Here is a 230,686-nt window from a genome sequence, read left to right on the forward strand (position 1 = left end):
CGAAAACTCCATTCAGAAAGACATCAAATTCAGAAATTCCCTAAAAGGAATGGTCATTGCTTTCTTCACGGTTGACGAATACAATACTTATATTCAGAATTCTTCCAGCTTGAATAAAAGAATGATGAATTTAGTGATTGATCGTTTGAAAAGCCAGGTGCAGCTGTTTGAGTTGCAGTCTAATTAAGGAAAGAGTTGTTTTTGTTTCAGGTTTAAAGTTTCAGGTTAAAACTGTGATTGTTGTTTTTAACACGAATTTCACGAATTGGCACGAATTAATTCTCTTAAGCCTTTAAATTTGTGGCGAAGAAAAAAATAGCCACAGATTAAAGGATTAAAATGATTCAATAATCTGTGCGAATCTTTTTAATCTGTGGCAAAAAAAATAATTCGTTCTAATTCGTAAAATTCGTGGCAAAAAAAAAGCCATCTCAATACTCGAGACAGCTCTTCTTTTTTAAATAATATCATTTACAAATAACGCTCCTGAAAAACGTTTTGGTGATGCTTCTGATGTCCTATTATTACAAAACCTAACGCACGAACTGAGATCAGGTTATTTGAAGCCGTTCCGATAGCTTTAAGTTGCTCTGCGGACAAACTTTTATAAAATAATAAATTTGAATGTCGCAATGCCGAAAATTCAGTTAGTAAATCCTGAATACTTCTTCCGTTAGAATTAGTGTTTTCCACATATTCATTTTCGTCAAAACTCTGCAATGGCGTTTTATCGTATCTTGAAAATCGCAAAGCGCGGTAAGCAAAAATACGCTCCGTGTCAATTATATGCTGAATGATGTCTTTGATTGTCCACTTCCCTTCTGCGTAACGATAATCAAATTTATCCATTGGGATATTCTGTACAAATTTGATAAAAGCATGAAGCGAAATTTCTAATTCTTCTATCAAATTCACCTCTCCGGCTTCGCGAACGTAAGCTGCAAACCCGCCTGAATATTCGTTTTCTAATAATTCGCTTGAATTCATTTTCTATACTTTTTTTGTTTTTAAATCAATTTTTCACTCCTATTGTTACGCTGAATTTCTACTTGCATTTGTATTTCCGAAAAGCGATCTCGTAACAATTTTTTCGTATACTTTGATCAGCCCCTCATTTCCTCCGTTTTCTTTATTCAGTTCGTTAATACGCAATAAAGCATATTGCTGTATCGTCAATAAAGGCAGAACAATACGTTCTCTGATCTGAATGGATGCTATACCGTCAGGGTAATTCTCCATTAGCGTTTTATGGTCTGCTATTTTAAGCAAAAGGCGTTTCGTTTCTACAAATTCATCGTAAATAATTTGCCAGAATTCACCAAATTCAGGGTCTTTTCTCATATAAGCCGTCAATGGGAAAAATGATTTCGCCAAAGACATCATACTATTTTCAAGAAGGGTTCTGAAGAACAAAGAATTGTGATACAGATCGTATACTTTATCCCACTGATTCGTATCTTCAAAATGTTTAAGGGCCGCTCCTACTCCAAAAAAACCGGGTACATTTTGCTTTAACTGACTCCATGAGCCCACGAACGGAATAGCACGTAAATCAGCAAAATCCAATTGCTCTGACTTACTTCTTTTAGATGGACGGCTTCCGATATTGGTTTTAGAGTAATACTTTAAAGTACTCATCTTTTCCAAATAGGGAATAAATTTAGGGTGATTCTTAAAACTTAAATATTTATCGTATCCCAGTTCGGCTAACTGTGTCAGGATCTCAGTTTCATCGGCACTTAGCTCATTTTTTTCTTTACTAAAAACCTGATTGGTAACTCCTGCGCTTAATAAATTTTCAATATTATAACGACAAGAATCTAAAGTCCCAAAATTAGAACTGATCGTTTGTCCTTGTACTGTGATTTGAATTTCGTTATTTTCAATTTTTGGCCCCAAAGAAGCATAAAATTTATGTGTTTTTCCACCACCACGTGCCGGAGGTCCACCACGACCATCAAAGAAAATTACTTTGACATTGTATTTTCTTGAAATATCTGTTAAAGCGATTTTTGCCTGATAAATACTCCAATTTGCCATTAAATAACCACCATCTTTAGTCCCGTCAGAGAAACCAAGCATGATTGTTTGTTTGTTTCCTCTTGCTTGTAAATGTTTCGCATATTCCGGATTAGTATACAACTGCTCCATAATTTCATGCGCCTTTTGTAAATCATCCACAGATTCGAACAGCGGTATAATGTCAACCGTCGGATTTTCCCAGTCATTTAAGCGGATCATAGCAAAAGTTTCCATTACATTCAAAGCACTTTCGTTGTTGCTGATAATGTAACGATTAGCACCTGACTCGCCATTTGCATTTTGAATGGCTTTTATAGTTTGCACCGATTCTAAAGTAGATTTTGTGATTTCGTTCTCAAAATCATTCGGATCTAACGCTCCTTTTACCTGTGACAACACTACTATTTTTTCGTTTTCAGACAGGTCAAAATAATTATCGGGGAATACTTTTGATCCTGAATTCAAATAATGATCTACAACATCTTTAAATACGACATTGTGAATTTTACTATTCTGACGTATATCTAAAGTAGCAAAATGGAATCCAAACAGATTGATTTTTACCAAAAAAGCTTCCAATTCATCTAAATACAACGACTGGTGTTTTTCTATAATGATGCTTCTGATTTTATTCAGTTGTGCCAATAATTCTTCTAATGTAATGTAGATTTCACCTTTAGAATAAAAAACAGAACGATAAAGTTTATGTTCAAGTTCGGTTACCAAAGTATCAACACCTGAGAACGTTAGCTTTCTTTTCAACTTTCTCATTTCAACATAATAACACTTTAAAATAGAAGTACGCAAACGTTCTGCCACTTTCAAAGTAATCTCAGTTGTTACAAAAGGATTTCCATCTCGATCCCCTCCCGGCCAGAATCCAAGTTTGATTAATTGGTTTTGTATCGCTTCACCATGAAGGAGGTTTTTTTGCAAATAATGAACAATTTCGCCTGAAGTTTCGTAGAAAACATTTTCAAGATACCAAATCAAACTAACCGCTTCATCATAAGGATTTGGTTTTTCGTTTTGAATAAAAGGTGTTTTTCCAAGCTGCGCTAAAAGCTGTTTGATTTTAAGCAAATCATTCAATCGAATCGCTTCTGTTAAATCGTTTATAATCCCCAAAACAGGTCCAGGGTAAAACTGCGTCGGATGCGCTGTTAAAACCGTTCTGACGTTAAAATTTTCAAGAAATTCAATAAGTTCATCGTCTTTCTCTTTCGCGTCTGATCTTTCTTTAATATCACGAAGGGATCCGCGACCTTCCATATTGTTTACTTCGGGAAAAGCGGCGTCTTCAATAGCGTCAAAAAGTACAATTTGACGTTCTATGTATTGAATAAATCGAAACATTAAGTCGATTTTTTCACTCTCAGAGCCGTTGTTTAAATACTTATTAGAAAAGAAATCGAAAATTTCCTTTGGTGTTTCCTGTTTTTTAAAACCCGTTTCACAAGTTTCTGTAAATAAAGGCAGTAAAACACCTGTATTATCAATAGAATCAAAAGGTAATGTTATAAAAACACTATTATAAATATGATATTTTGAGAGAACGTCCTGATTAAAACGTTCAATTTTAGGTAACGTGTACATAATTGTGTTGTAGTTGGTTGGTTAATTAGTCATAAAAAAACCCCAAGAATAAACTTGAGGTTATATTTTAGTATAGCATTCAAGAAAGTATTACATATTTTTAAAAATAGTATGCATCAAACGCTTCTTATCGTTTATACTTTCTTCTAATGAAATCATTGTTTCAGTTCTGTAAACTCCTTCGATATCATCGATCATAAAGATTACTTCTTTTGCATGCTTGGTATCTTTTGCTCTGATTTTGCAAAAAATATTGAATTTTCCCGTAGTAACTGAAGCTACAGTTACGAATGGAATTTGATTGATTCGCTCTAATACAAATTTAGTTTGTGACGTGTTATTAAGGAATACACCCACATAAGCAATAAATGAATACCCTAATTTATCATAATCTAAGGCTAAAGAAGATCCCATTATTATCCCCGCGTCTTCCATTTTTTTTACCCTAACATGTACTGTTCCAGCAGATATCAATAGTTTTTTTGCAATGTCAGTAAACGGAACTCTCGTATTGTCTATTAACATATCTAAAATCTGGTGATCTACTTCATCTAAACGAAATTTACTCATAATTCTTTAATTAATATTACTAATTGCTATTACAAAGTATAAAAATATGCATAAAAAATAACAAATTCACATAAAAACTAAGTTTTTATCAACCCGTTAACAAATTTAATATTTTTATTTAAATAAAAATCTGCTTTTTGATTCAAATTCGGAAAATTATTAAAGTCATCAGAATAACTCGCTCCTTCAGCATCATATTCAAAATGTCCAAAATAATTCTCTAATTCACCTACTTCAACTATATAGGCATTGAACTCAATCTTATTTCCAATCAATTCTTCTCTGTATTGTGCGACAAAATTCGTAATTATTTCAATACCATCATAATTTATTTTGACATTTTTATACATAAAATCATAAAAAACGACTTTATTTTGTGAAATATTCAAATAATCATAAAATCTGTTATGAACTAAATCGTTTTCGGAAAGTATTTTAAAACTTGAAAAAAGTGAGAAAAATAGGAACTTCCGAGTGATTTCGCGGCTGTAGTCGTTTCTATAGTGGCCTGCTTCAAATAAAATCGTCGGTACGCCTAAAAATTGAAACGTATCTCCTATGCAATTAATGTTAAATGAATCATCAAAACGACCGATTTGTCCGGGAATATACTCCTGCAAAACATCGTTTAGACCGGCAATTAAATTAATCGCCTGTAATCGGGTGGGATTTACTTCTCTTTCTTCATTATAAGAAGGGGCCAGAAAAGAAAGGGTTGCAGGTTTTCCGGTATCTCCCGCTCCAAAAATAGTACGCTGATCGTGCAGATTAAAACAATAATCCGGCTTAAATTCTTCAAATACTTTTCTGAGTACAACACTCTCCGGCTGCGTAAGATTCTGAGAATCACGGTTCAGGTCTATCTTATTGGCGTTTTCACGTGTATAAAGTGCCGCTCCGTCAGGATTTAGAATTGGAATACAATAAAAAGTAAATGTTTCAAGCATTTTAAGCGCAATATCAGATCCGCTGTTAAGGACATTGATGAAATCAAAAAGTGCTTTTGTTGTTGTACTTTCATTTCCATGCATTTGAGACCACAGATAAATCCGTGTTTTACCTGTCCCAATTTCATAGCTATAGATGGGTTTATCCAAAACTGATTTGCCAATAACCTTAACCTGATTGTTCGTATTAAGCTTATCTAATAAAGGCTGAATATGGTCTAAAGTCAAATAACGACCTTCTATTGATTGTTCTTTGTATTGGTTAAATAATTCTTCTAATTTCATTGTCTTTTGATTAGTTTACAAAAGTAAACATCTTTATTTTTACAATTGTAAATAATCGAAAAAAGAATAAATTTAGAAATGTAAACACAATTTATCAATTTGTTTAGGAATCTTGCAACTCCAATATTACCAATTACTTTTAATGTTAATTATTACAACTAAATATTTAAAAATCAATAACTTAAAATACTTAACGTAAAGTAATAAACTATATATTTTTACCTTTCTATTCTAATTTCCAACTGTAAAATAGGTGGTCTGATTCCTTTTAATTACATTTGTAAATAGTTAACCTCTTTAATAAAATTTACAATGGTAAACATCGATGATTTTGTAAAAAGACTGGAACTACTCCTTGATTATTATGGATTAAATGCCTCTGCATTTGCCGACAAAATAGGCGTGCAACGTTCCAGCATGTCTCACCTGCTTTCCGGAAGAAACAAACCGAGTCTTGATTTTGTATTAAAAATTTCAACCATTTTTCCGGAGGTCGATCTGTATTGGATTTTAAACGGGGCGGGGAATTTCCCTAAAAAAGAAAATGAATCTCTAAACAATACAACAGAGGTTGTTTCGGAAACAGAGCAAGTGCACGCTCCTATCCCATCGAATGATAATCTCTTTTCAGCTGATTTGTTTTCGGGACTCCAAACTGAACCTGCTCCTAAAGAAGAAAAAAAATACAGTGCAGTCGCTAAAAATTCAAATTCTGATCTGGAAGAAGACGAAATTGAAAAAATTATATTTTTTTATAAAAACGGAACATTTAAAGTATATGTCCCGTAGTTAAAAAATTATGCTGTATTTGAAAATTTTTAAAAATATTTTTCATTTAAGCGATTCTCACACAGATTGAAAAATAGCGTCAATTTAGAGTACAAATCCGTTTTCAGGAATCTTACCTACAACTCCATCGTAATGTTTTTTCAAAACCTGTAAATCGTCCTCATAATTTCCGGTCGGGAAAAAAGGTTTTCCTAAATTCACTTCTTTTCTTCCCCAGTCAAAAGCTACGGGAACAATCGGCACATTCGCTTTAAGCGCGATATAATAAAAACCTGTTTTAATTTCTGTAACTTTTTTTCGCGTCCCTTCCGGAGCAACAGCCAAACGAAAGACTTCTTTGCGTTCGAAAATAGCTGCTATAGAATCTACTTTGTTTAATCCTCCGGAACGATCTAAGGGTTCTCCGCCTACATTTCTAAAATAATAGCCAAACGGAAACCGAAACAATTCTTTCTTTCCGACCCAATTCATTTCCAATCCGGAAATTCCTCTGGTGAAAATTCCTAGATAAAAATCATGATTGCTTGTATGCGGCATTACCATCAAGATGCATTTTTTTACTTCAGCATTTTCAATCCCTACTATCTTCCAGCCCATTAGCTTAAAAAAGATAAATTTATACAACTGTTTCTTCATTAAATTCTATTGTTTGGCACAAAATAAAAGATTTAAATGTTATTTTTGAGTAAAACGAGCACAAAATGATTCAAAAAATAATCAGTTATCTGATTCCAATAAAAATTTTCAGGAAAAAATCGGCAAGAAGTAAAATAATCGAAGTGACCTGGACTAATGGAGAATTGGTTTTAGATTCTGAAAACACCAATTATTCTTATGGCAGTTTACAGCGTATTTTAAGGTATGGTCTGCGAAATATTGGTTATAAAACAATTCTTGAAATGGAGCATATTCTGGTCCTGGGAGTAGCCGGCGGAAGTGTCATCAAAACTTTAATTGATGAAATTGAATATAAAGGAAAAATTACCGGTGTTGAAATTGATCCGGATATGATTCAGATCGCCAATGAATACTTTAACCTGAATCAAATAAAACAGCTTGACCTTATTATTGACGATGCTTTCGAATTTGTTTTAAAAACAAAAGACAAATACGACCTCATTATTATTGATGTTTTTGAAGACATAAAAATGCCGAACTTTCTGTTTGAAAGTTTCTTTAGCAACCGAATTTGCTCGCTTTTAAAAGATCGTGGTTTTGTTCTCTTTAATACCATGATTCTCGACGAGGCACATAATGTAAGAAACAGGAAGTACATTTCAGAAATAAATACTAAATTGTTTACCTCAAAAATGTTGCCCCGAATTGAAGTTCATAACGAATTAATAATCATCGAAAAAGTTGCCTAATTTACCTTTATGAAAACCTTAGTCTCTATTTTAAAAGCCTTGCCTCCAACAAAAGTCATTGACGCCAGTATTGATTTTTCAAAATACATTCCATTAGATCTATCTGTGACTAACAAAGAATTAGTTAAAAATAAGCCTTCGAATGTCGAAGAAATTGAAGATTTTATTTCAAATTATTTGCAAAGAAATAATGCCGAGATCGCCTTCGGTGGTTATATTGAAGGGCGAAATTTATACCAAAGAAGCAGTATTTTTAAAGACGGTTCGAACCCTGAACGCAACATTCATATTGGATTGGATTTATGGGGAAAAGTGGAGACAAAGATCATTGCTCCGCTTGACGGGAAAATTCACAGCTTTAAAAATAATATTGGTTTGGGTGATTATGGCCCTACTATTATTTTGGAGCACGAAGTCGAAAATGAAAAATTTTATACTTTATATGGACATTTATCGTTAGAAAGTATAGAAAACCTTACCGTTGGGGACATTTTCAAAAAAGGTGACTATTTAGCGACTTTTGGAAGTTCGACTGTTAATGGGGATTATGCACCACATTTACATTTTCAAATTATAAACAATATTGAAAATTACAATGGCGATTACCCCGGAGTTTGCAATATAAACGACTTAAATTTTTACATAGAAAATTGCCCCGACCCTAACTTATTATTAAAAATAACATAAATAGTTATGAAGAAAGCAATATTGATTATATGTTTGTCCTTATTAGTCGGATGTAAATCTAAAACAATCAAAAGAGATACTGAAGATTTAAAAATCACAAAAGTGGGAGCTTCTGAAATGAATTCCAATCAGCAGAAAAAAGCGTATGATTTGGGGAAAAGAGTTTTAGAAACCTGCAACACTTCTAAATTTAAACCTTTTAACCAAACTGAAGTTACCCAATCGGTAATGGAAAATACAACCGAAGAGCGATTGACAAAAACCTGTCAGCGATTTCGTCAGTATTATGGAAGTTTTGTTGATTTGAAATTAGATGGGGTTTACAAAACCAAACACGAAGTCATTTATCGCTACCATGCCCTTTACACTAAAAAAGTAGCAAACAAAGAACTGCGCGTTTTTGTGAATGAAGAAAATTTAATTTCTGCCATAAAATCAATGGATTGGGAAGCGAATTTTGAGTCTAAATTAAACGATTAAAAAATATAGTAATGAATTTAAAATTGCCTTTTTTTGTGTTGCTTTTTATATCAGCCTTTGCAAATGCTCAGGAAACGATGATAGTAAATGGTTCTAAACCTTTTCCGGCTACACAAGAATATACCTTTATCTGCGAAAAATATGCTTATACGGGCGAGACAAAAGTCCAGCTTGCGAAAACAGAAAAAGGAGGAATTTTAAAACTATCGATTGATACCGCCAATGAAAAATCAAGAATTTTGGGTGGTGTTTATGTAGATTTGGCTAATGGAGATGTTATTCCGTGTGTAGACAAAAACGTAAAAGAGTCAACAGCTGGTAAAACAACTTCTTACTATTATTTTACGCCCGCAGAAATGCTAAAATTAAAGAAAACAGATATCAAGTCTATTCGATTTATAATTGTTGGAGGTACCGATGTTTTTGGGAATCAGACCGGGCATTTTACAACAGTGAATAAAATGGCTTATTTTTCTACTGCTTTTGACACTTCAAAAAAATCATACGATACTGCAAAAGAAATTAGCGTTTTGTAAATATACTTTAATAGAATAAGTCTTATATTTATGCTCTAATTGTACTAAAAAAATGAATTCAAACGAAAACTTAATCGCTAAGTTCTATACTGCTTTTGGAAATGCTGACTACAAAACAATGAGCGAATGTTATCATCCAAAAATACATTTTATTGACCCTGCTTTTGGCTTATTAAAAGAAGAACAAGTTTCTGCAATGTGGGAAATGCTGCTTTCAAGAAGTAAAGGCAATATTAAAATTGAATTTTCAAACATCAAAGCAGATGAATTCTCGGGTTCAGCCAATTGGGTTGCTACGTATAATTTCAGCAAAACAAACAGAACTGTGATCAATAAAATAGTAGCTGAATTTATTTTTCAAGATGGTTTAATCATCAAACATACGGACAATTTTGATGTTTGGAAATGGTCCAAACAAGCGTTTGGTTTCACAGGTCTTCTGTTGGGCTGGACAGGTTTTTTTCAGGACAAAATAAGAAAACAGGCTTTGTTATCGCTTAAAAAGTTTCAGGAATCCAAATAAATTAGTTAAATTGTGCATTACATAATTCACAATAGCTAAAAATTATTTTGAACTTCATTTAATATATCCGCCTTTTTTAAAGTTTTATTTCTTGTTGCTGCTTGATATCAAGTTAATTGTGTTTTTTAATCTTAATGACTAATTATGAAAGAAATTGTACACAAGAAATTAAATCAATTACAAGCAACAGCAATATGCGGAAATGACATTAGTTCCTCCTGCTTATATGTATCGGCATTAACCATTTTGTATGCAGGCCAGTTTGCCTGGATCTCGTTACTGATTGTTGCAGTTGTTTTATTCCTTTTCAGAAGAATTTACGGAGAAGTGGTGGGTGCGATTCCTTTAAACGGAGGGGCTTACAACGTCTTATTAAACACGTCAACTAAACGCTTGGCTTCTCTTGCGGCGACATTGACTGTTTTATCGTACATGGCAACTGCTGTTATTTCAGCATCAGAAGGAATGCATTATCTTCATGGCATATTTGACGGTTTAAACATCATCACCGCCACGATTGTTGTTTTGGTACTCTTTACCGGACTTGCCATTTTAGGGATTGGAGAATCAGCCTTTGTAGCCGTAATCATATTTATAACACATTTAGTCACCTTAAGTTTACTTGTTCTGGCATCGTTGTGGTTTATTCTGAACAATGGATTAGAAACCTTTCACCTCAATTGGCAGACGCCTATAGCTTATGGAAACATAAAAACAGCACTTTTTCTTGGTTTCTCGGCAGCAATGCTTGGAATTTCAGGCTTTGAGAGTTCTGCTAATTTTGTTGAAGAACAAAAACCGGGAGTTTTTCCAAAAACATTGAGAAACATGTGGGCGATTGTGAGTTTCTTCAATCCTGTGATCGCACTTTTATTGATAAGTATCATTCCATTAGCCGAAGTTGGTTCTAACAAAGAATCTCTTTTAGCCTATTTAGGACAAACAACCGGAGGTTCGTGGCTTGCGTGGTTGATCTCAATAGATGCGGTTTTAGTGCTTTGTGGTGCCGTATTAACCTCTTTTGTTGGGGTTTCAGGATTACTAAACCGAATGACCTTAGATCGTATTCTTCCCAATTATTTTCTTAAACAAAATAAAAGAGGTTCTCATTACCGAATCGTAATCAGTTTCTTGGTTCTTTGTATATCAGTTTTATTTGTAACAAACGGACATTTAGAGTCATTGGCCGGTGTTTATACCTTCTCCTTTTTAGCTGTTATGGCCTTATTTGGAATTGGAAATTTACTGCTAAAGTTTAAACGCAGAAAGTTACCAAGACCCGAGCGCGCCAGGGGAATTGTTGTGGTTATTGCCGTTTCAAGTATTATTGCGGCCTTTATAGGTAATATGCAACTGAACATCAATTCGTTTTATACTTTCTTAAAATATATGGTGCCGTCCTTATTGTTTATTGGAATTATGTTAAACCGTATCTTCCTGATTCGGGTTCTGATTGAAGGTTTAGAGTATTTTTATCAGCCGTTAAGAAAAATGGTTATCGTAAGTAACCGTTACCTGCATAAAATGAGTTTAAAGATTAACTCACAGGAATTTGTCTTTTTCACCAAAGGTGATGACGTTGCTATTCTAAACCGAGTCCTACAATATGTGGAAGGAAACGAAACAACCAAAAAACTCAAAATTGTTCACGTTACAAACGGCATGACAAGCAATGAGGAGTTACGAAAAGATTTAGAAGTTTTAGATCGTGCTTACGACGAAATTGATATCGAATACCTTGAAATTGAAGGTGTGTTTGGCCCCGAAATTATAGATGAACTATCCGAAAAATGGAAAATCCCAAAGAACTTCATGTTCATAGGTTCCCCCGGAAATAAATTTTCTTACCGTGTTTCCGACTTAGGCGGTGTGCGTTTAATAATGTAGTTGTTAAAAAAAATATCAAACCCGACAGGTTTCAAAAACCTGTCGGGTTTAAATATTTATATTTTTTATTATTAAGATTTAAACCATCCCGCCACTAATTCATCTTCAAAAGAAGTCGCGTCTTTATGGATAAATTCATTTGTGTTTTTATTATAAGAGTAATCTAGAGCCCATGTTTTATGGTTTTCTGCCATTTCTTTAATGCTTTTACAAACAAAAGCAATCTCTTCATCGGTAGTAGTTGGGTGAATAGACATTCTGATCCATCCCGGCTTTTTGATCAAATCACCAATGGTAATTTCATTGACTAATTTATTCGAAGTTTCCTGATCAACATGTAGTAAAAAGTGTCCGTAAGTACCGGCGCAACTGCATCCCCCTCTAGTTTGAATTCCAAATCTGTCGTTTAGTAATTTTACGCCAAGGTTAAAATGAAGATCTTCAACAAAAAAGGAAACAACTCCCAATCGGTTTTTATGTTGTCCTGCTAAGATTTTGATATTTGAAACTGCATCTAATTCATTAAAAACAAAATCAACGATTTCGTGTTCACGTTGCAAGATGTTCTCAATTCCCATTTCTTCTTTCAACTCAATAGCCAAAGCCGTTTTGATTACTTGTAGAAATCCAGGAGTACCGCCATCTTCACGATCCTCAATGTTATCAATATATTTGTGTTCGCCCCAAGGGTTTGTCCAACTTACCGTTCCACCTCCGGGACAATCCGGAATCATGTTGTTGTATAGTTTTTTATTGAAAATCAAAACACCTGAAGTCCCCGGTCCTCCCAAAAATTTATGCGGAGAGAAGAAAATGGCATCTAAATAAGATTCCGAATCTTCCGGATGCATGTCAATTTCTACATAAGGTCCTGAACAGGCGAAATCCACAAAACAAACACCATTATGCTGGTGCATTAATTTTGCAGCTTCGTGAAAAGGAGTTTTTAACCCAGTGACATTAGAACATGACGTTATCGAAGCGATTTTGATAGTTCTTTCTTTATATTTCTCTAATAATTCCTCCAAATTATCCAGACAAAAAAGCCCTTTCTCGCAAGATGGGATAATTTCTACATCTGCAATTGTCTCTAACCAAGAAGTTTGATTCGAATGATGCTCCATATGAGAGATAAAAACGATCGGCTTTTTCTCTGCAGGTACAATGGTACAATCTTTTAAATTTTCAGGTATTTTTAAACCTAAAATACGTTGAAATTTATTGACAACACCTGTCATTCCTGTTCCATCCGTAATCAGAACATCATCCTGATTGGCATTGGTATGACGTTTAATGATGTTTCTGGCATGATGATACGCTTTTGTCATGGCAGTACCTGACACGGTCGTTTCGGTATGCGTATTGGCAACAAAAGGACCAAATTCATTCAAAAGCTTCTCCTCTATAGGGCGATATAACCTTCCACTGGCAGTCCAATCGGTATAAATGATCTGTTTTTTGCCGTATGGAGAAGTAAATTCCTGGTCAACACCAACAATATGCTTTCTAAAATCCTGAAAATATGTTTCTAAACTGATGGTACTATTTTTGCTATTCATTAGTGTGCCTGTATTTGATTGCAAATATATTGCTTTTTTATAGAACTGAGAATTTATCAATTATAAACTTCAAACATTAGATAACCTTTTAGTATCTTTAATTAAATAGTCTTTTTTATAAAAATTTATCATAATATTCTATCGGATTAATAGGGCAATAAGAACTTAAACTATACTTTTTTATGGAAAATTTAGCAGTGGCAACTTTTGGTGGTGGATGTTTTTGGTGTATTGAAGCCGTAATTCAGCGTTTAAAGGGGGTAGAATCCCTAAAATCAGGATATTCAGATGGTTTTATTAAGAATCCACCCTACCGTGAAGTTTGCACCGGAAGAACAGGTCATGCCGAAGTAATTCAGGTAACCTTTAATCCTGACATAATTTCATACCATGACTTAATTACTGTTTTTATGACAAGTCACGATCCTACAACGTTAAACCGTCAGGGTGGTGATAGTGGAACACAATATCGTTCTATTATCCTGTACCATAATGACACTCAAAAGGAAATTGCAGAACAAGTTTTCGAAGAAGTTAAACCCGTTTTTGCGGATCCAATTGTAACACAGTTGAAACCTTTTGAAGTATTCTATGAAGCAGAAGATTACCATCAGAATTACTACAATGAAAATCAAGAAGCAGGGTATTGTCAAATGGTGATTGACCCTAAAGTACAAAAACTAAAAAAGATGTACGCTGATAAATTGATTGGCTAATACGACTTTTACCACCAGATTACACCGGTAAAAATTATTTTCTCTCTGTTGAAAATCCAAATAATCTTTTACGCGGTGAAAAAAAAAGAAAGATAATACGAAATGAAAAATTTAAAAATAAACAACCGATTTACAGCAGAATTACCCGCAGATCCTAACGATACAAATGAAGTTCGCCAGGTTGCCAATGCGCTTTTTTCCTATGTAAATCCAACAAAACCATCGAATCCACAACTGATTCATACTTCAAAATCTGTAGCTGAATTGGTTGGAATTTCTGAAGACGAAATTCAATCAGAATCCTTTCTAAACGCATTCTCAGGAAAAGAAATTCTTCCTGAAACACGTCCTTACGCAATGGCGTATGCAGGACATCAATTCGGCAATTGGGCCGGACAATTGGGTGATGGTCGTGCTATAAACTTAACAGAAGTAGAACATGATAATTCTTTTTTTACGCTTCAGCTAAAAGGAGCAGGAAAAACTCCTTACTCCCGAACTGCTGATGGTCTGGCGGTTTTACGCTCCTCCATCAGAGAATATCTGTGTGCCGAAGCTATGTATTATTTAGGTGTTCCTACTACCCGATCGCTTTCTTTAATGTTATCGGGTGATGAAGTTTTGCGTGATATTTTATACAATGGAAATCCTGCTTTCGAAAAAGGAGCTATTGTTTGTCGTGTTGCTCCCTCTTTCATCCGTTTTGGAAGTTTTGAATTGCTTACTTCTCGCAATGAATTAAAAAACCTGAAACAATTTGTAGAATATACGATCAAATATTACTTCCCCGAAATTAAAGGAGAACCCAAAGAGCAATATGTACAGTTTTTCCAAAAAGTAGCCGACACCACACGTGAAATGATTCTGCATTGGCAAAGAGTTGGTTTTGTACATGGCGTAATGAATACCGATAATATGTCCATCCACGGAATCACCATTGACTATGGTCCATATGGCTGGCTGGAAAATTATGACCCTAATTGGACGCCAAATACAACAGACAGTCAATACAGAAGATATCGTTTTGGTAATCAACCGCAAATTGCCCAATGGAATTTGTATCAATTGGCTAATGCGCTTTATCCGTTAATCAATGAAGCCAAACCTCTAGAAGACATTTTAGAGTCTTTTATAAATGAGTTTGATTCCGATTACAAAACAATGTTTTTAAGCAAACTAGGTTTGTTTACTTCAACCGAAACTGATAGTGAATTAATTGCTAATTTAGAAGCAACTTTACAGTTATCTGAAACGGATATGACGATCTTTTTTAGAAATTTAAGCCTCATAAAAAAAGAGGATTCGATTGAAAATGCAATTGCAAAAATTAAAGATGCCTTCTATATTCCGGAAGAAATCACCAATACTATCTTAGAAAATTGGACGGCTTGGTTTTCGTTATATCTAAAAAGATTAGCAGCAGAAGTTATTTCAGATGAAGATCGCGCCACAAAAATGAATCGTATCAATCCGAAATATGTATTGCGAAATTATATGGCGCAACTAAGTATTGACGCGGCAGACAAAGGCGACTTTTCATTAGTCGATGAATTATATACCCTGCTTCAAAAACCATATGACGAACAACCGGAAATGGAGAAATGGTTTGCAAAAAGACCGGATTGGGCTCGTTCTAAAGTAGGTTGCTCCATGCTTTCTTGTAGTTCTTAACTTTTTTTGCCACTAATTTCGCGAATTAAACTAATTTCTTTTTTTATTCAACCCTGATTAGTGAAAATTAGTGTAATTCGTGTCAAACCTTTTTCTGCCACAGATTAAAAAGATTCCAATGATTAATCCATTAAATCCTTTTAATCTGTGGTATTTTTTTAGCACAAATAATCAGTTTAAACCTCTTTATAGCCTTAAAGTATTTTTTGCCACGAATTTCGCGAATTAAACTAATTAATTCGTGCCAATTAGTGTAATTCGTGTTTAACTCCTTTTTTACTTCGCAGTAATAGAATCAATTATAAGATTGGCATGAACTCTGGAATTTTCAATGAACCATTTATGTGTATGCATTCCTCCGCAAACCACTCCCGCCAGAAATAATCCTTTCACATTTGTTTCCATCGTTTCCGGATTGTAAGTTGGTGTTTTTAATGCATCTTCAGACAGTTGAATGCCTGCATTTTGCAAAAAAGCCAAATCCGGTTTGTAACCTGTCAATGCTAATACAAAATCATTTTCGATAATTACTTTTCCGTTTGGAGTTTCAATTTCAACCGTGTTCTCTTTAATCTCCGTAATATTCGATTCAAAATAAGCTTTAATGCTTCCTTCGCTAATGCGGTTTTCGATATCAGGTTTTGCCCAATATTTCACCCGATTATTGATCTCGTTTTTACGAATTACCATTGTTACATTGGCTCCTTTACGCCAACATTCCAAAGCCGCATCAACTGAAGAGTTATTCGCGCCAACCACTAGTATATTTCTAAAAGCATATTCATGTGCCTCTTTATAATAATGACGAACTTTGGGCAATTCTTCCCCTTTTACCTCCATTTTAATCGGAATGTCATAAAATCCGGTTGCAATAATGACGTTTTTTGATTGGTATACTTTTTTATCTGTGCTAATTTTAAATGATTCGACACCCTCTTTTACTATTTCGGTGACTCTTTCAAATAAATGAATTGAAAAATTAAAATAGCGGTGAATATTTCGATAGTATTCCAAAGCCTCCTGGCGACCCGGTTTTGGTGGCAGACAGTTAAATGGAATACCTCCTATTTCCAACCTTTCCGCTGTCGAAAAAAATGTCATGTACAAAGGATAATTAAAAATACTGTTTACAATTGCTCCTTTTTCAATGATTAAATAACTCAAATTCTTCTTTTGGGCTTCTATAGCACAAGCCAGACCAATCGGGCCACCTCCCACAATGATCAAATCGTATTGTTCTGTCATAAAGCAATTACTTTTCCCAAGTTTTAAAAGGGTTTTTACTCAGATAAGCGTTATAATATCTTGGATCATTAGTCACTTCCTCACCCAGCCATTCCGGTTTTTCAAAAGAGTCTGTCTCTGACTGTAATTCAATTTCAGCCATTACCAATCCTTCATTATCACCATAAAATTCATCCACTTCAAAAACATGATCTCCAGCTTTTATTTCAAAGCGGGTTTTCTCAATTTTGCCTTTTTCACAAAGTTTGAGCAACTCCTCTGCTTCATCAATCGGAATTTCATTCTCCCATTCAAAACGGGACATTCCGCCTTGATGACCAATCCCTTTAATAGTAATAAATCCCCTTTGACCTTTAATCCTAACACGAACTGTTCTTTCCGGGATTGAACTTAAGTATCCCTGAGCAATTTTATTTTGAGTAAAAGCCTGTTCTTTAAAATCATCCGATTTTACAAGAAACTTTCTTTCGATTTCAATCATTTTAATATTTCAATTAAATTTCAATGCAAGTTACTTAATTTAATTCAGTAGTAAAATTGACAAATCACAAACTCCTTACTTTATATCGTTTTTATCCTAACTCCCTCGCAATCAAAAACAAAACATTAAAATAACTGATTGTTAATGCTTTACGTATTATTTTTTTGGTTAAATTTGATAGAATCTTAACTTCATACTTATGTCTAAAAAAGCACTTTATCTATTAGGCATTGCAATAACCATTATTTTGGGTACTTTTTTGTATTTGAAATTTTGTTGCAATTGTACGAAACCCGAAACAATTGATCCTATCGAAAAACCAATTGTAACGACTCCGGAGGCCTCTCTTGTCCCCTTTGTTCTAAATGGCTCAGGAATTGATTATCATACGACTGATAACATCAAATTCCTTAAAAACAATGCTGCAGTACTGGTTCCCATTGGCGATTCTGTAAATATTGGAATTGAAAAGCTAAAAGCGTTCTTAACTTCAAATCCAAAGCAAAAAATAACCATTACCGGTTATGCCACAAGCGACGAAACCAATACCACTAAATTTGAAAATCTTGGAGTAGCCAGGGCAAATGATGTCAAAAATTATTTTGTAACGAAAGGCTTAACAGGCTCTCAATTGGATACCAAAGGTGAAATTGTGGACAAATGGCAAACCAATTCAGATACTCTTTTTGGTCCGGTCTCCTATAAATTTGAAGTTGCAGACACCACTACGGTCGCTACTGACGAGTGGAGCCTTTTGAAAGAAAAAATCAATACGGATCCTTTAACGCTGCATTTTAGCACTAGTAAATCTCGTAACATACTAGGTGCAGATGAAAAGCAAAAAGTAGCGGATATTGCCAAATATACCGCACATGATAAAGCCGCTGTGGTTTTAATTGTTGGTCATTCGGACAATGTGGGAAATCGTGATTCGAATGTTGCTTTGGGGCAAAAAAGAGCTGAGTTCACTAAAAACTATCTATCCAAAAATGGTATTGGTGCGCAAATCGAAACGGAATCAAAAGGACCTGATGAGCCAATTGGCGATAACGGTACCCGAGAAGGTAAGGCATCTAACAGAAGAACTGTAATTACAATAAAATAATTAATCAAAATATACGATCATGAATATACCTTGTATCTTAATACCTGCGCTAGTTGGATTAATCTGTGGAATTTTAGGTTACTTACTAGGAAGAATGAACTCAAAAAATGATGATTCACTAGCATTGTCTTTACAAGCTGATTTGGATGCCTGCAAAGCGAATACCAAGAATCTGAATGCCCGTATCGCTACTTTGGAAGCTGATTTGGCAGCTAAACCAACTATTAACAGTACAGCACAATCCTTTGCTGCTACAGCCGCTCCATTGTTGTTATTTGACAATGAGCTCGCTGCAACCGTTTTTGGCAAAAAAGTAAAAGAGAACGATCTTAAAGTTGTAGAGGGAATTGGACCAAAAATTGAAACCTTGTTTAATAATGCCGGAATCAAAACCTGGCAAGAATTATCGGCAACAACAACCGAAAAATTGCAATCAATTTTGGATGCTGCAGGTGAAAATTATGCGATACATAATCCGGGTAGCTGGGCGAAACAAGCGCTACTTGCCTACCAAGGAAAATGGCAGGAATTAAAAGACTGGCAAGACAGTCATATTGGAGGAAAAGAATAAAACCACAATTTATATAACCTTAAAAACTGGCTTCCGGCCAGTTTTTTATGCTTTATCTAAAAAATCAGATGACCAATCCTTGTCTTTATTATACCACAATTGCCCTTCTAAAACTTCTAATGGACAATCGAAATTATTGGTGTACAATGCGCCGGTTCCTAGACCTTGTGGCATCTTTGAGTTTTGCAAAAACGTCCATTGTGAGATTGCATTCAGTCCGATGTTGCTTTCTAATGCCGATGTGATCCACCAGCCAATATTGTATCGTTCGGCCAACGTAATCCACTCCTGTGTTCCTCTAAAACCCCCAACAAAACTAGGCTTAAGAATAATATATTGTGGTTGGATTTTTTGGATCAGTTTTTCTTTCTCTTCTATTGAAAATACTCCGATTAACTCTTCATCCAGTGCAATTGGAAATGGTGTTACCTTACATAAATCAGCCATTGTCTTTACACTTCCTTTTTTAATAGGTTGCTCAATGCTATGTAACTGAAATTTATTTAGTTGATTTAGTTTATCTAAAGCTTCACTTATCCCAAAAGCACCATTGGCATCTACTCTAATTTCGATTTGTTCTGCAGAAAAATGACTTCGGATAAACTGTAACAGCTCTAATTCTTTATCAAAATCAATCGCTCCGATTTTGAGTTTTATGCAATTAAAACCATCGGCAAGCTTTTCTTCTATCTGCTGTTTCATAAAAGACGGTTCACCCATCCAAACCAAACCATTTATTGAAATTGACTTTGCATGATTAGTAAAATCGGAAGGAAATAGTACGTATGGGTTATCACTTTTAAGGGACAAAAAAGCCATTTCAATTCCAAATTGTATGGAAGGAAACTCCAATAAGGCTTCCCAAAGTTTCGTTTCACTTAAATGAATGTTCTCGCAAGCCCAGCTTAGTTTTTCTTCATAATCGTCGCGATCATCTGCGCTTAAACCTCTTAAGATTCCGCACTCCCCGATTCCTTTTTTACCGTTTTCTTCCAAAACAACAAACCAGGTTTCTTTTTCTGTCATAATGCCTCTTGAGGTTCCAGACGGACGCTTAAACTCTAGCATGTATTTGTGGTAGGTGGCTTTCAATATACTGTGTGTTTTTTTTAAACCATATAAGTGATGTAAGTTCATTTAATTGTTGGCGGAAAAACTAACTTATATTTTCTTATATCGCCTATATGGTGAAATTTTAATTGGCTAAACGCTTTGTGTTTTTTAAACCATGTAAGTCATGTAAGTTCATTTAATTGTTGGCGGAAAAACTAACTTATATTTTCTTATATCGCCTATATGGTGAAATTTAATTAGCTAAATGCTTTGTGTTTTTTAACCATGTAAGTCATGTAAGTTCATTTAATTGTTCGCGAAAAAACTAACTTATATTTTCTTATATCACTTATATGGTAAAATTTTAATTAGTCAAAAGCTTTGTGTTTTTTAACCATGTAAGTCATGTAAGTTCATTTAATTGTTGGCGAAAAAACCAACTTATATTTTCTTATATCACTTATATGGTGAAATTTTAATTGACTAAACGCTTTATGTCTTGTAACAATATAAGTCATACAAGTTCATTTTAATTGTTGGCGGAAAAGCAAACTTATATTTTCTTATATCACTTATATGGTGAAATTTAATTAGTCAAAAGCTTTAAAATTCTTTCGTAATCTTCTGATTTAATTCCTGCTTTCTGGAAGGTTGTAAAATCCAGCTTTGTTTTATCTGTCCAGCTTAAGCTGTCTGTTACGTTCTGATTTTGATATTTTTTGTAGATAGACTTAGCTGAACTGTAATCGTCGCTTAAAAGGTATACGTGTGCCAGATTCAGTTTTACCGCTAACTCTGTGTCGTCTAACTTTTCGCCTTCTTTCAGGAACTTAATTGCTTTTGCGTATTGTTTCGTCAAAATGTAGCAATACCCAATTGAAGCATAATCTAATGCGGTTGCTTTTCCATCGTTGATTATGCCATTCAATTTCGGAATGGCTTCGTTGTATTTCTGTTGTTTGATCAAAGTGGCAATCTGTTTGTGCAAATCACTGTAAACATTTTTAGAGATTCCTGCATCATTGTAACAGGCTGCTCCAAAGTCTTTGTATACTTTAGTTCTTTCAATTGGTAATAACTTTTGAAATTCGACATAACGATATTGCTTCATTATTTTATTCAGTATACAAACACAAAAATCATCCGAATTGGCCATTTTCTGAGCCATTGTGGATGTTTTACACAAACTGATAATTTCATTTTTATTATCCTGATTCCAGCCACGATTGAGTTTTGTATCTACCCAAGGCACGACTTCTAACACGATTTTCTGACTTAAAATCCAATTTTTACTTTCAAAACCAAACCAGATTGTAGTCGTATTTTCTTTTAAACAAGAAGATTTGTCCAAAGACAGCCGTTTTGCATCTTTGCTGACCGGTTCGACCTGAGCAAAACAGGCTGCGTCGGTTTTCCCATCGCTTACGTACTTCTTTGCTTTTTCGCTTGAAGTCAAAATCGAATAAGTACATTGATCATCTCCTGAGATTTTTGACATCAAGAAAACAGCTCCTGCTGAACCCTGTCCTATTCCGTAAGGATCCGGTATCGCTTTTAGTACCGAAACTAAACTACTTGCCATTTCCTGATTTTTGTCTAATAGCGTTATTCTATAGACAATCTCAGTTGTACCAACAGGTAAATCTTCTGTGTTTACGGTCATTCGGTCGCCGGCAGAAACCAAAAATTCTTTTGTAGTTGCACGTTCTTTATCCCAATAGCCGTCTTTTTGAGCGTAAATATTGTAGAAAGAACAAACAGAAACGAAAAGCAGTATTATTTTTTTAGTCATCATTTTAAGCATTTTGCTCACTGGTATTAATCATATCCTGAATTCGTTTTTCGGCCTCTGGTTTTGTAATTCCTTCGTAAAAATCTTTAACAAAAGGATGGTCATAATCCTTATGTGGAAAAATTACCGGTCTGCAGTTCCCTTTCTGAGTGACTACGGTTGTTGGAACACTTTCTGAAAAAGTATAGTCTTGCAAAGCGTTGTTTAACCATCCGAAATATTCTGTTTCATGCTCTTCATTGTCAAAATTATCAAGATAGTCCTGAAAACTTTTCTCACTCAAAGAAACCCAAAATCCATACTCCAGATCTTCACAATGATCATTTACTTTCTGAAATAATACACAACGTATAAATCTCCCTACATGATCCGGAGATTTAATGACACAAAAGTCTTCATCAATCACCGCTATTTCTTCTTTGTCAACCTCAGAAAGACGGGAATAAGCATCAGGCGAAATATACGTTAGTGCTGGCCAGCCCTCATGCTGCTCTCCGCAACATTCACAAATAAATTTTGTACTATCCATTTATTATTTTAATTGAATAAACGCTTCAATTTGATTTCTAATTCCTCGAAAAATCGCTAATACGAGTAGCATTTTAATTTTACAATTCGATTGATTCTCCGATTTCAAGCAGCATTAAATCTTTGCCTTTGTCAAAAAATTGACGAATAGACTCTTCGTGATCAATTTCAATATAACCAAATGTATCAAAATGGTAACCAAGGATTTTATCACATTCTACAAAGTCTGATGCGATTATAGCATCTTCTACATCCATCGTAAAATTATTCCCAATTGGAAGTATCGCTAAGTCCAATTTGGTTCGCAGCGGGATTAATTTCATATCCATTGTAAGGGCAGTATCTCCGGCGATATAGATGTTTTTATGCTCTCCTTCAATTACAAAACCTCCCGGATTTCCACCATAACTTCCGTCTGGGAAAGAGCTTGAGTGAATCGCATTTACATATTTCACTTTTCCGAAATCAAACTTCCAGCTTCCGCCATGGTTCATCGGGTGCGCAGTGAAACCTAATTTGGTATAATAATTTGCAATTTCCGCATTAGAAACGATAACGGCATTGGTTCGCTTTGCAATAGCTTCAACATCTAAAACATGATCACCATGTGCGTGTGTCAGCAATATATAATCTGCTTTTAATGTGTTTATATCAATATCAGAAGCTTGTGGATTGGCTGTTATAAATGGATCAACAATGATGTGTTTTCCTCCAACTTCAATTCCTAATGATGCATGTCCGTAAAAAGTAATTTTCATTTTTATAAAAATTTAAGTTGAACTTCTTTTATCTTCCGCCTAAGAAAAGATTAACAATAATGTCTGAGATTAAAGAAATCATACATACCGTTAACAACAAAGAAAGAAGAAAGGTACTCAAGGCTAATTTTTTTAACTCCGGATCTAATAACTTAGGTTCTTGATTTTTAGCAACCGTAATCAAATGTTTTGTTAAGGGGATATATGCCAATAAAAACAGGTACTGATCAAAATTATAATCGCTTAAAATAGCAAAAACAGCTACTAGAATCATTGCTGTAACAATCAATGTAAAATGGTATTTTTTTGCCTTTTTGCCTCCCATTTGAACTACGATCGTGTTTTTACCCGATTTACGATCTGATTCTTCGTCACGCATATTGTTCAGGTTTAACACTCCAACACTCAATAAACCAATTGAAATAGCCGGCAGAATCAAAAGCGGATCAACTTCTTTGGAATATAAAAAGTTAACGCCCAATGTACTTACTAATCCGAAAAAGACAAAAACAAATACATCTCCGAAACCTTTATATCCATAGGCTGAATTTCCTACTGTATAACGAATAGCAGAAACGATAGCGGCAACTCCAAGCAAAAGAAAAAAGATAGAATAACCAAAATTCGACTCCCCGAAAGCAAAATAAATTAAGGTAATCGCAGATAATAAAGTCAAAATCGAAGTGATTATTATCGCTTTTTTCATTTCCTGAGGGGTGATCACACCACTCTGAATCGCTCTTTTGGGCCCTACTCTGTCTTCATTGTCCGTTCCTTTTACTCCATCACCATAGTCGTTTGCGAAATTGGACAAAACTTGTAAACCAAGCGTTGTTAGAAGTGCAAAACCTAAAATTTTCCAACTAAAAACTTCTGTTGGTGTATTTATAGCTTCTGTTGGGTTGGATAAAGCGTAAATACTTCCAACTATAATTCCCGAAACTGATAATGGCAACGTGCGCAATCTTGCGGCTTCAATCCAATGTTTCATTCTTTTTTTTATTTTAGATTTTAGAGTGTAGATTTTAGATTATTTGGATTCTGATTTTAAATTATGGATCGAAAAAAATCTACAATCTAAAATCAGAAATCTAAAATTTATTTTGGTAATCATTTATTCTCTCTAAAATTTAGTTTCCTTTTCATTATTTTAGATTTTAGAGTGTAGATTTTAGACTATTTTGTTCTGATTGAAAATTATGGATTCAAAAAATCTACAATCTAAAATCAGAAATCTAAAATGTATTATGGCAACCACTTGTTTTCTCCAAAATTTGGTTTTCTTTTTTCTAAAAATGCATTTCTTCCTTCTTTTGCCTCTTCCGTCATATACGCCAAACGCGTTGCTTCTCCTGCAAAAACCTGTTGCCCAACCATTCCGTCGTCTGTTAGGTTCATTGCAAACTTTAGCATTTTAATAGACGTTGGTGATTTTTGAAGAATTTCCTGTGCCCACTCATAAGCGGTATCTTCCAGTTCGTCATGTGGAATGACAGCATTTACCATCCCCATATCCATTGCTTCTTGAGCAGAATAATTACGTCCTAAAAAGAAGATTTCACGTGCTTTTTTCTGACCTACCATTTTAGCAAGATATGCAGATCCGTAACCACCGTCAAAACTCGTTACATCGGCATCGGTTTGTTTGAAAATAGCATGTTCTTTACTTGCCAAAGTCATATCGCAAACAACATGTAAGCTATGTCCTCCACCCACTGCCCATCCCGGAACAACGGCAATAACCACTTTTGGCATAAAACGGATTAAGCGCTGCACTTCAAGAATATTCAAACGGTGTTGACCGTCTTCTCCTACATACCCTTGGTGTCCACGAGCATTCTGATCTCCTCCGCTGCAAAAAGAATACACTCCGTCTTTAGTCGAAGGTCCTTCTGCAGAAAGCAACACTACTCCAATCGAAGTATCTTCTTGTGCATCGTAAAAAGCCTGGTATAATTCTGAAGTTGTCTTTGGACGAAAAGCATTTCTAACATTTGGTCTGTTGAAAGCAATTCTTGCAACTCCATTACATTTTTTATAGGTTATATCTTCAAATTCTCTGGCAGTGATCCAATCCATTTCTATTTGTTTAATTTTAATAATTTATAGTGTAAAAATAAACCATTTTTACATTTTTACCTACTCTATTTGGTTTTTGGTGTTTACTAAAACCAGCTCCAAATGTTAACAATTGGTATTTACTTACAAAAAATAACACTATTTAACATTTGTTTTAAAAAAAAATAAGTAATTTTACACCCTTATAATCAGCAAGATACATTTTATTTTGTTGTTATTTGATTGATTTTCTTTCACTGATTTATTAACCTAAAAAATGACTTTTTTTGAGAAAATTTAAAAAATTTGTCGCTCATTTTTTTACGGTTTTTATTAGTAAACCAATAATTAATGAGCAAATGATTTATGCATTTGTTAAAACTTCAAGGAGGAAATAGTAACACCTAAGGTTAAATGCTGGAAATGTATCCGTGTTAGTACAAAAATGAATACGAAAAGAGGAAAAAATACTAATTAAATACTTTCCAAAAGTTATTCTATACAACCAATGGCTTAGCCGTGAATTTGATTTTTTGCTTTTAAGATGAATGTATCAATTGTTTAAAGACATACCCATATAAAGAAGTAATTTCTAAAATTTTTAAAGCTATTATTTTTTTAATGGATTCGAATTATTTTATTTCTGTTTTTTTTTAATTACAATTTTTTTTAAAACTAGAATAAAAAAGAGAAAGGCTACTTGTAATGAGTAGCCTTTCTTGTTACTGGTATTTGATCAAATCCAAAAACTTTTGGAGAAGTAAAAATCTCGCAGAGTCGCTGAGTCGCCAAGTTTTTTTCCTAATTTTTTAACTTTGCGACTCTGCGTCTTTGCGAGAAATCACACCAGAAATTCCTTATAGAAAATCGCCAATCTTTGGTGATTTGCGCGTGTGATTTCTCCTTCGTCGAAATGACAGGGTTGTAAGGAATTGGTCTTTTATTCAATCCATTCAGAACAAAAAAAATCCAAATCCCCATATAATAACATCGGAATTTGGATTCTTTTATTTGGAATTTAAACGTAAGGTTTTAACTCTCTTTTATCAGGTAAATACCGTCTTCTTTAATTTCAATAAGTTGCTCCTTGTATAAAGCTCCAATAGCTTTTTTGAAGGTTTTTTTACTCATTTTCAATACGGTTTTAATGTCTTCCGGATGCGAATTATCATTCAGACGCAAGAAACCACGATTGGCTCTCAATTCGTCTAAAATCTTATCTGCATTAGGCTCAATACTTTGATACCCCTGCACTTGCAAGGCTACATCAATTTTATTGTCAGGACGGATATTTTTAATAAAACCGCGCATTCTGTCACCTGTTCTGATCGCATCATCGTATACTTCGTCTTTATACAACAATCCTTTGTGTTTTTCATTGATAATCACATTGATTCCGATTTCGGTAATGTGCGAAACGATCAAATCTACTTCTTCTCCGTTTTCAACCGTTAAAGAATCATTGTTTAAAAACTGATTCGTTTTGCTTGAAGCTACCAAACGATTTGTTTTTTCATCCATATAAAGATAAACCAGGTATCGTTTTCCTTTTTCCATCGGACGGGCCTGTTCTTTAAACGGAACCAAGATGTCTTTTTCCATTCCCCAGTCCATAAAAGCACCTACCTGATTGATGTAGTTTACTCTTAGAAGAGAAAATTCATTCAATAAAATATAAGGCTCGAGTGTAGTGGCAACAGGACGTTGTTCATGATCCAAATAAACAAAGACAATAAGTTCTTCACCTATTTCAAATTCATTGGGAACGTATTTATTCGGTAATAATATATCGTGAATTCCTTCCGGGTCTTTTTCGGGATTCCCTAAAAATAAACCAACTTTGGTATCACGTAGTATGGTAAGTGTATTGTATTTTCCTATTTCAATCATATTCTTGAGGTTCTGGGCTCATAAGCAGCCAAGTTTCTAAGCCGCAAATGTACGAAGTTTGAAAATGGTAAGCAGAAAAAATATTTTATAAAAAAGAACTTCCGTATCGAAAAATCAAAAACCTATATTTGATAAAATTTTATTGTGCTATTTTAGTGTAAAAAATAAATAGGCCCAAACTTAGATTTCTATGATATTTCTTTGCATAATTCAACGACTTTATTAAGATTCTTTTATCCAAAAAACAGTACAACTTACCCCTATTTTTCTCAAATAACCTCCTAAGCAATGGCAGAAAAACATAAAATAAAAGCAGTGATTTTTGACATGGACGGTGTCTTAATCGACTCCGAACCTCTTTGGCAAAAGGCTGAATTTGAAGTATTTTCTTCACTGGGGGTTACGGTAACAAAAGAAATGGCTGAAATTACAAGAACAATGACCACTGCCGAGGTTGCTAAATTCTGGCACACAAAATTTCCATGGGCAAATACTAGTCTTGAAACAACGGAACAACTGGTGATAGCAAAAGTAACCGAGCTCATCAAAAACGAAGGCTTGAGTATTCCAGGTATAAAAACCTATATCGAATCACTTCGAGCGGAAGGTTTTAAGATTGGTCTGGCTACCAATTCGCCATACAGTATTATACCAATTGTACTGGAAAAACTAAACCTAACACCATTGTTTGATTCTGTTTCTTCTTCAGATGATGAAGAAAATGGAAAACCGGATCCTGCGGTATACCTAACTGCTTCGAGAAAACTTGGTATCGCTCCAAACGACTGCATCGCAATCGAAGATTCTCACTCTGGAATGAGAGCGGCAAAAAGTGCCGGTATGCGAGTTGCGGCCTTCACAAACAACACAACCAACGGAGTCGACACAAGTCTTGCTGATTATATTATAGAAAACTTCAATCTTGAACTTCAGAAAAAAGCAAAGACTTTATTGTTTTTTGTGAGCATTTCTCCTAAAATAATTTTTTAACACATAGTGACATAGTTTTTGAAACTTAAAAAAAAGAGTGTTTCACTTTAAATAAAACACAATAGAACTATGTTAAAAAAAATGATTTTCTTGGACTATCTTAACTTAATAAACTTAAACCTATGTCTTTATGTGTTAAAAATAATTGCCGTCAAAGGCTTAACACTAAAACATTAATAAATGTTATTTACTAAATAAAAACACAGGTCTTCCGTAATTTTATAACTATGTCACTATGTGTTAAAACTAGTTACATCAACGCGTTAAATGTTAATCTTACCTCCTATGGCACCTTATTTCTTTATAATACCCTGATAAAGTTTAAAATTATTATATTTACTTTTTAGCCAACCGAATAATGTTGCCCGAATAATGAAATCCCGCAACGTTTGGCCGATCAATTATAAGCAGTTAAGATGGAAAATAATACCGTACCAATAGCACCGATATCTTTGGATACCAATACAATATCGAACAAAAAGATTAAAAAAGCAGATTTGTTGCCTAATCCGGAATCTCAATTGGATTCTATGGAAATGAAGGAAACACCTATTAGCGATTCCAGCATACTTTTTAGAGATCTGACTGATACTGCCAGCAAAAAAGAAAGTATTATCCGATTAATTGATAAGTTGAATGTTGAAACTAATCTTAGATATCAAAGAACAGAAGAAGACACCTACTGTAATGTATACTCTTATGATTATTGCTATTTTAGTAAAGTATACCTTCCAACGGTTTGGTGGACAGCCGAATCTCTTGAAAAATTAGAACAGGGGCAGGATGTTGAAGCTGTTTTTGAAGAAACTGTTGATCGTATTTATTCCAGCGCTCTACACGATTGGTTCCCTGAATGGGGTGGCGATTTTGGGTGGGAGCAAATAGCTACAGTCGATGAAATTCAGAATAAAGTAAACGCCAAAGGTGGAATTGGAATCATTTGCGCTAAAAGAAGAGAAAAAGGACTTTCGGGGCATATTGTTCCTGTTGTTCCTGAAACCGCTCTGCACAAAGCGTATCGTGAGAATGGCGTAGTCGTTTATCCACTACAATCACAGGCAGGAAAGCTAAATTACAACTACTTTTCGGAGGTTAGAAAAGATTGGTGGAACGATGAATTATACTCCTCTTATGTGCTTTATTACCACCCTTAGCCGAAAATAATCAACTTCGTTATACAAACCTCTAAAAATTTATTGATTATCAATGGGTTAACTACTTGGAAATAACAAAATAAAGAACTACTTTCGCAACTTGGAAAAAATAAGAATAGCCAAAGTTGCAATATTGCTATTCATCTGTCTAAATTATTGATATAAAAGTGATTAATAACGGTAGTGATTTTATAACCTCATTATAAAATTTTACTTTTTTATCAGTCTTTCAGTCGATACAGGTGTGAAATTTCTAAGACTAAAAAATATAATTCTATAATTTTAAAAGTAAGACATAACTTTTTTAATGGATATTACAACTGTGTTTAATCCGTTAAAAGGCTTCTTGTGCCTGATTTTAAATTGATTTGAATCTTATTTTTCGAATAAAAAGACAATACTTTAAAAATATAATTAACCATAAAAAAAGACAATTAGTATAAATGAAAGACAATCAGACAAAAAAATATTATTGGGGAATAGGATTAGAAAACGAAACCTACATGCAATTTGAAGAATCCCTAATAGTTACTGGTGAATTTATACAAGAAAAGATTGGCTTTGAAAAATACAGTATTGACTATAGAAAATGTTATAAACCGGAAAGCCTTACTCCTGTTCTAAAGAAAGCTTTTGGTATAACTGAAAATTATAAAGTAAGCCGAATGATCAACAGTCATTCGCTGGAAAAACTGGATATAAACTATCAGCACAAAACATTATCGGCTGTAAAAGCACTTGCTGATGCAGAAGAAACGGATGCCGTTACCGCTCAACCTCTTGAGAATCCAGATTATCTTGGGAAATCAATTATGGAGCTTTTCCTTGAAGCGCAGCCTTACAACATTCAAAGTATGATCAGCCAAAGAAACAAAACGATGGGTTCTGTTCACTTTGATGGCGATTCTATCGAATTTGTGACTAAATATTTTGAAAATCGAACTGTGGTTGATTCCTGCAAAGAACTAAAAGCAACTAAAAAGTTGTTTATCGATAAAATCAATGAATCTTCTGTTTTAAAAGGAAAACTAAATTTTCCGGATTATAACAATGGTCTTAACATGTTTATGACCAATCAGGAAAACCTGGTTTTGTTTAATAATGGAACTTATCATTTTCATATTACTTTGCCAACCCTGACAGAAGACAGCAGGATTACAGATTATACTGATTTTGAAAAAACACATGGTAATGCCATCTATTTACTGCAATGGTTTGAACCGTTTTTTATAGCAACACTTGGTAGTCCCGACATTATGGGGGTAATAAGTGACAAATACGGTTTGGATAAAAAGTTCACTTTAGGTTCTATGAGAAATGCGATGTCTCGTTACATAGGCGTTGGAACTTATAATAAATCGATGCCTAAAGGTAAAATTCTAACCTTTAATGTGGATGATTTCAGAAAACTGCTAAAGTTTGAAAAAGAAGAAAACATCTGGTGGCGTGATCAGATTGAAGCAGAAATGGAGTACGAAATGCTTTCTGAAGTTGGTCTTGATTTTAATCAGGAAAAAATGTATCAAAGTGGTTTTGAGTTCAGAAGTTTTGACGAGTTTCCGGCAAAATACCTGGATGATGTTCTTTTTTCTATTATTTTAATTTGTGAGCATTCTTTAAACCTGCCTGATGTACAGTGGGGACACGACAGTAAAGCCTGGAATAATCTAGTTTTTAAAACTTTAAAAATGGGTTATTTGACTGAAATCAATGAGGAAGAAAAGAAAGAAATTTTAGATTTACTACAACTATTAAATTCATCAGATAGCAATTACAATACATTAAAAGCTGAATTTGAAGCTATTGTCTTATTAGATGAATTTTTCTTTAAGATTCTTGCTGTTTTACATGATAAATACAAAGACAACAATGTTTGTCTGGACGCTATGTACGGACAAAAAACAAGTTCTCCTCCTAAATGGGACAACTTTAATAAATACCAAACAGAAAGACATTTACAGCAAATCGGTTCTTTTTGCGATAATTAGAAGTTTATTTGTTCTCTAAAACCAACGGCCAAATTCGATTATGAATTTGGCCGTTGGTTTTTTTTTGATCATTTGCCACGAATTTCACGAATTACCACGAAATGCTTTTTTGTCGCTGATTTTAAGAAAATGCGTTTAATACTTTGACAAAGAGTCGCTAACTTGATACATCTATGAGCAAGAAAAATGAATGCCACAGATTATAAGGATTAAAATGATTCATAATTTGTGACGCAAAAAAATAGACACGAATTGCACGAATTACACAAATTAATTCATCGCAATTGGTGAAATTCGTGGCAAAAGATCACGATGGTCAAAAAACATGGAATATAAACGACTTATTTATTAATACCTTAAAAGAGTTAGGTAGAATTAATAGAACTCGCACAGATTATTTAATCAGTTTAATCCTTTAATCTGTAGCAGTTTTTCCTCTATAAAAGCCCTTTATAATACGCTTCTACATCCTTCCAATGGTAATACGGCCCTATATCTGTCTTTATAGTTGGAACAAGGATTTCTTTTTCATGAAGCAAGAATTTGACTAGTATATCCTCTGATTTACGTTTGCGAAAAAACACCATTTGTATGTTTCCGGCCATGGGAGCGATTCTGAAATTATTCCATGCTTCGTAAAAGGTAGCAGGATCAGAGACACTGTTGTAACTGCCGTCTAAATGAAGAAGCATTGCCAGTGTGATTAAATTACCATCGTGTGCAAAACGAAGTGTAGCGCCTTTGCCTTTAGATGCAATCATCGCATTGGCACTTTCTATGATATTTTTTAAGGTTGGTTTTTGATTTTCAAACATGATTCCGTTGTTTACAGCGGCATTGGCATCACCCACATATTGACGGTAATTTGTCGTTTGCCACAAATCAAAAAGTTCTTGTTTTTCAAACAGATCGTAGAAAGTCAGTTTTGTTTCTACATTTTGCATTCCTCCTGCTATGGCGAATAGTTTTTTCATAAGAGCACTTGGATCTACTTTTTTTGCTACATAATCGGCATTCGAAAATAACGATTTTACCAAACGATCGGGCTGTATGTGTTTGTCTTCAAATTCCTGGTATTCTTTTTTCCAGGTATCTTTAGCAGCTTTAAAGGCAGTTGATTCGGGAGTGTTGTAGTTGAGATAGCGCTGCCACTTTATACCGGCATTTCGGTCAATTTTCAGATCGGGATTAATTTCTTTAAGTCTTTCGCAGAATGCATCCATACTGAGTACAACGCGCACTACTGTTGTAGCGCTGGCCTCTATTTGAGCATCCTTAACAAACACTTTTGGGTATTGTTTGTACATGCGCTCTGCAATGCCCCTCTGTTCTTTTTGTCCCAAAGGAGCAAGATCTCCTCCGCGAAATTCTACCTCTTTCCAAAGTTGCTGTAATCGCTTTAGAACATCGTTACCCAGACTTGTTAACGCATTGTTTTTATTGGCTTCTTCAAGCAAATCTAATACCTCTTTATACTCAGTATCACTTGTCAGATAGCGCGATCCATGGCGTCCAAAATGGCTTATGTAAAAGGCTTGATATCCTTTTGGTACAGCCGTAGTGGTCACATTATCTTTGGTAGGATAGGCATAATTAACTCCGGCTGTTTTCTCGGGAGTATCAGACAGTTCTTGTTGGATTGATTGTCCTAAAACAACAGATAAATTGGTAATTGCAATTAATAGCGTTAAGTAGATTTTCTTCATTTTGGTTTCGGTTACTGCAAGGCAAATATATTCTAAATATCAGAAAATCGCTGCTGACCTTTAGAATATAAATTACCCTTCCCTATTCCACTTTTAGAATGTTGTTTTGTACCCTATCCCTATCGTATATTTTCTTGTCAAACCATCAGGTCTTACGTCTCTGACTACAAATGGCGTAGCTAAAGAGAGCTCCAAACTTCCTCCTTTAAAAGAATAAGCAGAAATAAGATTCCCGTTGATCGTAAGGCCTTCGGATCCTTTTATTGCCTGTCTTGCCCCATAAATATCTTCGTAGGTATCTTCACCTAAATGATAAATAAACAGCACATTGGGTTTGAAACTAAACTTAGAATTTCTTGTTTCAATAGTATAGGTGGTGCGAAAAAGCACATCGGGTCTACGTTCAAAAAGATTTGTAGTCGGAAAATCGGTTGTTCTGGAATATTCTGCTATGTATGAATTTGCATTAATATTAATCACAGGCAATTGCAGCGCTGAGATAAAATCCAGTTTTTTATACGTAAGATTGACGCTTCCTATAAAATCAAACGTCCCCAAACTACTCTGATAATCCAACGGAAGCGGGTGATCGTTTATTTTAAGATTGGAGCTGTTAAACGGGATCTTTAGCCCTGCTGTATAACTCCATTTGTATACTTTATTGAATCGTGTTTTGTAATGTGCTGTTAAAAATACATCACCTATAGAACCTCTGTCTCCAAAACTCCCACTAGCAAAAGAGGAAGTGATCTTAGCGCTTCCTGACCATCTTTCATTAAAATTACGCGTATAAGAAACATAAGGTGAAATATACGTTACATCTGATTCTCCTGCACCGAACACAGTGCTGACTTCGATCGCGTTTTTTGCAATACTATCGGTTGCATACGTATTGTTTATGCTGCAAACTCCTGCATCACTGCAGCCTTGCGCTTTTATACCGATGCAGAAAAACACACAAACAATTAAATAGATTTTTTTTGATTTCATCATTATAGTAAGTTTTGGTTAAAGTTTTGCAAAGGCAAAAAGGTGATTGAACTGCTGACAGTGTATCAATACATAGGGATAAACGGAAAGATCAACATTGTCCGGAATTCTAAAGGCTTGATTAGTACCATTTCCAAGAGATCCCAAATTGACAAAATTAACAGGGGAACTACTTTTAGAAAGATAAACTTTTAAGTCAGGACCGTTTGTGACCGTGAAATTCTCCAGAGCTAAATTGCGATGTGTACCATCGCTATAAATTTTAGCGCTTCCGGAAACGGAATGACCTGATGTGGGAGCAAAATTTCCTGACGAAGTAACCACAGCTGTCTCCGGAATTTCTACAGAGCCAACCGGTTTACGGGTGAGCTCTCCTTCTGATTCACAGGAACTCAATACTGAAATTAGAAACAATAGGTAGATTGTATTTTTCATAGCGTATACTTTATATTTCAAAATTAAACACTATAAACAAAGGAGATTGTCACCTATCTTACATTTGGGATAAGATAGTGAAGAGAATATTATTATTTCTGCTCTCAAACGGTTACTTACAAAAGCTTCTACTTGTCAATTTACTTGCCGTAAAGCGCTATAAAGCTACATTGCTTTCATATAAAACAGGTATTTATACTTTAGATCGGAAACTTAAAAAAAACTATTTTTGAATCTGCCTAAAATCTTTATCCAACTACGGCATCAAAACTATCTTACCATTAAAAGGAAGAATTCATTTATGTGCTGTGAAATAAGATTTCAAAATGGTTAAAATTCGAAGTAAAGTTAAATCTGCAAAACCATAAACACTAAAAAAATATGCCTTGGACTATTCTTGAAAAACTATGGAAGCGCACTTTAAATCCATCCGGTTCTTCTGCTACAAATACTAAGCAAACCTGGGATGATGAAATTAAAGCCTTATACCAGCTAGGCATTAGTATCGAAAATGTACTACAGTTTTTATACTTTGAAAAACCTGATTTCGAAACTTTTAAAGTTTGGATTAACACCAATCGGAAAAACGAAAATTCCGAGTTTGAAGACTTGGCAACCAAAGTGCTTTCAGATGAAGATCTGCAGTTTTGGAACAAAAATGGTTACGTCATTGTAAAAAATGCCATTTCAAAAAAGGATTGTGAAGCTACGCAGCAGGCTATTTGGGATTTTTTAAAAATGGACCCGGATACTAAAGAAACCTGGTACAAAAGGCATGAGAATCAAAAGGGACTAATGCTTAATTTCTCGGATCATGAGACCTTAAACAGAAATCGATTGTCTCCAAGAATTAAAAAGGCTTACGAACAACTTTATAATACAACCAAAATATACAAAACCATTGATAAAGTAAGTTTTAATCCTCCTGAAACTGAAGATTTTACTTTTATCGGAAGTCCTCTTCATTGGGATACTAATTTAAAACAACCCATTCCGTTTGGACTTCAGGGACTGCTTTATCTCACCGATTGTGGTGCCGATGATGGTGCTTTTCATTGTGTGCCGGAGTTTCATAACCATATAAATAACTGGCTGAATGCCCTTGAATCCGGCGAAAACCCAAGAGAAAAGGCACTTAAAACTTTGCTACCAAAACCCATACTCGGCGATGCCGGCGATTTTATAATCTGGAACAATACTTTGCCACACTGTGCCACACCAAACAAAGGAAAAAGTCCCAGAATGGTACAATATCTCACTTATCTGCCTGATGATTTTGTCACACTTGAGGAATGGGTTTGATTTTTATACTTCAACTTTAAAAACAACAATCTCAATAGATAGTCTTTCGATTAAAATACAAGAATCACTTCCCTATTATTTGTCTGTCACTTCTCCTTTTTAAGGTATCTTTTGATACTGTAGAATCAAATGTAGTGTTTTTGCATTTTTTAATATCTTTGGCTGATACTTTTTTAGCACATCGCTAAAACCAATGAAATAAAAATTAATGATACTACTAGATAACAACTACCGTTTTAATGTTTCAGAAACTCTTTTTGTTTTTGCATTGGAGTCAGAAGCTGGAAATGTTTTTGACGGAATGAATAAATTGATAACCGGTATTGGAAAAGTAAATGCTTCAATAGCATTGACCAAAGCTATAACCCATCAAAAGCCAAAATTGATCATTAACCTGGGTTCCGCCGGAAGTAGTCGTTTTAACAAAGGCGAAGTAATATGCTGCATAAATTTTATTCAGCGTGATATGGATGTTAGAGGCCTTGGGTTTTTGGAGTACGAAACGCCACTATCGGGTATTCCTGTCGTACTTGAACACGGTCATTCTATGGGTGGTCTGCAGGAAGGAATTTGCGGAACAGGAGACAGCTTCGAGATGAATCACATCAATGATGCCTACAATGTAATCGATATGGAAGCTTATCCACTGGCTTTAATTGCCAAAATGGAAAACATCCCTTTTCTCTGTCTAAAGTATATTTCAGATGATGCCGGAGACAACGCTGCTGAGGACTGGACTGTACAGGTGCATCTTGCTGCACATGCCTTCAAAAAAATACTATTCCCTACTGAATAATTCGAGTTTTAAAGAGATTTGGATTAAGTAATCTATTTTTGAGATTAGAAGAAAGGTATCTCTTTGAAGTAAATCTGACAGGTTTTTGAAACCTGTCAGATTTGGTTTTTGGGGTATTAGGTCTACAACCTTTGAAGCGATCAAAAAAACGAATCTCAAAATTTAGGTTATCTAAAAAAAACATCACTTTGTCATTTCGAGCGAAGTCGAGAAATCACACAAGAAATTCCATACAGAAAAGCGCCAATCTTTGTCGAATATTGGGTGTGATTTCTCCTTCGTCGAAATGACAAATTACAAGAAATTAGATTAGAGAAAGCCTCTCTTTGAAGTAAATCTGACAGGTTTTTGAAACCTGTCAGATTTGGGTTTTGGGGTATTAGGTCTACAACCTTTGAAGCGGTAAAAAAACGAATCTTAAAATTTAGGTTATCTAAAAAACACAACCAGTTTGTCATTTCGAAGAAGGAGAAATCACATAAGAAATTCCATAAAGAAAAGCGCCAATCTTTGTCGAATATTGGGTGTGATTTCTCCTTCGTCGAAATTGACAGAATTGCAAGAAATCGGGCTTGACGGGGCAACAATGTCGCTGGTTAAACTATTATATAAGATGTTCCGGTCTGTACTTCTGAAAATTCAAATTCTTACAATATTCTACTCCCTTTCACAGCTATTCGAATAAAGAAAAAGTAATAAAACTTCCTGTTTTCTGAAGAATTAAAGATTAGATACTACACTAAATTTAATTTTTGAATACATCCTATAATTAATTCGGCGCTTTCAAACTTGGAAAAATGATTTTAGGCCTCGGCTATTTATGTTAATTTTTTCTTAAAGATATTTTTCTGTCTATCATAAAACAACACGTCTAATAAATTGATTTTAAACAATTAAAACAATCTTATCTCATTTATTAACTTAAGTTCAATATTTAACAATTTAACGCTATTTTATTAAACATGTAAAAAAAAGACTATCAATACTATTTTAATTATTATTTTTACACAGTCTAAATAAAGATAGTAGGGAGATTATTTTCCTACAACAATAATTGAAATGAAAAGCAACAAAATTACAACGTTCCTAAAAAGCGCAGCCCTCCATGTTTTTGTACTACTGTTTACCAGTATAACACATGCACAAAACAAAACAGCAATAAGTGGTTTAATTCAGCATAATGGTGATCCGATTTCAGACGCTTTTGTCGAATTGCAGCCTATCGGTAAGTCTACCACGTCTGCTACTAACGGTTCTTTTTCGTTTACAGAATTGCCTAATGGGGTTTATACCATCAGAATTGCAAATGCAGGCTATAAAGACCATGTTCAGGAGCTTATACTAAACGGACAAGCAATCAAACCACTGCAGATAAAAATGGAAGCTGCGATTGATTTAAAAGAAGTAAATGTAATTGGTAACAAAACAAAAAGTAACCCGGAAAACCTGATCAATGCAAAATATAGTGCCATGCCCGTAACAATAATCGACCGTAGAACCATAGAACTTATGGGCAGTCGAAGATTGGATGAAATCTTGAAAGAGCAGACCGGAATTGCGATCGTCAATAATATTGGCGGCGGTGCAAGATCTGTGGGTGTTCAAATGCAGGGCTTTGGCAGCGAGTATATTATGGTGCTTATTGATGGCCAGCCTATGGTAGGTCGCAACAACGGGAATTTTGATCTTTCGCGAATCAGTGTTTCAAATATTGAACGCATCGAAATCATAAAAGGAGCCTCCTCCAGTCTTTACGGAAGCGAAGCGCTTGGCGGAACAATCAATATTATTACAAGAAATGGTGTGCTTGATCCTCAGCTACAGGCCGGCATTAGTTATGGAAGTCTAAATATAGTAGATGCCACTTTAGAGGGGGAAACACCATTTCTCAAAAACAAGGCTACCGCAAATATGGCCGCCAATTATTACAGAACAGACGGTTTTAATACCAATTCAAAATACATCAAAGGCACTACTTCCCCACCCTACGAGAATTACAGTCTTCAGGGAAGATCCCGCTATGAGTTAAATGAAAACAGCTTTTTAAATTTAAGCGGTCGTTATGGACTTCGTCGTTCCTACATGCAGAAAGACTTCGGACTGGGGCATGTCTCCGGAGATTACCAAGACGAACAGGATATCAATCTTTCTGTCTCGTTAGACCATAGATTTAGCCCAAATCTTAGAAGTAATACCCGTTATTATCTCACCAATTACAGGGCAGACATGAGTGTTGCCTGGCAACAAAGTAATTCTACCGCCAGTCAGGACGTCTTTAAACAGACCTTACATCGTTTTGAGCAGCAATTTTCATACAGTACAACTAATTCATACCAAATCGTGGCAGGAATTGGTGGTAGTACAGAAAATATGAACGACGATGCGCTTACCAACGTAAATTCGTTAAACACCTTCTTTTCTTATGTTCAGGGAGAATGGACTCCATTTGAAAAACTAAAAGCAGTTGGTGGTTTGCGATACGATCATACTAATAATTTTGGAGGAAGGCTCAATCCTAGTTTTGGTCTGCAGTATTTTATCAGTCCGAAAATAACTTTTAAGGCAGGAATCGGTACTGGTTTTAAAGCTCCGGATTTCAAGACCAATTATCTGGTTTTTTATAACTCTACCGGCAACTATCTTGTAATTGGTAATGCCGTACTGGCACCCACCTTGCAACAATTACAGCAAGATGGACAAATTAGCGAAATCAGACAATATATACTAAATCAGACCGCGGGAAATCTGCAGGCCGAGAAAAGTACCTCTTACAATACGGGATTAACGCTGCAGCTTTCGAAAGGATTTAAGGCTGAAGGAAATTTATTTTATCATAAAATAACCAATCAGATTAACAGCATACAGGTAGCTACCGGAAGTAACAACCGCATTATTTATACGTATCAAAACCTACCGGAAGCTGTTAATAAAGGGTTTGAACTTTCCTTTAAAGCCAGTCCGATAAAAAATCTGGAAATAAGTGCAGGTTACCAATATTTAATAGCCAAAGATCTGAGTATTAAAGACAGTATTAGTTCCGGAAAATGGCCCTATAGTCAAAACATACACGATCCTGCCACGGGAAGATCTTATAAACCAAGGCCTTCAGACTATTGGGGAATTGAGAACCGCTCTCGTCATATGGCCAATGCTACTCTTTTTTACAATCATGCGCCATGGAAGCTTAATGCCAATGTCAGGGTAAATTTCAGAGGTAAATATCCTTTTGGTGATCGCAACGGAAACCAGTTCATAGACAAATATGACATTTTTGTGAAAGACTACTTCCTCACCAATGCCAGTCTCGAAAAACAGCTGTTAAAAGATCATTTGAGAATCAGACTTACAGCCGATAATATTTTCAACTATACAGATCCGCTAATGCCTGGACAACCGGGACGCATAATCCTCGCCGGTGTAACGTATCGTTTCTTTAAAGAGTAATAAAAATAATTCCACAACTTTAAATAAAATTATAATGACAACAATCCGAACTATAAAAAAGTGCACTTTTGCGCTCCTAATGCTCTCCGTCCTAAGCTTGACCTCGTGCAGTAGTAGCGAAGAAAATACAACTTCCGGTCTTGAAGATGGTAAAAGCATCGTAATAAAAGATCTTGCAGGTGATACCGGAGCTGCAATGGGCGATGGTACAAAAGGAAAAGAAAATCGAAACTTTCACACCTTTCTGTTCCGTTTTAGCGACCAAAAACAAATCTGGTTGCATACCAAAGCAGACTCCTTAAAATTTATGAAAACAAACGACTGGGATCTTGCATTTACCGGACCCTACAATAGCGAGGTCTTTATCAACAATGCGAAGTATCAATACAATCCCGGTTTTGAAGGACCAGCAGCAAATACAGCAGTAGTACTGATCAACGAAGCGTATCAAAACGTAGATAAAGCGCCTGCCGATGCTGATTTTAACAACAGTGATATCACTAAAATAGGATGGGCATCCTCAGAAAGTTCACTTGGCTGGTTTTACTACAGTCTAAGTACTCACATCATGCAGGCGATACCAAATCGTACCTATGCCATTAGACTGCCGGACGGCAAATATGCAAAATTGCAGCTTATAAACGCCTATAAAGGTAATCCCCCTGCAGTGACCGATCTTAACTGGCCTGCCCCCTATTTTACCTTCAAGTACTTCGTGCAAAATGATGGTAGCAAAAATTTAAACACAAAATAATATCCCATGAAAAAATTTGAAGTTCCAACAAAGAAATTCACCAAAAGCATACTGACACTTTTACTGATCACTTCCCTATTTACTGCCTGTTCCTCTGATGAAAACAAAACAGAAGTACCGGGAAAAGAAACTGGAGGGAATCCGGGAACACCCCCTGCTAATAATGCCCTGTTTTATAAAGTAACCCGTGTAAAAAATTATCAGGGTAGTACTTCCGATGAGAATCCAACGAAACCTTCAGCAACTTTGTATTACAGTCTTGAAGACAACAAAGCGATAGATGGATCTTATGTAAAAACACGCAAATGGGATTTAGCCTTTGGTGGTCTTTACGCCAGTTTTTTGTCTGGAAATAATGGCAACGATACCAAAAACAATGGATTTCAAGCAGGCGGTTCCGGTGGAATTATGATCGTAGCCAAGCACTTTGATCAAGTCGTTGATATACCGGCAGACAGTCAGTTTAAAACGGGTGTAGACCTTATTGGTACAGATGATGCCGGCTCCTTTGGTAATGGAATTGGCTGGTATCTATATGATTTTGGTGGCGATGTTTTAGGCAACAACGATCCAAAGAAAGCACACGTGGCTTATGCTCTCGGAGAATCGCTTAAAACAACCAAAGGGACAGTGATTCCTGCGAGGACCATTATCCTTAAAACCGCAAATGGCAATTATGCAAAAATTAAAATGATTTCGGTGTATAAGGATGTCTATAATCCGGCGGAATGGTTTAAAGACACCCCTCATATGTTCTACACTTTCGATTACGTATTAGTGCCAGCCGGAAGTACCAAATTTGAAATTAAATAAGCTATCCAATTACTATGAAAACCAAAGTTGACCATTTTAAAGGAGTTTTATTTTTGATGTCTTTTAGCCTGCTCGCACTACTAACCGCATGTGATAATGAGGAAGAGCGATGGACAGATGTTAAAGGAGAAACTAAAACCGAAATTATAACCGATCTTGACGCCAGGCGAATTGTATCTTTTCGCGTTACCAATCCCGGCGAAGCTCAAGCCATACATAGCGCTGTAAATAATCTTGAAAAAACCATTACGGTATATTTACCGGCCTATTACGAATATCAATACCTTGAAGTAGCGGTAACATTACCTGCAAAAACTACTATTTCACCGGCTACCACTGAACTTCTTCCTGTTTTTAGTAAAGAGCCTGTTACCTACACCACAAAAGCGGCAGATGGTACAACAGCGGTCTACACGGTTAAAATTGTAATACAGCAACCTAAGCTAATCGTAGAGGAAGTATCAGATGGATCTCCGGATTTTACTATAAATACGAATACTTCGGTAACGGTACTTGGAGAAAATTTCCTTCCGTCTTATCAGGTAACCAAATTATTTGTAGTTGATGCACAGGGAAACAAAAAGTGGCAAATGAAACAGTATAATGATGGAGTCGACATTGGCAGTTATTATGCATGGTATGTTTTCTTTGACGATCTCAACAATTTACCAACGCTTCAGCCCAATACCGATTATTGGTTTATGATGGAAAGTTATCAAACGACGAAAACAATGAAACTTCCGTTCAGGATAACCAATTAAAACTTTTTAAAATAAAAAATGCCTGTCCTTACTGCAAGTGGTACAAAAATGAGCCAATTAACCCTATTAAAATTAAATATATTATGAAAAAAATAATCTTTTCAATTATAGCATTGGCTGCTATTTCACTTACATCTTGTAGCTCTGACGACCAAACTACTGATTTACAATCGCAAGCAAGTGCTCAAAAAGAAGCGACTAATAAAACCTCTAAAATAGCAGCACTTTGTACCGTTACTAATGCAACTGTTACGGTTACCAGAACGGCAGCACCATCGTCTACTTACACCAACTGGACTCCTGTTGCCGCTACAATCGGTGGCGTAAATGTACAGTGGGAAGGTATCTACGGAGGTTCTGTCCGTCCTGTAGGTAATACAGACAAATGGTACGTAGGTACTGTAGCTTTAAACCAAACTTGTGCAAACTGGAATAGCTGGAATTCAAGTATTGTAGTTAAAAACGTTTCTACTAATGTTGGTACATCACCAGCTGATCCATACAATGTATTAGGATACAACGGAACTATTTCAGGATTTAACTACGGTTTAGGATATTATTCTTACAACATACTTACACACGTTATGACACCTTCAAAAGCAATTGTGATCTGGAAAACGACTTCAGGTACAAACTCACAATCTGTTACAAGTCCTTCAACTGCAACAGAGGCATACCTTGTTAAAGTAACTGCTGTTACTCCGGGAGCTTCAAACAGTGTTGTAACTTATAACTGGACACAAGTAAAATAATTAATAACAATATAAAAAAACATGGGATCATAAAACTGCTAGAGAAAATTGTAATAAAAGCTGACCGGCTATCCATTGCATAATTACTTTAACGACTTATTCCCCCATGGCTTAAAAACGGCTTTATAAAGTTACCGCAAACATTGTAAGTGCAGGCATTTAAAAAAATACACAGACTTAATCAATAAGCTGCAAAATTAATAAAATTATTTAAAAAATTAAATAAACAATACCATCATGAATAAAAGAAATACTGTCAACCTCCTTTTATGTAAGGCTGCGACACTTTTTTCAGCACTGTTATTTTTCTCTTGTGACACCGAATACGTGGATAAAGTAAATGATATTCCGGGCGATGTGATAAAAGTTCCGGGATACAACCAAATTGAATCCTTCATCATAAAAGATGCAGAAAACAATACTTTGAGTGCTGCGCTGACAGAAAACGAGATCGTGATTACCTGGAGCAATTATATGACCCTTCCGGAAACTATTAAACCGACTATTATTCTTGGTCAGGAAGCTGCTATTGCTCCTGCGTCAGGTACAGAAATACCTTTTAAAGACGGGGCTCTGTTTACCGTTACTTCAAAAGCCGGAACAAAAAAACAATACACGCTAAAAATAGACTTAAGACAAAAACAACCCAGAGCCTGGACAGCACATCATCCCGAAACACTGTATAAAGGTCTTTTGCAAAGTCAGGTAAACAATGGTCAGACCGATCATATAGACAATTTATGGCTAAGCCAAAAAGAAACAAAAGTTTACTTCGTTGCCGCCACTGACCAAAAAGAATATACCGCAGAAACCGTTTATGTAGGCAAAGGAACCGGTACTTCACCATTTTTAAATTATGGTGTCTATTACTTTCTTCCCGAAAACATGCCTAATGGTAAGTACGATCTTCGTATAAAAAATGGAGCCTATATGTTGCAAAATTCAATTGTCGAAAACAGATTTAAAATTGAAATTGCAGATTCTCCGGATTTTAACGTTGAAAGATATGGTTTTCCTGCCACTAAAAGTAAGGGAGAAACTATTGAAGTCAGAGGTAGTCAATTGAACACCATTACGGCAGTAGAGCTTTTTAACTATGAAGATCCAAATGTGGTTTATCCACTGGAAATTGTAAACGTTACTTCCTATAAAGCTGTTTTTAAAGTACCTGCCAATACACCTCCTGGCGAATACTTTGCGATGAGGTACAAAAGAGGGAACTCTGATCCTACAGAGACCTATAGCCCTGTTACAATTAAGTAAACTCCAATACAAAACACTTTATAGCATCCTTTGACAAGTAAGACTGTCAAAGGATTTTTTCTTTTTATTACAGGAAATTGTTTCGAATTTTAGTAGAACCCTTTGCCCCAAAAAACCCTATTGAATGCAGCGTCTCAAATTGAAAAAACAAAGATGCTTTTTATAATTTCCTCTCCTTAAATTATACCCAATTTCATCATTAGGAACATGCTTTCGATAGTTCTGCGATCTCATCTTTGCTATTTACAAAAACTTCCAGGAAACACTTCCATAATTATAAATTAAATCCTTGCGGTTATTCATCTTTTTGATTTCCTTGCTATTATTATTGTTTTATTTACAAAATAAACATTCAAAACAATAAAGAAAGGTTAAGATCTCTTGCATAAATAAATACATTCATTTTTAATAGTTTAACTCTCTTTAACCTTTATACGTTTTGCTAATATAATTTTACTATTAATTACTTTTAATCCGTTCAAATCGACCCTAGAACAAGTAATCATGATGCATCACATCTTGTTATTAGAGAAGAAGGAATAAACCCATAAAAGCAATAACAATGAGCACAGCTGAGCCCGTAAACAATAACTTCACCGTGTTTGGTATTGATATTTCAAGATACCAAGGAAATGAAATCAGTTTTCTTACTAAACAAACCGATAAACTCACTTTTGTAATTTGTAAAGCAACAGAAGGGATAACCTACACAGATTCAAATTTCAGCACCAATTGGCAGGCCATTCAAACAAAAGGCTATGTTCGCGGGGCTTATCATTTTTATCATTGCAATGACGATCCGGCAAAACAAGCCGCTCATTATCTGCAAACCGTGGGATCTATTTTGGATACCGACTTCCCTCCTATTGTCGATTTTGAAGGGGTAAGTATCGATCCCGGAATTAATCGCGAAAACATCCAACCCAACTTATTACAATTCTTAACCATACTGCAGCAAAAAACAGGGAGAAAACCTATTTTATACACCACCAACAATACCGCAAATAAATACCTGACTAATCCTGAATTTGCCAACTTCTACTTATGGATTGCAGATTACAGCAACTCTTTAGCCTTACCGACTATATGGAAATCAACAGGCTGGATACTTTGGCAAAAATCTGCAAGCTACATGTTGGATGATCAATTAAATGATTTTGATGTATTTAATGGGGATGCCAATGCCTTTTCAGAATTCATCCAGTCCAGTAAAATTAAGTAAACGTATGATTATCAAGTTAAAAGTTGTGGATACGGATATAATTTTTTCGCCACGAATTTCACTAATTTTCACGAATTATTCTTTTTTTGCGTCGCAAAATGGATGAAATCATTTTAAAACTTTAATTGGTGGCAAATAAATAATTCGTGAAAATTTGTGGCAAAACAACCTATTAATCAATAACTTAAAACAGAGCAAGACAAGATTAAAATAATTAGATAATCTGTGAAAATCTTTTCAATCAGTGGCAAAAATAATTCGTGCCAATTCGTGAAATTCGTGGCAAACAACCACAAACAACTTATTGATCAATGACTTAAAACAGAGCAAGACAAGATTAAAATAATTAGATAATCTGTCAAAATCTTTTCAATCAGTGGCAAAAAAAATTCATGCCAATTCGCGAAATTCGTGGCAAAACAACCACAAAAACCTGCTCCCCTTTAATTAATTCTGACTATTTTACAACTCTACCGTTTTCCACTTCCCGGTTCTAAAAACAAGCACACTACTGGTTGCGAGTACAATTTCGGAGATCAGAATCGCAATAAATATTCCTTTTGGTCCCCATTCGTAATACATACCCAGTAAATAAGACAAAGGAAGCTGGATCATGTAAAACATCAGGATGTAAAGCATCGTTACCGTATTTACACTACCCGCCGCATTTAAAGCACGCGAAATCACCATGGTATAACCGAAGAAAAAGTAAGCAATAGCCATGTATTGCAGATAGGTACTTGCGTAGGAAAGAATTTCTTCATCATGTGTGAAAAAACCGGCCAGCGCTTTTGCGTAAAACAGTAAGAAAATAGCAATCAGTCCAAGGAAACACATGTTAAATGTCCCTGTTTTCCATACCGAGGCTTCTGCCCTTTCCGGTTGTTTTGCTCCAAGATTTTGCCCCGTTAATACACCGGCAGCATTAGCAATACCATAAGCTGGTAAAACACTAAACATGATGATACGGTTAGCGATGATATACCCTGCCAGTACATTTTCGCCCAGTTTTGCAACGATCACAATCATTAAAAATCGGCTTGAAGAAGGTACCAGGTTTTGAATCATCCCTGCTGTTGCTAATTTTAGTATGCGTTTCATCAAGGCAGGAACCATTTTCAACTGTCGTTTTCCTATGCTAATTGTGGTATTGTTTCTAAAAAGATACCATAGTTGATAGGCCACGCTAAAGACATTTGCAATCACCATAGCTACGGCAGCTCCTAATAAACCTAATTTAGGAAAGGGTCCTAATCCAAAAATCAGTACAGCACACAAAAATCCATTTAGAATATTTGAAAAGGCCAGCGTTCGCATCGCCATAGAAGCGTCACCCGATCCTCTAAAAACCCCATTAATCAAGATACGCATAATCATAAAGATCAGTCCTGCGAACATCGTTTTAGAAAAAGTATTGCCATAGGTAACCAGATGTTCCGATCCACCGGCAAAACGCATAATCTCCTGATTAAAAATTACGGCCAGAACACTACAAATGACGGAAAGAAAAATTCCAAGATAAATGACCTGCATTGCTGCCTGTCCGGCTCTGCGCGGTTTCTGTTCCCCAACTCTTCTTGAAATCATTGCTGTGGCTGCTATACTCAAACCCATCGCCACCGATTGGATCAGAATCACTACAGAATTGGTAATTCCAACCACCGTAATGGCGTTTTCACCAAGACTACTTACAAAAAGAAGATCTACTAAAACAAACAGAGACTCCATACTGAGCTCTAACATGGTGGGTACTGATAACAGGAAAGTTGCTCTGTTGACATTTCCTGAAGTAAAATTCTTTTCAGTTCCTTGCAATGCAATCCTGAATAAAGTAACTATTGAACGTATTTTTACTAGCACAATTATGGGTTTAAAAGAAAATATTAAAATTTATTTATTGTTGAATGTGAATATCTGTGACACCTTCGGTACTGTTGCAGTTGCATAAAATAAGTTTCGGCTCTTTTTTAAGACGCTTTGAAACCGGTCTTATCTAAACCTCGAAACTTTTTTGTCTATCGTGGTTCTTCTCTTTGTTACAGAAAGTGCCGAAGCATCAGGATAGCCGATAAAAAAGAGTCCTAGCGACTGCTCATTAGCTTCCAAACCAAAGCTTTTCACGTATTCTACTGCAGCACCACTTGAATCCCAATAGGAACCCAACTCAAATGAAGTGGCGCTTAGGGCCATGTTTTGCACGGCACAGGAAACTGCAGCTACTTCTTCCCACTCCGGAATAGTAACCTTGGTGCTTTTAGAGAGTATCACTCCAATCAAACAAGCTGCTTTAAGTGGGTATCCTTTCAGATAATTATACTTTGCCGTTCTTTTGTCAGCATCGGAGAGCTCTTCATACAGATGCTTGTAGTAAGTAACCATATACTCTCCATATTTTTCAAGTTGACTATCGGTAAGCACAATAAACCTCCAAGGCTCAGTCATTTTATGGGTAGGTGCCCATGTGGCGTTGGTCAGTATCTCATTCAATACAACTTCGGGTAGGCTACCCCCTATATAGGAATCTGCATAAATACTTTTTCTGGAACGAATTATTTGGGTTGCCACTTCAGATGAAGCCGCTATTTCACTTTTTTCCATGAATGTTGTGAGGATTAAAACAATAATTAGATAAATTAAGTACGAAAAATATGTAAATATATTTTGCTATTTAAATTTATTATAAATAGCTTTGCTGAGCAAAATTAGTTATTTATAATTAGAATAAATAAGAATAAAGCAAATGTATGTAGTAATTTTCATAAAAACAACAGAAATGAAATTATCTCAGAAATAAAAAACTACCCGTTTCCTTAACCCAAAAAAAGGCTAAACACCTAAAAAAACAAGTGTCAAATAGTCAATAATTATTTTATAGTTATGAAAAATAAAACCGCCCGATCCTACTTATCAAAAGTGTCGATCACCAACAAACTACAACCTGTAAACCCCAACCGATATACCACTTAAAAAAACCTTTTCTCCTCTAAAAAGAGCATCACAGAAAAGCCAATTATATCAATTAAACTACACCACAATGCAAGAAAAATCCACAATACAAAGACATGAAAATGGTCAATTAAATCCTCAACTTGCCGCATCACATCTTCAACCGGAAATATGGGAAAAAGTAAACAGACTCCAACTAAGAAAAATGTTATGCGAGTTTTCACATGAACTATTACTTATCCCTGAATTAAAAGATACTCAAGGAATATGGGGGCTTTACAGCCTTAGCACCCAAGATGGAGTAACCGAATATCAGTTTAAAGCACAACTACTGGCTTTAGATCATTGGTATATTGACAACAACTCTATTTCCAAAACAACAAACGAACAAACCGAGCCTCTTGACGCTATAGCATTTTTACTTGAATTTACAGAAGAATTAGGCTTTTCTGAATCAAATCTGCCTACTTACCTGGAAGAAGTAATCAGTTGTCTATACGGCAGCGCATATATGCAAACCAACAGCGAACTTACAGCCAAAGATTTGACAACAGCAAGTTATGCTGATGTTGAACATGCCATGACTGCCGGACATCCTTGTTTTATAGCCAACAGCGCCAGGATAGGTTTTGATGCAATAGATTATCAAAATTATAGCCCTGAAGCTGCAAAACCACTTTCTTTAGTTTGGGTTGCTGGTCATAAAAGCCATACCGAATTTACCAGTATCCCTCCCCTTAGTTACCATCAGGTGATGGAACAGGAATTGGATACAGATCTAAAAGCATCTTTTGATTTGTTGCTTAAAGAAAAAGAACTTGACCCACAAGATTATATTTACTTCCCAATTCATCCATGGCAATGGCACAATAAACTGATTTATTTATTTGCTCCCGATATTGCTACATCAAAATTAGTTTGTTTAGGTGATAGTAAGGATTTGTACATGCCACAACAATCGGTGCGTACCTTTTTTAATGTAAGCGATAACAAACGCTTTTATGTTAAATCTGCACTTTCTATTCTGAACATGGGCTTTATGAGAGGGTTATCACCTTATTATATGCGAACAAACCCACCGATTAGCGAATGGGTTGCGAACCTTGTTGAGAATGATGCTTATCTGCAGAAAAAAGGGTTCACTACATTAAAAGAGATTGCTACAGTCGGTTATACCAATACTTATATTGAAGAAGCAATAAAAATTGATTCTCCTTATAAAAAAATGCTGTCTACGCTTTGGAGAGAAAGCCCGATGGATAAAATAGCAAACGGAGAACGTCTGATGACTATGGCCGCTTTACTGCATATCGATACAGAAGGAAACTCATTGTTGGCTGAATTAATCAAATCTTCTCCTTTGGATACAAAAGGATGGATTCAAAGTTATTTGCAAGCTTATCTAAGTCCACTTTTACATTGTTTTTACTACCATGATATGCGTTTTATGCCACATGGTGAAAATCTGATTTTGGTATTCCGCGACAATGTTCCGGTCAGAGCCATTATGAAAGATATTGGTGAAGAAGTAGCCGTTGTCAATCAGGAAAAAGAACTGCCTGAAACGGTAAAACGAATCATCATCAATGTTCCTGAGGACCTTAAAATCCTGACTATTTTCACACAGATATTTGACTCTTTCTTCCGATACCTGAACCACGTATTGGTAGAACATGTTAATCTGCCGGAAGAAGATTTTTGGGGTCTTGTAGCGGACTGTATTACCGAATACCAATCCGAATATCCTGAACTGGAGGATAAATTCAGAAAGTATGATTTGTTTGATTCAGAGATTATTAAAACCTGCTCTAACAGACTGCAAATGCAAAACAGTTCAAAGATGCTTGATGCGACCAATCCTTTCAAGAATCAAAAATTTGCCGGTACCTTAAAAAATCCACTTTCTGTTTATCAGACCAAATTAATCTAGTCCCTCTTTAAAAACTATAATACGCTAAAACCATGAATATAGATACGCTGATCTCTCCAATACAAGCATCCGAACATTTAGAAAAATCCGTTTGGAACAAAGTAACCCGTCTGCACCTTAGAAAAATACTTGCCGAATTCTCTCATGAACGTCTTGTAATTCCTAATTTAATTGAAAGCAAAGACGGCTGGGGAATCTATCAACTTAGCAGTTCAGATGAAAAAAACACTTATCAATTTAATGCTAAAATACTGGCTTTAAACCATTGGTATATTGATACCGATTCTATTGAAAAATTTACGGAGGGTGAAACTGCTGCATTAGACGCGCTTAGTTTTATCATCGAATTTAAGGCAGAACTGGGAATTCCTGAGGAATCTTTACCGGTTTACCTGGAAGAGGTATGCAGTACATTGGCCGGAAGTGCTTACTTGCATTATTATGGCAAACCAAACTCAAAGGAGTTATTAGACGCCGGCTATCAGCAAACTGAATCGACCATGACCGGTCATCCACGTTTTATTGCCAATAACGGAAGAATCGGTTTTACTTCCAGTGATCATAGAGAATACGCTCCCGAAGCAGCAGCGCCGTTCTCTCTGGTATGGCTTGCGGGTCATCGCTCTACTGCTGTTTTTACTGCCGTATTACCTCTAGACTATGATAAGGTGATGCTACAAGAGCTTGGCGAAGAGACCTTAAAAAACTTTAACGATCAACTCCTTGAAAAAGGGCTAAATCCAAAAGATTATTTCTTTATGCCGGTACATCCATGGCAATGGTTTAATAAATTATCTAATATCTTCTCAGCCGACATTGCTACGAATCGTTTGGTTTGTATGGGCTACAATGAAGACAAGTACCAACCACAACAATCTATACGAACTTTTTATAATATCACGCATCCCGAAAAATTCTATGTTAAAACGGCAATCGCTGTACTGAACATGGGCTATGTACGTGGGTTATCGCCTAAATTTATGTTGTCTAATCCGCCAATCAACGAGTGGATTTATAACCTGGTAAAGGATGACCATTATTTACAGTCAAAAGGTTTTATCATCTTGAGAGAGATTGCCAGTTTAAGTTTTGCACATCAGTACTATGAAACAGCAGTCCCGGGTGACACACCTTACAAAAAAATGTTTGCCTGTTTGTGGAGAGAAAGCCCGGCGGACAAAATTAGCGGTAACCAGCGTTTGGTTACCATGGCGTCACTGCTTCACATTGATAATGAAGGGAAAGCCTATCTTCCTGAATTGATACAAGCATCGGGTTTAACTACTTCTAATTGGTTACGTCAATACTTTAGCTGTTATTTGAGTCCGTTACTTCACTGTTTCTACAAATGGGATATGGTTTTTATGCCTCATGGAGAAAATCTAATCCTGATTCTGGAAGATCATAAAGTCGTTAATGCTATTATGAAAGATATTGGTGAGGAAGTTTCGTTATTAAACTGCAGTTTAGAAATTCCTGAAGAAGCTTTAAGACTTGCTGTTACTGTTCCTGACGAACGCAAAACACTGCCTTTATTTACACAAGTATTCGATTCTATCTTCCGATTTATTGCCGCAATACTTGTTGAACATGCCGATTTCCCGGAAGATGAGTTTTGGAAACTTGTAGCAGAATGTATCTTAGATTATCAAGCGGCACATCCTGAATTCAGTGAATCTTTCAAAAAATTCGACTTGTTTGTTGATGAATTCAGTCCTGATGCCTTAAATAAATTACAACTGAATAATAACAGACAGTTAAGAAATCGTGCCAATCCATTTGAAAACCTGCCTTATATAGGTATTGTAAAAAATCCTGTAACTCCATTTTACACTAATAAATAAAAAATCAATTTTCGTGAATTATTTTACAACATTAAACAAATACATACCCACCCTACTCTTTACTGCTGTGTTCTTTTTATTGTCCTTACATACACAAGCGCAACAAAGCCAATCCGGCACCATCAAAGGTCAGGTTATGACCGAAGATGGAAAAAAGGTGCTGTACGGCACCGTTAGCCTAAATGGAAAATACAGTGTTAAATTAGATAAGGACGGTTGGTATGTATTTGATAAGCTTACTTCGAAAACAAATACCATTACAGCAAGTATTATGGGATTAGCCTCTCAGACAAAAACGGTAACCCTAAATACAGGAGAAGAAATTATTCTGGACTTTACCCTTACCGCTGATGCTGAATCCCTAAATGAGGTTTTTATTGTGGGAAACAAATACAAAATCACTTCTAAAAAGAACAGTGAATATGTGTCGCGACTTCCAATCAAAAATCTGGAAAATTCACAGGTTTATAGTGTGGTAGACAAGGAACTTATTAAAGAGCAAATGGCTTTAACGGTCGAAGAATCTTTTAGAAATGTTCCGGGAGCTGCCCCTGCAAAAACCGGAGCGGGAATGCCTTCTTTTTTCTCGAGAGGTTTTCAAACGAGTGAAAATTTCCGTAACGGGATGGCGACTTATCTGCGTACAGGTGTAGATCTTGCCGCTGTAGAACGTGTGGAAACCTATAAAGGACCAAGTTCTACACTTTTCGGGGCACAAATGACCTCATTTGGAGGGCTTGTAAATTATATCACCAAAAGACCTTATGACCATTTCGGGGGTGAAATTGCCTATACAATGGGAAGTTGGGACCTGAGTCGTATGACTTTAGACATCAATACTCCGGTTAAAGATGCGGAAGGTTTATTCGTGAGGTTAAACGTTGCCCGTCAGACCGAAAACACTTTTCAGGATCAGGGCAATAGTACTACATTACTTATTGCACCAAGCATTACCTATCAGGTATCCGATCGTTTAAAATTTACGTTGAATGCTGATTTCCAAAGTATGCAGGGAATTACTCCGGCTGGATGGATGGTTTCACCAACATTAGGCGTAAACAGTTTCAACCATCTTAATCTCGATTACCGTATCTCACTTAACGATAACTCTCTCGTAAGTAAACAAGGTTCTACCAATGTATTACTTGACGCAGAATATAAAATTTCTGATCAATGGACTTCTCAATCCAGATATGCTTACGGTGCGGGGAATTACGACGACCTCTATATTTTTGACTTCATCTGGCAAAATAAATCCTCTGTCGATCGTATCCTTAGAACATTCACCGACGAAAAGGATGTTAGAAAAAACTTCCAGCAAAATTTTACAGGAGATTTTAAAATCGGTAATTTCAGAAACAGACTTGTAGTTGGTTTTGACTATTTATCCAGCTTTAGATCTACCCGATACGACGGACTAGGTTATGCAGGAAAGGTTTTTGAGCCGGCAAATTTGGATGATCTAGGTGCAACACCTGTAATTAGAATAGAGGATGTTGAATCTATTTTAGCCAAAAGAAACACAGGTCAGAACCAGACAAAAGAATCTACTTATAGTGTTTATGCTTCGGATGTATTCAACGTAACAGACCAACTTTTAGTTATGGCAAGTTTACGTGTCGATCGTTACATTGGAGATGGTACAACAAATACAAAATCTCGTGTAACTCTTGGTAACTACAATCAAACTGCGTTCTCTCCTAAATTCGGTCTGGTATATCAAATTCTGGAAGACAAACTATCTGTTTTTGGAAATTATATGAATGGTTTTAAAAACATAGCTCCAAAAATTCAGGTAGACAAAACAGTTTCTGTTTTCAAACCTCAGGAAGCCGCACAACTGGAAGGTGGTGTTAAATTAGATTTCTCCGATAAAATCAATGCGACTGTAAGTTATTACCAGATTGATGTCACTAATAGTTTGAGAAATGAAGTTACTCCACAAGGAACTTTTGTTATACAAGACGGAACACAAAAAAGCAAGGGAGTTGAAATTGAAGTTATAGGAAGACCTTTTTCAGGTTTCAACTATGTAGCCAGTTACGGTTATAATGACAATGAGTTAACAAAATCAACTGCTAGTGCACCGGGTAAAAGAGCGGCAGGTACTCCAAAAAATGTCGTTAATCTTTGGGCAAGTTACACTATTGTGAAAGGTAAGGCTCAGGGCTTAGGAATGGGAATAGGGAATTCTTATGTTTCAGATGCCTTTATTGACAACACCAATACCTTTACCCTTTCTTCTTATAATCTTCTTGACGCAACCCTATTTTACAACCGTCCGAAGTATCGAATTGGTATTAAAGCCAACAATATTCTGGACAGACAATATTGGGTAAGTGACGGTTATTATGCACGTCCGCAAAAGCCGAGCAATTTTATGATCAACTTTACCTATAAATTTTAATTAAATGGACTCTATCGATCAGCGCACTTTCCAATCCCGTAGAATACTGTTGGGGGTAGTTATGACTTTTGCCATTCTGGATCATACCCGATTGTTTTTCCATTACTGGAACACCAATCCGGCAGATTTGGATCATACTACTTTCTCTTTGTTTTTTACGCGATTTATATCCCATTATTTTGCGCCGGCAGTATTTTTTATAGCCGGTATCGAATTATTCCAGTGGATGGGTAAAAAGACAAAAAAACAAAATATATGGCCTTTATTCCAGTTGGGCAGTGTGCTGATCCTTATTGAAATTTTCATAAACAATTTCTTGTATACGTTTGACCCTTACTACCGCACGATTGGTGTTTTTATCATCGGTTCATTAGGGTTATGCTTATACTTTATGGCGGGTTTACAATACTTAAACAGAAATTGGATCTTATGGATCAGTTTAATTATTATAATCGGTCATCATGTATTAGATTCTATACAAATGAAAGGGGATTCGCCAAATGCTATCCTCTGGTATTTGTTGCACCAGCAAAAATTTATACCACATAATCAGAGTTTATACATCGTAAATTATACCTTACTTCCTTGGCTGGGTGTTTTATTATTGGGGTATTTTTGGGGGTTCTTTTGCAGATCTGAAAGTTCTCCTGTACTTCGAAAAAAGGTATTGTTATACAGTGGTTTTATTCTGATAGCCGTATTTTTTGTATTGCGAGGCCTAAATGGCTACGGAGAATCTATCCCTTGGAAAACAGGAAGTTCCTCACTCCTGAGCATGTTATCGTTTTTCAATCTTACGAAGTATCCGGCTTCACTGGAATTTCTCGCAATTACACTTGGTCCGATTTCTCTGTTTCTGGCCTATGCCGAAAACTGGAAAAACAGAGTCGCTCAATTCTTTTTTACTTTAGGGCAGTTTCCTTTGTTTACTTATCTCTTCAGTACGCTTATTATACATTTAGCAGCCATGGCTTGGTTGTTTTTTAATGGAAGACCATTGCAAAATATGGTCATAACAACTGCTTCTTATGGTGCTAAAAGTCCATTACTTAATTATGGTTACTCTTTAGCTACCGTTTATCTGCTGTGGCTTGTATTTGTTCTGATCTGCTATTTTGCGGTAAAAAAAATAAAAGCTTAAATAGTTATATCATCGAAGTCTCATGCCTTACTTTCTGTAGTTTTGTTATTTCGACGAAGGAGAAATCACACAAGAAATTCCGCAAAGAAAAGCGCCAATCTTTGTCGAATATTGGATGCGATTTCTCCTTCGTCGAAAGGACAAACTGGAGAGTGTAATTGTATAAACGAGGTGTGTGCTTTATAGACAAACTAAATTTTCACATTCCTTTTTTACTACGTCACAGGTTTTGCATTTGATCCGGTAAAACAACTCCACTAAGATTCAATACAAAAATTACAAATAGTAAACTCTTAAGAATAAAATATAGTCATCCTACACCAACTAGCACGAATTATTTTTTTTTAATTCAAGTTAAATTTGCATATTCGTAAGAAATACAAAAAGAATGGATGATTATTTAATTGGAATTGGTAAACGAATAAAAGACATTCGCAAGAACAGTAAAAAAACAATTAGCACCGTTGCCAATGCTGCCGAAGTTAGTAATGGACTAATATCGCGCATTGAAAACGGAAGAACAATTCCTTCCCTTCCTGTTTTATTAAATATCATTAGTGCATTAGAAATTGAAGTTTCGGCCTTTTTTGAAGGAATGCCTAAACCCTCGGGGCAAAATTATATGGTATCCCGTGCCGAGGAAAATTCCATTATCGAAAAAGAAGATGATGCAAAAGGTTTTACTTATCAATATATCTTTGGCAAACAACTTTCCTCTATAGGATTTGAAGCTGTTTTATTAGAAGTAAAACCAAATTCACAAAGAGAAAAAGTCGAAACGGATGCTTACGAATACAAATACATGCTTTCGGGAGAATGTGTGTATATCATAGGCGATGATGAAGTGTTGATAAAAGAAGGAGATTCGATCTTTTTTGACGGTAGAATTCCACATGTTCCTGTAAATCGCAGCGCAACAACTGCCAAAATGTTGGTATTATACTTCTTTTTTAATACCCAGAGAGATTAAAAACAGGGTTAAGTCTTAGAATCTTATTAATCTTTTTTATCACGCAGATCTAGCAGATTCGGCAGATTTTTGCAATTGAACTGATAAAAAAATCCGCTACCCGAACAATAACAAACAGACAGCGCAAATCAGCTAAATCCGCTAAATCCGCGTGCCATTTTCGTTTAGCATTTCGCGAATAACCACAAATTATTTTTTGCCACAGATTAAAAAGATTAAAAAGATTTAATTTGTAGGGGTCAATTTAATTTTATCTAGTACTTTTTTAGGTTACCGGTAAAAGAGTGTTTCCTATTTCGTGTTCTTGATTATTTTGATCTTTTTATCACGCAGATCTAGCAGATTCTGCAGATTTTTACAATAGAACTGATAAAAAAATTCGTTACCAGAACAATAACAAACAGACAGCGCAAATCCGCTAAATCTGCTAAATCTGCGTGCTATTTTCGTTTAGCATTTCGCGAATAACCACAAATTATTTTTTGCCACAGATTAAAAAGATTAAAAGGATTTAATTTGTAGGGGTCAATTTAATTTTATCTAGTACTTTTCTAGGTTACCGGTAAAAGAGTGTTTCCTATTTCGTGTTCTTGATTATTTTGATCTTTTTATCACGCAGATCTAGCAGATTCTGCAGATTTTTGCAATAGAACTGATAAAAAAATTCGTTACCAGAACAATCGCGAACAGACGGCGCAAATCCGCTAAATCCGCTAAATCTGCGTGCTATTTTCGTTTAGTATTTCGCGAATAACCAAAAATTATTTTTTGCCACAGATTAAAAAGATTAAAAGGATTTAATCTGTAGGGAGCAATTTAATTCTATCTAATACTTTTTTAGGTTACTGGTAAAAACTATTTTATGTTTCATGTTCTTGATTGTTTTGATCTTTTTTATCACGCAGATTTAGCAGATCCGGCAGATTTTTGCAAAAGCACTGATAAAAAATTCGTTACCCGAACAATATCGAACAGACGGCGCAAATCCGCTAAATCTGCTAAATCTGCGTGCGATTTCATTCTAGCTCCTAAATTATTTTATCAAAAGAATTAAAACGGCAAATAGATATATTCCGATTACCGCTATCATGATTAAAGCGATTTCAACTGCTTCAGCAAAAGTGATATTGTGGTTCATTGTGGTTTTCTCTTCGACAAACTCTATCGTTTCTGTACTTACGCCCAAAGATTTAACGCTCTCAAGATGTTTTTCTTTCTCTATTGGTACATCATTTTCTATAGCCGATAGTACCGTTTCTAAAGCCTGAACCTGGTTTTTCTTCTTTATGTCTCTAAGTATACGAACAAGGCTTATTTTTTGCCCTTCGCAAATTGTTTTTTCTACTGTGATCATAAGTTCTAAATAATAATTTAAAAAATTTACACAACGGAAAAAACAAAACAACAGGATATACTACAGATTGAAATCAGTCCGTACCGTTTAATTACTTCTTCCGTTATTTGTTTTAAACAAAAATATAAATTTTCTTACAATACAATCATAAAAATAGGAAAAACTTTATAAAAAATTTCATACTCTCCAAAAAGTATTTATCAGAGTCATCACAACAACTTTTAAGTAAAAACAAAAAAACTCCTCCTTTACCTGAAATAAAGGAAGAGTTCAAAAAAAATAAACACAATATATTATAAGAGTATAACTCTTAATTCTTTTAAACTTTCAATGATATAGGTAGGAGCAGCTTCCTGAATTTGCTCACGGGTTTGCGCACCTGTCAAAACTCCGGCTGTCATGCCACAATGGGCGCTTTTTCCTTCTTCAATGTCAATAGCCGAATCACCTACTTTTAGCACCTTCAAAGGATCATTTACCCCCATGAGCTCCATTGCTTTTAAAATCATATCGCCGTCAGGTCGTCCGTTTTTAACATCGTCGGCAGTTACTAATGCATCTATGGTCACTCCTACTTTCCAGCCGAGTTTATCCAGTAATTTATTGGCTGTAATGCTATCGTAGCCTGTATTTAAAACCACTTTTATATGATTGGCCTGTAAATCTTTAAACAGCTCCTCTGTGCCTTCAAAAGTTTTTACGTCCAATTCGTTGTATGCTTTTTCTAAAGCAATCTTAAAATTAGCGAATGCCTTTTCCGCCACACTCTTCACATTTGTTATACTTGTACAGGTTGTTAAAATATCGGTTATCGCCTGGTATTTTTCTTTACCTGCACCGTGTTTTAAAACGTCTTCCAAAGACACCGTAAATCCCTCTTCATTAATTACTTTTTGCACTGTTTTGTAGACTACATTTCCTTCGTCAACAGTTGTTCCGGCCATATCAAAGACCACCAATTCTATTCTTTGTTTCATTATTATACGTTAAAAATTTTAGTAATATTCTCTTTTGAAAATCCGGCGCTCCCCGTCATTCCTTTTCCTCCAATTCCGGTAATGATGTGAATATTGTCACCGACAGTGTGCTCAAAAACATCTTTGGTTTTGCATTGAGAATAGGTTCCGAACCATCTGTTTTGAATTTCGTAAGTCGGCAAATCGATAATCTTTTTTGCCTCCTGTATCATAAAATTATCAATATCCATATCCAGATTAAACCCCAGATCATCACTGTTTGCTGCGGTAGCGTATTGGTGTGAATCTCCCAAAATCACAGAGCCATCCATTGCCTGTTTGAAGAGAATATGAACACTCCATTTTTTTTCTAAAGAATCTGCATCTTCTTTGGATTTAATGGCCTTAAACGAAGGACATTCATAAAAAGCTTCATATCTTCTAATCGATAATCCCGTTAAAATGGAGCCGTCTAACTTGTAATTGGCTTGTGGTTTAGTTTGCAACATTTGCAATTTTGAAACTTCAATATCACTTTTGAAAAACAAATCCGGATATAATGTTTTAAACTCGCTGCCATTACAAATAATCACCTTTTTGGCCAAAAAAGTTTCGTTTGCGGCACTTTCTACTGTTACACCGGCATTGGTGTTTTCGCAGTTTACAATTGCTGTATTGGTAATTAATTCTAAACCCAAAAATTGCTGCATATATTCCTGAAGTCGGTAAATCATAGTTCTTGGCTCTACCGTTACTTCATCAGGAAAAAACAAACCCGCTTTTACATAATCGGAGCGCAAACCCTGATATTTGCTCAGACATTCTTCTTTAGTCAACAAATTGGACTGATAATCATTCCCTTTATTTATTTCAGCCAGCTCTTCTATAAGTTGCACTTCCTCATCGTTGGAAGCCAGATAAACTGAGCCGTTTTGTCTGATTGAAATATCAAATTGGCTTTGAATTTCTTTGTAAATCAATAGACTTTCTCGTCCATAAGCTTGCCATTTTGAATCCATTCCTGACGGTACTACTTGTCCAAAATTCTGAATAGTAGCACTTTTAGGCATTTTATCTTTTTCGATAACCGCCACTTTTAATCCTTTTTTTAAAGCGTGATAAGCATGAAAAGTTCCTAAAACCCCTCCTCCCACAACTATTAAATCATATCTTGTTTTCATTTAAAAATAAATTATTTTCGAACTCGTTAGTTGTCTTTTGAATCACGCCTAACGGGTTGTATTTTACATTCTCTTTTTTCTTCTTGTTCTTTTTTTTAGTGAGGTACAGCATTGAACCAATGCTAACTAACACTCCCATAGCGGCTACTATATAGGCTCCGTCTATAAAGAAATTCAACCAGGACAAAGTTGACTGTCCGAAATTTTTATACAGCAATACCGAAACACTCCCCAAATAGCCAAAAGCATCGGCCAGATAAATTAGAAATCCTGCATTTCCTTTTATTTTGAAAGCAGCTATAAATCTATCGAAAAAAAGGCTGTTAAAAGGTACGTAACAAATGTACAATCCGAAGCCGGAGACCACCATCCAATAATAAGGGCCTATAGTTCCGAAGTGAAACAAAAGCGTCGAAAACCCAATAGACAACGAGCCAATTATCAATAATATATGATAGAAAAACAAGGCTTTCATATTGTCTTTAAAATAAAAAGCTGCACCCAAAACCAACAATACGATCACCGCCACAATTACTTCTGAACTGGCATAAACCGATGTATCTCCCTTATAACCGATACTGTCCCACAATTCTCTTGCGAAATTGTCCCTAAAATCTCTAAAAGCCGTTAGATACGTATAAAACAAAATCCAAAGCGTGATCGGGAACAAAAATTTCAGGACCACTTTTTTGCGATCCTTACTGCTCATCGGAATGCGTTTTGATCGCAACGTTATATCTTCTGCTGTTGGTTTTGGAATTCTCTCTAACAACCAGGCAAAAAACAACAAGGGCGGTATAAAAATTAAACCCGTTATGGCCGGCATCCAAAAGGGTGAAAACCCCCAGGACTCCATTACAAAAAAACCGGTTGACTTTACTACTCCACTCGAAACGATAAAGCTTGTGCTTAATGCTACTCCCAGTATTTCGGTAAATTTTCTTCCTTCTAAATAAGAAAAAACAATGCCCCAAATCATCCCCAATGGAATACCGTTGATAAACATGCACAAAATATTATAGGGTTTCGGAACAATTGCAAACAGTACTAAAGCGGCTTCTGCAATTCCTATTAAACCTAAAAGATAAAACACTCTGTTTTTCGCTTTTAGTTCCGAAATAACCTTTATACCGATAAATTTTGAAAGCACATAACCTAAAACCTGAGCAATAATCAGCAGGATTTTGTAATCAATATGAAATACTTCCAGTCCTTCAAAAGTCGCCACGCTAAAGGGTTTTCTAAAAGCGTACATGCAAAAGTACGCTCCGAAAGCAGCCAGTGAAGCCGTTAGTACAAAAGAAATATCTGATTTTTTCTTACTCATTCCTACTATTTTTTAAGGATCGGTAAAGCGCTCCCTTTCATTTCAGTGTCTTTTGCTTTGCTGTCTAAAAGTTGCAAAACAGTAGGTGCGATTTGGTTGCTGTACAATTGCTCTTTTGATCTTACTTCACCCAAAACCTGAACGCCATTACCAAAAACAACCAACCAAACCTGATCCGCACCATTTATTTTAGAACCATGACTTCTCCAGGTGTCCAATGGTTCAGAACCACGACCATGATCTGTTGAAAGGATAAAAATTGTATTGTTTTTGTAAAAAGGATCACTCTGAGTATAATTCCAAAGTTGTTTGATCAATCCATCTGTGGCGTGAGCTGAATTTAAGTAGGCTTGATAATTCCCATCATGTGCAAAATCATCTGTTTCTCCGTAAGAAATGTAGATCAATTCCGGATGTTCTTTTTTCATGTATTCTAAGGCGTAGTTAGAAGTAAAAGCATCAAATCGAACAGAATCCCAAGGAGAAGGTACTTTAGACTGCAATTCGTTCAAGAAAGTTTCTCTTGCAGAAAGATTTTTCCCTTTAGCCTCCTCAAAACCTGCATTTACCGGAATGCCCGAACGTTCTTCATTCACAATAAACGGAAACACATCCCAGCTTCCAAAAGCGGCTACTTTGCCTTTGTATTTCGGCAGTTTGTTTATTTTCTCTAAAACCGTTGTATTGGGATTGTTGAATTTATCATTGCTTTTAATGCGCACATCATCGGCAACTCCGCTTAATATTTCGTTGTACCCCGGATACGAAAACCACATGGTATTGGTTAAATTCACGTCACTTCCCTGATTTCTGTTACCGTGCAATTGTCCCATTTTGGTTACTTCGTTCCAGAAAAAAGGCATTAATGCGGTTCTTCGTTCTTCGGGTGTAGCTCTCCAGAATTTTTCTTTTAAATGGGTTGTATCTTCTACATACTTCTTCTCGGCTACCAATTTCTGGTCAGCGCCCGTAAACAATTCCTGCCAGCGAAATCCATCTAAAGTGATTACTACTACTTTTGGATTTTTTACAGCTTCTTTTTGTTGCGCGTTTCCGCTAAAAAAACTTAGAAAAGCGACACTCGAAATTATTATTGATTTTTTCATTATTATTGATTTTGTTTTTATAGACCTTGACTCGTTGGCGGTTATTTTTTTTTTAAACACATAGAGACATAGTTTTAAACCGCTGAAAAAAGACGTTTCACTCTACATAAATCACATAAGACCATGTGAAAAAATCATGATTTTCTTGAAACACCTTCGCATTGACAATTTCAATTCTATGTCTCTATTTTTCTATGTGTTAAATAACTTTTTATTGCTTTTTTTTAACACATAGAGAGATAGTTTTAAACCGCTGGAAAAAGACGTTTCACTCTACATAAATCACATAAGACTATGTGAAAAAATCATGATTTTCTTGAAACACCTTCGCATTGACAATTTCAATTCTACGTCTCTATTTTTCTATGTGTTAAATAACTTTTTATTGCTTTTTTTTAACACATAGAGACATAGTTTTAAACCGCTGGAAAAAGACGTTTCACTCTACATAAATCACATAAGACTATGTGAAAAAATCATGATTTTCTTTAAATATCTTCCCTTTTACGATTTCAATTCTATGTATCTATGTTTCTATGTGTTAAATAACTTTTATTAAAATTTCTATTTAATAAGCCACATTACGGCATTAATATCATCTGTTCCTCCGTATTGACTCTTTAAAGCTGCCGTTACATTTTCAGAATTTGTTTCGAATTCGCTTTGCGGATATTTCCAGCGTGTCGGAATCTTACCGCCATTTTTATTTGCCGGTCCGACATCAAATTTCGGAATGCCTGTTCTTCTGTAATTGAAATAGGATTCTCTCTCTGAGTTTTGAAAAAAGGCTACATACTTTTGCGTTAAAATCTGTTCCAAACCTGTTGCATTATTGCCTTGGTACGCTACCGTGCTCTGGTTTAAAAAAGTATTGACATCGGCAGCGGCAACTCCATAAAATTCCATAGAAGCTTTAATCCCCTGATTGTAATATGCTGCCGCATCACCATTAATCCATCCTCTGTTGATCGCTTCCGCAATTGCAAATTGTTGTTCGGCATAACCGATTAGGATGTAGGCTTCACCAATATAATTGCTGTAATATCTCTTTTCATTTGGGTACGATAATTTCCCCTGATCCGAAGCTACTTGCATAGAACCCTGCTCATCACCTGTATTGGCGGCGATGTAAGCATTCAAATTCAGAGGGTCATTGGCTTTAAAATAAAAAGAGGCAGGATCGGCAACTTTATAAATTCTTGGGTCATTATTTTGTTTTAGGATATTCAAATACGTCCCTCCCATTATGTTTCTGTTTCTGTTGAAACCATAGTTGCCTGGATTTATTTTATAATTGTTCCCTGTTTCATCTGAAAAATAACGGGTCATATTGTCTTTAATTCCTTCCATCAACGGATATTTTGATGGATTGCTTATTATTTTATTGAATTGACTGGCAACATCTAATTCTCCTGTTTTTTTACTTAAACTAATTAGTACTCTCAAACGAAAAGTATTGATCGTTCTTTGCCATTTGTCTAAATCTCCTTTGAATAAAAAATCTCCTTGCACGGCTGTCGTTCCAATTTCCGCTTTTGCTACAGTTATTTGATCGTTTGCAGCATCCAAAAGTCTTAAAACCTCGGTGTACACTTCTTTTTGGGTATCGTACTTTGGTTTTGTAATCGGGTTGTTGTTTTTGGCTTGTAAAGCTTCAGACATTGGGATATCCCCCATTCTTTTAGACATATAATCTAAAAAGTAGGCGTTGAAAAATTTAGCCAATGCTCCGTATTTGTTTCTTGAATCCAATTTTCCGGCTTCTTTTTCCATGGCCTGAACATTAGACAGTGTGGTGTAACGTAAGGATGCAGCACCCCAGTTGTAATCCTGATTTCCATAATAATCAAAAGAGATGGCCCAAAACTGGTTGTCTCTCTGAGCACCTGACCACGGGCCTTCGTCATCTACATTATTCATGACTCTTAAAACTTCGGTCAATAACATCGAAGGTGGCACACTTGTCGCACGATTGGGATCATCTGCCAGATCTTCAAAATTGGTGCAACCTCCCAGCATAAAAACCATTGCAAGAAGTAGTACGCTTTTATAGTGTTGTATTGTTTTCATTTTCGTTTGTGATTAAAATTTAAGGTCTAAGTTGATACCGTAACTTTTTACTGTTGGTGTTTGCAGCGGAGAAGCACTCTCGTCTAAAAATTGATCTAAGTCGATATTTTTATTTTTTGAGAAATAAAACAAGTCACGACCAATCAATGAAATAGAAGCCGCACTCATAAATGATTTCTTCAGGAAAGAATTTGGCAAACTGTAAGTCAGACTCACTTCTCTTAGTTTAAAAAACGTCTTGTCTATAATATTGGCTGCATAATTACCGTGATACGATTTCGCATAATCCTGATAAAACATTTTAGTAGTGTTTGGCGCAAAAGTTCTGGTATCTGTAATCACATTCCCCTGACCGTCTGTGATCAATTGTCCGCTTGTAATCACCACAGCATCGGTAACATAAGATTTTATTCCTTTTACATCATTGGCTCTTTCTGGTGTATTACTATCAACATGTCTTCCACTCTGCCACATTTTCTGATTCACGTAGTTCTCGATTTTCCCACCATAGCGACCATCAAATGTAAAATTCAAAGCCACATTTTTATACCTTAAATTATTCGTGATTCCCATAGACCAATCCGGTGCTTTGTACCCTACTTTGGTTTGGTATGAATTAACAAGCGGTTTTCCGTCTTTACCTACAATTAATTTTCCGTCATTGGTTCTCATAAAATCATTGATATAAAAAGCATCAACACGATCTCCGATTTTAATTAAGCCATTATTTTGAATACCGGCATAAACCTCTTTTAAGTATTCTTTATAAGTAGACCAGTTCACATTGAAATCCCAATTGAAATTGGTCGTCTTCACAGCTTTCACAAACAGCGCTACCTCAATACCTTTTGTCTGTGTTGTAATACCATTTTGTTTGCTTCCCTGATAACCTGTAGTTTCAGAATATTTTAAATCAAAAATTTGAGGACCATTTGTATTTTGATAATAGGTAACATCAAAACCAAATCTGTTTTTAAACATTCTGGTTTCTATTCCTATTTCTTTTGAAGAGTTGAAAGCAGGTTCCAGTTTTGCATTGTTCAGAATTTCACCCACATAAGCAGCATTATAAGTCGTTCCACCAATAGTAAAAGGATCTCTTAAACGATAGGTATCCAGATTACTGTAGATATCCAAAGAGCCTCCTACTTTAGCATAGGAAGTTCTGATTTTCAATAAATCGACTAAAGGAATGTCTATAATTTCACTTATAACAGCACTTAAACCAACTGATGGGTAGAAAAATGTATTGTTTTGTTCCGGTAGCCTCGAGTCGGTATCAAATCTTCCGGTAGCTCCAAGGAATAAAAATGATTTATAAGACAAATCCATTGAGCCGTACCAACTGTTGGTTTCAAAATGACTGTTATAACTCGTTGGCTGCATTGGGGTTTGGGTGTTGCTTAAAGTATATAATCCCGGTATTTTTAAATAGTTGGTGGAAGCAACGGAATTCCTGTATTTATCAATATTAATATTAGCTCCAACGGTTGCTTTTATTTCAAAATCTTTAATCGTTTTGTTGTAATTCAACATAAAATCAGAGTAGCTTTTAAACCTGTAATCGTACTGTTCTTTGTAATCACCTTCTGCTTTTTCTCTTCCATAAGTAGACATGGAATAAGGAAATTTTTCATTTTGAAACAAATTACTCACCACCATATTGGTTCTGATCAAAGCAGAGAAACTGTCGTTGAATTTGTGGTTTATACTTATTTGACCTGAGTAGTCATTCTTGTAGTACCCTCTCAGCCATTCATAAGCCATAAAGTAAGGGTTGTTGTAGCGCGTATATTCGAAGTTTTTTTGTTGAATGCCTTCTTTTCCTTTTTGCCAGTAGTCTCTTAAATCTCTGACATCATAATCAGCTCCACCCCAGATCAGCATATTGTAGATATAGCTATTAGGCCCGTATTGCACATTTGGATTGTTGGGAGAGGTTTGAAAATTAAAGTTTGAACTGGCATCTACCCAGGTTTTGTCACTCAAATTGTATCTTCCGCTTAGATTGAAATTGTAAATATTCAATTTCGTATTAGGATTGATTCCCTCCTGATAGGTTTTTGATAATGAAAAACGAATATTTCCTTTATCAAAATTAGAAGACAATGATAAATTGCTGGTAGACAGTAAACCATCTTCCATAAAATTATCAAAGTTATTAGCGCCTCTTGCCGTCCAAGGAGTTGCAATTAGTTTTCCGTTTGCATCACGCGGACTATCGTATTGTGTAATTAACTGTCCGTCGAATTTTGGTCCCCATTGATCGTAATCAGCGTCATTGATTCCTCCTCCTTTACCGTCAACGAAAGCATAATTTCCATAAGAACCCGGTCCATAGGCGTTTTGTGTTTTAGGAACCGCATTGTAACCGCCCTGAATCATTGAGTTGTGATTGAATTCGACCACAAATCCTTTTTTATTGCTTGCTCCTCTTTTAGTCGTAATCTGAATAGCACCATTTCCACCTACAGAACCATAAAGTGCTGCTGCATTTGATCCTTTCAAGACATTGATGCTTTCAATATCGTCCGGACTAATATTCCAAGTGTCTGTTCCCAACGGTACACCATCGACTACAACCAACGGACTTTTACCTCTCAAATACATTTTAGGACTGGTAAAAAATTCAGAAGAAGAAGCCACAACCAAACCTGAAACTTTTCCCGAAAGTGATTTCATTACATTCGCATCCCTTCCTTTAGTTAAATCTCCTTCAACCTCCTGAACAGAATAGCTTAATCTTTTCTTTTCCTTTTTGATTCCTAAAGCAGTTATGACCACTTCATCTAATTTTTGAGAATCAGGATTTAAAGTAATTACTGCCGAAGTTTTGCCCGCAGTATTAAAATTAACCGGTACATATCCCAAAAAAGAGATTTCCAGGATTTCACTACTTTTTTGTAGTTTCACTTCAAAATTACCATCCAAATCTGTGTTTACAACAGTAGTGGTTCCTTTAATCAGAACAGAGGCGCTGGGTAATGGCAGACCAAGTTCATCAATCACTTTTCCTTTAAAAGGGATTGTCTGAGCAACAATTAATGATGTTGAGAACATCATTAATACAATCATTAACGTTTTTAAGTTTTTCATTTGGTTAATCAAATAGTTACTATTAGTAAATTTTTACAGTGCAAATGTTGCAAATATTTTACTATTGGTTAACTTTTTGATTTTAAGAAATTCTTAACAAGTTTTTATGCTATTGTCAATTTAATGTTATCGTTGCAAACTTTGTGGTTGTTTTTTTAACCGTAAGGTTTATGGTAATTATAGTTTTCAGTGGCAGTCGCAGTCGCAGTTTTCCGCCTCAACTTACATTTCACAGTTTACACGATCGGGTGCAAAAGTAAAAGATTAAGTGAAAATGTATTTAAACCATATAAGGGATCAAGACATATTGTTGTGGAGGAACAAATATCTTGTAGTTATGTAATTTCGAATCAAGTTCAAAAGTTGTGGAATAATTTTTAGATTTCTTTTGTTAGCAGTAGCAGATCTTATACTTTTTCGCCACAGCTTTTTAAGTACCTAATTTTCCAACTTCTCGCTTTGACGATCTCGCAAAGACGCCAAGCCGCTAAGTTTTTTTTCTGTTTTTTCATTAATACTTTGCGATTTTGCGACTCTGCGAGATGTTTACTTCCCCACATGAACTTTAAGTATTTAAAAAGTGTTTCCAAAAAAAACTTGGCGCCTCTGCAAGATTTTTGTTACCATACAGGTTTTTGCGTTGATCGTTTCACAGTTAAACCATAAAACAAAACAGTCGCAGTTTACAGTCCCAATTATAAACTGCGACTGTAAACTGCGACTGCAAACTAAAAACCGAAAACCAAAACTGTGAGGCTGAGCGAAGTCGAAGCCCTCGTAAAACTTTTAGACCCCACTCAGATAGACAATAAATACATCAAAAATGTAAAATGTAGATTGAAAACTGCAAACTGAGACTGAAAACTGAGACTGAGACTGAGACTGAAAACTAAGACCTAAACAGTCTGCAAAGCCTTATAATAATCTTCACGGGTACAAAATTCAAGATGTGCTTTTTTATGTGGCAGTTCAAGTAGGGTTTCGAATACAAATCCTGCTTTTCTGTTTAATAAATGAATTTTATGATTGCGTGCATCCGGTTCTACAACAACACGTTGGTTATTGGCATCGCAAAAAATAAAATCAAGAATTACCGTAAAAACCGACCATGTAAAACTGTTAATTGGTTTCTCAAAAGGCGCTACCAAAATATGCATTCCTTTGTCTCCTTCTTTTACATCATAATATTCTCCAATGCTATCCTCCTCCGGATTGTAACATTCTAATAAAAAGGAAGTAACGCCATTAAAAACGCCCATATAGACGGCGGTTTTTTGAAGAATCTCGTGATAGGAATCGTATACTTGTTCTAAAGAAAATCCATTCATTCCCCAATAGACTGCATAATCGCGGTTTACCCAATCATGCAATAATGGCATATCGGTCTCTAAATCCAATGGGCGGAGTTCGAATACACCTGTACCGGGAATTGTTTTGACAAAAACGATATCGGTTATGGTTTTATTTTCGGTATAAGTTATTTTACTATTAATCATCTGTTGCTGAATTAAGCTATTATTTTTTTATAAGGTGCTATCGTATTTTGTAATTAATTCAAGTTGCTAGTGCTCCTCTAAAATGGAACAAGTTAGTAGGATTGTCAAAAAAAGTCTCACGCAGATTTTAGTGGATTGAAATAAAAAAATCCGCTTAATCCGCAAAATCTGCGTAAAAAATATCTTAACCTAATCACATTAAGTTAAAGCTGAAGTCTATTCAAATAGTAAGAGATTACAAAAGAATAATTGACTAGCAACTTGAATTAGTTATAAAATTTCTTCGAAGGCATTCGATTTGATGGTCTCGGAAGCTGGAACTCCAAACTCCTGAAAAGCAATTTTGGTTTCTACGGCATAGTGTTCAACACCCGTCATTTCTTTAATGATATACGAGTTGCGGTAACAAACCATTCCTAAATCCGGCGTCACAAACCCGTGTGTGTGCAATTCTGCATTTTGAACAAAGATTTCTCCTCCGTTTTTGTCAATGCTGTAATTTCTGTTGGCATCAAAACGTCCTTTATCATCCCATTGGATTCTCGATGTAATTCCTTCAATAAAACGAGGCATTTTATACCCGTATCCTGTTGCCAGAACTAATGCATTTGTAGTATGACGGTATTTTCTATCTTGTTCGACCTGATGTAATTCGAGTTCAAAAGATGCTTTATCATCGTCGTAATCTGCTTTTATGCAGGCTGCATTTGTTCTTAAATTGACATCAATTTCAGCAATTACTTTTTTCGCGTAAATCGTATCAAAAATAGTTTCAATTAAATCTTTGTTGATTCCTTTGTAAAGCAGCTTTTGATCTTTCAACAGGTAATCTCTTTTTTCTGCCGGCAGGCTATAGAAATAATCCACATATTCAGGAGAAGTCATTTCTAAAGTAAGTTTACTGTAATCCATCGGGAAGAAACGAGACGAACGTGTAATCCAGTTCAATTGATATCCGTAAACATCTATTTCCTGCAATAAATCATTAAACACTTCGGCAGCACTTTGCCCGCTTCCTAAAACGGTAATCGACTTTTGCTTTTGCAACGCTTCTTTACTCTGAATATAGGCCGATGAATGAATTGCTTTACCTTTAAGAGCTTCGCAAGATTTAGGAATATGTGGTGCAGTCCCTGTTCCGAAAACAAGCTTTTTTGTTTTATAAAAAGTAACTGCAGCGGTTTTAGTGCAAACGGTTTTTACAATATAAACCCCCAGATTCTCATCATATTCAATCATTGAAACTTCTGTATTAAAAAATACATTCGGTAGTTTTTTAATCGCCCATTGACAGTACTGATTGTATTCGTTTCTTAACAGTAAAAAGTTTTCTCGAATATAGAACGAGTACATTTTTCCCTGCTCTTTTATATAATTTAAGAAACTAAACTGACTTGTTGGATCAGCAAGCGTTACTAAATCGGCCAAAAAAGGAATCTGTAACGTTGTGTCCTGCAAAAGCATTCCCGGATGCCAGTTAAAAGATTCATTCTTGTCAAAAAACAAACCGTCAAGATTCTCAATTGGAGCAGTAAGACAAGCCAGACTCAGATTAAAAGGTCCAACACCAACAGCTATAAAGTCGTATATTTTATTTTCCATAAGGGGTATTAATTTATCAATGTATATTCCTGACCGTGAGAAACGATTAAACCAATAATTTCTTCAATATCGGCAGGAGTTGTAAGCGGGTTTAATAAGGTGAATTTTAAGAATACTTCGTTGTAAACTTTTGTACTTGTTATAATGGCTTTTCCTTCATTGAAAATAGCTTTACGGATGTAGCTGTTTAGGCCACAGAACGATCCTTCCTCATTTTTCCAAGGGGTGTAACGAAATACAACGGTGCTTATTTCGGGTTGGTGAATTATTTCAAAATCCTCTCTGTTTCTCAATAAGTTTGCGGTAAAAAGGGCATTGTCGATCGCTTTTTCCATGTAGGTACTCAATCCTTCCGTTCCAATTATTCTTAAGGTAAACCAAAGTTTCAGCGCATCAAATCTGCGGGTCGTCTGTATTGATTTTTTAACCATGTTTGGAATCCCTTCGTCTTCCTGTTCTTTAGAATTCAGGTAGTCTGCATGGTATTTTATGTAATCCACATACGATTTGTCTCTCATGAAAAAACCACTTGAACTTACCGGCTGATAAAAAGTTTTGTGGTAATCTATCGTAACAGAATCTGAAAGTCCGATTCCATCCAATTTGTTTTTATGTTTTTCACTAATCAATAGTCCTCCGCCATAAGCAGCATCAACGTGAAACCATAATTTGTTTTCTTTAGAAATTGCAGCAATTTCAGTTAAAGGATCAATTGAGCCAAAATCTGTAGTTCCCGCAGTACCAACAATTGCTATTGGTATATTCCCAAGGTCCTTCTGTTGTTGAATTACTTTTTTAAGTGCCTGGATATTCATTCTAAAATCAGTGTCAACCGCTACAGGAACCACAGCATTCTGACCTAATCCCAATAAACTCAAATTCTTTTTTAAGCTAAAATGACTTACCTCAGAGCATAGCACTTTAAACTTTGAAGCATCAGCGGGAAGTCCATCCATTTTAGGATCCATATTGTAATGCTTTTTTACATAATGATCTCTCGCTAAAAGTAATCCCATCAAATTTGACTGTGACCCTCCACTCGTAAAAATTCCATCAGCTCGCTCAGGATAACCTAATTTTTCAATGGTCCATTCTACCAGTTTCAATTCGATAAAAGTACCACCGGTACTTTGATCCCAAGTGTCCATTGACGAATTTAAAGAAGATATAAATGCTTCTGCAACCAGTGTAGGTGTCAGAATCGGGCAATTTAAATGTGCAATGTATTTTGGATTATGAAAATGAATACAATCATTAAGATAAATATCTTTAAGTTCGTCTAAAACATATTCTAAACTTTTCCCTTGGTAATTATCTTCAAGTGCAATTGCATCAATCTTCTCTTTAATTGTAGCAATACTTGTACCTGTAAAAGGCGTGTCTCTGCTCTCCAAATGTTTAGCAATTAATTTAATTGCCTTTTTCATACTCTTTTTATAAAGAGAAATGGATTTTTCATTATTAGAAAAAATATGTTTATTGTAGCTTTTTTCTAATACATTTTTTAACTGAATTGTTCTTATTTGCTCTCTTGCTTCCATTGGTTTATTTTATTTAGATTCATTCTAAAGAATAGTTTTTAGCAAAAGTATAGCCCATAAAAAACAAAGTCAATACTACACCGAGAGTAAATAAAACTCCCCAGAAGAGGTACTTGGCCTACCATACCTGTAGTAGGAAATAACTAATAAAAGTTATTGAATTTGAATGAAAATTATATCATTTTATTATCAATAGCATATAAAATCAACTCTGGGGTGGTATGTCTCCCTGTTTTTTTCATAATATTTTTCCGATGTGTTCTAAAGGTGTGTATGCTTATAAAAAAGAGCGATGCTATACTTTTTCCATCATTGCCTTTAGCAATCTGTTGTAAGATTTCATGCTCTCTAAAAGTAAGTTTCTCGTTTGCATCTGAAGGGGGTACAACAAGTACATCAATAAGTGAATTCAATGTTTTTGGACATAGGTAACGCTCTCCGTTTTCAATCTTATAAAGTGCATCAAAAATGGTTTGTTCCTGACAATCTTTGGAAATAAATCCGTCAATTCTTTCTTGTAGAAAAGTATTTACGTTTTGTTTATTCTTAAAGTAGGATAAAATTATAATCTTACAATCCGGAAAGTTGGCACGCAGCTGTCTAAAATCATCTTCATAGAATAAAAAAATATTATTGGGATCTATAATCAGACACTCTACTTTATTCCGCTCCAAATGATTAAGTAACTGATCTTTAGAATTTACCAACGTTAAACTTGCCTTTTTAACAAATTTCTTTAGTGTATATTTCAGTCCGATTATATGTAGGTTTTCGGAATCAGCAATAAGAAAATTTTTCATTAGTTGTCTTTATCTAGAATTGGTCTAAACAAAAATAAGGAAATAATTCCATACTACTGTATTAAATTATTTGCAGTTATACTACTAAAAGAAAGAAACTGAGTACAAAATAAGGCTTCTGTCTTAAAATTAGAAAGTTATTTTTAACTTACAGGATCATAAAGAGTGACTTAAAAGATATTCTTTCTACTTTACACTGCCTATAACTAATCTAAATAAATACTAAATTTGCGCGCAAAACAGTACGAATCAAATTAAGATGTTACCACTTGTGATTGAAAGATTACATCGCTGCATTACATCTTCACCATTGAAAACACATGAATAAAAAAATTAAAAAAAGTATCGGTTGGTTACACCTTTGGTTGGGTCTTGGATCAGGACTTATCGTATTTATTGTTGCTCTTACAGGAAGTTTACTCGTTTTTGAAAAGGAAATTGATCAGTTCCTAAATCCCGAATTTTATACCGTCAACACTATTGGTTCCACGAAAAAAACCTTGGATTATTGTACTGCGGTTTTAGAAAAAGATTATTCAGTAAAAAAAATAAGCCGTATTAGTACCTATAATGATCCTATGCGCACCATTGTAATTGTTGGGAAAAACAAAGACAAGGAAGCACAAATATTCTCTATGGATCCTTATACCGGAAAAGTGCTTGGAACGGTATTACAAAAAAACCGCTTTTACTCCATTGTTTTATCGCTGCACCGACAATTACTTCTTGATGATGTTGGAGAAATGATCACGGGTATCTCTTGTCTGATTTTCGTTTTCATGCTGATTTCAGGTCTTATACTTTGGTGGCCTAAAAAAATGAAAAATCTAAAACAGCGATTAACGGTTAAATGGAGTGCCTCGTTTAAAAGAGTCAACTGGGACTTTCACTCTACCTTTGGTTTTTATAGTTTTCTGGTCTTACTAATCATTTCTTTAACAGGTCTGACATGGTCTTTTAAATGGTTCGAAAGTGGAATGTACTTTCTGGCTGACGGTGCTATAAAAAAGGCTTCTCCAAAAGTAGAAAACCCGACAAAAATAGACCCAAAACTGGATCAAACGAGCTTCTATCAAAATCTATACAGAAAGACCGACAGTATTTTTCCATACAAAGGAAATATTCAAATCAGAATGCCGTCAGACACCATAAACAGTATATTGGTACTAAAAGAATATGCGGATATCAGTATTCCAAATCAATCCAGTGCTGTCTATTTTGATAAATACACCAGTAAAAATATCGAAACCAGACCTTATGAATCTTTTAGCAATGGAGACCGGGTAAGACGTCTTATATACCCCATTCATACGGGAAGTATTTATGGGTATCCAACTAAAATAATTGCTTTTCTGGTAACCCTTTTCGCACTGACACTGCCTATTTCGGGTTTAATTATCTGGTTAGGAAGGAAGAAGTAGTTCTCAGTTGTTGTTTCAAGTTTTTATCACAGTCGCGGTTTGCTTTCGCATACGAAACGTGAAACCTGAAACGTGAAACCTGAAACGTGAAACCTGAAACGTGAAACTTGAAACATGAAACATGAAACTTGAAACCTGAAACGTAAGACCACCTACTTCTGCAAAATAATAAACTCACTTCTTCGATTCAGCTGGTGTTCTTTTTCTGAGCATTTAACTCCGTCTTTGCAATCGTTAACAGGTTCACTTTCACCATAACCGCGACCTGATAATCTGCTTGGATCTATGGTTCCTTTTTTGATAATATATTGTATGGTTGCTTTATTGCGTTTGTTAGACAAACTTAAATTGTATTTATAGGGCGCACGGCTATCGGTATGCGAACGGACATCAATTTTTAAATCAGGAAATTTCTGCAGGGCATCGATTACTTTTTGCAGTTCTATTTCTGCATCCTTTCTGATATTCCATTTGTCTAAGTTAAAATAAATCGGGTCTAATTTTAGTACTTGTCCTAAGTCTGTACCGGTCACAAAATCACCTTTTTGCATCAATATATTTTGATTTATGATGCCTTCAGGAACTGTACCTGTAGTCAATACCAATTCTACGGGGATATAATATATTTTTTCTGAACGCACTAAATAAATTTTATTACAGTCTAACGGGTCTGGAAAAGTGTAACTGCCGTCTAATCCGCTAGTGGTTTCTGCTATTATTTCTCCGTTTTCCGTTAGCAATTTCACATGGGCTCCTGCGATTACCATTTGAGTTTTACTGTCTAATACTACTCCTTTTAGATATTGGGTACATTTAAGAATAAGTGGTTTAATTTGTTTTAAACTATAAATCTCATCGTTCTGAGAGTTCTCCCGATTGGAAGCCATATAACCCTCTCCTGCTTTGTTGATAATAAAAGTAAAATCGTCCAGTTGACCGTTTATCGGTTCTCCGAGATTAAAAATGGGATCAAAGCTTCCGTCTGCGTTCATTTGAGAAACAAAAACATCTAATCCTCCAAGTCCCTCATGACCGTCTGAGGCAAAGAATAATTTATTATCCGGAGCCATAAACGGAAAGGTATCCCTTCCTTCGGAATTAATTTCTTTTCCCAGGTTTATTATCTTTCCAAATGTATCTCCAGTAATCGCTACTTTGTACAAATCAGATTGTCCGTAACCGCCTGGCATATCAGACGCAAAATAAAGTGTTTTATCGTCGGTACTCAGGGAAGGGTGTGCTACCGAATATTGATTGGAGTTAAAGGGTAATTCTTCAATAACCCATTTTTTATTCTTTTTATGTCCACGGTATAATTTCAATCGGTTTAAACCATTGTCATCTTCGGCATAAACTTTATTCAGATAGTTGTTTCTTGTAAAATAAATCGTATTGCCGTCTTTAGTAAAAGCAGCGGTTGATTCATGGTATTTAGAATTAATATCTTTAGAGAAAAAATGTACTTTTTCCTTTTTGTCTTTATCTACCCGATATAAATCTGAAAAAGGTTGATCGTTCCAGGTATGAACGTTTTTCTCAAAGGTACGATACACTCTATTGGAGGCAAAAACAAGTGTGTCTCCATAAAAAGAGGGTGCAAAATCGGAGTATTTATCGTTGAAATCAACCTTTTCCATCGTAAATCTTCCGGACTGCAAACCAATTTCTTTGAGATAATCTCTTTTAGCATTAAACTCTGCGGCTCTAAAATCGTTTCCTTTGATTTTATAGAATTTATCCATCATTACGTCTGATTCCGTATAAGCTTTTATTGATTTTAAAGATAAAGCGTAACGATACAAATACTCAGGAGGGGCATTATTTTCTGACTTTAAATAGAGACCATACCATTTTGACGCACTTTCATAATCTGATATGTAATAATAGGAATCTCCCAGTTTTTGTAATAATTCCGGTGAGGCATTTCCTTTGTTCGCTACTCTTAAATAATACTCGCGCGCATTGATAAAGGAGTATTGATCGTATTCTTTATTCCCTTTTTCTGAGATTTGATTCTGACCGTATCCAAAAAATGTCACTAAAAACAGGCTCGAAATAAGATATAAATATTTTTTCATATTTGATTTGCTTTAAGTTAAATTAAAAGAAACGTGGTGATAGTATTTTTTTTCTCAGATTGAAAAGTTCAAATCGAATGAAAATCTCGTGAGATCCGCTATTGTAACGACTCAGTTCGGTAGTTTCCCAATCATAGGCATAGCCGACCATAAATTTATCTGAGATTTGAAATCCGGCCAGGGCACTCACCGCCGCATCCCAGCGGTAGGCTACTCCTAATGTTAGTTTTTCATTGAATAAAAAATTCGCAGAAACATCAACGGATAATGGAGCACCACTAACGGCTTTTACCAATAATGCCGGTTTTAATTTCAGGAAATAATTCAAATCAAAAACATAACCTGTTATAAAATACATATGGGTACGTTCATTGGCTGTACTGTTTATATTGGAATTGTAGTGTTTGGTCTCTAATAAATTGGGAGAACTTAATCCGGCATAAAATTTATCGGTGTAATAAAAAGCTCCTACTCCAATTTGTGGCGAAAATCTATTTTCAATATTGTATTGAATATTTGGATCTGTAGGGTCTAATGCTCCTGTATTGGCCCTTGAAAAATCAACACTCAATAAATTAAAACCGGCATTTACTCCCAACGAAAGTGTCTTTCCATCGGCGACAGGAATTTGATAGCTAAAAGCTCCATTCGCATTTGTTTCGTCTGATATAAAGATTTTGTCACTGACTATCGAAAATCCAAGACCTACTCTATCCCCAACAGGGCTATGAATTGAAAAATTCAAAGTCTCAGGTGCGCCGTCTAATCCTACCCATTGATTGCGGTACAACGCTAATATACTTAACATGTCTCTGGTTCCGGTATACGCCGAATTTATGGTCATTGTATTGTACATATATTGCGTATACTGAGAGTCTTGCTGTGCTCTACTGCCTACTGTTGTGAATAAACTCAACAACATCATTATCCCTATATATGATTTGGTAATTTTCATTTAGTTAGATTTTTATATTAAATAAATCAGGCTTTTAGTCAGGCATAACATATAATGGTCCTGCCATATCGTGTGATTCTCCAAACTCATCTACATAATGCAGTACATAATAATAGGTACCGGTTGGTAGTTTTTTATTTCTGTCGATTGTCACACGTCCATCTGAATAACCTTCAAACAATGCTCCTCTGGATCCGTATCCGTCTGCTCCAAATACTTTTATACCCCATCGGTTATAAATTTCTACGGTATTATTAGGATACAGTTCAAGACCCGGAATTATCCATTTGTCATTGTGGCCGTCTCCACCTGGAGTTATGATATCCGGAATGATTAATTTCACTCTTACCAGATTAACTATTGTAGGGTCATCAGGATTTCCATCATTATTTAAATCCTTATTTGTCGGATCGTTTGGATCATCTGAAAAATCGGAAACCAAACTACCTTTATTATCAGCTGCTATAGTAATGGCCTGATTCATTACAAATCCTTGTCTAATATCAGTAGCAGTAATCGCATAAATTGCTGTAAGCACTCCAACACTTCTTTCTCCTACCAGTAATTGATCAATATGACTGCCACTTAAAAGAATACCCGGCAGATCATCTTTAAGATCAATATCAAATAAATCGACTTGTCCGGTATTTACAATTTCGAAAGCGTAAGATATTGTTTCTCCTACTGAGGCAAAACCATCTTTATTTTCATCATTAAATGTACCTGTTTTCGATAAACTTATAGTTGGTTTAAGTTCCCTTAGAACAATAACTGTTGGATCATCTACTATATTACCGTCGGTGTCATTTCCATTATCGGATTTATCAGAGACTTTTACGTTTTTAGTATCAACACCATTTGCTATTACACTATTATTTATACTTCCATTGGCTATATTTTGAACTGTAATCAAATAATTTGCTCTATAGGTTGCTGTTTCGCCCACTTTTAAAGTTCCTTCAGCTGATCCTTGATTCGCACTTTGGAATGTTGGTCCTGTTGTCAGTGTCAAAGCATTTCCATTTCCATCTGTTAGTTGATCATCCAAAATCAAACTTTGAACCAGCACAGCGCCAATATTTTTAACTGTAATCGTATAATTTATGGTATCTCCAGCTCCTGTTATACCGTCGCCATTATCAACTACTGTAGCTGTTTTAACTGCTTTGATTACCGGAATTGCCGTGAAGTTTATTTTAGTCGGATCATCGGTCGTGTTACCGTCGGTATCATTTCCGTTATCGGTAATATCGGTAACCGGAGTTCCTACAGGGTCTTTACCGCTTACCAGTACCGTATTGCTTATCGCATTGCTGTCTACATCACTTTGTGTGATCACGTAACTGGCCAGATAGGTTGCTGTTTCTCCTACCAATAAATTACCTAAAGTCGATCCTTGATCAGCGCTTTGGAAAGTTGGTCCTGTAGCTAATGTTAATGTCGCTCCATTTCCATCAGTTAAACTGTCAACCAGAGTAATACTGTTTAGATTTATATTACCCGTATTTTTCACTGTGATCGTATAATTTACAGTATCTCCCAGTCCGGTTATGCCATTTCCATTGTCCACTACTGTAGCCGTTTTAACCGCTTTTATACAAGATTCGGATATTGTTATTTTAAGAGATACTGTATTGGTACAACCTCCATTATCCGATACTTGTACGATGTAATCACCTGCTGTCAATCCGCTAAAGATACCTGTAGTATTACTTGTTGCAAAATTGTCAATACTATAAATATAACCACCGATACCTCCTGTTGCGGTAACTTTGAAACTTCCATTTGAAGTGGTCGTACAAGTCACATTCGTGTGTCCTGTAGCGGCTTCTGTCAGAACAATTTCTGTTGGTTCACTGATTACAATAGATTCACTTGTTGTACATCCTTTACTGTCTGTAACGCTAACATTATAGGTACCTGCACTTAAGTTGAACTGATCTTCCTGAGTTGCTACCAAACCACTACCGTTAACAGTAGTCCATGCATAAGTATATGGTGTATTCCCTCCGCCAACGGTAATATCAATTGATCCGTTATGCTGTCCATGGCATAGTACTGCCGTAGCTCCGTAACCTAATGATAAACCTAGTGGACTTTGAACCGTTACACTGCTGGTCGTCGTACATAAAGTCGTCGTATCGGTTACTGTTACCTGATAAGTTCCGGCTGGTACATTGTTTACTGTGGCTGTAGTGTTATTTGCCGGGGTATTCCATGTGTAACTGAAACTGCCCGAACCTCCTGTTACACTTACACTCACACTTCCTGTGCTGCTTCCGAAACAACTTACTGCCGTACTGCTGCTCATCGCTGCTAACATCAGACAAGTACCGTTGTTTACTGTAGCACTTGTTGTAGTTGTACAACCATTAGCATCGGTTACGGTTACATTGTACGTACCCGCATCTAATCCTGTTACCTGAGCTGTAGTCGATCCTATATTCCATAGATAGGTATAAGGCGCTTTACCACCTAATACGGTTACTGTAGCCGTTCCATCATTAGTAGTTGGGCCGCGCTCATCAGTAGCTGTTGCAGTTGCACTTAACATACTCGCCGGTTCAGTGATCGTAATGCTTTCTTCAACGGCATCACATACAGTGCCGTTTATGGTCACAGCAACGGTATAGGTCCCTGCCGGTTTATTAGTTAATGTACTGCTTGTACCTGTTGTAACTGTTCCATCACTCCAGGTGAAAGTAAATACTGCGCCTGGTCGTGAAGCTGAACTGGCGCTCACAGTTGCAGAACCTGTAGCACTACCTACACACAGTACATTAGTAACAGCTCCAAGCTGAACGATCGCATCGCAATTGTTCACACAATCTACTACAACACTTTCTGTGAAAGTACAACCGTTTTTATCTGTTACGGTCACGTTATAGATTCCTGCTGTCAATCCTGTAATAGTTGGTGTTGTACCACCGTTACTCCATAAGTAACTATAAGGAACTGTACCACCTGTAGCTGTAACCAAAGCTGTACCATTATTACAACCTTGATCTGTAGTAGCATTTTGTTTACTTAAATTAACTATCAGACTGCTTGATGGCTCAAGGATTACAATAGACAAACTGCCACCTTGACAACCACTTGCGTCTTTTACTTTTACAATATAAGATCCCGCAGTTAATCCGCTAAAGATTCCTGTTGTATTGCTGGTTGCAAAATTATCGATACTGTACAAATATGGTGTAGTTCCGCCTGTAGCTGTGACAGTAAAACTTCCGCCAGCTCCTCCTGTACAAGACACTTGTTGATGCGCTCCTGTATTTTCGGTAAGGATCAAACTTGCTGGTTCGTTTACTACTATCGATTGATTGAATATACATCCGTTTGCATCTATAACCGTAACGTTATAAGTACCTGCACTTAAATTAACCTGATCTTCCTGAGTTGGTGCTAAGCCACTTCCGTCTGAAGTAGTCCATGCATAGGCATATGGCGTTGTACCACCACTTACAGTAATATCAATAGATCCATTATTTTGTCCACTACACGATACTGCTGTAGTGCCATAACCTAATGATAACGCTAGTGGGCTTTGAACTTCTGCACTGCTCGTTGTAGTACATAAAGTTGTGGTATCGGTTACCGTTACACTATAATTACCTGCTGGTAAACCACTCACTGAGGCAGTAGTGTTACTTGCCGGAGTATTCCATAAGTAAGTAAAATTACCTGAACCTCCGCTTACACTCACGCTTACTGTTCCTGTACTGGTACCAAAACAACTCACTGCTGTGCTGCTCGCTGTAGCGGTCAACATTAGACAAGTACCGTTATTTACCGTTGCACTAGCCGTGGCTGTACAACCATTAGCATCGGTTACCGTTACATTATAAGTACCCTGATCGAGTCCGGTTACCTGAGCGGTAGTCGCTCCGGTATTCCATAGATAGGTATAAGGACCTACTCCACCACTGGCTGTTACACTTACTGTTCCATCGTTGGTGGTTGGGCCATTCTCGTCGGTAGCAGTAGCATTTGCACTCAACATGGTCACTGGTTCGGTTATCGTAATGCTTTCTTGTACAGCATCACACGCCGTTCCGTTTATAGTCACACTTACTGTATACGTTCCTGCAGCTTTATTGCTTATCGTACTGCTGGTACCTGTTGTAATGGTTCCATCATTCCAAGTGAAAGTAAAGACTGCTCCCGGACGTAAAGCTGAACTGGCACTCACAGTAGCAGAACCGGTAGCAGTTCCTGCGCACAATACATTGGTTACAGTTCCAAACTGTACTACTGCATCACAAGTATCCACACAATCTACTACTACACTTTCTGTGAAGGTACAACCGTTAGCATCGGTTACTGTAACATTGTAAGTGTTGTTCGTTAATCCTGTAATTGTTGCTGTCGTACCTCCATTACTCCATAGATAGGTATATGGGGCTGTACCACCTGTAGCGGTAACTGTAGCGCTACCATTACTACAACTGTTAGCAGTCGTAGCATTTTGTTTGCTTAGATTAGCCATTAAAGCAGTAGCTGGTTCTGTGATTACGATGGTTAGATTTGCTCCTTGACAGTCATTACCGTCTTTTACTTTTACCGTATAAGAACCTGCTGCTAATGAACTGAAAACTCCTGTTGAATTACTTGTTGCAAAATTATCTATGCTGTATAGATAAGGTGCATTACCTCCTGTGGTTGTAACCGTGAAGCTTCCTGTGGCTCCACCTGAGCACAATACCTGTTGATGAGCTGCTGTATTTTCAGTAAGGATCAAACTTGCCGGTTCGCTTACTACTATCGATTGATTAATTGTACAACCATTCGCATCGGTAACAGCAACGTTATATGTACCACCGCCTAAAGCAACCTGATCTTCCTGAGTTGGTGTCAAACCGCTTCCATCTGCAGTAGTCCATGCATAAACATATGGCATAGTACCACCGCTTACGGTGATATCGATTGATCCATTATTTTGTCCATTACACAATACCGCTGTTGAACCATATCCTAGTGATAAGGCTAGTGGACTTTGAACAGTTACATTACTTGTTGTCGTACATAAAGTTATATTATCGGTTACAGTAACACTATAAGTACCCGCTGTTAAATTACTTACTGTGTCGGCAGTGGCTCCGGTATTCCATAAGTATCCAAAGTTACCTGAACCTCCTGTTACACTTACATGAACTGTTCCGGTATTGGTACCAAAACAATTGACTGCTGTACTACCACTGGTAGCTGCTAACATCAGACAAGTACCGGCATTAACCGTAGCACTGGCTGTAGCAGTACAACCATTAGCATCAGTTACCGTTACGGTGTAAGTACCCATATCAAGTCCGGTTACCTGAGCGGTTGTGGCTCCCGTATTCCATAGATACGTATATGGACTTACTCCTCCACTGGCTGTCACACTTACTGTTCCATCGCTGGTTGTTGGACCTAACTCATCTGTTGCAGTTGCACTGGCGCTTAACAAACTAGCTGGTTCGGTGATCGTAATACTTTCTTCTACAGCATCACATACAGTGCCGTTTATCGTTACGGCTACAGTATAAGTACCGGCCGCTTTATTATTTATAGTACTGCTGGTGCCTGTGGTTATTGTTCCATCACTCCAAGTGAAGGTAAAGACTGCTCCCGGATGTAATACTGAAGTTGCGCTTACTGTAATGGATCCTGTAGCAGCACCTACGCACAATACATTGGTTACTGTGCCAACTGTTACTGCGGCGTCGCAATTATTCACACAATCCACCACAACACTCTCATTGAAAGTACAACCATTACCATCGGTAACCGTTACACTATAAGCGCCAGCTGTTAATCCGGTGATGCTTGCTGTAGTAGCTCCTGTATTCCATAAATAGCTGTATGGCAATGTACCACCTGTAGCTGTTACTGAAGCTTTACCATCTGCACAACCTTGGGCTGTAGTAGCGTTTTGTTTAGTTAGATTAGCTGTTAAGCTACTTGATGGCTCACTAATTAGTATGGCAACACTGGTTTGACAGTCTCCTGCATCTCGTACCGAAACGGTATAACTACCTGATTCTAGTCCGCTAAATACTCCTGTTGCGTTACTTGTAACGAAGTTGTCGATACTATATAAATAAGGTGTAGTTCCACCTGTCGCTACAACAGTAAAACTTCCTGTGGCGCTTCCTGTACAAGACGCCTCTTGATGAGCTGCTGTATTTTCACTTAGGGTAAGTTGTACCGGTTGGGTGATTGTAATTGATTCGGTTACAGTACAACCTTTGCTGTCTGTAGCAGTAACGTTATAAGTACCAGCTCCCAAATTAACCTGATCTTCATTCGCAGCTATTAAACCAGTTCCGTTAGTAGTACTCCACGCATAAGTATATGGCGCTGTACCACCACTAACGGTGATATCAACAGATCCATTATTTTGTCCGTTACACAATACTTGTGTGGCTCCAGCCTGCAGCGTCAACGCTAATGGACTTTGAACTTCTGCGCTACTTGTGGTAGTACATAAAGTAGTGGTATCAGTTACCGTTACACTGTAGTTACCTGCTGGTAAATTGTTTACTGTAGCTGTAGTAGCTCCAGTATTCCATAGGTAAGTAAAGTTGCCTGAACCTCCGCTTACACTCACGCTTACTGTTCCGGTACTGCTACCAAAGCAGTTCACTGCTGTACTCGTAGCTGTTGCAGCTAACATCAGACAAGTTCCACTGTTCACTGTTGCGCTCGCTGTAGCGGTACAACCATTGGTATCGGTTACTGTTACTGTATAAGTACCCATATCCAGTCCGGTTACCTGAGCGGTAGTTGCTCCGGTATTCCATAGATAAGTATATGGACCTACTCCACCATTGGCTGTTACACTTACTGTTCCATCGCTAGTGGTTGGACCGTTCTCATCGGTAGCTGTAGCGCTGGCGCTTAACATGCTTGCCGGTTCGGTAATGGTAATACTTTCTTCTACGGCATCACATACAGTACCATTTATAGTTACCCCTACGGTATAAGTACCTGCAGCTTTATTGCTTATCGTACTGCTGGTACCTGTGGTTATCGTTCCATCACTCCAAGTGAAAGTAAAGACTGCCCCTGGACGTAAAGCCGAACTTGCATTTACTGTAATCGCTCCTGTAGCTGTTCCGGTACACAATATATTGGTAACGGTTCCAACTGTTACTACTGCGTCGCAAGTATTCACACAATCCACTACGACACTCTCTGTGAACGTACAACCGTTAGTATCTGTGACTGTAACACTGTAAGTTCCGTTGAGAAGTCCTGTGATGGTTGCTGTTGTACCTCCATTGCTCCATAGATAGGTGTACGGCGCTGTACCACCTGTGGCGGTAACTGTGGCGCTACCGTTACTACAACTTTGTGCAGTCGTCGCGTTTTGTTTGCTTAAATTAGCTGTTAAAGCAGTAGCTGGTTCTGATATTAGAATAGACAAACTACCTTGACAGTCGTTGGCATCTTTTACTTTTACAGTATAAGAACCCGCTGCTAATGAACTGAATACTCCTGTTGAATTACTTGTCGCGAAGTTATCAATACTGTACAAATAAGGCGCGTTACCTCCTGAGGCAGTAACCGTGAAGCTTCCTGTAGCACCTGCTGAACATAACACTTGTTGATGAGCTCCTGTATTCTCTACAATTGTTAGCGTTGCCGGTTCGCTTACTACTATCGATTGGTTTAATGTACAACCATTCGCATCAGTAACCACAACATCGTAAGTACCGCCGCCTAAAGCAACCTGATCTTCCTGAGTTGGTGTCAAACCGCTTCCGTTTGCAGTAGTCCATGCATAAGTATATGGCGTTGCACCACCGCTTACGGTAATATCGATTGATCCATTATTTTGTCCATTACACAATACTGCTGTAGAACCATAACCTAATGATAAGGCTAGTAGACTTTGAACGGTTACACTACTTGTTGTAGTGCATAAAGTGGTATTATCTGTTACAGTAACACTATAAGTACCCGCTGTTAAATTACTTACTGTAGTGGTAGTGGCTCCAGTGTTCCATAAGTATCCAAAGTTACCTGAACCTCCTGTTACGCTTACACTAACTGTTCCTGTACTGCTGTTATTACAGCTCACTGCTGTACTGCTGCTCATCGCTGACAACATCAGACAGGTACCATCGTTTACTTTAGCGCTTGCTGTAGTGGTACAACCATTAGCATCGGTTACTGTTACATTATAAGTACCAGCATCTAGTCCTGTTACCTGAGCTGTTGTAGCTCCGGTATTCCATAGGTACGTATAAGGTGCTTTACCACCTAAAGCGGTTACTCTAATGCTTCCATTATTAGCAGCCGCATTTTGTTCGTCTGTGGCTGTAGCACTTGCATTTAATGCATTAGCCGGTTCGGTGATCGTAATACTTTCTTCAACGGCATCACATACAGTGCCGTTTATCGTTACGGCTACGGTATAAGTACCGGCCGCTTTATTATTTATTGTACTACTGGTACCAGTGGTCACTGTTCCATCACTCCAGGTGAAAGTAAAGACTGCTCCTGGTCGTGAAGCTGAATTGGCGCTCACTGTTGCTACACCTGTAGACGTTCCGGCACAAAGTACATTAGTGACAGTTCCAAGTTGCACTACTGCATCACAACTGTTGCTTCCACAATCCACTACTATACTTTGAGTATAAGTACAACCGTTAATATCTGTAACTGTTACACTATATGCACCTGCAGTTAATCCGGTAATTGATTGTGTAGTAGCAGCGTTACTCCATAGATAAGTATATGGCGCTGTACCACCTGAGGCAGTAACTGTCGCACTACCATTACCACAACTATTAGCTACAGTAGCATTTTGTTTGCTTAAGTTCGCAGTTAGATTGTTTGAAGGCTCTGTAACCGAAATTGGTATACTAGTTTGACAATCTCCCGCATCTCGTACCGCTATAACATAGCCTCCAGCAGTTAATCCGCTAAAGATTCCTGTTGCGTTACTTGTAACGAAGTTGTCTATACTGTACAAATATGGTGTAGTTCCACCTGTAGCTGCCACAGTAAAGCCTCCTGTTGATCCTCCTGTACAAGACACCTCTTGATGAGCGCCTGTGTTCTCTGTAAGAACTAGTGTAACGGGTTGTGTTATTGTAATTGATTCTGTTACTGTACAACCTTTGTTGTCTGTAGCGGTAACATTATAAGTTCCTGCGCCTAGATTAACCTGATCTTCTTGAGTTGGTGTTAAACCAGCTCCGTTAGTAGTACTCCACGCATAAGTGTATGGCGCTGTACCACCACTAACGGTGATATCAATTGATCCATTATTTTGTCCGTTACATAATACTTGTGTGGCTCCAGCTTGCAGCGTCAACGCTAATGGACTTTGAACTTCTGCGCTACTTGTTGTAGTACATAAAGTTGTGGTATCAGTTACCGTTACACTATAATTACCTGCTGCTAAATTATTTACTGTAGCTGTAGTAGCTCCAGTATTCCATAGATAGGTAAAGTTACCTGAACCTCCTGTTACACTCACACTTACTGTTCCGGTACTGCTACCAAAACAAGTCACCCCTGTGCTGGTAGCTGTTGCAGCTAGCATCAGACAAGTACCACTGTTCACTGTTGCACTCGCTGTAGCAGTACAACCATTAGTATCGGTTACTGTTACCGTGTAAGTTCCCATATCCAGTCCGGTTACCTGAGCGGTAGTTGCTCCGGTATTCCATAGATAGGTATAAGGACCTACTCCTCCACTGGCTGTTACACTTACTGTTCCATCACTGGTTGTTGGACCGTTCTCATCGGCAGCTGTAGCGCTGGCACTTAACATGCTTGCCGGTTCGGTGATGGTAATACTTTCTTCTACAGCATCACATACAGTACCGTTTATAGTTACCCCTACAGTATAAGTACCGGCTGCTTTATTGCTTATCGTACTACTGGTACCTGTGGTTATCGTTCCATCACTCCAAGTGAAAGTAAAGACTGCTCCAGGACGTAAAGCTGAACTTGCATTTACTGTAATCGCTCCTGTAGCTGTTCCGGTACACAATACATTGGTAACGGTTCCAACTGTTACTACTGCGTCACAGGTATTCACACAATCCACCACGACACTCTCTGTGAATGTACAGCCGTTCGTATCGGTTACTGTAACACTGTAAGCGCCATTGGTAAGTCCTGTGATGGTTGCTGTTGTACCTCCATTACTCCATAGATAGGTGTATGGCGCTGTACCTCCTGTGGCAGTAACTGTAGCGCTACCGTTACTACAATTTTGTGCAGTCGTCGCGTTTTGTTTGCTTAAATTAACTGTTAAAGCAGTAGCTGGTTCTGATATTAGAATAGACAAACTACCTTGACAATCATTAACGTCTTTTACTTTTACAGTATAAGAACCCGCTGCTAATGAACTGAATACTCCTGTTGAATTACTTGTGGCAAAGTTATCTATGCTGTACAGATAAGGAGCATTACCTCCTGAGGCTGTAACAGTGAAACCTCCTGTAGCACCTGCTGAACACAACACCTGTTGATGAGCTCCTGTATTTTCGGCAAGTGTTAGCGTTACCGGTTCGCTTACTATAATCGATTGGTTTAATGTACAACCGTTAGCATCAGTAACCACAACATCGTAAGTACCGCCGCCTAAAGCAACCTGATCTTCACTTGTGGCTACCACAGTGCTACCATTAGTGGTACTCCATGCATAAGTGTATGGCGTTGTACCACCACTTACGGTAATATCAATCGAGCCATTATTTTGTCCATTACACAATACCGCTGTTGATCCGTAACCTAATGATAAGGCCAGTGGACTTTGAACCGTTACACTACTTGTTGTTGTACATAAAGTTGTATTATCGCTTACAGTAACACTATAAGTTCCCGCTGTTAAATTGCTTACTGTAGCGGTAGTGGCTCCAGTGTTCCATAAGTATCCGAAGTTGCCTGAACCACCTGTTACGCTTACACTAACTGTTCCTGTACTGCTGTTATTACAACTTACTGCTATACTGCTAGTCATTGCTGACAACATCAGACAGGTACCATCGTTTACTTTAGCGCTTGCTGTAGTGGTACAACCATTAGCATCGGTTACCGTTACATTATAAGTATCAGCATCTAGTCCGGTTACTTGGGCAGTAGTCACTCCGGTATTCCATAGGTACGTATAAGGTGCTTTACCACCTAAAGCGGTTACTCTAACGCTTCCATTATTAGCAGCCGCATTTTGTTCGTCTGTGGCTGTAGCACTTGCATTTAATGCATAAGCCGGTTCGGTGATCGTAATACTTTCTTCAACTGCATCACATACAGTGCCGTTTATAGTTACGGCTACGGTATAAGTACCGGCCACTTTATTATTTATTGTACTACTGGTACCAGTGGTCACTGTTCCATCACTCCAGGTGAAAGTAAAGACTGCTCCTGGTCGTGAAGCTGAACTGGCACTCACTGTTGCTGCACCTGTAGACGTTCCGGTACAAAGTATATTAGTGACAGTTCCAAGTTGCACTACTGCATCACAACCGTTGCTTGTGCAATCCACCACTATACTCTCATTGAAAGTACAACCATTGGCATCGGTAACCGTTACACTATAAGCGCCAGCTGTTAATCCTGTAATTGATTGTGTAGTAGCAGCGTTACTCCATAAATAAGTATATGGCGCTGTACCACCTGAAGCGGTAACTGTCGCACTACCATTACCACAACTATTAGCTACAGTAGCATTTTGTTTGCTTAAGTTTGCAGTTAGATTGTTTGAAGGCTCCGTAACCGAAATTGGTATACTAGTTTGACAATCTCCAGCATCTCGTACCACTACAACATAGCCACCAGCAGTTAATCCGCTAAAGATTCCTGTTGAATTGCTTGTAGCAAAATTATCGATACTGTACAGATAAGGTGTAGTTCCACCTGTAGCTGCCACAGTAAAGCCTCCTGTTGATCCTCCTGTGCAAGACACCTCTTGATGAGCGCCTGTGTTCTCTGCAAGAACCAGTGTAACGGGTTGGGTGATTGTAATTGATTCGGTTACTGTACAACCTTTGCTGTCTGTAGCGGTAACGTTATAAGTACCAGCTCCCAGATTAACCTGATCTTCTTGAGTTGGTGTTAAACCACTGCCGTTAGTAGTACTCCACGCATAAGTATATGGCGCTGTACCACCACTTACGGTGATGTCTATAGATCCATTGTTTTGTCCATTACATAATACTTGTGTGGCTCCAGCTTGCAGCGTCAACGCTAATGGACTTTGAACTTCTGCGCTACTTGTTGTAGTACATAAAGTAGTGGTATCAGTTACCGTTACACTATAATTGCCTGCTGCCAAATTATTTACTGTGGCTGTAGTGGCTCCATTATTCCATAGGTAGGTAAAGTTGCCAGAACCTCCGCTTACACTAACGCTTACTGTTCCGGTACTCGTACCAAAGCAGTTCACTGCTGTACTGGTAGCTGTTGCAGCTAACATCAGACAACTTCCACTGTTCACTGTTGCGCTCGCTGTAGCAGTACAACCATTAGTATCGGTTACTGTTACGGTGTAAGTTCCCATATCCAGTCCGGTAACCTGAGCAGTTGTAGCTCCGGTATTCCATAGATAGGTATAAGGACCTACTCCGCCACTGGCTGTTACACTTACTGTTCCGTCGCTGGTTGTTGGACCGTTCTCATCGGTAGCAGTAGCGCTGGCGCTTAACATGCTTGCCGGTTCGGTGATGGTAATACTTTCTTCTACGGCATCACATACGGTGCCGTTTATAGTTACTCCTACAGTATAAGTACCGGCTGCTTTATTGCTTATTGTACTACTGGTACCTGTGGTAATCGTTCCATCACTCCAAGTGAAAGTAAAGACTGCCCCTGGACGTAAAGCCGAACTTGCATTCACTGTAATCGCTCCTGTAGCTGTTCCGGTACACAATACATTGGTAACGGTTCCAACTGTTACTACAGCGTCGCAAGTATTCACACAATCCACTACGACACTCTCTGTGAATGTACAGCCGTTAGTATCGGTTACCGTTACACTGTAAGTTCCGTTGAGAAGTCCTGTGATGGTTGCTGTTGTACCTCCATTACTCCATAGATACGTATATGGCGCTGTACCACCTGTAGCGGTAACTGTAGCGCTACCATTGCTACAGCTTTGCGCTGTAGTTGCGTTTTGTTTGGTTAGATTAACCATCAGACCTGTAGAAGGTTCTGTGATTACTATGGTTAGATTTGCACCTTGACAGTCGTTGGCATCTTTTACTTTTACTGTATAAGATCCTGCTGCTAATGAACTGAATACTCCTGTTGTGTTGCTTGTCGCGAAGTTATCAATACTATACAGATAAGGCGCATTACCTCCTGAGGCAGTAACCGTGAAGCTTCCTGTAGCACCTGCTGAACACAACACCTGTTGATGAGCTCCTGTGTTTTCGGCAAGTGTTAGCGTTGCCGGTTCGCTTACTACTATCGATTGGTTTAATGTACAACCATTCGCATCAGTAACCACAACATCGTAAGTACCGCCGCCTAAAGCAACCTGATCTTCCTGAGTGGCTACTACGGCGCTACCATTAGTTGTACTCCAGGCATAGGTATATGGCGTCGCACCACCGCTTACGGTAATATCGATTGATCCATTAGTCTGACCTGAGCATAATACTGCTGTAGCCCCATAACCTAATGATAAGGCTAGTGGACTTTGAACTGTTACACTACTTGTTGCCGTACATAAAGTGGTATTGTCTTTCACTGTTACTTGGTAGGTACCTGCCGGTACACCACTCACTGTAGCGGTAGTATTATTCCCCGGAGTATTCCATAGATAGCTAAAACTACCTGAACCTCCTGTTACACTTACATGAACTGTTCCGGTACTGGTACCAAAACAATTGACTGCTGTACTACCACTGGTAGCAGCTAACATTAAACAAGTTCCGGCATTGACCGTGGCACTGGCTGTAGCAGTACAACCATTAGCATCGGTTACCGTTACGGTGTAAGTACCCATATCAAGTCCGGTTACCTGAGCAGTTGTGGCTCCCGTATTCCACAGATACGTATATGGACTTACTCCTCCACTGGCTGTCACACTTACTGTTCCATCGCTGGTTGTTGGACCTAGTTCATCTGTTGCAGTTGCACTGGCGCTTAACAAACTAGCTGGTTCGGTGATCGTAATACTTTCTTCTACGGCATCACATACAGTGCTGTTTATAGTTACCCCTACGGTATAAGTACCGGCCGCTTTATTATTTATTGTACTGCTTGTACCAGTGGTCACTGTTCCATCACTCCAAGTGAAGGTAAAGACTGCTCCAGGATGTAATACTGAAGTAGCGTTTACTGTAATGGATCCTGTAGCTGAACCAACGCACAATACATTGGTTACTGTACCGACTGTTACTGCGGCGTCGCAATTGTTCACACAATCCACCACCACACTTTCATTGAAAGTACAACCATTACCATCGGTAACCGTTACACTGTAAGCGCCTGCTGTTAATCCTGTGATACTTGCTGTAGTAGCTCCTGTATTCCATAAATAGCTGTAGGGTAATGTACCACCTGTAGCAGTTACTGAAGCTTTACCATCTGCGCAACCTTGTGCTGTAGTAGCGTTTTGTTTGGTCAGATTAGCTGTTAAAGCGCTCGATGGTTCACTAATTAGTATTGCAACACTGGTTTGACAGTCTCCTGCATCTCGTACCGAAACGGTATAACTACCTGATTCTAGTCCGCTAAATACTCCTGTTGCATTACTGGTTGCAAAATTATCGATACTGTATAAATAAGGTGTCGTACCTCCTGTGGCTACAACAGTAAAACTTCCTGTGGCGCTTCCTGTACAAGACGCCTCTTGATGAGCTGCTGTATTTTCACTTAGGGTAAGTTGTACCGGTTGGGTGATTGTAATCGATTCGGTTACTGTACAACCTTTGCTGTCTGTAGCGGTAACGTTATAAGTACCAGCTCCCAGATTAACCTGATCTTCTTGAGTTGGTGTTAAACCAGTTCCGTTAGTAGTACTCCACGCATAAGTATATGGCGCTGTACCACCACTAACGGTGATATCAATTGATCCATTATTTTGTCCGTTACATAATACTTGTGTGGCTCCAGCTTGCAGCGTCAACGCTAATGGACTTTGAACTTCTGTGCTACTTGTTGTAGTACATAAAGTAGTGGTATCGGTTACCGTTACACTATAATTACCTGCTGGTAAATTATTTACTGTAGCTGTAGTAGCTCCATTATTCCATAGGTAAGTAAAGTTGCCTGAACCACCTGTTATACTCACGCTTACTGTTCCGGTACTCGTACCAAAACAAGTCACCCCTGTACTAGTAGCCGTAGCGGCTAACATCAGACAAGTTCCACTGTTCACTGTTGCGCTCGCTGTAGCAGTACAACCATTGGTATCGGTTACTGTTACAGTGTAAGTTCCCATATCCAAGCCCGTTACTGTAGCGGTAGTCGCTCCGGTATTCCATAGATAGGTATAAGGACCTACTCCTCCACTGGCTGTTACACTTACTGTTCCATCACTAGTGGTTGGACCATTTTCGTCGGTAGCAGTAGCACTGGCGCTTAACATGCTTGCCGGCTCGGTAATGGTAATACTTTCTTCTACAGCATCACATACAGTACCGTTTATAGTTACTCCTACAGTATAAGTACCGGCTGCTTTATTGCTTATCGTACTACTGGTACCTGTGGTTATCGTTCCATCACTCCAAGTGAAAGTAAAGACTGCTCCAGGACGTAAAGCCGAACTTGCATTTACTGTAATGGCTCCTGTAGCTGTTCCGGTACACAATACATTGGTAACGGTTCCAACTGTTACTACTGCGTCACAGGTATTCACACAATCCACTACGACACTCTCTGTGAATGTACAGCCGTTAGTATCGGTTACCGTTACACTGTAAGTTCCGTTGAGAAGTCCTGTGATGGTTGCTGTTGTACCTCCATTACTCCATAGATACGTATATGGCGCTGTACCACCTGTAGCGATAACTGTGGCGCTACCGTTACTGCAGCTTTGAGCTGTGGTAGCGTTTTGTTTGGTTAGATTAACCATCAGACCTGTAGAAGGTTCTGTGATTACTATGGTTAGATTTGCTCCTTGACAGTCGTTGGCATCTTTTACTTTTACTGTATAAGAACCCGCTGCTAATGAACTGAAAATTCCTGTTGAATTACTTGTAGCAAAATTATCGATACTGTACAGATAAGGCGCATTACCTCCTGAGGCTGTAACAGTGAAACCTCCTGTGGCCCCGCCTGAACACAACACTTGTTGATGAGCTCCTGTATTCTCTACAATTGTTAGCGTTGCCGGCTCGCTTACTACTATCGATTGGTTTAAGGTACAACCATTCGCATCGGTAACCACAACATCGTAAGTACCGCCGCCTAAGGCAACCTGGTCTTCCTGAGTGGCTACTACGGCGCTACCATTAGTTGTACTCCAAGCATAGGTATATGGCGCAGTTCCACCACCTACAGTGATGTCAATAGAACCATTAGTTTGACCTGAACATAATACCGCTGTAGAACCATAACCTAATGATAAGGCTAGTGGGCTTTGAACGGTTACACTACTTGTTGCTGTACATAAAGTGGTATTGTCTTTCACCGTTACTTGGTAGGTACCTGCCAGTACACCACTTACTGTAGCGGTAGTAGTATTCCCCGGAGTATTCCATAGGTAGCTAAAACTACCTGAACCTCCTGTTACACTTACATGAACTGTTCCGGTACTGGTACCAAAACAATTGACTGCTGTACTACCACTGGTAGCAGCTAACATCAGACAAGTACCGGCATTTACCGTGGCACTGGCTGTAGCAGTACAACCATTAGCATCGGTTACCGTTACGGTGTAAGTACCCATATCAAGTCCGGTTACCTGAGCGGTTGTGGCTCCCGTATTCCATAGATACGTATATGGACTTACTCCTCCACTGGCTGTCACACTTACTGTTCCATCGCTGGTTGTTGGACCTAACTCATCTGTTGCAGTTGCACTGGCGCTTAACAAACTAGCTGGTTCGGTGATCGTAATACTTTCTTCTACGGCATCACATACAGTGCCATTTATAGTTACGGCTACGGTATACGTACCGGCCGCTTTATTGTTTATTGTACTGCTTGTACCTGTTGTTATTGTTCCATCACTCCAAGTGAAAGTAAAGACTGCTCCAGGATGTAATACTGAAGTAGCGTTTACTGTAATGGATCCTGTAGCAGCACCTACGCACAATACATTGGTTACTGTACCAACTGTTACTATGGCGTCGCAATTGTTCACACAATCCACTACCACACTCTCATTGAACGTGCAACCATTACCATCGGTAACCGTTACACTATAAGCACCTGCTGTTAATCCGGTGATGCTTGCTGTAGTAGCTCCTGTATTCCATAAATAGCTGTAGGGTAATGTACCACCCGTAGCAGTTACTGAAGCTTTACCATCTGCACAACCTTGAGCTGTAGTAGCGTTTTGTTTGGTTAGATTAGCTGTTAAAGCGCTTGATGGCTCACTAATTAGTATGGCAACACTGGTTTGACAGTCTCCTGCATCTCGTACCGAAACGGTATAACTACCTGATCCTAGTCCGCTAAAGATTCCTGTTGCATTACTAGTTGCAAAATTATCGATACTGTATAGATAAGGTGTGGTTCCACCTGTGGCTACAACAGTAAAGCCTCCTGTTGCGCTTCCTGTACAAGACGCCTCTTGATGAGCGCCTGTATTTTCACTTAGGGTAAGTTGTACCGGTTGGGTGATTGTAATTGATTCGGTTACTGTACAGCCTTTGCTGTCTGTAGCGGTAACATTATAAGTACCAGCTCCAAGGTTAACCTGATCTTCCTGAGTGGCTACTAAACCAGTTCCGTTAGTAGTACTCCACGCATAAGTGTATGGCGCTGTACCACCACTTACGGTGATATCAACAGATCCATTATTTTGTCCGTTACATAATACTTGTGTGGCTCCAGCTTGCAAAGTCAACGCTAATGGACTTTGAACTTCTGCGCTACTTGTTGTAGTACATAAAGTAGTGGTATCAGTTACCGTTACACTATAATTACCTGCTGGTAAATTATTTACTGTGGCTGTAGTAGCTCCATTATTCCATAGGTAAGTAAAGTTACCTGAACCTCCGCTTACACTCACGCTCACTGTTCCGGTACTCGTACCAAAGCAGTTCACTGCTGTGCTACTCGCTGTAGCGGCTAACATCAAACAAGTACCACTGTTCACTGTTGCGCTCGCTGTAGCAGTACAACCATTAGCATCGGTTACTGTTACTGTATAAGTACCCATATCCAGTCCGGTAACCTGAGCGGTAGTTGCTCCGGTATTCCATAGATAAGTATATGGACCTACTCCACCATTGGCTGTTACACTTACTGTTCCATCACTGGTTGTTGGACCGTTCTCGTCAGTAGCAGTAGCGCTGGCGCTTAACATGCTTGCCGGTTCTGTGATGGTAATACTTTCTTCTACGGCATCACATACAGTACCATTTATAGTTACTCCTACGGTATAAGTACCGGCTGCTTTATTACTTATCGTACTGCTGGTACCTGTGGTAATCGTTCCATCACTCCAAGTGAAAGTAAAGACTGCCCCTGGACGTAAAGCCGAACTTGCATTCACTGTAATCGCTCCTGTAGCTGTTCCGGTACACAATACATTGGTAACGGTTCCAACTGTTACTACTGCGTCGCAAGTATTCACACAATCCACTACGACACTCTCTGTGAACGTACAACCGTTAGTATCGGTTACTGTTACACTGTAAGTTCCGTTGATCAGTCCTGTGATGGTTGCTGTTGTACCTCCATTACTCCATAGATAGGTGTATGGCGCTGTACCACCTGTGGCAGTAACTGTAGCGCTACCATTACTACAGCCTTGACCCGTAGTTGCATTTTGTTTCGTTAAATTAGCAGTTAAAGTACTAGATGGCTGGGTAATCACTATTGGACTAGTAACAAATTTACATCCTTTAGCATCTGTTACTGTCAAGGTATAACTTCCTGCAGGAATTCCTGTTAGGTCTTCTGTTGTTTGTCCTGTACTCCAACTATATGTAAATGGACCGGTTCCTCCGTTAACAGTTGCATTTATGGCACCTGTAGATTGACCTTGACAGCCAATATTAGTAGCAAGATTAGTAACTACTAAATTACTTTGATAAGTCTGAATTATAAATGGTTCACCAGGCACTTCACCAAAACAGCCACTGTCTGTTGTAAGAGAAACTATAACATCCGTATAACTTCCCGGCATTAAATTTTGAATCGTTAATTGACTGCTGCTATTTGATGTAATATTGGCTACTACCGGAGCAGCTCCATTTTTCACATAGCTAACCTGATAAATTTTTCCAGGTAAAAGTCCTCCATTACTAATTACTAAACTTCCATCATTACCCGGAGTACAATTTGTTGGACTGTTTGCCGCTATTGTTAAACTGGTTTCAATTATTTCGCAACATGCTTTAGCAATAGCACTATTGATCCAATCAGTATTAATAGGTTTAAAGCAACCTGCATTTGTTAGCCCTGTTCCACTGCCGTCATTCACTGCTGAATAGGCGTTAACGCTAACTGTAAAAGTTACTATATTGATTCCTGCTTCCTGAGCATCACTACAGCTATCGTTATCACTGTTAAGGTCTAAATAATCCGGTAAAGCATCGCCATCTGTATTTATTGGTGTTATTAAACCGCCTGTAGACTGTCCTGTTTCACAGCCACCTGCATCAATAACATTTCCGTCAGGGAAACGACAACTAACAAGACTTGTGTAGCTTGCAAGATTTCCGGAAGCTTCTATTGCATCAGGAATACCGTCATTATCACTATCCAAATCTAAACTGTTGATAATTCCATCACCATCAGTATCTAAGGTACCTTCTACTATATCGGAAATTCCGTCATTATCGTCATCAACATCAGCATAATCCGGAACTCCATCACCATCGGTGTCAGTTCTGGTGTTATCAAAACAATCACAAGAATCTGCTACACCATCACCATCGGAATCCGGACTTATTATTGTTGCATTAACATAAGTATAAGTTCCTGTGTATATCCCAGGGCTTGCAAGAGACTCAAGTGTATCATTAAATCCATTTAAATTCGTGTCCGGTTGTGAACTTCCGTATGTAAAATTAGAAGTACGATTCATACTAACACCAGATTCGAAATGATCACTACAACCATCACCATCACTATCCAAATCTACATTATTGGTTTTACCATCACCGTCTGTGTCAACAGTACAAGTAGCTTTTGGATTGGATGAAGCAATATAAGTTGCAGGTCCCTGAGTTGCCGTAATCTCATAATTTGTAAAAGTTGGCGTTGTCGATCCTACTGTAGATACTCTAATTCTATAGTATTTATAAAAATCGTTTTGGTTTGCTGCTTGTACTGCCCATGTTTTGGTTGTTCCTGCACTGGTTGCCACCGGAGCCGAAATAGTCGTATAAGCTACGCCATTAATTGAACCTTCTAATACAGCGAAAGATCCTGTACCCCAGCTTGCCGTTGCTCCAATTACATTTACTGTGGCTAAATTTACAAATGCCGGATACTCTATCGTGTAGATTATTGAACTGGTAGTACTCGTTTGTGCGGCTGCGACAATATGATTGGATGCTGCTACATTTGTAGAAGTCCCATCATGTAAAGTTAGAATATCATTTCCTGGTGTAACCGTTATGCTATTTACTGTCGTAGAGGCTAAACCGGTCGAAACTTTTGCTATAACCAATCCTTCTGCAGCAGTATAATAACAACTTGGTGCTTCCACTGCGTCTAAAATACCATCATTATCATCATCAATATCCACTAAATCATTGATTCCATCACCATCTGTATCAGCACAAACGTTTAAAGCTTTGTTTAATCCATATAGAGTATAGGTTGAAGGGTAACTTGTGGTTGCCGCAGCTGTATCATTGTTTTCTAATGGATTGGCTAAACCGTTGTTACCATAAGGTCCCTGTGCTACTGCATTTGGAGCACTTACAGTACCGGAAGTATTTACAAGATTACCGCTTAATAATGTCCCTGTAACTCCCGATTCTTTGGCATCCGGACAACCGTCACCATCACTGTCTAAGTCTAATCGGTTTGCAATTCCGTCACCGTCAGTATCGATATCCAAGATACAACCGGAACTAACATTAGCAGACGAAATAGTTCTTACTGTAGTCTGAGCAGACTGCCATTGCGCAACATAATTGTCTCCGGCACCATTATCAAAATGATAAACTCTAACTAAAACTCTTCCTGTTGCATTGGTAAAAGCAGGTGTAAATGTACTTGCTGCACCTGTACTTGTTGTAATTTGTGTTGTTAAAGGAACTTCTGAAGGATCTCCATTTGGAAAAACTGAAAGCCATGTAAAATCTACAGCTCCTCCGGATGTTACATTAAACTGTACATTATTTTGTGTACGTAAGTCTAAATAGAACTCGTCTACTATCATTTCAAGATCCCCATTCGCTGCTGTACCTGCGGAATCATCGTATAAAGCTTGCGTAATTCCCGAAGTGGTAACTACGACATTATAGGTACCTGCATTTCCTCCGTTAGGATTATTTGCATTAGTTGTATATTGACTTGGAAACGTTGGTTGTCCATAAATATCAGTTCCGCTAAAATAGCTTGCCAAAGCCGTACTGCCTAAACTATTATCAAATCCCGGAACAGTCGCGTAATATCTTGTACCGAATTGAGCACAGGCACCAATAACCGTTTCTGCGGTGTCTAAAATACCGTCATTATCGTCATCGATATCTACCAAGTCTCCAATTCCGTCACCGTCTGTATCGGTACATAAATTCAAGCCTGATACTGTAGCGTATTTAGTATAGGTTGATATATAACTTGTTACTGCTTTCGTAGTATCATTATTTTCCAGCCCGTTGGCCAAACCATTTGCACCATAAGGTCCTTGCGCTACTGTGTTTGGAGCAGTTACAGTCCCGGAAGTGTTTACAAGACTACCACTTAATAATGTACCGGTAACACTCGATTCTTTGGCATCCGGACAGCCGTCACCATCACTGTCTAAATCTAAATTATTGGTTATACCGTCACCATCTGTATCAACACTACAAATTGGTTTTGGATTGGCTGAAGCTCCGTAAACCGCAATTCCCTGAGTCGCTGTGATTTCATAATTGGTATAAGTAGGTGTAGTTGTTCCAACCGTAGAAATTCTTATTCTGTAATATTTATAAAAATCATTTTGATTGGCAGCTTGCACTGTCCAGGTTTTGGTTGCTCCTGCACTTATGGCAAGTGGTGCTGAGATCGTAGTATACGTACTCGCATTTGTAGAACCTTCTAGTACTGCAGAATACCCTGTTCCCCAACTTGCGGTAGCTCCTACTACATTTAATGTAGCTAAATTTACCGGTACCGGATACTCTATATTGTAAATTACAGAACTGGTCGTATAAACCAATCCTGCCGGAACAACATGATTGGATGCCGCTACATTTGTAGAAGTACCATCACGCATGGTTGGAATATCGTCACCTGAATTCACTACAACACTATTAACTGTAGTTGTTGTCAATCCAGTTGATACTTTAGATAAAACCAAAGCTTCGGCTGCTGTATAATAACAGCTTGGTGCTTCAACGGCATCTAAGATTCCATCATTGTCATCGTCTATATCTACTAAATCTGATATTCCGTCATTATCACTGTCTGAACAGGCATTTAACGTTTTATAGATGGCATAATTATTATAAGTAGATAAATAACTTGTAGTTGCCGCAGCAGTATCATTATTTTCTAATGGATTGGCGAGTCCATTGGCTCCATAAGGTCCTTGCGCTACTGCATTTGGAGCGCTTACCGTACCTGAAGTATTTACAAGATTACCACTTAATAATGTTCCTGTCGCGCCTGATTCTTTGGCATCCGGACAACCGTCGCCGTCACTGTCTAAATCTAAATTATTCGTTACACCATCACCATCAGTATCCACACTACAAGTAGCTTTTGGGTTTGATGCAGCTACATAAACAGCAGGACCCTGAGTTGAAGTAACCTCATAATTGGTAAACGTTGGTGTAGTCGTTCCTACAGTAGATACTCTGATTCTGTAATATTTATAAAAGTCATTTTGATTGGCTGCTTGTACAGTCCAGGTTTTGGTTGTTCCTGCGCTTGTAGCCACCGGTGCTGAAATGGTTGTATAAGTTGTACCATTTGTTGAGCCTTCCAACACGGCAAAGAACCCTGTACCCCAACTTGCTGTAGCTCCAACCACATTTAGAGTGGCAAGATTAACCGGTACAGGATATTGAATGTTATAAATTACGGTACTGGTTGTATAAACTAATCCCGCCGGTACAACATGATTAGAGGCTGCCACATTAGTAGAAACACCATCGCGCATTGTTGGAATGTCATTTCTAGGAAGTATTGGTCCACTGTTTACAGTAGTGGATACTAATCCTGTAGAGACATTTGCTATAACCGAAGCTTCAGCGGCTGTGTAATAACAACTCGGTGCTTCTATAACATCTAAAATACTATCGTTATCATCATCAATATCAACTAAATCCGGCACTCCGTCATTATCTGTATCTATACAAGCATTCACACCAGTAGAAAGCGCATAATTAGGATAGGTTGATGCATAACTTGTAGTCGCTGATTGAGTATCATTATTTTCCAACGGATTTGCTAATCCATTGGCTCCATAAGGTCCTTGTGCCACAGCATTTGGAGCACTCACAGTACCTGAAGTATTGACAAGACTTCCACTTAATAAAGTTCCTGTGACACCCGATTCTTTAGCATCAGGGCAACCATCGCCATCACTATCCAAATCTAATCGATTCGGAATTCCATCACCATCAGTATCAAGGTTACAAGAGCTATCACTATGTAATACCGTGTTTAAAGCGGTTGCAATTCTTCCTTGATTTTGCGGATAATATCCTGATTGTGTCGGTGTTGCATCATCAGAAACAAAAACAAAATTCCCTTTACTTGAAGCGCCCGGAATCTGTCTCATAATTAAAAAGGCAGAAGTAGGTTGTCCCTGACCATAATTTAATACATCCTTATCCGCAACTCCGTTTATGAGCTGTAATACTGCCCCATGTGGAACTGGCCATATTGGGTTCATTATACTAAAATAATCCGCATTTGTGTTTAGTGGTAAATCCTGCGGAGAAATAGATGGCCCTACAGAATAACTTGTACCATAAACGGTATTAAGCATGGTTACAAGACCGGTCATGTTGGCAGCATTACAACAACCATCGACAAAAAAGGCAAATGATTTACTTTTTTTATTGACAATAGCATCTGTAAGTGCTGTCCAGTGTGCTGCATTAATGGTGTTACTGGTAGATTCAATAACGACCATATCATAACCACTATAATAATTTGCCGGTACTGTTGCATTTTCTAAAGTAAGAAAGTTAGAAACAGTAGACCCCGCAGGCATATAATTTGTAAATTCAGTTATTAGTCCGGTTCTTATTCCAAAAGTATCTTCATTGGTTGTATTAATCAATACCGTTGAAGGTACGGCACTAACACTGCTTTGAAGACATTCTGTCGTATCCAGTATACCATCATTATCATCATCGATATCCACTAAATCTCCTACTCCATCACCATCACTATCGATACAGGCATTCAGAGTACTGTTCACTGCATATTGACTATAGGTCGAAGTGTAACTTGTTGTAGCCGCTGCTGTATCATTATTTTCTAATGGATTGGCTAAACCATTGGTTCCATAAGGTCCTTGAGCAATTGCATTTGGAGCAGTTACGGTACCTGAAGTATTCACAAGGCTACCACTTAATAAAGTACCTGTTACTGTCGCTTCTTTGGCATCCGGACAGCCGTCACCATCACTATCTAAATCCAATCGATTTACAATACCGTCTCCATCCGTATCTATGTCGCCACACTCTGCGGCACCGGCTGTAATATCTGCAGAAACATTAACAGACCACCAGAATTCGGCTTGGGTGGTTGAAAAGGTAATAGACGATAGTGTGTCTCCCAATTCTGTTGTTCCTTGTGCATAAGTCGTTACACCATCTAACTGATGCAGAGCGTTGTTTGCGGTAAAATTTAAACCTGTACCCTGTTGGATTTTTGTTAATGAATAAGTGCCCGTAAAAGCCAATGGGGCTTGGCCACCACCACCACCGTACGACCATATATGAAATCTCGGTGTAGGAATCGGCTCTGAAAATGTTAAAGTCCAGCTACCCGCAGTGCTTATGATCGGCGTAACGACAGATCCTGTAAAATTGGCTGGGCAAAAAGAATTAAGCCCAGTACTGGCATTATCCCATGTTGCTTGAGTAGTACTACTCATTGCAGTTGCATTATTACTCTTCAAGGTAACGGTCACGGTTTTGCTGCCATAGGTCATATGTCCGGACCAAGTAGCAGTTCCCATTCCACTATCCCAAACAATCCAAGAATCATTACCATGCAAACCGCCACAATTATCGGCAACTTTACAAATAGCGGATTCGACTGTATCTAATATTCCATCATTATCATCGTCAATATCAACTAAATCACCTACTCCGTCTCCATCACTATCCAAACAGCCATTTAAAATAGGACTCACTGCATTTGGAGCGTATGTTGATGTATAGCTGGTTGTCCCTGCTGCTGTGTCATTATTTTCTAATGGATTGGCTAAACCATTGGTTCCGTAAGGTCCTTGTGCTATTGCATTTGGAGCACTTACCGTACCGGAAGTATTTACTAAGTTACCGTTTAATAAAGTACCAGTAACTGTTGCTTCTTTGGCATCCGGACAACCGTCACCATCACTGTCCAGGTCTAAATTATTGGTTATACCGTCACCATCGGTATCTACACTGCAGATCGGTTTTGGATTTTGCGAAGCGCTATATGTCGCATCTAAGTCCACATACATTTCCAGCACTCTGGCATAGTAAGCTGTTCCTGTTGCTCCTGTAATTCTATATTTGGCAAACTTAACTCCTGGTTGCAGGGTATTGGTGAAGGTTTCTGTTGCATTAACAACAGATCGCACCGCTGCGGCATTCAAGTCTACCCACGAAGTACCATTATAACCTTGTAATTTTACTGTATTTCCGGCACCACCATCGGTGAAACCTAAATTATACATTGAAAAACGAATAGCTGCTAAGGCTACAGGCACTGTAGGCGTAATTTCGTAAATTGATAATCCAATCGCACTTTGACCAGGACTAAAATAAAAATCACTGGCTGTACTATCTATCCCATCATATGTATTCGTTATTGGGGTGTTACTTCCAATTGTTAAATTTGAAGTAACATTTGTAATTTTAGAAGCTTCAACAGCGGTATAATAACAGCTTGGTGCTTCAACGGCATCAATAATACCATCATTATCATCATCGATATCTACTAAATCATTAATTCCATCTGCATCACTATCTGCACAAATATTTAATGCTTTATAGATTGCATACGTACTATAGGTGGATGGATAACTTGTAGTGGCTATGAAAGTATCATTATTTTCTAAAGGATTTGCAAGACCATTGACTCCATAAGGTCCCTGTGCCACAGCATTTGGAGCGCTTACAGTTCCTGAAGTGTTTATCAGACTTCCACTTAGTAAAGTCCCTGTAACTCCCGCTTCTCTGGCATCTGGACAGCCATCACCATCACTGTCTAAATCTAAACTATCCGGAACACCATCTCCATCTGTATCTAAGTTGGAACATAATCTTTTTTCTACATTCAAATTATTAAGCCACCAGCTATTTCCATGTTCTTCTCCCCAACGTAGTACCAATTCATCTCCTACATCAAAATATACATCTTGAGCCAGTATTGTTGGTGGTAACGGTGCAGCATATGCTCGATATTTCGAATAAACTACAGTTTCAACTCCGTTTTTACGTTTTATAATCGCAAAATGATCAGCAGCATCTAAATTTGAAAATTTATAAAATCCTCTTTCTTCAATCTTAATCGGGTGCACGAACTCAACAACTACGACACCGTTTATGTACGACGTTGGTGCATCCGGAGTTGTAATACTTAAATCATTACTCGTACTTGTATAATTTGCAAGGGCTACAGCTCCTGTTGCATTTAAAGGTTTAAATCCACTTGCCTCTCCGGTAGCTGTTCCATCATAATTTGGATACCTTGTTACAGCGTAAGCAAATGTACTTGAAGGAGCTAATGTAGAGCTTGCAAACAAACAATTTTGTTCCAGTATATCCGTAATACCATCATTATCATCATCAATATCAACTAAATCTCCAACACCATCACCATCACTATCTAAACATCCATTTAAAACAGTACTTACTGCATTTGGGCTATAGGTCGATGCATAACTTGTAGTGCCAGCAACGGTATCATTATTTTCTAATGCATTGGCTAAACCATTGACGCCGTAAGGTCCTTGCGCTATTGCATTTGGAGCACTTACCGTACCGGAAGTGTTTACCAGATTACCACTTAATAAGGTACCTGTAACTGTCGCTTCTTTAGCATCCGGGCAACCGTCACCATCACTGTCTAAGTCTAGATTATTTGTTATACCATCTGCATCGGTATCAACACTACAGGTTGGTTTAGGATTTTGTGAAGCATTATAAGTTGCATCCGAATCCAGATACATTTCTAATACTCTGGCATAATAAGCCGTCCCTGTTGCTCCTGTTATTCTAAATTTAGCAAATTTAACTCCGGTCTGAAGTGTATTGGTAAAGGTTTCTGTTGCATTAACAACAGATCGCACCGCTGCTGCATTCAAGTCTACCCATGAAGTACCATTATAACCTTGTAATTTTACTGTATTACCGGCACCACCATCGGTAAAGCCTAAATTATACATTGAAAAACGAATAGCTGTTATCGCTACAGGAGTTGTAGGAGTAATTTCGTAGATCGATAATCCAACCGCATTTTGACCCGGATTAAAGTAAAAATCACTGGCTGTACTATCAACTCCATCATACGTATTTGTTATTGGTGTATTACTTCCAATAGTCAGATTTGAAGTAACATTTATAATTTTAGAAGCCTCAGCTGAAGTATAATAACAAGCTGGCGCTTCAACGGTATCCAAAATACCATCATTATCATCATCGATATCAACTAAATCCCCCACTCCGTCACCGTCAGTATCTAAACAAGCATTTAAGATTGCACTTACTGCATACTGGTTATAAGTTGATGTATAACTTGTTACAGCTGCTGCTGTATCGTTATTTTCTAGTGGATTTGCCAAACCATTCGCTCCATATGGTCCTTGAGCAACTGCATTTGCAGCGGTCACGGTACCTGAAGTATTCACAAGACTACCGCTTAGTAAAGTACCTGTAACTGTGGCTTCTTTAGCATCCGGACAGCCGTCTCCGTCACTGTCTAAATCTAAAGTATTGGTTATACCGTCGCCGTCAGTGTCCACACTACAAGTTGGTTTTGGATTTGCAGAAGCTCCATAAACAGCAATTCCTTGCGTTGCTGTAACTTCAAAATTGGTAAACGTTGGTGTGGTGGTACCTACTGTAGATACTCTTATTCTGTAATATTTATAAAAATCATTTTGATTTGCAGCTTGCACTGTCCAGGTTTTAGTTGTTCCTGCACTTGTGGCTACGGGAGCTGAAATAGTGGTGTAAGTTGTACCGTTTGTAGAACCTTCCAATACGGCGAAAAATCCTGTTCCCCAACTTGCTGTAGCTCCTATTACATTTACTGTAGCCAAGTTTACGGGTACCAAATATTCTATATTATAAATTACCGAATTTGTCGTATAAACAAGTGCTGCGGGAACAACATGATTAGAGGCTGCCACGGTTGTAGAGGTTCCATCACGCAGGGTTGGAATATCATCACCTGAGTTGACCACTACACTATTAACGGTCGTCGTTGTTAGTCCGGTTGATACTTTAGATAGAACCAAAGCCTCCGCTGCTGTGTAATAACAGCTTGGTGCTTCTGTAGCATCTAGAATACCATCATTATCATCATCGATATCTGCTAAATCTGATACTCCATCACTATCACTATCTGCACAGGCATTTAATGTTTTAAAAATAGCATAGGCATTATAGGTTGAAGTATAGCTTGTTACAGCTGCCGCTGTATCATTATTTTCTAACGGATTAGCCAAACCATTGGTTCCATAAGGCCCTTGTGCTACTGCATTTGGTGTGCTTACCGTACCGGAAGTATTCACAACATTTCCGTTTAATAAAGTACCTGTTACTGTAGCTTCTTTGGCATCCGGGCAACCATCACCATCACTGTCTAAATCTAAATTATTGGTTATACCATCGCCGTCAGTGTCCACACTACAAGTCGGTTTTGGATTTGCTGAAGCTCCATAAACAGCAATTCCTTGCGTTGCTGTAACTTCAAAATTGGTAAACGTTGGTGTGGTGGTACCTACTGTAGATACTCTTATTCTGTAATATTTATAAAAATCATTTTGATTTGCAGCTTGCACTGTCCAGGTTTTAGTTGTTCCTGCACTTGTGGCTACGGGAGCTGAAATAGTGGTGTAAGTTGTACCGTTTGTAGAACCTTCCAATACGGCGAAAAATCCTGTTCCCCAACTTGCCGTAGCTCCTATTACATTTACTGTCGCTAAATTTACCGGTACGGGATATTCAATGTTATAAATTACGGAACTTGTCGTATATACCAGTGCAGCCGGAACCACATGATTAGAGGCTGCCACAGTTGTAGCAGTACCATCACGCATTGTTGCAATGTCGTCTCCTGGATTAACCACTACACTATTAACTGTAGTAGTTGCAAGTCCTGTTGATACTTTAGACAACACTAAAGCTTCAGCTGCTGTATAATAACAGGTTGGTGCTTCTACAGCGTCCAGAATACCATCATTATCATCATCTATGTCTGCCAGATCACTCACTCCATCATTATCACTATCTGCACAAGCATTTAAAGCTTTATAAATGGCATACAAATTATAGGTTGAAGTATAACTCGTTACCGCTCCTACCGTATCATTATTTTCTAATGGATTCGCCAAACCATTAACTCCATATGGCCCTTGTGCCACAGCATTTGGAGTACTTACCGTGCCGGAAGTATTTACAACATTACCACTTAATAAAGTACCTGTCACTCCTGATTCTTTAGCATCCGGACATCCATCACCATCACTGTCTAAATCTAAATTATTAGTTATTCCATCACCATCGGTATCTACAGTGCAAGTTGTTTTTGGGTTTTGAGACGCGCTATAAGAAGCATCCAAATCCAGATACATTTCTAATACTCTGGCATAGTAAGCCGTGCCTGCAGCTCCTGTTATTCTATACTTAGCAAACTTAACTCCGGTCTGAAGGGTATTGGTAAAGGTTTCTGTTGCATTAACGGTTGATCGCACTGCTGCAGCATTCAAGTCTACCCATGAAGTACCATTGTAACCTTGCAGTTTTACTGTATTACCGGCACCACCATCAGTGAAACCTAAATTATACATTGAAAAACGAATGGCAGTTATCGCTACAGGGACTGTAGGTGTAATTTCATATATAGATAATCCAATCGCATTTTGACCCGGGTTAAAATAAAAATCGCTGGAAGTATTGTCAATTCCATCATACGTATTGGTTATCGGGGTACCGCTTCCAATGGTTAGGTTTGTCGTAACATTTATTATTTTAGCAGCCTCAAAAGCAGTATAATAACAGCTTGGTGCTTCAACAGTATCCAAAATACCATCATTATCATCGTCGATATCCACTAAATCGCCAACTCCATCACCATCACTATCAGCACAAGCATTTAAAGCTTTAAAAATACTGTAAACATTATAGGTAGATGCATAACTTGTAACTGCAAAAGAAGTATCATTGTTTTCTAAAGGATTAGCCAAACCATTTGTGCCATAAGGTCCTTGTGCTACGGCATTTGCAGCAGTCACAGTGCCTGATGTATTAACAAGACTGCCACTTAGTAAAGTTCCGGTAACCCCTGATTCTTTGGCATCCGGACAACCGTCTCCATCACTGTCTAAATCTTTGTTGTTGGTTACTCCATCACCATCTGTGTCTACACTACAGGATGGTTTCGGATTAATTGAAGCGGTATAAGCTGCAGGTCCTTGAGTAGCTGTAATTTCATAATTGGTAAAAGTTGGCGTAGTACTCCCTACTGTAGATACTCTGATTCTATAAAATCTATAAAAATCATTTTGATTGGCGGCCTGAACTGTCCATGTTTTTGTGGTTCCTGTACTTGTAGCAAGCGGAGCCGAAATGGTCGTATAGGTGACTCCATTTACAGAACCTTCCAACACGGCAGCAGAACCTGTTCCCCAACTTGCTGTAGCTCCTATTACATTTACAGTAGCCAAATTTACAAAACCGGGATATTCTAAGGTATAAATTACTGAGCTTGTAGTACTCGTTTGTCCCGCTCCTACAACATGATTAGAGGCAGCCAAATTAGTTGAAGTACCATCACGCATCGTCGGAATATCGTCGCCTGCGTTTACAACTGAGCTATTAACGGTCGTACCATTTAGTCCTGTAGATACTTTAGCTAAGACTGAAGCTTCAGAAGCAGTATAGTAACAACTTGGCGCTTCTATGGCATCTAGTATTCCATCATTATCATCATCTATATCTGCTAAATCATTTACTCCGTCATTATCAGTATCTATACAAGAGTTGTAAAAGGTGTTCCATGCATATAAATTATACGTAGAACCGTAGTTAGTGGAAGCTGAAAAAGTATCGTCGCTCTCTATAGAACTTGCCAGACCATTTACCCCATAAGGACCTTGTGCAACCGCATTTGGTGTGCTTACTGTACCCGATGTATTTACTACATTACCACTTAATAAAGTACCTGTAACTCCTGATTCTTTAGCATCCGGACAACCGTCGCCGTCACTGTCTAAATCTAATCTATTCGGGATACCGTCACCATCAAGATCGGCTTCAACATCTCCACATCCCTGTGTATTGGCTTTGTATAAAGTAATGCCATCAATTCCGATGTAATTACCATCTCCGGCACCTGTAGGAAATACGTCAATAAGAAGTACAGGAGCAGTGGTTGTAGCCACAAAAGTGATAGAGGATTTTGCCCATTGTTTCACATTATTCCCGTTATAGGTCATCATATCAGAAAGATAGGCAACACCATCAACGGTAAATCTTAATTGCGCCAGCTGACCAACTGTTGTTACTCCGTTTGTACCTCCAAATATTTGATAAAATTCAAACTTATAGGATTGTCCAATCTGGATTCCTTTAGAAGCGGGAATAGTGGTACCCATTGCTTCATTGGTAAAGCCATTATAAATAGCTGCGAAAATATTTCCGTCCGGTGTAGCGGCTGTACCATTCAAGGCACCTCCCCAAAATCCGGAACCATTTAATGAAAAACTACCTGTCCAGGTATCGCAACTTCCTGAAGAAGCCCAACCTGTTGGCCCGAGGGTTGAATTTAAACTGGCAGTATTGGTGTTTTCATTCCATGCAACACCTGAAGCAGCTTCAAAGGAACCATCCACTACTCCGCTCAGCAAAGAAACACAACTTCCTTGTTCAACAGTATCAAGTATTCCATCGTTATCATCATCTATATCTGTCAGATTACCAACACCATCATTATCACTGTCAAGACATAAATTTAATCCCGGAGTTGTGGCATATAGACCATAGGTTACTACATAACTTGTAGTTCCAAAAGAAGTATCATTATTTTCTAAAGAATTGGCTAAACCATTAGTGCCATAAGGTCCTTGTGCTACCGCATTTGCGGCAGTTACGCTACCTGATGTATTTACAAGAGTACCACTTAACAATGTTCCGGTTACACTCGCCTCTTTAGCATCCGGACAACCGTCTCCATCGCTGTCAAGGTCTAAATTATTAGTTTTACCATCATTATCCGTATCTACACTACAGGTTGTTTTTGGATTTGCTGAAGCGTTAAAAGCTGCAGGACCCTGAGTTGCTGTAACTTCAAAATTGGTAAAAGTAGGCGTAGTTGTCCCTACAGTAGACACTCTAATTCTGTAATATCTGTAAAAATCATTTTGATTCGCAGCTTGTACGGTCCAGGTTTTAGTGGTACCAGCACTTGTAGCCACCGGTGCCGAAATGGTAGTATATACCATTCCATTTAGGGAACCTTCTAAAACGGCAAAAGAGCCAGTTCCCCAGCTTGCTGTTGCTCCTATAACATTAACGGTAGCTAAGTTTACCGGTACAGGATATTCAATAGTATAAATTACTGAACTTGTAGAATTGGCTTGTCCAGCAGCTATCACATGATCTGAAGCCGCTACTGATGTAGAAGTCCCATCACGCAAAGTTGGAATATCATCACCCGGGGTTACCGTCACACTATTTACCGTAGAGGAAAACATTCCGGTACCAATTTTTGCTATAACCAACGCTTCCGAAGCACTAAGGTAACAACCAGGCGCTTCTGTGGCGTCTAAGACACCGTCATTATCATCATCTAAGTCTGCTAAATCAGGAACACCATCACTATCACTGTCAAGACAACCTTTATAAACATTGCTCAACGCGTATGGATTATAGGCTGCATAAAAGTTTAAAACTGCCGAAGAAGTGTCATTATTTTCTAATGAACTGGCTAAACCATTTGTTCCATAAGGCCCTTGTGCTACTGCATTTACAGCCGTCACCGTTCCGCCTATGTTTATAAAAGTACCGCTTAACAGCACTCCCGTAACTCTGGATTCTCTCGCATCCGGACAGCCGTCTCCATCACTGTCCAAATCAAAATTGTTGGTTACACCATCACCGTCAGTGTCTACACTACAGGTTGGTTTTGGATTTGCCGAAGCGCTATAAAAAGCCGGACCTTGGGTAGCTGTAACTTCAAAATTGGTAAAAGTGGGCGTAGTTGACCCTACTGTAGAAACCCTGATTCTGTAATATCTGTAAAAATCATTTTGATTCGCAGCTTGTACGGTCCAGGTTTTGGTAGTACCTGCACTTGTGGCTAATGGCGCTGAAATCATAGTGTAGGTTGTACCATTTGTAGAACCTTCTAAAACGGCAAAAGAGCCGGTTCCCCAACTTGCTGTTGCTCCAATTACATTTACCGTTGCCAGATTTACGGGCACGGGATATTCAATCGTATAAATAACTGAAGTTGTAGCGCTGGTTTGTCCTGCTGCTATCACATGATCTGAAGCCGCCAATGTGGTCGAAACTCCATCGCGAAGTGTTGGAATATCTGCTGTCGGAGTTACGGCTATACTGTTTACTGTAGAAGAAGTTAATCCTGTAGAAACTTTAGCCATCACCAAAGCTTCAAAAACATTATAATAACAACTTGGAGCTTCTAAAGCATCTAAAATTCCGTCATTATCATCATCTAAATCAACCGAATTTATGACTTCATCACCATCAAAATCATTGCCCGGAGCATACTGTAAATTGTGTTTGTATTCTTTAAAACTAAGAGCTTGAACAGGTTTTCCTACCTCTAAATTCCAATCCCCATTTTTACCTGTAATGTTGTTAGAAGCTGCAACTGTAATCCCCAATGCGTGCTCCAGAAAACGAACTGCAGCCTTTCCCTCTCTGCCTTTAGCAAATTCACAACCATAAATATTTATGTGATTAATTTTAGAAAGATCAATGTTTTGAAGCATCCAAAGCGCTATTTCCTCTTTGCTTCTCCATTTGTTTTCTATATAAAGAGCCCCACTCTTTCCGTGTGTTACTAAGTTGTAAACCGTTGAGCTGGTATTGTTTTTTGAAATATCATATAGCGACAAATCTTGTACTGATTTATCGATATAGCTTTTTTCATCTTCATTCCTAAAAGAAGACTCAAAACCCGGTAAAATACCAGTATTGAATTTAACATTTTTTGCACTTATTTCCGAATAATTAAAAAATAAAGAAACAAAGGAGCACAAAAAAAATAGCGAGTTAAGTACTTTTCTTCTCATAAGCGTTACATATAAAAATCCCCCATTTGATATAAAATGGAAGGGAACAAATTAATTTTATCTAAATACTAAAAATTGAAATTCAGTTTATTCCTAAAATGAATCTCATTTCTTTGTTAATGACCGTTAAAAAGTCAAATAACATTTGTAAAAAAATGCTGCAATGAACAGCACTAAAAAAAATTAAATTACACTTAGATTTCTATTTATCAGCTAACTAATCCTAACCAAAACAGAAAACATCTTCAAAAAAATAAAAGCTATTGTGGTATTACTATATTATTTTTGAAAGCGAACATTTTACACTTCAAAATTAAATTCTATAAAAAAGTAGAATTGTCGTCTACTTTACATTTGAAAAAAATAATATTCTCCGGACTACTCCCTATTTTAGCGACGTTACAGCATAGAATCAGCTAATTCTTACATCCTGTCGTTTCGATTATCAACTTTCGGAATCAATTAAACGCCTTTGAATTGATTTTCTACCCAACAAGAAATCCTGTCTCGATAAATCGATATAAACAGTTTCATTTTCGTTTTTAAAAGAAGACTCAAATCCAGCTTTAGTACTGCTGTTGAGTTGATCCGTGTTTGCACTTAGTTCTGAATAACTAAAAAATAAAGAAACAGAGAGCACAAAAAAAAGGGTGCGTTAAGTACTTTTCTTCTCATAAGCGTTAAGTATAAAAATGTCTCTACTTAAAAACAGTAGAGAATTAATCAATTAATTGGTAGGCTTAAAAAATCTTACTCTATAGCAAACAGCCATCATTTGGGGCAGATAACGTTTGTTGAAAATTGCTGTGATTAGCAGCAACAAAAAAAATTGATTTGCGCTTAGCGCCTTATGTATGAGCTAGTTAAAATTAATTAAAAAAAAGTTAACAGAGCAACATTTATTAAACAAAATTAAACAAATACATAAAAAAAATAGCCACTAATAAATTCAACAACTACTCAATCATTGGTTAATTCCGACAAAACAAAGGTTTCTTGAAGTAAACCTGCCTTATAATACTTCTGAAAGTTTTATTTTGTTTACTTTTTTTTTTATTCTGTTTAACCTATCCTAAAAAATCCTGCCGCAATTTTCAGAATTCTCTCCCAGACCAACATTTATAAATTTAGCACTATAAATAAATGAGGGGAAAATGTAAAAGTGTGCTCCGCCAATTTGGTATTGTGCAACAAAAGAGCTTCATAATTTTTTGGCAAGTCGTTTAGAGATTAACTACTCTTTTTTATCAGAAATAAATCAAAAACAAGTCATTATAAATTGATTTTTGATTTGTAGTACCTCGTGTTCATATTTGTTTTTTCGACAATTAACCTTAAAATAATATCTTAAATGAAAACAAGTATTGTTATAACAATGTTATTCTGTGTAATAACAGGATCAATCAAAGCACAGGATTTTGACAATAATGAAGTACATGTGGCTTATAGTGATGGTTTTACTCTTGGTGCAATTGATTCCTTTTCAAATATTTTACCAACAGCCATTATTGATGGCTTTACAGGAGAAAAAACAAAGATAGAGTCCGAATCCTCTTTTGGTATGATAGAAGCCGGTTACAGGTATCAAATTACGGATAGAAGTAGAGTTGGACTTGATCTTGGTTACCAGAATTACAGCTCTAAAATGATAACAGAAAAAACTTCAAAGACAGTAAAGAGAGCCGTTGGTTACCTATTGATTTTGCCTACTGCACATTACACTTATTTAAGGATACCGCTAGTAGACCTTTATGGTTCAGCAAGCATCGGTGCTTATCTTACGAACGAAAAAATAACAGAAACAAATCGGAACGTAATTAAAAACAATTCTATCGATTTGGGTTGGCAGGTTAATCCAATTTGCTTGCGTGTTGGAGAAAAATTAAGCGGATTTGCTGAATTAGGATTTGGAATCAAAGGTTTTGTTACAGCTGGCGTTAATTACAAGTTTTAGAGTTCTGTCTTTACTGCAAAAAGAATTGCTAACTTGACACCTCTATGAGCAATAAAAATGCCACTGATCAAAGGATTAAAATGATTTATAAAATCTGTTTAAATCCTTTTATCAGCGGCAAAAAAATAATTTGTACCAAGTGGTGAAATTCGTCGCAAAATGATGAAGGTAGTCGCGAAAACAATGAATCTAAACAACTTCTTTTTTAATAACTTAAAAGAGTTAGATAGAATTTAATGGATTATACAGATTTCTTTTAAACCATTTAAGTTATAAAAATTCATTTTAGAGCTGTATTTGCGTCCCTTGATTAAACACCAAAGATTTCTTTATTTGTTATTATTTATCGAATGCCACCTGAATTAAATTTCCTTCCTTGATTTGTTTTTCAAACCATATTTTATTCTGATTCGAAACGGTTACTTTTAGTCCGTTATTGGTTCGTTTAACCGTAATATCAAAATCTTGTCCGAATGCATGCAGGTTTCGCAAGCTCATACCCGGCCATGATTTAGGAAGACGGGGCGTAAAAGTAAAACTATTTAACCCCACAGGACGAATACCAAATAATCCTTCCGTAAAAACCCTGCAATATAAGCCGCTTTCTGCCGAAAGATGGCGTTGATTTCCTTCAGGATATGCCTCTACCGGATAAGGAACATGGTCGCCCAACAAACGGCGTTCAGAATAGTAATGCAAAAAATCCAATGCTTTATCGGTTTCTCCTGCGGCCAAAACCCCTCTTAAAGCATATAAAGTCGATCGGTCCCAGAAGGTTTTGTCACCGGCTGCACTAGCGAGTCCATCGGGAGTCCATAATTTAGAAGAAAACAAGGCGGCAATCGTTCCTTTTTGACGATCGTAAATGCCCATCGTCAGAGGTGTGCAGATCCAGGCACGCAAAACATCATTTTCTTTGTAATATTTATAGGTTAGAAATCCATCCACCTCAGCACCAAAATACTTTTCGATTGAAGCTTTTAAGTTCTGCGATTGGAGTTTATACAAATCCAGTTGTTTTGGGTTTTTCTTCAAACTTTTACCCAGATAAACTGCTGAATTTAAGGCGTCATAATACAAAGATGAAGTATTAAGATTTGCTTTCCCTGCCGGAAATCGTCCTTCCAGTTCATCTGAATCCGAATAAACCACTCCTTCTGAATTTAGCTTTAACCGACAATATTCTAAACACCATTCAATTAAAGGCCATACTTGTTCTGCTTCGCTAACATTCCCTCTTGCCAGTGCGTAACGTGCTGCGCCATAAGCAATCATGGCGGCATCACCACGATCGCCTGCACCGTCCCAGATATCAGTTCCTTCTGCTACAATCGAACTTGGGATGGGCTTATATTCTTTGTTGATGTATTTCGCAAAAAGCAAATACGCATTCAAAGAGGCTTTATTGGCGTAATCATAACCTAAATACGAAAAAAAAGGACCAATGTATTCTGCCTGATCGTTGGCCCAGATTGCCGCATAATACGATTCTCCTCCGGGACTGTGCATGGGTCCTCCTTTCGTCTCAAAAATACTCTCGGCGGCTCTTAGTTTTGCAAACTCAAATTCGGTATTCAGGATCGGATCGGGGGTTTCTAATACCAATTTAGTTCTTAATTGACGAACCAGTTCCAAACGATTCTTTTTCTCTGTTTCCATATTCAATTCCGGTATGGATTCGTTCTTTTTAGTAGCACAGTAAAAAACAGAGAAATCAATCGTTTCGCCGGGCTGTAACACAAAAGTTCCTTCATTAGCAACTCGGGTTATTACGGTGTAACTGCCTTCTGTTCCTTTATCCTCCGCTGACTTATACTCAAAATTAATTTTCGGAATTTCTACTACACAGCTTTTATCAGCTGTATTTTTGATCGTGTAATTTTCGCAGAAAACAGGCAAAGAGGTTGACGGAAAATACTGTCGGGTAAGTTCCAAGGTATTATCGACTTTACTTTTTGCGAGTAAAGTTCCATCTATTGTTACCGAAACTACCTTTTCATTGACAATCGGCTTATAGTTTACCAAAACAAACCGCATCGCATCCTGAGCAAACTGGCGGGTAAAACTGGCATGGGTGTTGTTTGGAATCGTTCGTAACATAGGCCAGACTAAACTACGGGTACTATTAAAAGAACCGTCTGCTCCTACTCCGTAACGAAGCACAGCGGAGATTTTTCTACCACTCATTTCTATATGATCTTTATGTGGAATATTATCTTTTATCTTCCATGTAATTGATCCGTTTTGCTCAATTTCCCACCGACTGTTTTCTTGTGAAAACGATTTGCAGGTTACTAAAACTAAAATAACAGCGAAAAAAATCCTTCTGCTGCCAATACATAACTTCTTCATTCAATTGATTTTAAATTTGTGATTCTATTGCTCTATCAAACTGTTGCGTATAATTGTTTTTAACACATAGAGACATAGTTTGCTGAGCCTAAAAAAAGACGTTTCACTTAAAATAAAACACATAAGGTATCTTACAAAAATTTGTTTTTATTGATCGACTTTAAATTGTCAATCCTAAATCTATGTCTCTATGTGTGTTAAATATCAATAGCTGTAAACATTTATAAACAAGACACTGTTACAATTTGTCCCTCTGCAACAGGAATATCAATAAAGGAATAGGTTTTTCCCCTTTCTTTATCTTCTTGACCAGTTTTCATTTTTATACCGTTTACTAAAAATTTCTGATGCTTTCCGGCAAACTTGGCCCTCCACAATAGCGTCTTCGTTCCTTTGTTATGAAATACTGTTTCTTGTTCGTTTTGTTTTATCGCTATCGTGGTATTCAAAACAGGAAGATTATCCAGTTCCGAAACTGTTCCTCTTTTACCCCGATATAAAGTAGTCACGCTGTTTTTTTCGCTATTGGGTTCAATGCCCATAAAACCACTTACAATGCCTTCAATAATTCCATACGAGACTTCGGGATATTCTCTCCTTTTGGTCTCGGGACTTGAGAGGTATAAAATATACTGGTATGCTTTGTCTTCAAAACCATGTTGGTATAGAAGTGTCGGCAAATAGGAAGAAGTCTCGACATTGTTTTTGGAAGAAATGATATATTCAATTGTTTTTTGAATTCGGGTTTCGTCGGTTAAAGCATTAAACCATAACAAAAAAATAGCTCCACCGCTTTTACCAAATTTCCCGTCGGCAGTATAATAAGTCTGATAAAGAGCCTGTGATTGATCCCACCAAATCTGATCTATCTGCTCTTTATATCGCAATGCTTTACTTTGATAATGAGCTGCTTTCTCCAGATTTCCGTTAGCTTTTAAAAGCTTGGAATAAGACACTAACCCGCTATAGATTGAAGCAACTAAATCGACTCCCATTTTTAAATCCGGTACATCTTCGTCATAGGAAGCCAGTCCACGGCAGCGGTGAAAATCATCTTTTACATCAAAGGGAATCGGAGCATTAGGATACATTGGTCTTGTCAATAAGGAATCGGCTTCGAGAATCCAACGTTCGATATAGTCCGTTACTGATTTTTCGTAGAAGTGGGTAAACTCAGGTGACTTGATATACGTTTCGTCTCCTGTCCATACATACAATCTCCAACAGGCTTGTATCATGTCAAAATTGGCATTGAGGTTGTACCAAAACTCTTTGTCATTTCTGTAATCGGCTGGAGCAGGATTTCCGAGTTTATTGATTTCCCAGTACGAACACCAATCTTTGTTTTCTGAAATATTCTTAGCGAATAAAGAAAACATATTCTTATTTGCCTTACCAAGCCCCAATACTTCAGCTCCTATACTCTGATGCGAAATGTCCCGCATGCAAAATGCCTCTCTGGAAGGCAAAGCTGCCTCATACCAAGCACCTACGGGACTGTCCGGATCTCCTTTGTACGATAAGGCAGTTTCTTTAGCCCAGACAAACGCTTTTTCGATTGCCTGGTCTGAAGATTTAAAGCGTACGGTCTCTTGTGCTTTTGAATGCAAAACAAAACCACAATTAAAGAGCATTAGTATTAAAATATTTTTCATGCTGTACAACTTAAAGAGCGCTTTTGCTTAATCGGTACATCAATACGCCATGTGGTTCTATTGTCGCTTTTAGTTCTTTGGCTGTGGTTCCGGCATTTTTCTTGCTCCAAAGATCCAAGAGGTTGTAGGTGCTGTTTTTATCCAATGAATGAGCATAGATCTCGTCTACAATTTTTTCTTTGCTCCAGTCAAAACTAATGGTTTTGACCAGCGTATTGCGATTTACAAAACAGACTGCCCAATCTCCGTTTTTAAGCGGTTTAAACCAAACCTGCAATCCATCCTTGTCCAGATAACGGAATCCCTGAATCCCAAGCGGGTCTTGATTGACTGCTAAAATCTCCTTGTTGGTTAGTATTTCTATGGTTTCTTTTGTCATTTTTCTAACATCATTTCCGGCGATTAACGGGGACGCCATTATACTCCAAAGAGCGAAATGTGCTTTGTCTTCATTATAAGTCATTCCGTTGCCAACTTCCAGCATATCAGGATCGTTCCAATGACCTGGTCCTGAATATTTACGAAGATTGGACTGTAAATCGGCGATGTGCATTACGCTCAACGAATTCCAGGTTCCTTCGTCGTGTACCGAATCGAAAATCTGATAAATATCTTCTGTTGTTCTCCACAACTGCCCTACTCCTTTTCCCCATTCCCACGGTTTATTTACACCCCATTCGCAGATACTAAACAAAATTGGTTTTCCTGTTTTTTGCAATGCATCACTCATAGTTGTATAGGCTTCTTTGGCATTTATACCGGCTGTATTACACCAATCGTACTTTAAAAAATCAATGTCCCAAGAGGCATAATTTCTTGCATCCTGATACTCATACCCTCGAGTTCCCGGGTATTTTTGACAGGTTAGGGTTCCGGCACAATTGTACATTCCGAATTTTAATCCTTTGGAGTGCACATAATCGGCAACAAACTTCATTCCGCGTGGAAACTTTTTAGGATCGGGAACCAAATTTCCCTCACGATCTCTTTCCATTGCCATCCAGCCATCGTCTAAAACCAAATAGACGTATCCGGCATCGCGCATGCCTGAGGAAACAAGAGCGTCTGCGGTTTCCATTACCATTTTTTCATCGATATTGGTGTGAAAAGTGTTCCAGCTATTCCAACCCATTGGCGGTGTAGGTGCTAAATCTTCGACCTTTTGTGCAGAAAGTTGTGTACCGCAAAAAGCCATACTGATAAGAGCCCATTTCATTGTTTTAAAATTTTTCATTTTTCGTTTTTTTTATAAATAATCTAAAAAACAAACCCAGCTATTTATTTCTAAAAAGTGGGTTTGCACCAAAATTGATATTATGCTTATGATTCATAATATCGTTCAACTAATCAAAACCCTTAATTATATCCCGGATTCTGAACAAGACTTGTCCTGTTAATTTCTGTTCTTGGAATTGGCAATAAATAATGTTGTGGTTTAAAAACCCTGTCTTGTACTTTAGTGTAGGTATACGTTTTTGTACCATTAGTATTCTTGGTAATAATGACCCCCATTAACGGTTTGTTTTCTGTTACCTCGGCAATTTTCCAGCGACGTACATCGTAATAACGGTGCCCTTCAAGACACAATTCGATTTGTCTTTCGTTGTAAATTTTATTCTCCAATGCTGTTCCTGATAATGCCGGCAGATCATTGTTTATTCCTGCGCGTTTTCTAATCAGATTCAGGTATTGCAGTGCAGTGGCATCATTGCCTGTTTTAAATTGTGCTTCGGCATAGTTCAGATAAATCTCTGCCAGACGCGAAATGATGTAAGGCTTGTTGGTTTGGGTTTCTGTATTGTAATTAAAAGTAGTATCACAATATTTACGGAACGTATAACGTGTTGCACTATTGTTCCAGGTATCCCAGCCTTGAGGAGAATCTAAACCTCCTTCATAAAACTCTGCTATGTTTGAATGTCCTGCCTTGTAACGGTCCTGACAAAAGGCAGGGTTACCATAGGAACGTCCATCATAAACAATATCTTTATAAAAACGCGGATCTCTGTTTTTGTAGGGCTTTTGAGGATCGTATCCTGATGTAGGATCTGTGATATCTTTACCATCGGCCGTTCCAAAAGCATCTATCAGATTCTGACTTGGAGCAAAGGATGCCCAGCCATGAAAACCACTTGGCGAATTAAACATTTCCACTCCGTTAAAAGCGCTCCATTGCGGAACCTTACTCGATAAACGAACGGCAATTATTTCCGAATTAGTGGTAGTGAATAAATCAGCATAATTTCCGGTGTACAATTGAAATGCATTCAGATCGATTACGGCTTTGGCAGCATCAGACGCTTTCTTCCATTTTGTCAAATCATTCGACGGATTCCATTGCGGACTTGCGGCATACAATAGTGCTCTGGATTTCAATGCTAAGGCCGCTGCTTTGGTGATTCTTCCTAAATTGGCACCGCTCTGATCTAAAGGCAACATGGTAGCGGCTTTATCCAATTCATCCGAAATAAAGGCAACACATGCTTCATAAGAACTGCGATCTACATTAAAATTACTGTTCAGATCAAAAGGTTCTTTGACTAAAGGCACTCCGCCATAATCACGGATTAATTTAAAATAGGCATAGGCTCTTAGAAAAGTGCCTTCTCCTTTTAAACGATTTCTCCATTGGGCATCACCCGGAACATGATCAATTTTAGAAAGCAGAATATTGCAATTTTGAATGATGGCATAGGTTGGAGCCCAGATATCAAATTCATTCATATTATCCGGTGTCAGCGCACCCGAATTGATAATTGAAGAATTATAATCATTGAATTTATTATACGCTTCATCACAAGAAGCAGACAGTGCCCAAGTGCGGTTTGTAGCGGTATCCCAGTTGTGTTGTGTGGTTGGGAGTACATTGTACAAATTATTCACAAAGGCTTCTGTCAGCTTTAAATCATTCCATACCGACGCATCTGTATAGGAATCTAAAGGAACTTTGTCCAAAATATCGTCACTACAAGACCAGAACAGTCCACTGGCCATCATAAAAACAGCCAGTACTATTTTATTTTTTATACTTCTTATTTTAAAATTTTTCATACTTCTTTCTTTAGCTATTTTATTATAATCCGATATTCAATCCAAGTCTGTAAATACGTACCTGAGGGTAATTAATACCCGTGGTATTATTCGTTTCCGGGTCGACATTGTATTTTTTCATTTTATCAATAGAGAACAGATTAGAGCCTCCTACATAAAATCTGAAGTTTGTAACGCCTAGTTTGTTCAGTATGTTTTTTGGTAATACATAGGATACTTCAAGAGATTTTAGACGAAGAAATGAAGCATCTTTCAACCAAAAATCGGCAGGAACATTATTTCTACTATCTGTACTGTTGAATGCTCGCGGATAAGGCGCATTTGGATTTTCTGCTGTATACCTGCCGTCATACAACCAGGTTGGCGGGGCAATTATAGAACCTTGCGCCTGAGGAAGTATCATTTGCTTTGCCATGGTTTGACCCGTCCAAAGAATATCCAAACCAAATCCTTTGTACTGACATCCCATTGGAATACCGTACACGATTTTTGGTGTAGCAGATTCGGGGATTCTTACCTTATCGTTGCTTGTGATACTACCGTCATTATCGATGTCTTTTAGCCAAAGATCACCGGGGGCTGCTCCTTCTAAGTGTGGAGATGCATCTACATCTGCCTGACTGCGATAGATTCCGTTTGTTTTATACACTAACCACGAATCGATTGCTTCTCCGGTAGATCTTTGCCATTCGGGAATATTTGGGGACTCATCACGAAAAATGACTTTGCTTTTGGCATAGGTAAAATTAAGCCCTACATTGTATTTGAAATCTGTCGTACCACCAGCATAACTAACCGCTATGTCTACACCATGATTTTGTGATTTCCCAATGTTTTCCGGCGGGAGTACTAACCCTGTGTACTGTGGAACCGAAGCACTACGAGCTGCCAAAATATCACTTCTTACATAGTGGAAATAATCAAACCCAACTTTTAATTTATTGTCCAGAAAAGAAGCGTCAAAACCAATATCTTTTGTGTCTTGATTTTCCCAGGTAATATTAGGATTTGGTGTTGATGAAAGGTATAAATTAGTCGCCTGAGTATAGTCTCCAAAATATACATTATACTCCTGAATCGTATTCAATTGATATCGGGTCATAAACAAATATTGAGCGATGGCATCGTTACCCATTTTTCCCCAAGAAGCTCTAATTTTAAACTGATCTACTATTTTAATATTATCCTTGAAAAAATCTTCATTGGATATTTTCCAGCCTAAGGATAATGCGGGAAACATTCCCCAACGATTTTCGGTAGGAAAATTGAATGATCCGTTATAACGAGCCGAAACTTCTGCAAAATATTTACCGTCATAGTTATAAGCCACTCTGCCTAAATAACTTTCTCTTCCGTCCTGGTATTCAAATCCATTGGCATCTTGCGCTACGGTGCCTCCTGTGAAAATCTGGTCCAATTGATCGCTTAATAAATCTCGTCTGTAAGCCGTGGTTCTCTTATTTATATTGGTGGTTTGCTCGTAACCTAAAAAAGCATTTACTTCGTGTTTGTCGAACTGTCTGTCGTAAGCTGCTTTAAAAAAATACGTATTTTCATTAGACAGGAATTCGTCTTGAGTTACACTCGAAATAGCAGTACTTGCTTTTTGATTGTTGTAAGTATCGGTAGTTTTATCATACGAGTACGCATCCCAGGGTTTTGTAAATCTCTTTTCGCTACGCAAAGCATAATCAAAAGCAGCATATCCGCTTACAGAAAATCCTTTGGTTACGTATGGCATTTTCAATTCAAATCCAATTTTTGGATTCAGGATCAGGTTTTGAATTTTATCATATCCCGCAGCTGAAGAAGTCATAATAACCGGATTTCTACCATTTGCAATACCCGCAGAAGGAAGTCCGTTTGCATAATAATCCGGAATAAACGGATACATACTAACCGTTTCATGAAGAATACTACCTACCGATGCCGAAGGATACACCCTGCTTTCTCTGCGTCCGGCAAGATCAAAATTGACTTTTAGGTTGTTGCTTATTTTTACATCTATATTGGATCTCAGATTGTATTGTTTAAACAATTCATCGCTATTTCTGAAATTACTTTCCTGATTCAGATATTGGCCTGATAAATAGTATTTCACATCCTCAGTCCCACCACTAACGGATAACGATTGAGTCGATTGTGGGGCATTTTGTCTAAAGACCGCTTTCATCCAGTCTGTACTGGTATAATTGGGAACATTTCCTGCTTTGTATTTATCAATATCTGCTTGTGCGTAAGGTGCAGCATTTCCTTTATTTACATTTAATTCGTTATAATAGGTCATGTACTGCCACGAATTAACACGCTCGGTCATTCTGGTTAATTGCTGTATCCCGTAAGATCCGTCGTATTGAATCGTTGGTTTCCCTAGTTTCCCTCTTTTGGTTGTCACCAGAATTACACCATTGGCAGATCTCACTCCGTAAATAGCGGCCGAAGCATCTTTTAAAACCGTAACCGTTTCTATGTCTGCGGGATTCATTCTGCTTAAATCTCGATCGGGTATGCCGTCAATCACGACTAAAGGTCCTGTTCCTCCTCCAAAAGAATTGATTCCTCTAATCAGAATAGTTGCATTGTCATCTCCGGGTCTTCCGGAACGGTTATTTGCGATAACTCCGGCAACCCTTCCTACTAAGGTATTGGAAACGTTTGGAGTAGAACTTTTTACCAAAGCAGCTCCGTTTATAGAAGAAACAGCACCGGTTAAACTTCCTTTCTTTTGCGAGCCATATCCAACAACTACCACTTCATCCAATGTTTTGTTTTCTTCTTTTAATTGAACGGTAATCGCATTCTCTCCTTCTGAAAGTATTATTTCCCTTGAAATAAAGCCCGTAAAGGAAACGATCAAAGTGCTTTTATAACTTGGAATCTGAATTTCGAAACTTCCGTCATCCTGCGTCAAAACCGTTTTTTTGGTTCCTTTTAAAAGTACGTTTGCTCCAGCAAGCGGCAAACCACTTTCGTCGGTTACTTTTCCGCTAATCTGCAATTGTATGGGCTGAATTATTTCTGAAAGATTTGCAAAATCACTTCGTTTTTTCAGGATTACATGATTCCCTTCTAACGTATAAGTCATGGGTTGGTTTTTGAAAATCAGCTCTAAGGCGGTTTCTAATTTTTCATTCTGAATAGAAATCGTAATGTTTTGCGCTTTCGTCAGTTGCTCTTTCCCATAAACAAAACTGTAATTAGTTTGTTTCTCTATCTCTCTAAAGACCGTCAACAACTTATCATTCTTAAATGTCAGACTTACTTTTTGAGCCATTCCTGTTGCGCAGACCTGCATGGTAACTGCTAGCAATAAAATGCCGGTAATTTTCATCTTTAGTGATGTTTTAAATTTTGACTTTCGCTTGGTAGGCGAAGTCTTCAAAATTGGATTTAAATTCATAACTTTGGTTATTGGTTAATAATTACTACTTGTGGAACTTGTATGATTAAAACAACCTCTTATATCGCCGGAAGTGCTCGAACACTTTCCGGCTTTTTTTATAAAATCATTTTAATTTCCGGTGAACCTTATTAAGACTCTCGAAAGCCTCTCTATGGTTTTGTATAAGACATTACTATAATTTTTTTTCCTTCCAATTTAAAACGGACTAAATCTGTCATTTCCATTATTTTCAGCAATTCGGACAGTGGTACATCTTTGGAGATTTTCATAACAAACGAAGAATTAATAGTTCCTTTATAGGCTACGTCAAGATCATACCATTTCGAAATCTGATTCATAACCACTTTAATATCTGCTCCTTCAAAATAAAACTCTCCATCTCTCCAGGCAGTTGTTTCTTCTATATTGGCCTCCTTAATTAAAGTCAGTTCCTTTTCAGCAATCACCTGCTGATTGGGTTTAACGATCAGACTTCCGATCAAAAGTTTAGAGACTCTTTTTTCTACTCTGATACTTCCTTCAACCAGTGTGATTTTTGTATTGGGCTGGTCCGTGTAAGCATTGATATTAAATTGAGTTCCCAATGCTTCCGTTTCCGTTCCGTTAGCACTTACTTTAAAAGGCATGTGTTTGTTCTTTGCTACTTTAAAGAAAACTTCTCCGGTCATGCTTACTTTTCGTTCTTTACCAATAAATTCAGATGGAAATGTTAAAGAGGACCCTGCATTTATCCAGGTCATTGTACCATCTGCTAATAGTAATTGTAAGGGCTTACTTCCCTTAGGTACAGCTAAAGTATTTTGGGCTAAAACCTCTTTTTTTAAATTAATACGATCTTTAGAAATGATATTGCCGTCATTCGTTTTTAGTGTTAGTGCTGTTGCATGGATAATCAGCTCTTTCTTGGGGTCATTTTGCACGATGATCTTTTTACCATTGGAAAGGGTTAAAATCGCCTGATTGATTTCTGGAGGCATAATTTCTACACCGAAACGTTCTTTTTGAGATAAATTCTGATCCGGAATTACTTTATTAGGAGTTTTATAAAACCAGAACCCTATACTTAACGCAAACAACACAACAGCAGCCACCATCTGAAACCACTTTCTATTCTTTTTTCCAGCTATTCTTTTAGCGTGTTTTAAGGAAGCTGCAATGGTTTCCCAACCTGCGTCTTTTTCAAATTCATACATTTTATCTAATTCGGTAGCTACCCATTCTTTATTGGTAAGATTCTCAAAGATTTCTTTGTTGGTTGGGGAGCTGTTAATCCATTCTTTTAAAACAAAATGTTCGTTAGGCGTAATGGTTTTATTGAGGAATTTTAATATTAATTCATCTATTTGAAATGGCAAATTTGACATAATCTTAACTTTGATTTTATGTTGTATAGAACAACACGTATCAAATGTTTTTTTAACTACAGGAAAATGGAGTTATTTTTGAATTATTTTGTAATTAGTTGATTTACAACGACAAAGACTATCATGAAAAAGATTATATTTAAGGCAGGTAGCTCTTCGACTTCGCTCAGAGGGACAAAAATGAGGTGGGGGTTTGTGCGGCTCTTCGACTTTGCTCAGAGGGACAAAAATGAGGTAGGGGTTTGTGAGGCTCTTCGGCTTCGCTCAGAGACACACAAGTGGGGTGAGGATCACGTTTATGGATTATGAAGCTCTTCGGCTTTGCTCAGAGGGACAAAATGAGGTAGGGATTTGTGTGGCTCTTCGGATTGACTTGGAGGGATAAAACACGATAAGGGTACCGTTTACTTAATGGGGATGCGAAAGAGCAATACTATCTTTGTTTGTAAAATAGCACCGAAAGCATATTAACCAATGCCACTGTAGAAAGTATATTCTCCTGATGCAATGCTAAACGGATTTTGTACAATGCTCTTGATTTTTGATTTAAAACCGTTTGTGGGCTTATTTTCATTTCACCTGCAATTTGAGCGGTGCTTTTGCCTTCAATAAAAATAGATTTGAAAACTTCCTGGCATTGTTGGGGCAGATTTTCCATTTCGCAATAAATGGTTTGGAGTACTTTGGCTGTTATCATCTCGCCTTCTCCAAATTGCTCTGCAGATTCGGTTAAAAAGCTAATTTCTTCATGTGCTTTTTTATGGCGCTTCTCTTTTCTTAAAAAATCGTAACACGCATTCCTTGAGGTCACAAAAAGGAACGATTTTATATCTGATAAGTTGTCAAAATCATGCTTTTTTTGAAGTAGTTTTAAAAATGTTTCTGTAGAAATATCTTCCGCTTCCTGCGAATATTTAATCAAAGTCTTGTTAAAATAACACAGCGGTCGGTAATAAAGCAGATACAACTTACGAATTGCTTTTTCCTTGCCATTTCTAAAATCTTCAACCAGATCTATGTCGTTATTTTGGATCAAAATTTATTTTTTTATTTTAAAAATACAAGCAATCAGCCTACTAAACCTATATTATATTACCTCTAAATTGTACTATGCTACTTAGTTTTCTGTTAACTAATCTCCAAAAAAATATTTCTAGAAAAAGCGTAGCAAGTCCTGAACCATAGCAGTTATGGAAGATTAATGACACGAAACATTCCCTGCTAAAATTGAAAATTAAGTCAGCTGCCAGACGCAAAACTGCTTTATAAAAATTTGATAAGGCTCAGTAACTGCTACACTATATTATAAGGATGCATTACAAAAAATTGAATCGTTCTGCTGCATCAAAGAATTTTATTTGTTCAACCATCTATCCAACGTGCTCTTAATAAGTGCTTGATCTGCTGCAGAAAAATCTTTGACTCTGGTGGCATGACTTCCCTCGGGTAGTACCATCTTTAAGGCGTCTACATTTGGTTTTGGTGTTGGGGAACAAGAAAACCAGGTATCGTAGCCACCATAGACGTATAAAATATGGTCTCCTTTATTTTCAACATACTTACGCACTTTTTTAATATAATTGGGATTGTATTTTATAACAACGTCTTTCGGAGCAAATCGATCGTTGGAAGTACTCTTTACAGTTTTAAGTAAATCTGCAACGGGAGAAAAATCAAATCCATAATACCCCAACTCGCTTAAATGCTGATAGTACGAAGGTAGGTAATTGAAATACATCTTATCATTGTAAGTTCCCACACCTACAATTTTATTCAAATAATCAAACAGTTCTTTTGGGGTAGCGTTTGCGGCGGGTATTTCATCACATTTCCCACCCCATTGCCAAAAAGAGAATGGAAATTCTAAAACGGCATATTCCAAAGCTTCTTCCATCGGTACCTTAGTGTATTGCATTTTTTTGGCTGTTGCGTATTCTGAAAAAACAGCCATTAGCTCGGCTCTGTTTTGCAAAACTGCTCGCTGTAAAGCTGTAACTTTTGCTCTGCATTCCGGTTTCCCTACCACTTTTACATGTGTTACGGTTCTGGGATCTTCACAAGTATTAATTAAAGGAGCCACATACGGCATCGCAACATCAACATCTTTCGGGTATTTTGATTTGTAGATTAGAGCCGTTTCTCCTCCTTTACTAATGCCGGTTGAAATCCATTTTCCGGTATATAGTTTTTTTAATTGTGTTACTATTCCGTGATAATCTGCAATGGCCTGATCATTGGTCAAATATTGCCACGGAATTGGCTCAGGTCTTGATTTCCCGTAAAAACGATACTCTACCGCAACCTGATTGGCTTGCAATAAACTACTTACTTCACTTTTTATATTTCCGGTATTGTATCCGTGTGTTTCTATAACCATTGGCCTGTCAAAACCAACATGCGACAGATAAATGTAGTGTTGAAAAGTTCCTTTTTCGGGATGTTTGTGATCTAATGGTTCGTCTAAGATCAATTGATAGGACGCTGTATATCCTTCCAGATTTTCTATTGGCGTAATGACAGCTTTAGGAAACAACTCCGTTAATTTTTGTTGAAGATCCGCCACAGGTTTTGCTACCGTTTGAGCCGAACCAATCGAAGCACTCAAGCCGATAAAGAGCAATAAAGCGATGTACAGTTTTTTATTCATTTTATACTATTTAATTCAATTTTTAAAATTACTGTCATTGTTAAATCAGAACCAATACTATATTATCCGTTAATTGTAATATTTTATCTGATTCCGGATAAAATATAGTTATCCTGAAATAAAGTTTTAATTTTAATCTAAAACTGATCCAAATGACCACAATTCCCTTTATATCCGACTCCTTTATAGCTGAAAATTGCGACTATAAAACCTTGGTAGAAGTCTTGCAAAAAGGTTTTTCTAATACCGAAATCGAAGTTCCGATGCGACACCACCATGACTTTCCAAATCCGGAAGAAAAAGTAGATTCGACCTTATTATTAATGCCCGCTTTTCATCCGGGGAATGATCTGGGTGTAAAAATTGTAACGGTAAGTCCAAATAACGGTAATCACAATTTACCATCTATTCAGGGAATTTATGTTTATCTGGATGCTCATTTAGGTCACGTGAAAGCCATATTAGAAGCAAAAGCTTTAACAGCAGCCCGAACAGCAGCAGTTTCTGCATTAGCCAGCAGTTATCTTTCACGAACTGATGCCAGCACTTTATTTATGATTGGAACAGGCGCTTTGGCGACCAATTTGATTCGGGCACATGCGAGTGTCCGACCTATAACAAAAGTGTATGTTTGGGGAAGAAATCCTGCTAAGGCAAAACTCGTTTGTGACTCCTTAAAAGAATATCCTTTTACCTGTGAAACGGTTGATTCTATTGAAAATACCATTCCAAAAGCCCATATCATTTCCTGCGCTACTTTATCAAAAACACCTTTAGTTTTTGGAGAGTGGTTACAAGAAGGACAACATTTGGATTTAGTGGGAGCTTATAAAAAAGATATGCGCGAGGCAGATGATACTGCCATTTCAAGGACCTCCATTTTTATTGACACTTATCAGGGTGGATTAAAAGAAAGCGGAGATATTGTAATTCCGTTACAGACTAATGTTATTAAAGTTAGCGACATTAAAGCCGATTTATTCGAATTGTGTTCCGGTAGCAAAAAAGGCAGAACTACCGACCGCGAAATTACTTTCTTTAAATCTGTTGGACATGCGTTAGAAGATCTGGTGGCGGCTGCGCATTTTTATGAGAAATACAGTAATGAAAAATAGCACACGGATTTAGCGGGTTCAGCGGATTTGGCGGATTTTTTTTAAATGAAATTATAAAGAATCTGCTACCCGAGCGATAGCGAACAGGCGAAGCAAATCTATTGGGCATGCGTTAGAAGATCTAGTTGCAGCGGCGCATTTTTATCAGGAATTCAACGCATTAAAATAAAATAGCACGCAGATTTGGCGGATTTTTTTTTTAATGCAACGATAAAAAAATCTGCTAAATCTGCGTGAGAAAAAGAAAAATTGGAAACGATAACTACTTTTTGCATCAAATCGAAAAGAGTTAGATAAAACCAGACTATCAAAATAATTAGATAATCTGTGCGAATCTTTTTAATCTGTGGCAAAAAAATAATTCATCCCAATCCGTGAAATTCGTAGCAAAAAAACTAGACCCAAAAACAACACACACTACAAGCAAATAATATAAAACGCTATTAAAGACAAATAAACAGCCACAATGAAAAAAACCTATCAAACTATTTTAAAAAACAACACTTATACTATACCCGAAAATTGCCTCGCCATTAAAACCATAGACATGCATACGGGTGGAGAACCGCTTCGTGTTATTATCGATGGTTTCCCTGAATTAAAAGGGAATTCTGTTTTAGAATATCGCAGGTATATCAAAGAACATTATGATTATTTGCGTACTGCCTTAATGTTTGAACCCAGAGGTCATGCCGATATGTACGGTTGCATCCTCCTTCCTCCCAACGATGACGAAGCTGATTTCGGAATCCTCTTTATGCATAACGAAGGGTACAGTACGATGTGTGGGCATGCCATAATTGCGATCACAACTCTAGCGGTAAAAATGAATTGGGTTGCCTTAAAAGAAGGCGAAAACGAATTAAAAATCGATGCTCCTTGTGGCAGAATTCACTCGTATGCCATAATAAAAGACGGTGAACTGACCGGAGTTCACTTTCATTGTGTGCCGAGTTTTGTGGTAGGTTTAGACCGTGTTGTTTCTGTTCCTACTATTGGCGAAGTTACTTATGATCTGGCTTATGGAGGAGCCTTTTACGCTTATGTGGATCTTCGAAAAAACAAAAATATAAATCTTACTCTGACACCCGAAGACAATCGCATGATTATTCAGATCGGAAGGGCTATCAAACATGCGGTAATGGCACAAGACAAAGAAATACTACATCCGTTTGAAGATGATTTAAGTTTTTTATACGGTACCATTTTTATAGATACCTCTTTGGAAGCGCAAAACCATAGTCGAAATGTTTGCGTTTTTGCAGAAGGTGAAGTAGATCGTTCGCCAACGGGCTCGGGTGTTTCGGGAAGAATTGCCATAGAAAAGGCAAGAAATCAGATCAAAAAAGGACAAGAAATTAGTATTGAAAGCATAACAAATAGTATTTTTAAGGGTTCACTTGTTGACGAATTGGACTTCGGTAAATTCAAAGCCGTAATTCCTCAAGTAGAAGGAACGGCCTACATTACGGGAACAAATACTTTTATCATTGATCCAAATGATCCAATGAAAAACGGGTTTATTTTACGCTAATATTAAAAACAATATTGAAGTACACCACTTTATAACTAACTTAAAAAAAGACAAACAAATGACAATTGGAGTTGGCGGTTCAACCGCAAGTATCGAACTAGACAAAATACAAAACATGACCACAAATGTTCAGCCGATTGCGATTGCTGAATATCAATTTCGTCTTAAAAAAGCCGTTCTTCTGATGAAAGAACAAAACTGCAAAGTGCTTTATTTACATGCCGGAACCAACTTATACTATTATACCGGAACCAAATGGAATCCTTCTGAACGAATGGTTGGTGCTTTACTTTTTGAAGATGAAAGCATCGAATACATTGTTCCAAAATTTGAAGAGGGCACTTTTAAAACCTTTATGCAAGTGGAAGGCCATTTAAATTTCTGGGAAGAACATGAAAACCCTTGTTTGTTATTTGGCGCTATTTTACAAAAGAAAAACATCTCTACCGGAACAATCGCTTTAGATGAATCAGCTTCTTATTTTCAAGTTGACAGTATTATCAAAGCAAATCCGGACTATAATTTTATAAATGCACAACCTATAACAGCCGGTTGCCGCATGCACAAATCAGCAGCTGAAATTGCTATAATTCAACAGGCAAAAGATATTACAATGGTTGTTCAAAAAGCTGCTGCCCGTATTTTGTATCCGGGAATTGAAGCGGCTACTGTTGTAGATTTTGTCAATAAAGCTCATATCAAAGCCGGAATTACCTCAGGTTCGTATTTCTGTATCGTTCTTTTTGGAGAGGATTCGCAATACCCGCATGGCGTAACTGCTCCACAGAATTTAAAAGATAATGATATTGTTTTAATTGATACGGGCTGTCGCTTAGAAGGATATCTTTCCGACATCACACGTACCTACGTATACGGGACTCCAACCGAAGCTCACATAAAAATATGGAACTTAGAAAAAGCCACTCAAAAAGCAGCTTTTGATGCCGCACAAATTGGTGCTACTTGCGGCGCTGTAGACGATGCCGCCCGAAAAGTATTAGCCGAAGCAGGACTAAGCGGTGATTACCAAATCCCGGGTTTACCCCATCGCGTAGGCCATGGTACGGGATTGGATATCCATGAATATCCGTATTTAGTTCGAGGAAATCAAACCCTTTTGCAAGAAGGCATGGTCGTTAGTAACGAGCCTATGATCTGTATTCCCGGTCAATTTGGTGTTCGCCACGAAGATCATTTTTACATGACAGCAAGCGGTCCTAAGTGGTTTACGACTCCGATGGAATCTATTGATAATCCGTTTGGGGTTTAAGGGGAGGGATTGTTTCAGGTTTCAGGTTTCAGTCTCGGTTAGTAAAACTGAAGATTTCGTAAGACACTTCGACTTCGGTTAGCCTGACAATTGGGGGTTCAGTCTTAGTTATTTTGTGTCACCCTGAGCGGAGTCGAAGGCTGTTTTGTTGAGAAGGGCTTCGACTTCGCTCAGCCTGACATTTTGGGTTAAAGTCTCAGTTTACCTTTCACATTTAACTTGAAACCTGAAACTTGAAACAAAACTTGAAACTTGAAACAAAAAAACTTTCCATTCTACAAGAAAAAAGGGTTGTCTCAAAATATGAAACAACCCTTTTATTAGTTTCAGGTTTCAAGTTTCAGGTTTTAGTCTCAGTTAGTAAAACTGAAGATTTCGTAAGACGTTTCGACTTCGGTCAGCCTGACAATTGGGGGTTTCCGTCTTAGTCATTTTTGTGTCACCCTGAGCGGAGTCGAAGGCTGGTTTGTTGAGAAGGGCTTCGACTTCGCTCAGCCTGACATTTTGGGTTAAAGTCTCCGTTTTCAGTCTCGGTCTCGGTCTTAGTCTTAATTAGTAAAACTGAAGATTTCGTAAGACGTTTCGGCTTCGCTCGGCCTGACAATTGGGGGTTTCCGTCTTAGTTATTTTTGTGTCACCCTGAGCGGCGTCGAAGGCTGGTTTGTTGAAAAGGGCTTCGACTTCACTCAGCCCGACATTTCGGGTTAAAGTCTCCGTTTTCAGTATCAGTTTACCTTTCACATTTAACTTGAAACCTGAAACTTGAAACAAAAAAACTTTCCATTCTACAAGAAAAAAGGGTTGTCTCAAAATATGAAACAACCCTTTTATTAGTTTCAGGTTTCAAGTTTCAGGTCTCAGTCTCAGTCTCAGTTAGTAAAACTGAAGATTTCGTAAGACGTTTCGACTTCGATTAGCCTGACAATTTGGGGTTTCCGTCTTAGTTATTTTTGTGTCACCCTGAGCGGAGTCGAAGGCTGGTTGTTGAGAAGGGCTTCGACTTCGCTCAGCCTGACAATTGGGGTTAATGTCTCGGTTTTCAGTATCAGTTTACCTTTCACATTTAACTTGAAACCTGAAACTTGAAACAAAACTTGCAACCTGAAACTTGAAACTTGAAACCTGAAACCTGAAACAAAAAAAACTTTCCATTCTACAAGAAAAAAGGGTTGTCTCAAAATATGAAACAACCCTTTTTATTATTAACTAACCAATATAACTACTCAACTAATAACTTTTTCTTTTCGACAAAGTTTCCGTCTGTTGCTACTACAATGTAAACCCCTTTTCTTAGCGTATTAACAGAATAAGAAGTAGTATTTCGTACTATATCAATCAAGTTACCGGTGCTGTTGTAAATCGTTATTTTAACTTTAGTAACATCAATATTGTTAAAATTAAAATTCACTACATCAGAGGCCGGGTTTGGATACAATGTAAATGATCTGGTTGTATCCATTTGCTGTGGTCCTGAGCTGGCGGTTTGCAGATCAATCGTGTGAGAAGGACTCCAATCACTAAATGCTGTGCCGTTTATAGAACGAACTCTAAATTCATAAACCGTTTGAGTACCTTGCTTTGGAATCCACAAATAATAAGTAGCAGAACTTCCTGCTGAAGTCCAGCCTGTTGCGCTATTTAATTGTACTTCGTAAGATGCCGCCTCCGGTTTTGTATCCCAAGAAGCATAGAAACCTGATGAGTAAACACCTGAATTGGTAAGATTTGTCGGTACTGGTAAAGTTCCTGGGTTAGGAACCACAATTGTTCCAGATGTAACCGTATAATCTTCTACCTCACCATCTCCGATGTTTCCACAAGCAGTGGTTGGATTTGAATTGTATTTCATTACAACACGCATACGAGTAGTGCCTGTAAAGGCAACCGGAGTAAAACTTCCTGTTACTGTGGTTTTTGCGGAAAGGTTGTTTATCACTTTTTCAGAAGCTTCAAACTGATTGTTTTTGTTGTAATCGATCCAAACACCCCAATATTCTGTATAAGAAGTACTGGAGAATCCAGGAGTCAAACTAACATTCATGCTTGCATTTGTCGTTAGCGTAATCACTTTTGAAGTATGATCTGCATAACCTGCCGCATCTTTTCCTGTAGTATTCGTAAAAGTTCCAACTGTTACTGTATTAATGTATTCATACCCGTTTGCTGCTTGAACGGCACAGAATGCAGTATTTGGAATCGTAGCCGATACCACATTTGAATAAGGAGAATAAACCGCTGCAGCTTTTGCTCTAACTCTGTATTTATAAGTACTACCAGCTGTTAAACCTGTATTGGTATAAGTAACTGCAGTACTGGCTAAAGTTGCAATTTCAGCATAAACATCATCTGAACCTGCTCTTTCTACTACAACATTGGTAGCATTTGTAGCATTGTTTGTCCAACTAAGTTGTGCTTCTAAATTTGTAGCATTGACTGTTGCTGTTAAATTTGACGGAGCTAAAACGGTAACTCCCGTCTGTGTTCCTGCTTGTATAGATTCACCAGGTTTTGTATTGTAGGCATGATCCAGAACAGTATATCCTACTCCACCGGCTTCTACTTTTATATGAAGCCATCCATAGCAAGTACGTCCTCTGCTTTTATATTCAAAACCAACATATCCTGTTTTATTATCCCAATTCGTATACGTTGCAGTTCTCAAATCTAATTGATCCGGATAAGCACTTCCCGGAGTAACAAAATTACTGGAAGCTCCAATAGTAGTTCCTTCTGCTATAAAAGAAATATTTCTTGTCCCAGTTTCTCCAACTAATCTTTTTCCATAAGTTTCAATTTTTAAAGCTGCTGCTGCAAATTGCCATGCACCATACTCCGTATTGTCTCCTATACCTAAATTAAAATAATCCCATGTCGCTGCAGCTGATGCTACATAATCCGGATTGTTTACATAAAATACGCCGTAAGGTGCGTCAAATTTCAGGTTTATTGTTTTTGCAGCATTGTCTAAAGTCACAATTCCGCCGGTAATTGCAGCATCTTTAAAAGTAACTACCACAGCCGCATCATTAGCAGGAAGGTGCGCAGTAGCTTTCCCTGTAAAAGTAAGTGCCGCTTTAGAATTACTCTGAAGTGTCAACACTGCTGTTAATCCAGCTGGTACTCCTGTAATTGTATAATGTGTTCCAGCTGTAAATGTTCCGCTGCTTTTTGTAAATGTTCCGTTATTGGTTGATAACGAAATCACAGTGCTTGTACTTATAGCACCATCATTTACTTCCGATTCATATAAAGTACCTTCTGATAAAACTACAGCTGTTTTAGCCGTCATACCTGTATAAATTGGCGTATTCGGTTGTGTGTTATAAGCATATTCAGAAATGGTATAACCGTCTCCGTTAGCTGTAACGGTAACTTTAAACCATCCGTAACACGTTAGACCATCCATTAAATAGTCAAAACCTACATAACCAGATTTTCCATCCCAAGCAGTATAAGCGGCAGTTCTCAAATCAAGTTGATTCGGGTATGCACCCGGAGCCGTCATATTACTTGTTGGACCAACAGCAGTATTTGCTCCTAGTAAAGAGATGTTTCTGGAACCCGTTTCGCAGACTAATTTCTTATCGTATGTTTCAATTTTTAAAGCATTAGCAGCAAATCTCCATCCTCCAAATGCAGGATCATCTCCTTTCGCTATTTCGAAATACTTCCAGCCTAATGAGGCCGAAACCGTTACATCCGGCATATCTACAAAAAAGACTCCGTATGGGTCTGAAAATCTAAAATTAAAGAACAAAGAAGTACAAGACAAATTAGTAGTTCCACCAACAAAAGCAGCCGGTAAAAAAGTAATACCACCTGAAGTGTTATTTGCCAATGCGTGATTTGTTGCTTTTCCTGTTAAGGTAACCGTTACCTGATTGTTGGAATTTACAGTAAGCACCGGAGTTATTCCTGCTGGGAAAGTATGTGTGAAATGTGTTCCCACCGTCATTGTCCCTGAACTAATCGCGAAGGTTTTTGCACCGCTCAAAGTTACTGCAGACGAAGTTGTGAAAGAACCATCATTTACAATTGCTTCTTTAAAGGAAGTCGCAGAAGCCACTAATGCACTTCCTGTTACATTTACACCTGTATCAATCAGATTTTGAGGTTGCCATAAAGATTTACGTGAAGCATGTTCTAAAGCAGCAAGCATTCTGCTGATCTGTCCTTGCGTGTACATTTTATAACAGCCCTGAGCTCCGTTGTATCCCATGTAGTTTTCAAAGTTTACTTTGCCTCCACCGCAATTTGTACCCGGAGTACAGGCTAAAGTATGATTTCCGTCTTCTGCCGGTGTATCATCTACTTCGTCTGTTCCCGAACAACCACCGTCAAAAGTGTGAATCAGATTCAGGAAATGACCAAATTCGTGCGTTAAGGTTGCAGAGAATTCTTTGTTAGTGGAGTTATCATATAAATAAGCCCCATTAAAAACAACACGGGCTGTATTATTGGCCGTCATACCCGAATCCGGGTACCAGGCAACTCCTGAGTTATTTAGAGCACCATCATTATACAAATCATTTTGAATGTAAATGTTCATATATTTAGTGTTGTCCCAGGCATCAGCAGCGATTTGGTCGTCATAACCACCACCGTTTCCATAACCGTTTTTTGCTGCGTGAAAAACAACTCCTGTTGTACAACCACCGTTAGGGTCTTTTTTTGCTAACTTGAATTCGATATTCAAAGTTCCTCTTCGGGCTTGGAAGAACGATTCTACCGTTTGATAATCGGCATTTCTTCCATTAAAATCATCATTTAGTTGTGCCAGATGATTTACAATTTTTTCATAAGTAACGGTTTTTCCACTTTGAACGTCTCCATAAATATGGAATACCACTGGTATGGTATAAGTAGTAACCGCTGCTTTTGAAGTTTTAGATTTTTGCTGTAAAGCAAACTTTTTGGTAAAAGCATCAAAATCTTTTTTCTCTTGAAGTGCACTTGGATTATTCCGGTACATTTTAGCATTTTCTTCGGTCGTCCGACAAGGTAAACCTTGAGCTCCAACTTTCAACAAACTGAAAATCAGAAAGAACAATAGTAATTTAAATTTCATTCTTATTTGGGTTTTAATTAGTAATGACCAAATTTAGTCCTAGACGTAATTTTATTTTGATACTATTTTAGTAAGAATTAATACATAATTAACAACTTATTAACTTTAAAAAAACGTACTATGAAAAAATAATCTAAAATTTCTATCAATACATCTGTTACTTTTACCAAAAAACAACATAATCATCACAAATACTCTTAATAAACCACCCTTCGACTCCGCTCAGGGTGACACAAAAAAAACAAGACGAAAACCCAAAACTGTCAGGCTGAGCGAAGCCGAAGCCCTCTCTAGATAAACCAGCCTTCGACTTCGCTCAGGGTGACACAAAAACAACCAAGATAGCCTCCAAAAAAAACTGTCAGGCTGAGCGAAGCCGAAGCCCCCTTCTAAGTAAACCAGCCTTCGACTCCGCTCAGGGTGACACAAAACAACCAAGACTAAAACTCCCAAAACTGTCAGGCTGAGCGAAGCCGAAGCCCCCCATAAAAAAAAAAAACCGTCTCCACAATGGGAGACGGCTTCAAAAAACAAATAAAACTAACTCAAAAATTAAAATTTGTCCCAGAAAATTTTGGTGGTCATTAAATCTCCACCTATAGCAGCTGATGCCGCTTCGTAATTTGCTTTGTTAAGCGTTTTGTCTGAAGTGGAATAAATATTTCTTACCGGAACCTTGCCTTCCGCTTCAGCCACAGCTGATACGGGAGCCGTTAGTATTGGAAAATCTAAACGTCTGTATTCTGTCCAGGCTTCAAAACCACGGTTGTAGTAAGCGATCCAAAGTTGGTAGGCGATTTTTTGTTTGTCTGTACCCGTTGCTGTTGCAAATGCAACGTCAGGTCTGGCCAGATACGTTTGCATATCGGTACTGGCAACTCCCCAAAATTTCATACTTGCTTCTATACCTTTAGTATAATATTCTTCAGCAGTTCCTCCAACATTAAATCCTCTGTTAGCAGCATCGGCTAATAAAAAACAAGTTTCAGTGTAATCAAACAATACACCCGGATTGGTTTTTAACTTTAATTTTTTACCCGTATTTGTAAAATTGGAGTAATTAACTTGCTGTGCATAAGGAGCACCTTTGTATTCTCCGGCTATTTTTGAATCCGGGTTAAAAAAGAAATCACGTCTTGGATCTGATTTCGCATTTAATTCATCTGCAAAAAAAGCGGAGATAATGATTTGACTTTCATTCACCAAACTATCATAAAGCGGATTCATATCTGTATTCGTAGAATAATACTGAAACAAGGCTGTTTGAGTTTCATTACTCATTACTCCTGAACTGTAAGCACTTTCTACCATAGCTTTTGCTTTTGCCGGTTCTACATCAGCAAGATGCAATCCCATTTTAAGTTTTACGCTATTGGCTAAAGTCTTCCATTGACCAACATTGCCTTTGAATACCAAATCAGCAGCGCCGAAACTTCCATTAGCAGCATCCATATTTGCTATGGCAACATCTAAACGAGCTGCTAAATCCAGATATACGGTTTTAGCATCATCATATTTAGGATAAGGAAATGCTTTTACATTAAGCGCTTCTGAATAGGCAACATTTCCAAACAAATCAACAAGTGTTTGGTAAGCCATTACGATTTGTACATCCAGTATGGCGATGTTATTTTTTTTAACTGCTTCTTCAATTGGGCCTAAAGCCTGCGCTTCTCTAATTTGAATTTGAGCATTCGCTAAATCCTGCAATACATCTCTGTACAGTAATATCGCGTGTGAACTTCCTAAATTTCTTTTTGCCTGATTGTAGTTGGCTTCATCTGTATAAGTTGACGTAGACCAGTGCTGTGCGTAGGCTCTGAAATTATTAGAATTCACAGAAGCGTTAGTTAAAAAATAGGCATAATTTACCTGAGCATTCGTCATCAAAGCAGCAGGTACCACTTTGGTATAGGCTTTTTGATCAACGTTTAAATCGTCTAAGTTGTCACATGAAACTATTGAAAGTAAAACAGCTCCTGCAAAAAATATTGTTTTTATAATTCTCATATCGTTATCTTTTTTTAGAATTGAACTTTCAATGTAAAACTGTACTCTTTTGTAGTTGGCAATACACCCGTCTGGAATCCTTGCAAGTTACCTGAAGACATCCCTGCTTCCGGATCTGCATAAGGCAAGTTTTTACTGATAATCCAAAGATTACTTCCATTCAAAGCAAAAACCATATTGTTAATGAAGGTGCTTTTTAGTAATTTTTTTGGAAATTTATAGCTTATTCCAACCTCACGAAGTTTCACATAAGAAGCATCGTATACATATTCCTGCTGTGGCATTGAGTTGTAAAAATAGTATCCGTCAGTACCCGTTATGCTTGCCACTACATTGTTTGGAGTTCCATCTGCTTTTACTCCTTCTAATAAAATTCCACCACCATTAGCAACCGGTTCACGCTGTGGAACTCCTAAATGGTTATTGCTTACTGTGCTTTCGTAAATACCTGTAGTATGTCCGTATTGCTGATCCAGAGAATATACGTCTCCTCCTTTTTTAACATCAATTAAAAAGTTGAAAGCGATATTTTTATAAGTCAAAACGTTATTAAAACCTCCGATCCAATCCGGATTCACATTACCAATAACTACTCCTGCTGATTGCAAATATCTTCCGTTTGAACGAATGATTTTCTGCCCGTCCAAATACGTATATCCGGAACCTACCAACTGTCCGACTGGCTTACCTACTTCAGCTACATAACTTACTCCCTGGAATCCTCCTAACGAAATCCTGTCAGGTCCTCCCAAAGAAATTACTTCATTTTTATTGGTCGACCAGTTTACTGTAGTCTGCCATGTGAAGTTGTCTGTTTTTATTGGAGTCGCATTCAAAGACACTTCAAATCCTTTGTTTTGCACATCACCAGCATTTATCCATGCTCTGGTATAACCTGTTTGAGTTGGTGTTTCAATAGAAAGAATCTGGTTTGTCGTATTCGTTTTGTAGTACGAAAAGTCAAGTCCAACTCTATTTTTGAAAAACTTAAGTTCAATACCAGCTTCAACTCCTTTTGTTAATTCACTTTTTAAATCCGAATTACTTTTGTTATTGTCTGTAGAAAAACGCGATGCTCCTCCAAAATTGTTGTTTTTAGGATACACAGCTGTTGTTACTCCAAAAGGGGCATCATTACCTGTTTCAGCATAATTCAAACGCAATTTTCCAAAAGACAACCAGTCTGTTTTGAGGTGATTGCTAAAAATATACGTTGCCGTTACCGACGGATAAGTGTAAACACTATTATCTTTTGGTAAAGTCGAAGATTGATCCACTCTATACGTTCCTTCTAAAAAGTAAGTATCATAGAAATTAAAGTTAGCGGTTGAATAAACACTGTTTGTTCCTTTCGTTTCCATCATTTCATCCGGGCTATTAATCGCATCAACCGAATTGTCCAAGGCGTAAATCCCGGGAACTACCAATCCTCCGTTTGTTACTGCAAAAATGGAAGTATTGATCGAACGTCTTGAGTTAGCACCCAACATACCCGTGAAATTAATCCCGTCAACGATTCTGGCTTTGAAGTTCATTATTAAATCTAAATTGATTTCTCTGAACGTTTTGTCATATCTGGAATATTCTCCTAGTCCGTTTGGCGTTCTTTTCGAACCAACAGCCACACGTTCTTCCTGCAATTGGTGGTAATAATCTACTGCACCTCTTCCCATAATATCGAACCAATTGGTGATATCAGTTTTGATGACTACATTTCCAAAGAAGCGGTCTCTCACTAATGAATTGTAGTTCTGATACCTTTGAAAATAAGGGTTATCATGAAATTGTACATTTAAATTCTCCGGTGAACCAACATTCCACGTTGTATTTCTTCCAGTTAAATTGTAGGCGTCTTCAAGATCTTTAAAATCAACACTGGTCGAATACCATTGTCTCACACTACTTAAATAGTTATTTCCTCCATCTCCATAACCAGTTTCATTCATTCCTTTAGCATATGATTTCAAATAATTTGCTGTGGCTGAAACTTTAGTTCTGTCACTAATTTTATAACTTCCGGAAAAGTTGAAATTGTCTTTTCTGTTCTCGCTATTTGGTAAAATCCCCTGATTCTGATTGTAGTTGCTGTAACCAAATCTAAAATCTCCACCTTCATTCGCTCCCGAAACAGCAATACTATTAATAAAGGTCACGCTATTTTGATAAAAGCTATTTGGGTTGTTTTTTACTGCTGTCCAAGGTGTCGCTTTTCCGTAAGTTGGCAACTCAGGGTAAAACGAATTCCAGTTGTACACCAATAATGACGGATCAAATCTTGGACCCCATGACGCATCATCAGTTGCGGTGTAAGGATGAGTTCCACTTCCTAAATCAGTTGTACCGTAAAAATCACCATAACCACTTCCGTATTGGTTTTGATATTTTGGCAATGTCTTTTTATCCACAACTCCAATATTTACACCTGAACTAAAGTTTATTCCTAAACCTCCTTTAGATTTACTTCCTTTTTTAAGCGTTACAATAATAACTCCATTTGACGCTCTTGATCCGTACAATGCTGTTGCAGCAGCACCTTTTAAAACGTTCATGTTTTCAATATCATCGGGATTAATATCCGAAGCGGCATTTCCGTAATCGTACCCACCTTTGTTACCGCCCGATATTTGATCGTTTGTATTGGTATTGTCATTATTCAATATAATTCCATCCACAACCCACAATGCCTGATTGCTCTGTGTCAATGAAGTAGTACCACGAATCACAACATTGGTAGATCCACCAATATTATTGTTTCTTCTGATCTCTACTCCGGCAATTTTTCCCGAAATATTATTAGAAACGTTACCCGTATTCACTTTTGTAAGCTCTTCACCGCTTACTTCCTGAGTGGCATAACCTAAAGATTTTTTCTCTCTTTTAATACCCAATGCCGTTACTACAATTTCCTGTAATTGCATCGATCCTGAAGACATTTTTACGTTTAAATTTTTATCAGTTGCTATAACTTCTTGCGACTGCATCCCAATATAACTGAATATAATAACAGCATTCCCTTCTGCTTTTATTGAGTATCTACCGTCAAAATCAGTCTGAGTTCCTGTTTTTGTTCCTTTCACTAATACGCCGACACCCGGTAATGGCATTCCTGTATTATCTGAGACAATTCCCGACACAACCCGTTCCTGCGCGAACGTAAGTTGAGCTACAAGCACAAAGAAGAGCATTGTAACTTTCATAAAATTAATTTTAAATTTCATATTATGGTTTTATAATTAGTATTGGCAAATGTTTTGCTTTTTAGCTAATTTTTATGATAATATATTATCGCAAAAGCAGCGTATATTACCCGATAAGTGTAAATTTTACAATTTTAGAAGTATTATCTTACCATTGTGAAATAGGGTGATTGCTAGGGTTTATTGGAATGAGATAATGTGGGAATGTGATAATGAAATACTAAATCTCAAATACTGGATCTGAAAAACTGGATCTGAATTTTGAAAGTACGAAAGACGATCTCCTATCAAACACTTCTTTCTGTAATAGTCAAATCTTCAGAATAAGAGAAAAAACTAAAACATAAAACCATGTTGCATCCGATAAATGGAATAGGTCTGACAAAATGATTCGGTACAACATTTCACATCTCACCTATTTCATTTTCATCTATTAGATTTCTCATTTTTACATTTTTACATTTTGCATCCTGCATTTCGGATTCAGACTCAGTATTTCACATTATCTAATTATCTCATTTTCTCATTGTCAAATTTTCACAACCAACATTTCACTCCTAAAAAATATTTCTCTATTTTTGTTACTATGAAAATAGAAATCTGGTCGGACATCATGTGTCCGTTTTGTTATATAGGAAAAAGACAATTGGAAACTGCTTTGGCTGAATTTCCAGATGAAGAATTTGAAATTGAATGGAAGAGTTTTCAACTTGATCCAACCATTCCGCTACAATCAGGGCAAGACGTTTTTACATTCCTGGCGGAGCATAAAGGGATTTCGGTTGAGCAATCTATAGCCATGCACAAAGACGTCACTGAGCGTGCTAAAAGCGTTGGTTTAGACTATCATTTTGAGAAGGCTATCGTTTCAAATTCATTACCTGCTCATCGCATAATTCATTTGGCTAAAACCAAAAATCTGGCTGGCGAAATGGAGGAAATCTTCTTTAAAGCATATTTCACAGAAGGAAGAGATCTAAACGACGATCCTACCTTACTGGAATTAGCTGAAAGTGCAGGTCTGCCGTCAGACGAAGTTTTAGAGGTACTAAAAAACGACAAATTGTTTCTAAACGATGTACATACCGATATTATCGAAGCAAAACAAGTTGGCGTACAAGGTGTTCCCTTCTTTGCTTTTGATCGAAAATATGCCGTGTCGGGAGCACAACCGGTTGAAGCCTTTGTACAAACGATAAAAGAACTACAGAAGTAGGGAATTTTAGATTGCAGACTTTAGATTACTGATTTTTGATTACTGATTTTTGATTGCTGATTTTTGATTTTTGATTATTTGTTTGATGTCTACTTTTTTGACCAGAATAATAAAATAAAAAGATATAAACTTATCGAGCGCCAGATTGGCACGCAATATCATTTCGCAGAAATAACACGCCCAGCAAAAAATCTACAATTTAAAATTTTAAACTTTAGACTTTTGATTATTTGTTTAATATCTAATTTTTTGACCCGAATAATAAAATAAAAAGATATAAACTTATCGAGCGATAGATTGGCACGCAATATCATTTCACAGAAATAACACGCCCCGCAAAAAATCTAAAATCTACACTCTAAAATCTAAAATCTCAAATAACTCCCATTTTCTGCATTAGAAAAGTGGCGCTTTTGTTTTTACAAATTCCATTGCGGAGTTTGTAATCAAAATGTAGTTCTTCATTTTTAATTTCGACTTCGAAACATTGGTTGGTTAAGATTTCAGGATAATCGTTTGTTGTTAAGCACACTTCTATATCGTGTGTTGCAATCGCGCCAATCGCTTTTTTAGCAATTATCTTTTTCACGACTTCAATTGTACCGTTGCGTTTGTCATCGGAATTGGTTCCTCTTAGGATTTCATCCAGTAAAACAAAAGCCGGTTTTTCTTCCAGAGCATCCATAATTTGTTTCAGACGTTTTATTTCCGCAAAGAAATAAGATTCACTATCGGACAAAGAATCCGATAATCGCATGGAAACTAAAACAGCTAACGGATGCATATTAGCTTCTGAGGCACAAACCACAGAACCGATTCCTCCTAAAACCATATTAACACCCAGACTTCTTAAAAAAGTGCTTTTTCCGGACATATTCGACCCCGTCAGAATCACAAACGACTCGGGATAAAAATGAGTGTCATTCCCTACTCTACTTAGCGGATTCAACAATGGGTGTGCCAAATCTTTAAACCCAATTTTATATTTGGAATTTATTTCAGGGAAAACAAAATCAGGGTTGTTGTAGGCTAAATTAGCCAGACTGTTCAAAGCTTCAAATTCACCAATTATTGAAACCCACTTTCCGAGTTCTGTCGCGTAATTTTCTTTCCATTTTAAAAGCGATTTTAAAACATGCACATTAAACAAAAATGTCCCATTAAATACAATTGCCGTGACAAAATTATTAATACTGTCCATTCTTGAGAACAACTCCGACAACTCTTTTACATGTGTACTGGCTGTTGCATTTCTAAATACAAGCTGTTGTTGCAGATCAATTAATTTTTTGGATTGAAAAGTCTCCGTTTCGATCTTAATCAGTAATAAACTATACTGTTTGATAATTTTATCAACGTTATCAGCCTTTGCAATTTCAGATTGAATTCTTTTAAAACATTGTCCTAAAACTATGGTGTTTGCAATAAAAATATACGTCAGATAACTCAGCAATATCATTTTCGAAGTAATGATATAGGCGATTAAAAAACCAAAAAACAAGGTTGGCAGTATTATAGAAAGTGCTATAATAACTTTAGGCAGCTTGTTTATTTTAGAAGAACTCCAATGCATTATAGAATCATAAGCATTTTTAGAATCCGCACTTATTGTCGCTAAAGCCAGGAAGTCTTGCCTCCAATCCAGCTTGGATTTTAATTCGTTTATTGCTTCCTGATTCTCTAAAATGGTTGTATTGGGAAGTACTTCCAATAACTGATTCGCAAGCGTTTTTTTTCCAACAAAAGTGGCTGTTCTGTTTAAACTTTGGAACAAAGAATGTTCTCCAAAGATATCCAGATCGTATGCATAAGGGTGGTGAAAGTCATTAAATTCAATTCCGTTTTCAAAAGGCAATTTTTCTCTTTTCAAAAAGGCAATTTCGTTTTCGTTAATCTTCAGAATCGCGGTTGCAAGCTGCTTTTCGAAAGATAACTTTGAGTGGATTCTCATCAAAAAAATAAAACCAACAAAAGACAGAAAAGCAAAAGCAACGTAGCTAATCTCGTTTGTCTTGATATAATAAAACAATAAAAATAGACAAAGAAAAACGCTTAAAAGACGTGAAATACTAATGCTGTTGTATCTTTTATTGATTTTTTTTAAAAGTTCCGTATACTGAACGACTTTATTTTGATATGAATTCATTTTGCTTATTTGATGGAACACAAATATAGGTTTTCCATAACAAAATAAACGTTCTGAATTTATAGTAATTTAATCTTCGTGCATAACCAAAACGGGCACAGGCACTTGTTTGGATAATTTTTTAGTGAAACTGGAGTCAAAAAGACTTTCAAAAAAAGAACGTTTGTGTGTGATCATAGAAAGAATGTCCACTTCTTTGTAAAGCACAAAATCAAGAATTGTCTCTTTTACTTCATCACTTGGCAAAACTAAAAACTCTACATTTTCATTTGCAAACTCTTTCTCCCATTCTTTAACTGTTGCTTCAGGGACGTCTGAACTTGAAGTTCTCACGTATAAACTTTTGACTTTAGCATCCGTTTTTTTCGCGATTTCGAGTACTTTTTTTAACTCTTTTTTGTCTTTTTCACGATAACGGGTTGTAAAGCCGATTACTTTAATTTTTTTGAACTTAGCATCAACCGGCACACATAAAACCGGCACTTCCACTCCTGAAATTACAGAACTCGTATTGGAACCAAGGAAAAATTTCGTCCAGTCGGAAGCTCCTGATGTTCCCATAATTACAAAATCAACTTTATCTTCTTCGACGGCATTTTTGAGGTTATACAGTAAGTCACCATCCATTAAACGGTGTTTTATTACGATGTTCCCTAATTTTCGTTCTTCAGCTATAGCTCTTAGCTTTGGAATTTCATTTTTAAACATTTCAAATTTGGCTAATTCTACCGAACTATAAATTGCGGCATAATTTTCCGGAAAAAATTGACTGTCGTAAACCGGAATCTCAAAGGTATGCAACAAAATAAGCTCGGCATTTACAATCTTAGCAAACTCTAAGGCATGAACAAAAGCATTTGTTGCAGCCTCAGAAAAATCTGTGGGAAATAATATCTTTTTCATTTTGTTTGAGATTTAGAAGTTGTTTTCTCAAATTTAATCATTCTAAAAAGAAATTAACCTGACAATTATCAGTAATTTAACATTCTACAAAAACAAATAAATAACCTGTTGGCTACAAATAATTTTAACACCTCAAAGCGTAAACAATAAAAGTAAGCAGTAAATACACACTAGACAACGAACTCCGGGTTCGTGATTTTTGAGGCTTTTTTTATACCTTTGCAGCATGATAAATCAAGATTCTATAGTTGCATTGGCTACTCCTTCAGGAGCCGGAGCAATTGCCATAATTCGAATTTCAGGTTCCGATGCTATAACGATCGGTGACAGCGTCTTTAAATCCATCAAAAACAAGGATTTAACCAAACAAAAAACTCATACCTTACATTTAGGTCATATCGTCGACGGGTCGAAAACGCTTGACGAAGTTTTGGTTTCTGTTTTTAAAGGACCGAACTCGTATACCGGTGAAAACACTATAGAAATCTCCTGTCACGGGTCTACTTATATTCAGCAGCAAATTATTCAATTATTGTTAAGAAAAGGCTGCAGAATGGCCGATGCGGGTGAATTTACCCTTAGAGCCTTCTTAAACGGAAAACTGGATTTATCACAAGCAGAAGCTGTTGCCGATTTGATTTCATCCGATAATGAAGCTTCACACCAAATTGCCATGCAACAAATGCGTGGTGGTTTTAGCAATGAAATAGCCAAATTGCGCGAAGAGCTTTTAAACTTCGCCTCCCTAATTGAATTGGAATTGGATTTTGCAGAAGAAGATGTTGAATTTGCAGACAGAAGTCAGTTTCATGAATTATTGAACCGAATTGAGTTTGTTTTAAAACGTTTAATTGATTCATTCGCCGTTGGAAATGTCATCAAAAATGGAATTCCGGTAGCCATCGTTGGAGAACCCAACGTTGGGAAATCGACTTTACTAAATGCCTTATTAAACGAAGAACGCGCCATTGTTTCTGACATTGCCGGAACTACACGTGATACCATCGAAGACGAATTGGTAATTGGCGGAATCGGATTTAGATTCATAGACACAGCAGGAATCCGCGAGACAAAAGATGTTGTGGAAAGCATCGGAATCAAAAAAACCTTTGAAAAAATTGAGCAGGCACAGGTTGTGATTTATTTGTTTGATGGTTTAAAGTTTCAGGTTTCAAGTTCGGAGTTTGTTTCGGAAATTGAGCAAATCAAGAATAAATATCCTTTAAAACCATTGCTGATTGTCGTTAATAAAAAAGATATTTTATCTGCTGATGAAGTTTCAAACATCACTGATAAACTCGAAAACTTAAATGCCAAACTTTTACTAATCTCCGCAAAAGAAAAAATTGGTGTGGATGATTTAAAGGATGAATTGCTTTCTTTTGTAAATACCGGAGCCCTTAGAAACAACGAAACAATCGTTACCAATACAAGACATTACGATTCCTTACTAAAAGCATTAGATGAAATACAAAAAGTAAAATTTGGTCTCGAAACGAATCTTTCGAGCGATCTTATGGCGCTTGATATCCGAGAAGCTTTGTACCAATTTGGGCTTATTACGGGTCAGGTTTCTAATGATGAATTGTTGGGGAATATTTTTGCTAATTTTTGTATCGGGAAATAGGTTTCACAAAACATCACAAAATAAAACAAAGAATCCCAGTTAAAATACTATAAAACGGTATTTTAACTGGGATTCTTCTTTCTGTTTATATAATTTTATTTGCAGATAGTTTGTTCCTTTTTGTACCATTATTGTACCACGAAAATATTTGGTTCTGTCGCATCTCTCATGTGAATCCGAAAGAAATCAGGAACCCCAAAATTATGCAGCCAATCTAAAGAATGATTTGAACATACTTGTTCCTGGGTTAAGCATCTGATTTTTTCTCAGCATGTGTACAACTTCAATTCCTGCCAGGGTTCTTTTGGCAGATTCAAAACTTTTGAAACCCAAACTATTTTGTATTCTCCACTTAATAAAGCGATGTCCTTGTTCAACAATATTGTTGAGATATTTGGATTGACGAATCTTTATATTCGAAAATGATCGTTTGTTATAAACCCCTATTGCGCTGGTGTTAGAGCCACTTTTGTCTATATTTATTATCGTTGGCCTGCAGTTACTTTTTATCGCTTTTATTAAAAATGACTGCGCATTCATTCTCTGTCTCCTTCTGGTCAAAAGAAAATCTACGGTATTACCCCATTTATCAACAGCTCGATATAAGTAACACCGGACACCTTTTACTTTTATATACGTTTCATCCATTCGCCAGCTGACGCCTACACTCTTCTTTCTCTTCTTGAGTTCCGAGTCAATCAGAGGTGAAAATTTAAACACCCAGCGCTGAATTGTAGCGTGATCAACTGCTATTCCTCGCATTTTCATTATTTCCTCAACATCCCGGTAACTCAATGTAAATCGTAATTTGAAATAAACAGCCTGCAAAATAATAGCTTTGGGATAACAATGACCTTTGGTATTCATTTAATGTATTTTTAAGGTCTAAATATAATAGTTATCTAACAGATGCGACAGAACCGATTCTTTCGATAAGTAGTCTCGACAAGTCTTCTTGTTTCCAATAAGAAAGCAAGATTTCATTTGAATAGTCATTTGTTTTTACCCGCCCAGTCGGGCCAATAGTAGAAACAATTATTCGATCATTCTTAGTAAAAAAAACCGACTTGACTGATCCTTTATGTGCTATCCGGCTTACTTCTTTATTTGTTTTTAAGTCCCAGACACTTACTAAAGCATTTTGCTGGGCAACAGCAATATTTCTATTATCTGAACTAAATGAAATAGCATGGACAGGGGAGCTGATTGTGAATTGGTTCATTTTTTTATGTTTTTTTAGATCCCAAATCTCTATGAAATAATCTGTATCTTTTGCGCCCTCACCTACGATTATCATCTTTGTTTCTCCATAAGAAAGTACCGCGCACATATCACCTTTTGCGTTAAAATAACATTCATCGAGACTTCCTTTAGATGTTATAGAGTCTCTTTTGGAAAAGCTAGGCACGTTTAAAAGATATAATTTATTTGACATTGTTTTACTTACAATGAATGGTGATGGAACATTCAATTTAAAATTAAGTGTGGATATGGTTTTGTTAATTGAGAATAGCTTAGGCTTTTTAGGGTTTTCAACATTCCAGCATCTCAGAATGCCACCGGTAGTTTCTGTCAATAGTAATTTTCCATCAAAGGAAAAAAGGAGGGTATTTATATTGGCAAATTTTAGTCTGTTATCGTTATAAATATAACCATGTGAAATTTTTGATAATAATTCTTTCTTTTCAGTATCCCAAATCCAAATCATATCCCAAGCAGCTGTAACCAAAATTTTCCCATTATTTGCAATCGCAATGGGACCTAATATACCTGATCCTGAGCCTCCCCAATCTCTACTTTGTTCTTCATCAATAGTTTTGAATGTGACCTTCCTTTTTATTGTCTTAGGTTTTAGTTTTCCGCCTAATAAAGAGTCTGAATTGTTTAAGTAAATAATTGGAACTTCTTCATTATAAGATGTTTTATTAGGCAAAACTGGACTTTCTCCGATTAACTCAGTAATGTCAAAATTTAAATCAATACTTAATAAATTACCATTCTGATCAAACAAATATTTGTCGTGATAACTTCTATATAGATTTATGTTAAAACTATAATTGAAATCAGACCTATTTTTTAAAATTACATTTTCAGAGGTACTTGCAATCATATTTAATTTTAAATCATAAACAGGAGTTCTCCATAATTGATATTTATGTTGAATCCTATAAATTTCTTTTCCCGTTTTAGAGTCCCAACATCTAACACTGCCATCATCTGAAGAGGAGATTATAATATTATTGTCTATTTGAAGTGATGTTACTTCCTCTCGATGTTTAAAAATATAGAATGGGTCAGAAACTGATACATTCCAGATTACTATGTTTGCATTGTCATCTGCGGTTGCTAAATAATTTCCATCTGGACTTGCACAAATAGAGTTTATATTTGATTTCATAGGGACTACACCAAATTCCTCCCCAGAGGATGAATCAAACAATCTAACATTGTCACCGTAACTTGCAGAGGCAAAATATTGACCTTCTTTTAAAAAAGCTATACCAGTAGGGTTCTCAAATAAATTATGTCTAGAAATTTCCTGCCCAGTTTCACTATTCCACACCCTAGTCGTGCCGTCCTTACTTTGAGATAAAATTCTTTTCCCATTTTTGCTAAAATGAATTTCAGTTGCACTTTTGTAATGGGCAAATTGAATCGTTACTTGCTTTGAACTAACATTGAAAACTTCAATTATTCCATTATCATGTGCAACAGCAATATAGTTACCAGTACAATCAAATTCGATATCCATTACTTTACCTTTACCTTGAAATGTAAAAAAAGGTCTAGATTCCTTTAATTTGTAAAGTACCACATCCCCATCTTCATATCCGACAGCACATAATAATGGATCGATTGGTGAGAATTCGGCATCTACAATCCACGAATCATGATGAAATTTATATTTTTCAATTCCTGTGTAAACATCATATATTCTTAATGTATTATTATTATCGTCACCTTGAAAATATTGTTGATATTTTTTAAACTTTTCCTCAGGTATTAGACTTTTATTTATGTATAATCCATCTTTTTTTCTTATAATTGAATCTTCGATTGATTTTATAAGGCCATCCTTTAAAAGTGCCTTTCTAAAAGCTAATTTGTTATCAAAGGCGTTAGAAACGCAAGCAACGTAATTGCTATTTGAATTAAATGTTGAATGATTGCTGGCATCAATAATTACTGGTCTTTTATTTGTTTTCCATTCCCAAAGCCACACGTCCCTATCGCTTGCATAACCTAAAAAACGATTATTATTACTAAATTTTAAGTCATTTGCCAAATGATCAAATTTATCATTAATAGAAAAGGTCTTTATAATTTTACCTGTTTTAACATTAAATATTTTAATATAGCCTCTTGAACTAGCAGCCAAAAAACAATTATCATTACTAAATACAATCTTTTCAACACCATTTAGTGAGTTAGGATAAGAAAATGTTGAAACGGGAGATAACATTTTACTTAAAATGTATCTTGCGGCCTGATTTGTCTCCAAACTATTGTATTGATTTATTCCATCAAGAGCAAACTGAGCTGCAGTTAAAAACTGCAATGGTTGATCTGCAAGAACTCTAGATTGAGCAGCTTTTTGCTGAGCATAAGCAATACTCGCTTGTTTCTTAGATTGTTGCCAATAAATAAGGCTTATTATTGAAAGTATTGAAATTCCTATAACAGTGCACCCTAAAACAATATTTCGAATTTTTTTTTGACGAATCGCCCAGCTCCTTTCCTTTTGACTTTTTATCACAAGTTCTATTTCCCTATCATTCCACTTTCGCATTCCTTTTGATCCTTTTTCAACAGTTTCAAGATCTCTGGTATTAAGAACCGTTATGTCTTGGTCATTGATTAAATATGTTTCTTGGTTTTTTAATATTCGGGTAGCTTTTTGACCATCTTTTACTGAGCTTTCAAACATTGCGCGGATTATTGGTCCTAAAGTATCATGGGCTAAACTAATATATTGTCCAGAATCTTTGTCCTCTGAAAGCAAGTAGCAATCTTTACATTTTTGGATAATTTTTTTTATAAAACTTCCGTTATCATATCTGTCCAATATTGATTCAAGTTCATGTGATGCTGAAGTTCCTAAAGGAGTAGTATGAAAATAAAGAATGTCAAGCAAAAGACCTGATTCTACAATATCACTATTCCATTCTGATATCTCAATAATCTGTTCATTTATAAAATCTCCAAGTGCGAGACCATTATCTTTTAGATTATAATATGTTTTTTTCGAAAAGAATCTACTGTTATTTTCAAGTGTACTTTTCTCCCATAATTTTGTGAGTAATATTTGAAGTATTGGGGCAACAGGAGAGTCAATATCTTTACTTAAATCGTCGGCAATTTGTTCATCTAAATCCTTCTCTAGGGTAATGCAATACTGATTTCTAGTTGTAGCTGACAAATTACTTCCATTTATAATCTCCACTAAATTATCTCTTTTTAAAGGGTGGAGAAAATATGCAGAAAAAGGTATGTTAATTTTAGTACTTTCAGACTCTATCTCAGCATGATATTCTTTTCGATAGCCTAAGATAATTTTTACATTATTTAAATCTTTTGAATATATTATTTTTGATAGTAGAGAAAAGAAATCTTTTAGCTCTGAATTGTATTCTTTAATGGGCTTTGTAAAGACTTCTTCAAGTTGATCAATAATAATTACTATTCCTTTTTTAGTTGATTCTGCGAGTGCATTAAGACTGAGAATAAAATCAAGTAAGTTATCTGAATGAATATCCAGAGATTTTAGCAATGTCTTTATTAAACCAATATCAGGTGCCCTCCTTGTATAGAACACATTAGAAACAGCTTTTAATCTGGGAATAAGCCCGGCATCAAGAAGCGAAGATTTACCAACGCCAGTTTGTCCGTATAATAAAATTACTGGATTTACATTTTCATCCATAACCTTAGTAAAGAGATCTTTGATTTCTTTACCTCTTCCCCAGAAAATAAGAGATTCCTTTTCAGTGTAAGGTTGTAATGAAATATATGGAGCATTCGGAAGTAAATAATTTAAAGGTTTTGGCAATCCAAAATAAGGGTTGTTTATTTCATCTGATAATTTCCAATTATACGAATCCTCGTTTGTATAATAGAGATCCCATAAAATTTCTAACTCTTTCTTGGGTTTTCGTGGATCAGATAAGGCTTGAGAAATTTTAATATTATCTGTTGAAGAGCTCAAGATCGCAAGTTTAGCTTGTTTAAAAGAGTTATTTATTGATAGTCCTTCTGCAAGACCATTATAGAATCTTGATGCAAACTCTTTTGCTACATCATCAGGTATTTTTTGAGATGTTGCAATAACTGCAGGAATACCAAGTTTTAGTAAGTCTTGTGCTTGTTGAAATGTTGAGCACCCATTTAAGAAAACAAGTCTTAAGCTTGGAATTTCAAGCAAAAACCTATTAAATGAATGACCTTCAATTTTAGAATTATTTAATATTAACTCAAAATCTCCTGCATGACCACCAAAATGAAAAATTGAAATGCGATTTGCAAGGCGTGAATCTTGAAAAACATTTATTAGAGTTGAAATGTTTAAGTTAAATCTTTCTATGAACTCACATAATCCCTCTTTTTCGGCTTTTTCCAAAGAGCTTCTGATTGATAAATGTTCATCAGCTAGTCTATCTAAATCATTTCTTGGATTGGCAAAAGCAAGAAAAACACAAGGAAGTATAGAGGATTCAGTAGGCATTTTAATGAATGTCAAGTTTAAGATTTTCCTTAATTTCTTCCGGTTGATTTTGTAGTATTTTTTTTTCTCTAGACTTATCTCTAACAATTAAAGTCATTGCTAATGCTGCATTATCATTTTCTTTTTCCTTTACAGCTTTACCTAGTGAATCGAGATCACCATTTATATCTGTAAAACTTTGAACCCAAGTTAAAAGAGGTTTGTCTTTAACATTCCCTAAATATTTTCCAACGATAGATGCTAAGTTAAATAATGAATCTGCAACTTGACCAAATGGCGTAGAACCTGATAATATAACTTTGAGACCAGAAACCAAATTTGAATAGTCTTTATCTTCTTTAACTTTAGCAAGAATCCCCCCCACTTCTCTTAAGTTTTCCTTACTTTTTACAACAGAAACAAATGCATGAATTTGTCCTGGATTTATTTTCGAATTATCCGTTTGTTTCCAATAAAAAATTGTTCGGTCAACGGGTAATTCTTCCATATCATCAACCTTGTGAAATCCTTTTAAATCAAAATTTTGAATTGGATTATCAAGATCACTAATTACAATTATTAAAAGATACATTTGGGCAAGACCTGGAAATGGAAAGATCTTAGCAGTTCCATTGTCCTTTATTAGCACTCTCGAAAGTCTTAATTCTATACCAGATAATTCATCAGATTTTGGGATATCAGCAGATCTGTCTTTATTTCTTTTTGCGCTAAGTGAAAATTTGTCTACAAAAAAATTTTCTTGGTTAAATTTTATGCTCATGATAATTGTTTTAAAATTGCTAATTATATTTAAAGTCCAAATAGATGCGCTGAAAATATTTAGTAGAGATGGGAAATGTGAATTTATGACAGATTTTTATTTTTACTACTTGAAATAATGGGGTCGACAAAATTGTATAAGTAATTGAATTACAATAAATAATAATTTTGTTGTTTTTTTGTTATATTAACAAATATCATTACTAGTACAAATATATAAAATTTAAAAATTTAAAAATAAGGTAGTTATACTCGTTTTTAATTCAAGAATTAGCTATAATAGTAAAATGAAGGTTCTGTCGCATCTACCATATAAAAACAGAAAGAAATTGCAGAGCTAAAAATTATGCTGCCAATTTACAAAATGATTTGAACATACTTGTTTCTGGGTTAAGCATCTGATTCTTTCTCAACATATGTATAACTTCAATTCCACCTAAGGTTCTTTTGGCAGATTCAAAACTTTTGAAACCCAAACTATTTTGTATTCTCCACTTAATAAAGCGATGATCTTGTTCAACTATATTGTTGAGATATTTACATTGCCGAATCTTGATATTCGAAAAAGAGCGTTTATTGTAAACTCTTATAGCACTAGTGTTCGAGCCGCTTTTCTCTATATTTATTACCATTGGTCTGCAGTTATTATTTATTTCCCTAGTTAGAAATCACTGGGCACTCATTCTTTGCCTTCTTTTATTAAGAAGAAAATCTACTGTGTTATCCAATTTATCGACTGCCCTATATAAATAGCACCAAATACCTCTAATTTTTATATAAGTTTCGTTCATTCTCCAGCTAGCTCCCTTTACTTTTTTATATTTTAATCTTCTTTATAAAGCCGCATTCATACAATAACCTTAAGTAATTTATTTTATTGGAATAAATCAATTTTATTCACAACAAAAAAACATCCATTCACGACAGAAAAACCTTCACTAATGACATCTTTTTCATTTTTTTTATTTTCAATCATTAATTTCATTTCGGAAAATAAAATCTAGAGCTAGAAAGCATTTTCGAGATTATCCCAAAGAAAATACGAATACCATAGAAATCAAATTTTTTATTTTTTAACATAAAATTTATATAAAATGGGACAGTACAAAAGTCGTCAGGAATTTTTAAAAAACAATCCGAGATCAATTGCATTCGCCGCATTGGTTAAAGCAACAAAAATGCAAGACACGATTACCAATCAAGCGATTAAACTTAGTCCAAATCAACTAGAAGGAAAGGAGGTTATAATCATCGGGTCTGGTGTTGGCGGACTTACCACCGCGTATGAACTACTCGCTCAAGAATCAGGTGCAAAAGTAACCATTCTGGAAGCATCTCATAAAACGGGAGGACGCTGCATGAGCTTACGCACAGGGGATACACTCATCGAAGATGCAAACAGTGATTTGTTCGATTCGAAACCAGGAGAACCGCAAGTTGTTCGATTTAAGCGCCCGGTGGGAGACTCAGAACCTTACCTTAATGCAGGCCCTGGTCGTATTCCAAGCAGTCACAAACGACTCCTTTCTTACTTAAAACGTTTTTCGGTAGACGTTGAAATATATGTGATGAACTCTGAATCTAATTTGGTTCAAAAGAACGAAAGTTTTGGAGGTAAACCTATGGTTTACCGTCGTTTGGATCATAATACAAGAGGTTGGTTGGCGCACATGGTATACAAAAATGCGGAAGAATTACTTCGTAATTCAAAAGTAGGAATTAGTGAAAGTAATCTTAAAACACGCGTTGAAGAATTACAAAGTTTGATGATCAGTTTCGGAGAGCTTGATGTAGATGGAACCTATAGCGCAACGGCTGGATCACCTGGCTTCGAGGATGGAAAAACACGCGCTGGATATGAAGTTTTACCTGGTGTTGCGGCTGGAATTGTAGCCGATGTTTTGAGTTTTGATAAATTGCTCGAATCAAAATTTTGGGAAGGCACAAAATTCTATCAACCTACAGATTTTCTTTGGCAACCTACTTTATTTCAACCCGTTGGAGGAATGGATCAGGTGCAACACGCTTTTGCTCAACAAGTGGCAGCTTTGGGAGGAAATATTCTTTTGAATAGTCCTGTAAAAAAAATAAAATGGGACTCAACTAAAGAAAAGTACATCATTTCGGTTGGACAAGTTGGAACAGAAGAACCGATCTATTACGAAGCTGATTATTGTGTTTGCAACCTTGCGATGCCTTTTTTGAAAAACATTCTAGATTCTGATCTCCTAAAATCGGGACTTGAACCTGAATTTAAAGATGCATTAGAAGCCGTTTTTGTGGCACAATTTGAACCAACACAAGCTCCAGGTTATAAACCGCGAAAAGACGGATACGTTCCGCGTTTTTTAGCCTGTACCTCCAAAGTGGGCTGGCAAGCAAATCGATATTTATGGCAAGGAAGCCCAATAAATCTCAAGACAATGGGAGTTGAAAAATCTGAAGTAGGAGTTGTACCTATTTTTGGAGGAATCTCTTGGACAGACAATGAAATTCAACAAATTTGGTATCCATCTACGGCATATCAAGACGAAAAAGGCGTGCTCACAGGCGCTTATAATTTTGATAAAATAGCACACGATTGGGGAAAATTACCCGTTGATGAGCGACTTACCAAAGCGCGAAATGATGCCAGTAAATTCGGTAAGAAATTTGCCGAAGGCTTGGGAGAAGGCGTTGCTATAGCTTGGCAAAATATGCCAAATATTAAGGGGGGCTGGGCATATTGGCAGTCCGTTGGAGATGCGAACTATTCAACGAAACAATTTAATGCTATTGCACAAGGATCTGGAATTATAGATCCGAAAACAAAAAATGCGAGCAATGCTAACTTTTTTATTGTTGGTGATCAAATTTCCTCTCTTCCTGGTTGGCAAGAAGGCGCTATTGCAGCTGCATTAAATGCAATTTCGAGAATGGCAAAACCAGAGGTTAAAATACAGCCATTGAAAAATTTACCAGACACTCGTTTGATGGTGGAAGGTATCTAAATCAATTATATAGAAATGAATGGAACGACGTGGAAGGTATTCTGCGTCGCTTTTTTTTATACTGCAAATCTTAATTTAAAATATACTGCTTGCAGAATTATGGATTTTGAACAACAATGACCTTTAAGTATACATTTTTTAATGGATTTAAAATTCTAAAGATAAAAGTTATTATCAGATGCGACAGACCCCTTACTCTTTCCATTTCAATAGAATTTAATTACTTTTCTAATTTTACTCATGTCTGTTATTTTGTTTGCCATAATCCGTATATTTTTAACGAATGTATGGTTCTAACAACATGAAAAAATGAATAGTTTTTAATCGTTAATTAACCACAAAACTTGGTGGTCAATTTGCTCCGGAACGGGGCACTTAGAAATAATGAAACAATCGTTACCAATACAAGACATTACGATTCTTTACTAAAAGCATTAGATGAAATACAAAAAGTAAAATTTGGTCTCGAAACGAATCTTTCAAGCGACCTTATGGCACTTGACATTCGCGAAGCTTTGTACCAATTTGGGCTTATTACGGGTCAGGTCTCTAATGATGAATTGTTGGGGAATATTTTTGCTAATTTCTGTATTGGGAAGTAGGTTTCATAAAACAACCCTAACTAAAACGCTACAAGAAAGCATTTTATGTAATATCATCTAGAGAAGCGATCATCTATTTTCTTATTAAAAGTCCACTCCAATATTTTATGTTGATTTTTTCGAGTCCGAAAAGCAATGAAAGATTTTTTCGAAATGAACTGAAAGTAAATATTGTATATCATTAGATAAGAAATTGATTTTCCCGGTGCTTCACCATATGAATGACCAGGCCAAAACAGGGAGTGCTCAGGCAGATAATTTTTCAAGAATTGAACGGAATCATATAAAGATGCCGCACCATCTTCAGAACAAACTCCAACACCTTCAATAAAAACAGTATCTCCAGAAAACACATGATTATCAATTAAGTAACAAACACTGCCTGAAGTATGCCCAGGAGTAAGAATTGGAGTTATTTCGATTGTACCTATTTTAAAGTTTTTCAAGTGAGAAACCAATTGCAATTTAGAATATGTTAATCGAAAAGTAATTGCATCTATATCGGAGCTCCACACAGGAACATTTTTTTCTTTAGAAAATTTTCCTGCCAGATCTACATGATCCAAGTGGCCATGAGTAAGCAATACACCCTTTAATAAAATTCCATTTTCTTCTATATAATTAGTAATCAACTCGTAATCCCAAGCCGGATCAATCAAAACACCTTCGTATTGATTATGGACCAGATAGCATTGATTCTTAAAAACACCATTAGTAACCTCAAAAAGTTGCACATAAATCATCAGGACTGTAAATTTAGATGCGTTAAATGTTTAGCAAAATTAGTTAAATCTATATCGGTACGTTTGGGACAAGTAATGGAGACAATATAAGAGTCCAGAACTATAGAAAATGATTTGTATTGCCTAAAATTCTTAAAACTTGCACTATATAATCCATTTTTGTAATCAAGGGAATCTAATTCCAAATAGTTGAAATCAATCATCATTCCTGTCTTTAAGATTTTAGACAGGCTTTCTTTTACAGTCCAAAGCAATGTATAGGCTGAAGCCTTATCATTCAGATACGAATTTGCTAAAGTTATTTCTTGCTGAGTAAACATATTCATCATAGAATCAACTTTTTCCGGATTAATTTTTTCAATATCCACCCCTATAGGATGAGCTTCCGGGTAAGCTATGGAAATACCAATAGCATCACAGTGCGTAATAGATACCTGAAAACCAGAACAAGACAGTTGCTCTATGACCGGGAATTGAAAAACACCGAAACCTACTTTAAAAGAACTCATAACGGTATTTGTTGGTATAATTTTGCCTAAAGCACTCTTCGCACTAATGCGACCTAACAAATAACTAGATTTTCGTCTATTGAATTTTAGAGCATTTAAATAGGTGATCTCATCCGGATGTAAAACTTCTAAATATCCATTTAAATCGGTTAATTCTTTTTTTACAATGGTATATCCCGCTATATGTTCCGAGTTTTCTCTTACCAATCTTATAATACCTTCATATAACATAGGAAGAGTGATTAGAAATTAAACTTTTTACTTTTTCTAATTGCTTAAGCTCATTTCCAAAAGGGGATAAAATAGGCTGTATGCTGGACTCAGATGTTTTTAGTATGGAATATTTAGTAAAAGTAGCACTAGTACCCGAAGGTCCCAGGTCAATATAGAAACACGGTCCGAGTTGTTCCAAAAAGTCAATTGTTTTACTATGACTGGAATAAGAACTTACCACTTGACTATAATACTCGGCATCAATTTCTTTTAAAAGATCTGATGTCACGCCAGACAAATAATGTGTCTTAGGTCGAACCAAATCAATACCTTGTTGCATATAATACGAAAAATCATGTAAACCTTCCTTAAGGAGAGGAGAATGAAAAGGAACAGTTACCGGAATACGTTTATGTATTATCTCTTCTTCCTTTAAGATTTTTTGATATTGATCCAAATTTGATGTTGTTCCGGAGACCGTATAACTTCCCTTAAAATTATCGATGGCCAGGTACAAATTGTATTGTTCATATATTTTAAATTTATGATGTGTCTCTGCGTTTATAACAGTAAGCATACCTCCTTCCAGATTACTCCTTGTTAAAGATTTGGCCTGTTCCATAGCAGCTTTTATAGCTGTTGATGTAGACCAAATACCACTGGCAACACCAGCGGCAAACTCACCAAGACTTTGGCCGAAAACATAATCCGGAAAAATATTGTAAGACTTCATTACCTCTATCATAGCAATCTCAATTGCCACGATAGCAGGATGGGTGATTAGCAGCTCATCAAAATCTGAGTCATCTTTACCATAAAGCTCATGCACAAGAGATCTATTCAAATACTTCTGAAAAATCAGATCACTTTCCTCCATGCTTGATCTAAAAACAGCATGGTCCATGAATAGGCTTTTTCCCATATTACGATACTGACTACCCTGGCCAGAAAATAAAAAGACAACTTTATACTTTTTCATATCTTGTGTAAGATTACTAATGTTTACCTCTCGAACAAAGCTTTTATATTTTCTTTAACCTGTGGTTGATGAAAAGTTATTTTATGCATTTCTAATTCTTGCTCAAATATATCCTTTAAACTCCTCTTGATTTTTGATGTCATATGTTTTTTTAGCGTCACTAATGAAAGTCTTGGCTTCTCAGCTAATTTCTTTGCTAATGCTATTGCCTCTGTACGAACTTCTTTTTTTGGAACTACGTGTAAAGAGACTCCTCGTTCCTGCAATTCTCCTCCCCTATAACTTTCGGCTGTAAAAAGCATTTCGCTGCCTAAAGAGGAACCAAAACGCAGTGGCACCATGTAAGTTGCTCCCATACCCGGAGTGAATCCGTATTTCATGAAATTTGCAGTATATATATTTTCCTTTCCTAAAATTTGAAAATCTGCATAACATCCGAAAACAAGTCCTCCCCCAATTGCGTGTCCTTGCATGGCAGCAATTACAGGAATCTCACAATCAATTGGTGCTGTAAAAAAATCTAATTCCGTAAATTTCAACTTTCCATCATATATTTGTTGTAACTCATCCGGGGTTCCTCCGCAAGAAAAATAGCTATCGTAACCTATTAGAATTACTACTTTATACGCTTTATTTTGATTTACAATTGCAAAAGCCTGTTTTAATCCTTGCATTAGTTCTTTAGAAAATGTATTTCTTGACACTTTATCTTGCATCGTAATTTGTACAATTTCTTCTGTGATTTCTGTAATGCTTACTACCTCTCCCATGGATATTCTCCTTTCTCAATAAAGTTCTTTATATTCTTCTGTACCGTTTCAGACTCCATTAGTGTCTGTAATTTATTAACTGCTATTGTTTTGGTATCCTCCTTTATAATCCAGAGTTTTGCCGTATAAGATTTAATTTCCTGAATTGTATTTGTTTCTAATCGACTAAGCCTTAGTATATTTTTCCTTAGCAGATTATCAATTTCATCTGTCACTTCATCTACCAGACCTATTTCATAAGCTCGCTCTGCCGATATTCCAAGTGTAATTAATGTGAGCCATTTGGCTTTCTGCGGACCAGTTCTTTGCATCAAAAAAGGCATTACACAAGCGGGTAACAATCCAAATAAGGCTTCAGATAGACCAAAAGTTGCCTGACTATTTGCCAGTACTATATCACTGGCTGCAACTAATCCTATTCCTCCTGCATTTACTTTCCCTTCAACTTTTGTTATTACCACCTTATCAATTTCGCTAATCGCTTTCAAAACATTGTAATATTGATCCGGTTCTTGATTCATTAAAGCTTCCTTCTGCTGATTTGCTACCGCTTCAAAATCCATTCCGGTACAGAATTGATTTTCATTACCGGATAATACTATGATTTTTACTTTTGTGTTTTGTTTAACCTCTTTCAAAACCTCCAAAAGTTCATTTGCCATCAAGGCATTAATACTATTATGCTGTTCGGGTCTATTGAGCTGAATATGGAGAACCTCTCGTTGTTGCCTTACCAGAATGGTGCTGTATTTATTATTGACCTCTATCATACCCATTCGTAAATTCTGTGATAATTTTTAATTTCTGAAAAGATCAGTTTCTTTTTTCCTTTTACTTTACTGAAGGGTTCCGGATATAATGTGGTATCTATTTTGTAATCTCTGGTTCCGAATTTGATTTGTGAGTTAACAGCAAAAGTACTTTCGTATTCTTCCATAGATAATACCACTCGTTCGTCTAAATGTTCTTCTATAGCCAAAGGTGAAATTAACATTTGACTTTGAGGATGTATCACTCCACTAAAAAACTCGGAACAGCATCCTGATCCATATGAAAATATGCCAACTCTTTTTGGGGTTTCAAAATTTCCTTTTTCAATCATGCTTACTAATGCCAAATAAGTTGTTGCTCCCATAATGTTTCCAACTCTCTGACAATATTCTAAAGAAGGAGCTACACGCCCTTGGAAATCTTCTTCGATCTGATCCGGTTTTGCCTTCTTGAATTTTCGCATATTGGTTCGGTGTGCACCTTTTACCATTCCTCCAAATGGTGTATGAAAGACTAAGTATTGAAAACTATCCTGATAATCTGTATCATCAACTCTCTTTTGGTATTCTTTAAAGCTGTTTTCGCAGCAATCCAGATAAGATAATAAAGATAAATCTGAGTCTCCCGCTTCTTTGTCTGCAACGGGTCTGCAAGTATCCATAACCTCATAACCGTAATAACCGCTGGCTCCTTTGTCTATTTCAAATATTTTTGGTTGATCACTAATCAGCATGGCTACAGCCCCGGATCCGGATGAAGGCTCTACAAAAGACATTTCCATGGCTCCTCCTTCTACTGTACTCATCCTCATAATATCTGTAGCGATGACTAAAACTTTTCTACCCACAGCGGTACCCGAAAGGATAAAATTAATAGCCATCTGAAGACCTGCCGTTCCGGAATAACAGGCATTTTTGAGTTCGAACAACCTGCAATTTCGACTCAATTTTAAATAATCATGTATGTACGTACTCATCGACTTTCCAAAATCAATACCTGATTCTGAACAAGTGATCAACATATCTATGCTTTCTATTTCTTCATCTGTCAATGCATCCAATAAGGGTTTTGCTGCATTAACCCCATTAGAGATCGGATCTTCATAGGGCATTGGCACTGTTTTCTCTTTCATTAACAAATTCTCAAATCGCTCGGTGTTTAATTGTCGATGTTTTGCTAATTCAGCAACGTCTATGACTGCTGATCCACAATATATATTTATAGCTTCTATTCCTGCTCTCATATTTTTTTCTGATTCTATTTTGGTTATGCTTCTAGAATAATAGCTGTATTGATACCTCCAAAACCAAAACTATTACTTAATGCGTATTGTATTGAATGGGCCTCTCTATAACTTTGTATCCAGTCCATAGGGTAATCTATCGGTGTTTCTAAATTAAGATTTTCGTGCACAAAATTTCCATTCATTTGTATCAGACTCGCAATAGCTTCAACAGTTCCTGCTGCTGTGATACCATGACCAATTAGTGATTTTGTGCTGTTTATCGGTTTGTTTCTGAGTTCCAGATTAATCAAAGCTTCAATCTCTGTATGATCTCCCAGTTTTGCCCCTGTGCCATGCGCATTAATATAATCAATTTGTTCTGCCAGAATACCTGCTTTTTGCATCGCTTTAGCTATAGCCTTTTGTTCTCCATCTACTGAAGGATTTGGGTTTCTATTGGCATCTAGTGTCACTCCATAGCCAGATATCGTTCCAAACACTTTTGCTTTTCTTTGCTGCGCATGCTGCTTTGATTCTAAAATAATTGCTCCAGCATTTTGTCCGTATACAAATCCTGAATGATTGATATCGAAAGGTTTGTACAGGGGAATTTCCGCTGTCTCTGATGCTACTGGATGCATAGCTCCCAAAGCAGAAAATCCTTGGTATTCATAAACGGATAAATCCATCATAGGAGCAATTACCATAACAACATCATATGCTTGAGTTTCTATAAGTCTGCAAGCTTGAATGATTCCCATGTTTCCACTGGCACTGGCTGCTCCAACTGTAAATCCTTCTCCTGTAATCTCAAATAATTCTGATGCTACACCTATCATATCACTATCCAAAAAATTGAATCCATAGGAAGGTTTCATGAATTGCATTTTATTTTTGTACGTTTCTCTGATATCCTGACAATGCTGCTGTTGTGTATTGCTGCCTGCTACAACTATAGCTATTTTACTTTTATCTATCGTTGACGGAAGCTTGGCTTGATGCCAAGCTTCCAGAGCACAAAATGTTCCATAAGCAGTACTTAATGAAATATCACGTAAACGTTTAACTTTTAGTTTCCAATGCTCCTCAAGCTCACTATCTGATATGTTTTTTTTTAGATCAAAATCTTCTACTTTCCCATATACGTATTTAAAGGTTCTATCTTCTATAACATACTCTTTTATAGCAAAATTCGATTTTCCGTTTTTTAAAGCCTCTGTAAAAGCGGGAATTCCTATTCCTACTGGGGTAACGACTCCCATTCCTGTTACACAAGCTTTATGTATTTGATCTGTACTCATAGCAACACAGGTGTTTTTATTTTTCAGCAATCAATTCTGCTAATTCATTTATGGTTTGTGCTCCTGCTAATTCTATTCTAGGAATTTCTTTCTCTAATTGTTCTAATGTTAATGCGATTAATTCTGCTCTATCGATAGAATTTGCTCCAATATCTGATAGTTTCTCATCATTAGATAGTATTTTTCCTTCCAGTTCTGGAATAATCTCAAGTAAATTTTCTCTGATTTGCTCTATTATTTGATTTTTCATATTCTTGTTTTTTATGTTAATTATAAATTTGTTTTAAATACTTTCCACATAATTTTGGGTCTAAATAGTGTTTTTCCTGATTTAAGATATCCCGCTACTTCTAATATTTCTTTAAATAATTCTGTGTCTTTATTGGCTGCTTTTTGCAAAGCTTTCATGTATCCATTAACCATTTTTAGTCCAACAGGTTTTTCTCCTTCTGTTTCAGGATATTTAAAATCTTCATAAGAGCCCGCAGTCCAAAAATCTTCTATTACGTCATTTACTTTTTTTATATGAGGCTTAAATACTTTATCATTTGCCGGAATAATTGTCAGTACTTCGTCTAAAACTTTGGCCTGGCATATAGAGGATGCCATTCCTTGCGCATACATAGGGTTGAAGTTTGAAACTGCATCTCCTAAAACAACATAAGAGCCCGGGAATTTTTTTAGTTTTTCATAATGTCTTCTTATACTATGTGGGCATTTAAATACTAGAAAATCTGTAAGTCTCTTAGCTTCAGACACAGTATCATATAATCCTGAAATAGGAAGTCCTTTTAAGAATTTTAATAATTCCTCATCATTTTGAGGTGGTTCAACTCCTCTCATTCCTATTAGCGTAAGTACCCATCTATTCTCTTCAATAGGCATAAGTACAGCTCCTAATTTTTCGTTTGGTGCATCCGGAGTGTAGCTAATTACTTCTGCTTTTTTTCCTTGAGGTATTTCTTTACGCTCCAATAATATTGTTACGTACATTATATCAATCTTGATCTTAGTTTCTTCCGGTGTCGCATATCCATGCTGCTCTAACCATTTATAAGCTCTGGTTCCTCTTCCTGATGCGTCTACTACAAAATCGGTATTTATAAGCTGTTTTTCTCCTGCTTTTTCTAATACTAAGGCGTAGACATTTTCATCTTTCATTTTCATTTCTAACGCTTTGGTTTCATCTAGAATCGTAATATTCCCGATGCTCAAAACATGCTTTTTTACATGATATTCCAGAAGTTCCCTTGTCATAGTAAGGGCTGTAATTCCTGTAACTCCTTTTTTCTTATATCCTCCATAAGAATACCAATTATAATCATTACATACATCCAGTTCTAATGCCCCGGCTTCTATTAATTCTTTTTTTAGCGAAGGAAAATACCCCAAGAGTATATTCATTGCCTGGGCTAATACCAAATGAATGTGCCTGGTTTGAGGTTGTCCTTTTCTCGTCTCTGGTTTATCATTTACTTTATCTTTTTCTATAATCGTTACATTTCTAAAATGTTTGCTTAGTACTCTTGCTGTAACTAAACCAGCCATACTCCCTCCGATTACTACTGCATGTTCTCTTTTGGTATTCATACTCTTACTATTTTACTATTTTTACTTCGTAATTATACTTCGGCCAACGTGAATTTATTCTTCATTAGTTTTTCTGCAGCTTCCATAATTTTTATGCCTATTTCATCTACATGTCTATTTTGCCATACTTCTAATGGGGTTCCTTTTACCCATTGATTAAATGCTCCTAAAGCTGCTCCGCTTTGTATTTGAAAATTACCTTGTTCCTCTGTAATTCCATCCAATGCATATTGACTTGCCAGCCTTAGATAATACTTAAATAGGGTAGCCATCTTTTTCTTAGGTCTTTCTTCGATACTCTCTATTTGTGATATTTCAGCTCTTTGTATAAACTCTTGCTTGATCGTTTTCCATACTTCAGGCAAAGTTTTCTTGAAGTATTTAAGCTCTAATTGCTCCCTTACATCATCAGGTATTGCTTCTAAACTATCATATCGTTGGTACAACTCGTAAAGTTTTTTGGCACGTGTTGCGAAGAGAACTCCCTTCTTTAATACCTGAGCTTGTATACCGATCTCAAATAGTTCTTCGTCCGGGATGTAGGCTGTATCTTGTACATCACTATTTTGCAATAACTCTTTGGCTATAGGACTTAAACAAGATTCTACAGTACACTGATTAATTGAACCTGTAAGTACAAAATCGGCTTCCATGACAAAAGCACTAACAGCCGCTTCCGGTGTTCCTATTCCTCCGGAAATTCCCAGATGTATGGGTTCTTTATACTCATATTGCTGTTGTATTTGGTTGCGTAAACTTTTTATAGAAGGAAACAAAACAAATGCAGCGCTTCTATGCGTAACGCCTCCCGGGTCTGCTTCAATACAGATATCACCACTTAAAGGAATTTCTCTTGCCATTTCTGCTTGATCTTGTGTTATCCATTCTTTGTCCAACAACCTTTTAATAAGTCTTTCAGGAACTGGTTTCATAAAACCTTCTGCTACTTCTGGTCGCGATATTTTGGCTATGATTTGGTTTTTACATTTTATACTCTGATCCTTTTTCCTTACTAATCCAACCGTCCTAAAATAGGCCAATGCCAGGGTGATTTGGCTAAATCCTCCTGCTTCAATTATTGTAATCCCATTATCTAACAACTTATTAACTAATTCAATTTCTTTATTGGGTTCAAGAATATTGTGATATAAATTAACTCCAAAAGGTCTTTCTTTTGTTACTTGTTCCTGAAGCTTTTCTATATCATTATTAATTTCTTTTATGGTGCGCCCTTTGGTTCCCAAAAAACCTAACATCTGAGAATTCGCCATTTTTTTTACCATCTCTACAGAAGCTATTCCCATATGGAGACCTCCTGCTACATAAGCATAAGAGGTGTCGTATCTTTTACAAAATGTGCTACTTCCTAATGTATTTATTCTATGATTGATGGTTGTTTCTGTTGTTTCTTTCTCTACTTGCTTTTCGCTATTAAAGATTCCCCTTCCTATCTTTATTTCTTCATAGATGGGCGTACAATTGTTCTGAATTTGCTCAACCATTTTGGTTAATCTATCTCCTCCTACTTCTTCGAATTCTTTAACATTCTTCCCCATCAGATAACGGATAGAATCTACCCATTGCACCGAACTTGCTATTTGCTTACTCAGTAAATCTTTAATTTGATGCTGGTTATAACTTCTAGCCGTAACATTAGAAACTACCGGAACTTTGAGCTTATTGAATTCTAGCTTATGAATAAAATTATTAAACTCTTCTACTGCGCTTTGCATATATCTGGAGTGAAATGGTGCTGTAACCAGCAATTGAATAATTTTTATATTTTGCTGATCAAAATCTTTTACCAACTGATTGATTGCAGCTTCAGGACCAGATACTACTACTTGTGCTGGCGTATTGAAATTAGCAATATCTATAGCATGATGTCCTCCTTCTTCCAGTTTTTCTTTTAAAGCAATTTCATCTAATCCTAAAACAGCTGCCATAGCTCCCCCGGAAGCTTCTCCCATCAAAGCTCCTCTCTTTTGTACAATTCGTACTCCTGTTTCAAAATCAAATGCTCCTGCTGCCAATAAAGCATTATATTCGCCTAAACTATGACCGATAAAATAATTTGCTTGGGTTGAAGCAAATTGTTCCTCGTACTTTAATGCGTTAACAACAAACAAAGCAGGTTGGGTAAATTCTGTTTTGTTAAGTTCTTTTTTTGGATCTTTGAGACATAATTCTTCTAGGTCATATCCGAGGATATTTGAGGCTATTTCCATTTTGTCTTTATACTTCTCAAAAAGGTCCTTCCCCATTCCTTTGTATTGGGCTCCTTGTCCTGGAAACATTATTGCTTTCATTGGTTCTTCCTTGGTTTTAATTAATAAAAAAACTATTTACGCATATTAGCCGCGAATACTTTCCACATAAAAGGAGGAGAAAATAAATTCATTGCAGGTTTTATCATAACAGAAACCTTTACCAGCTCAGCATATACTGATGCATCCTTATTGGCTGCTTTATGAATTGCTACCATATATTTATTAACAAGGTTTAGTGCTTTAGGTTTTATACCTATAGTTTCCTCGTATCTGAAATTTTCATAGGCTGAGGCACTCCAACACTCATCTAAAACCTTAACTATTTTTTTAAAATAGATTGCAGACATATTTGCCGGATCATGTTTCTGTATTAGCTTCTCTAAAATTTCTACTTGCAAACAAGCTGAGGTTATACCTTGTCCGTGTGCCGGATTCAAATTACAAAACACATCACCTATCGGAAGGAATCCTCTAGGGAAATCAGCTAATTTTTCAAAATATCTCCTTAAACAATAAGGAACCTTGTAGGTTACAAAATCGCTCTCTTTATTGCATGCAGATAATACCTTATAAAATCTTTCATCCGGTAATTGTTTAAGGAATTCAAGTAAATCTTCATCAGTCGGAGGATCTTCTTTATGCCAACCCGCTACACAAACCAAGTTTTGATTATTTTCAATAGGTTGTATCACTACTCCTATTTTTTCGGGAGATGTTGGCGAGTACATCAGCATCTTTCCGTCCTGAAGTCCTCCTTTTGGGCTGTTGTATATAGCTGTTTTGTAGGTAATATTAACGACGGTTCTCTCCTCTTCTACTTTTGAGAAATTGTTATTCTCTAACCACTTAGGCGTTAAGGAACCTCTTCCGGTTGCATCAATAACCAAATCTGATTTTATTTCATATTCTTCAGTATCTATCCCTTTAACTTTTACGCCTTTAATTGTTCCGTTTTCTTCAATAAGATCAATATATTTGGTTTTATCTACTATTTGAACATTAGGTATTTTCTCTACCCTTTTTCGAAGTGTATAGTCAATTATTTTTCTGCTCGATAATAAGGTGTTTATACCTGTAATCTTGTTTTGTTTTACTCCTCCATAAGAATACCAGTAAGCACCATTTCCCAGATCTAACTCTACCGCGCCACTATCTTTTAGCTCTCCTGTAATCCCCTTAAAATAGTGTTCTAAGGTATTTAAGCCTCTAAGCAGTAACACATGAAACTGTCCTGCATGAGATTGTCCTTGTCGTACTTCTGGTTTATCTTCCAGTTTGTCTTTTTCGATGATGATTACTTTTTCATACTTTTTGCTGAGTACTTTTGAAACCAATAATCCAGAAATACCTCCTCCTAATATAATTGCCGTTTTATTATCCATTTTATAGTTTTTAAAAAATCTAAGGCTTTAGTTTATAATTCAAATGATTCGCTTTTATACCACCGCAACCGGCGCATTTATACGCCCTATTTTTATACTGAATTTACTCGGTCCCAGCGTTGTATTAAAATGGTCTTCTACCTTATTTTCTTTGTCTGATTTACTTATTTCATAATTTTTTAAAATCATACACAAAATGGTTTTCATTTCTACCATTGCCAATGATTTTCCCGGACATATTCTTTTTCCAAGTCCAAAAGGAATAAGATTACTTTGATTGGTATGAAATGTAATACTCTTACTTTCTACCCAACGCTCCGGGTCAAATGCTTCTCTCTTTAAAAAAGGGCAACTTTCCTGATCTCTGTAGTGCGATAACAGAAATACGTCTGTATCTTTTTGTATTTCATATTCTCCAATAATACAGTCTTCATTTGTAGTTAAGGCTATAACAGGAATTACTGGTTTTAACCTCATCACCTCATAAATAACTGCATTTACATATTCCAACTCATTGGAATCATCCATTACTTGCAAAAACTTCTCATCTCCTAAAACAAGTGATATTTCTTCCCTCATTTTTTTCTGGACTTCCGGATAATCTGTGATGTAATGAAGTACCCATAATATGGTATTAGCAGTAGTATCTTCTCCTGCTACGAGCGTACCAAATATGCTCGGATAAATCTCTTCATCTGTCAGGTATACGCCTTGATCATCTGTTGCTTGTAGTAATGCCTCAATATAGTTTGTTGGGTTTTCTTTTAATTCCGGATTTAATCTGATCCTTTCTTTTGCTTCATTTATATACTTCCAAATACCTTCCTTTATTTCTTTTAGATCATTATCTAACTTATGATCTTTAGGTAGTTTAAAAAATTTCCAATACTGAAAAGGAACCACAATTCGAAATTGAATCATGTTCATCACTCTTTTGTAATTGTTCTGAATCTTGCTTTCTTCATTTCCGACAGTTCCTATTTTCTGTCCAAATGCTAAATAAGATATAATATCAAAGGAGTAATTAAAAATGTCTTTGTGCACATCTATCTCTGAAGTTTTTTCTAATGTTCTCTCCCAGTGATTATAGAGATCTTCAGTAGTTTCTTTTATCGATGGATAAAACGATCGGAGTACTTTATTTGATAATGCCTGGGTTACGTATTTTCTACTTCTTTTCCACTCATCTCCTTCTGTTGAGAAAAGGTTATGAACATCCATCTCTTCTAATACTGGTCTGATATTTTTGAAACGCCTGTATTTATAAGGTCGTTGATTTAGAATTTCCTTGATAAAAGACGCTTCCGAAATTACTACTCCGTCTTCACCATTAACATTAATCTTATAAAAAGACCCATATTGCTTTGCCCATTCTTCGTATTGTAAATGCACTTTTGTCATTTTGGAAAGAAAGCTTAATGAGTTTCCGAAAACAGGTATTGCTTTTGGACCCGGTAAATCTTTTAATGTTTTTATACGAATTTGTCTTTGCGCAGGCGCATTTTCCATCTCCCTTTTATGATCTAAAAGTTCGTTTTTATCAATAAAAATATCCCCATTAACGATTTCATAATAGAACGTTTTTAGGCTGCCTTTTGGATTACATTTATTTTCTCCTGACAGGGAATTAAATTTCCATTGATGTGCTGGACATACAATGTTTAGCTCTTCGTCAATTTCTCCGAAACTTAGAAGTTCTTTTTCGTGTGGACATAGTCCTTGAAATATTTTAATCCCGTCGTGATTATTAACCACTACAAGTTCTACATTTTCTTTATTAACACCAATCATTTTATTATCCTTTAATTCACTAATATTTATTAGTCTAATTGGATAAAATTGTTTTTCAATTTCCATATTCTATAATTTAATAAATCGGTTAATAGTTTACTTTCTTTCCTTTTTCGTTTAACACCTTTATAGCAGATTTCCATGAAGGACTTTTTTCTGTTTCATAAGAAACATAGGCGCCATATACTGCTATTTTACCTATATCTTTCATCACATTTCTATGTTCTCCATTGTTTCTGAATTCTAACATATGTTCATGGTCTCTCCATAATGTCATTGTGTAGACTATCCTGAAAAGCTTTAGACTTCTATATTTTAAACACTTTACTTCTTTCATTTGTTTTTTCAGTCTGTATTCTACAGAGAATAGAGACATTGATTTTAATAGTGATGTGCTTTTAATTTTAGTTATAGATACTAGCATTGTTACGTTTTTTTTTATGTTATTTTATGCTATCTGGTTAAGGATACCTGTTCGTTTTTTTCTTTATAAAATGTTATTTCTTTAACCCATTTAGAACAATGAGGTTCTCGTATTATAGAAAAGTGATCTCCTTCTACCTCAATTACTTCTACCTCTTCAAAATATTGGCTCCACCCTAAATCGTATACTTCATTTGTAATTACTTTATCTTTTACTTTGGCCAGAGTAATAGGAACTTGGTGCTGAATATCCATTTCGTAGCTGCAACTCATAGATACATCAAAAACATCCCATAATTTGTCGAACATGTTTTGATTTACAGTCACACCATTTGTTGTAATGAAGTTGTATAGCAATTCTTTTCTATCAGCATTTTTTTCTTGCAGTATACTGTATACTTTACTTTTTAATGCTTCTATTTCTACTTTATCAAATATTTCAGGGAATAGATTAAGAAACAAAACCGTTTTCTCCATCTCGTTACTCGATAATGTATTAGGAAAACAATCTAACATGAATATTTGTTTCACTTCTATATCTAATAGCTGCAACTGTTTGACCATTTCATAACTAATTAATCCACCAAAACTATGAGTAACAAGATGTATCTCTGAATTTGGCGGGGTTATTTTGGCAATCTCCGCTACATTGTGAGCAGCCATTTTTGCTATACTGTCCAGTGGTTTTTTATTATCGAAAATACCCTGCATTGTGATTCCGTAACAATTCCCGTAGGTAGAGAACTGCTCTGCTACTTCATAATATCCATAGGCAATTCCCGGTACGCCCGGTATGATAAAAATAGAAGTCTTCTCGGGTGCGATCTTATGAAACTGAATTAAATAAGAGGATCCTTCTATAGTACTTTGTAATTTGCTAACATCCAGCTGACTTAAACTATGCTCTTTACTTTTTGCATTAGACAAATTGTTTTTATTAGCCGAATCTTCTTCTAAAAAGTCTTCCTTACTATCTTGATGTTTAGTATGAACCTCTAAATTGTATTCTTCTAATAGATGTTCAGCTAAACTTTCTATGGTCGTATTATTGTAGAATACTGATGGTAATAATGCAATTTCATAATAGGCATTCAACTCCGAATTTAATTCTGTTAATAAAATTGAATCTACTCCATATACCGCTAAGTCTTTGTCTCGATCTATTCTATCTTTATCTAATTTTAACAAATCTGCAATCAATAGGTGCAACTTATCCAGAAGCTCTTCTTTAATATTTTTACTGTTTTGTTCTACTAAATTCTCCACCTTTTTCTTTTCGACCAATCGGTTTGTAATGATGGTACTCATTCTTTTTGAATCTCCATAAGCCACTAATAGGTTTTGTGAAGCTGTAGCTAAAATGGTTTCAAACAGCTCTAATCCTGAATCAGTTGGCATTGGCTTCATTCCCCATTGTGTATCCAAATACCCTATTTGCTCCTCTTGCAATCTCATACCTCCATCTTGCCAGAACCCCCATCCAATACTATACGTTTTACCTTTTCTATTGCCTAGTAATCGTTCTTGTTCCCTGTATAGTGCATAATTATTAAGATAGGCATTGGCCGCAGTATAATCTGACTGCCCAATATTGCCTAGTTCGCTAACAATAGAAGAGAACAACATCACAAAATCTAACGGTTCATTTTTACATACTTCGTCTAAGTTTTTTACCCCTTCCATTTTTGGAGCAAAAACACTTTTTGCTTCTTCCGCTGTTTTTAATGGTATTAAACTATCTCTTGTAATTCCAGCTGTGTGAATGATTCCGTTTATCTGACCATACTCTTTTTTAATTTTAGAAACTGCATTTTGTACTTTTTGCCTGTTTGTTATATCGCAAATCATATAGGTAGCATTAGGTAAACTCTCAACAAAATCTGTTTGACTTTTATTTAGCTTTTTACGTCCTAAAAGAATGACTTTAGCCTTTTTATTGGTGATATATGTTGCAAAAATGCGTCCCAAGCTTCCCATTCCACCAGTAATCACATAAAGTCCATTGCTTTTAATAGCTGTTTTTTCTTTAGAATTTGAAAGTCTGACTAATTCCAGTTGTTTACAGTTTCTGTTTCCTTTAGCGTATTTAACTTCCTGATCAGTTGTTTCCAGTTCATTGCCAATTATTTTATAAAGGGCTTCACTATTTGATGCAGTAAACGCAATAGCTACTCCAATCATTTTTGTCATGATTTTTGAGTTTTCTAATGATACTGTTTTTAATAAAGCACTTAAAAACTCTATTTCTAACTGCTTATTAACCGGGTATACAAGGGTAACTTCGACATTTTCTTTGCTTGCTATTACTTGCTTGATTATTGCTATAGTCTTTTCAAAATAAACTTCGGGAGACGCAGCCTCAATCATTTCTATATCCGCATTCAAAAATTCATTAAAATGTGGTACCATTTCCGGTACTGCTTCGCAGATTATTATTTTACGCTTTACTTCAACATTTCTTTTATTGCTTATCGGGGTTTCTTTCCAAACAGCTTTATAAAGTTGTATTTCTTCAGTAGGTATTGTTTGAGGTGCAGTTTTTCTTTCCGGTAGAAATAATACATTCTGAAATGCAATTAATACTTCTCCATTCTGATTGCAAATATCTACATCATAATTAATGACTTCGTCTGATTTGTTGTTCTTACTTTTTCGTACATAAGACCATATATTCTCTTCCAATGGCTGGTAAATGTCTATTTGCTCTACGCTAAAAGGGAATAGTAAACCTGTTACTTCTTTCTCCAGGTTAATTCCTATACAAGTTTGTAAAGCACTATCCATTATTCCAGGAGTCAAAGCATATCCTTCTCCTTTTGGAAGTTCAATCTTAGCAATTGCTTCCGAAGAACTGAACCACAAGTGTTGTACTCCTCGAAAAGAAGCTCCTAGTTCTAATCCTATTTCTTGGTATTTTTCATAAAAAGTATCTCTGGAAATATTCTTGCTAAGGGATTTTTTAATCTTTTCTATATCGTGTTTTACAGGTGCCGAGGTTTCGGTTGAAGTTAACTCTCCTTGCCCATGAATTTGCTTTTCATGACCTGAAACTCCTGCTGTTGCTATAGTACTATATATAACATACTGAAGGCTATCTCCTTGTTTTATAATTTCTGTTTCAATTTGTATCGCCTTATCTCGATGCCATATAGGTTGAAGCCATAACACATTTTTGAATTGCGTAATGCTTTTTTCTATACACTTTTCTCCAGCTGTTTTGGCTATCTCCAGATAGGCTACTCCCGGCAATATTTTTTCATTCCTAAAAATATGATCTCTGAAAAAATGTTCCTCTCCTAAATAAATACTATTAAATTTTTGATTTCCTTCGGCAACGTTTATTCTTTGGTGTAGCAACGGATGTAGCTTCTGTACTGCAGAATTCGATTCGATTGTTGTATTAGATTTTAACCAATATCTTTCTTTTTCAAAAGCATATGTAGGTAAACTTATTCTTTGTGGCCGCTCTTTATTATTTCTGTATAATTTATTCCAATCGACAGTTACCCCCATTGCCCATAAATTTGCTAAAGACTGGTATTCATTATGTTCTGTTGCATACTTTATATAGGCTTCTCCTGCGCCGTTTGACAAAAAAGTTTTGAATTGCTCTTTTTCTTTTGCAGAAATTGCATTGGAGCTCACTAAGCCTTTATTATTCTTTAACTTACTTACAAAATCTGCTATAGAATCTGCTATAAATACGCTACGAAATTCCATTGGTTGGCGTCCTACTTGCCATGTATAAGCTACATCAGAAATAGAAATCCCCGGTTTTTGTTCCAGGTAATCAATCAGATTTATTATTTGACGTTCTAGCGCTTTCTCGCTTTTTGCAGATATTGGTATAACAAACTCTTTACTGGAACTATTTTTTTGATGTTTGTTTTCATACTCTTCTACAACTAAATGCGCATTTGTTCCGCTAAATCCAAAACTACTTACAGCTGCCCTCCTTGGTGTTCCTGCAGAAGAAGCCCAATCTTGTATCTTATCTGTTATATAAAAAGGGCTATTTTCTAAATTGATTAAACTATTTTTTGCTTCATAATTTAAAGTTGGTGGTATTATTTTTTCCTGTAATGCCAATAGTACTTTTTGTACTCCTGCTACTCCTGCGGCATAAACTGTATGCCCTATATTCGTTTTAACACTTCCTAATCCGCAATAATTTGTATTAGTGGTTTGCTTTTTAAAAGCACGTGTTAATCCTTCAAATTCTATAGGATCGCCTAGAGCAGTTCCTGTGCCATGTGCCTCTACATAAGTGATACTCTCCGGATGAATATCATATTTTTGATATACTTCATTTTCTAACTCTTCCTGAGATTTCATACTTGGTGCCAAAATTCCATTAGTAGTTCCATCCTGATTGGTTTCTACTCCCTTGATTATACCATGAATATAATCACCATCTCTTTTTGCATCTTCTAATCTTTTGAGTACCAAAACGCCAACTCCTTCTCCTGGTACAAATCCGTTGGCACGATGATCAAAAGCATAACATTGACCGTCTTTGCTTAGCATACCTGCCTTGCTTGACAATTTGTAGAATCTAGGTGTTGTATTAATAAATACTCCACCGCTTAGTGCTATATCAACTTCTTTATAATACAGACTTTTACAGGCCATCTCTATTGCTACCAACGATGATGAACATGCTGTATCTATAGCAATTGCAGGTCCTTTAAGATTAAGAAAATAGGATATTCTTGAAGCTAAGATTGCGCTGCTGTTTCCCCAATAAATTGCTGCATTTTCCAGGTTAGTTGTTTGTACATAATCTCCTTGTCCGGCTCCTACATATATTCCGCATTTTGCTCCATTTAGCTTATCTGTTACAATAGCGGCATCTTCAAAAGCTTTCCAGCAATGTTCCAAAAACAACCGTTGTTGCGGATCCATTCCTTCGGCTTCTTTACCTGATATTCTAAAAAACAAGGGATCAAATTTATCTATGTCTCTTAAAAAACTTCCCCATTTACTATAGGTTTTATTCGCTACTTCTTGATCTGCAGAGAAGTGTTCGTCAATATTCCATCGCTCATTTGGCACTTCTTCGATCAGACTTTCTCCTCCTTTTATTTTTTTCCAAAAATCATTTAAATCCTTTGCACTACCATATTGCCCACTCATTCCTACTATGGCAATATCCAATGCTTTGGGGTTTTGACTGGATTGTTTAATTTCTTTAAAACTACCTGATGGAATTTCTGTCTGCGTCGTTCTTGCTGAATTGGCTTTGACAATCACTTTCCCAATATTATCTCTGTCCTCAAGTATTTTATAGGCTTTTTTATAGTCTTCAAAAGGAACTTCTGTACTGATCACTGATTTTAAAATCCCTTTTTCTATATATTGTTTACATTCTGCCCATAAACCTTCAATGTATTCCCGATCTTCGCCTATCAGTTTTCTTAGATCAACGGCTATAAAGGTTTGATTGTTTGAAAATTTACTCAGATCAATATGATTTGCCGATTTTAAAGCCGTCATTGATAACTCAATATATTGCCCTCTTTTTCCTAAACAGTTGATTCCTTTTTGAATATTTTCGCCCGAAAGGGTATTTACAACTACTGTAACTCCTTGCCCATTCGTTATTCTATTTACGGCTTCTTCAAAATCTTGTTCTCGATAATTAATCGCATGCGTTACGCCTATTTCCCTTAAATACTCAATTTTATGAGTACTCCCCGCCGTAGCAATAACCTTTAATTCTAAATGCTTGGCTAATTGTATAGCAATATGCCCAATACCACCAGTGGCGGTTTGAACCAAAATATAATCTCCTTTTTTAACGTGTACTCTCCTAAAAGCTTCAACCATTGTCATTGCTACTGTAGGAATAGCACATGCTTCTTCAAAGGATTGATTTTCCGGTATAGGTAGCAACTGTAATTCATTAGCAACACAATGCGTACCATGCAATCCGTAGCTGCCATCTGTCATTACTATTACTCTATCTCCAATACTGAAATTGGTTACTTTATCTCCTCTTTCTATAATAATTCCCGAAGCCTCAAACCCCGGAGAAAAAGGATATGGAGGCATTGTAGGATATAATCCTTTCACACAAAGTAAATCCCCAAAATTGAGCGAAAAATGAGAAATCTCAACCAAAACCTCCTCTTGTTGTATTGCAGGTAAATCAAAATTCACAATGCTAATATCATCTATTGTGGCAGGTTTTTCCAGCCATAATCGCTGTGCTTGGCCTTTTTCTTTATTGGCAAAAAATGGTGTCTCTTCCTTTTTTACCGTTTCTAATTGTTGGCTTAGAACTTCCTTTTCTGGTTTAATTTCGTTTTCTGATACTGTTGGCTGTATCGTAAAAGCCGAACTATGTTCTTCTGCCAAATATTTAGCGAATTCTTTTATGGTAGGATAATCAAATAAAATCGTAGTTGGAATTGCATTTGTTAATGTCTCATTTATTTCCTTTATTAATTCTAAACCTATAATTGAATCTACTCCATAATCGGACATTGGTGTTATCTCGTCAAACTCCGAAATCTCCATTTTTAGCACTAAGGCTAATTTATTCTTTATAAAATTTGCGATCTCCTTACTGTCTACAGCTTGTGCGATCCCCACCGCTTTTTGAGATACTATTTCTTTCTTATCGGGTTTAGTTTCTTTTAAACTTTGCTCGACTTTAGCATCTTCGGCAGCCAAAATAATTTCTCCATCACTTTGAGATATTATAATTTGCTGAAACAATTCTTCGTCTTCCGGGTAGCTCATTGTATTGACAAATCCTGTATCGGTTAATACTTTTTGCCATCCTTTTGGAGATAGACCGGGACTTCCCCCCAACCTAACTTCTGCATCTTCATACAACCACCAGCCATCGAGTAATCCAAATGTGAGGGTAGCATATATATCGTTTTGTGCTATTTCGTTTAATACCAACACCCCGTTTCTCTTGAGTACTCCTTTGATATTTTGAAGACTCTTTCTAATATTTTTTGTTGCATGTACTACATTTGCCCCAATTACCATATCAAAACTTCCCAAGGCTAGTTCCTGATTTTCCGGTGACCTTTCGATATTAAAAAGTTTCGTTTCTAAATAAGGTGCAATTGCCTTGTAATGCTTCTCTGCATGAAACAGAAAACTTTTAGACAAATCTGTATATACATAGCTTATCTTGTCTTTGTATGCACTTAATACCTGAAACAATAGGTTACTTGTTCCTCCTGTACCTGCTCCAACTTCCAGAATGGTAAACTTTTCTCCTTCTCCTAAGTTTTCGATATTATCTGCTACAATATTTTCTACTACCTGGCACAATATATCATTGAAATAATCTGCTTGTTCATTGCCCTTATAAACTCCAGAAACCAGCTCCATACTTCCATCTGGAAACATTACATCTGTTGCATTTATTTTTCCTTGAAATATAGACTGTAACCCATCTAAACATCCTTGTAATAATTTAGCATGACCTGCCATCTCCGGCATTTCTGCAAAGATATTTTGCAATGTTACTTGTCTGTCAAAATCTTTTAATTCCTCCTGAGCTCTTGTAGTAAGGGCAAATACTGCTTCATTTTCCTGAAGATAATCACAGCTTTTTAAACTACGAATACATTCTTCCAGCAAACGGGTATGTTTGTCAACAATTTTTAATTCTATTTTTAACAGATCTATATCATTAGCTATGCCACTTCTAAACCCCATATTTATCAAAATACTGAGTAATGAGTTATGACATATTCTTTGCATCTCTATGGCATTATTTTTTATGGTAGTCATTTAATTTAAGATTTGTTTTGGAGAAGTTATTTTTATCCTTTTAAGTTCTATTGTCGCCTCTTTTGGAGGTAGAATTTTTCTCTTTTTTAATTGAAAAATGTTCATTCTCTTAATTACAGCATCATTTAAAAATTTCATTACGAAAAGTTGGCCTTTTTTTTGTGCAAAAACTTTTTCTAACGATTGCATTCCCTCCTCTTCAGTAATACTTCCTATTCCCATTTGCTGCATGCGTTGTTCATAGTCTTTAGAAGAAACAATACCTGTATTCCCCCAATATCCCCAATGAATTACATAGGTTGGGATTCCTGATTTTTGCTGTACTTGTTTTGCTAAACTGTCTTTATAAGTACATCCTGCCGAGTAATTAGATTGACCGGCAGCTCTGAAAAAACTTTGAGCTGAAGAATAAAAACAAATAAAGTCCAGTTCTTCCTGACTAAAAGTTTCTATCAAATATTGACTTCCAACTGATTTTGGATAGAATGATTTTGTGAAATCTTCTTCACTCATATTGGCTACTATCTTATCATTAAGTACAATAGCGGAGTGAAAAATTCCATTGATTTCTTCGGATGTAAGTTTGATTTGCGTATAGGCCGATTGCATACTTAACCTATTGTCTGCATCGCATTGAATATAAGTTGGGTATACTCCATATTGCCCTATTTCCTCAATTGCTGCTGTAATAGCAGCATCTTGTTCTCTTCTTCCTAACCAATACACTTTGGCTTGGTACTCTTTTACCAGGTATGAAGTGGTTACTTTTCCTAAACCACCGGCTCCTCCTAAAATCACATATACGCCGCCTTTTCTAAGTTTAGAATATTGTTTTTCTATCTTATCTTCTACTGGTATGAGTATATTTTGATATAAATCGAGATTTCTGATTGCTAAGGATTCTCCCATTTTAGAATGGGGCGTATCCAGAATGCGCTTCATATCATTAGGATGCGAAACATCTACACTTTTAAAACTCCAATTCATTTCTTCCTTTACTAAAGAACCAACTAATCCAAGAATACCGGCACCTTTTTCTGTAACAATATCAGAAAAGGTTACTTTTTGTGTTTGCTTAGTTACAAATACAACCTCTAGCTTTTCAGCACTTCTTTTTTGTAATGCTTTAATATTCTTGAAGACGTTTACTTCTATTTTATCAATCTGCTCAAGTACCTCATTTTTATCATCGGCATCCCATATCCCTTGCAGGAAATAAACAGATGTAATGTCTTGCGGAACATCAGTTGCATTTTTATACCAATTTACACTTCCGCCATTGGTTTGTATTTCTTTTTCTAATGCTGCCGTATATTCGTTTTTGGCTCCTATAAAAGCATTCTTTTTATGCGGAACTATCGCCGATTTTTCAAAAGATATTTCCTCCCATATCGATTCATAATAAATCCCGATAGACTCCTCTTTATTTTCTTGAGTCGTTTTTGTTTCTGGACTTAATGGAATCGATACAAAATCTCTCATTCCGATCAATACATTCCCATCTTGATCCAGTATTTGCATGGAATATTTGTGTACTCTACTTTTTTCTTTATTTTTTTGTACATAACACCAAGAAGCTCTTGATAAATCTTTAGAATAAATATCTACCGCCTGAAGACTGTATGGCAATTGTAAGCCTCCTTGTTTGTTATTAAAATCTACTCCTATGGTTGCTTGTAATGCTGCATCTATAACACCCGGATTTAAGATAACTCCTTCCCATGCCGGTAAATGAATACTAACTAATGATTCATTTTCATTGAAATACATTTTTTTGATCCCTTGAAAACTATCACCATATTCTAAGCCTACCGTTTTAAAAGCTTCATAACATGCTTCGCCTTCTCTCTCGCCTTGCATACGCTCTTTTAAAACCGAAATATCATATCGCGAGCCTTGTTTTAAATCTTCTCTGCCTAATTTTATCTCCGCATGCGTTATACTTTTTCCTTCTTCTTTGCTCGATATTTGAACTAAAATCTCGTTTTTATCTTTTGTTACAAGAGTGGTTACTTCTGTACTTTTATCCTCCACTTTTAACGGCTTCAACCAAGTAATCTCTTTGAGCTGTAATACCTCTTGATGTGTTACTTCTTCTAAAGCTTTTCTGGCCAGTTCTATATAAGCAACTCCCGGAAATAGTTTTTCAGAATTTACTAAATGGTCTTTTAAGAAGGTTTCATTTCCTGAAAAATCACTATGAAATTTAATTCCGTCCAAATCAGATTTGTTTATATGAAGCATCGGATGTAAATCATCTACTCCATTTAATGTTACTCCATTTTCATTTGTTTTATCAGTTTTAGAGAACCAACAATATTTTTTTTCAAAAGGATAGGTAGGCAAACTTACCTTTTGCGGTAATTGCTTTTTATTATAGTAGGCAGACCACTCTATATTTCTTCCCAAAGACCATAATTCTAATACTCTTGCATCTCTATTTTTCCATAAATTTTTGATTTCTGTAGCTGTTATATCTTCCATTGTTGAAGCTTCCGGGTCTGTAATCCTGCAATAATAATCTAATAAAACTCCCTCCAGATAGGCGTTTAACTGAGCTGTAGCTTCCTCTGTAGTTGTAGCATAAAAAGCGAGTCGGTGTGACATTGCTTCTCTTCCTACTTGTAAGGTATATGCCACTTCTTCCGGCAAAAGTTTTTCTTGATTTTTTATAAAATGCAATAGCTTCTCTGCATATTCCCTGAGCTGTTTTTCTGATTTTGCAGATAGGACCCATATGGGTATTGGTTGGTCATAATTTTGTTGCTTCTCTTGCTTATTATATTCTTCAATAATCAAATGAGCATTACTACCACCTGCACCAAAACTACTAATACCTGCTATTCTTGCTTTTCCGTCTGTGTTCCATGGTTCTAATGTTTTTTGTACTCTAAATGGAGTATCATTAAAATTAATATTAGGGTTTTGTTTCTCGGCATGAATAGAGGGCACTAATTGCTGATTCTTCAATTGCAACAGCACTTTTGTTATTCCGGATATTCCCGCTGCAGATTCACAGTGTCCTATATTAGATTTTACAGAACCTATCTTACAGATATACTCTTCCTCTTCTACCTGAAATGCTTTTTTCAGACTCGCAACTTCTATCGGATCTCCCAAACTTGTTCCTGTACCATGTGCTTCGATATAGGAGATTTGATCTGCTTTGAGGTTTGCTTTTTCCATGGCTCTTTTAATTACCGAAGTTTGAGCTTTAGGATTCGGTACTGTATATCCATTCGTTTTCCCTCCATGATTTAAAGATGCTCCTCTGATAACTCCATAAATGTGATCTCCATCACGTTCCGCATCTGATAATTTCTTTAGCAAGACAGCTCCAACTCCTTCAGACGGAACATATCCGTCTCCTCCTTCTCCAAAACTTTTACAACGCCCTGTACTTGATGCAAATCCTGCTTTACTTAAAAGCAAATATTTATTAGGATGAATGCTTACGTTTACTCCCCCTGCAATTGCTGCCTTACAATCACCATTCATAATACTTTGGCATGCAAGTTCTACTGCAGTTATTGAGGACGAGCACATCGTATCTAAAGCCATACTTGGCCCATGAAAATTAAAGAAATAGGAAACTCGATTTGCTATACTACTTGGGTTACCCACAAGATGAATCTGATTGCCTTTATGCTGTTCTTCTATACCATATAATTGATATTCTTCATACATAACTCCCACAAAAACACCTACATTGCCAGTCATTTCATTTGTTTGGGTGGACCGTCCTAATTGTTCTCTTGTATAACCAGCATCTTCTATAGTTTCCCATGCCGTTTGTAAAAACAATCGTTCTTGGGGCTCCATTATTTCAGCTTCACGAGGGGATATCTTAAAAAATAACGGGTCAAACTTGTTTACGTCTTCTATAAAACCTCCCCATTTACTATAACTTGTACCTGATTTACCTTTTTCTTCATCATAAAAACTGGTCATATCCCATCGATCACTTGGAATTTCGGTAATACTGTCTTTTCCTTGTTTTAGATTTTCCCAAAACTCTTGTACATTATTTGCACCAGGATACTTTCCTGCTAAACCTATAATTGCTATTTTATCTTCATTGTCCGCATTTCTGACCGCTGAAAAGTCATCTTGAGATTTTGGATTATCTTCTATTACAGATTGATCTGAATCTTGATTTCTCTCTTCAATACCTTCACTTATAAATGTTTCATTATCTACTTCTTCAAGAGATACTGGATCTTCATTTTTTAACAACAATTCTTGTATCGCTTCTTGTTGATTTTCCAGAAAATAGCCAATCAATTCTTGAAGTGATTGGTATTCAAAAAATAAGGTTCTTGGAATATCATTAAAAACCGCATCAAATGTGTTTGTTAACTTCGTGATACTAATGGAATCTATTCCGAAATCTTCAAAATATTTATGGGCTTCAAATCGCTCTTTGGGCAACTTAAATTCTGTTGATAAAAGATCTATTAGATAAGATGTAATAAATACTTTTAACTCCTCTTGCTTGTATTCTTTGATTTTCTTCTCATTAACTTCCTTTACAACCTCCTTATTACCCTGTTTTTGTATTTCAATTCTTTCTAATAAACCATATACCGGTATTACCTGGCTCTGTTCGCCAGATAGTATAAAATCAAAACTATTTGTACCTGTCTCATTAGGCATTGGTAGCATACCTGTCTGATTTTTTATATATTGTTTTTGTTCTTCGGACATTTTCATTCCCCCATTTTCCCATAGCGGCCAATTGATACTTATACTTTTACCAAATCTTGTCTTTTGCTCGTATTTTGTTCTTCTATGAGCCATAAAATTGTCCATAAAAGCATTGGCAGAAGCGTAATCACTTTGCCCCTGATTTCCCTTTACTGCCGCTAAAGCAGAAAAACTTACAAAAAAATCTAACTTTTCATTTTTAGTAACTTCATCTAAAAATAGGATCCCATCGATTTTAGGTTTTAATACTTCCTCTGCCTCTTCCGCACTTTTATGAATTATCAAACTATCTTTAATAATTCCCGCACTATGTATAATTCCATCTATAGTACCAAATTGTTGTTTTATTCTTTGAAACTGTAGTGTTACAGCTTCTTTATCAGCGATATCACAAGAATTATATAACACATTAGAATAGGAGTTTACAATTTTATTATAAGCATCGTTACTACTACTTCTGCCGGTAAGAATTACTTTCGTATCCTTAGTTTTTAAAATATGCTCCAAGAATATTTGTCCTAAACCGCCCATTCCTCCAGTTATCCAATACACTCCTCCCTCCTTGATTTTTATCTCTGGAGTTTGTTTTTGCGGCGTTAAAACCTCTAGAATTTTTTCTTCTCGCTGTCCGTTTATATACCGAACCTCCGGGGCTTCTAACTTACTTTCTGATGCTACAATTTCAAGAATTTCTTCTATACTCTTTTTAGATGCATCATCCAGAACTATCACTTTTCCCAATATTTTAGAATACTCTAATTGAGCAGATTGAAGTAATGCTCCCAAATGACCATATTGCTTATAGCTATTGTTTTCTATGACGATAGTAAGCTGTACTTCTTCCTTTGCTTCTACAATTTGTTTGAGTTTCTTAAAGATAACCTGAAATCCATTTTTTGGATCTTCACTATCTTCCAGTAACCTAACCTCCGGACTATTGTTCTTTATTTTTTCTTTTATTGTACGGTCAAATCCTGCCAAATAAACCAATTGTTTATTTTCTTTACGCTTACTTATTTGCGGGGCAACATTTTTCCATACCGTATTAAAATATCGAATTCCTTCTTTCTTATCTTCTTCACTTTCCTTTTTATCTGCAAGAATATTTTCTAATGGCAATAGCGTAAATTCGTCTAACTTTAAGATAATTTCTCCCAAGCTATTCGCTAAAATCATATTGTATTTTCGAATACCGGATGTGCTGGATTTTGTTGCAACCTGCTCCACTAAACACCAAGCTTTAAGAGGTATTTCTTTATAGATACTAATCCTCTGTATGCTATATGGAACATAAACTGTATTTGTTTTTCCTTCTAATGAAAGCCCTATCGTACATTGAAATATACTATCTAATAGGCCCGGTTCTAAAACAAATTGATCCTGCTTTTTGAATGTCAATTCAACAACTGCTTTATCCTGAGAATAGCTGATATTTTCAATTCCTTGAAAGTTTCTTCCATAATCAAATCCCAGATCACTAAAATGCTCGTAAACTTCTTTTTTGCTTTTAATTTGTGGTAAACCGGCTATTATTTCAGCTACATCTAATTGCTTTGAAGGTGTAGTATTAGCAGATTGTTTTCGCAATTTACCTGAGCTATGTATGCTTTTTTTCTCTTTATGAATTGAATATATTTGATATTGATATTCTGAACTTGTAATTTCTGAGATCACCGTATTAAGCTCCATTCCTTTATCATTATTTCTTAAAGGTTCTTGCCACGTAATATCATATAATTCATTTATCATATCATTCGCACTGATTTTTCCGGCTTGCAGTGCCATTTCTATATAGGCAGCTCCGGGAAATAAACCAGAACCGTTAACAATGTGCTCTTTTATAAAATACTCATCACCACTAAAATTACTTTCAAATTTCTGTTCCTTAATGGTGGAACTATTTTGATGAAGTAAGGGATGTATTTTTGAAGTTTTTTCTGTCTGTTTTTCTATTTCTTCAATCCAGTAACGATCTCTCTCGAATGGATATGATGGGATTTTAATTTTCTTTATTTTTTGATTGTAAAATAACTCCCAATCAATTCTTACTCCTTGTGTCCATAATTCAGCTACAGTTTCTAATTCAGCGTGTTTAATTGCACTTTCTACAAATGCTTTCCCCGAAATACCTTTCATAGTCGTATTCTCCTGAACTCTTATATTATTTGCATAATAATTTAAGGCTCCGGATTTCTCACCCTCTGGATTTAAAAAGTTTTTCAACTTCATTATTAATTCATCATGATCCTGCGCAACACATGCAAAGCGCTCTTCCATTGCTGTACGTCCAACCTGAAATGTAAATGCTAAAGAATTTAATGATACATTGGAGTTATCCTGAACAAACAATACTACTTTTTTACAATATCTCTCCAGACTATTTCTGTCTTTTGCAGATAGTACAAGGATTACTTTACCATTTATTTCTTGTTCTTTTTCTGAAACGGCAGGAATGTATTCTTCAATAATTGCGTGTGCATTAGTGCCACTAAATCCAAAACTGCTAATAGCCGCTCTTCTTTTACCACCTATGTAGTTATCCCAAGATTTAAGGGCTGTATTTACATAAAAAGGGCTGTTCTCAAAATCGATAAATTCATTATTTCTTTGATAATTCAAAGAAGGCGGAATTTGTTTATGTTGCATTGACAAAATCACTTTTTGCAATCCTGCTAATCCTGCTGCATGAAGTGTATGCCCAATATTGGTCTTTACGCTCCCAATACCACAGTAATTCCTTTTTTGTGTTTTGGATCTAAAAGCTTTAGTAAGAGCTTCAACCTCTATGGGATCTCCTAATTTAGTTCCTGTACCATGTGCTTCTACATAACTTATCGTTTCCGGATTTATCTGAAATTTTTCATACACTTGTTTTTCTAAAGCTTCTTGTGATGGTGCACTTGGTGCCAAAATGCCGTTGGTTGCTCCATCTTGATTCGTTAGAATTCCCTTAATCACTGCATGAATACTATCTCCATCTCTTAGCGCGTCTTTTAAGCGTTTAACCACCACTACGCCTACACCTTCACCCGGTACAAATCCATTTGCTCTATAATCAAATGTAAAACATTGCCCATTTTCGCTTAACATTGAAGCTTTACTTGCCATTTTATGAAATAGTGGCGTGGCTGCGAGACTTACGCCTCCACAAATCCCCATATCAATATGGCCGGTTTGCAGGTTTCTACAAGCTGCTTCTAATGCTACTAATGATGACGAACACGCTGAATCAATTGCTAAGGCAGGTCCTCTAAGGTTTAGATAATAAGAAATTCTGGCTGCAAGAATTGAATTATCCATACCCCAAAAAACAGACACGTGCTTGTTTTTAGGATTCTGAATATAATCGCTATTACCTACTCCTGCATAAACTCCTACTTGCTTACCGTCTAAATGGTCTTGAGTTAAATTTGCGTCTTCTAATGCATGCCAACAATGTTCTAAGAACAAGCGCTGTTGCGGATCCATATTTTCAGCTTCTATGCCTGATATTTTAAAAAACCCAGCATCAAACTTGTCTATATTATCCATAAAACCACCCCATTTACTATAGGTTTTATCTTCTTCACCTTTAATAGGGCTGTAATGAAGTGTGCTATCCCATCTTTCTATTGGAGTTTCTCTTATCAAATTTTCTCCTCCTTTTAGAGCTTCCCAATATTCTTCCAGATTTGATGTTCCTGCATAAGCTCCACTCATACCAACAATTGCTATATCGTCTGTATCTTTTTGTTCCTCTTGTGGTAGATATTTTATATTCTCTTCCTCTTTAACGACAGCTGTATTTACATTCTTGTCTTTTATAATCTTGTGTTTCCAACCCTCTTTATTTTCGATAATATATTGTACTAAAGATCGAATACTAGGATAATTAAATAAATCCGTTGGTTGAATATCGATACTCAGTTCTTTATTTATGTAGTCACTAAGTTGATTACTCAGAATAGAATCATAACCCATTGCCGCGAATGGTTCGTCTAAATCAAACTCTTCCTGAGGAAGCTTGATTAAAGACGCTGCTATTTTTTGTACTTTGTCTAATACAATATTTTGATGTTCTTCTGTATCTGCAGTCTCTAACTCAAATTGATTTATCAGGGTTTTCTCTTCGGTAATTTTATTTACTGAACGGGCTTTTTTTATTCTCGAGGCTAAACTTTTTGCAATCGGTTTTTTAGAAAACTTAACTGCATATATTTCCTTTAGTTCGCCATCCAGAATTTTCTCTAAGGCGGCCATTCCCTCTTTTGCTTCAATGCTCCCTATCCCCATTTGATCCATTCGATCTGCATATTTGGAGTCTGAAGCCACACCAATATGCCCCCAATACCCCCAGTTAATTGTATATGCAGGTATCTTATATTTTTGTTCAACTACTTTTGCTAAGGTATTTTTATAAGTACAACCTGCTGCATAATTGGCTTGTCCGGGACCATTAAAAAACCCTTGAATAGAGGAATAGAAACACATAAAATCCAACAACTCATTCCCGCATACCTGAACCAAATTTTGAACTGCTGTTGATTTTGGAGCAAAGGCTTTGGTAAAGTCAGAAAAACTCATCGCATAAAATGGTTTATCTTCTAACACTAAAGCTGAATGAATGACACCATTTATAACTTCTCCACCAGATTTTATTTGCTCAAAAGCCGCTCTTATATCTTCTACTTTATTTGCGTCGCATTGTATATAAACGGGTTTCCTTTCATAGCCTGAAAACTGCTCTATACCAGCTTCTACTGTTTGGTCTGATGCTCTTCTTCCTAACCAGTATACTTTGGCATTATATTTATTAATCAGGTATTCTGTACTGATTTTACCTAAACCACCAGCTCCTCCAAGAATTACATAAGTTCCATTTTTTCTAATTCTGTTAGAATAAGATACTGTTGGTAATGTGGCTATTGGGCTTAATAGTTTTTTATAAAAACTTCCGTTTCTATAAGCCACTAAAGTCTCACTCGTTTGTACTATTTTAATAGCTAATTCTTCAAAATCTATGGGTTCATTCTCATTGATATCAACTACTCTAAAATTCCAGGTAGGCATTTCTGCAGCTACTGTACCGACTAAACCGAAGATTCCAGCTCCTTTTTCCTGAACTGTATCGGTAGAGAAAACCTGCTGTGTTTGGTTTAGAATAATGTGAATCTGAAAATTATTATTTTTTAATTCTACTAGTTTTTTTAAACAGATAAAAACAAATTCTTCTTCTTTTCCATAAGATCCATTTTCACTGTCCTGAGCTACCAAAGAACGGTTTGGAAATATAAAGACGTAATCAAAAGATTCATCGATATCATCCATAGCTGAAACATGAATAACTTCTGCATTTTGTTTTGTTAAGGCCTTTTTAAAGTCAAAAAGCAAATCCGTATCATCACCCAAACATAAAATTTTCTTTTCCTGAAAAGGATTTTTTTCCTGAGTTATCCGTTTAGTCTCTTCCCATTTTTCTTCAAAATATTGCAATTCTAAAGCACTGTCATCCGGAAGCAATTTCACTCCTTCAAATACAAAAAGAATCTCCCCTTCAGCACTAAGTAAATTAACCGTAAAAGAATCCTCTTTACTTTCTTCTTTAATTGTCTGGCACCAATGCGTATTCGTAATATCGCCATATATATACATTGCCTCAATGCTTTCTATTCTTGAAATATTCTCTTTTTGTCCATTTAAGGTCTGAAAAGCGCTTTCTACTATATTTAAGGGCAACACATACGGCTCTTCTTCCTTTTTAGGAATAACTCTGGACCAAACCTGATTTTCAATTTGAAATACAGAATGAATACTCTGCAATTCATTTGTATATTCTGCTAAATTCTTTACTAACTTTTTGTAGAACGCTTCTTTGTATAACTCTGGTGTTATGCCTATTAAATGCTCTAATTCAATCTTTGCAGGTATTTTTTCAGATACCTTTAATAAATCTCCTTGTGCATATATTGTTTTATGAAAGTCATCATTATCCTGATAGAATTCAAACGAAAATCCTTCATTTTGTTCCTTAAATTCAATATGAAGTACTAGTGGTTCATTTTCTATTACAATAGGCTGATTCCATTTAAAGTTTCGTATGGCATTAATTTCTCCATTATTTACTTTACTCCCTGCTACTCTTATCATTTCGATATAAGCTGATAATGGTAATGTTTTCTTTCCGTTGACTTTAAAATATTGAAAGAATGATTCTTTTCCTGTATATATAATCTTGAATTTCATGCTGCTTAATTTTGAAATAATGGATGTATTACTTTTGATACCTTTTCTCTTTTCTCAAATTTCTCAGAGATTTCCGGTATCCAATACCTCTTCTTTACAAATGGATAGGTTGGGAGACTTACTCGCTTAGGCTGTGTATTGTTATCATATAACTTTTCCCAGGCAATATATTCTCCTTGAATCCATAATTTTGCCAGTTCATTCAGATCCTTATTCTCTAAAGCTCTTTTATACAAAATGCTTATATTATCTGTTGTATTTAACTCGTAACTTTTCAAGCTTCTTTGATGCCCCGAAAATTGATCTTGCAGGTAGTTATGAAGTTCCTTCCTGAGTGATTTTACAGAGGTAACTTCTATACTTAATCTGGTTTCCATAGCAACTCTTCCTACTTGTAGTGTATAGGCTAAATCAGTTAAAGAAATAGTTTCCACTTCGTCTAAAAATTTAATAAGCTCTTCTGCTTTCTGTTTTAAACGTTCTGTATTCTTAGCCGATAAAACAATGAGTACCGACGCCGTCTCAGCTCTATCTCTATCATCATTTCTTTGGTATTCTTCGAGTATAACATGTGCGTTACTTCCTCCTGCTCCAAAGCTGCTTAAACCTGCTCTTCTTTTTTCTGTATCTGTAATGATCCAATCTGTTAATTCTTGCTGAACTTCAAATGGACTTTCGTTAAATTGAATATTCTTATTCAGGATATTGCTATGAATCGAAGGGGCAATTTGTTTATACTTAAATTGAAGTAAAATTTTTGTTAATCCCGAAATTCCGGCTGCAGACTCGCAATGCCCAATATTCGATTTTACAGATCCTATTTTGCAAGTGACATTATGGTCTAAGTTTAAAGCCTGAGTCAAGCCTGCTATTTCTATCGGGTCTCCTAAACTTGTACCTGTACCATGAGCTTCTATATACTGTAACGACGAGGATTGTATTCCTGCCTTTTGAATTGCTTTTTGAATAACTTTGGCTTGCGCATTAGGATTAGGCACATGAAACCCATTAGATCTTCCGCCATGATTAATTGTTGTCGATCGGATTACTCCATAAATTTGATCCTTATCTTTTATCGCTTCCGATAGCGGTTTTAAAAGTACCGCTCCAACACCTTCACCAGGAACATACCCGTCTGCTCCTTCGCCAAAAGCAGCGCATTTTCCTTCGCTGGATACAAAACCTGCACTACTGAGCGAGAGATATTTGTACGGATGCAAATTAAGATTAACTCCACCAGCAATTGCGGTTGTACATTCGCCTTTTCGGAGACTCTCACAAGCTAAATGTATAGCGGTGACAGAAGAAGAACACATGGTGTCGATAGCCATACTTGGTCCCTCAAAATTCATTACATAAGAAACCCTGTTAGCAATACTGCTATGAATTCCTTTTGGTGTCGCAAACTGCCCCTCGTGCATCGTATCTATACCAAACATAGCATACTCACTATACATTACACCAACAAAAACACCTACTTTTTGATTCAGGTCTTCCGGAGTATATCCTGCATCTTCTACTGTATTCCAGGCCGTTTGCAAAAACAAACGCTCTTGCGGATCCATTAACTCAGCTTCTTTGGGTGATATATTAAAAAAAATAGGATCAAATTTGTCTACATCTTCTACAAAACCACCCCACTTACTATACGTCTTTCCTTCTTTGCCTTTTTCTCGATCAAAAAATAATTCGGTATTCCACCTGTCTTCCGGAATTTCCGTAATACTATCTCTACCTGTTTTTAAGTTCTCCCAAAATTCTTCCAACGTATTGGCTCCGGGGTATTTTCCTGCTACACCAATAATTGCAATTGGTTCCTCAATAGAGCTGTAATTAGTTTCTTGTTGCTGTTTTTCTTCTTTATTAGTGTAAAAAGCTTCTATTTTGTCTTCTGCAATTACTTGATTTTCTTCCTGATTTTCTGTGAGTTTCAGCATCGAATCAGAATAATTCTTCATGAAGTATAGGGCTAAATCGTCTAGAGTCGGGTTCTCAAAAAACAAGGTATTCGAGACGTCTTCAAAATCTTCATTTAATTTATTCGTCAGTTTCACGATACGAATAGAATCCATTCCATACGTTTCAAATGGTGTTGTTAAACCAATTCTTTCCGGTTCTATTTGCAACTCTTCGCCAATCAGATTTCTGAAATATCTTACACAAGCCTCCTTTGTAATACCAAAAGTATTCGCAACGGGTGCTGTCTTTTTATGCGCTTTCTTTTCTAAAAGCTTAGATGCTTTCTCATATACAACCATTACTTGCGAAGGTGCTTCTTTAAATATATAAGATAATGCCTTGAGTCCCTCGGCTGTAGGCAACGGCAGCATTGCCCAATAATGCTCTAAATATTTCCGGCTTTCTTCATTTATTTGCAGTCCGCCCTCTTGCCATAATCCCCAATTAATCGTAATAGACTTTCCTGAGCGTTTTCCTTCTTTTACCAATTGATTTCTGTGTACTGCATAAGCATCCATATAAGCATTGGCAGAGGCATAGTCCGCTAATCCTATATCTCCCATAATGGCAGAAATAGAAGATATATACATCATAAAATCTAACGATAATTGTTGCGTTACTTCATCCAAAATTCTGGTTGCATCAATTTTTGGCGCCAATACTTTATGTATTTCTTCGGGAGTCTTTTTTATTATCTGACTGGCTGTTCCTATTCCTGCATTATGAATAATTCCATTAATTTGTCCTTCTTCCCTAAGAATTTCATTGATCACTACTGAAATAGCTGCTCGGTCGGTAACATCACAACGGATATACTTTGCCTTGTTTAATAACTTGATCTTACTTTTCTTTTCGGGAGATAATTCGCTCCTTCCGATTAAAAAGAGCTTCGTATTTTTGAATTGATTCAAATAGTTTGCAAAAATCATCCCCAATCCTCCAGCTCCTCCTGTTATGATATAGACCCCATTGGGTTTAATAACAATTGCATTCTGATCGGATACTTTGTTATAGATTCCTATTTCTCTGACTTCCCGATTGTTGTTTATATACTGAACTTCAGCCTCTTCTGTGGTTCTTTCTTCGTTTATAATCTTGCAAAGAAGGTCTATATTCGCTACAGAAATTTGGTCGACAGCTATTGTTTTTCCTGAGATTATTGGGTTTTCTTTGTTTGCCGATTTCAATATTCCCGAAACAAAACTATAGGACAAGGCTTCTTGCTCTTCAAATAGTATTAGGAAATGCTGTTCTTTTTTATTGACTAAATGCTGTTTAACACGATCTAGAATAATTCTAAAGAACTCTTCTTCGTTCTGACTTTGTATGCTTGTTACCTCGATTTCTAACTCATCTGTTAATCGTTCGGCCATTTCTGATGTTGCACCGGCCAAAATAACTTCATAATTTCTGTTCGCATTACTTATTACCTTCTCTGTGATTGGTTTTGATTTCCAGTCATAAGAATATAATTGCGTATACCCCTCTATTTTATTCGATGCAGCTTGTTCTTGGCTAACAAAAGGTAGCGTTACAAAATCGATAAAACTCATGATCACTTCACCACTACCATCTATTAATTTTACATCATAGTGTATCGGTGTATTTTTTTCTTCACTTTGTTCTCTTATCGTTACATAAGACCAAAACTCTGAGGGTAATTCTTTGTAAATATTTACCTCTTTAACGCTAAATGGGATTGATAATGGTAATTCTCTTGTATTTCCTTTAAGATGAATTCCTAAACAAGTTTGCAAGGCACTATCCATTGCTTGAACAGTCCAGTAATTGTCTGAAAGATCTTGATTGATGCTAATTTTGGCTAAGGCTTCGTTTCCGGAATATCGGATATATTCTATCCCTTGAAAACTCGTTCCATAATGAAATCCGAGTTCTTTGAATAGGCTATAATAGGCCTCTTTATCCAGAACATCTCCTAATCGATTACCAATTAATCGTATATCCAATTTCTCTATTTCCTCTGTAAATACGGAACTAATCTTACCTTGGCTTAAGATGATATTTTCTTGTTCCTGATCTTTAACTGCAAACGTAATTTCTTTATTTACTGTTTGTAATTCTGTAACTATTGATTTGGAGTGTCCATTAACTTGTAGCGGTGACATCCAGAATACATCTCTTAATTGAGCTATTTTTTGGTCTGTATAGCGTCCGCCCGAAACTCTTGCTATCTCCAGATACGCTACACCCGGTAAGATTTTTTCAGTATGCAGTACATGTTCTGACAGAAATTGTTCGGTACCGGAATATTTACTTATAAATCGAGAACTATCTGCTTTATTGGCTTGTTGATGTACCAGTGGATGTTCCTTTTTTATTGCTGTAAACTCAGTCGCATCTTTTGGCTTAAACCAACAATAATCTTTGGCAAATGGATAATTAGGGAGACTAATAACAGTCGGCATTTTATCGTATAATTGATTCCAATCAATACGTTCTCCCTGAGCCCATAAAGTTGCTAAAGCTGTTTGATCTTTTTGTATTAAAGCTTCTTCAACTGCATTGCTTATTTTTGAATAAGCCATCAACTTCTTTGTCTCTATTTCGCCCACTATTCCTGCTACAGGATCTTCTAAATATTGCTTTAGTTTTGTAATTAATTGTTCTGTATTTGCAACAATAAAAGCTACTCTGCTCTCCATGGCTTCTCTACCGATTTGCAAGGTATAAGCGACATCATTAATCGTTAGGACCTCAATATTCTCTTCCAGAAATTGACTTATTTTTTGAGCATGTTCTTTTAATTGAACACTGTTTTTAGCCGATAGTGGAATGATAACAGGTTCTTGTGAGTCAAGAAAATTCTGCGAATCTTTTTTATATTCTTCAATCACAAGATGTACATTGGTGCCTCCCGCTCCAAAACTGCTTATTCCGGCTAGTCTTGGTCTGCCATCTAACGTAATCCAGTCTTCTAATTCTTGCTGTACTTGAAAAGGGCTATTTTCAAAATCGATATTGGTATTTAACTTCTTAGAATGTAATGACGGAACGAGTTGTTTATTCCTAAGTTGCAAAAGCACCTTGGTAACCCCGGATATCCCTGCTGCTGCCTCACTATGTCCAATATTCGATTTTACAGAACCTATTTTGCAAAATTGATTTGTTGTACCTGTAAATGCTTTTTTGAGTCCGGCAATCTCAATAGGGTCTCCTAATTTGGTTCCTGTACCATGGGCCTCAATATAACTATAGGCTTCAGGCGAAACTCCGGCCCTATCCATTGCTTGCAGAATTACCGCTGCCTGAGCATTAGGATTAGGTACGGTATATCCGTTTACTTTTCCGCCGTGGTTTATAGCGCCACCTTTAATGACTCCATAAATTTGATCTCCGTCTTGTTTTGCTTTTGCCAATGATTTTAACATGATTGCGCCAACTCCTTCTGAAGGCACATAACCATCTCCTCCTTCTCCAAAAGTTTCACATTTCCCTTTTTCTGAAACCAGATGTAAATCACTCAACATTAAATATTTCCCGGGATGTATACTTAAATTAACACCTCCGGCTATAGCTGCTTCACAGTTCCCTAAATGTATATTTTCGCAAGCCATCTGAATCGCAATTAGCGATGAAGAACACATCGTTGCTACTGCCATACTCGGCCCGTGAAGGTCTAAAAAATAAGAAACTCTATTGGCTATACTACTGGCATTTCCGGTTGGAGCAATAAAATTACCTTTGAGTCTTTCTTCTATTCCGAACAATTGATATTCTTCATACATAACTCCAACAAAAACACCTACATTACCACCTGTATCTGTAGCCGATTTTTTTCCTATATTTTGTAATTTCATTTTGGTATAACCTGCATCTTCAATCGCATGCCAGGCCGTTTGCAAAAACAACCGTTCTTGCGGATCCATCATTGAAGCTTCGCGTGGCGAAATATTAAAAAACAAGGGGTCGAACTTATCTATATCATTAATAAAACCACCCCATTTGCTATAACTTGTTCCTTTTTTTCCTTTCTGTTCATTATAAAACTCCTCAATATTCCATCGTTCTTCCGGTATCTCTGTAATACTGTCTTTACCAGCTTTAAGATTCTCCCAAAACTCAGCAATATCATTTGCTCCGGGATAGATTCCACTCAATCCGATTATGGCTATATCGTCACTTTTTATTTCTTCCTTTTTGATAACCGGAACTAATTTAGGTTGCATAAAGCGCTTGTGTTCCTTTGCTTCAAGTATAGAAAATGCTTCATTTCTAATTACTTTATCCATCTGAACAGGAACTTCATGAGTGCCTTTTGCCGTATTTAATGTTTGTAAAGTATCTGAATGTTCTTTAACAAAATAGGATACAAGCTGATCTATTGTCTGATATTCAAACAGTAAGGATACCGAAACGTTATCAAAAATATCGCTCAATCTATTGGTTAGCTTTACCACTAACATAGAATCGATTCCATATTCTTCAAAAGGCAATTCAGTTTGAATGTGCTCTTCTTTTAATTTTAATTCTTTCTTAAATATTTCGACTATTTTCTCATAAGCAATTGCACTTAAGTCTACTGCCGATTCTCCTAAAGTCTCTTTTTTATCTATAGCGACTACACTGTTCGCTTTAACTCCAAAGGTTTTGTCCAGTTTATTTTTAGAACCATAAACAATAATTGTTTGTTCATTTGCCAGTTGCAGTACTTTATCCAATGCTTTTGCTCCTTCTGCTTCCGGTAAAGGAAACATGCCCCATTGTTTGGATAAAAATTCTATATTCTCCGCATTTGCCTGCATTCCGCCAGTTTCCCATAATCCCCAATTCACAGAAATCGTAGTTCCTTTACGTTTACCGTCTTTAACTAAACGATTTCGTTTTTTTGCAAAATGGTCCATATAGGCATTAGCGGCAGCATAGTCTGACAGTCCTATATCACCTAATACTGACGAAATAGAGGAGCAATACATCATAAAATCTATTGTTTCATTTTGTAATGCCTTGTCTAAATTTTTTACTCCTGCAATTTTTGGTGGCAATACCTTATAGATTTCTGTTTCTGTTTTCTCTATAATTGTACTGGCCAGACCAATACCTGCACAGTGAATAATCCCATCTATTTTTTTGTAATCTGTTAAAATAGTTTGTATTACGTTTTCTACGTCTTCGTACTTAGTAACATCACATGCGTAATATTGCGCATTTGGTAAGCTTTCAGTATACTTCCGGATTGTATCATTATTAGTTCTTCTACCTGTAAGTATAAGTTGCGTTCCTTGGGTTTTGGCAATATGTTCTGCAAAAACACTTCCGATTCCTCCTGCACCACCAGTAATCAAATAAACACCTCCTTCTTTTATCCTAAGATCAGAAATTTGATTTTGAGGTACTGAGCTAGCGCTCTTTACTGCTCTGGTTCCGTTTAGATAACGTACTTCTGCCTGTTCATCAAGATTTTCGTTTTTCAAAATTTGCACTAATTCATTTCCTGTCTTAACATTCATAGATGCTATAGAAATAAATTTAGTTTTAACTCTTGGATTTTCTTTTGAAGCCGATTTCAACATGCCTATAATAAATCCATACTTATCATAATCTGTGTCATTTATAAGCACCGAAAATTGCCCTCGTTGTTTTTGTGACATTCTGTTTCTGAGAAGCTCCAGTATTTTCAGAAAATAGGATTCTTCTATTTCTTCGTCTACACTATATACATTTCCTTCAAATTCCCGGCTAAATTGTTGTACCAAATTTTGAGTAGCCCCAGCTAAAATCACATCATTGTAATCTGTAGTATGCGCATACGTTTTTTCCAGTTCAGTTGCTTCCCATTGGTAATCATAAATTTCTGTCGCTACGGATTCTTTTCTTGAATTTTTATTTAGAAATCCTCCATCGTACGGTAAAATGACAAAGTCTTTAAAACTTACCACAACCTCACCTTTGTCGTTTAATAAATCCATATCACATTTAGGTATAGTTGCTTTTGGGTTAGCATTCGGGCTAAACCTTGCATACGACCATACCGGAAATGTAATCTCTTTATAAACCGTTACTTTACCTACGCTAAATGGGATAGACAATGGCATTTTACCTTCATCTTTTAACAGTAGCCATGCTAAACATGCCTGAAGCGTACTATCTAATACTCCGGGATCTAAGGTCATGTCCCCATGTTGTGGCAATGTAATTTTGGCTAGTGCTTCTGTATCATTATAGTACAACTCTTTTATACCTTGAAACCTTTCTCCATATCCAAACCCAAGGGCGCTAAACATTTTATAACATTCTGACTCAGAGGCTGTCTGATTAGTACGGGATTTGATCGTTATCAAATCATAGGGTTTAGGTTCTTCTTGAGCCCTTGTAGTTACAATTCCCTGACCATGAATATATTCTTCTTCTTGGTCTTTAGAATATACCACATATCTAATCTGCTCACCGGAAGGTTCCAGTCTAATAACAACTTTTTTGGGTTGTTCTAATACTTTAATAGGATGCAACCATGTTACGTCCTGAAATTGTGTTACTTTTTGATGTGTACTTCTCTCTATCGCTTCCCTGGCCATTTCCAGATAGGCTACACCTGCAATTACTTTTTCGTTTTGAACAAGATGATCTTCTAAAAACCATTCTGTTCCTGTAAAAACACTCGCAAATTTCTGAGCTTCAAAATCTGATTCATTCGTATGAAGTAATTGATGCAGTTTAGAAACTGATTCGTGTTTTACAGCAGTATTTGTTGTTTGTACCCAATACCTTTCTTTAGCAAAAGGATAGGTAGGCACACTTATTCTTTGTAAAGGACTATTACCCGAATTCAGTAATTCCCATTTTATTTCAACTCCTTTTGTCCATAGTTGCGCTATAGATGCTATTTCTTTTTCTTGAATAGCTTCTTTAATATATGCGGCGCCAGCTTTACCTTTTAGGAGAAAATCATTGCTTTCATCTTTACTATTAGCCGTAAAAATATCTTCTGCTAAACGCACATCATTTTTAACAAAATTCTCTAATTGTTGCACCAGCTCTTCTTTAGAACTGGTCACTATTGCCAATCGTTCTGACATAGCTTCTCTACCAATCTGCAAAGTATACGCTATATTTTGTAAAGCTTCCGGAGTTTTTTCTATATAACTTAATAATCGACCGGCATAAGCTTTTAATCTATTTTTGTTTTTAGCCGACAAAACTATTATGACCGGTTCTTTACCAAAATCAGTAGTTCTCTCCGTTTTCGGATACTCTTGTATGAGGATATGTGCATTGCTTCCTCCTGCACCAAAACTGCTAATACCTGCAGTTAACAATGTTTCGTCTTGATCGGACCAAGGTTCTAATTCTTGCTGAACTAAAAAGGCAGTTTGATCAAACTGTATATTAGGGTTTAATAGAGACGAATGAATGGATGGAACCAACTGTTTGTATTTAAGTTGCAACAATACTTTAGTAATTCCAGAAATACCTGCTGCCGATTCGCAATGTCCAATATTAGATTTTACAGAACCTATACGGCATTTATTTGCAGTTGTTCTTTCTAATGCATTTTTTAGCCCTACAATTTCTATCGGGTCTCCTAAACTAGTTCCTGTACCATGTGCTTCGATATAAGAAATAGACTCCGGTTTGATATTCGCTTTTTTAATAGCTTCCCTAATTACTGCTGTTTGCGCCTTAGGATTTGGAACCGTATATCCTGTCGTTCTTCCTCCATGATTTAATGCAGATCCTTTAATTACTCCATAAATATGATCTCCATCTTTTTCGGCTTGCTCAAGAGATTTTAACAAAATAGCACCAACACCTTCTCCGGGAACATAACCATCTCCACCTTGTCCAAAACTCTCACATTTTCCTTTGCTACTGGCAAAACCGCCATCGCTAAGCATCAAATATTTATTAGGATGTACACTCAAGTTTACTCCTCCTGCAATAGCCATACTGATTTCTCCTTCTTGTATGGCTTTGCATGCTAAATGAATAGCTGTACTTGACGAAGAACACATCGTGTCCAGAGACAAACTAGGTCCATGAAGATCAAAAACGTACGAAACTCTATTGGCTATACTACTTGAACTTCCTCTAAGTGTTGTTGGGTTTCCTTTTACTGTTTCTTCTACTCCGTATAACTGGTACTCTTGGTACATAACTCCAACATATACCCCTACTTTTCCGTCTTGTTCTCCTGTATAAGGATTCCTTTTTAAAGTTTCATTAGTATATCCTGCATCTTCTACTGTTTCCCAAGCTATTTGCAAAAACAAACGTTCTTGTGGATCTATTTGCTCAGCCTCTAAAGGTGTTATATTAAAAAATAATGAATCAAACTTATCCATATCATTTACAAAACCTCCCCACTTACTATAGCTACGTCCTGATTTTCCTTTTTCTGTATCAAAAAATCCCTCTATATTCCATCTGTCTTCAGGAATCTCTGTGATGCAATCTTTCCCTATTTTAAGATTTTCCCAGAATTCTTCTATCGAATCTGCTTGTGGATATCTACCGCTTAATCCTACAATAGCCACATCGGTACGCTTTATTGTATCGTCTTGTCTCGTTTCTGAAAGTTGCACAAACTTATGCGGTACTGCTTTTTTAAAAGTTGCCTTTATTTCTGATGGAATACTAATTTGTTCTTTTATGTCAACCGGTATTTTTTTACTGCTGTCTATGGCATTTAGCTCATTTGAATATTCCTCAACAAAGAACATAACCAATTCTTCTATGGTTAAAAACTCAAAAAATAAGGTCTTCGGAATGTTCGGAAACGTTTCTTCTAAACGACTAGTGAGACTCGTCATCATTATAGAATCTAAACCGTATTTTTCAAAAGTATCTGTAATTTTAAATTTACTAACCGGAAAACGCAGTTCTTCGGCTAAAATCCCCACGAGATATTCGTAGGTAACTTCTTTTAAACTTTCTTCCGTTAATTCTTCCGTTACATTTTCATTTTTTATAGCTACACTACTTTCCGGCACTTCTTTTAAATCCGATAAAAATATTTCGGGTAAAGGCGCTTTTCCATAATGCAAGACTACTGATTCTGCCGTGCTGCCCAATAATTTTTCTAACCAATATATTCCTTCTTCTTGTGGTAGAGGAACGATGTTCAGTTTCTTTTCCAGCGATTTCCTGCTTTCATCATTTATTTGCATTCCACTACTATCCCATAATGGCCATGCTATACTTATTGTTTTACCAAAAGCTCTTTGTTGTGCTACTTCTTTATTTCTGAATTTTGCAAAATCTCTTAAATATTCATTTGCTGCAGCATAATCTGCTTGTCCTGAATTTCCTAAAACAGCAGCTAATGATGAAAATACCATCATGAAATCTAACGAAATATGCTGTGTAGTTTCATGAAGATTACGTATCCCTTTGGTTTTTACTTCTAAAACTTCTAATGCTTCACCACTATTTTTTTGCTGAATAAAATTGTCATTAATACTACCTGCTGCATGAATAATTGCGTTTAGTTTACCGTATTGGTTTTGTACCTCATCAATTAATTGTTGAGTGGCTAACTTATCCGTAATGTCGCAACGGTAATAGGTCAGGTTCTTGAACGATTTTACATATTCCTGATTATTTGAATTTAAAACAGACCTCCCGCAAGCCATAATTTTAATATCACTATAGGTATCAAAAAGGTATTCTATCAGCATTTTTCCAATGCCACCCATACCACCTGTAATGATATAAACTCCGCCTGGAATGAACTTGATATTTTCATTAGACTCGGTTAGTGGTGGTGCAATTGGTACGATTGCTTTTACTTCTCGTTTTAAATCCTGATATCGGACTATTGTTTCTCTTTCATTTAATTCCTCCGTAATAATTTTCGATAGTTGTTCTGCATTGCTGTTTTTATCTAAATCAATACCTATACATTTCCATAAAACCTTAGGGTTTTCAATTGCAGCGGTTCTTAATAATCCTGATAAAAACTGTACTTCATGTTCGGTCTTATCATCATAAATAATGACAAAACGTACCGGAGTTCTGGACGTCATAGCTTGCTTAACTTTATCAAAAACAACAGAAAATAAGATCCTTTCTTCACGATCCGTAATTCTTGTTATAGTGCCCGCTAATTCGACTTTAGGAAAATCACCTACAACTATAAACTCGGTAGATAAAATAGAAAAATCTGCTCTGTTACGTGTGCTTATCTTTGGCTGCCATATCGATTCATATAAATAGGTTTGTGCTGTACTAGGCTTAATTTTTAAGACTGGCATCATTTTATATCCTGATAGTGCTATAACAATTTCTCCTGATGCACTTAATAGTTCAACTTCAAAACTTTTCTTTTTTTCCTTATCCGAATAATAGGCATAGCAGTATTTAATTTCTTCTTCTAAATTATACCATGAAATTTTTTCAATAGAATAAGGTAAAGCCAGCGCATCAGAATCTTGCAACCATAATAATGCAGCTGTCTGAAGTGCATTATCTAATTTTTCAACTGGAAGTTTAAATTCACTTTTATCAAAAACTGCAATACTTGTAAGTACTTCCTCTTTTAGAACATGAACAGAATTTATGAGTTGTAAACTATCTCCATAATTAATTCCTTTTGTTCCAAAAATTTGATAACATTGATCACTTGTATATGATGTACTACTTTGCTCTTTTATAGCGGATATATCTCTATAACCAAGCGCTGTTGTTTTTTGATTTTCTTCTAAACTGGCTTGAAAATGAATGGTAACTTCCTCATTTTTTATACTCCTAATTTCGATAAAAGTGCCTTCTGCATTTGCATAAACTTCAGTTTCAATCCGGACTGACTCTTTATTTATCTCTATGGGTTGCAACCATTTTATATCCGAGAAACCAGGTACTACATTTAATCCACTTCGTTGTAATGCTTCCCTTGCCATCTCTACATAGGCAACTCCCGGAAGTACCTTTTTTCCTTGCACTATATGATCTGATAGGATCGATTCTCTTCCTGTTAAATAAGATGAAAATTTTTGTGATTCAAAATCTGATATATTTTCATGTACTAATGGATGTAATGTTTTTACATTAGATGATACTATTTCTGTTTTGGGCGTTATCCAATAGGACTCTTTTGCAAAAATATAGGTAGGTAAATGAATCTTTCTAGGTTGCTGTACAGTGTACAAACGCAACCAATCTATAGTATTTCCTTGTTCCCAGTATTTTGCCAGTTCAGTATATTGCTTCTTATGAATGGCTCGTTGAATTTCAGCTTCATTAACTTCATTATCCTTTCTGTAAGAACTAACCGTTTCCTCTTGAGTAAACTGTTGCAATTGATCTGTTAATTCTTCTATATGACTTACAACAAAAGCTTTACGGCACTCCATTACTTTTCTGCCTATCTGCAATGTATAGGCTATATCATGAAGGTTTAAGTTCTCTTCTTTTTTAATAAAATGAACCAGTTGCGTTACTTTTTTCTTTAAACTTTCTTCATTTAGTGCAGATAAAACTATTAGTATTGGTTCATCACTGGCCTCCGAAAGGCTATTTTTTTGTACATACTCTTCTAAAACAACAAATGCATTTGTGCCACTAATTCCAAAACTACTTACCGAAGCTCGTTTGGGTGTTTTGCTATCCCAAGAAGTTAATTTCTCCTGAATAATGAAAGGGCTATCTTTTAATTGAATGTGTTGGTTAAGGTTTTTATAATTAATTGATGGAGGTAATTGCTTGTTTTTCATGGCTAACAATACTTTAATAATACCTGCCATTCCTGCCGCTCTAAGTGTATGTCCTAGATTTGTTTTTACACTACCAATCCCGCAATAATTTACTTTGGATGTATGCGCCCTGAAAGATGTTTTAAGAGCTTGCAATTCTATAGGATCGCCCAGTTTTGTTCCTGTCCCATGAGCTTCTACATAAGTAATTGTCTCAGGATTAATTTCATATCTATTAAAAACTTCCTTTTGAATGTCTTGTTGAGATAGCACACTTGGAGCCGTAATTCCGTTGGTTGCTCCATCCTGATTGGTAAGAATTCCTTGTACTACAGCATAAATGGGATCACCATCTCTTATAGCATCTTCCAATCGTTTCATAATAAGTACGCCTACACCTTCACCGGGTACAAATCCATTTGCTCTTTCATCAAAAGTATAACACTGACCATCGGGAGATAACATTCCTGCCATACTGCTTAGTTTGTAAAACTCTGGCGTTACAGATAATGAAATTCCTCCGGTTATAATAAGATCTGTTTCTTTTGTCAATAAACTTTTACATCCCATATCCATTGCTACCAATGAACTGGAACATGCTGTGTCTATTGCTACAGCAGCTCCTTTCAAATTAAGAAAATATGAAATACGCGCTGCCAATATAGAACCCGAAATTCCCCAAAATGCAGAAGCTTCATTTGCTTCTTCTAAATAGGTTTTGTAATAATCTCCATCTGTTGCACCAACATAGACACCACACTTAGAATCGTGCAAAGTATTTGGATCAATTGCTGCATCTTCCAACGCTTTCCAACAATGTTGCAAAAATAGGCGCTGTTGCGGATCCATGTTTTCTGCTTCTTTACCGGATATCTTAAAAAATTCCGGATCAAACTTATCTATGTCTCTTAAAAAACTTCCCCATTTGCTATAAGTTTTCTGTTTGGCTTTTGGATTTTCGTCAAAATGCAATCCAACATCCCATCTATCTTCAGGAACTTCTTCTACAAGACTTTTTCCATTTTTTAGAACTTCCCAAAACTCCTCAAGATCATTTGCTTTCCCAAATTGCCCACTCATTCCGATGATAGCAATTTTATCCTTTTCTTGCTTATTGTCAATTTTCGAGAAACTTGGTTCTTCGACCTCTTTTTCAGTAATCGGTTCAAGTACTTGTACTGCTATTTTCTTTTTTTCATCCAGTAACTCGGGGCGTATATCTAGTATATGCTGAGCCAATACCGGAATAGTTGGATAATTGAATATAGCCGTAACATCCAGCGTTATCTCGAGGGTTTTATTAATGTTTTTGATCAGTGTAAGCCCTAAAATGGAATCAAAACCATAATCTGAAAATGGCTTTTCTTTCTTAAAAGCGGTTACCGGAAGTTTGATAGTTCCTGCCGCAATAGCAATTAATTTCTGTTGAAAATCATTTAAATCTATTGCCGTGTTTAAGGAGCTTGGTATAACCTCTTTTACTATTTCTTCTGTTGCCGTTTTAGAGAATTCCTCCGGTTGTTGTTTATCAATTAATACTCTGCCATTACTCCTGGCTATTATTATTTGTTGTGGAATATCTTCTTGTTTGGGATATACATCACAATCAACAAAACCAACTTCAGACAATACTTGTTTCCATTTATCGAAAGTTAATGCCGGACTACCTGAAATTCGTAATTCTTTATCTTCATGATTCCACCAGTCAAAAAGCAAACCGAATGTTAATGTCGTAAACATTTCCAATGCATTCAACTCATTCATAATCAGAATCCCGTCTTTCTTAAGAATTGGTTTTATATTCTTAAGTGTTTCAGCAATATTGGCGGTAGCATGAACAACATTGGCTCCTATCACAATATCATATTTGCCCATTGCGATATCCTGCATTGCTGCAGATTGGGTAATATCAAATCTCTTAGTTTCAAAATAAGGTATGATGTCTTCAAATTTTTCTACTGCTTCAATTAAAAAACTTTGAGAAACATCTGTAAAAGTATATTTTACCTGATTGCCATATTTTTTTAACTTTTCCAGAATACGCACCGTTGTTCCTCCTGTACCTCCTCCTACTTCTAAGATGTTTATTTTTTGATTAGTTCCTTCATAGTTTCTGACTGTATTTTCTACAATTGATGCCACTATTGAATTGAAATAATTAGATCTGTAATCGCCATTATAGATAGCGCTTACCAATCTGGAATTTCCTTCTGGAAACAATACATCAGTAGCTTTCGTCTTTCCAATCAAAATTTCCTCAAAAGCACCAATCGTTTGATTCAATAATGCGTAATAACTATGATGACTATTTGCCTCTTTTTTTGCTTTTAATAGCTTATTGTGCAGAGAAAAGGAGGCCGCTCTTTCTTCAATATCTTTTGGTACAATTACGCTTTGATTCGTAATTTGGATATAGGATATTTTCTCGAGTTCTTTAATAATCGTTTGAAATAGAGAATCATATTGAGGAATGATATTTAATTCTTTTCGCCATTCTTCAATTGTATTTGCACGCAAGGATTCAATTCCCATTCGCATTACTATTTGCAATACGGCCAGAGCACAATCTTCTTTAAAATCATTCTCGGCAACCAGATCCTTTTTATATAAAGTTAAATTTGGAATTTGAGGCGTTAAAAGTGTACTTTCCTGCACCAAAGTCACTTTTTTATTTTTATTAATCTTAATCATAATTATTTGTTTCGATTAGTGTGATCTTAGGCTCTTATAAAAATTTTGCAGCAATAACTTGTTGGTATTCTTGCGCAATGACTTCTTCTAAAATTGCCATTCCTTCCTCTGCTTCTATGCTGCCAATGCCTAATTGTTTCATCTTATTTCTGTATCCATCTGAGGCTACTACACCTACAGATCCCCAATAGCCCCAGTTAATGATCTGTACCGGAATATTGTATTTTTGTTGAACCGTATAAGCAAAACTATCTTTGTACATACAGGCAGCAGCATAATTTGCTTGTCCCAAAGCATTTACCTGAGATTGCATTGAGGAATAAAAACATATAAAGTCTAATGATTCTTTGGCAAATACATCTATCAAATAATGGCTGGCGGTTGCTTTGGATTCAAAAACTTCGACAAAAGTACTTTCGTCCATTTGGTGAATTAAACAATCCCTAAGTACCAATGCGGAGTGAAATACACCATTAATATTTTGATAGGTTTGCTTAATTTTATGATAAGCCGCTTTTACTTCTTTTTCTAAAATCGCATTACATTGGATATAAACCGGTTTTGGCCCCCATTCTGCTATTTCTTCTTGTGCTTTTAGGATGGTTTGGTTTTCGGGGCTACGTCCTAACCAAATTATTTGGGCTTGGTATTTTTTAACCAAATAGGCCGAAGTAACTTTTCCGATACCACCTGCACCGCCCAGAATTACATACACGCCTCCTTTTTTAAATTTGGTTGTAATCGTTTGTGTTTCTAAAGGATATAGATTTCTTGTATAGGTATTTTGATGACGATACGCTATTATTTCTCCATTAGCGTCATACGGTATTCTTAATAACCTCATAATATCCTGAGCTGTTATTTTATCTGATGTATCTACATCGATAATACGAACATTCCAATTGCTCTGTTCTTTGGCTAATGAACTCATTAATCCCAAAATCCCACTGCCTTGATACTGTACTTTATCACTGATCAATACTTTTTGTGTACGATCTGATAAAACAGTAATGTTTAATTCTTTATGTATGTAAGGAGAAGACAATAGTTTTTTGAGCTGTTTAAAGACTTCTAATTCATTTCTCTCCCAAAATCTTTCTAATGTTGTAGAGGTGTTTTCCTCAGGTGCATCATGAACAATATAGACAGCTGTAATTTTTTCTGGTATTACAGACAGTTCATCAGAATTAAAAATGGCTACGTTTTTATGGATTAAATATTCTCTCAATTCATTTACCATCTTACTTCTTTTATTTTTATAAGAAATAATTAAGGCATTTCCGTTATGGCTCTCTTCCTGTTTCGATAATGTTTCTCTTTTCCATTCAGACACATACATCAAATCGTCTATCGAATAGGGTTCTTGTGTAGGTGCTGTTTTTATATCTAAAGCAACAAAACCTTCAAATTGAACTAAGATTTCACCATCTTCACCAATTAAATCTACATCATAAGTTGGGAGTACTTCTCCGTTTTTTGGCTCTATTTTTTTAGCATATGACCAAAATTGTTGTGGTAATTCTTTATAAATCCTGACCTCTTTGACGCGAAAAGGAAGTTTTGTCGCATTCTTTTTATCAAACCCAAAACTAAGCCCCATCACGGTTTGTACTGCACTATCCAGTAAAAACGGTGAAAGCATATAGTTCTCTTGCGTTTCTGTCAAATAAATCTGAGTCAGGACTTCCGTATCTGAATACATAATATCCTGGATACCCTGAAAATGCTTTCCGTAAGTGATTCCTTTATCCTTTAGCAGTTTATAGTACGCTTCCTGACTTAAACTATTAGGCAATCGCAAGGCTATATTATCTATCGCTACTGATTTTATTGCTGGCAGTGAATCGTATTGAATACTACCATTACTGTAAATAGATGTTGGATCTGATTTCTTTCTAAAATCATAACTCAACCCTTTTTCAGTTTCTTCTAATACAACAACAACCTCAACTCGTTCGTTGTCATTTTCTTGAATAGGTTCTCTAAAGACTACATCAGTAATCCTGGTCACAGCTTGTTTCTTGTACTGATTTCCTACTTCGCGAATCCATTCTATTTGCGCTGCACCTGGTAAGACATTTATTCCATTTACTTTATGTGAAGCAAAAATGGGTTCCAGACCGGAAAAAACACTTTCGTAAGTTGAATCATTTACAATTGTTTGTACTAATGGATGCGCCTTTTGATAAGTCTTTGCTACCGTTTCTTTAGTGTTTTTTGTAGAAACAAACCAATAGCGATCTTTCTTAAAAGGATAGGTAGGCAAATGATTTTTTTGAGGTGTTTTATTTCCATATAAAAGTTCCCAATCCATTTCTACACCCTGACTCCATAATCTAGCAATTGTATCTGCCTCTTTATCTCTAATCAAATTGTTCATAATATCCTGAATATCTTCTTTATCAGGACTATGAATAGTATCTTCATTATTACCAATATACATATCGGTTGATACATAATTAGTTTCAACAAATTCATTTAATCGATTGATACATTCTTTTCGAGTATTTACAACAAATGCCAATCGACATTCCAGCACTTCTCTTCCGGACTGCAGCGTATATAATACATCCTGAAAACCAGTGTCATTACTACTTGATAAATACTCAATCATCGATTTAACCAGACGATTTAAACCATCAGAATCTTTGGCTGATAATACAAAAACAGGTAATGCTTCTGGAGAATGATTTGTTAACTCATCTTCTATATATTCTTCAATAATTATATGCGCATTTGCACCTCCAAAACCAAAACTACTTACACCGGCAATTTTATGTTGCCCTTCTTTCACCTTCCAATCTGTTGTATCTTTTTGAAGATAAAAAGGAGTATTCTCTAACTTCAAGTAATTATTCGGTTGATGCAATAATGGATTTCCAGGGATTTTATTGTTTTTCATTGCCATCAAAACCTTGATTGCTCCTGCTACTCCTGCGGCAGCTTCCAGATGTCCAATATTTGTTTTGATGCTACCAATAGCACAATGAGCTTCTTGTCCATAAGAAGACTCAGTGTCTTTGTATAATGTTTCAAAAGCTAACTTTAAACCTTCCGTTTCAATCGGGTCGCCTAGTGGTGTTCCTGTTCCGTGAGCTTCAATATAACTTACTAATCCAGGATCTATTCCTGCTGTTTTATAGGCTTTTATTAGTAACCTTTGTTGGGCTTTTGGATTGGGAGACGTTAAAGTATTAGCTTTCCCTCCATGATTTTCCGCGCTTCCTTTTAAAATTCCATAAATAGGATTTTTATCTTTAATGGCTTGATCTAAATCTTTTAATATTAAAATTCCAACGCCTTCTCCTCTTACATAACCATTTGCAGCCTGATCAAATGTTTTACAACGACCATCTTTGCTTAGCATGCCTGCTTGACTAAATGACAATGTTAACTCAGGTGATAAAATAGCATTTACACCTCCCGCAATTGCCAATGTACCATGACCATTTCTTATATGTTCTGCTGCTCTGTGAATTGCTATCAAAGAACTGGAACATGCTGTATCGATAGGCTCACTTGGACCATGCAAATCAAAAATGTATGATATTCTATTTACTAAAACGGAATGCGCAGAACCGGTTGCAAATTGTGCCATACCAACTTGATTTGTCTGCTCTTTTAGTAAAGTTGAATAATCTGAACTTGATACTCCAATAAAAACTCCTGTGTCTGTTCCTTTAATTGTATTGATTGAAATTGCCGCATCTTCTAAAGCATGATATACTTCTTGCAATACTAATCGTTGCTGAGGATCCATCAATTCTGCTTCTACGGGCGAAATATTAAAAAACAAAGGATCAAATTCATCTATACCGTCCAGAAAACCTCCCCACTTGCATAAAGTAGTATTTTCTTCCTGTTGTGGATCTCCATAATACTTTCTCCAATCCCATCTGCTCTCAGGAACTTCTGTAATCAAATCTTCTTTATTTTTTAAGTGCTCCCAAAGCTCATCTACATTTGCCGCACCTGGAAAACGCCCACTCATACCAACTATGGCTACTTCTTTTCTACGCGTAACTTTATTTGAATCGGTATCAAAACTTGCTTTTTCCGTCTCTTCTCGAACTGTAGCAATCGCTATGTTCTCCTTTTCATCATTAAAAGCTTGATCCTCCTCTACCGAAAGGGCATAATTCGATTCTAAATGTGCTGCTAATTCCTCTAACGTTGGGTAATTAAAGAACAATGTTGGAGTTATATCCAATCCAAAAAGCTCATTAATTTCATTGCAAAACTGTGTATATAAAATCGAATCAAATCCATAATCTCCAAGTTCTATATGCGAAATTATTTTCTGCGGATTCATTTTAACCAATGTAGCTGCTAGTTGCGTTAATTTTTCCAGCAACGTTTTGGTCGAAATGCTATAAGAATTGGTCGTATTTTCTACCTTCACCGGAACCTTTTCTGATGAAACTTTATAGATAACTGAAGCTTGAACACAATCTGAGTTCAAAATTTGTTTCAATGCTTTTATACCTTCTTCATTAGGCATCGCCTGCATTCCCCACTTTTTTAGTAAAAATGTTTCTGTCTGGGCATTAATTTGCATTCCGCCATTTTTCCAAAAAGGCCAATTGATACTTTTAGTTATCCCGTAGCGATTTCCTTTGCTACGCTGATTTTCTCTATATCTTGCATAATCATCAAGAAAAGTATTCGCTGCCGCGTAATCTATCTGCCCTATATTGCCATGAATAGCGGCTAGAGAAGAGAACAAAACCATGAAATCTAAAGAATCCTCTTTCGTTTCTCTATCAATATTCTTGATACCCTCTATCTTTGCTTTTAAAACTTTTGTAACCTCTGTTGCCGTTTTATTTTTTGCATAACCATCAGCAGTACTACCAACGAGATAAAATATACCATTGATTGTACCAAATTGTTTCCTAATTTCTTTAAAAACGCTGGAAACAGAGGATGCATCCGTACTATCACATTGATAATAATATGCTCCTTCAGGCACTCTTTTGTTAGGTTGTTCACTTCTTCCTAACAGAATCACTTTAGTATCAAAAGTTTCAAGAATAGAGTCGCAAACAGTACGCCCTATCGCTCCGGTACCGCCTACTAATACATATACTCCTGATGTTTTAACTAAGTCATCTTGCTGTTTATGAATCGTAAATTCTGCGTTTCTTTTTTCGAGTCTTTCAAGAGCTGTATATCGTACTTCAACTGCTTTATTAAATTGTTCTTTATTTAATATTTCAAGTATCTCATGGATATTATGAATTGAAAAATCTTCAATAGCAATTACTTTCCCTTCTAAATTAGGATGTTCTAATGTTAGTGTTTTCAGCATTCCCGAAAGGAATCCAAACTGTTCATATTCTTCGTTTGAACCTAGAACAATTAATTGTATTCTTTCTTTTGTATGAACTCTTTGTTTTACATCTTCAAAAATTTGGATATAAGTCGAAATCTCATTTTCAATAGTTATCGATTGAATTTCTGCTTCATAAGAATTTCTGATGGCATCCTCCAAAATTGGATTACCTCCAATCATATATACAATTGTGTGGCTATGAACCGAATCCTGATTTTTGAGACAGGCCACTTTTTGCCATACCACTTCTTGGATATCCAGTGCATTACCAGACTCTTTTTTTCTTTTGTCTTTTACAGGAAGAAATACACATTGTTGAAATTGCACTAAAACATTGCCTTGCTCGTCTAAAATATCTATATCATATTCTTGAACTTTATCCGTTATTTGGTTTGATTTACTTTTGCGAGCATACGACCAAAATGTTTCCGGCAATTGATCCACAAATCGATAACATGTTTTCATACTAAACGGGAGTGCCTGACTTAATACTCCCTCGATCATAATCCAACCTAATGCATTTTGCAGTGCACTATCCAAAGCACCCGGTTGCATCTTGTAACCTTCTTGTAAAGGCAACTGTATTCTCGAAATAGAAAATTCCGGGGTTGAATACTGCTCTTGTATTCCCCTAAAACTTACTCCTAAATCAAAACCTTCTGTTTTCAGAAAAGCATAGAATTCTTCTCTTGAAATCTTTTTTTGACTTAAACTCAACAACCTTCTTACCTCTATTTTTTCGGGTTGCAATGGCTCTTCCAAAATAGCAGTTCCTTTACCATGAATTAAAATACTTCCATTTTCTTTAGTATAAATCTCATAGTTATGATTTTTTGAGTCTGAATATATTCTGGTAAATACATCTTTTTGAGTATTTGCCAAAAGAGGTTGTTGCCAAAAAATGTCTTTCAGTCCCCATATTCGTTTCAAAGTAGCTTCCTCTAAAGCAATACTAGCTTGTTCTATATAAGCAACTCCTGCCAGAACTTTGTTACCATCCACTACATGGTCCTTATAAACCGTTTCTTGTCCTGAATACGTGCTTACATACATGTGCCCGTCTGATGTGACAACATTGCGATGTACTAATGGATGCAATTGATTCTGAACAGGTTCTAAAGCCGATTCCGTTATTATACTAGATTTTACGGGTTCTATCCAATACCTGTCTTTTTCGAAGGCATATGTAGGCAATTGAACTTTTCTTATCTGTTCTTTATCATATAATAGTGCCCAATCTATCTCTATCCCCCAAATCCATGTTTCCGCAAGAATTCTATAGTTCTTTTTGAGGATAGCGGTATCTAATTCCTCTGAACTAATAGATGTTGTACTCTTTTTTCGCTTTTCAACTGTTCCTCTTAATACTGCATGATTAGATGTACCAAGAAATTTAGACAGATGTTGTATGATTTCTTCTTTAGAGTTTCCTATGACGGCTAATCGTTCTTGCATAGCATCTCTTCCCAATTGTAACGTGTACGCAATTGCTCTTAAAGATTCTTTAGACTCTTTAAGGTAATCCAACATTTGCTGCACTTGCGTTTTAAGACTATATTCTGTCTTAGCAGAAAGTAGTATTAATTGTTCCGTACCGTCATCTGCCATTGCATCTGCTTGTAATTCCGGATATTCTTCCAAAACCAAATGGGCATTGGTTCCGCTAAATCCAAAACTACTTACAACTGCACGTCTAAGATTTTCGTTGTTAAGTTGCCAGGGTTTGAGCGCAGTATTAATATAAAATGGGGACTTTTCTAAAGATATTTCATCATTGAGTTGCTCAAAATGCAAGCTAGGTACAAGGTACTTGTTCTTAAGCATGAGTATGGTCTTAATGACTCCCGAAACCCCTGCAGCTTCAGCAGCATGACCAATATTTGTTTTTACCGATCCTAGTGCACAGCTATTATCTACTGCTGATTTAGTACCGAAACTCGTTTTTAGTGCTTCAATTTCTATAGGGTCTCCCAACTTAGTTCCGGTACCGTGAGTCTCTACATACTTAATGGTTGCCGGATCTATATTATATTGGTTATAAATGCGCTGTTGGAGTAAAGCTTGTGCTGCCCCATTAGGCGCAGTAATACCATTAGTTTTACCATCTTGATTGATACCACTAGCTTTAATTACAGCATGTATTTGATCTCCGTCTTTTATAGCGGCATCTAATCTTTTTAGGAATAGTACGCCCACCCCTTCTGATGAAACAATACCATCGCCTTTATTATCGAAGGTTTTACATTTTCCATCCTTAGAAGCCATTCCTACTTGACTTGTCCAAATGTGCAATAACGGTGTACACATTAATTTTACGCCTCCTGCCAAAGCCATATCTGATTCTCCGGATACGATACTTTGATACGCTCTATCAATAGCGACTAACGAAGATGAACATGCCGTATCCAGCGTTAAAGCTGGTCCTTTTAAGTTTAGTAAAAAAGCAATTCTTCCCGCCAATATAGCTTGGGAATTTCCCATAAAAGCAAAGCCCTCTTTGTCAGCTTGATTTTGTGCCAATAGCTGTTGATAATCACCTGAACTTGCCCCTACAAAAACTCCAATGTTTTGTTTATCAATTGCTTTTGATGTATAACCTGCGTCTTCTATTGTTCTCCAACATTCTTGTAAAAATAAACGATGCTGAGGATCCATTACTTCTGCCTCACGAGGTGATATTCCAAAAAACAAAGGGTCAAACTTATCTTTGTCTTTTATAAAACCAGCCCATTTACTATACGATTTTTTCTGCTGTTTGGGGTCTTTATTATACCAATCGATGTCTTGCCATTGTTTTAAATCTATTTCGGAAATAGAATCGACACCTTCCTTTAAATTTTCCCAAAACGCTACTACATTTTCTGCTCCCGGAAAACGGCATGACATTCCGATAATAGCCACATCAGATGCTATAGGTTTCTTAGAATTTACAATATCCTCTACCTGCACTTCTGCGCTTACTTTTCTTTCTTGTTGTACTGCTAATTGCTTCTGATCAATTTTTACAACTTCTAAGTTTTTAATTGTGATCAACTTACCATAATCCGAAGCTATTTCTATCGAAAAAAGAAATTTATCATCCTCTGCTTCGTGGCAAATCATACGACAATCATAATTTACATCAGACTGTGCCGCTGCATGAATATTGATCGCTTCTATACGGTAAGGCAAATACATGACTCCATCTATTTTTCCTTGACGTTGTTGTATTGCTGCATACTGTATGGCAAATAATAGTGCTCCATCTAACCACTGAGACACATAACTAATAGCCCGATTCTGTGGTTTTGTAACTGCAACGATGCCATTAGCAAATTCTCCTTCAATTTCCAGAGATTTTCTTACTTGAAAATAACTATCAGACAAAATATCTTTAGTCCAATCTGTTAATGCTTCGAGGTCTAGCTTAGTTCCTGATGCTTTAGGTGTATAAAGGAAATCATCGATTAAACCAACTTCTTCTACAATAGTTCCCCTAACATAAACCTTCTGTGATTCTTTGTTACTAATTATAAAGCGAATTATTCCTTCGCTAACTTTTTTTAAATTCAGTACAATAGGAACGGTTTCTCCTTTTTGGGCAATTAAAACTTCCGAGATGCGGAATTGTTTTAACGTCAAGCTTTTTTTGCCTAATTGCTCTCTAAAAAAACTATATAATAATTCAACATAAGCATCTGTTGGTAAAATGTATTCATCGAATACTTTGTGATCTCTTAAACATGGTGTATTTGCGATACTTAAGTGATATTCAATATCAGATTCATTATCCTTTTCTATATTTCCAATGATAGCAACTGGCTTAAAAAAAGAATTAATACTACCATTTCCTTCTTCTTGTCTGTTGCTTTTAATTCTATAATTTGAAGCCAAATGGGCATACAACTCAGATAAAGTTGGGTAACTGTAGAGTAAGGATGTTGGGCATTGTGTACCAAACTCTTTGTTTATTTTCTTGACGAATTCTACACCTAAAATAGAATCTAAACCTAATGATACAAAAGTATCTGTACCCGAAACTTCTTCTTTCTCTAAGTATAAAAGTTCTGCCAGAATATTTTTTAGCTCCTCTTCTTCAAATACATTTATAATTTCCTGTTCAACACTTTCTACAAAAGACTCTTTTGTTTCGTTAGTTGCTGTTAATTCAAGACTTGATATTATATAATTACTTAATTCTTCTACATTAGGATAGCTATAAATTTGTGATGCAGGAATTGAAAGCTGCCATTTTTTATTGATTTTTTTCACCAATTCTACTCCCAAAATAGAATCTAAACCTAATGTTACAAAAGTTTGTGTGTCGTCTATTTCAGATTCTTCCAAATACAATAACTCTGATACCAATAGCAACAACTCCTTTTGAATAGTAGGATGTTGAGCGCTATAATTATCTTGTACTGCGTAATTTTTATCGCTTTCTTTACTTGATAAAGATGTTTTGTTCGCGGGGGTGATTAAAGCTTGGTTACCGCTGTTTATTACCTGTAAGTGTACTGCTAATTCTTTTACAGTAGGATGGCTATACAATTGTGCTGTAGCAAAATCAATATTCCATTGTTTTCTGATTTTTTTCGTGAATTCAACTCCTAAAATAGAATCTAATCCCAGTTCAACAAAAGTCTGGTCGGGTCCTAATTCTTCCGGGGTCACATATAATAAATCACATAGAAGTTCAATTAGCTTTTCTTCATACCCCTCCATTAGAGTTTCAGTCGATAGTACTTCCGTTTCATTTTCAATAGTAATTTGCGGATCACCAAAAGTTTCGATTGGTTGCAACTTAATTTTAACAACGTCTTCTTTTTTATTTGCAATAGTTGGTTGGACTAGTATCTTAAATGCATTTGCTAACTCTTTTACTGAAGGATAACTATACAGCTTTGCCGTACTTACGGAAATCCCTAAAGCTTTATTTATCTTTTTTATAAATTCAACACCTAAAATAGAATCTAAACCTAACTCTGCAAACGTCTGATCTTCCTTAATTTCTTCCTGTTCCAGATACAATAAATCTCCTAATATTTGAGATAATAGTAATTCTAAATTCTCTCCCAGATAAGGAGATACGGAAACAACTTCCTTCGCAACAGCAGGTATTTGGTTTAAAGGCACAAGCTTAATTTTAGCTGCAGTAAAAATCTTCTTTGATTCCATGGAGGCTACTACGTTTTCTTGGAGAGGTATAATCGTTTCTTTTGTAAGCTCTGCTTGATGTATAATTGAAGTGGTTTGGCTTTCTTTTCTTTCAATTTTTTTTCCTATCCAAAATCTTTTCTTAGCAAATGGATATATTGGCAATGCTATCTTTGAAATTTGAAGTTTATCATATAATTGTTCCCATTTTACAATTCCTCCTTTACTCCAAAACATCGCTAGTGCCTCAAAATTTTGTTCGATTATATACTGCTCTGCTATAGACTCCTCTTTATGAACCTCTTTGCATTGTTTTATATTTTCTATATAGTACAATGCTGATTCTTTCTTTTCTTTCGAAAGGAAGCTTTCTAACTTATTTATTAAGTCATTATAATCTTTATATGTAAATGCTAATCGCTCTGCAAATTCTTCTTTGGCTGTTTGTAATGTATAGGCAAAAGAAGCTAATTGAATTACTTCTTGCTTTTCGATCCAGTTATACATTTCATGAGCATATCTTTCTAAACTTTCTTGGTTTAAAGCTGATAATACAAACACCTGCATCGGTAGCTGAATGTATTTGTCCATATCTAATTTCGGATTCTGATCATATGCTTCGACTACTACATGCGCATTAGTTCCTCCTATCCCAAAACTACTAACTCCCGCTCTAAGGGGCACGTTAGTAGATGATTTCCATACTTGTCCCTCAGTTTGAATTCTAAAAGGACTGTTTTCTAATTCGATATGTGGATTTAATGTTTCAAAATTTAATGTCGCAGGCAAATATTGGTTTTGCATTGACAACAGCACTTTTAATAATCCAGCAATTCCTGAAGCAGCTTCCAGATGTCCAATATTGGTTTTAACAGACCCTAAACTACACCATTTTGTTACTGAATCAGTATGCTGCATTTGTTCAAAAGCATCTTTAAGTGCTTTAATTTCAATAGGATCTCCCAGTTTTGTTCCTGTTCCATGTGCTTCTATATAACTAACCGTTTCTATCGGAACATCCGCTTGCTTGTAAGCATTAGTTATTAATTTTTGTTGTTGAAACGGATTAGGTACCGTAATTCCTCCTGAATAACCTCCATGATTAACTTCTGTACTTTTAATTATTCCTAAGATTTCATCCCCATCTTCCTGAGCTTTATCTAAAGGTTTTAAAAGCATTACAACAGCACCTTCTCCCCTTACATAACCGTTTGCTTGTATATCAAAAGTGTGACATTTTCCATCTTTACTAAGCATATTTGCATTACTGTACGCTATACTTTTTGTCGGATGGCACATCAAATGAATTCCTCCCACAACTGCTTGATCACATTGTTTTTGTTTCAACGCTTTTACTGCCTCAGCTATAGCTACTAAAGATGAAGAACAAGCTGTATCAATACTCATGCTTGGCCCTTCAAAATCATAAAAATAAGAAATACGATTCGCTAAAAGAGCAATTGCATTACCGGTAACAATTCCTTCTTGTGTTGCGTCATTTTCTGTCACTACACGTTCATAATCACTACCACTTACCCCAATAAACACACCGGTATTACTCTTCTTATAGTGACTTGGTTTTTGTTTTGCATTTTCGAACAACTCCCAAGTTAATTGTAAAAGCATTCGCTGTTGCGGGTCCATTAATTGAGCTTCTCTGGGAGAAATTTCAAAAAATAAAGAATCAAAACTGTCTATGTCGCTTAAATAGCCTCCATAATTTATTCCTTCATATTTATTCTCGATTCCTTCAGGCCAAATCCATCTACCTTCCGGTGTAGTTGTTATTGATGAAATACCATCTTTAAGATTCTTCCAAAATAACTCGGGAGTATCGGCATTAGGTAATCTGCAACAAGTACTTATTATAGCTATATCAGAACTATGGTTTTCATTTTTTTCTTCTATCTTCTGATCTTCACTTACCGATTTCCCTAAGCAATACGATACAATTTGTTTGACTGTATACAACCCGAAGAATCGACTTGGATTTGTTTTTAATCCACACTCCAGATTAAGATACTCCGATAGTTCGGTATAAATGATCGATTCTACACCTAATTTGCGTAAGTCTGTATTTAGATCGACTTCACTACTTTCATAAACTGAATTAAAAAAGTCGATGATAATATCCGAAAGTTCTTCGGACGTTATTTTTATATTGCTATCAGCGATTTCTTCGTGAACTCTCTTGGGAGTTTCTGTTACTTCATTTTTAACAGACGCATTTTTTTTATCATTCTGTAAAATTTCGTTTTCTTTCTTTACCCTTTCTACAATTTCACTTGCTATACTTACTTTTTGGTTTAGCTTCTTGACCGTAAAAATCTTGGCAATAATTTGACCGTCTTCTTCCCTGTACAATGACGATGTTAATCGTATGGTTAAATCATCTACCAAAAGGGCTTGATCAAGTTGATATATTAATTTTTCATTAGGATTAGCATTTCCATAATAATGAATATCTCTCGCAGTACAAATAGCATGAATTGCCCAGTTTATTTTTTCTCCATCTACAAGAATATGCTCTTCAAAAAAATGGCGTTCACATTTATCACTAATATTTGGGTAGGAAGCAAAATATAACAGCCCTACGCCGTTAATATCGTCATAAGGTTCTACTTCATAAGTTCTGGTAAACAGCGGTTCTGCCAGTATAGTAAACTCTGAATCATAAAAATAATGCTTGTTAGACGTTTCTTCCTCGGCAGTAGGTAAAGAAGCTATGTGATTCTTTACATTAAAAAAAGCTTTAACGTATTTAGGTATTATTTTTAATAATGGTACTTTGGAATCGTCTTTTTGAACAGGTGTCCCTTTGACTAAATTTTGATTATCGTCATTTTTTCTCGCTGAAAAAATTGAGATCATTGAGGTTTGCAAAGTACTATCACTTGTTCTGTTTTTTACCGTTCCATTGCTTAAAAACATTTTAGTTTTAAACTGCTCTAAACAGGACTCGATTATCGTTTCATCGTTCTCTACAAATCTTTTTAATCCTATATCATTTTGGCAACTCCATTGTATTCTAACAAAACTGGCATAAAGACGTTCACCATTACTATCAAAGATAGCATCTGAAGGAGCTCCCAACCCTTTTGATATCATTTCCCAATGAATATCCCCTAATTCTTTTAAAAGCCAATTCTCAGACATTCTCCCATATAACATCTGAGGGATATTTAGAGAGTAATCTCTTTTTAAACAGTAAGTATTCATTTTTGGATGATTTTGCCTTTTTTTATTATTGAAGTAAATTCACATTGATTATTAAAGACACTATAAACATTTAAGCTTTTAATCTCATATACTGGGCGTCAAATCCCACTTGGTTTGGTTCTACATTTCACAAAACTAATTTTCAATTCTATATTCTTTATAGCTAAATATTACGTAACCATCAAATTCATTAATCAGTTTCTTTAACAAATAAATAGCACTTAAACTATATATTGAGCTATTGAATTTTTATTGATGAGACTATTAAAATAATTTGGTTCATTTGCATTAGTAACGACACAAGGCAGACTATTTTGTTTCTGGTACTCCCTAAGAACTCCCTCTCTTTTTAATGCCCTTATCTTTCTATACCTTATAACCAAATCAATGTTATATAACACTTTATTCTTACCTATAAACTCAATATTTATATTTTTCGGGCACAACCAGCTTTCTATTGTACAACTTAATTTAGTAACCATTTTGAAAGATCATGTAAGACTCTTCATTTCTATTCTAAACTATTTTCTACAAAGTCTAAATTCCCCTTAAAAACATTAATTTTTAACGTTTAGGCATAATCGATTTTACGCGAAAATAACAACAACATCTATCTAAAAATTACGGGCTTTTGATATAAAAATTACGGGCTTTTATGATAGTTCCAATTTTTAAATAAAATTAAATCAACGGAAAAGTTAGATCGTATTTTGTGATTTTACTATTCATATTGTATTCTAAATATCAATTGATATAATTACTACATACATCCTTAAGGTTCGAGTCCCGTTAGGCTTAGGAGACAGTGAAAATTATAGGATTTCACTATAGGATTTCCTCTTATAGCAGTAGAGAACCGATTCAGTTAAATTCTGTTTATAATAATCGAGATGTGCAAAGTCAAATATGGCATCAAATGCCTCAAATGGATTTCCTGCCAAGAACCCAGCCCAAAACCTTGTTTCGAAGGATATTTTATTCTTTTTCATAGCGGTAAGATTTAAAATTGAAAGGTGAAGTTCCACTCTTTCAAGAGGATAATCTATTCCATTTAAGCAGGATATCAATTCTATGCTATCGCGTTCAAAACCCTTTTAAAGTCGAAGGCAAATTGTTTCGGATAGGAAATTCTCATTACTTACTAAATCTAAAAATTCTATTTCAATTCCATAATCGGCAAGTAATAGAAAAGTGGGTCCAAAAATTAAAGAAATTTCGGAAGAACAAGTAAAACTACCTATACCCATTTGCAGGATAAATTTTAGATTTGTCAAGATGTACTACCCATAGTGGCTAACAATTGAGCTGTTAGGGTTGTCATAGTATCCCCTAATATATGCGATTTACCTACTTAGCGTAACAAACAAACAATTACTAAATATGGACAACAAAAAACGAATCGTTGAAAAACCTACTGCAAACAACGTAAAATGTTGGGACAGTAGTGGTAGTACTGAAATGGTAACACAGCGTCTTAAAGAGATGTTTGTAGAAATGGGTCAAAAAACCCGAATTGAAAAAGGGCAAAATCCAGCGGAACGTGCTGTTTTCAGAAAACAACATGGTATCACTTATGGGCAATTCGTGATCAATGAGGATATCCCTGAAGAATTCAAAATAGGCATTTTTAGCGGCTCTCGATATGACTGTGCTGTTCGTTTCTCCAGTGATACAGGCACTACTTCACCTGACTTACACACCACTATTGGAGTGGGTTTGAAGTTGTTTGGAGTGGAAGGGCCAAAACTTTTTGGAGAAGGTCCTACTGCCGATTTCATTTTTCAGAATATAGATCGCTTTTTTGCTAGTGATGCGCAGCAAATGTGTGCGTTTACAACCGCTGGTGCTATTGATAGGGATTACGATACTTATATCAACAAGCATCCTGAATTGGCTAGTATTTTACAAGCTATGCAAAAAGAAGAGGCTAGTGTTTTAAGTGCTGGTTACTGGGCTATTTTGCCTTTTCAACTAGGAGAAAATCAAATTGTTAAATATCGTTTGGTTCCAGATGACACCTATAAAGGCGCGCCCTTTGATGATGATAATTATTTACGATTGGATTTAGAAAAACGTTTACGCAATGGAGATGCTACTTTTAGATTTGAAATCCAATTGCGTACTAACGAAGCAACCATGCCTCTTAATGATGCACAAGTAGTTTGGAGTACTGAGGAAAGTCCGTACATCTGTATTGCTAAGTTGCATTTGCCTCAACAAGATGTAACAGCAATTGGTCAGTCTGAATTTGGAAGCAATCTTTCATTCAATATTTGGAGAACTTTAGAAGCTCATAAACCATTGGGCAGTATTGCAGACGCTCGAAAAACAGTTTATGCTGCTAGTGCTGAAGCCAGGCATCAAGCCAATGGACAACAATTACAAGAGCCTAATATTATAAATCCGCATTTTAAAGGCAATACAGACGAGGATAGTACTTGTATTGTTAGAGCTGGTATCTATCCTCCTATTGGTGTGATGCGCGTGGGAAATAGTGAAGAGGAGTATTTCATAGGGCCTTTAGTAGACGAACCGGAAGCAAAAGAGGATGTGTATGCTTATCGTGATAAAACAGGAGCGATAAAACGTCAGGCTGCTCAGTTCCGAATTTATGGCTTCAATGCGGCTGGAAAAGCTATCAAAGAATTGACGATGGATAATGCTAAAATTACCTGGCATTCGCATTTGGCCAATCAAAAATCATCTTGGTATCAATTCCAAATTGCCTTAGATATTCCAGATGCCTCCGATCCCAATGTTCCACCTTCTTTACTAAGAAACATTGATGTAAAAGACCGTCGTCAGTTATTGATTGATTGTGGTAGTGAAAGCATTTCAAAACCTAATGTCACTGAAGGGAAAGAATTCACCGGAAAATTCATGGGGAAATCGGTTTATTTAGGAGAAATGCACACAGATGAAAAAGGGCGCCTAGTGATGCTGGGCGGTCATGGTAAATCGAAAAACATCAATGGTGATAGAGCTATTACCTTTGCCAACAATGAAGGTTGGTATGATGATATGTCAGATGGCCCTGTTACAGCCACGGTAGAATATGAAGGAGTAGCTCTTGCTGTAGATCCTGCTTGGGTGATTTGCGCTCCACCTGATTATGCTCCTATGCAAAAATCGGTTCGTACTATGTGGGATTTAATGCGCAGTGTTGCTGTAGAATCAGAAATGTTAGTAAGGCCTGCAAGACCTTCTTTCTCTAAAGACATCTTGCCTATTTTTGAAAGAATGACCAATTTACAATGGGTAAATGCAGGATTTGCTGCTGCCTTTGGATGGGGTGGTCAATTTAATTATACCAGTGCAGCATGGGTAAAAAAACTAAATGACCCTACTTCTGCCAATTTAGAAATGCGTCGTACTATTTCCAATAATTTCCGTAGGTTTGATCAATCCGGTGCGCAAGCTCCACAGCTATGGCCTTGGTTGTATGGTGATGCAGTTGCCATTCCTACACAAGGTTCTGTTCGTCAACATTCAACCTTATCGCATTTGCAATTGGAGTTTTTAGATCAATGGGTCGAAGGTGATTTTGATGCTGATTTTGTAGATACAACAGGCTGTCCTTATATTCCACCTGTTAAAAAAATTGATGATTATCCTATTGCTGAACAACCCGACATGTTAACTAAAGCAGCTATGGATTTCTGTTTGGCAGATGCTTTTCATCCGGGTTGTGAAATGACTTGGCCTATGCGAACTTCTGGTATGTATATGGCTCCTTTCCGATTGAAACACGCTCCTAAAACACCAAAAACCGATTATCATTATTATGGTTCTACTATGAATAGTGATGTGTTGACTTTACCTGCTGGTCCATTATTAGGTGGTCAAGTACCCGGTGGCGTAACGAGATGGATGGCTATTCCTTGGCAAACTGATACGGCAAGTTGCAGAGATGGTTATACTACTGCATATGATCCTTATCTACCAACATTTTGGCCTGCCAGAGTTCCTAATAATATTTTGAGTGAAGAACGTTACAAAGAAACTTTAGATACACACTTAGCAGAAGAAACCCGTAGAGAGGCTTTTGCATATCGTTATTTTTGGTTAGATGATTTGCCTTTAGATGGTGAAGATCCAACACAAACCAATCAGATTAATGCTATGGTGAAATATTTTGACAAGTTGGCGATTGTGCAACCGCGTCCAGGTGTGCCTGATAACGCTAATTTTCCACCGGAAATGCAAATTGGTGTAGTTCCAAATGAGGAACAAAACCAACTGTTGTTGCAAGAGACAGAAGCCCGATTGAGAAAAATCTTAAATGACAACAAACACTTGGATAAGAAAGAGGAATCTTTATTGCATATTACTTTAGAACATTTGTCAAACGAAGGCTTGTTTACCGAACAAATTGTAATTGAAAGCACGCGCGAGCAACTGGTACAATTGATTCAAGACGAATTGGTTCAGGATGAAGCTTTAACAAGTGAAGTTCAAAAACTAGTTGATTTATTAGCTTCGAAAGCTCATAAATTAACCAAAACAAGAACCGTTCCTCATTCCAGACAACCTCGAAAAGAAGTGGGTGTACCCGAACAATCAGTTCGTTTCCAACGTTTTATTCCAAAATAACACTAGGTTTGGCGACAGAAAAAACAGATATATTAATTATAGGTGGTGGCATTGCAGGTTGCATTGTCGCCATTTCTTTAATAGATACTTATCAGGTAACATTAGTTGATAAGCTTCTTGAACCTAATGAACGGATTGGAGAATCTTTAGCTCCTGCTTCGCAACGCATTTTAAAACAATTGAATTTATTGGAGGGTTTGGAAAACCAAATAGGCACTTTGTATCAAAAAAACGTAGGCATGCAGTCTTATTGGGGAAGTAATCAAGTATATCTTCTGGATGATTTAAGAAATCCTGATGGTTTTGTTAAAAATTTGGATAGACAAGCCTTTGAAACCTATTTAAGAAAAGCTGCAGAAGCCCGAGGAGTTCATTGCTTGTGGGGTTCCAAGCTACATAGCAGTTCTTATGAAGATTCTCGTTGGCAAGTACAACTAAGAGCTGGTGATACCTCTTTATCAACTTCTACAATTTCAGCTTCTTTTATTATTGATGCCAGTGGGCGCCAATCGCATTTTGCAAAGAGCTTGGGCATTAAACGACAAGTGAAAGATAAATTGGTTGCTTGTTGGGTTACTTTACCTAATAGCAGAACAAATACCATGAGTACCATTTTAGCTAGTGAAAACGGATGGTGGTATAGTGCTGTTGTCCCTAATGACAAACGGGTGGTGGCTTTTCATACCGATGCTGATTTAGTGGCTAAAAACGAACTTAAAACCACTGCCTCATTTTTGGAATTGGCAAAAGAAAATCCTGTTATTTTATCTTTACTAAACGAACATGAAAATGCTATTGTTTTTAAAGGTACAGTTGCCGCTAATTCTACTAAATTAGAACAAGTAGCAGGGCAACAATGGGTAGCTTTAGGTGATGCAGCACTAAGTTTTGACCCCTTATCTTCGCAAGGCATGTACAATGCAATGGCTAGTGCCATGCAATTGCAAAATTTATTATTGAAGTATGGATTTACTGAAACACTTCAAAAAATACATACCGAACAAACGGAGCATATTTGGCACCATTACCTAAAACACAAAAGTATTTTTTACCAAGCGGAAACCAGGTGGAAAACAGCTGCTTTTTGGGAGAGACGGTTGTAATGGTTACCGTTAGAATGAGGTTTATATTAATGCCAACTGCGGTTTTATAAAAAGTACGACCTGGATCAAGTGAGTAAAGAATTCTAAAAGCATAAAATTATTAGGTGCGTTGTTATTTTTGTTAAGGTTTTGTCTCGTTCTTCGAAGAGTTCTTATGGAGAAGGCAAAGGTCTCTGACTTTGCGCAATTTTTTTTGCCTGTTATAAAAACGTTAGGCTCTCAAAAGTCTCCTGACTTTTATGATTATGTTCCAGATCATAAAAAATATTACATTATGTTAGTAGGTCAGAAATCATTTTTTTTGATATAACATATACTAAATTTGTTTAAAGTCAGAGACATTTGCGCAATGATTGTGAGGAACACTTTGGAGAGCGGGGAAATATTAAAAAATAAAAAAATGACAAGAATAGAACGAAATACAGCACCAACAGCGGAAGAAATAGACTTTTTTTTGAAAGAAGTTGATTTTATTTTACCCAAAGGATTTATGGACTTTTTTAAGGAAACAAATGGAGCAGATATTAGTACAGATAAAAAATACATTCTTTTATGGGCATTGGCAGATATGATGCAATTAAATAAAGATTATACTGTGGAAGATTATGCCCCCGAATTTTTTATTTTCGGTTCAGATGGAGGAGACACTGCTTTTGCAATAGAGAAAAATACGGGATATATTTACGAAATGCCATTTATTGGTATGTCAAAGGAAGAATCCATTTTTAGGAACGAAACCTTTACAGAATTTATTATGAACATATGACCCATAATTCCAAGAATTCTTATAAAGCTGTGGCAATGCAAAGATAAAATGGGAAGCTATCATATAAAACATTTTTATAAAATGAAAAATATATCTACTAATAATGAACCTTTAGAATTAAGCATTAATAAAAAATATTATGTTATTGATGCCCTTTATTTGACTGACATAAAAAATGAGTTACTAAAAAATAATATTTTACCTAAAGATATCAGACGTGAAGTTTTTCCTTATACTGATACTCCTTTTGCTCAATACAAATCAAGTAAAAATGTTTTTTTTGTAAACCAAATTATTAAAGTCGATTACGATGAAGTTTTTTCAGAAGATTTCTCCTTTTTTTCGTCAGATACAGGACTAATAGTCTTTATTTTCGAAGATATACTGGTAGAGTTCTTAAAGGATTTCAATTATGAAGATTTAGTTGATTCAGAGAATGAACTAATAGATGAAAAATATTGGGAACAATTGGTTTCAAAGTTCAATCCCACGGAAGTTGGATTAGTCTTAGCCAATGCAGATAACGAAAATAAATTTGACGGAAGTGGAACTTATAAAATTATTTAATATTTTATATTTCAATCAAACCCTCTAGTGCAAATTTGTAACCAACCAACAGAGATGTTTTATGTTCTGATTGAATATCAAAAAAGTGATAAATAATTATGGATAATAGCATAAAAGTAGCTTTTGTACAAAAAATAAATGAAGCTGAATTTGAGACCGAAACTATCTGGTGTGAAAGAGATGGGGAAAATTTCGTAATTGATAATATTCCTTTTGTTGCAAAAAGAATTTCGTTGGGAGATACAATCAAAGCAGAATATGATGAAGATGAAAAAATGTATTATTTTGATGATTTTGTTAAAATTTCAGGGAATAGTACTATAAGGATCTTTTTCTATGATGATAATAAAATTGAATCAACAAGAGAATGGTTGAATAAAAACGATTGTGAATCAGAAGTTTTACTCGTAAGAAGTATTGTTGCTGTTAATATACCCCAAAAAGTGTATTATCCCGTTATTAGAGACTTTCTAGAAGAAGGTAAAAAAAAGGGAAATTGGGTTTACGAAGAATCTTGTTTAGAACATGAGTGTTAAAGCTATTCCATCATAGGGTGATTTTCTTCATACACCACTCTCCGAAGAGTTCTAATGAAAAGCTCCGCAAATATCTCTGACTTTGCGCAATTTTTTTTTATCTGTTATAAAACATTAGATCCTCAAAAGTCTCCTGCCTTTTACGGTTATGTTCTAAATAATAAAACATAAGACGTTAATAACAACAATTAGAATGGATACTAATTAATGGCTATGTAAAAGTAGTATCAAAATGATAAGGTTTTATCATTTTGATATACTTAGGCTTAAATACGCTCTATACAATTTGAGTTAGTAGTAAAACAGCAATAAAAAAAATGATACTAAACACCATTACATTTATAGCCTTTTCTTTGCGCTGCATCGACTTATTGGACATATAATCCTTTGTAATTTCCCTGCTTCTTGTTTTATTTTTTTTCATATCGTGTGTGAGTGTGTGTTTGATTGCATCAGAAAAAATACAAAGCCTATGCCAAAAAAAAGTGCGCTTAATTTGGAGATCCTACCTAAAATGGAAAGGAATATTTTGCGCAAAGCCACCAGTATTCTCTTAGGTAAGGCACGGCTTAAATTTAAATTTATAAAACTGCAAAGGAGGAGATAATTTGTTCTGAATTGTACCTTAATTTCTACCTCGATAGCAGTAAGCACTAGATTGCTACTTTCTGTATCGGGGCGCTGTATTGCTCTGTAACAGCAAGCAATACTAATATTTTTAAGATCACTTAAACCCAATGTCATTAAGTTAATAATTATGAGAAAAAAGTCTCATGCAGATTTTAGCGGAATCAAATAAAAAAACCGCAGAATCTGCGTGAAAAATTTTCTTAGCTTAATGACATTGGGCTTAAACCAACAGACCAATCATTGACAAATCGCCACCCATTTTCCATTCAGACCGAGGTATACGATACGCTTGTGGGGAATTTGTTACTGCATTAAGTACTTGAAAATTAATTACCTCTAAACTTCTATATTCGTTACTTACAGTAATTCTTTTAATACTTTTTTACCATTTTCATTATCCGGATTTAATTCAACCGATTTTTGATACATCTTAATCGCATCATTTTTTTTACCGCATTGGAGCAATGCCTCCCCATAGCTATCATATATATTTGAGCTATTTGGAAAAATTAATGCCGCTGAAGCGAATGTTAGTAAAGAATTGTCTGTTTTTTGAAGTCTCAGAAATTGATATCCCAATCTATTAAAATCTCTTTCTGTTGT

At 36.4% G+C, this 230,686-nt stretch carries 110 protein-coding genes and 5 pseudogenes (2 of these 115 only partly in view); 43 read left to right on the top strand and 72 right to left on the bottom strand.

Annotated features, from left to right (window positions below):
• On the top strand, nucleotides 1-187 hold the 3' end of the coding sequence (locus ACHRV3_RS01665) for a glyoxalase (protein ID WP_395434284.1). 215 nt of this gene lie to the left of the window's left edge; 187 of the gene's 402 nt are visible here — the last part of the coding sequence; the start codon falls outside the window, past its left edge; it ends in the stop codon at nucleotides 185-187.
• A gap of 284 nt (nucleotides 188-471) precedes the next feature.
• Here the strand turns inward: ACHRV3_RS01665 and ACHRV3_RS01670 are convergent, their stop codons facing one another.
• From ACHRV3_RS01670 to ACHRV3_RS01685, 4 genes are all read right to left on the bottom strand, one after another.
• Nucleotides 472-987, bottom strand: coding sequence for a DinB family protein (locus tag ACHRV3_RS01670; protein ID WP_047777456.1), 516 nt, complete (start codon nucleotides 985-987; stop codon nucleotides 472-474).
• Nucleotides 988-1,032: 45 nt separating this feature from the next.
• Entirely contained in the window at nucleotides 1,033-3,618 is a 2,586-nt protein-coding gene (locus tag ACHRV3_RS01675) for a phosphoenolpyruvate carboxylase (RefSeq protein ID WP_395434285.1), read from the bottom strand.
• 90 nt (nucleotides 3,619-3,708) lie between these two features.
• Nucleotides 3,709-4,188 (bottom strand): Lrp/AsnC family transcriptional regulator, encoded by a 480-nt coding sequence (locus tag ACHRV3_RS01680; RefSeq protein ID WP_007805990.1) that lies wholly within the window; start codon nucleotides 4,186-4,188, stop codon nucleotides 3,709-3,711.
• A gap of 77 nt (nucleotides 4,189-4,265) precedes the next feature.
• On the bottom strand, nucleotides 4,266-5,420 hold the full coding sequence (locus tag ACHRV3_RS01685; RefSeq protein ID WP_395434286.1) for a M14 metallopeptidase family protein: 1,155 nt from the start codon (nucleotides 5,418-5,420) through the stop codon (nucleotides 4,266-4,268).
• A gap of 312 nt (nucleotides 5,421-5,732) precedes the next feature.
• Here ACHRV3_RS01685 and ACHRV3_RS01690 point away from each other — a divergent pair, with 312 nt between their 5' ends.
• The gene (locus tag ACHRV3_RS01690; RefSeq protein ID WP_395434287.1) at nucleotides 5,733-6,209 is read left to right on the top strand and encodes a helix-turn-helix transcriptional regulator; all 477 of its coding nucleotides are present in this window, start codon (nucleotides 5,733-5,735) and stop codon (nucleotides 6,207-6,209) included.
• Between the two features lie 84 nt (nucleotides 6,210-6,293).
• Here ACHRV3_RS01690 and ACHRV3_RS01695 read toward each other — a convergent pair whose 3' ends face one another.
• Nucleotides 6,294-6,845 (bottom strand): 1-acyl-sn-glycerol-3-phosphate acyltransferase, encoded by a 552-nt coding sequence (locus tag ACHRV3_RS01695; RefSeq protein WP_395425645.1) that lies wholly within the window; start codon nucleotides 6,843-6,845, stop codon nucleotides 6,294-6,296.
• 65 nt (nucleotides 6,846-6,910) lie between these two features.
• Here ACHRV3_RS01695 and ACHRV3_RS01700 point away from each other — a divergent pair, with 65 nt between their 5' ends.
• From ACHRV3_RS01700 to ACHRV3_RS01725, 6 genes are all read left to right on the top strand, one after another.
• Nucleotides 6,911-7,576, top strand: a complete 666-nt coding sequence (locus ACHRV3_RS01700; protein WP_047777447.1) for a spermidine synthase — start codon at nucleotides 6,911-6,913, stop codon at nucleotides 7,574-7,576.
• 9 nt (nucleotides 7,577-7,585) lie between these two features.
• Nucleotides 7,586-8,263 (top strand): peptidoglycan DD-metalloendopeptidase family protein, encoded by a 678-nt coding sequence (locus ACHRV3_RS01705; RefSeq protein ID WP_395434288.1) that lies wholly within the window; start codon nucleotides 7,586-7,588, stop codon nucleotides 8,261-8,263.
• 6 nt (nucleotides 8,264-8,269) lie between these two features.
• Nucleotides 8,270-8,743, top strand: coding sequence for a hypothetical protein (locus tag ACHRV3_RS01710; protein ID WP_047777443.1), 474 nt, complete (start codon nucleotides 8,270-8,272; stop codon nucleotides 8,741-8,743).
• 11 nt (nucleotides 8,744-8,754) lie between these two features.
• The gene (locus ACHRV3_RS01715) at nucleotides 8,755-9,279 is read left to right on the top strand and encodes a hypothetical protein (RefSeq protein ID WP_047777441.1); all 525 of its coding nucleotides are present in this window, start codon (nucleotides 8,755-8,757) and stop codon (nucleotides 9,277-9,279) included.
• A 52-nt stretch (nucleotides 9,280-9,331) separates the two neighbouring features.
• Nucleotides 9,332-9,802: a nuclear transport factor 2 family protein gene (locus ACHRV3_RS01720; RefSeq protein ID WP_395434289.1), complete on the top strand. Its 471-nt coding sequence runs from the start codon at nucleotides 9,332-9,334 to the stop codon at nucleotides 9,800-9,802.
• Between the two features lie 144 nt (nucleotides 9,803-9,946).
• Complete coding sequence (locus ACHRV3_RS01725) at nucleotides 9,947-11,689, top strand: APC family permease (protein ID WP_230002075.1); 1,743 nt, start codon at nucleotides 9,947-9,949, stop codon at nucleotides 11,687-11,689.
• 71 nt (nucleotides 11,690-11,760) lie between these two features.
• Here ACHRV3_RS01725 and ACHRV3_RS01730 read toward each other — a convergent pair whose 3' ends face one another.
• Nucleotides 11,761-13,248, bottom strand: a complete 1,488-nt coding sequence (locus tag ACHRV3_RS01730; RefSeq protein ID WP_395434290.1) for an aminotransferase class V-fold PLP-dependent enzyme — start codon at nucleotides 13,246-13,248, stop codon at nucleotides 11,761-11,763.
• A gap of 182 nt (nucleotides 13,249-13,430) precedes the next feature.
• Here ACHRV3_RS01730 and msrA point away from each other — a divergent pair, with 182 nt between their 5' ends.
• Both msrA and ACHRV3_RS01740 read left to right on the top strand, forming a co-directional pair.
• A complete protein-coding gene (gene msrA, locus ACHRV3_RS01735; protein WP_230002076.1) occupies nucleotides 13,431-13,964 on the top strand; it encodes a peptide-methionine (S)-S-oxide reductase MsrA in 534 nt (177 codons plus the stop codon).
• A gap of 102 nt (nucleotides 13,965-14,066) precedes the next feature.
• Nucleotides 14,067-15,635 carry a YdiU family protein gene (locus tag ACHRV3_RS01740; RefSeq protein ID WP_395434291.1) on the top strand — a complete coding sequence of 523 codons (1,569 nt, stop codon included), beginning with the start codon at nucleotides 14,067-14,069 and terminating at the stop codon, nucleotides 15,633-15,635.
• 276 nt (nucleotides 15,636-15,911) lie between these two features.
• Here ACHRV3_RS01740 and ACHRV3_RS01745 read toward each other — a convergent pair whose 3' ends face one another.
• On the bottom strand, nucleotides 15,912-16,880 hold the full coding sequence (locus ACHRV3_RS01745) for a YpdA family putative bacillithiol disulfide reductase (protein WP_395434292.1): 969 nt from the start codon (nucleotides 16,878-16,880) through the stop codon (nucleotides 15,912-15,914).
• Between the two features lie 7 nt (nucleotides 16,881-16,887).
• A complete protein-coding gene (locus ACHRV3_RS01750; RefSeq protein ID WP_047777430.1) occupies nucleotides 16,888-17,361 on the bottom strand; it encodes a CYTH domain-containing protein in 474 nt (157 codons plus the stop codon).
• Between the two features lie 199 nt (nucleotides 17,362-17,560).
• On the opposite strand from ACHRV3_RS01750, the gene ACHRV3_RS01755 reads away from it, so the two are divergent.
• Nucleotides 17,561-18,466 carry an OmpA family protein gene (locus tag ACHRV3_RS01755; protein WP_395434293.1) on the top strand — a complete coding sequence of 302 codons (906 nt, stop codon included), beginning with the start codon at nucleotides 17,561-17,563 and terminating at the stop codon, nucleotides 18,464-18,466.
• Nucleotides 18,467-18,485: 19 nt separating this feature from the next.
• Complete coding sequence (locus ACHRV3_RS01760; protein ID WP_047777426.1) at nucleotides 18,486-19,037, top strand: hypothetical protein; 552 nt, start codon at nucleotides 18,486-18,488, stop codon at nucleotides 19,035-19,037.
• Between the two features lie 45 nt (nucleotides 19,038-19,082).
• Here ACHRV3_RS01760 and ACHRV3_RS01765 read toward each other — a convergent pair whose 3' ends face one another.
• The 7 genes from ACHRV3_RS01765 to ACHRV3_RS01795 all read right to left on the bottom strand — a co-directional run bounded on the left by ACHRV3_RS01765 (nucleotide 19,083) and on the right by ACHRV3_RS01795 (nucleotide 27,116).
• Entirely contained in the window at nucleotides 19,083-20,129 is a 1,047-nt protein-coding gene (locus ACHRV3_RS01765) for an o-succinylbenzoate synthase (protein ID WP_395434451.1), read from the bottom strand.
• 547 nt (nucleotides 20,130-20,676) lie between these two features.
• The gene (locus ACHRV3_RS01770) at nucleotides 20,677-21,885 is read right to left on the bottom strand and encodes a tetratricopeptide repeat protein (protein ID WP_395434294.1); all 1,209 of its coding nucleotides are present in this window, start codon (nucleotides 21,883-21,885) and stop codon (nucleotides 20,677-20,679) included.
• 1 nt (nucleotide 21,886) lies between these two features.
• The gene (locus ACHRV3_RS01775) at nucleotides 21,887-22,411 is read right to left on the bottom strand and encodes a DUF2199 domain-containing protein (RefSeq protein ID WP_395434295.1); all 525 of its coding nucleotides are present in this window, start codon (nucleotides 22,409-22,411) and stop codon (nucleotides 21,887-21,889) included.
• A gap of 79 nt (nucleotides 22,412-22,490) precedes the next feature.
• Nucleotides 22,491-23,168: a metal-dependent hydrolase gene (locus tag ACHRV3_RS01780; RefSeq protein WP_395434296.1), complete on the bottom strand. Its 678-nt coding sequence runs from the start codon at nucleotides 23,166-23,168 to the stop codon at nucleotides 22,491-22,493.
• Nucleotides 23,169-23,196: 28 nt separating this feature from the next.
• Complete coding sequence (gene menA, locus ACHRV3_RS01785; RefSeq protein ID WP_395434297.1) at nucleotides 23,197-24,159, bottom strand: 1,4-dihydroxy-2-naphthoate octaprenyltransferase; 963 nt, start codon at nucleotides 24,157-24,159, stop codon at nucleotides 23,197-23,199.
• A gap of 254 nt (nucleotides 24,160-24,413) precedes the next feature.
• Nucleotides 24,414-25,247 carry a 1,4-dihydroxy-2-naphthoyl-CoA synthase gene (locus ACHRV3_RS01790; RefSeq protein ID WP_035681238.1) on the bottom strand — a complete coding sequence of 278 codons (834 nt, stop codon included), beginning with the start codon at nucleotides 25,245-25,247 and terminating at the stop codon, nucleotides 24,414-24,416.
• Between the two features lie 1,011 nt (nucleotides 25,248-26,258).
• Nucleotides 26,259-27,116 carry a S1 RNA-binding domain-containing protein gene (locus ACHRV3_RS01795; protein WP_047777419.1) on the bottom strand — a complete coding sequence of 286 codons (858 nt, stop codon included), beginning with the start codon at nucleotides 27,114-27,116 and terminating at the stop codon, nucleotides 26,259-26,261.
• 288 nt (nucleotides 27,117-27,404) lie between these two features.
• Between ACHRV3_RS01795 and hxpB the strand changes: the two genes are divergently transcribed.
• The 3 genes from hxpB to ACHRV3_RS01810 all read left to right on the top strand — a co-directional run bounded on the left by hxpB (nucleotide 27,405) and on the right by ACHRV3_RS01810 (nucleotide 31,248).
• Nucleotides 27,405-28,106 (top strand): hexitol phosphatase HxpB, encoded by a 702-nt coding sequence (gene hxpB / locus ACHRV3_RS01800; protein ID WP_395434298.1) that lies wholly within the window; start codon nucleotides 27,405-27,407, stop codon nucleotides 28,104-28,106.
• Between the two features lie 416 nt (nucleotides 28,107-28,522).
• Nucleotides 28,523-29,260: a hypothetical protein gene (locus ACHRV3_RS01805; protein ID WP_395434299.1), complete on the top strand. Its 738-nt coding sequence runs from the start codon at nucleotides 28,523-28,525 to the stop codon at nucleotides 29,258-29,260.
• 443 nt (nucleotides 29,261-29,703) lie between these two features.
• Nucleotides 29,704-31,248: a hypothetical protein gene (locus ACHRV3_RS01810; RefSeq protein ID WP_395434300.1), complete on the top strand. Its 1,545-nt coding sequence runs from the start codon at nucleotides 29,704-29,706 to the stop codon at nucleotides 31,246-31,248.
• A gap of 437 nt (nucleotides 31,249-31,685) precedes the next feature.
• Here ACHRV3_RS01810 and ACHRV3_RS01815 read toward each other — a convergent pair whose 3' ends face one another.
• The 3 genes from ACHRV3_RS01815 to ACHRV3_RS01825 all read right to left on the bottom strand — a co-directional run bounded on the left by ACHRV3_RS01815 (nucleotide 31,686) and on the right by ACHRV3_RS01825 (nucleotide 34,379).
• Complete coding sequence (locus ACHRV3_RS01815) at nucleotides 31,686-32,954, bottom strand: histidine-type phosphatase (protein WP_395434301.1); 1,269 nt, start codon at nucleotides 32,952-32,954, stop codon at nucleotides 31,686-31,688.
• 93 nt (nucleotides 32,955-33,047) lie between these two features.
• Nucleotides 33,048-33,947: a hypothetical protein gene (locus ACHRV3_RS01820; RefSeq protein ID WP_395434302.1), complete on the bottom strand. Its 900-nt coding sequence runs from the start codon at nucleotides 33,945-33,947 to the stop codon at nucleotides 33,048-33,050.
• A 15-nt stretch (nucleotides 33,948-33,962) separates the two neighbouring features.
• Nucleotides 33,963-34,379: a DM13 domain-containing protein gene (locus ACHRV3_RS01825; RefSeq protein ID WP_230002087.1), complete on the bottom strand. Its 417-nt coding sequence runs from the start codon at nucleotides 34,377-34,379 to the stop codon at nucleotides 33,963-33,965.
• Nucleotides 34,380-34,760: 381 nt separating this feature from the next.
• Here ACHRV3_RS01825 and ACHRV3_RS01830 point away from each other — a divergent pair, with 381 nt between their 5' ends.
• The 9 genes from ACHRV3_RS01830 (at nucleotide 34,761) to ACHRV3_RS01870 (ending at nucleotide 45,486) form a co-directional block, all read left to right on the top strand.
• On the top strand, nucleotides 34,761-35,681 hold the full coding sequence (locus ACHRV3_RS01830; RefSeq protein ID WP_395434303.1) for a phytanoyl-CoA dioxygenase family protein: 921 nt from the start codon (nucleotides 34,761-34,763) through the stop codon (nucleotides 35,679-35,681).
• Nucleotides 35,682-35,889: 208 nt separating this feature from the next.
• Nucleotides 35,890-36,477, top strand: coding sequence for a nucleosidase (locus tag ACHRV3_RS01835; RefSeq protein WP_395434304.1), 588 nt, complete (start codon nucleotides 35,890-35,892; stop codon nucleotides 36,475-36,477).
• A gap of 1,059 nt (nucleotides 36,478-37,536) precedes the next feature.
• On the top strand, nucleotides 37,537-39,921 hold the full coding sequence (locus tag ACHRV3_RS01840; protein WP_395434305.1) for a TonB-dependent receptor domain-containing protein: 2,385 nt from the start codon (nucleotides 37,537-37,539) through the stop codon (nucleotides 39,919-39,921).
• Between the two features lie 34 nt (nucleotides 39,922-39,955).
• Nucleotides 39,956-40,675 carry an HmuY family protein gene (locus ACHRV3_RS01845; RefSeq protein WP_395434307.1) on the top strand — a complete coding sequence of 240 codons (720 nt, stop codon included), beginning with the start codon at nucleotides 39,956-39,958 and terminating at the stop codon, nucleotides 40,673-40,675.
• A 6-nt stretch (nucleotides 40,676-40,681) separates the two neighbouring features.
• A complete protein-coding gene (locus ACHRV3_RS01850; RefSeq protein WP_395434308.1) occupies nucleotides 40,682-41,488 on the top strand; it encodes an HmuY family protein in 807 nt (268 codons plus the stop codon).
• A gap of 14 nt (nucleotides 41,489-41,502) precedes the next feature.
• The gene (locus tag ACHRV3_RS01855) at nucleotides 41,503-42,249 is read left to right on the top strand and encodes a hypothetical protein (RefSeq protein ID WP_395434309.1); all 747 of its coding nucleotides are present in this window, start codon (nucleotides 41,503-41,505) and stop codon (nucleotides 42,247-42,249) included.
• Nucleotides 42,250-42,332: 83 nt separating this feature from the next.
• Nucleotides 42,333-43,001 (top strand): hypothetical protein, encoded by a 669-nt coding sequence (locus ACHRV3_RS01860; RefSeq protein ID WP_395434310.1) that lies wholly within the window; start codon nucleotides 42,333-42,335, stop codon nucleotides 42,999-43,001.
• A gap of 237 nt (nucleotides 43,002-43,238) precedes the next feature.
• Complete coding sequence (locus tag ACHRV3_RS01865; protein ID WP_395434311.1) at nucleotides 43,239-44,264, top strand: hypothetical protein; 1,026 nt, start codon at nucleotides 43,239-43,241, stop codon at nucleotides 44,262-44,264.
• 562 nt (nucleotides 44,265-44,826) lie between these two features.
• Complete coding sequence (locus ACHRV3_RS01870; RefSeq protein WP_395434312.1) at nucleotides 44,827-45,486, top strand: GH25 family lysozyme; 660 nt, start codon at nucleotides 44,827-44,829, stop codon at nucleotides 45,484-45,486.
• Between the two features lie 462 nt (nucleotides 45,487-45,948).
• On the opposite strand, the gene ACHRV3_RS01875 is transcribed toward ACHRV3_RS01870, so the two are convergent.
• Together ACHRV3_RS01875 and ACHRV3_RS01880 are read right to left on the bottom strand one after the other, a co-directional pair.
• On the bottom strand, nucleotides 45,949-47,346 hold the full coding sequence (locus ACHRV3_RS01875; RefSeq protein WP_240478093.1) for an MATE family efflux transporter: 1,398 nt from the start codon (nucleotides 47,344-47,346) through the stop codon (nucleotides 45,949-45,951).
• A 129-nt stretch (nucleotides 47,347-47,475) separates the two neighbouring features.
• Nucleotides 47,476-48,084, bottom strand: a complete 609-nt coding sequence (locus ACHRV3_RS01880; RefSeq protein ID WP_395434313.1) for a nitroreductase — start codon at nucleotides 48,082-48,084, stop codon at nucleotides 47,476-47,478.
• 436 nt (nucleotides 48,085-48,520) lie between these two features.
• Here ACHRV3_RS01880 and ACHRV3_RS01885 point away from each other — a divergent pair, with 436 nt between their 5' ends.
• The 5 genes from ACHRV3_RS01885 to ACHRV3_RS01905 all read left to right on the top strand — a co-directional run bounded on the left by ACHRV3_RS01885 (nucleotide 48,521) and on the right by ACHRV3_RS01905 (nucleotide 56,724).
• The gene (locus ACHRV3_RS01885; RefSeq protein ID WP_395434315.1) at nucleotides 48,521-50,362 is read left to right on the top strand and encodes an IucA/IucC family protein; all 1,842 of its coding nucleotides are present in this window, start codon (nucleotides 48,521-48,523) and stop codon (nucleotides 50,360-50,362) included.
• A 32-nt stretch (nucleotides 50,363-50,394) separates the two neighbouring features.
• Complete coding sequence (locus ACHRV3_RS01890; protein WP_395434316.1) at nucleotides 50,395-52,206, top strand: IucA/IucC family protein; 1,812 nt, start codon at nucleotides 50,395-50,397, stop codon at nucleotides 52,204-52,206.
• A gap of 13 nt (nucleotides 52,207-52,219) precedes the next feature.
• Entirely contained in the window at nucleotides 52,220-54,613 is a 2,394-nt protein-coding gene (locus tag ACHRV3_RS01895; protein WP_395434317.1) for a TonB-dependent siderophore receptor, read from the top strand.
• Between the two features lie 4 nt (nucleotides 54,614-54,617).
• Nucleotides 54,618-55,754: a hypothetical protein gene (locus ACHRV3_RS01900; RefSeq protein WP_395434318.1), complete on the top strand. Its 1,137-nt coding sequence runs from the start codon at nucleotides 54,618-54,620 to the stop codon at nucleotides 55,752-55,754.
• A gap of 388 nt (nucleotides 55,755-56,142) precedes the next feature.
• Nucleotides 56,143-56,724, top strand: coding sequence for a helix-turn-helix domain-containing protein (locus tag ACHRV3_RS01905; RefSeq protein WP_395425678.1), 582 nt, complete (start codon nucleotides 56,143-56,145; stop codon nucleotides 56,722-56,724).
• Between the two features lie 1,033 nt (nucleotides 56,725-57,757).
• Here ACHRV3_RS01905 and ACHRV3_RS01910 read toward each other — a convergent pair.
• The 11 genes from ACHRV3_RS01910 to ACHRV3_RS01960 form a co-directional block, all read right to left on the bottom strand.
• On the bottom strand, nucleotides 57,758-58,078 hold the full coding sequence (locus tag ACHRV3_RS01910) for a hypothetical protein (protein ID WP_395434319.1): 321 nt from the start codon (nucleotides 58,076-58,078) through the stop codon (nucleotides 57,758-57,760).
• Nucleotides 58,079-58,371: 293 nt separating this feature from the next.
• Nucleotides 58,372-59,055: a phosphonatase-like hydrolase gene (locus tag ACHRV3_RS01915; protein WP_395434320.1), complete on the bottom strand. Its 684-nt coding sequence runs from the start codon at nucleotides 59,053-59,055 to the stop codon at nucleotides 58,372-58,374.
• Nucleotides 59,056-59,057: 2 nt separating this feature from the next.
• On the bottom strand, nucleotides 59,058-60,215 hold the full coding sequence (locus ACHRV3_RS01920) for a TIGR03364 family FAD-dependent oxidoreductase (RefSeq protein WP_395434321.1): 1,158 nt from the start codon (nucleotides 60,213-60,215) through the stop codon (nucleotides 59,058-59,060).
• Nucleotides 60,199-61,542, bottom strand: coding sequence for a DUF5690 family protein (locus ACHRV3_RS01925; protein WP_395434322.1), 1,344 nt, complete (start codon nucleotides 61,540-61,542; stop codon nucleotides 60,199-60,201). The genes ACHRV3_RS01920 and ACHRV3_RS01925 overlap by 17 nt, the downstream gene beginning before the upstream one ends.
• Before the next feature lie 5 nt (nucleotides 61,543-61,547).
• Nucleotides 61,548-62,648, bottom strand: coding sequence for a sulfatase-like hydrolase/transferase (locus tag ACHRV3_RS01930; protein ID WP_395434323.1), 1,101 nt, complete (start codon nucleotides 62,646-62,648; stop codon nucleotides 61,548-61,550).
• A gap of 564 nt (nucleotides 62,649-63,212) precedes the next feature.
• Complete coding sequence (locus ACHRV3_RS01935) at nucleotides 63,213-64,718, bottom strand: SusD/RagB family nutrient-binding outer membrane lipoprotein (RefSeq protein ID WP_395434324.1); 1,506 nt, start codon at nucleotides 64,716-64,718, stop codon at nucleotides 63,213-63,215.
• 12 nt (nucleotides 64,719-64,730) lie between these two features.
• Nucleotides 64,731-67,814: a SusC/RagA family TonB-linked outer membrane protein gene (locus tag ACHRV3_RS01940; RefSeq protein WP_395434325.1), complete on the bottom strand. Its 3,084-nt coding sequence runs from the start codon at nucleotides 67,812-67,814 to the stop codon at nucleotides 64,731-64,733.
• Between the two features lie 896 nt (nucleotides 67,815-68,710).
• Nucleotides 68,711-69,310, bottom strand: a complete 600-nt coding sequence (locus ACHRV3_RS01945) for a GNAT family N-acetyltransferase (protein WP_395434326.1) — start codon at nucleotides 69,308-69,310, stop codon at nucleotides 68,711-68,713.
• A gap of 270 nt (nucleotides 69,311-69,580) precedes the next feature.
• Nucleotides 69,581-70,912, bottom strand: a complete 1,332-nt coding sequence (locus ACHRV3_RS01950; protein WP_395434327.1) for a lysine N(6)-hydroxylase/L-ornithine N(5)-oxygenase family protein — start codon at nucleotides 70,910-70,912, stop codon at nucleotides 69,581-69,583.
• Between the two features lie 8 nt (nucleotides 70,913-70,920).
• A complete protein-coding gene (locus ACHRV3_RS01955) occupies nucleotides 70,921-72,339 on the bottom strand; it encodes a pyridoxal phosphate-dependent decarboxylase family protein (RefSeq protein ID WP_395434328.1) in 1,419 nt (472 codons plus the stop codon).
• Nucleotides 72,340-72,626: 287 nt separating this feature from the next.
• Complete coding sequence (locus ACHRV3_RS01960) at nucleotides 72,627-73,253, bottom strand: LuxR C-terminal-related transcriptional regulator (RefSeq protein WP_395434330.1); 627 nt, start codon at nucleotides 73,251-73,253, stop codon at nucleotides 72,627-72,629.
• Between the two features lie 320 nt (nucleotides 73,254-73,573).
• Between ACHRV3_RS01960 and ACHRV3_RS01965 the strand changes: the two genes are divergently transcribed.
• On the top strand, nucleotides 73,574-74,674 hold the full coding sequence (locus ACHRV3_RS01965; protein WP_395434332.1) for a PepSY-associated TM helix domain-containing protein: 1,101 nt from the start codon (nucleotides 73,574-73,576) through the stop codon (nucleotides 74,672-74,674).
• 152 nt (nucleotides 74,675-74,826) lie between these two features.
• On the opposite strand, the gene ACHRV3_RS01970 is transcribed toward ACHRV3_RS01965, so the two are convergent.
• The 6 genes and pseudogenes from ACHRV3_RS01970 to ACHRV3_RS01995 form a co-directional block, all read right to left on the bottom strand.
• The gene (locus ACHRV3_RS01970) at nucleotides 74,827-76,752 is read right to left on the bottom strand and encodes an OmpA family protein (RefSeq protein ID WP_395434333.1); all 1,926 of its coding nucleotides are present in this window, start codon (nucleotides 76,750-76,752) and stop codon (nucleotides 74,827-74,829) included.
• Between the two features lie 22 nt (nucleotides 76,753-76,774).
• The gene (locus ACHRV3_RS01975; protein WP_047777376.1) at nucleotides 76,775-77,707 is read right to left on the bottom strand and encodes a type IX secretion system membrane protein PorP/SprF; all 933 of its coding nucleotides are present in this window, start codon (nucleotides 77,705-77,707) and stop codon (nucleotides 76,775-76,777) included.
• 34 nt (nucleotides 77,708-77,741) lie between these two features.
• Nucleotides 77,742-85,292 carry a gliding motility-associated C-terminal domain-containing protein gene (locus tag ACHRV3_RS01980; protein ID WP_395434452.1) on the bottom strand — a complete coding sequence of 2,517 codons (7,551 nt, stop codon included), beginning with the start codon at nucleotides 85,290-85,292 and terminating at the stop codon, nucleotides 77,742-77,744.
• A 174-nt stretch (nucleotides 85,293-85,466) separates the two neighbouring features.
• Nucleotides 85,467-88,175, bottom strand: a pseudogene (locus ACHRV3_RS01985) (beta strand repeat-containing protein); the annotation flags it as partial.
• Nucleotides 88,176-88,355: 180 nt separating this feature from the next.
• Nucleotides 88,356-91,061 (bottom strand): annotated as a pseudogene (locus ACHRV3_RS01990) (hypothetical protein); the annotation flags it as partial.
• Nucleotides 91,062-91,241: 180 nt separating this feature from the next.
• Nucleotides 91,242-112,658 (bottom strand): annotated as a pseudogene (locus tag ACHRV3_RS01995) (DUF4347 domain-containing protein); the annotation flags it as partial.
• 1,351 nt (nucleotides 112,659-114,009) lie between these two features.
• Here ACHRV3_RS01995 and ACHRV3_RS02000 point away from each other — a divergent pair.
• Nucleotides 114,010-114,612, top strand: coding sequence for a hypothetical protein (locus ACHRV3_RS02000; RefSeq protein ID WP_395434335.1), 603 nt, complete (start codon nucleotides 114,010-114,012; stop codon nucleotides 114,610-114,612).
• 339 nt (nucleotides 114,613-114,951) lie between these two features.
• On the opposite strand, the gene ACHRV3_RS02005 is transcribed toward ACHRV3_RS02000, so the two are convergent.
• The 8 genes from ACHRV3_RS02005 to ACHRV3_RS02040 form a co-directional block, all read right to left on the bottom strand.
• Nucleotides 114,952-116,964 carry a hypothetical protein gene (locus ACHRV3_RS02005; RefSeq protein WP_395434336.1) on the bottom strand — a complete coding sequence of 671 codons (2,013 nt, stop codon included), beginning with the start codon at nucleotides 116,962-116,964 and terminating at the stop codon, nucleotides 114,952-114,954.
• A gap of 221 nt (nucleotides 116,965-117,185) precedes the next feature.
• On the bottom strand, nucleotides 117,186-118,619 hold the full coding sequence (locus ACHRV3_RS02010; protein ID WP_395434337.1) for a trehalase family glycosidase: 1,434 nt from the start codon (nucleotides 118,617-118,619) through the stop codon (nucleotides 117,186-117,188).
• 10 nt (nucleotides 118,620-118,629) lie between these two features.
• A complete protein-coding gene (locus ACHRV3_RS02015) occupies nucleotides 118,630-119,853 on the bottom strand; it encodes a glycoside hydrolase family 27 protein (RefSeq protein WP_395434338.1) in 1,224 nt (407 codons plus the stop codon).
• A 122-nt stretch (nucleotides 119,854-119,975) separates the two neighbouring features.
• Nucleotides 119,976-121,670: a RagB/SusD family nutrient uptake outer membrane protein gene (locus ACHRV3_RS02020; RefSeq protein ID WP_395434339.1), complete on the bottom strand. Its 1,695-nt coding sequence runs from the start codon at nucleotides 121,668-121,670 to the stop codon at nucleotides 119,976-119,978.
• Nucleotides 121,671-121,692: 22 nt separating this feature from the next.
• On the bottom strand, nucleotides 121,693-125,001 hold the full coding sequence (locus tag ACHRV3_RS02025; protein WP_395434341.1) for a TonB-dependent receptor: 3,309 nt from the start codon (nucleotides 124,999-125,001) through the stop codon (nucleotides 121,693-121,695).
• Between the two features lie 221 nt (nucleotides 125,002-125,222).
• Complete coding sequence (locus tag ACHRV3_RS02030; protein ID WP_395434342.1) at nucleotides 125,223-126,437, bottom strand: FecR family protein; 1,215 nt, start codon at nucleotides 126,435-126,437, stop codon at nucleotides 125,223-125,225.
• Nucleotides 126,438-126,870: 433 nt separating this feature from the next.
• The gene (locus ACHRV3_RS02035; RefSeq protein ID WP_047778037.1) at nucleotides 126,871-127,473 is read right to left on the bottom strand and encodes an RNA polymerase sigma factor; all 603 of its coding nucleotides are present in this window, start codon (nucleotides 127,471-127,473) and stop codon (nucleotides 126,871-126,873) included.
• Nucleotides 127,474-127,791: 318 nt separating this feature from the next.
• Nucleotides 127,792-129,084, bottom strand: coding sequence for a S28 family serine protease (locus tag ACHRV3_RS02040; protein WP_395434343.1), 1,293 nt, complete (start codon nucleotides 129,082-129,084; stop codon nucleotides 127,792-127,794).
• Nucleotides 129,085-129,236: 152 nt separating this feature from the next.
• Between ACHRV3_RS02040 and ACHRV3_RS02045 the strand changes: the two genes are divergently transcribed.
• The 3 genes from ACHRV3_RS02045 to ACHRV3_RS02055 all read left to right on the top strand — a co-directional run bounded on the left by ACHRV3_RS02045 (nucleotide 129,237) and on the right by ACHRV3_RS02055 (nucleotide 133,003).
• The gene (locus tag ACHRV3_RS02045) at nucleotides 129,237-130,199 is read left to right on the top strand and encodes an ornithine cyclodeaminase family protein (protein WP_395434345.1); all 963 of its coding nucleotides are present in this window, start codon (nucleotides 129,237-129,239) and stop codon (nucleotides 130,197-130,199) included.
• 466 nt (nucleotides 130,200-130,665) lie between these two features.
• On the top strand, nucleotides 130,666-131,733 hold the full coding sequence (locus tag ACHRV3_RS02050) for a proline racemase family protein (protein WP_395434346.1): 1,068 nt from the start codon (nucleotides 130,666-130,668) through the stop codon (nucleotides 131,731-131,733).
• Between the two features lie 58 nt (nucleotides 131,734-131,791).
• The gene (locus tag ACHRV3_RS02055; RefSeq protein WP_395434347.1) at nucleotides 131,792-133,003 is read left to right on the top strand and encodes a M24 family metallopeptidase; all 1,212 of its coding nucleotides are present in this window, start codon (nucleotides 131,792-131,794) and stop codon (nucleotides 133,001-133,003) included.
• A gap of 1,219 nt (nucleotides 133,004-134,222) precedes the next feature.
• On the opposite strand, the gene ACHRV3_RS02060 is transcribed toward ACHRV3_RS02055, so the two are convergent.
• The 3 genes from ACHRV3_RS02060 to ACHRV3_RS02070 form a co-directional block, all read right to left on the bottom strand.
• Nucleotides 134,223-138,071, bottom strand: coding sequence for a M43 family zinc metalloprotease (locus tag ACHRV3_RS02060; protein ID WP_395434348.1), 3,849 nt, complete (start codon nucleotides 138,069-138,071; stop codon nucleotides 134,223-134,225).
• Between the two features lie 552 nt (nucleotides 138,072-138,623).
• Nucleotides 138,624-140,081 (bottom strand): SusD/RagB family nutrient-binding outer membrane lipoprotein, encoded by a 1,458-nt coding sequence (locus tag ACHRV3_RS02065; protein WP_395434350.1) that lies wholly within the window; start codon nucleotides 140,079-140,081, stop codon nucleotides 138,624-138,626.
• A 14-nt stretch (nucleotides 140,082-140,095) separates the two neighbouring features.
• Nucleotides 140,096-143,278 (bottom strand): SusC/RagA family TonB-linked outer membrane protein, encoded by a 3,183-nt coding sequence (locus ACHRV3_RS02070; RefSeq protein ID WP_395434351.1) that lies wholly within the window; start codon nucleotides 143,276-143,278, stop codon nucleotides 140,096-140,098.
• A 586-nt stretch (nucleotides 143,279-143,864) separates the two neighbouring features.
• On the opposite strand from ACHRV3_RS02070, the gene ACHRV3_RS02075 reads away from it, so the two are divergent.
• Nucleotides 143,865-144,494, top strand: a complete 630-nt coding sequence (locus ACHRV3_RS02075) for a DsbA family protein (protein WP_047778047.1) — start codon at nucleotides 143,865-143,867, stop codon at nucleotides 144,492-144,494.
• 373 nt (nucleotides 144,495-144,867) lie between these two features.
• On the opposite strand, the gene ACHRV3_RS02080 is transcribed toward ACHRV3_RS02075, so the two are convergent.
• Entirely contained in the window at nucleotides 144,868-146,640 is a 1,773-nt protein-coding gene (locus ACHRV3_RS02080; protein WP_395434352.1) for a DNA mismatch repair protein, read from the bottom strand.
• Between the two features lie 69 nt (nucleotides 146,641-146,709).
• On the bottom strand, nucleotides 146,710-147,543 hold the full coding sequence (locus ACHRV3_RS02085; RefSeq protein WP_047778051.1) for a universal stress protein: 834 nt from the start codon (nucleotides 147,541-147,543) through the stop codon (nucleotides 146,710-146,712).
• 226 nt (nucleotides 147,544-147,769) lie between these two features.
• Here ACHRV3_RS02085 and mnmE point away from each other — a divergent pair, with 226 nt between their 5' ends.
• On the top strand, nucleotides 147,770-149,170 hold the full coding sequence (mnmE, locus tag ACHRV3_RS02090; RefSeq protein WP_047778053.1) for a tRNA uridine-5-carboxymethylaminomethyl(34) synthesis GTPase MnmE: 1,401 nt from the start codon (nucleotides 147,770-147,772) through the stop codon (nucleotides 149,168-149,170).
• A gap of 201 nt (nucleotides 149,171-149,371) precedes the next feature.
• On the opposite strand, the gene ACHRV3_RS02095 is transcribed toward mnmE, so the two are convergent.
• The 4 genes and pseudogenes from ACHRV3_RS02095 to ACHRV3_RS02110 all read right to left on the bottom strand — a co-directional run bounded on the left by ACHRV3_RS02095 (nucleotide 149,372) and on the right by ACHRV3_RS02110 (nucleotide 156,442).
• The gene (locus tag ACHRV3_RS02095; RefSeq protein WP_395434353.1) at nucleotides 149,372-150,037 is read right to left on the bottom strand and encodes an IS6 family transposase; all 666 of its coding nucleotides are present in this window, start codon (nucleotides 150,035-150,037) and stop codon (nucleotides 149,372-149,374) included.
• 31 nt (nucleotides 150,038-150,068) lie between these two features.
• On the bottom strand, nucleotides 150,069-154,892 hold the full coding sequence (locus tag ACHRV3_RS02100; RefSeq protein ID WP_395434354.1) for a CHAT domain-containing protein: 4,824 nt from the start codon (nucleotides 154,890-154,892) through the stop codon (nucleotides 150,069-150,071).
• A 1-nt stretch (nucleotide 154,893) separates the two neighbouring features.
• Nucleotides 154,894-155,652: a hypothetical protein gene (locus ACHRV3_RS02105; protein WP_395434355.1), complete on the bottom strand. Its 759-nt coding sequence runs from the start codon at nucleotides 155,650-155,652 to the stop codon at nucleotides 154,894-154,896.
• A 343-nt stretch (nucleotides 155,653-155,995) separates the two neighbouring features.
• Nucleotides 155,996-156,442: pseudogene (locus ACHRV3_RS02110) on the bottom strand (IS6 family transposase).
• Between the two features lie 303 nt (nucleotides 156,443-156,745).
• On the opposite strand from ACHRV3_RS02110, the gene ACHRV3_RS02115 reads away from it, so the two are divergent.
• Entirely contained in the window at nucleotides 156,746-158,641 is a 1,896-nt protein-coding gene (locus ACHRV3_RS02115; protein ID WP_395434357.1) for a flavin monoamine oxidase family protein, read from the top strand.
• Nucleotides 158,642-159,006: 365 nt separating this feature from the next.
• Nucleotides 159,007-159,243, top strand: a pseudogene (locus ACHRV3_RS02120) (tRNA uridine-5-carboxymethylaminomethyl(34) synthesis GTPase MnmE); the annotation flags it as partial.
• 53 nt (nucleotides 159,244-159,296) lie between these two features.
• Here the strand turns inward: ACHRV3_RS02120 and ACHRV3_RS02125 are convergent.
• From ACHRV3_RS02125 to ACHRV3_RS02205, 17 genes are read right to left on the bottom strand one after another with little or no spacing between them, the layout of a single operon-like run.
• The gene (locus tag ACHRV3_RS02125) at nucleotides 159,297-159,986 is read right to left on the bottom strand and encodes an MBL fold metallo-hydrolase (RefSeq protein WP_395434359.1); all 690 of its coding nucleotides are present in this window, start codon (nucleotides 159,984-159,986) and stop codon (nucleotides 159,297-159,299) included.
• Entirely contained in the window at nucleotides 159,986-160,726 is a 741-nt protein-coding gene (locus ACHRV3_RS02130) for a 4'-phosphopantetheinyl transferase superfamily protein (protein ID WP_047778059.1), read from the bottom strand. Before ACHRV3_RS02130 ends, ACHRV3_RS02125 begins: the two co-directional genes overlap by 1 nt.
• Nucleotides 160,716-161,687, bottom strand: a complete 972-nt coding sequence (locus ACHRV3_RS02135; protein WP_395434360.1) for an acyltransferase domain-containing protein — start codon at nucleotides 161,685-161,687, stop codon at nucleotides 160,716-160,718. The genes ACHRV3_RS02130 and ACHRV3_RS02135 overlap by 11 nt, the downstream gene beginning before the upstream one ends.
• Nucleotides 161,688-161,710: 23 nt before the next feature.
• Nucleotides 161,711-162,457 carry a polyketide synthase gene (locus ACHRV3_RS02140; protein WP_395434362.1) on the bottom strand — a complete coding sequence of 249 codons (747 nt, stop codon included), beginning with the start codon at nucleotides 162,455-162,457 and terminating at the stop codon, nucleotides 161,711-161,713.
• Nucleotides 162,445-163,233, bottom strand: a complete 789-nt coding sequence (locus ACHRV3_RS02145) for an enoyl-CoA hydratase/isomerase (RefSeq protein WP_395434363.1) — start codon at nucleotides 163,231-163,233, stop codon at nucleotides 162,445-162,447. Before ACHRV3_RS02145 ends, ACHRV3_RS02140 begins: the two co-directional genes overlap by 13 nt.
• Complete coding sequence (locus tag ACHRV3_RS02150) at nucleotides 163,224-164,471, bottom strand: hydroxymethylglutaryl-CoA synthase family protein (RefSeq protein ID WP_305070184.1); 1,248 nt, start codon at nucleotides 164,469-164,471, stop codon at nucleotides 163,224-163,226. The genes ACHRV3_RS02145 and ACHRV3_RS02150 overlap by 10 nt, the downstream gene beginning before the upstream one ends.
• A 23-nt stretch (nucleotides 164,472-164,494) precedes the next feature.
• Entirely contained in the window at nucleotides 164,495-165,754 is a 1,260-nt protein-coding gene (locus tag ACHRV3_RS02155) for a beta-ketoacyl synthase N-terminal-like domain-containing protein (RefSeq protein WP_395434364.1), read from the bottom strand.
• Nucleotides 165,755-165,770: 16 nt separating this feature from the next.
• A complete protein-coding gene (locus ACHRV3_RS02160; RefSeq protein WP_395434365.1) occupies nucleotides 165,771-166,004 on the bottom strand; it encodes a phosphopantetheine-binding protein in 234 nt (77 codons plus the stop codon).
• 20 nt (nucleotides 166,005-166,024) lie between these two features.
• Entirely contained in the window at nucleotides 166,025-167,344 is a 1,320-nt protein-coding gene (locus tag ACHRV3_RS02165; RefSeq protein WP_395434367.1) for an NAD(P)/FAD-dependent oxidoreductase, read from the bottom strand.
• A gap of 32 nt (nucleotides 167,345-167,376) precedes the next feature.
• Nucleotides 167,377-169,653: an ACP S-malonyltransferase gene (fabD, locus tag ACHRV3_RS02170; RefSeq protein ID WP_395434368.1), complete on the bottom strand. Its 2,277-nt coding sequence runs from the start codon at nucleotides 169,651-169,653 to the stop codon at nucleotides 167,377-167,379.
• A gap of 32 nt (nucleotides 169,654-169,685) precedes the next feature.
• Entirely contained in the window at nucleotides 169,686-170,996 is a 1,311-nt protein-coding gene (locus tag ACHRV3_RS02175; RefSeq protein WP_395434369.1) for an NAD(P)/FAD-dependent oxidoreductase, read from the bottom strand.
• Between the two features lie 54 nt (nucleotides 170,997-171,050).
• On the bottom strand, nucleotides 171,051-172,853 hold the full coding sequence (locus ACHRV3_RS02180) for a cytochrome P450 (RefSeq protein WP_395434370.1): 1,803 nt from the start codon (nucleotides 172,851-172,853) through the stop codon (nucleotides 171,051-171,053).
• A 22-nt stretch (nucleotides 172,854-172,875) separates the two neighbouring features.
• Entirely contained in the window at nucleotides 172,876-173,211 is a 336-nt protein-coding gene (locus ACHRV3_RS02185) for a hypothetical protein (RefSeq protein WP_131701552.1), read from the bottom strand.
• A gap of 29 nt (nucleotides 173,212-173,240) precedes the next feature.
• Nucleotides 173,241-180,971, bottom strand: coding sequence for an SDR family NAD(P)-dependent oxidoreductase (locus tag ACHRV3_RS02190; RefSeq protein ID WP_395434372.1), 7,731 nt, complete (start codon nucleotides 180,969-180,971; stop codon nucleotides 173,241-173,243).
• Complete coding sequence (locus tag ACHRV3_RS02195) at nucleotides 180,972-191,900, bottom strand: SDR family NAD(P)-dependent oxidoreductase (RefSeq protein WP_395434373.1); 10,929 nt, start codon at nucleotides 191,898-191,900, stop codon at nucleotides 180,972-180,974. It lies immediately after the preceding gene.
• 5 nt (nucleotides 191,901-191,905) lie between these two features.
• A complete protein-coding gene (locus ACHRV3_RS02200) occupies nucleotides 191,906-208,198 on the bottom strand; it encodes an SDR family NAD(P)-dependent oxidoreductase (protein WP_395434375.1) in 16,293 nt (5,430 codons plus the stop codon).
• Between the two features lie 34 nt (nucleotides 208,199-208,232).
• The gene (locus ACHRV3_RS02205) at nucleotides 208,233-221,888 is read right to left on the bottom strand and encodes an SDR family NAD(P)-dependent oxidoreductase (protein WP_395434376.1); all 13,656 of its coding nucleotides are present in this window, start codon (nucleotides 221,886-221,888) and stop codon (nucleotides 208,233-208,235) included.
• 1,380 nt (nucleotides 221,889-223,268) lie between these two features.
• On the opposite strand from ACHRV3_RS02205, the gene ACHRV3_RS02210 reads away from it, so the two are divergent.
• From ACHRV3_RS02210 to ACHRV3_RS02230, 5 genes are all read left to right on the top strand, one after another.
• Entirely contained in the window at nucleotides 223,269-226,481 is a 3,213-nt protein-coding gene (locus ACHRV3_RS02210) for a LodA/GoxA family CTQ-dependent oxidase (RefSeq protein ID WP_395434378.1), read from the top strand.
• Between the two features lie 8 nt (nucleotides 226,482-226,489).
• The gene (locus tag ACHRV3_RS02215) at nucleotides 226,490-227,584 is read left to right on the top strand and encodes an NAD(P)/FAD-dependent oxidoreductase (RefSeq protein WP_395434379.1); all 1,095 of its coding nucleotides are present in this window, start codon (nucleotides 226,490-226,492) and stop codon (nucleotides 227,582-227,584) included.
• 400 nt (nucleotides 227,585-227,984) lie between these two features.
• On the top strand, nucleotides 227,985-228,350 hold the full coding sequence (locus ACHRV3_RS02220; RefSeq protein ID WP_395434380.1) for an SMI1/KNR4 family protein: 366 nt from the start codon (nucleotides 227,985-227,987) through the stop codon (nucleotides 228,348-228,350).
• A gap of 81 nt (nucleotides 228,351-228,431) precedes the next feature.
• Entirely contained in the window at nucleotides 228,432-228,917 is a 486-nt protein-coding gene (locus tag ACHRV3_RS02225; RefSeq protein WP_395434382.1) for a hypothetical protein, read from the top strand.
• 98 nt (nucleotides 228,918-229,015) lie between these two features.
• On the top strand, nucleotides 229,016-229,453 hold the full coding sequence (locus ACHRV3_RS02230) for a DUF4265 domain-containing protein (protein WP_395434384.1): 438 nt from the start codon (nucleotides 229,016-229,018) through the stop codon (nucleotides 229,451-229,453).
• Nucleotides 229,454-230,440: 987 nt separating this feature from the next.
• On the opposite strand, the gene ACHRV3_RS02235 is transcribed toward ACHRV3_RS02230, so the two are convergent.
• Nucleotides 230,441-230,686: the 3' end of a serine hydrolase gene (locus ACHRV3_RS02235; protein WP_395434385.1), read on the bottom strand. 1,233 nt of this gene lie beyond the right edge of the window; 246 of the gene's 1,479 nt are visible here — the last part of the coding sequence; the start codon falls outside the window, past its right edge; its stop codon occupies nucleotides 230,441-230,443.

Source organism: Flavobacterium sp. FlaQc-49, from assembly GCF_044005985.1.
Classification (GTDB): domain Bacteria; phylum Bacteroidota; class Bacteroidia; order Flavobacteriales; family Flavobacteriaceae; genus Flavobacterium; species Flavobacterium cupriresistens.

Excerpts from the sequence above, each read along its gene's own strand:
- ACHRV3_RS01855 (WP_395434309.1), top strand. The coding sequence starts at position 41,503 with ATGAAAACCAAAGTTGACCATTTTAAAGGAGTTTTATTTTTGATGTCT.
- fabD (WP_395434368.1), bottom strand. The coding sequence starts at position 169,653 with ATGAAAGCAATAATGTTTCCAGGACAAGGAGCCCAATACAAAGGAATG.
- ACHRV3_RS01840 (WP_395434305.1), top strand. The coding sequence starts at position 37,537 with ATGAAAAGCAACAAAATTACAACGTTCCTAAAAAGCGCAGCCCTCCAT.
- ACHRV3_RS02105 (WP_395434355.1), bottom strand. The coding sequence starts at position 155,652 with ATGAGCATAAAATTTAACCAAGAAAATTTTTTTGTAGACAAATTTTCA.
- ACHRV3_RS02125 (WP_395434359.1), bottom strand. The coding sequence starts at position 159,986 with ATGATTTATGTGCAACTTTTTGAGGTTACTAATGGTGTTTTTAAGAAT.
- ACHRV3_RS01880 (WP_395434313.1), bottom strand. The coding sequence starts at position 48,084 with ATGGAAAAAAGTGAAATAGCGGCTTCATCTGAAGTGGCAACCCAAATA.
- ACHRV3_RS01970 (WP_395434333.1), bottom strand. The coding sequence starts at position 76,752 with ATGAAAAAATATTTATATCTTATTTCGAGCCTGTTTTTAGTGACATTT.
- ACHRV3_RS01740 (WP_395434291.1), top strand. The coding sequence starts at position 14,067 with ATGAAAAATTTAAAAATAAACAACCGATTTACAGCAGAATTACCCGCA.
- ACHRV3_RS01745 (WP_395434292.1), bottom strand. The coding sequence starts at position 16,880 with ATGACAGAACAATACGATTTGATCATTGTGGGAGGTGGCCCGATTGGT.
- ACHRV3_RS01755 (WP_395434293.1), top strand. The coding sequence starts at position 17,561 with ATGTCTAAAAAAGCACTTTATCTATTAGGCATTGCAATAACCATTATT.
- ACHRV3_RS01705 (WP_395434288.1), top strand. The coding sequence starts at position 7,586 with ATGAAAACCTTAGTCTCTATTTTAAAAGCCTTGCCTCCAACAAAAGTC.
- ACHRV3_RS01760 (WP_047777426.1), top strand. The coding sequence starts at position 18,486 with ATGAATATACCTTGTATCTTAATACCTGCGCTAGTTGGATTAATCTGT.
- ACHRV3_RS02015 (WP_395434338.1), bottom strand. The coding sequence starts at position 119,853 with ATGAAAAATTTTAAAACAATGAAATGGGCTCTTATCAGTATGGCTTTT.
- ACHRV3_RS01780 (WP_395434296.1), bottom strand. The coding sequence starts at position 23,168 with ATGAAAATTACTTTTTACGGACATGCATCATTAGGAATTGAAGTTGGA.
- ACHRV3_RS02115 (WP_395434357.1), top strand. The coding sequence starts at position 156,746 with ATGGGACAGTACAAAAGTCGTCAGGAATTTTTAAAAAACAATCCGAGA.
- ACHRV3_RS02020 (WP_395434339.1), bottom strand. The coding sequence starts at position 121,670 with ATGAAAAATTTTAAAATAAGAAGTATAAAAAATAAAATAGTACTGGCT.
- menA (WP_395434297.1), bottom strand. The coding sequence starts at position 24,159 with ATGAAACATTGGATTGAAGCCGCAAGATTGCGCACGTTGCCATTATCA.
- ACHRV3_RS01690 (WP_395434287.1), top strand. The coding sequence starts at position 5,733 with ATGGTAAACATCGATGATTTTGTAAAAAGACTGGAACTACTCCTTGAT.
- ACHRV3_RS02205 (WP_395434376.1), bottom strand. The coding sequence starts at position 221,888 with ATGAATACTTACTGTTTAAAAAGAGATTACTCTCTAAATATCCCTCAG.
- ACHRV3_RS02175 (WP_395434369.1), bottom strand. The coding sequence starts at position 170,996 with ATGGATAATAAAACGGCAATTATATTAGGAGGAGGTATTTCTGGATTA.
- ACHRV3_RS01700 (WP_047777447.1), top strand. The coding sequence starts at position 6,911 with ATGATTCAAAAAATAATCAGTTATCTGATTCCAATAAAAATTTTCAGG.
- ACHRV3_RS01845 (WP_395434307.1), top strand. The coding sequence starts at position 39,956 with ATGACAACAATCCGAACTATAAAAAAGTGCACTTTTGCGCTCCTAATG.
- ACHRV3_RS01820 (WP_395434302.1), bottom strand. The coding sequence starts at position 33,947 with ATGATGAAATCAAAAAAAATCTATTTAATTGTTTGTGTGTTTTTCTGC.
- ACHRV3_RS01885 (WP_395434315.1), top strand. The coding sequence starts at position 48,521 with ATGCAAGAAAAATCCACAATACAAAGACATGAAAATGGTCAATTAAAT.
- ACHRV3_RS01850 (WP_395434308.1), top strand. The coding sequence starts at position 40,682 with ATGAAAAAATTTGAAGTTCCAACAAAGAAATTCACCAAAAGCATACTG.
- ACHRV3_RS01890 (WP_395434316.1), top strand. The coding sequence starts at position 50,395 with ATGAATATAGATACGCTGATCTCTCCAATACAAGCATCCGAACATTTA.
- ACHRV3_RS01715 (WP_047777441.1), top strand. The coding sequence starts at position 8,755 with ATGAATTTAAAATTGCCTTTTTTTGTGTTGCTTTTTATATCAGCCTTT.
- ACHRV3_RS01860 (WP_395434310.1), top strand. The coding sequence starts at position 42,333 with ATGAAAAAAATAATCTTTTCAATTATAGCATTGGCTGCTATTTCACTT.
- ACHRV3_RS02140 (WP_395434362.1), bottom strand. The coding sequence starts at position 162,457 with ATGGGAGAGGTAGTAAGCATTACAGAAATCACAGAAGAAATTGTACAA.
- ACHRV3_RS01675 (WP_395434285.1), bottom strand. The coding sequence starts at position 3,618 with ATGTACACGTTACCTAAAATTGAACGTTTTAATCAGGACGTTCTCTCA.
- ACHRV3_RS01930 (WP_395434323.1), bottom strand. The coding sequence starts at position 62,648 with ATGAAAAAATCAATAATAATTTCGAGTGTCGCTTTTCTAAGTTTTTTT.
- ACHRV3_RS01670 (WP_047777456.1), bottom strand. The coding sequence starts at position 987 with ATGAATTCAAGCGAATTATTAGAAAACGAATATTCAGGCGGGTTTGCA.
- ACHRV3_RS01805 (WP_395434299.1), top strand. The coding sequence starts at position 28,523 with ATGGAAAATAATACCGTACCAATAGCACCGATATCTTTGGATACCAAT.
- ACHRV3_RS01960 (WP_395434330.1), bottom strand. The coding sequence starts at position 73,253 with ATGAAAAATTTTCTTATTGCTGATTCCGAAAACCTACATATAATCGGA.
- ACHRV3_RS02085 (WP_047778051.1), bottom strand. The coding sequence starts at position 147,543 with ATGAAAAAGATATTATTTCCCACAGATTTTTCTGAGGCTGCAACAAAT.
- msrA (WP_230002076.1), top strand. The coding sequence starts at position 13,431 with ATGGAAAATTTAGCAGTGGCAACTTTTGGTGGTGGATGTTTTTGGTGT.
- ACHRV3_RS02210 (WP_395434378.1), top strand. The coding sequence starts at position 223,269 with ATGGACAACAAAAAACGAATCGTTGAAAAACCTACTGCAAACAACGTA.
- ACHRV3_RS02075 (WP_047778047.1), top strand. The coding sequence starts at position 143,865 with ATGAAAATAGAAATCTGGTCGGACATCATGTGTCCGTTTTGTTATATA.
- ACHRV3_RS01900 (WP_395434318.1), top strand. The coding sequence starts at position 54,618 with ATGGACTCTATCGATCAGCGCACTTTCCAATCCCGTAGAATACTGTTG.
- ACHRV3_RS01905 (WP_395425678.1), top strand. The coding sequence starts at position 56,143 with ATGGATGATTATTTAATTGGAATTGGTAAACGAATAAAAGACATTCGC.
- ACHRV3_RS02010 (WP_395434337.1), bottom strand. The coding sequence starts at position 118,619 with ATGAAAAATATTTTAATACTAATGCTCTTTAATTGTGGTTTTGTTTTG.
- ACHRV3_RS01725 (WP_230002075.1), top strand. The coding sequence starts at position 9,947 with ATGAAAGAAATTGTACACAAGAAATTAAATCAATTACAAGCAACAGCA.
- ACHRV3_RS01695 (WP_395425645.1), bottom strand. The coding sequence starts at position 6,845 with ATGAAGAAACAGTTGTATAAATTTATCTTTTTTAAGCTAATGGGCTGG.
- ACHRV3_RS01825 (WP_230002087.1), bottom strand. The coding sequence starts at position 34,379 with ATGAAAAATACAATCTACCTATTGTTTCTAATTTCAGTATTGAGTTCC.
- ACHRV3_RS01720 (WP_395434289.1), top strand. The coding sequence starts at position 9,332 with ATGAATTCAAACGAAAACTTAATCGCTAAGTTCTATACTGCTTTTGGA.
- ACHRV3_RS02005 (WP_395434336.1), bottom strand. The coding sequence starts at position 116,964 with ATGAAGAAGTTATGTATTGGCAGCAGAAGGATTTTTTTCGCTGTTATT.
- ACHRV3_RS01945 (WP_395434326.1), bottom strand. The coding sequence starts at position 69,310 with ATGATTAATAGTAAAATAACTTATACCGAAAATAAAACCATAACCGAT.
- ACHRV3_RS01940 (WP_395434325.1), bottom strand. The coding sequence starts at position 67,814 with ATGAAAAACTTAAAAACGTTAATGATTGTATTAATGATGTTCTCAACA.
- ACHRV3_RS01680 (WP_007805990.1), bottom strand. The coding sequence starts at position 4,188 with ATGAGTAAATTTCGTTTAGATGAAGTAGATCACCAGATTTTAGATATG.
- ACHRV3_RS01795 (WP_047777419.1), bottom strand. The coding sequence starts at position 27,116 with ATGATTGAAATAGGAAAATACAATACACTTACCATACTACGTGATACC.
- ACHRV3_RS01920 (WP_395434321.1), bottom strand. The coding sequence starts at position 60,215 with ATGAAAACAAGATATGATTTAATAGTTGTGGGAGGAGGGGTTTTAGGA.
- ACHRV3_RS02165 (WP_395434367.1), bottom strand. The coding sequence starts at position 167,344 with ATGAATACCAAAAGAGAACATGCAGTAGTAATCGGAGGGAGTATGGCT.
- ACHRV3_RS02160 (WP_395434365.1), bottom strand. The coding sequence starts at position 166,004 with ATGAAAAATCAAATAATAGAGCAAATCAGAGAAAATTTACTTGAGATT.
- ACHRV3_RS01710 (WP_047777443.1), top strand. The coding sequence starts at position 8,270 with ATGAAGAAAGCAATATTGATTATATGTTTGTCCTTATTAGTCGGATGT.
- ACHRV3_RS02150 (WP_305070184.1), bottom strand. The coding sequence starts at position 164,471 with ATGAGAGCAGGAATAGAAGCTATAAATATATATTGTGGATCAGCAGTC.
- ACHRV3_RS02185 (WP_131701552.1), bottom strand. The coding sequence starts at position 173,211 with ATGCTAGTATCTATAACTAAAATTAAAAGCACATCACTATTAAAATCA.
- ACHRV3_RS02225 (WP_395434382.1), top strand. The coding sequence starts at position 228,432 with ATGAAAAATATATCTACTAATAATGAACCTTTAGAATTAAGCATTAAT.
- ACHRV3_RS02045 (WP_395434345.1), top strand. The coding sequence starts at position 129,237 with ATGACCACAATTCCCTTTATATCCGACTCCTTTATAGCTGAAAATTGC.
- ACHRV3_RS01830 (WP_395434303.1), top strand. The coding sequence starts at position 34,761 with ATGCCTTGGACTATTCTTGAAAAACTATGGAAGCGCACTTTAAATCCA.
- ACHRV3_RS01910 (WP_395434319.1), bottom strand. The coding sequence starts at position 58,078 with ATGATCACAGTAGAAAAAACAATTTGCGAAGGGCAAAAAATAAGCCTT.
- ACHRV3_RS01770 (WP_395434294.1), bottom strand. The coding sequence starts at position 21,885 with ATGATGACTAAAAAAATAATACTGCTTTTCGTTTCTGTTTGTTCTTTC.
- ACHRV3_RS02195 (WP_395434373.1), bottom strand. The coding sequence starts at position 191,900 with ATGAAATTCAAGATTATATATACAGGAAAAGAATCATTCTTTCAATAT.
- ACHRV3_RS01730 (WP_395434290.1), bottom strand. The coding sequence starts at position 13,248 with ATGAATAGCAAAAATAGTACCATCAGTTTAGAAACATATTTTCAGGAT.
- ACHRV3_RS01865 (WP_395434311.1), top strand. The coding sequence starts at position 43,239 with ATGAATAAAAGAAATACTGTCAACCTCCTTTTATGTAAGGCTGCGACA.
- ACHRV3_RS02230 (WP_395434384.1), top strand. The coding sequence starts at position 229,016 with ATGGATAATAGCATAAAAGTAGCTTTTGTACAAAAAATAAATGAAGCT.
- ACHRV3_RS01935 (WP_395434324.1), bottom strand. The coding sequence starts at position 64,718 with ATGAAAACAATACAACACTATAAAAGCGTACTACTTCTTGCAATGGTT.
- ACHRV3_RS01790 (WP_035681238.1), bottom strand. The coding sequence starts at position 25,247 with ATGGATTGGATCACTGCCAGAGAATTTGAAGATATAACCTATAAAAAA.
- ACHRV3_RS01955 (WP_395434328.1), bottom strand. The coding sequence starts at position 72,339 with ATGAAAAAGGCAATTAAATTAATTGCTAAACATTTGGAGAGCAGAGAC.
- ACHRV3_RS02050 (WP_395434346.1), top strand. The coding sequence starts at position 130,666 with ATGAAAAAAACCTATCAAACTATTTTAAAAAACAACACTTATACTATA.
- ACHRV3_RS02135 (WP_395434360.1), bottom strand. The coding sequence starts at position 161,687 with ATGAAAAAGTATAAAGTTGTCTTTTTATTTTCTGGCCAGGGTAGTCAG.
- ACHRV3_RS02190 (WP_395434372.1), bottom strand. The coding sequence starts at position 180,971 with ATGACTACCATAAAAAATAATGCCATAGAGATGCAAAGAATATGTCAT.
- ACHRV3_RS01925 (WP_395434322.1), bottom strand. The coding sequence starts at position 61,542 with ATGAGTAAGAAAAAATCAGATATTTCTTTTGTACTAACGGCTTCACTG.
- ACHRV3_RS02145 (WP_395434363.1), bottom strand. The coding sequence starts at position 163,233 with ATGGGTATGATAGAGGTCAATAATAAATACAGCACCATTCTGGTAAGG.
- ACHRV3_RS02180 (WP_395434370.1), bottom strand. The coding sequence starts at position 172,853 with ATGGAAATTGAAAAACAATTTTATCCAATTAGACTAATAAATATTAGT.
- ACHRV3_RS02040 (WP_395434343.1), bottom strand. The coding sequence starts at position 129,084 with ATGAATAAAAAACTGTACATCGCTTTATTGCTCTTTATCGGCTTGAGT.
- ACHRV3_RS02070 (WP_395434351.1), bottom strand. The coding sequence starts at position 143,278 with ATGAAAGTTACAATGCTCTTCTTTGTGCTTGTAGCTCAACTTACGTTC.
- ACHRV3_RS02060 (WP_395434348.1), bottom strand. The coding sequence starts at position 138,071 with ATGAAATTTAAATTACTATTGTTCTTTCTGATTTTCAGTTTGTTGAAA.
- ACHRV3_RS01815 (WP_395434301.1), bottom strand. The coding sequence starts at position 32,954 with ATGAAGAAAATCTACTTAACGCTATTAATTGCAATTACCAATTTATCT.
- ACHRV3_RS02130 (WP_047778059.1), bottom strand. The coding sequence starts at position 160,726 with ATGTTATATGAAGGTATTATAAGATTGGTAAGAGAAAACTCGGAACAT.
- ACHRV3_RS01950 (WP_395434327.1), bottom strand. The coding sequence starts at position 70,912 with ATGGAAAATAAAATATACGACTTTATAGCTGTTGGTGTTGGACCTTTT.
- ACHRV3_RS02080 (WP_395434352.1), bottom strand. The coding sequence starts at position 146,640 with ATGAATTCATATCAAAATAAAGTCGTTCAGTATACGGAACTTTTAAAA.
- ACHRV3_RS01775 (WP_395434295.1), bottom strand. The coding sequence starts at position 22,411 with ATGGATAGTACAAAATTTATTTGTGAATGTTGCGGAGAGCAGCATGAG.
- mnmE (WP_047778053.1), top strand. The coding sequence starts at position 147,770 with ATGATAAATCAAGATTCTATAGTTGCATTGGCTACTCCTTCAGGAGCC.
- ACHRV3_RS01965 (WP_395434332.1), top strand. The coding sequence starts at position 73,574 with ATGAATAAAAAAATTAAAAAAAGTATCGGTTGGTTACACCTTTGGTTG.
- ACHRV3_RS02220 (WP_395434380.1), top strand. The coding sequence starts at position 227,985 with ATGACAAGAATAGAACGAAATACAGCACCAACAGCGGAAGAAATAGAC.
- ACHRV3_RS01685 (WP_395434286.1), bottom strand. The coding sequence starts at position 5,420 with ATGAAATTAGAAGAATTATTTAACCAATACAAAGAACAATCAATAGAA.
- ACHRV3_RS02055 (WP_395434347.1), top strand. The coding sequence starts at position 131,792 with ATGACAATTGGAGTTGGCGGTTCAACCGCAAGTATCGAACTAGACAAA.
- ACHRV3_RS01915 (WP_395434320.1), bottom strand. The coding sequence starts at position 59,055 with ATGAAACAAAGAATAGAATTGGTGGTCTTTGATATGGCCGGAACAACT.
- ACHRV3_RS02065 (WP_395434350.1), bottom strand. The coding sequence starts at position 140,081 with ATGAGAATTATAAAAACAATATTTTTTGCAGGAGCTGTTTTACTTTCA.
- ACHRV3_RS02200 (WP_395434375.1), bottom strand. The coding sequence starts at position 208,198 with ATGATTAAGATTAATAAAAATAAAAAAGTGACTTTGGTGCAGGAAAGT.
- hxpB (WP_395434298.1), top strand. The coding sequence starts at position 27,405 with ATGGCAGAAAAACATAAAATAAAAGCAGTGATTTTTGACATGGACGGT.
- ACHRV3_RS02095 (WP_395434353.1), bottom strand. The coding sequence starts at position 150,037 with ATGAATACCAAAGGTCATTGTTATCCCAAAGCTATTATTTTGCAGGCT.
- ACHRV3_RS01975 (WP_047777376.1), bottom strand. The coding sequence starts at position 77,707 with ATGAAAATTACCAAATCATATATAGGGATAATGATGTTGTTGAGTTTA.
- ACHRV3_RS02155 (WP_395434364.1), bottom strand. The coding sequence starts at position 165,754 with ATGAGTACAGATCAAATACATAAAGCTTGTGTAACAGGAATGGGAGTC.
- ACHRV3_RS01810 (WP_395434300.1), top strand. The coding sequence starts at position 29,704 with ATGAAAGACAATCAGACAAAAAAATATTATTGGGGAATAGGATTAGAA.
- ACHRV3_RS02100 (WP_395434354.1), bottom strand. The coding sequence starts at position 154,892 with ATGCCTACTGAATCCTCTATACTTCCTTGTGTTTTTCTTGCTTTTGCC.
- ACHRV3_RS02030 (WP_395434342.1), bottom strand. The coding sequence starts at position 126,437 with ATGTCAAATTTGCCATTTCAAATAGATGAATTAATATTAAAATTCCTC.
- ACHRV3_RS02000 (WP_395434335.1), top strand. The coding sequence starts at position 114,010 with ATGAAAACAAGTATTGTTATAACAATGTTATTCTGTGTAATAACAGGA.
- ACHRV3_RS01750 (WP_047777430.1), bottom strand. The coding sequence starts at position 17,361 with ATGATTGAAATCGAAAGAAAGTTTCTTGTAAAATCGGATGATTTTAAA.
- ACHRV3_RS02025 (WP_395434341.1), bottom strand. The coding sequence starts at position 125,001 with ATGAAAATTACCGGCATTTTATTGCTAGCAGTTACCATGCAGGTCTGC.
- ACHRV3_RS01835 (WP_395434304.1), top strand. The coding sequence starts at position 35,890 with ATGATACTACTAGATAACAACTACCGTTTTAATGTTTCAGAAACTCTT.
- ACHRV3_RS01870 (WP_395434312.1), top strand. The coding sequence starts at position 44,827 with ATGAGCACAGCTGAGCCCGTAAACAATAACTTCACCGTGTTTGGTATT.